This window comes from Kribbella sp. NPDC048837, from assembly GCF_055586945.1.
Genome location: NZ_JBVJHF010000007.1, coordinates 1 through 224,839 on the forward strand (window position 1 = coordinate 1; position 224,839 = coordinate 224,839).

The following is a 224,839-nucleotide window of genomic DNA, read 5'->3' on the forward strand; positions in this document are numbered from 1 at the left end:
CATCACCAACACCACCGAGGAGAACTCCCAAACCGCAGGCGCGATCAGCGCCTAACCCGACAACGACGAAGGACCAAACGTCGTACACCACCTCATGGGACTTGACCGGCGGTAGCCCCGCAGACTGCGGGGGCGATAGCACTCGCACGAGGCGGGCGGCAGCCCGCAAGCCACTCGGCGATAGCCGGCCAACCGCGCGCGACGAAGGAGCCGCGCAGATTGCGGAGCGGTAGCTCCGCAAGGCGCGGCGATGAGCCGCAACCCGCGGGCGGCAGCCCGCAAGGACACCTCGGGTGGGTGGGAGCGCGCGTAGCGGGCGCGACGAAGGAGCGACTGCGTAGCAGGCGTGGGCTAAACAACCTCAGCTAGTAGCCGCACGCTCAGCCGCACTCCGCAGGACGCAGAACTCGTTGCCCTCCGGGTCGTGCATGACGACCCAGCCCGTGCCATCAGCCTCGCGGTGGTCGCGGGCGATGGTGGCGCCGATGGTGAGCAACCACTCGACCTCGGCGTCTCGCGTGCCGTCGGGCTCGAGGTCGAGGTGGACGCGGTTCTTGACCGTCTTCTCGTCGGAGTTGCGTTCGAACAGCAACGTCATCGAATCCGTCACCACGGCCGCGTACGGATCCTCGGGATGGTCGTCGTCGGGTCGCGGGGCTTTGAGCACCTGCAGCCAGAAGCCGGCCAGCTCGTAGGGGTCATGGGCGTCGAAGGTCACCGTCCGCACGCGCGAAGTCATGCGCGAAGACTACTTCCGGAAGACCAAGCGGTCAGGCGGAATTTCGCCGTCCAAGTACGGCGTGAACCCGGCGGCGACCGCGATCTCGGTGAGCCCCTCGGGAAGCCACCGATGAACGTACAGATCCATCGGCAACCCGCCGTACCCAGAGGTCTTGTGCGTGCTCTCGGTCCCGACATGGAAGCCGAGCAAGAGCGCCCCACCGGGAGCGAGCACGCGGTAGAACTCGGCGAAGGCCTGAGGTACGACGTCGCGCGGCAGGTGGATGATCGACCACCAGGACAGCACGCCGCCGAGCTCGCCGTCCGGGAGGTCGAGCCCGGTCATCGACCCGACCCGGAAGTCCAGCTCGGGGTGGTCCCGCCGGGCGACCTCGATCATCCCGGGGGAGAGGTCGATCCCGGTCACCCGCACACCGCGCGCGGCGAGCAGGGCAGTCGTCCGGCCGGGACCGCACCCGACGTCGATGACCGGTCGGCCGTCGGCCAGCATGGCGAGCAGGTCGAAGCCCTCGGGCTCCCAGTCCGCGCCGTCCCGCACGAGCTCGGCGTACGAGCTCGCGACGGTGTCGTACGACGTGCGAATCCCCACCAGCTGATCTGTCACGGCGCGACCCTAACGGGCCGCGCCGACAGAAAATCAGGCCTTGCCGAGGTTCTGCTTCTGCTTGCCCAGGCCCTGGATCTCCAGCTCCATCGTGTCGCCGGGCGCCAGGTACGGGAAGCGGCCGGACAGCGCCACTCCCTCCGGGGTGCCGGTGTTCAGGATGTCGCCGGGGCTCAGGACCATGTACTGCGACAGGTCGCGGATCAATGCCGCCACGGAGAAGACCATGTCGCGGGTGTTCGAGTCCTGCCGCGGTTCGCCGTTCACCCAGGACTTCAGGTCCAGGTTGTCCGGGTCGACCTCGTCGGCCGGAACGAGCGCCGGGCCGAGCGGGTTGAACGTCTCGCAGCACTTGCCCTTGGACCACTGCCCGCCGGACTGCTCGATCTGGAAGGCGCGCTCGGACACGTCGTTCGAGACGGCGTACCCGGCGATGCAGGCGAGCGCCTCCTCGTCGGTCTCGACGTACCGGGCCTGCTTGCCGATGATGACGGCGAGCTCGACCTCCCAGTCGGTCTTGGTCGAGCCGCGCGGGACGAGGACGTCGTCGTCCGGGCCGACGACGGTGTTCGGGTGCTTGAAGAACACGATCGGCTGCTTCGGCGGCTCGGATCCGGACTCGGCCGCGTGGGCGGCGTAGTTCATGCCGATGCAGACCACCGCGCCCGGGCGGGCGATCGGGGCGCCGACGCGCAGGCCGGTCACGTCGGCCGCCGGGAGTTCGCCGGCGTCGAGGGCGGCGCGGGTACGGGCGATGCCGTCGGACGCGAGGAAGTCGCCGTCGATGTCGGCGGTGAGTGGGGTCAGGTCGTGAACGGTGCCGTCGGCGGCGCGCACGTACGGGCGCTCCTCGCCGACCGCGCCGAGGCGCAGCAGTTCCACAGATGTCTCCCTGATGGCGGTGGTGGCGGTTTGGTGCCTCATGAGGCACTAGTCCTGGTCGAAGATGGGCCGCAGCCGGGCCCGGGAGGCCTCGATGTGCGACCGCATCGCCGCGGCCGCGTCCTCCGGATCGCCCTTGCGGACCGCGGTCACGATGGTCTTGTGCTCCCGCAACGCCTTCGTCGCGATGCCGCCACCGTAGTACAGCCGGAACAGGTGCAGGTGGCAGTGTGTCCGCGCAAAGGACAGCCGGGCCGTCTCGTTGCCGGACAGCTCCAGCACCAGGTCGTGGAAGCGCTGGTCGTGCGCCGCCATCGCCCGGTAGCTCTCGTACGCCGGCCGGTCGGGTACGTCGGTGTAGCTCAGCATCTCGGCCTTGAGCCGGGCCAGGTCCTCGGCCCCGGCCCGCTCGGCGGCGCGGCCGGCGCCCCACGGCTCGATGTGCAGCCGGTACTCGAACAGGTCCTCGAACTCGGCCCGGGTCAGCCGGGAGGACACCCGGTACCCGCGCAGGGGCTCCTTGATCACCAGGCCGTCGGACTCCAGCCGGGCCAGCGACTCCCGGATCGGGGTCTGCGAGATGCCCAGCTCACGGGTCAGCGCGTCGATGTTCAGCCTGGTGCCCGGCTCGACCACGCTGTCCATGATCAGGCCCTTGACCGTCTCGTAGACGTCGTCGCTCAGCACCTGCCGCTGGGGCAGACGTGTGAGCTGGCCGGCCAGACCCACGTGCGCATCCGTCACAGTTCCTCCCGAAGCCCTATTCTGCCCGACCCGCATCGTTACCTGGACGAGTCTTGACGGGTCCAGTGTGAGGCGGCAGCATCAGGTTGGCAATATCCTATAGGATCTGGAGCCGCCTCGTGACCGTGACACCCAGTCGGACCCCCGTTCCGGCGAGTACGGCGATCATCCGCGCCGAGGCCTACCTGGTCGACCTGGAGGTCGAGACGGTCCGGACCGACGCGGTCCAGTCGTTCCTCAAGCAGGAGACGATCTTCGTGTCGCTGGAGACCGCGGACGGGCTGACCGGCCTCGGGTACTCCTACACGATCGGCACCGGCGGCACCGCCGTACTGGCGCTGCTGCGGGACCACCTGCTGCCCCGGCTGGTCGGTGCGGACGCCCGGAACGTCGAGGCGCTGTGGTCGGACCTGTTCTGGTCGACGCACGCGACCACGGTCGGTGCGATCACCTCGCTCGCGCTGGCGGCCGTGGACACGGCCTTGTGGGACCTGCGCTGTTTGCGGGCCGGTGAGCCGTTGTGGCGGCTGGCCGGTGGATATCGGCAGCAGGTGCCGCTGTACGACACCGAGGGCGGCTGGTTGCATCTGACAACGGATGAGCTCGTCGCGGGCGCGCTCGCCTCGCAGAAGGTCGGCTGGCCCGGAGTGAAGCTCAAGGTGGGCAAACCACGGGTGCACGAGGATCTCGAGCGACTGCAGGCGGTCCGGGACGCCGTGGGGCCGTCCCTGGACATCATGGTCGACGCGAACCAGTCGATGACGTATCCCGAGGCCCGGCGGCGGGCCGCGGCCTTCGAGGCGGTGGACCTGTCGTGGTTCGAGGAGCCGCTGCCGGCCGACGACGTCACCGGGCACGTGCGGCTCGCGGCGTCCACGTCGATCCCGATCGCCGTCGGCGAGTCGCTGTACTCCGTCTCGCAGTTCCGGGAGTACGTCGCCTCCGGTGGCGCCGGGATCGTCCAGGTCGACGTGGCCCGGGTCGGCGGGATCACGCCGTGGCTGAAGGTCGCGCATCTGGCCGAGACGTTCAACCTCGAGGTGTGTCCGCACTTCCTGATGGAGCTGCATGTCAGCCTGACGGCCGCCGTACCCAATGGGCGGTACGTCGAGCACATCCCGCAACTGCGGGCGATCACGTCGTCGGAGATGGCGATCGTGGACGGGCACGCGGTGGCGCCGGACACGCCCGGGCTCGGCATCGACTGGAATCAGGACGCGATCGATCAACGAAGGGTTGGATGAACGGCATGAACCGAGTCGACGCGCATCACCACGTCTGGGACCTGACCGTCCGCGAGCAGTCCTGGATGGTCGGGCCGGAGCTGGATCCGATCCGGCGCAACTTCTCCATCGACGACCTCGCACCCCAGGCCGCGGCCGCCGGCGTCACGTCCACGGTCCTGGTCCAGACCGTGGGCCTGGTCGAGGAGACCGTCGAGTTTCTCGAGGTCGCCGCGAACCATGATCTGGTGGCCGGTGTGGTCGGCTGGGTCGACCTCACCGCGGACGACGTCGCCGCCACGCTGGACGGGTTGCTCTCACGGCCGGACGGCTCGTACTTGAAGGCCATCCGCCACCAGGTCCACGACGAGCCGGATGTCGACTGGCTCCTCCGCCCCGACGTACAACGCGGTCTGGCGGCCGTCGCCGACGCCGGCCTCGCCTACGACCTCCTCACCAAGACCCCGCACCTCCCCGCCGCGATCCATACCGTCCGCAACCTCCCCCAGCTCACCTTCGTGGTCGACCACATCTCCAAGCCCGTCATCGGCGAGCCCCTGGAGCCTTGGGCCGGCCACATGCGCGAGCTCGCCTCCCTCCCCAACGTCACGTGCAAACTCTCCGGCATGGTCACCGAGGCCCCCTGGTCCACCTGGAAACCCGCCGACCTCCAGCCCTACGCCAACACGGTCCTCGAAGCCTTCGGCCCCGACCGAGTCATGTTCGGCTCCGACTGGCCCGTCTGCGTCCTGGCCGCCACCTACGCCGAGGTCGTCGAAACCGCCGAAACCCTGACAGCCGCCCTGGCCCCCACCGAACGCGACGCCATCTTCACCACCACCGCCACCATCACCTACAACCTTTAGCCGGCCGGCCGGCCGGGCGCCCGCAGTACCCGACCGCCTGAAGCACGCGACGCACCAACCGACCGGCCGCTCGAGTTGTTCAGGGCTGGGCCGGCGGGGCGAATTCGACTCGGACGCCGAGGAGGCGGATCGGGCGGCGGAGTTCGAACTTCTCCAGGAGGGACAGGGCGGTGGTGGCGATGACCTCAGGGTCTTGGGTGATCTCGGGGAGTTTGCGGCTCTTGATCGGGGTGTAGAAGGTGATGAAGCGGACCTTGACCCAGACGCGCTGGATGCTGCGGCCTTCGGCGACCACGTCGCGGGTGACCTCGACGGCGATGCGGCGGAGTTCCTTCTGCACCTCGGCGCCGTCGACGAGGTCTTCGGGGAAGGTCTCCTCGCGGCTGCGGGAGATCGGCTCGCGGGGTACGTCGGTGACCTCGGTGTCGCCGAGACCGCGGCCGAGGGCGGCGTACCAGGCGCCCATCTTCGGGCCGAAGCGTTTGCGGAGGACGTCGAGGTCGGCGGCGGCCAGGTCGGCGACGGTGAAGACGCCGAGTTCGTTGAGGTTTCGTTCCATCCGGCTGCCGATGCCCCAGAGTTCCCGCACCGGCCGGTGGTCCATGACCTCACGCCAGTTCGCGCCGGTCAGTCGATAGACGCCCTCCTGGTCCGCCGTACTCGCGCCCTCGAAGGGCTCCGCGTGCGACCGCGCATGCTTCGCGAAGTTGGTGGCCAGCTTGGCGCGGGTCTTGTTGTCGCCGATGCCGACCGAACACGTCAGCGTCGTGCGGCCCTGGACGGCGGCGCGGAGTTCGGCGGCCAGCTGCTCCGGATCGTCGGTCTCCGCGCCGACGAAGCACTCGTCCCAGCCCCACACCTCGACGACCACCGGGAACGACCGCAGCGTGTCCATCACCTCGGTCGACGCCGCCTCGTACGCCGCGGGATCCGAAGGGAGGAAGACCGCCTGCGGACACTTCTTGTACGCAGCCCGCACTGGCATCCCCGAATGCACGCCGTACTCGCGTGCTTCGTACGACGCGGTGGCGACGACCTGCCGTGGTTGGGTGGGATCGCCCGACCCGCCGACCACCACCGGCAACCCGCGCAACTCAGGCCGCCGCCGGATCTCCACGGCCGCGATGAACTGATCCATGTCCACATGCAGGATCCACCAGCTCATCAACACCCCCTGGGCTCGACGACCCAGCGTAACCACAGCCCGAGCCGGGCCGTGCTTGCCGAGTGTGCGGGGATCAGAGTTCCTTGCGCATCTGCTGGGAGGTGACGGTGTAGCCGAGGGACTCGTAGAGGCTGATGGCGGTGGAGTTGTCGCCGAAGACGTTCAGATCCAGTTGGCGGTAGCCGAGCCGCCGGCACTCCTCCTCGCCGGCCAGCATGATCGCGCGGCCGTAGCCCTTGCCGCGCTGCGAGCTGCCCACCTCGATGCCGAAGATGAACGGCACCCGCGCCTTGGTACTGATCCACAGGCTGCCGACCGGTTCCGTGCCGTCGCAGGCGATCCAGATCAGGTGCTGCTCGGTGCCGGTGCCGTCGGGGAGCAGCCGGGAGGTCTCGTCATGGGCGAGCTTCAGCGCCTCCTCGGGATCCAGCCCGCGAGCCGGCCCGATCCCCGCCGCGAACGACTCGGCGGCGCGGTCCTTCCAGCCGGCGAACTCGGACTCGGTAATCGGGCGCAGGCTCACCGATGGCGTGGTCACCCGATGACGATAGCCCTCCCGCGGCACCCCGGACGGCCACAACCTGCCGGACCGTTTGCCGACGGGTACTGGAGGAATTGGCCGCGGTTGCGCAACCAGCCGCGCCGGAACCGATCGACCCCGAGGTGCCCGACCATGTCAGCCAAACCCAGGAGCCAGTCATGAGGCGGCGGAAACCGCCCGCCGGTGTGGTGAGCAAGGCGCCGGACGGCCTGCCGTCCGCGCTGTTCGAGAACTGGGCCTGGCAGGAACGTGCCGCCTGCGCGGACGTCAACCCCGAGCTGTTCTTCGCCGCCGAGTCCGAGCGCGGCCCGCGCAAGCACGCCCGCGAGGTGATCGCCAAGTCGCTGTGCAAGACCTGCCCGGTACGGCGTGAGTGCCGCGAGCACGCGCTGGTCGTCGGGGAGGCGTACGGCGTCTGGGGCGGCACCACCGAGGAAGAACGCGACCCCGGCCTGCACGCCCGGCGTCACTAGTCTGTCGGCATGGAGCTGACTTTCGACCTGGCGCAGAAGGTCCTCGCGGCGCAACCGTTCAGCGTGCTGCTCGGCGCCCGGCTGACGGCGTTCGGCGCCGGCGGGGCGACGCTCGAACTCGACATCCGCGACGATCTCCGGCAACAGAACGGGTACCTGCACGGCGGCGTTCTCGGTTACGCGGCCGACAACGCGATCACGTTCGCGGGCGGTACGGCGCTCGGCCCGGAGGTGCTGACCGGCGGGTTCACGATCAGCTACCTCCGGCCGGCCCAGGGCACCGTCCTCCGGGCCGAGGCGAAGGTCGCGCACGCGGGCAGCCGGCAGGCGACCTGCACCTGCGAGCTGACGACGATCGACGAGACCGGCGCCGGCACACTCTGCGCGATCGGGCAAGGCACCGTCATCGCCCTGCGCCGGTAAGACCCAGCCGGTAACGCTCAGTCGAAGAGTTCTTCCAGGAAGGACTTCTTCTTCTTGCGCGGGTACTGCTGGTTCCCGTAGCGCGGGTCGTAGCGGCGATCGTCGTCGCGCCGCCGGTCGTCGTCGTACCGGCGGTCGTCGTACCGCTTCTTCTCTTCGTAGCGTGGCTGTTGCGGCTCGTTGTAGCGCAGCTCGGCGTCCACGAGCCGCTCCAGCTCACCCCGGTCGAGGAAGATCCCCCGGCACTCGGCACACTGATCCACCGTCACACCACTGCGTTCGTACGTCCGCATCGCGCCACGGCACTTGGGACACGTCAGGCTCTCCATCCAGCAACCCTAAGTGACGATTTCCCCGTCATACCGGGCTTTCAGCCAACTCTCAGGAACTTCGGCGGCCAACTCTCAGGATCACTTGAAGCGGGTCAGGAAGTTCTTCAGGATCGGCCCGGCGGCGTGCGAGCCGGACTCGCCGCCCTCGACGATGACGGCGAACGCCACGTCGCCGCGGTAGCCGGCCATCCACGCGTTGGTGATGACCTTGCCGCCCGAGACGAGCTCGGCGGTGCCGGTCTTGGCGGCGACCGCGCCGTTACCGGCCAGGACCTTCGCGGTACCACCGGTGACCGTCGTCCGCATGAACGTCCGCAGCGCGGCGACCGTTGCCGCGGGCAACGGAGAGGCGGCCGCCCCGGCGGCGTCCTTGCCGGGCACGAGGACCGGCTTCATCGCGGTGCCGTGGTCGACCGTCGCCGCGACCAGCGAGATCGCCAGCGGGCTCGCGGTGACCGTGCCCTGGCCGATCATCGACGCGGCCTCGGCGACGTCGTCCTTGGGCAGCGGCACCTGACCGCCGTACGCCGAGATCGACAGGTTCAGGTCCCGCCCGATGCCGAACATCGCCGCGGCCTTGGTCATCCCGTCCTTCGGCAGCCGCGCGTGCTGCGAGATGAACGCGGTGTTGCAGGACTCGTTGAACGCCTTCTGCATCGTGCCCGCGCCGTACGCCGCGAGTCCGTCGTAGTTCTTGAACGTCTTGCCGAACACGTTGATCGTGTCCGTGCACGGCAGCGACGTCGTCGTGGACTCACCGCTGCCGAGCAGCGCCGCCGACGTGACGATCTTGAACGTCGACCCCGGTGCGTAGCGGCCCTGGAAGGCACGGTTGTAGCTCGCGACCTGCGGGCCGTTCGCCGCGGCCAGGATCTGCCCGGTCGACGCCTGGACGGCGACCAGTGAGGCGGGCAGCTTGCTCGTCGCCAGCGCGGCCTCGGCGTAGCGCTGCAGGTTCGCGTCGAGAGTGGTCTTGACCGGCGTCCCCGCCGTGCCCTTCTGGCTGAAGACCGTCTTGATCGTCAGCTTGGTCTTGCCGTCCCGCAGGGTGACCGTGCCGCCCGGCGTGCCGGCGAGCTGCTGCTGGAACGCGTACTGCAGGCCGGTCGTCCCGACCTGGTCCTGCGCCGACGCGGTCGGCCCCGCGTTCTTCAGGGTGTCCGCGGTCGCCGTCTTCATCGTGCCGAGGATGGACCGGGCGAACGTCGCGGACTCCGGCAGCGACTGCGTGCCGCCCATCGTCAGGACGCCGGGGAGCTTGCCCATGGTCGGCCGCAGCGCCTCCCACTGCTCGGCCCGGATCGTGATCGCGTCGACGAACTGACCCGCCGGCGCGGCTTTCGCGCGGGCGGCGAGTTTCGCGCCGTCCACCTGGAGGTTCTTGGTGAAGGCGGCGTACGTCGCGGCGGTGGCCACGTTGCCCGACGCGACCCCGACGATGACGACCGGGCGGTTCGCGGTCAGCGCGGCGCCGGTGCGGTCCAGGATCGAGGCGCGCGCGGGCAGTGCGCGGACCCGCTTCAGGTAGTTCGCGTCGCCGAGACCGGGGTAGATGGTGTCGCCGGAGGCCTTGATCTTCCACACGTCGGCGGTCTTCACGGCGGTCGCCGTACTGGTCCACTTCATCGTGCCGATGCCGCGGAGCTGGGCCTCGACGGCGAGGTCCTGCGTGCAGTTGTTGCCATCGCTGCACTTCGGGTCGCCCTGCGGTGTGACCGTCACGGTGGTGGCGACCAGCGCCGTGTCGACGTCGTCGAGGCGCTTGCCGAACACCGTCGGGTTGTCGGTGAGCGCACCCGCCGCGTCCGGCTTGCCGTCCGGTGCCCACGCCTTCACCCACGCGTCGGCGAACTGCTTGATGACGGCGGCGGAGGCCTGCTTCTCGTCGTTCGGGTCCGGTTTCCCGTCGCCGGATTTGCTGTCGGAGCAACCGGCGGTGATCAGCAGGCTACTCAAGCAGACGATGGCAGTGGTTCGCTTCACGTTTCCAACTCTCGCACGACGACGGATGGACACCTGGGACAGTCTTCGGCGTGTGGCGTCCTGACCGGGGCGGTGGGGCGGGGTCGCCTCAGGAACAGCCACGAGGGCGAAAATACTCAACCCACGCAAGTACGACGCCCGATCCGGCGCCTGAGTTGGCAGCGACCTCGCGGATCGCAGCTGCGAATCGGGAGCAAGACGCAGAACGTATCGGGATTCCGGAACCGGGGTCCAGATCCGGCACTCGCGGCGTATTCTGCAGCCTTGTGACCCGCCTTGCTCTGCACAGCCGGCTGATCCCCGGGACCGAAGAGGCCTACGAGCTCGAGCACGCTCGTGTCTGGCCGGAACTGATCGCCGTGATGCGCGCCGCCGGCATCACCGACTGGTCGATCTGGCGCAGCGGCCAAGACCTCTTCCACCTGGTCGTGTCGGACGACTTCGAGGCCGCCGTCGCCCAGCTGAAGACGGACCCGGTCGACCAGCGCTGGCAGGAACACATGAGCCAGTTCGTCGAGGGCTTCGCGCAGAACCCGGAAGGCGTGGCCGGCCAGTCCCTGCGCCACGTCTGGACCATGAGTGAGCAGCAGGACTAGTACATCTCCCACACCAGCAGCTCGGCACCTTCCGGGCCCGCGGTGATGCGCGGGCCTTCGGCGTCGGTCAGCCGTACGGCGTCGCCCGTGGACAGCTCGCCCGCGGACTCGAGCGTCGCGGTGCCCTGAGCGACGAACAGATGCACGTACGGCGCTGCCGGCAGAGCGACCGCGCCGCCGGGAGCCGGCCGGGCCACCGACATGCCCGCGGCCTGCTGGTTGATGTGGATCGCAGTGCTACTCGCGTGTTGCGGCAACCCGGAAGCGATCGGGACGAGTTCGCCGGCGCTCAGGTCGATCTCGGCCTGCTCGTACGACGGTGGCAGGTCGAAGCGGTCCGGGCGCACCCACATCTGCACGTAGTGGACCGGATCGGCGGCGTCGTTCCACTCGGAGTGCCGGATGCCGGAGCCGGCGCTCATCCGCTGGGCCAGGCCCGGGTGGACGACGCCGCTGTTCCCTTCCGAATCGCGATGCGCCAAGGCACCCCGCAGTACCCAGGTGACGATCTCGAGGTCCTGATGCGGATGCGTGCCGAATCCGGTGCCGGGGGCAACGGTCTCGTCGTTGTGCGCGAGCAGGAAGCCGAACCCGACGTTGGCCGGGTCGTAGTGCGGCCCGAACGAGAACGAGTGCCGCGAGTCCAGCCACTCCGACGATGTCACGAACCGATCGCCCGCCCGCCGGATCTCCATGGGTACTAGTAATACCCCCTCTGGCCGTCCAGGAGCTCGCGCATGGTGTCCAGGTGGCCGACGTGCCGGGCGGTCTCCTCGACCATGTGGATCACGATCCACCGCAGCGTCGGGGCGAAATCCGACTGCTTGCCGACGTCGTCCAGCGAGTGAGCGGCGACTATCTCGTTCGCCTGCGCGTACTGCGCTTCGAAGTCGTCCAGCACCCGCGCCAGCGGTACGCCGTCGACCATCCAGTCGGCGTCGTCCGGCAGATCCTTGCGGAACTGCGGGTTCGTGTCGGAGGGCTCACCGAGAAAGATCACGTTGAACCAGCAGTGCTCGGTCCAGCGCATGTGCGACACCAGCCCGGCGGGCGTCATCATCGGCGAGTCCGGCAGCACCGCCCGGTGCTCGTCCTCGGCGCGCAGGCCTTCCAGCTTCCGGCGTACCAGCTTCCGCTGCAGGTCCAGCCACCCGATCAGCTGCGTCCGCTCGTCCGCCACCAGCGGCGGTCGTTCCTCGTAGAGACTCATGCCCGGAAACCTAGCCCGCCCGGAGGGCACAAAAGAAAAGGGACTGCGCCGCTCGGTGGGCGGCGCAGTCCCGGTCGGGGGGCTGGGGTCAGCCGGTGGGGTTGCCGTTGTCGGAGCCGAGGGTGGCCGTGACGGACTGGGCCTTCCCGGCGCGGGTGAAGTCGATCTTGACCTCATCGCCCGGGCGGTGCGAACGGACCGCGGCAACCAACGCGTCCCCTGACGCGATCGCCTTGCCGTCCACAGCGGTCACCACATCACCCGCTTGCAGACCGGCCTTGTCCGCCGCACCGCCGGACGTTACCTCGCCGAGGCGTGCTCCGTTCGTGAGCCCGTCGGAGGACTGCGCGTCGCCGACCTGCACTCCGAGCCGTGCATGCGTGGCCTTGCCCTTGGCCACCAGCTCGTCGATGATCGGCTTGGCCTGGTCGATCGGGATTGCGAAGCCCAGGCCGATGTTGCCGCCTTCGGATTGTCCCGATCCTCCGGCGGTCTTGATCGCGCTGTTGATTCCGACCACCTGGCCGGCGAGGTCGATCAGGGCGCCACCGGAGTTACCCGGGTTGATCGCGGCGTCCGTCTGGATTGCTGGGAAGACTGTCGTACTGTCCTGCTGGTCGTCGCCCGACGTCACCGGCCGGTTCAGCGCCGAGACGATGCCGCTCGTCACGGTCGCCTCCAGGCCGAACGGGGAGCCGATCGCGACCACGCCCTGCCCGACCGCGAGCTTGCCGCTCTGGCCCAGCGTCGCCGGGGTCAGGTCGGTCGCGTCGGCGTGGATCACGGCCAGGTCGGTCAGCGGGTCGGTGCCCTTGATCGTGGCGGGTACCGTCCGGCCGTCGTTCAGCATCACCGTGATGGTCGCGCCCTGCCCGGCGCCGGCCACCACGTGGTTGTTGGTGACGATCAGGCCGTCCTTGCTGATCACGATGCCGGAGCCGGTCGCCGCGCCCTGTGAGGTCGCGACGGCGATCTTCACCACGCTCGGCAGCACCTTCGCGGCGGCGTTCTGCACCGAGCCGTCCGGAGCCGACGCGGGCGCCGCCTGGTTACCGTTCAGCGGAGCCGTGACCGACGGCGAGTTCGCGGTGGAGTCGTTCGTCGCGGAGTACACCGCGGCGCCGCCCACACCGCCGGCGGTGCCGACCAGGAGGGCGGTCAGCGCCACCAGCGCGAGGCCGCGCCGCTTCGGCTTCTCAGCCGTCGCGGCCGGCGCCTGCGGACCGTAAGGCCAGTTCGGGCCGGGAGACGCCCCCTGATGCGCCCCCGGCGCACCGAACTGCGGATAAGCACTCCCACCTGCGGGGTGCTGACCCGGCCGCTGCTGCTGCCCACCGAGCGGTGCGAACTGCTGCTGCTGATGCTGTCCGTACATCGGCATCTGCTGAGTCCGCTCCGGCCCCTGCGGTTGCTGCGGGTTCTGGCCGGGCTGGTTCTGCGGCTGCTGCGGCTGGTTCTCGGTCATAGCCAGTACTTTGGCGGCCGGACCTGAGAGGCCCCTGAAGATCCGCTCGGAGCTGCCGAAGAACTCCATGAAGATCCTCTGAAGGACCTGTCAGGATCTTCTCAGCGAGTCTGCGTCGCGGCGTGCGGGAGCCACAGGGTGAACTGTGCGCCCGCGCCCGGAGCGTTGCGGGCGTAGATCATCCCGCCGTGCTGCTCGGCCGCATGCTTCACGATCGCGAGTCCCAGCCCCGAGCCGGGCCGGCTGCGCGCCTCACTGGACCGGTAGAACCGCTCGAACACGTGCGGCAGGTCCGCATCGGCGATACCAGGCCCCGAGTCGGTCACCGTGAGTACGCCGTCCAGCAGGCGGACTGTGACGCGGCCGACCGGCTGGCCGTCGCTGCGCGGCGTGACGCCCTCCGGAACGCTGTACTTCGCCGCGTTGTCGAGGAGGTTCATCACGGCGCGGCCGAGCAGTCGCTCGTCGCCCCACACCGGGAACGGGGTGAGCTGGACGTCCCACTCCAGCCCCGGCGCGCGCCGGCGTACCTTGATCAGCGCGTCCTCGATCACATTGGACAGCTCGATCAGCTCCGCGTTCCGCACCTGCGGGGTGTCGCGGGCGAGCTCGGTGAGGTCGCCGATCAGCGTGGTCAGCTCGTCCATCTGCGCGCGGACGTCGTCCAGCAGCTGCTGGCGGTCCTCCGGGCGGAGACCACCGCGCTTGTCCGCCTGGGCGAGCAGGTCGAGGTTCGTCCGGATGCTGGTGAGCGGCGTCCGCAACTCGTGCCCCGCGTCACCCACCAGTCGCCGCTGCCGGTCCTGGGATCGCGCCAGCGCTGCGAGCATCGCGTTGAACGCCTGCGCCAACCGCGAGATCTCGTCGGACCCGGTCACCGGGATCGGCTTCAGATCCTCGGTCCGCGCGACATGTTCGGCCGCACTGGTCAGCCGCGCCAGCGGCCGCAGCCCGGACCGCGCGACCGCGTTGCCGACGAGCGCGGCGCCGATGACGCCGATCAGGCCGAAGGCCCACAACACGATGCCGAGGTTGTGCAGCGTCTGGTCGATCGCACCCAGCGACTGCGCGACGACCAGCGCCGACGGCTGGTACAGATCCGGGTCGGCCCGGCAGTTGAAGTCTTCGGGACAGTAGTGAGCCGGTACGGCGACCACACGGAAGTGTGCGCCGTTCCGGACGCCGACGGTCCGCAGACTGGCGTCGGTGCCCTGGGAGCGGGCGATGGCGAGCTCGTCCTCTCCCATCGGTGGGAGCGCGCTGTTCTCGGCGCCGAACTTCTGCCCGTTCGCACCGATCATGCCGACCTGGATGTCGCTCAGGCCGAGCGCGTCGGGCGGGATGCCCTGCAGGACGGTGAGGTTGGTCAGGACGCCCTTCTGCGCGGCCTGGCCGGCCCGGAGGATCAGGCTGTCGTCCAGGTTCTGGTACATCTGCTGGCGCACGGTGACGTACGCCGCCACACTCACGATGGCGACCGCGAGGCCGACCGCGACCGCCGCGAGCATCGTGACCCGGGCATGCAGACTCAGCTGGTGGAGGGTTTCGTTCCACCAGGTCTGGGTGCGGGCGGCCGTCGCGACCACCCGATTCCCGTTGCCATTGGCAACTGGTGGTGGCGCGGGCTGCTCCGGGACGGCCGGCTCCGGCCGGTCGGCGTACGAGGGGAAGTCTTCGGGGTGCTGACGACTCACGGCGGGGTGTCTCTCAGGACGTAGCCGATGCCGCGGACGGTGTGGATCAGGCGGGGGAGATCGTTCACCTCGGTCTTGCGGCGCAGATAGCCGATGTAGACCTCGAGGGAGTTGGCGGTGGTCGGGAAGTCGTAGCCCCAGACCGCGTCCAGGATGACCGCGCGCTCGAGCACCCGGCGCGGGTTGCGGATCAGCAGCTCCAGCAGGGAGAACTCGGTCCGGGTCAGCGGGATCGCGACGTCGCCGCGGTGCACCTCGTGCGCGTCCACGTCGACCACGAGGTCGGCGTACTGCAGCACTTCACCGCGCTGGCCGCCCTCGCCGGGCGTGCTGCTGCGGCGGAGCAGGGCGCGCAGCCGGGCCAGCAGCTCCTCGAGCGCGAACGGCTTGGTCAGGTAGTCGTCACCGCCGGCGTCCAGGCCGTCGACCCGGTCCGCGACCGCGTCCCGCGCGGTCAGCACCAGGATCGGCACATTGTTGCCGGCGGCCCGCAAGGCCTTGGTGGTCTCGAGCCCGTCCAGCCGCGGCATCATCACGTCCATCACCACGACGTCCGGCTCGACGTTGCCGATCACCGCGAGCGCCTCGGCACCGTCGGCCGCGGTCACGACCTCGAAGTCGTTGAACTCCAGCGAACGGCGCAGCGAGTCCCGGACCGCCCGGTCGTCGTCCACCACCAGTACCCGCATCGTCTTCCCCGCTCCGCTCGAAGTTCCGCCTCGACAGTAGGCCGTCAGTTTGAGAATCGCCTGAGAACCCGCTGATCACTACCCCAATACCTCCCGCAGACCTTAAGTTGGCACATCGTGGACATCGTCGAATACACCCCCGAGCCCGAGCAGTTCGCCTGGACCTTCGGCGGGGTGCCGCCGGTACGGCGCGTCACGCCGGGCACCGCACTGAAGTTGTGGACCGAGGACGCCTACTGCGGCACCCTCCGCAGCACGGCGGACCTTGCCAGCGCCTCGCTGACGATGCCGTTCGTGAACCCGCAGACCGGCCCGTTCTATGTCGAGGGCGCCGAGCCCGGAGACACCCTGGTGCTGCACTTCGTGGAGCTCACGCCGGCCCGCAGCTGGGGTGTGTCCACGACCATCCCGTTCTTCGGCGGCCTGACCAGCACCGACCGCACCGCGACGCTGCAGGACCCGCTGCCGGAGCGGACCTGGGTCTACGACGTCGACTCCGACAAGCAGACCGTCGGGTTCCACGCGCAGAGCAGCGGGCTGGAGCTCGCGCTGCCGCTGGAACCGATGCTGGGCACGGTCGGCCTCGCGCCGGCCGCGTTCGAGGCTCGCTCGTCGCTGGTCCCGGACATGTTCGGCGGCAACATGGACACGCCGGAGATGCGGGCCGGTGCGACCTGCTACCTGCGGGTGAACGTCGAGGGTGCCCTGTTCTCCGTCGGTGACGGCCATTACCGCCAGGGCGAGGGCGAGTCCTGCGGGACCGCGGTCGAGGGCGCGATGAACGTCGTACTGATCGTGGACCTGGTGAAGACGCCGGGACCGGTCTGGCCGCGGATCGAGAACGACGAGTACCTGGCGGTGGTCGGGTCGAGCCGGCCGCTCGAGGACGCGTGGCGGGCCGGCCAGGTCGACATGGTCGGCTGGATGAGCGAGCTGTACGGACTGGACAAGCTCGACGCCTACCAGTTGCTCAGCCAGATCAGCGAGGTCCCACTGGCCAACGTGGTCGATGTGAACTACAGCGTGGTCACCAAGATCCCGAAGCGCCTGCTACCGAGCGCGACGGTGTACGACGGCATCCACCAGCACCTGCGCTCCGCGGCCGCGACGCTCAGCTGAACGCCGTACTTCGCGACCAGCCGCAGCGTGACCCGCTCGCCACCCCCGCCGATCCACTTCATCGGATCCTCGCGGTACGGCGGGAGATCGCGACGCCGGCCAGGCACACGGCGCCGCCGACCAGGGCGAGCAGTGCGGGCGTCTCGCCGAGGAAGAGCCAGCCGAGGGCGATGGCGACGACGGGGACGACGTACACCGTGGCGCCCATCTTGCCCGCGCTGGTCCGGCGGAGGGCGAACGCCCAGGTGGTGAAGCCGAGCGCGGTCGGGAAGGCGGCCAGATACACCGCCCACCAGATCGTCCCGCCGCTCGCGGATCCGAGCTCGTCGATCAGCGTGGGGGCCCACGGCAGGCAGACGACTGCTCCGATGGTGCAGGCGAGCCAGGTCACCTCGGCCGCGGGCAGTCGGCTCAGGAGCGGTTTCTGCGTGACCACGCCGACAGCGTACGAGATGGCGGCGGTGATGCAGAGGATGACGCCCCAGGTCTCCGCGCGGCCGGTGGAGGTCGACGTACCGATCAGCACGATGCCGCCGAACGCGACCAGGCTGCCGATGACGACCTGGCGGGGGAAGCCTTCGCCGAGGGTGAGGCCGGCCAGCAGGGCGATCAGCAGTGGGGCGATGTGGACGAGCATGGCCGCGGTCCCGGCGTCCAGGCGGCGTTCGGCCTCGTTGAGCGTGAGGTTGTAGACGCCGAACCAGAGCAGGCCGCAGGCCAGCAACTGCGGCCAGTCCCGCGCGGCCGGCCAGCGGCGGCCGGTCAGCTCGCGCCGCAGGCGGAGGAAGAGGAACGCGCCGAGGAAGATGCTGCCGAGACCCAGGCGGGCCAGGGCCAGGGCGCCGGCCGAGAACTCGGTGCCGGCATGCCGGATGGCGACGAACGACGAAGCCCAGAGCAGCACGGTCACGGCGGCCGCGGCGGTCGCGAGGCCGCTCCGGGGCGGAGCTTCCACGATGGTTGTCACCCTGACTACCCTAGGAACCAGCTCGCAGTTTTCCCATGCCAGATCGGAGCCGAAATGGCAGCCTTGGTTACCGAAACGAAAAGCCAATTGCTGGATGAGCTCAATACCCGGATCCTGGCCGAGCTGACCGCCGACCCCCGGCTGCGGACCACCGAGCTGGCTCGCCGGCTGGGCGTCTCCACGCCGACCGTGCGGGAACGGGTCACCCGGCTGGAGGAGTCCGGGGTGATCCGCGGCTACCGGCTCGAGGTCGACCCGGCGGCCCTCGGGCTGCCGGTCGCGGCCTGGGTGCGGCTCCGGCCGGGTCCGGGCCAGATCCCGAAGATCATCGAGCTGGCCGGTCGTACGCCGGAAGTCGTCGAGTGCCACCGGATCTCCGGCGAGGACTGCTTCCTGATGCGGGTCCAGGTCCCGGCCATCGCCTCGCTCGAGGACGTCCTCGACAAGTTCCTCGTCCACGGCCAGACGACGAGCTCGTTCATCGTCTCCACCCCGGTGCCGCCGCGCTCGGTGCCGTTGGGCTGAACCCCAACCGCCGCTGGTTGAACCCAACCACCGCCGGCCAACCCCAACCGCCGCTGGTTGAACCCCAACCACCGCCGGCCAACCCCAACCGCCGCTGGTTGAACCCAACCACCTCCAGGAGTGGTCTGCATCACTAGTCTGGTGGCGACTTCAGCAACGTCTGGAAGGACCCTGACCCATGGCTGCCGACAAGTCTGTCCGCAGAGTTGCCCTGCTCACCGCCGGCGGGCTCGCGCCCTGCCTGTCGTCCGCCGTCGGCGGGCTGATCGAGCGCTACACCGAGGTGGCGCCCGACGTGGAGATCATCGCCTACCTGAACGGGTACCACGGCCTGCTCAGCGGCCGCTACCTCGAGGTGACGCCCGAGGTCCGGGAGAAGGCCGCGCTGCTGCACAAGTTCGGCGGCAGCCCGATCGGCAACAGCCGGGTGAAGCTGACCAACACCGCGGACCTGGTCAAGCGCGGCCTGATCGCCGACGGCCAGAACGCGCTCCAGGTCGCGGCCGAGCGGCTGGTCGCCGACGGGGTCGACGTCCTGCACACCATCGGCGGCGACGACACGAACACCACCGCTGCCGACCTAGCGGCGTACCTGCACGAGCACGACTACGACCTGACCGTGGTCGGCCTGCCGAAGACCATCGACAACGACGTGATCCCGATCCGGCAGAGCCTGGGGGCGTGGACCGCGGCCGACCAGGGCGCGCTGTTCGCCCGCAACATCATCGCCGAGCACAGCTCGAACCCGCGGATGCTGATCGTCCACGAGGTGATGGGCCGCAACTGCGGATGGCTGACCGCGGCGACGGCCCGGGCGTACCGGGATTGGCTGGCGACGCAGGAGTGGAACCCGGGCATCGGCCTGGACCAGGCCGGCTGGGACGTGCACGCGGTGTACGTGCCGGAGGCAACGATCGACCTGGACGCCGAGGCGGAGCGGCTGCGCAAGGTGATGGACGAGGCCGACTGCGTCAACATCTTCCTGTCCGAGGGCGCCGGCGTCCCGTCGATCGTGGCCGAGATGGAGGCCCGCGGCGAGGAGGTCGGCCGGGACCCGTTCGGCCACGTGAAGCTGGACACGATCAACCCGGGCGCGTGGTTCGCCAAGCAGTTCGCCGAGCGGATCGGCGCGGAGAAGACGATGGTGCAGAAGAGCGGCTACTTCAGCCGCTCGGCCGCGGCCAACGACCGCGACCTGGCCCTGATCAAGGAGTGCACCGACTACGCGGTCGACGCCGCGCTGCGTGGTGAGTCCGGTGTCGTCGGCCACGACGAGGAGCGCGGCGACGAGCTGCGGGCGATCGAGTTCCCGCGGATCGCCGGCGGCAAGGAGTTCGACCCGGGCGTCGACTGGTTCGTGGCCCTGAAGGCCGGCATCGGTCAGGCCTGATCGGGACCACCAGACACGACCTGGAGGCGGCCGACCCACTGGTCGGCCGCCTTCTCGATCCGCGCGAGGACGTCGTCGAAACCGGCGTCGTCGCCGTAGTACGGATCCGGTACGTCGTCGTCGGCGAACAACCGGGCGTCGCCACCGAGCTCGGCCAGGTGACCTGAGTCCATCGCGAGGACGAGATCGCGGTCCGCGAACCACCCGGGCCGGAACTGACGGGCCCGATGCGCGCTGCCGTCGTACCCATGTTTGCGCAGCACGGCCGCGGCGCGTGGGTCCATCCGATCGCCGACGTGCCAGGCGCCCGTCCCCGAGCTGGTCACCTCGACGTCGTCGATCCCCGCCTCGGCGAGCTTCGCGCGCAGCACGACCTCGGCGATCGGCGACCGGCAGATGTTCCCGGTGCAGACGATCTCGACGTGCCTGGGCACTACTTGATCTCGGCCTTGTCCGGAAGAACGACGTTCAGCGCGATGCCGACGACGGTGATGATCACCGAGCCCAGCAGCGCGGACCAGAAGCCGTCGACGTGGAACTGGACGTCCAGCTTGCCGGTGATCCACGACGTGAGCAGCAGCATCGCCGCGTTGATGACGAAGAGGAACAGGCCCAGCGTCAGGGCGATGAACACGCACGACAGCAGCTGCAGGATCGGCTTCACGACCGCGTTCACCACACCGAAGATCGCGGCGACGATGAGCAGCGTGAGGATCCGCCGTCCGGTGGTCGCACCCTCCAGGGTGATCCCGCTGACGACCCAGGTCGCGATCGCCAGCGCGACCGCGTTGGCGAGCAGTCTGATGACCAAGTTCTTCATGCGGTCGATCCTCCCATCCGACCGGTAACACCAACCCCCTTGCCGCGCCCTGATCTGACCCTGACTCTTGACAGGCTAATGACCAAGTGATCAGATCATTTTCGTTCCGAAGGTGAACGAGTGCCGGGAGGCCAAGGGTGCGAGTCAAGAAATCACCACGCCGTTGGGGTGTGGTTGCGGCGCTGGGCGCCGCGGCCGCGCTGATCGCCACAGCGCCGACCGCGTCGGCCGGCTCTGCCGGTAAGCCCGTCGGGCCGGTCGGGTCCGTCGGCCAGGCGGCCGGTCTCACCGCGACCCGGACGCCGTCCGGCTCTCAGCCCGCAACAGCGCCCGCGGGTGCGAACCAGTCCTGCAACACCGTGCGGACCACCTGGTCCGCGACCGCGGCTCCGCACGCCGCTCCGGAGGGGTTGCTGAATGCGTACAGCGACACCGGCACGGGGTGGACCGGCGCCGACAGCACGTACTCCGTGCCGCTGCCGGGTGGGCGGACCGCCTTCATCTTCTCGGACACGTTCCTCGGCCCGGTGAACCCGGACGGCAGCCGGCCGACCACGACTCCGTTCATCAACAACTCGTTCGTCATCAAGCAGGGCGGGAAGCTGACGACCGTCACCGGCGGTACGCCGGCCAACCCGACAGCGCTCGTACCTCCGCCGTCCGACGGCTGGTACTGGTTCGGAGCCGCGCAGACCAGCAACGCCGGCCGGAGCCTCGACGTCGTCGCGCTGCGGTTCGAGAAGACCGGACCGGGTCAGTGGGACTGGCACTGGGCCAGCAACTACCTCGCCCGGTTCGACAGCAAGACGTTCAAGCTGCAGAGCCTCGAGCCGCTCCCGTCGGCCGCCAACGTGCAGTGGTCCGGGTGGCTGCTGCGCGACCACGGCTACACGTATATCTACGGCGTCGAGGACCTGGGCGCCTCGAAGTACCAGCACGTCGCACGGGTGCGCGGTGACGACCTGACCGCGAAGCCGTGGGAGTACTGGACCGGCTCCGGCTGGTCCGCAGACGAGACGGCCTCCGCCCGCGTGCTCGAAGGTGTCGCCAACGAGCACAGTGTGACCCGCTGGGGTGACGGCTACCTGCTGGTCACGCATGACACGACGGAGCTGTTCAGCAGGCGAGTCCTCGGGTACTTCTCCTGCTCGCCGACCGGTCCGTTCGTGAAGCCCGTCGAGCTGTACCAGACCCCGGAGACCGGCGGGAACATCATCACCTACAACTCCCATGAGCATCCGGACCTGCGCCGGGGCAACGAGCTCCTTGTCAGCTACAACGTGAACAGTCTCGTCAGCGACGACTTGTACGCCGACGTGAGCATCTACCGCCCGCGGTTCGTGGCGGTCACCCTGGCGGCAGCCCAGTGAGCACGTCGGGTGGCGTCGTACGCCGCAGCCTGCTCGACGATCTGGCGACGTCGATGCTCTCCCTGATCACGGACCGGAACCTGTCCGTGGGCGACCAGTTCGAGTCCGTGCGTTCGCTGGCCGACCGGTTCAAGGTCGCCGTACCCACGATCCGCGAGGCACTTCGCCGGCTCGAGGCGACCGGCGCGGTGGAGCTCCGGCACGGCTCCGGTGTGTACGTCGGTCCGAACGTCGGTCGCCTCGTCCTGGCCAACCCCCTGGCCCTGGCACCGAGCGCGGAACGGTTGGTGGAACTCCTCCAGGCACGGGCCCTGATCGAGCCACCGGTCGCCGCACTGGCCGCCGAGGTGCGGGCCGGGACCGCACTCGAGCAGATGGGCCGAGATCTCGCCGCGGCGGCCGAGCTGATCGCATCCGGCGACCACGCCCGGCTGGCCGAGGTCAACATGGACTTCCACCGGTCGCTGGCGCAGGCGTCCGGGAACGCGACGCTGGCCGAGGTGGTCGAGTCCGTCACCGTCGTCAACGCCCGTGAGCAGTTGGAGATCCTGCACATCCACGGCGACCGGCAGACCGACCTGGACGAGCACCGCGCCATCTACGACGCGGTCCGCTCCGGAGACACCGAGCTGGCCGAACGCCTGACCCGCGAACACCTCGACGGCGTCCTCGCCGTCATCAACGAACGACTGTCAGCGCCGCGAGGCGAATGAGCCCCACCGCGCGGCGCTCGCACCCCTGAAGCCGAAAGGACGCACTCCCATGCAACGCAAGATCAACCGCACAGCGCTCACCGCCCTCGCAGTGGCCGGAGCGCTCGTGCTGTCCGCCTGCGGGGGCGGCGGTGGCGCCGCCGGCGGTGCCGCCCAGGGCGAGGACAAGCCGGTCGACTCGCTGAAGTTCTACAACGACAAGGGTGGCTGGAAGGACGCCTTCACCCAGGTCGGCGCGGCCAGCAAGAAGGACATCGGCGTCGGCATGGAGCCGGTCGGCTACTCCGACTCCAACACCTACACCGCGTTCATCCGGTCGTCGTTCCGGACCAAGGAGAAGGCGGACCTGTTCACCTGGCACACCGGCAAGGAGCTGGAGGACCTGGTCGACCAGAAGCTGGTCGCCGAGACCACCGACCAGTGGACCAAGGCGGTTGCTGACGGCAACATCCCGGAGCAGCTCAAGCAGTACTTCACCTACGACGACAAGCAGTACTGCATGCCGCTCAACGCCGGCTACTGGGTGATGTACTACAACAAGGCCGTCTTCAAGAAGGCCGGGATCACCCAGACCCCGAAGACCTGGCAGGACCTGCTGGCCGTCGCCGACAAGGTGAAGGCGATCGGCGTGAAGCCGTTCTACCAGACCAACATCCTGTTCTCCTTCGTCTGGTTCGAGACCCTGCTGGCCGGCAAGGACCCCGACCTGTACGACGCTCTCGCTTCGGGCAAGGCGAAGTACACCGACCCGGGCGTGGTCGAGGTGATGAACGAGTGGAAGAAGATGATCGACGCCGGCGACTTCAGCGACCCGGGCTCGAAGACCGAGCCGCAGGCGCAGCTGAAGAACGGCGACGTCGCGATGATCAACTTCGGCACCTGGTTCAGCGGCAACCTGAACACGCTGAAGATGAAGGCCGGCACGGACTACGACTTCTTCGTCATCCCGAACGTGAACCCGGACCTGCCGAAGACCTCGATGATCTTCGAGACCGGCCCGGTCTGCTCCGCCGCCGCGAGCGACCATGCCTCCACGGTGAAGAAGTGGACCGACTGGTGGGTCACGCCGCAGGCGCAGACGGCCTGGGCGAACTCGCGCGGCGACCTGTCGTTCAACCCGAAGGCCGAGGTCAAGGACCCGGGGCTGGCGACGCTGAACAAGGACGTCGGCGGTGACGGCTACCGGCTGATCAACCGCTGGTTCGAGGCGACGCCGGTGCCGGTCGCGAACAAGGCCCTCGAGGTGTTCGGCGCGTTCGTCACCAAGCCGGGAGACCCGATGCCGGGCCTGCAGAAGATCCAGGCGGAGGCGGACGCGTACTGGGCCAAGCAGAAGTGACTTCGACGATCGAACGGCCGCCGGTCAAGCCACGGGTGAGCGTCCAGCGCTCGGCCCGGACCGGCGCCCGGATGGCGCCGCTGTTCGGACTGCCGGCCGTGGCCGTGGTGGCGCTGCTGCTGTACCTGCCGTTCCTGTGGACGACGTACGTCAGCTTCACCGACTACGACGGTCTCGCGTCGCCAGTGTGGTCGGGGCTGACGAACTACAAGGCGATGTTCAGTGACCCGGACCTGGTGGGGGCGCTGACCAATACGCTGCTGTGGGTCGTCGGCATGGTGACTCTGCCCGTGGTGCTCGGGCTGCTGATCGCCGTCATGACATATGGACACAAGTGGGGCACGTGGCTGCGGTTGCCGTTCCTGCTGCCGTACGCGATCTCCGGTGTGGCCGTCGGTGTCATCTGGGGTTTCGTGCTGCAGCCGGACGGTGCGCTGGGGCAGGTGCTCGGGTTCTTCGGCCTGCCCGGTGCGCACACCGGCTGGTTGCAGGCCGGCCCGGGCAACACGCTGATGATGATCGTCGCGGTCACCTGGCAGGCGGCCGGTGTGAACGCGCTGCTGTTCGTGGTCGGGTTGCAGTCCATCCCGGCCGAGCCGCTGGAGGCCGCGCGGCTGGATGGTGCGGAGGGCTTCCGGCTCTTCTGGCACCAGCTGTGGCCGCAGCTCCGGCCGATCACCACCGTGGTCATCGGACTGTCGATCGTGGGAAGCCTCAAGACCTTCGATGTGGTGTGGGTGATGACCCAAGGCGGTCCCGGTACGTCGTCGGAGACGCTGGCGTTGTCGATGTACAAGGAGACGTTCGTGCTGAACGACTACGGACAGGGCGCGGCGATCGCGTTGTTCCTGAGCCTGGTCACCTTCGCTGCGTCGATCCTCTATCTGCGCTACCAACTGGGGGAGTCGCGTGAGCAGGGTTAAGACGGCGATTCTCATCGTCCTGGGACTGATCTGGCTCGCGCCGGTGTACCTGCTGGTCGTGAACGCGTCCAAGTCCGTCGACGGGTACGACGCGAAGACGGTGTGGAAGCCCGCTGGGTTCTCGCTGTTCACGAACTTCGGCGACGCGTGGAGCAAGGCGGCGCTGGGCGACACGCTGGTCGCGACGACGCTGTACAGCGTGATCGCGCCAGTGATCGCGGTGCTGATCGGCGCGGCGGCCGGGTACGCGATCGTCGTACTGCGGTTGCGGCGTGGGTTCCTGTGGTTCGTGTTCATCTTCGGCGGGACGATCTTCCCGCTGCAGATGATCCTGATGCCGTTGTTCTCCGGGTACGCCGACTCCGGGCTCTACGACACCCGGGTCGGGATGATCATCGTGTACACCGCGATCAGCGTGCCGTTCTCGGCGTTCGTGATGCGCAACTTCTTCACCGGGATCGCGCGGAGCGTGTTCGAGGCCGCGATCGTCGACGGGGGTGGGCTGTTCCGGATCTTCCGGAGCATCTACCTGCCGATGGCCGGCGCCGCGCTCGCCGCGATCTTCATCCTGCAGGCGACCTTCGTCTGGAACGACCTGCTCCTGGGTCTCACGCTCAGCCAGTCCGACTCGGTCCGCCCGATCATGCCCGCCCTCACGGGTCTGCAGAGCACGTACGGCGGCGCCGCGCTACCGACCGTGCTGGCGGGCGGCCTGCTGGTCTCGCTGCCCACAGTGATCCTGTTCCTCGCCGCACAACGCTTCTTCTCCCGGGGTCTAGCCCTGGGTCAGTTCTGAGAGGACCTATATGAGTAGCCGCACAGTCGTCGTTACCGGTGGTGCTGCCGGGATCGGGCGCGGTGCTGTCGAACGGTTCGTCCAAGCAGGTGACGACGTGGTCGCCATCGACCGCGATGCAGACGCGCTTGCCGCGCTCGAGAATGATCTCGGGGTCCGTGGGATCGCCGTCGACGTCGGGGATCGCGAGGCTCTCGCGACGGCCGCGCAGCAGGTGGAGCGGGTCGACGCGCTGGTCTGTGCCGCCGGCATTCAGCGGTACGGGACCGTGGTCGATACCTCGTGGTCGGTCTACGACGAGGTGATGGCGGTGAACGTCGGTGGAGTGTTCTTCGCCTGCCAGGCGTTCGTGCCGTTGATCCCGCGGGGTGGGAGCGTCGTGGTGGTGGCGTCCGTACAGGCGTATGCGGCGCAGAAGAGTGTTGCGGCGTACTCGATGGGCAAGGGTGCGTTGCTCTCGCTCGTACGGGCGATGGCGGTGGATCACGCCGAGGACGGGATCCGGGTGAACGCCGTGTGCCCGGGCTCCGTGGACACTCCGATGCTGCGGACCTCGGCGGCCCAGTTCGGCGGCGGCCGGTCGACGGACGAGGTGGTCGCGGAGTGGGGCCGCTCGCATCCGCTCGGGCGGGTGGCGACACCGGGAGAAGTTGCCGAGGTCATCCATTTCCTGGCGTCCCCGGCCGCGGCGTTCGTCACCGGGGCGGACGTGAAGGTCGACGGCGGGCTGACCGCCGGGCTGGCCGTCGTACTGCCGGAGGACGCGAAGTGAAAATTGTTGACATCCGCGCCACGACCGTGACGATGCCGCTCGAGGCGCCGTTGCGGCACAGCAACGGCGCGCATTGGGGGCGGTTCGTCCGGACCGTGGTCGAGGTCGAGGCCGACAACGGACTGATCGGGCTGGGCGAGATGGGTGGCGGCGGTCAGAGCGCGGAGGCCGCGGTCACCGGGCTGAAGCCGTACCTGGTCGGCCACGATCCCGCGCGGACCGAGGCGCTGCGGTGGATGCTCGCCAACCCGACCGCGAGCCTGTACAACAACCGGACCCAGTTGCTGGCCGCGATCGAGTTCGCCTGCCTCGATCTGCAGGGCCGCCACCTCGGCATCCCTGTGCACGAGTTGCTGGGCGGCAAGGTCCGCGACCGGGTCCCGTTCGCGAGCTACCTGTTCTTCCGGCATCCGGCCGACGACGGGACCGGCGAGATCCGGACGGCCGAGCAGTTGGTCAAGCACGCACGGGCGCTCGTCGACGAGCACGGGTTCAGCGTGCACAAGCTCAAGGGCGGCGTTTTCCCGCCCGACTACGAGCGCGAGTGCTTCCGCGCGCTGGCCGAGGCGTTCCCCGGGCACCGGGTCCGGTTCGACCCGAACGGCGCCTTCGGCGTCGAGGAGGCGATCCGGTTCGCGCGCGGGATCGAGGACCTCGACAACGACTACCTCGAGGACCCGACCTGGGGCCTGAACGGGATGCGCCGGGTCCGCGAGAAGACCTCGATCCCGCTGGCCACCAACACCGTGGTGGTGAACTTCGAGCAGCTGGCCGCCAACGTCCGCGACCCCGCCGTCGACGTGATCCTGCTGGACACCACGTTCTGGGGCGGCATCCGGCCGTGTATCAAGGCCGCCGGGGTCTGCGAGACCTTCCAGCTCGGCGTCGCCGTGCACTCGTCCGGCGAGCTCGGCATCCAGCTGGCGACGATGCTGCACCTCGGCGCCGTCGTACCGAACCTCTCGTTCGCGGCCGACGCGCACTACCACCACCTGCGCGACGACATCATTGCCGGCGGCAAACGTCCGTACGTCGACGGCGCGATCGCGGTCCCGGACGGACCCGGGCTCGGCGTCGAGCTGGACCGCGACAAGCTGGCCGAGTATGCCGAACTGTTCCGCGAGCTCGGCCCCTACCCCTACGACCGCGATCCGGCACGCCCGGACTGGTACCCCCTGCTCCCGAACACCGATTGGGCCGACCCCTCATGACGATCCCGCGCAGCGCCGACCTGGCCAGCGACGTCCTCACGCACACGTACGACGACATGTTCAACCCGCCCGGGCTGACGAACTTCCTGGGGACGGCGCAGGTCGACCACGACGTGTTCGCGATCCGCAGTGTGAACTTCCCGCCGTACTCGCACGGCGACTGCCTCACCGGCCAGCTGTACGTCGACGGCCGGCTGGCCCGCTCGTACGGCGGAACCGTCGAGGTGCTGTGGCGCCCGGACCACGTGGTCCGGGCGACCGTTGCCGACGGGCTGACGCTGCGGTCGGTCACCGCGTGCGCGCCCGGCCGGCCGGTTGTCGTCGTACGGCTCGAGCTGGAAGGGACACCGGGGCGCTCCGTGCGGCTCGGGTTCGCACTGGACAGCACCGCGACCCGGTCGGGGAGTGGCTGGCTGAGGCCGGAGCCACCGTCGGAGCCGAACACACTGACCGCGGTCGACGGCCGCGTGGTCGGGACAGGGGAGTCCGGGTCCGCGGTGAGTCTCCAGGGACTCGACATCCCCGGCGTCGTCGACCGTTCGATGCTTGAGGCAACTGTCGCACTCGATGCCTCGGGTCGTGGACGGGTCTCCTATGTTCACGTTCTGGCCGGGTCGTTGCCGGAGGCCACGGAGCATTTCGACGCGTGTGTGGCCGACGTACAGGCGGTGTTCGATGGAGCGGAACGCCTGTGGGACAAGGCGTTGGCGGATGCGTTCGATCCGTCGGGTGACGGCTTCAGCGGGTCGCTGCCGATCCTGGAGACCTCGAACGACGCCTTGCGAAAGCTCTACTGGTGGGGCGTTCTGGGCGTGATCTGGTTCCGGCGGGACAACCCGGCGAGTGTGCTCGGGCGGACCTACGACACGTTGATGCCGCGCTACTGGCAGACCACGACCTTCATCTGGGACTACAGCCTCTCGTCGCTGACCCACGCACTGCTCGACCCGGAGCCGATGCGCAAGCACATCGAGCACTGGATCGACCTCGACATCCACAAGCACTTCGGGACCGAGTGGCTGACGGGCGGGCCGGTGGGTTACTGGTATTCGGTCAACGACTTTGCCATGACCCGGTTGGTGCGCGACTACGTGCGCTTCACCGGGGACTCCGGCTTCCTGGACGCTTCAGTGGGTCCCAAGCCGGTCGCTGAGCACCTGCACGACTGGGCCACCGCCTGGCGCGGACTGCGGGGTGAGCACGCGCTGGCGGACTACGGAGGCATCGACAACCTGCTCGAGTGCGTGAGCAGCTACGTGCACGAGGTGGCGAGCTTCAACGCCGCCAACGTGTGGTGCCTTCGCGTCGCCGCGGAGGTTGCCGATCGCTCTGGCGACGCGGATCGCGCCGAGCTGCTGCGGAAGGAGGCACACGAGCAGGCCGGCCACGTCAACGAGCTGTACATCGAGGGCGCGGGCTTCTGGCACGCCCGCCAGCCGGACGGTGAACTGGTCCCGGTGCGGCACTGCTACGACTTCAACATCATCGGTACGACGATGGCCGGCGACCTCTCGGAGTCCCAGCGGGCCGAGATGGTGTCGTTCTTCCAGCGTGAGCTCCAGACTCCGACGTGGATGCGCGCGCTGTCGCCGTACGACGCCGACGCGGCCTTCAGCGTCCGGCCCGATCACCAGTGGAACGGCGCCTACCCCGCCTGGCCGGCCGACGCGTCCCGCGCCCTGTTCGCCCTGGGGCGTGGGGACGTCGCGCTCGACTGGCTGCCGGGTCTCGCGCGCACCGCGAACCAGGGGCCGTGCGGACAGGCCCACTTCGTCGAGGAAGCCGCACCGCTGATGTCCGGCGGCGCACAGAAGTCCCCGCCGCAGTTCCCGTACCTGATCGACTGGGCGTGCTCCTCGTCTGGCTCCTGGGTCAGTCTCGTCCTGGAAGGCGTCTTCGGCCTCGAGATCGGGCTGGACGGCACAGTCACCGCCAGCCCTCAGGTCGCGGCGCTCGACCCCGACGCCAAGCTCACCGGCCTCCGAGTCGGTTCGACCACCTACGACGTCTCCGCCGAAGGAGTCGTCCGGCACTAGCTGGGTGGCACAGCGATGGCTTCCAGGAGGGATTCCTGGGCGCCTTCCAGGTGGTGACGGAGTTCTTCCACGCACTCGTCCAGCTCGCCGCGCTCGAGCAACCGGACCAGCTTGCGGTGGGACGCGACCTGTTGGCGCGCGTCCTGCCGCAGCGCGTCCACCCGCGCCAGCGCGAGGCGCGCCTCACCGGTGACCGAGTCGGCGGTCGCGATCAGCCGTTCGCTCCCGGTCAGGGCGACCAGGCTGCGGTGGATCGCCAGGTGCGTCTCCGTCATCGCCTCCGGGTCCGCCCCGTCCTTGGCCGTCGCCGCGAACACCCGCATCGCCTCGCGGACCCGCTCCCGAGCCGCCTCGTCCGCGTCGAACCACGCCCGGATCCCGGCCGACTCCAGCACGAACCGCGCCCGGCAGATGTCCGCCACCGCGTCCGGGTGCAGGATCGCCACGCTGACGCCCTTGTTCGGCTCCCGGACCGCGAGCCCCTCGGTGACCAGCATCGTCATCGCCTCGCGGATGGTGCTCCGGGCAACGCCGAGCGCCTCCGCGAGCGGTTGTTCGCGTAACGGCGTACCTGGTTCGAGGTCTCCCGCGAACAGGGCGGCGCGCAGCGCGTCGACCACCCGGTCCACCGTGGTCGAGCGGTCCACCCGCAGCCGTTCGTACATAGGGCGATTCTCGTTCAGTCCAGGCCCGTTGTCGCGCGCGACCCGGCGCGCGGGCCCGACCCGGCCGCTGCCTGTGGATAACTCTCGGCACGATGACCTGGTTTTAGGGCAGCATTTTCCTCTGTGGCCGCCCCTCTCCCGGACCGGCGTGGAGAGCCATCGAGCGATCGAGGAGCACACCGTGGGTGACAGCAAAGCCCTGCCGATCCTCGGCGGCGTCATGCTGGTGCTGTTCCTGCCCCTGCTGATCGTGCTCGCGCTGATCGTCGGCGGCCTGGCCGGCATGGAGGCCAGCGCGACGGACTGCGGCACCTCGGAGACCGAGGGCAAGGCGTTCGCCTGGCCGACCGACAAGCACGACATCGAGCAGGGCTGGCAGGACCCCGACTCCGAGGGCAACAGCCACTCCGGTCTCGACTTCGACGTCGCCAAGGGCAGCAAGGTGTACGCCGCGGAGGCCGGTGAGGTCACCTCGGTCGCGGGCAACGAGGTCCGGATCAAGCACGACAAGGGTGTCGAGACCCGGTACAAGTACTTCCAGGACATCAAGGTCAAGGTCGGCGACAAGGTCACCCGCGGCCAGGAGATCGGCACCTCCGGCTCCGGCGACGAGGCCACCCCCGGCATGACCGGCGACCACCTGCACTTCGAGCTGTGGGTCGACGAGAAGAACGACGGCCACCTCAAGAACACCAAGCCCGAGGACGACTCGTTCGGCGACGACAGCTCCACCGGCGACGAGGGCGGCGCGGGCTGCTGCGCCGGTGACCTGACCGGCAACAACAACGCCCAGAAGGCCTTCAACTACTTCGCCTCCAGTGGGTACTCCAAGGAGCAGGCCGCCGGGATCGTCGGCAACATGATCCACGAGTCCAGCGTCGAGCCGGGCCGGCTGCAGGGCACCCCGTCCGGCAAGGTGACCAACCCGTCCGACGCGGTCGAGAGCCCGATGGGCTGGGGCATCGTGCAGTGGACACCGGCCGGCAAGATGATCAAGCCGTCCCGCCAGGCCGGCATCGACGACGCGACCATCGTCTCCCTGCAGTACCAGCTGGACTTCCTCCGCAAGCAGCTCAACGGTGAGACCGCCATCCCGGAGAAGAACGCCGGTGACCAGCTCAAGGCAGCCAAGACGGTCGAGGACGCCGCGGTCGCCTTCGGCCGGTACTACGAGCGCTTCGCCGGCTCCGAGGACCTGAGCAACTCGCGCTACACCGAGCGCAAGGCAGCCGCCAAGGAGGTCCTGTCGACCTTCGGCGACGGCGCGCCGTCCGGTGGCGGCTGCGGGGCCGGCAGCGGCAACATCGCCGCGGTCGCGAAGACCCTGGCCTGGCCGACCTCGGGCCACGACGGCACGGACAGGTCGCTCGCGACGAAGGCCTACCAGGAGGCCCTGCCGAAGTACAACAGCGAGAACGGCGACCGCGTCTGGACCGACTGCGGCCGGTTCGTCGCCACCGTGATGCGGATGAGCGGCGCCGACCCCGACTACCCGATGGTGTACACCCCCACCCAGGAGAACTACCTTCGGACCTCCGGGAAGTACGACGTGTTCGACAACATCACGATCGGCCAGCTGCAGCCGGGTGACATCCTGATCGGCCCCGGTCACACGTACCTGTTCGTCGGGCCGTGGGGCAACGGCTACAACTCGGCCGCCGGGTCCCTGGGCGACCACGTGCCGGAAGCAGGCAACGCGTACGACGTCGGTGTGCCGGGCGGGTTCGCCGCCGCCCGGCTGAAGAAGAAGTAGGGAGTAGAGCGGATGCTCGAAGAGAACAGGCGGCCCGTCCTGATCGGCGTGACCGCGCTCGTGATCGCTGTCGTGCTGATCGGTGGCTATCTGCTCTTCCGCGGCGCGCCCGAGTCGAAGCTGACCGTGACGTCGATCCCCAACGACCTCACGCTCACCCTCGACGGCAAGCCGATCGCGGCGAACGGCGAGGTCAAGGTGAAGGCCGGCACCCACACGCTGGCGGCGGAGCGGAAGGGTTTCCAGCCGTACAGCCAGAGCGTGACCGCGAGCGACGGCGACCCGCTGAGCGTCAAGATGTACCTGTACGCCAACGGCCCCGAAGGGCGCGAGTGGGCGGAGAAGCATCCCGAGCAGACGCTGGAGGCCGAGGCGGAGGCCGGGCGGCGCTACGACGAGATCAACGAGCGCCTGCGGGAGAAGTACCCGATCATGGCGGCCCTGCCGTACCTCGGCCCCGGCTTCAAGGCCACCTACGAGGCCTCGAAGTCCGACCCGAAGAACCCCGAGGCCATCTCCATCGTCATCGCCACCTACACGGCCGACGGCAGAACCAAAGCCCTCCAATGGATCCAGGGCCAAGGCTGGGACCCCAACACCCTCGACATCATCTACACCACCACCAGCTAGGGCAGGACGAGGTCGCCGCCGGGGGTGGTGATGGAGTCGAGCGGGAAGTCCAGGGGGTTGGTGAGGCAGCGGATCGAGCCGCCGCCCTTGTGGAATTCGGACAGGTCGAGGACGGCGACGCGCAGGCCGAGTGCGGTGAGGATGTCGTGCAGGCGGGGGGAGCAGGACGGCATGATGATCGTCTCGCCGACGACGATCGAGTTGCCGCTGAACGCGAACGCCTCCTCGTCGGTGAGCACGATCGGGTCCGGCACGAGCTCGAACAGCGCCGCCTGGCCGGCCTCGTCGAAGGCCGGCGGGTAGATCATCGCGTGCGTGCTGTCCACCGGGCAGAACGGCAGGTCCAGGTGGTACATGCCCTCGTGCGCGATCCGCAGGCCACGGACGCGGATGTTCCACTCGGTCGCCAGATGCTTGAGCGCCTCGGCCTCGGTGCGCGGCCCGTAGCCGACTACCAGACTGTCCCCGAAGACGAACGCGTCCCCGGACTCGAAGTGCGGCCCGACCCCGTCGCTCCCGGGCCGGCTCAGCGAGAACCCGTGCTCGGTGAACCACTCGGCCGCCGTCAGCGACTCCTTCCGGCGCGGCTCGAAGCGCATGTGCGAGAGCATCGCCCGCCCGTCCGCCGTCGCCAGGCCGAGGTTCATCGCGTACACCATGTCGGGTGAGTCAGCGCGCTGCGCGAGGACCTCGACCTCGCCGCCGGCGTCCACGATCGCCTGCCGCAGCGAGTCCCATTGCTTCAGCGCCAGCGCCGGGTCCGGCTGGTCGTGCGTGGACATGTACGGGTTGATCACGTAGTCGATCCGGAAGTGGTCCGGACGGACCATCAGATACCGGCGACCCCACCCCAGCGGCTGACCCATGAACACCCTCCTGACCCGTTGAGATCTTTTGCCAGATCCCCTGATTGTCCGACAATCAGTCAGTTTGAGGCTCGCCGTACGCCGAGTCAAACGGTGTGCCGGAGGTCGCTCCGGGGAGGGTGGTTCTGGGGTGAGGTAAGGATTAACCTGCGGGCATGACCCCTGACCATGAGGTTCGCTTCCGCGCCTGCCTGGACGATGTGCCGGCTTACAAGCCCGGTCGTCCGCCCGCGCGCACCGACGGCCGGCCGACGTACAAGCTGTCCAGCAACGAGAACCCGTACCCGCCGCTCCCGGCCGTGCTCGCCGCCGCCACGGAGGCCGCCGCGCAGATGAACCGGTACCCGGACATGGGCGCCGTCGACCTGCTCGAGGCGCTGTCGGACCGGTTCGGCGTACCGGTGAGCGACCTCGCCGTCGGGACCGGGTCGGTCGCGCTGCTCTACCACCTGCTGCAGGCGACGGTCGCCGACGGTGACGAGGTGATCTACGCCTGGCGCTCGTTCGAGGCGTACCCGATCGCCGTCCAGCTGACCGGCGCGACCTCGGTGAAGGTCCCGCTGACCGTCGACGCGCGGCACGACTTCAAGGCGATGGAAGCGGCGATCACCGACCGGACCAAGGTCGTCCTCGTCTGTACGCCGAACAACCCGACCGGCCCGGTGGTACGACGCGACGAGCTGCTCGCGTTCCTGGACGCCGTACCGTCCAACGTGCTGGTCGTGCTCGACGAGGCGTACCGCGAGTTCGTCCGCGACCCGGATGTGGTCGACGGCGTGGACGTGTACCGCGACCGGCCGAACGTCGTCGTACTCCGGACCTTCTCCAAGGCGTACGGTCTGGCCGGCTTCCGTGTCGGCTACGCGATCGGCCACCCGCCGGTGGTCGCGGCGATTCGCAAGTGCGCGCTCCCGTTCGGCGTCAGCCACGTCGCCCAGTCCGCCGCGGTCGCGTCGCTCCGGGTCGAGGAGGAGCTGCTCGAGCGGGTCGAGGCGCTGGTGGTCGAGCGGGCGCGGGTGGTCGACGAGCTGCGTGCGGCCGGCTGGGACGTGCCGGAGACGCAGACGAACTTCGTCTGGCTGGAGCTCGGCGACGACACGGTGGCGTTCTCCGAGGCCGTCCAGGCCGAAGGCGTGTCGATCCGGCCGTTCCCGGGTGACGGCGCGCGCGTGACCATCGGCGAGCGCGAGGCGAACGACCTCTTCCTCGCGGTCGCCCGCGCCTGGCGCCAGTGACGGCCAAACCTCCGTCGCTGGTCTGGATCTCGGGCGCGTCCGCCGGGATCGGCGCCGCGCTCGCCGCCGCGGTGCCGTACCGGGACGCCCGGGTGATCGACCTGTCCCGCAGCGGCGGCAGTACGGCGGAACACCTCGAAGTGGACCTGTCCGACCCGGCCGACTGGTCCCGGGTCGAGCGCCACTTCGAGGACGAGCTCGCGGCGTACGAGGGCGACCGCGTCGTGTTCATCCACAACGCGGGCACGATCACGCCGATCGGTCCCGCGGCCATGGTCGACCGCGACGCCTACCGCCGCGCGGTCCTCCTCAACTCGGCCGCACCACAGATCCTCGGCAGCGCGTTCCTCCGCGCGTCGGCACACCTCACCTGCGAACGTCACTTGGTGATGCTCTCCTCGGGCGCTGCGAAGACGCCGTACGCCGGCTGGTCGTCGTACACCGCAGGCAAAGCGGCGATCGAGCAGTGGGTCCGTACGGTTGCACTCGAGCAACCCGACGGGTGCCGAGTGATCGCCGTCGCGCCCGGCGTCGTCGACACCGCTATGCAAACCGAGATCCGCTCCACCGACGAGGCAGCATTCCCCGCCGTCCACCGCTTCCACGACCTCAAACGCACCGGCTCCCTAACCACCCCGGGCACCGCAGCCACCGGCATCTGGTCCCTGCTGTCCCGCCCCCTCCCCAATGGCACCTGCATAGACCTCCGCGACCTCTGACTCAGATGTGGTCGACCCACGCATCCACCACGCGCGCTCCTACGTCGCGTGCTACGCGGACGCTCCCACCCACCCGGCTGCGCGCGCTGCCGCGCTTCATCGACCACCCCGTGCGCCCGCCGACCACATCGCGCATGCGACTGTGGTCTGCCGCTCCACGCGAGAACGCTGACACTGCCGAGCACACCGGGGACGCTCACGCGGTCCGCGCGAGAACAGCCGTCCTACGCAACCACGTCGGCCAGGCGGTCAACCGCGTGCGACGAAGGAGTGCCTGCGTAGGGCGCGTGGGTCAGATGCGCGTGGGCAAAGAAAAGCCCGGCCCCGCTGGGACTGGGGCCGGGTGTGGGGCGGCGCCGGGAGGAGTGAGGCTTGCTCCCGGCGCCGCTGGTGGTGCTACCGAATCAGTCACCCCACCGAGGTGACTCTCTCGGGTCCCGCATCACTGACCAGGGAGGGTCAGTTGTTCTGCTCGGAGTCCTGCTCGCAGGTCTTCAGGGTGTCAACGGAGTTGCCGTTGTTGCCCAGGCCCAGGACGCCCGACAGGTTGGTCAGCGGCACGTTGCCGCCGATGCCGGTCGCGGACAGCTCGTTGTGGCAGGCCTGCCACGGGCCGACGTTGTTGCGGCTGACCGACAGCAGACCGTTGTCGCCCATCTTGTACCACTTGTGGTTGGCCTGCGTGTTGCCCTGCTCGCAGGTCTTGACAGCGGTGACCGAGTTGCCGTTGTTCCAGAAGCCGACGACGCCGACGACATCGCTCGCCGGCACGTTGCCGCCGATGCCGGTGCCGGAACCGAACAGGTGGCAGGCCTGGAACGGGCCGACGTTGTTGTCGTCGATGGCGACGAGGCCGCCATCGTGCTTGACGCCGTACCAGCCCTTGTGGCCGTAGGCCTTGCTGGCCAGCGACGCCGCGTCGGCCAGGCCGGTGTCCTGAGCCTTCTTCTGGGTGTCGTCGAGAACGTTCGCGCTCACAACGGTGGCCAGGCCCAGCGTGGCGACGGTCGCCACAGCCGCGGCGGCGGCGATCTTGCGAGTTACCTGCATTATGCCAGGTTTCCTTTCGGGTTTGACGGATTCGTCTTAGTGGTAACGACACCTGGCGAGGGGCGTTACAAACTTTTTTGTCAGATATTCCGGCCCTCCGGACACCCATAGGCGGCCGGTGATGACTTCCCTGACAGAGCAACGAAATCCGTGCTGACCAGGCAACTTACCGGAAACCAGGCGGTCGCCGGAGTGAGTGGAAGTTGAGATGGAGCGGCCCGTAACCGATGCCCGGCTACCTCGTTGAGTCAGCGCGGGTGACGGATGAACCCGGTGATTCGGAAGATTGTTCTCGGTGGGCTCGGTGGTCGCCGAATAGGCAATACCATGATGAATCGGAATGTCGTTGCAACATTGCCGGAGTTTCGCACCGTGTTTTTTCGGGGCAGGGTGCCGCCCGGCAGACCAAGGCCCGCTGCCGCGCGCATCGGCAGCGGTGGGAGACCCGGGTCCCTTGTGGGCCCGGGTCTTTCCTCTGTCCGCCCGGGTCCGCCGGCCGCCGACTCAGGTCCGCCGGCTCCGGCTCAGGTCCGCCGGCGCTCGGCCGTGACCACGAGCGCGACGCCGACGATGATCACCGCGCCACCGAGCAGGATCTGCCAGGTGATGTGCTCGTCGAGGATCAGCCACCCGAGCAGTACGGCGACCGCCGGGTTCACGTACGCGTAGGTCCCGATCAGCGAGATCGGCGCGTTCGCCAAGAGATACGAGTACGCCGAGTACGCCAGCAGCGACCCGAACACGACCAGGTAAGCCAACGCGACCCATCCGGATCCGTCGATCTGCCCGAGGTGCAGCCGCCCCGGCTCACCCCGCAGTACGCCGACCAGCACCATCGCCGTACCGCCGAAGACCATCTCGTACAGCGCCGTCACCAGCGGGTCCCGCGGCAGCCCGAGCCGTGGGGCGAACCGTGATCCGATCGCCCAGCAGATCGTGCCGACCACCAGGATCGCCACCGACAGCGGCTTCGCGCTCGTGTTGCCACCCGACAACGCGAGCAGTGCCGCACCGCCGAACCCGATCAGTACGCCGACCCACGTCAGCGCGCGTGGTCGCTCGCCACCGCCGACCCGCAGCAGCATCAGCCACAAGGGGATCGCGGCGACCAGCAGCGCGGCCAGGCCGGACGGAACGGTCTGCTCCGCGATCGCGACCGCACCGTTGCCGAAGGCAAGGAGCAGGATGCCGACCGTGGCCGCGCCGAGCGCCTCCTGCCGGGTGATCCGCAGCCGGCGCCATCCCGACTTCAGGCTCAGTGCCGCGGCCAGCAGTACGGCCGCGGTCAGGAACCGGGTCGCCATCCCGAGCATCGGCGGGATGTGTGCATCCACGACCACCCGGATGGCCAGGTAGGTCGAGCCCCAGACGACGTACACGACCACGAGCGCGGTCCAGATCATCGCGCCCGACGCCGGCCGATGGCCGGTCTCGGGCAGTACGGCCGGGGCGGACGCGGCCATCCGGGCCTCCTCAGGAACATCGAGAGTCTGTCAGGGGTGTCATGCAAAGACGATGCTTACGCTAGGCCTGCCCGACCCGCCGCGCAAGCCGGTATCCGGCCAGCAATCCGCTGTTTCCCGCCAGGCCATCCGTGCCGGGCAGGGTGCCCGTACGGCCCTGCCTGTGGGGCCTCGAGGGTGAGGAGAGCTGGGATGCGGATCGCCGGAGTTCTGGTTGCTGCGATGACCGTCACGCTGGGTGCCTGCCCGGCGTACGCGAGCGGGCTGACGGAGGTGACCGCCGCCGCTGAGACCGCGCCCAACTGGGACGACGACGCCGGCGGCAACGCGAACGCCGACGACCCGGCCATCTGGGTCGACACCAAGCACCCCGAGCGCAGCGTCGTCCTCGGCACGCTCAAGAACGGCGGCCTCACGGTCTTCGATCTGACCGGTAAGGAGGTGCAGCGGTTCGCCACGCCGCCCGCGCCGGAGCCGGGTCAGGAGCCGGGCCGGTTCAACAACGTCGACATCGTCGGCGATCTGGCGATCGTCACCGACCGCGGTCGCGACCAGCTCCGGACGTACGCCGTGAAGGCCGGGCGACTCACCGACGTGACCAGTGCCACAGCGCCGCTCGTGTTCAGCAAGAACACCGACGAGGTCCAGGACCAGCACACGGCGTACGGGCTCGCGGCGACGAAGATCAAGGGCCAGACGGTGGTCGCGGTGACACGGCGCAGCGAGACCCGGGTCGGGTTCCTCCAGTTGGTCCCGGACGGCCACGGCAAGATCACCTACCGCTCGATCGGCACGGTCGACCTGCCGAGCAGTTTCAGGCTCTCCGACGGCAGCACCTGGTCCCCGTGCGAGGAGCCGGGCGACCGGCCGCAGCTCGAGGGCATGGTCTTCGACCGGACCACCAACGACCTGTACGCCGCCCAAGAGGACGTCGGCGTCTGGCGGATCCCGCAGCACGGCAAGCCGGAGTTGCTGGAGAAGGTCCGCGAGTTCGGCCAGCGTGCCGTCTACAACGAGGACACCGAGGAGTGCGAGCCGGCCGGACCGGTCAGCCGGGACGCCGGGAAGCACCTCAGCGCCGACGCCGAAGGGCTCACGATCGCCTATCGCCACGGCGTACGGACGCTCTACGCGTCCAGTCAGGGTGACTCGACGTTCGCGATCTACCGGATGGACGGACGCCGACTGGTGTACCGCGCGGGCTTCGAGGTGACCGACGGTCCGGCGGCGGACGGCGTACAGCACAGTGACGGGGCGGCCGTGACGACCGAGCCGCTCGGGCCGCGGTTCCCGCACGGCCTGTTCGCGGTCCATGACGGCGAGAACACGCCTGGTGACGGCGACCGCGAGGGCACGAACTTCAAGCTGGTCCGGCTGGAGAAACTGCCCTGATCGAGACGTATTTGTGACACATCTCGTCAACACTGGCCGATCTCTGTAATATGAGCGCGGAAATCGGACCAGTGGATGGACTGGTGTCTCATCCTGAGACCCGTTTCGGTACCGCCGTACCCGGACGCGTCCAGACAGTTAGCGGATCAGGCACCCGCTCGGTACGGTGTCCGGCAAGATGGTGGTGAGACCAGTGAGGAGGTCCACTGCCAACAGTGCATCAACCCCTGGAATCACGCGGTCCTGCCTGCGAAGCCTCACCCGGCTGAAGGGGCCGGCCCCGTGCAACGTTGCGGTCGCGGCGATCCCGCGCTCGAACCCGAGGAGTGCATGTGAGTGAGTCGGTGCCGGGAATTGCCCCGGAAGTATTCGCGCCCGTCGAGGCGCCGGTCAGTCCGTCCCAGGCCTCCGAAGAGGTCGAGTTCGTCCAGCTGCTGACGCCCGAGGGTGAGCGCGTCGAGCACCCGGACTACGCCTTCGAGCTGGACGACGAGGCGATCAAGGGCTTCTACCGGGACATGACCCTGGTCCGCCGGATCGACACCGAGGCGACCGCCCTGCAGCGTCAGGGTGAGCTCGGTCTGTGGGCGTCGCTGCTCGGTCAGGAGGCCGCGCAGATCGGTTCCGGCCGCGCGCTGAACTCCAAGGACATGGTCTTCCCGACCTACCGCGAGCACGGTGTGGCGTTCTGCCAGGGCGTCGACCCGCTGCGGCTGCTCGGCCTGTTCCGCGGTGTCGACCAGGGCGGCTGGGACCCCAAGGACAACAACTTCCACCTGTACACGATCGTGATCGGCGCCCAGACGCTGCACGCGACCGGGTACGCGATGGGCCAGCAGCGCGACCACTCCATCGGCGACGCCGAGAACGGCGAGGCCACGATCGCGTACTTCGGCGACGGCGCCAGCAGCCAGGGCGACGTGAACGAGGCGTTCATCTGGGCGTCGGTGTTCAACGCCCCGGTCGTGTTCTTCTGCCAGAACAACCAGTGGGCCATCTCCGAGCCGATCGACCGCCAGACCCGCATCCCGCTGTACCAGCGCGCCGCCGGCTTCGGGTTCCCCGGCGTCCGCGTCGACGGCAACGACGTCCTGGCGACGTACGCCGTCACCCAGCAGGCGCTGAAGCGGGCCCGGGAGGGCAGCGGTCCGACCCTGATCGAGGCCTACACCTACCGGATGGGTGCCCACACGACCTCCGACGACCCGACGAAGTACCGGCTCAGCGAGGACCTCGAGCACTGGAAGCTGAAGGACCCGATCGAGCGCGTGCAGGCGTACCTGGTCCGCACGGCCGGCGTCGAGCACGACTTCTTCGACGAGGTCGAGGCCGAGGCGGACAAGGTCGCCGCCGAGCTGCGGGCCGGCTGCCTGACGATGCCGGACCCGGTGATGACCGACTTCTTCGACCACGTGTACGTCGAGCAGACGGCCGAGCTGGTCGAGCAGAAGGCCCAGTACGCCGCGTACGCCGCTTCGTTCGAAGGCGAGGCCCACTGATGACGAAGATCAGCCTCGGCAAGGGCATCAACATGGGCCTGCGGGCGGCGATGGAGGCCGACCCGAAGGTCGTCGTGATGGGCGAGGACATCGGCAAGCTCGGCGGGGTCTTCCGGGTCACCGAGGGTCTGCAGAAGGACTTCGGCGAGGACCGGGTGATCGACACCCCGCTGGCCGAGTCCGGCATCATCGGGACCGCGGTCGGCCTGGCGCTGCGCGGGTACCGGCCGGTCTGTGAGATCCAGTTCGACGGTTTCGTGTTCCCGGCGTACGACCAGATCATCAACCAGGTCGCGAAGATGCACTACCGGTCGATGGGCAAGATCCGGATGCCGGTCGTGATCCGGATCCCGTTCGGCGGTGGCATCGGCGCGGTCGAGCACCACTCGGAGTCGCCGGAGACGCTGTTCGCGCACGTCGCCGGGCTCAAAGTGGTCGCGTGTGGCGACCCGGTCGACGCGTACTGGATGATCCAGCAGGCGATCGCCTCCGACGACCCGGTGATCTTCTTCGAGCCCAAGCGGCGCTACCACGAGAAGGCGGAGCTGGACGAGTCCGTGCCGCCGGCGTTGCCGCTGCACCAGGCGAAGGTGGTCCGCGAGGGCACCGACGCGACGCTGTTCTGCTACGGCCCGATGGTGAAGACCTGCCTGCAGGCGGCCGAGGCCGCGGTCGAGGACGGCCGGCAGCTCGAGGTCGTCGACCTGCGGACGATCTCGCCGCTGGACCTGTCGGCGATCTACGAGTCGGTTCGCAAGACCCGTCGTGCGGTGGTCGTGCACGAGGCGCCGTACTCGCTCGGCCCGGGGTCGGAGATCGCGGCGCGGGTGACCGAGGAGTGCTTCTACCATCTCGAGGCACCGGTGCTGCGGGTCGCCGGGTTCGACACCCCGTATCCGCCGTCGCGGATGGAGGAGGAGTACCTGCCCGACCTGGACCGCGTGCTCGACGGTGTCGACCGGGTGATGGGGTACTGATGGGCATCCAGCAGTTCCGCCTCCCCGACGTGGGAGAGGGTCTGGTCGAGGCCGAGATCGTCAGCTGGAAGGTGAAGCCGGGCGACACGGTCAAGCTCAACGACACCGTCGTCGAGATCGAGACCGCGAAGTCCCTGGTCGAGCTCCCGGTGCCGTTCGCCGGCGTGATCACCGAGCTGTTGGTTCCGGAGGGGGAGACGGTTCCGGTCGGTACGCCGATCATCGCGGTGCAGACCGACGCCGCCGAAGGTTCCCCCGAGGACCTGGTCCCGACCATCCCCGAGGAAGACGCCACCGGCGGCCGTACCGCGGTGCTGGTCGGCTACGGTCCCCGCACCACCGAAGCCAAGCGTCGTCCGCGCAAGGCTCCCGCAGCCTCCGCCAGCTCGGCGCTGGCTCCGGCTGCGGGGGGTGCTTCCTCGGCCGCCACCCCCAGCCTGGCGGCCCCGGCAGGTGCTGCGCTGCCTGCCACCGCCAGCCCGGCAGCTGCGGTCGCCCCAGCGGCCGCGACCCCGGCAGGTGCGGTCGCCCCGGCAGGTGCTGCTCCGGCCGCCACCCCGGCCTCGGCTCCGGCACCGGCCGCCGGTCCGGCGGCAGCTGCCGCCACGCCGGTCGCTGCCGTGGCTGCTCCCGCCGCGTCCCCGCCCGCCGGCTCCTCTTCCACCTCCGTTGCCGGAGGCAACGGAGGTGCTGTGCACGTACTGGCGAAGCCGCCGGTGCGGAAGTTGGCCAAGGATCTGGGGATCGACCTGGGTGCGGTGACGGCTACCGGGCCCGGCGGGATCATCACGCGGGCTGATGTCGAGGCCCATGCGGCTGCTCCGGTTCAGGTTCCGGTGGCACCGGCGTACGAACCTGCTCCGGTCGTGAGCGGGCGCGAGGACACGCGCGTACCGGTCAAGGGTGTGCAGAAGGTGATGGCACAGGCGATGGTGGCCAGTGCGTTCACGGCACCGCATGTGACCGAGTGGATCACCGTGGACGTCAGCGCCACCATGGAGCTGGTCGACCGGCTCAAGGGTGACAAGGCGTTCCGGGAGCTCAAGGTCTCGCCGTTGCTGATCGTCGCGAAGGCGGTCACCCTGGCGGCCCGGCGTACGCCGATCGTCAACGCGGCCTGGGACGAGCAGGCGCAGGAGATCGTCTACAAGGGCGCGGTCAACCTCGGCATCGCCGCGGCTACCCCGCGCGGGCTGATCGTCCCGAACATCAAGAACGCGGACGCCCTCACCCTGCCCGAGCTGTGCGCGGCCCTGAACGACCTGGTCGCCACCGCCCGCGAGGGCAAGACCCAACCGGCCGACCAGGCCGGCGGTTCGTTCACGATCACCAACGTCGGCGTCTTCGGCGTCGACGCCGGCACGCCGATCATCAACCCCGGCGAAGCCGCGATCCTCGCCTTCGGCGCGGTCCGCAAGCAGCCGTGGGTCGTCGACGACGAGATCGTCCCCCGCTGGATCACCACTCTCGCTCTCTCCTTCGACCACCGCCTCATCGACGGCGAGAAGGGCTCCACCTTCCTCGCCGACGTGGCCAGCATCCTCGACGACCCCGCGCGAGCTCTGATGTTCTAGTACGCACGTCACGAAGGCCCAGGTGAACACCACCTGGGCCTTCGTGCTGTCAGGACTTCAGTACGACGTGGCGGGCGTCCGCGGCGATGTTGGTGAGCTTGGTCCGTAGGGTGTCTGGTCCTCCGGTGGAGTGCAGTACTGGCTGCAGGTTGATGAGCCGTGCCGCGGTCGCTGCGGATGCGAACAACGGGAGGTCCGCCAAGTCTTGTTCTGGGAGCGGTCGGCGGTCTCGGTAGCCGGCCAGGAATGCGTCGAAGTGTGCCTGGTAGGTCGGCGTGGGTATGCCCGCGGCTGTCAGGTCTCGGACGGCTAGGGCGATGTCTGCGACGAACCATGACTGGGCGGCGTCGTCGAAGTCGAACGACGTAGGCGCGTCGTCGACCCACGCTAAGTTGTCCAGCTCGAAGTCCCCGTGAATCACTCCGTAGCGCGACGGAGCACGGGGCAGCCCGTTCAATCGATCGATGATGCGTTGAATCGCAGCGACCAGCGGCGGGTCGTCCGCGAACAGCTCGGCGGCGTCTTCCAGCTCCGCGAACGCCACCGGCAAGCCATCGCCGAACTCGGCAGCAGTCTCGTGCAGCCGAGCAAGCTCTGCCCCCCACGCCCGCGCCTGCGGCAGCGTGAGTACGTCGACTTCCAACTGCCGGCCCGGGGCGGTGGCAACGCACATTGCGTGCATCGGGCCGAGGCCCGTGTCAACGGTCTCCACCAGCGTGCCGCCGACCGATGGTCGCGGCCTGACGACCGCGACCCCGCCATCGGCAAGGCTCTGCATCAGCTCGGCCACAACGACCACCTCGTCGTGTGAGCGCCACGTCGCGGGCACGAACCGGAGAAACGCCCGCGAGTCCCCGGGCAGAACGAAGACATGACTGGCACTCGAGCGCCACCAACGAGCAATGCCCGCCGACTGTCCCCAGCGGGCAGCGACCGCATCCGCCACGGCGGAGTGACCTGCCGCGTCGACGGTCCGCTCCAACCCGCTGATCTCTCCGAGCGTCATCATCAGTGCCACCCTGCACGAGCGGGCTGGTGACCCGCATCGTGTTTTCGCCGCCGCACCGCCGCGCAAGGTTGCCTGCGCGTGAAATTGGACTGAACCGCTGCAGCCCTGGGTGAGAAGGTGGGGGACGTGCTCGTACTGGTGGTGGTGCTCGGGGCGGCGGTGCTGCACGCCACGTGGAACGCGATGGCGCACGGTGTGCCGGATCGGCTGGCCGGATTCGCGCTGCTGGGGGTCGCGTCGGGCACCGCGGGGCTGATCGCGGTCCTGTTCACCGGCCCGCCGCCGGCCGGCACTTGGCCGTACATCGTGGCGTCGATCGTGCTGCACTGCGTGTATTACGGCGGTCTGCTGGCGTCGTACCAGCTGGGGCAGTTCAGTCAGATGTATCCGCTGGCCCGCGGTACGTCGCCGTGGGTCGTCGCCGTGGTGTCGATCGTCGTACTGCATCAGATGCTGGCGCCCGTCGAGCTCGCCGGCGTACTGCTCATCTCGGCCGGGCTGATCGGGTTGGTGTTCATCGGGCGGTCGGCCGGACGGGCGCAGACCGCCGCCCTACTCGCAGCAGCCGGGACGGGCCTGGCGATCGCCGCGTACACGGTCGTCGACGGCCTCGCGGTCCACAAGATGCCGGTGGCGACGTACATGGGCTGGGTCTTCATGATCCAGGGCTTCATCGTGCCGGTGGTCGCGTTGTGCTGGCGCGGCCCGGCCGTCTTCCGTCAGCCCCGGTCCGCGGTGCTGACCGGCCTCGGAGGCGGAATCGTCTCGATGGTCGCGTACGGCCTGGTTCTCTGGGCCCAGACCCGAGGCACGCTCGCCGCGATCGCGGCCCTCCGCGAAACCAGCATCATCTTCGGTGCCATCATCGGCGCCCTGTTCTTCGGCGAACGCTTCGGCCCCCGCCGAGCCATCGCCGCTGCAGTCGTCGTCGCCGGCATCGTCCTGATCAGCACCGCCTAGCCGACGGGCTGGCGCTCGCCGCCGCCTGGCTCGTTCTGCTCAGTGGGACTTGGATGCAGCCACGGCGGCTTGCTCGATGTCGGCGCGGCGGTCGGCCCAGTGTGTGGCGTCATGGCCGTGGAGGAGCTTGCTGTCCGGGCCGGTGCCTACCTGGCCGTCGAGGTGTTCGCGGAGGATGTCGGCGTGGCCGGCGTGCCGGCTGGTTTCGGCGAGGACGTGGACCATGACGTTGAAGAGCTTCACGTCGGGGCGCGGCCACCACGGCACGTGGCCCGGCGCGTCGATCGGAAGCGCGTCGATCGTCGCGTCGGTGAAGTCCCCCGCGAGGTTGTAGCGGTCGACGATCTCCGCGCGGGTCTCGTGCTCGGCGGCCCACATGTCGTCGCCGCTCCAGGCGTCGTCGCCGTCCCAGCGGGGGAGCGGCCAGGGTGAGGGACGATCGAAGACCTCGCTGAAGTAGCGCGCCTCCGTCACGGACAGGTGCTTGATCAGGCCGAGGAGGTTGGTCCCGGTCGTCGTGAGCGGCCGGCGTACGTCGTACTCCGACAACCCGTCGAGCTTCGAGAGCATCGCGCCGCGGATCCAGTGCAGATCGTCCTGCAGGTACTGCTTGGCAAAGTCGTCGATCACACGGTGCAGCCTGCCACGAACCGGCCCTGTGCCTGCTGCTGCCCAGCGTGCTTCCCTGGATGTATGCCTTACGAGGATGAGCCGGCGACGGCGTCACCCGATCTGCCAGTCGTACGACAGTGGGTCGAGCGCAATCCGGACGCGCACGCCAGGCTCACGGAGACCGTCGAGCACGGCGGTGATCGGGTGGTGCTGGTCATCAGCGTCCCGGTTCATGAGGACATGCTCCGGGCGCGGGCCGAGATCCCCGCGCTCGGGCGGTTCCCCGAGTTGTTGCGGTTCAGACGCTGGAAGCCGGCCGAGCAGGAGACCGAGTGGACCCTGCAATGGGTGCTCGGCCTCATGCGGCGGCAGGAGGAGCTCCGCCTGCCGACCAGGGTCACCTCGACGGGACCGCACCCGGTGTCCGGGCTCATCATGATCACGCTCGACCGCGTCGATCCGACGTACGCCGCCGAACTCGAAGCCCGCGGCAACGGTCTCACCTTCGTCCTGCCGGACCCGGTGAATCCCGTTCCGCTCTCCGTTGCGGGCACCCCGTCGCCCTATTACCGAGTCCCGGATGCGGCTAGTCCGACCTGGGTCGCGGTGGAGAAAGTACGACTGGCGTAACGAGCGCGACCGTGGCCGGATAGAGAAGGCGTGCGTCTCTCCCCGCAAGATCCGCCCCGGTGGCTGGTGTTCCTCGCGATGGGTGTCCCGTTCGGTGTGTTCATGGGACTGTCGGCAAAGTTCGACGGCGATGGTTGGCTCGGCGCTGGATTCATGGCGACGAGCGGCATCCCGTTCGGGCTGGGCATGGTGTGGGCGGGCGCCAACTGGCGTCGGGAGCAGGAGGCCGGGCTGGCCGACGTACCGGCTGAGCTGGTGCGTGCGGCACGGCGCGCACTCTCGCGCGGTGATTTACCGGACGACGCAGAGCTTCGGTCCGCAGCGATCACAGTCGCCTCGTGGGACCTCGCCGAGACCACACGCCGGCGCAGACACAGGGCCGCCTTCGTCTGCGTGTGGGTGATCGTCGCCGTCCTCGCCGCACTCTCCGGGGAATGGTGGGCAGTGTTGCTGTTCGCCGCCAACGCCGCGATGTCGTTCTATCTGTCCGTGATCGCACCTCGTCGGCTCCGGCGTCGTCTCGAGCAGTTCCGCGCCGCCGGTTAGCGCAGCATGTCGGTGATGGCGATGCGTGCGGCCGACGGGCAGCCCTTGGTGAAGCCGTAGAAGGGGCCGAAGTCGCGGGTTGCCGCGAACCCGGTGACGTAGAGCCCGGGCAGGGACGTCTCGAGGCCCTCGGTCAGGGCGGGGAACCCCTCGGTGATCGAGACCCGATCCACCACGTCGTCCAGGTAAGGCACGTGAGCAAGGTCGGCCCGGTAGCCGGAGGCGAAGACCACATGATCGGCTGTCAGCGCCTCGCCATCGGAGAGAGTCAGCGTCACGTCGTGTTCGCTGACTGCCGTGTCGACCACCGTGCACCCCGGATGGCTGGTCACGAGGGCGTCAGGGATCCGCGGCACGAGCCAGGGTTCGAGGGTGAGACGGCCGACCTGCCAGAACTCGGCAGCGATTGCTCGCTGCCGCTCGTCGGAGAGTCCTCGCCACCATCCCCTGTGTGCCAGCGTCAGGTCCACGTACTGGTCGACGAAACCCCAGCTCACCTTGGCGAACTTCGGCGTGCTGTGGCGGTGCACCACGTCGACGTGCTCGGCGTCGTGGTCGCACAGCAGAGCCGCCCATTCGTAGGCGCTTTGCCGCCCGCCGATGATCACGACCCGGGCACCGGCGAGCGCATCGAAGGAGACGAGTTCACAGGTGTGCGAGCGGCGAGCCGGCGGAATATCGGCGTACCACTGCGGCAGGTTGAGGAAGTAACGGATCCCGGGTGCGGCGAGTACCTTGTCCGCGGTGATCGTCGCGCCGTCGTCCATCGTTGCCACGAAGCCCGCGTTCGGCGTGGTCAGGCTGGTCACGAGGCGCTCGTCGAGGTCGAGCTGCTTGCACTCGCGGAACCACTCCGTGTAGTCGAGGAAGACCGAGATCGGGATCGGGTCGTACTCCTCGGGCCGCAGTCCGCGATCCTCGAAGAATGCCTCGAACGTGAACTCGCCGCTTCCGTCGAGATGCCAGTCGGGGCCTGAACGCAGGAACATGTCGGCCGGCATGTGCTTGCGCCAGAAGTCCATCGGGTGGCCGGCGATCCGGGTCTCGATGCCGTTGTCGCGGGCAAAGGCGGCCGCGGCGTAGGCATAAGGCCCCGCCCCGACGACCAGCAGATCCGTTCGGTCCGTCATCGTCTCCTGATGGTGCGTCAATCGGCCGACTCATGGCAACGGGAACGGCGGCTGCCACCACCACGGCTGCGTATCGACGACCACGCGGTCCAGCCATTTGACCCACCAGAAGCCCCGTCGACCCGGCGCGACGAGGCGTGTCGGCGCACCATGCCCGATCGACAGCGGCCGGTCGGCGACATGCGTTGCGATGAGCAGGGACGGCAGGTCCCGCAACGGCAGCCGCCGCGCGTACCCGGTGCTGGAGACCGCGACGACGCTGCGCGCGTCCGGCGGGAGCAACGCCGGCAGCAGGCGGTCGAGCCGTACCCCGCGCCAGCGCTGAACGGCGTACCAGCCGCCGGTGCAGTCGAGCACCGCCTCCATTTCGTCGGTGGCCATGGCCAGCAACGCATCGCGGTCGAATCCGGTCACCTGCTGACCCGCAACCTCGACACGCAGGCGCCAGGTGGCCACATCGACCCTCGGCACCGCATCGAGTGCCCACTGCGTGACCGGCATCGCCTCCGGACGATCCGAGCCGACCTCGAACGATCCGGTCGCCCGGCGGTCCTGCCCCGGTAACGAGAGCGCACGGGCGACACCTTCCACCGCGAGGTACGCCGCAGCCGCACCCCCGCCGAGCCCGAGGGCGCGGAGCAGGGTCCGCCGGGAGAGGTCAGTACGCCGCGGCCGCTGCGGGTGCCGGAGTACGTGCAGGACGACGAACGGCACCGCAACTAGCGCGGCACCCACGTGTACCTGCATCGCGGTGAAACCTCCGTAGGTCCGGAAGCCGCCGAGGATGTGCACGACGCCCGCGAGCAGCGACATGGTGACGAGAACTCCGAGGACGAGGCCGGCAACCGCACGCCAGGAACGCGACCGGAATGCCCTGCTCCGCTTCACGATCAGCGACTTCCACGGGATGAGCAGCAGCAGCGCCAGACCCGACATCCCGTGTAGCACAGTGACGATCCGCGCGGGCGTCGTAGTACCCGTCCCGAACGCGGCCCAGCCGGTGGCGAACGCGAGTACGAGCAGAACCAGGAGGGCGACGTTGGTACGGCGCCCGGCACGTCGGCGGACCCGGCCTTCCCCGCCCATACGTCAAGTGTGCACCGGGCCGTTCAGACCAGCTCGAGGCTGCCGAAGTACGGGCCGCCGGCGGGACTCTCGAGCCAGATCCAGCCGGCCGCCGCGGTCAGTTTGCCGGGCGCGTCTTGCGTCGAGAATGCGTAGACGTCGGTGTTGTCCGCGGAGGGGTCGAGCATGATCCGTGGCGCTTCCCGGTCAGCCAAGGTGACGACGCCGGTCACAGCCGACGTCGTGGCGGCGAGCGCGACAACCGCCGCCCCCAATGCTGCGTACTTCCTGAGCATGGCGTCCTCCTGAGTGAGATCCGATCGCCCACATGACCGCCCATCGCGAAAGGCCAGGCCCCCGTCGCGCAGCAATTCGGAGCCAACCCGCAACCAGATCGCCCAGCTGTCCGGCATACGCCGAAGCACCACGACCACTCTCACCACCAACCGCACACGCGGCTACCGCGTCTACGTGCCGTCGACGACCTCCGTCTGGTACACCTACAGCCGAGCAGCCACCCTCTGACGATGATGAGTTAGTTTGCGCAGGTGCATGTTCAGATCACGGAAGGCCGTCTCGTAGAAGTCCCCACATCGGATGCGAGCGGGATGGATCGCCGGGCGTTCGGAGAGTTCGTCGGACCGCGAGGCGAACTCGCTTCCTACGCGCTGGGTTGGGCCACCGGACACGATCATCATGTGGGCCGGCTCTCGATCGGCATCGGCGCAGGCAACCCGGGCGGTGCGACCTTTCACGCGGTGGTGTTCGACAACGGCGACGAGTACGCGTTCAGCCTCACCGACGATCCGTTCGAGCAAGGACCTCAGGGAGGGCCGGACCTCACGGCCCAGCAAGCACGCGCCCACGCGGACCTCCCCTTCGTGTGGTGGGTGGCCGATCACGTGTTCGCCCAGGATCGTCGCGCCTGGTGGGTGCTGCACTGGCTGTTGCGTAGCCGGTGTATCCAGACCGTGCAGGTCTTCGAACTGCGTGAGCCCGTTCTGCTGGTCGCCCACGACGCCGATGACGGACTCTGGCAACTCATAGGCACCACGGACGCGGCCAGCGACGGCAAGATCGGACACCTGAGCCACGCGATCGACGAGGATCCAACCCTGCTGGATGTTCTCGACCTGCGCCCTGGCGAGGATGCCTCCCGCCGGTACCCAGGCGGACCGTGGACTCGACACACCGCCTAACCTCCGAGGCATGCCGCAGTCGCCGACGCTAGGCCCCCAACCCGGTCCAACCATCCAGCTCAGGGGGCCGGCTCCAGCTCCACGGTCAGGCCACCGGTCGGTGGGGACGCCCACGCAGCACGGCCCGGCGGCACCACGAGGGGCGAAACAGAGTTTTGAGGAGTGGGGGTCCCGGGCGGGGACCCCCACTCAGCTTCTAGTGGCCGCGGGTGACGGCGTCGAGGGCGTCGGCGATGCCTTCGCCGTAGAAGGCGTTGTTGGCGGTCGTGCCGGTGCAGCGGGGGTCGGGGGTGGCGGGGCAGGCGGTGTCGTCGGCCTGCTTGCGGAGGGCGGACTCCAGGTCGCGGGGGGTCCACCACGGGTGGGTCGACTTCATCAGGGCCGCGATGCCGGTGACGTGCGGCGACGCCATCGACGTACCGCTCATCAGGCCGTAGCGGCCGCCGGGGAGGGTGGACAGGATCGAGCTGCCGGGGGCGGCGACGTCGATCTTGTCCAGGCCGAAGTTGGAGAAGCCGCTGCGGACCCGGGCCTGGGTGGTGCTGGCGACGGTGATGACGCCGGGCAGCTCGGTCGGCATGTCCAGACAGTTGTTGTTGATCGTCCGGGGGGCCGGGGTGGTGTCGTTCGGGCTGCCGTTGTCGGTGGTCTTGTTGGCGAGGTCGTAGTTCGAGTTGCCCGCGGCCGCGACCGAGAGTACGCCGTGACCGGTCGCGTAGGCGTACGCGCGCCGGACGGCTTCCTGCACCGCGCCCTGGTCACCGTTGTCCTTGCACCAGAATTCCCACGGGTCGATGAAGTAGCTGTGGTTGGTGATGTCCATGTGGTGCTCGGCGGCCCAGACGATGCCGCAGATCGAGTACTCCGGGTAGATGAAGCCGTCGTCGTTGACGACCTTCACCGACGCGATCCGGACCCCCGGGGCGACGCCGACGATGCCGATGCCGTTGCGGGCCGCGGCGACCGTGCCGGCGACGTGCGTACCGTGCGAGCTGGTCGTCGGCCGCCACGCGCCGGGCGTCGTGTTGGGTACGCCGTTGTTCACACAGTTGACCGAGTCCTCCGCGTCGAAGTTCGGCGCGAGGTCCGGGTGGGTGTCGTCGACACCGCTGTCGTTGATGCCGACCAGCACCTGGCGGGAGCCGTCGGTCACCGCGTGGGCCTGGTCCGCCTTGATCTGGACCATGTCCCACTGCTCGCCCTCACGCGGGTCCAGCACCGGGGTCGCTTCCGAATCGTCGACCGCGTTCAGTCCACCGGCGGACGCCGAGCCGGCCGGGCCCTCCTTGACGGCGGCCGTCCGGGTGGCGCCGACGGACTGCACCTCACGTCCGTTGTGGCCCGCGCGAACGTCGGTGCGGAAGTCTGGGTTGGTCGACTGCGCGATCACCACGCCAAGCTGCTGGTACGAGATGACGACGGTGCCGCCGGCCGCCTTCACCGCCTGCTCGGCCTTGCGGACGTGCCCGGGCGAGGCTTTGGTGTTGACCACGTAGTTCATCAGCGGCCCAGGCGTGGCGGCGTCGGACTGCGGTACGGCGTGAGCCGTCGCGGCACCGAGTGTGGTGAGCGCCAACGCTGCCGCGGCCAGGCCGGCTGTGAGCCGTCGGGGACGGGAAGTTCGGGACACGCTGCCTCCTCAGGGCGGGGCCCGGGCGGACGGGCCCGGGCTCGGTACCCCGGACTTTAGAGCCGATTCCGGACCGGCGGAGTTCTTCATCCACAACGCAGGGGAAACCCTGCACTTGTCACTACCGAGAGTCCATCCGTTCACGCTCAGTTGCCCACATGCTGTGGATCGGCCTGTGGATAACTCGTGGACAAGCTGGGGAATACCTGGACGCGCCAGTGGATTAACTGTGTGGGTAAGATAGATACAACAGAGATACGAGTCGTATGGGAGATCTGTGACCAGCGGGGTTCCGGAGCACGAGCCGGCGAGTGTGGCGATGGAACTGGGTGACGAGACCGCGGAGATCGCGCGGGTGGTGGTCGAAGCGGCGCCGGGGGTGGAGAAGATCCCCGCGGCGGAGCGCGTCTACGCCTACGTCAAGGCAGCGATCCTGGACCGGACGTACCCGGGCGGCGAGTTGCTGACCGAGGGCGAGCTGGCCACCGCGGTCGGAGTGTCGCGTACGCCGGTGCGCGAGGCGCTGCTCCGGCTCGAGGAATCCGGCCTGGTGAAGCTGTACCCGAAGAAGGGCGCCCTGGTCCGGCCGGTCGTGCCGCAGGAGATCGACGACGTCCTCGAGGCCCGTGAGCTGATCGAGACGCACGCCGCCGCCAAGGTGTGGCCGCGGCGCAAGCAGCTGATCGAGACCCTGACCCAGCGCGTCGACGAGATGCGCGCGCACCGCAGGACCGGTGACGCGAAGAGCTTCCTCGAGGCCGACCGCGCCTTCCACGAGGCGATCGTCGGTGCCGCCGGCAACGAAATCCTGGCCAAGCTCTACAACAGCCTGCGCGACCGCCAGGTCCGGATGGGCGTGCCCGGCATCGAGATGCAGCCGGCCCGGATGGACAAGTCGATCACCGCGCACCAGGAGATGATCGACGCCCTCGGTGGCAACAGCGTCAAGCGGTTCCGCGAGCTCGTCGTCTCCCACATCGACACCGCCGCGGCGGACCTGCGGGGCACTCGGTGACCGAACTCCTCTTCCCCCTGGGCGGACGGCGAGCCTGGGCGGTGTGGGCCACTGCTGTCTTCACCTACCTGGTGACCGTGCTGCACCGCGGTTCCATGAGCGTGGCCGGTCTGCAGGCTGCGGAGCGCTTCCACATCTCCGCGTCCGCGCTGGCCAGCTTCACTGTGGTCCAGCTGACCGTGTACGCCGCCATGCAGGTGCCGGTCGGCGTACTACTCGATCGGTACGGCTCCAAACGGCTGCTCATCGCTGCGTCCGGACTGCTCTTCGTGGCGCAGTCCGCGTTCAGCCTGGTCGACTCGTACCCCGCTGCGCTCGCGGCACGCGCCGTACTGGGTGTCGGCGACGCACTGGTCTTCATCAGCGTGCTGCGCGTCGTCATGTCGTGGTTCCCGGCGCTGCGACAGCCGGTGATGTCGCAGGCGACCGGAATGCTCGGTGGTCTCGGGGCGATCATGTCGACCGTGCCGATGGCCGCGGCCTTCCACGCCTTCGGCTGGACCACGACCTTTGCCACCGCGAGTGTGCTGAGCCTGCTGACCGGTGTGGCCGTGCTGTTCCTGATCAAGGACAGTCCGTACGACGAGCCGCTGCGACGACCCAAGCAGCCGATGAGTGAGGTGCGGGGCAACCTGCGCAGGGCGTGGAAGGAGCCGGGGACCCGGCTGGGGCTGTGGACACACTTCACCACGAGCTTCTCCGGCAGTACGTTCGGTCTGCTCTGGGGCTTCCCGTTCCTCGTCCAGGGTCAGGGCGTCGCTCCGACGACCGCCGCGGCGATGCTGATCCTCCCGGTGCTCGCCGGGCTCTGTTATGGCCCGCTGGTCGGGCGGTACGCCGCTCGTTTCCCGTTCTACCGGTCCTGGATCGTGCTGGCCGTGATCTCGGGCTCGGTGCTGATGTGGACCGTCGTACTGCTCTGGCCGGGGCAGGCCCCGATGCCGGTGCTCTTGCTGCTGATCGTCGTACAGGCCGCCGGTGGGCCGGGGTCGATGCTCGGGCTGGACTACGCGCGGACCTTCAACCCGTCGACCCGGTTCGGTGCGGCCAACGGGATGGTCAACACCGGTGGGTTCATCGCGACGCTGATCTGCATCGGCATGGTCGGCATCCTGCTCGACGCCTCGTCGGGTGGAGCGCCGCAGACCATCACCGACTTCAAGTGGGCGCTGGCGTTCCAGTACGTGCTGTGGGCCATCGGCACCCGCCAGATCCTCAAGTACCGCCGCAAGGCCCGCGGCCACCTGGCCCGCTACAACCCCGAGGCCTACCAAGCCCTCATCGCCAACCAGATCGTGCCAGTGAAAGGTTAGGTCGTGTCCGATGCCAGCGGGCTGGCACGGGCTGTCAGTCGAGTGCCAGGCCGGTGCCAGGGTGGTGCAGCACGGTATTCCCAGCGAAGTGAGTCCACTGGGAGGAACCGATGACCACAACGAACCAGGTCGCCATCGAGGCAACCGGCTTGGTCAAGAAATATGGCAACACCACCGCCCTGGCCGGCGTCGACCTGAGTGTGCCGACCGGCACGGTCCTCGGGGTCCTCGGCCCGAACGGCGCCGGCAAGACCACGGCGGTCCGCATCCTCGGCACCCTGCTGCGTCCCGACGGCGGCCACGCCACGGTCGGCGGGTACGACGTCGTCCGGGAGGCCGGCAAGGTCCGCGAGATCATCGGGCTGACCGGGCAGTATGCCTCGGTCGACGAGGACATGTCCGGCCGCCGGAACCTGATCATGATCGGCCGGCTGCTCGGGGTCTCGCGGGAGCAGTCCCGGGCCCGGGCCGACGAACTGCTGGAGCGGTTCGAGCTGACCGACGCCGGTGACCGGATCGCCAAGACGTACTCCGGCGGCATGCGCCGGCGTCTCGACCTGGCCGCCAGCCTGGTCGGCCACCCGAGCATCCTGTACCTGGACGAGCCCACCACCGGTCTCGACCCGCACGCCCGCAACGGCGTCTGGGAGACGATCCGCAACCTGGTGCTCGACGGGACCACGGTGCTGCTCACCACGCAGTACCTGGAGGAGGCCGACGCACTGGCCGACTCGATCGTGGTGTTCGACAAGGGCACAGTGGTCGCGTCCGGGCGGCCGGCCGCGCTCAAGGCGCAGGCGGGCAAGCAGTCGCTGGACGTCCGTCCGGCCGAGCCCGCGCACATCGAACGCGTCGCCGCGATCGTCGCCGAGTCGGTCGGTGCACGGCCGAACGTCGACGTGGTGAACACCCTGGTCAGCGTGCCGGTCCCGGACGGCAGCTCGATGCCGGTCGTCGTACGGCGCCTGGACGAGGAAGGTATCGCCGTCACCGAACTGTCCCTGCGGCTGCCCAGCCTGGACGAGGTCTTCCTCGCGCTGACCGGTCACACCGCCGAAGAGCGTCCGCAGGACGCCGTCCTGGAAGGAGCGGGCCGATGACCGCTGCAACACTCGAGACCCCGGCCCACGCGGGTCGTCGTACCCGTCCGTTCGCGTGGGTGCAGCAGAGTCTGACGCTGGCCTGGCGGAACATCGTCCGGATCCGGCAGAACCCGGAAGCCCTGGCGGACGTGACGTTCCAGCCGATCATCTTCCTGGTGCTGTTCCTGTTCGTCTTCGGCGGCGCGATCGCCCAGGGCGGGAACTGGCACGACTACCTGCCGTACCTGCTGCCCGGCCTGCTGGTGCAGACCGTGGTGTTCTCCACGATGGGCACCGGGGTGGCACTGAACGACGACTTCGCCAAGGGCGTGTTCGACCGGTTCCGGGCGCTGCCGATCGCCAGAGTGGCACCACTGATCGGTGCCGTGCTCGGGGACGCTGTGCGGTACATGCTGTCGATCGTGATCCTGATGGGAACCGGGTTCGCGCTCGGGTTCCGGTTCGGCAACGGGGTCGGCAACGGCCTGCTGGCGCTGGTGATCGTGCTGCTGTTCGCGCTGTCGATGTGCTGGATCTGGGTCTGGCTCGGCCTGTCCCTGAAGACCGCCCAGGGAGTCCAGGGCGTCGCCTTCCTGGTCATGTTCCCGCTCACCTTCGGCAGCAACGTCTTCGTCCAGACCGACACCCTGCCCGGCTTCCTGCAGGCCTTCGTCAAGGTGAACCCGGTCAAGTATCTGGTCGACACGATGCGCGGCCTGATGCTCGGGGGCCCGGTCCAGAAGCCCCTCCTGATCACCCTGGCCTGGATGGTCGGCCTGATCGCCGTCTTCGCGCCGCTGGCCATCCGCGCCTACCGCCGCCGCACCTGAACCGCGACGAAAGAAGGGGGCCGGGAAACCGGCCCCCTTCTTCTCAGTTCTGGAGTTCGGCGAAGGCCAGGGGGTCCCGGGTGCAGAGGTAGGTTGCCCAGTGCAACTTTTCGGGGGTGCCGTCGGGGGTGCGGGTGATGCGGAGGAGCTCGCCGGTCTCGCGGCCGGAGGTGGTGCGGTAGAGGTCTTCGGAGATGCGGGTGAAGACGGCGGGGGACTGGTGCTCGGCGGCCGCGGGGGACTTGGCCTCGAGGACGCCGTTCCGCACCGAGAACACGAACGGGCTGCCCTCGGTGAACCAGGTGCCGAGGACGCCGGCCAGCTCCGCGGGGACCGCTGAGCCGGGAACCCACGGCTCGGTGGGCAGCGGGTCGTCCTCGAGCACCTTGATGATCAGGTCGGTCGCCAGCGCGCTCGGTGCCAGTGACGACGCGGTGAACAGTGCGATCCCCGCCGTGCCGGACTCGCGGTGGACGAACGTCGACGTGATGTGACCCGGCATCCCGCCGTCGTGCCCGACGAAGACGCGGTCGCCGCGGCGCAGCAGCATGAAGCCGAGGCCGAAGGCGAGCTGCCAGCGGTCCACGTCGGCCATGATCTGCACCTGGCACATCTCCTCGAGGGTGTCCTTCGACAGCACCTCGTCGACCGGGTTCGCGACGAACATGCCCCACTTCGCCAGGTCCTCGGCCGTCGACGCGAGCCCGCCGCAGGCGTCCATCGCGCCGAGGTCGAGCAGCGGCTCCCGCACCGGTACGTCGGAGAACGGCGGCACGTAGTACCCGGTGGCGGCCGGTCCGCCGTCCATCCCGACCGTGGTCCGGCGCATCTCCAGCGGGTCCAGGATCCGCGCCTTGATCGCGTCGTACCAGCTCCGCCCGTCCAGCCGGGCGACGATCTCGCCGAGCAGCGAGAAGACCAGGTTCGAGTAGTGGAAGCGGTGGTGCGGCTTCCCGATCCGCTCGGCCTCGTTCCAGCCCGACACCAGCTCGACGCGGTCCGGGAACTTCATCAGGTCCCACACGTCGCCGACCGGCTCGCGCTGCATGCCGCTGGCGTGGCTGAGCATCTGCCGCACGGTGATGCCCTCGTGCTTGCTCTCCGGGATCAGCTGGTCGACGGTGTCGTCCAGGCTGAGCTTGCCCTCGTCGCGCAGCGCCATGATGGCGACCGCGGTCAGCGTCTTGCTCTGGGACGCGATCAGGAACTGCGAGTCCGCCGTCGGCGGTACGCCGGGACTGTCCAGATCGGCCGATCCGGCCCCGGCCGACCAGGCCAGCGACCCGGCCCGGGCGACGGCGCCCACGACTCCGGGGATCCGGCCCTTGGCCTGCCGTCCGGCAACGATGCGAGTGAGAGCGGTCTGCGTCTGCGCGGCGATATCTGTCACGGACTCCGACCTTAAGGGAAGCAAATGACAAAAGGCAGGGGTTTTGGTCGGGGGGATGTGCGAGGCTGGAGGGGTGCGCATAGCGGTGCTTGGGCCTCTCGCGATGTGGGCGGCTGACGGGACTCCGCTGGACGTCCGCGGAGTCCGGCTGCGCGGCCTGCTCGCACGCCTCGCGCTGAGCGCCGGCCGGCCGGTGAGTGTCGAGACGCTGGTGGACGGCCTGTGGGGCAGCGAGGCCCCCAGTGCGAACGCTCTGCAGTCACTGGTGTCCCGGCTACGCTCGGGCCTCCCCGCGACCGAGTCGAGCATCTCGGTCCAGTCCGGCCCGGCCGGCTACACGCTGACCATCGGCCCGGACTGCGTCGACGCCCTCCAGTTCGAAGACCTGGTACGCCGTGGCCGCGGCCTGCTCGCGTCCGACCCGGAGCAGGCGCACAAGCTGCTCACCCAGGCCGACAAGCTCTGGCGCGGTGAGGCCCTCACCGACCTGCGTGACCTGCCGTTCGCCGCGGTCGAGGCGGACCGCCTGGCCGAGCTCAGGCTCGCCGCCACCGAGGATCTGGCCGAGGCCGCCGTCACCTGCGGCCACGCCCGCGACCTGATCGCCGAGCTCGAACGCCTGGCCGCCGCCCACCCGCTCCGCGAGCGTCTCCACGAGCTCCTGATCAGAGCCCTGTACGCCGATGGCCGCCAAGCGGAGGCACTCGCGGCGTACGAACGTGTCCGGACCACCCTGGCCGACGAGCTCGGCGCCGACCCGGGCACGCGGCTCCGTGACCTGCATGTCTCCGTACTGCGCGGGGACTCGGTCGACCCGGCCGCGAAGGCGACCGCCGTACCCGTCGCACCGCCCGCAGCGCCGCGCAGCAACCTCAGAGCGCCGATGACCAGCTTCGTCGGGCGGCGCGACGACGTGGCCGAGCTGACCCGGCTGCTGAGCAACGGGACCCGACTGGTCACCATGGTCGGCCCAGGCGGTTCCGGGAAGACCAGACTGGCGACGGAGACCGGTCGCACGCTCGTGGACGACAGTGGCGAAGGCATCTGGTTCGTCGAGCTCGCTCCGCTCGGTGACGCCGCCGATGTGGCGCCGGCGGTGCTGTCCACCCTGGGCGCGAGTGAGTACGTCGATCTGCCGCAGACGAAGTTCACCCAGCCGTTCCCGACCAGCCGGGCGGCGACCCAGCGACTGGTCGAGGTGATCGGCGATCGCCGCGTCCTGCTCGTCCTCGACAACTGCGAGCATCTGGTCCAGGAGGTCGCCGACCTGGTCGACTCGCTGCTCGCGGCCTGCCCGCGGCTGCGCGTCCTGACGACCAGCCGGGAGCCGCTGAGCATTCCCGGTGAGCATCTCCATCCGGTCGGCCCGCTGGACATGCCGCCGGAGAACAGTGCCGACGGCGAGTATCCGGCGATGCAGCTGTTCGTCGACCGCGCCCGCGCCGTACGGCCTGACTTCGCGCTGTACGACGGCAACCGCGAGGCCGTCGCCGAGATCTGCCGGCGGCTGGACGGGATGCCGCTGGCGATCGAGCTGGCGGCGGCGCGGTTGCGGGCGCTCAACCCGCCGCAGATCGTCGACCGGCTGGCCGACCGGTTCCGGTTGCTGACGAGTGGCTCACGGACCGCGCTCCCCAGGCATCAGACCCTGCGCGCCGTGGTCGAGTGGAGCTGGGACCTGCTCGATCCGGACGAGCAGGCGGTCGCGCGGCGGCTGTCACTGTTCTCCGGCGGCGCCACGCTGGACGCCGCCGAGCAGGTCTGCAGCGACGACGAGCTCCCGGCCGAGTCCGTGCTCGGTGTCCTCGCATCCCTTGTCGACAAATCGCTCGTCGAGGCCGCGGCCGACGACCGCTCGGTACGCTACCGGATGCTCGAGACAGTGCGCGCGTACGGCGCCGAGCAGCTGAAGGCCTCAGGTGAGTACGAGCGATTCCGCGACGCGCACACGGTGTACTTCAACCGGCTGCTGCAACAGGCGCGACCGAAGCTGCGCACGCGCGAACAGATCCCGTGGATCGCCCGACTGACCGCCGACAACGAGAATCTGCTCGACGCGCTGCGGACCGCGATCGACACCGGCTCGTCGTGGGTCGCGGTCGAGATGGTCGCTGTCCTCGGTGAGGTCTGGAACATGAGCGGCCGGCCGGCCGAGGCGGTCAACTGGATGCGGGCGGCCCTCGCCGTACCGGGCCCGAGCGCACCGATCGACCGCGCGTCCGTGGTGATGCTGCACGCGCTGGGCACCATCGCCAGCGGCGAGGACCCCGAGCAGACCATGCCCCGGGCGATCCGCGGCCTGGCGCAGGTCCGCTGGATGTCGCGGCGGCAGCAGGAGGTGGCCGAGTCGTTCGTCGGCTTCTTCACCAACGCGATCTGGTCGGCGATCCGGCGGGACAAGGCCGGCTGTTTCAACGCCCTCGAGGCCGCCCGCGAGAGTCACGATCCGTGGACCCGTTGCATGGCCATGACGATGACGGCGATGTTCCGCGAGAACGAGGGCGAGGTCGATCAGATGGCGGCCGACCTGGCCGTCGCGATCGACGGTTTCCGCGCGCTGGGCGAACGGTGGGGTACGTCGATGGCCCTGCGCGGACTCGGCAGCTACCAGGCCAACAAAGGCGATCACGAGGATGCGCTGGCCTCGTTCGGTGAGGCGCTCCGGCTGCTCGAGGAACTGGGCACGAGCGAGGGCCTTCCGCAGCTGCTCGGGAGTGTCGCGGTCAGCCGGATCGAGCTGGGCGACATCGCCGATGCCCAGGCCGACCTGGAACACGCGCTGCGCCTGTCGGAGGAGACGGGGTCGCGCGACGGCCAGGGCATGGCCTACATGGGGATGTCGCGGATCGCCTACCGGTCCGGCCGGCTGGACGAGGCCCTGGACCTCGCCGAGCGCGGACGAGAGTTCCTCGACAACAACCCGGAGCGGATCGCGCCGCACGGCCACGCGGTGAGCCTGGCCCAGCTGAGCCGGGTGCACGTCGCCAGGGGCGAGCTCGACGAGGCCCGGCGGCACAACCGGCGGGCGGTGGAGCTCGCGCTCAGCACCGAGGACATGCCGCTGACCGCGATGGTCGTCGAGTCCACGGCCGACGTCGAGCTGCTGGCCGGCGAGACCACACAGGCCGCCCGCACGCTCGGGCTGGCGGCGGCCCTGCGGGGTATGCGCACGCTCGCGGACGCCGACGTACGCAGGACCTTCGACCGGCTGCATGATGCCTTGGGCAACGAAGCCTTCGACGCCGCGTACGAGGACGGCGCGGCGTCGACCCGCGACGACGCGGTCGCCGAGTTCCGCAAGCGCCTCAGCTCGTGATCAGCTGCACCGCCAGCTCCCGCAGCGAATTCTGCACCAGCTGCTCCGGCGGCCGCGGATCGGTCAGCATCCAGTCGTAGACCACGGTGTTGACCGCACCGAAGAACGCCAGCCCGAGGAAGCGGAAGTCCTTGCGCTTGATCTCGCCGCGCTCGACCGCGGTGTCGCCGAGCTCGCGCACGTTGCCGATCAGCAGCTCCCGGAACGCGATCCGCTGCTCCTCGACCGCGGGGCTCGTCCCGACCACCTCGACGAACGAGATCCGGGCCCGGCGCAGGTCCGTCATGATCGTCCGGAGATACCCGTCGACGGCGGCCGTGATCCGCTCCCGGACGGGCCGGTCGGCGGTCTTGCGCAGCGCGTCGCCGGTGCTCCGGACGGCCAGCTCGATCACCTGCGCGTGCACCGCGAGCAGCACGGCCTCTTTGTTCTGGAACTCGTGGTAGAAGTGCCGGGTGGACACTTTCGCCTGTGTGCACAGGCGTTCCACGGAGGTCGCCGGGTAGCCCTCGGTCCCGAACAACTCCAGTGCCGCGGCCAGCAATCGCTCCCGGCGCGCAGCCTTCCACTCCTCGACGGACCGCCCGGAATAACGGCGTACGGAGGGTTCCCTCATCACACCTCTTGTCGCTACCCCGTGCCAGATGCCGGACATCCTATCCACCCTGCGGTGCGGGTGGAACCGGGTCGGTCTCCGCGGAGACCGACCCGGCGAGGGTGTCAGTTCATTTGCTCGTACCCGGTCGCGCCGTCCAGGAGTTCCCGGATGATGTCGAGGTGACCGAGGTGCCGGGCGGTCTCCTCGATCATGTGGCAGAGGATGTACCGGACCGACGCCTGGCCGGAGTCGCGGACCTCGGCGCGTTCCACGTCGCCCAGGTCGAAGCCGGCCACGATCTCGTTGGATCGCGCGCATTCGGCGTCGTACTCGTCGAGCAGTTGGGCGAGCGGTACGTCGTCGACGAACATCTCCGCGTCCGGGTGGCCTTCGTCGGTCCACGGGGTCTGGCCGGTGTCCGGCGTACCCAGGAGGTTCAGGTTGAACCAGGAGTACTCGACCCAGCGCAGGTGGGCCACGAGTCCCGCCACCGTCATCAGTGGCGAGGTCGAGAGCACCTTCCGGTGCGCGTCGGCCTCGCTCAGGCCTTCGCACTTGGTCCGGACGAGTGACCGGAGGTGGTCGAGCCAGCCGGTCAACTGGGTCCGCTCGTCGGCGGTCAGCGGCGGCCTCATGCGTCGCTCATCTTCGTGTAGCCGGTCTTGCCGTCGACGAGCTCTCGGATGATGTCCATGTGTCCCACGTGGCGTGCGGTCTCCTCGATCATGTGGCAGAGAATGTAGCGGAGTGAGGCGGCCTCACCCTTGGCGGCGTACGGGCCTTGTTCGACCGTATCCAGGGACAAGGCGGCGGTAGTCTCGTTGGATCGCGCGCATTCGGCGTCGTACTCGTCGAGCAGTTGGGCGAGCGGTACGTCGTCCACGAACATCTCCGCGTCCGGGTGACCACCCTCGGTCCACGGCGACTGGCCGGTGTCCGGCACACCCATCAGGTTGAGCTGGAACCAGGCCCACTCGTTCCAGCGCAGGTGGGCCGCGAGTCCCGCCATCGTCATCAAGGGTGACGTCTCGAGAACCTTGCGGTGGGCATCTTCTTCGCTGAGTCCTTCGCACTTCATCCGGACGAAGGAACGCTGCAGGTCGAGCCATCCGATCAGCTGGGCGCGCTCGTCGGCGGTCAGCGGCGGACGTTGTACTTCGGTCATTCGAAAGCTCCTGTGGTGATGAGGAGCCACCCGGCCTCAGCCGCGAGTACGGCGGACGGGCAGCACGACTGTCTGACTCGACATCGCGCTCACCTCCTCTCCGCCGCCGGCGGTGTCGATCCCACCGGCACGAGCACCGTACCCGAACGCCGCCCAGCGGGAAACCGGGTTTCTGGCACTCTAGATTTCGTCAGCGCCCGCACCGCGCACCGAGGTGAGACGTGGATCCACGGTTCGACCTTCCGTTGTACACGCGTGCCGAGGTCGCGCTCCACCTCGGACTGCCCGCCACCACGCTCGGCGACTGGCTCCGGTCCGGAGCACTCGAGGCCGGCCGCGGCGGCCGCGGCGAGCCGACGATCACCTTCGCCGGGCTGGTCGAGACCCACATGCTCCGCCACCTGCGGCACGCCGGTCTGTCGCTCCAGGCGATCGGCGAAGCGGCACTCGCTCTGCGCTCCCGGGCCGGACGCCACTATCCACTGGCATGGTCCGGTCTGGCGCACGACGGCCGCGACCTCCTGGTCGAGATCGCCGCCGAGGGCCGCGAGCAAGGCTGGGAACGCATCCGCGACAGCCAAGGCGGCCTCCCCGGCGTCCTCCGCCACGGCTCAGCCGCCATCGGCTGGTCCGACGACGGGTACGCCGCAACCCTCCGCCTCGTCATCTACCACGACATCGACGTCATCGTGGACCCAACCCAGTCCTCCGGCCAGCCCATGATCGAAGGCTCCACCATCCGGGTCGAGGACGTCATGGACCACGTCCGTACCGGCACCCCGTACCGCGAGATCGCCGCCAAGCTGAACCTCGAGGACTCCGAGGTGGAAGCCCTCGTCCGCCCCCACATCCGCCCACCCGCCCACCGCAAACCCCGCCACCCCCAACCCCAACCCGAAGCCCTCCTCTAAGCACGCACAAGCCCACGCGTCCTACAGCGGCGACTGCTGGAGCACGCGTGGGCTGGACGCGGGAGCTCTACTTCTTGCGGTCGTCGCGGATTCGTTTGGCTTTGCCGAGGGAGCGTTCGAGGGCGTGGGGCTCGACGACCTCGACGGTTGCGGTGACGCCTACGCGGTCTTTGATGCGGCGGGAGAGGGTGGTCGCGGCGGTGTGGTAGTCGGTGAGGTCGGGGGCGGCTTCTACCTGGACGGTGAGTTCGTCGAGGCGGCCGGGGCGGGTGAGGATGCAGAGGTAGTGGGGGGTCAGGCCGTCCACCAGGAGGATTTGTTCTTCGATCTGGGTGGGGAAGACGTTGACGCCGCGGACGATCATCATGTCGTCGGTCCGGCCGGTAATCTTCTCCATCCGGCGCATGCCGGGGCGGGCGGTGCCGGGCACCAGCCGGGTGAGGTCCCGGGTGCGGTAGCGGAGGACGGGGAAGGCTTCCTTGGTGAGGGTGGTGAAGACGAGTTCGCCTTCGGAGCCGTCGGGGAGGACCTCGCCGGTGACGGGGTCGATGATCTCGGGGTAGAAGTGGTCTTCCCAGATGTGCAGGCCGTCCTTGGTCTCGACACACTCCTGGGCGACGCCCGGTCCCATCACCTCGGACAGGCCGTAGATGTCGACCGCGTGGATGCCGGTGCGCTGCTCGACCTCGGCGCGCATCTGTTCCGTCCACGGCTCGGCGCCGAAGATCCCGATCCGCAACGACGTGTCTCGTGGATCCAGCCCACGGGCGGCCATCTCGTCCACGATCGCGAGGAAGTACGACGGCGTGACCATGATGATCCGCGCGCCGAAGTCCCGGATCAGGTCGACCTGCCGCTCGGTCATCCCGCCGGACACGGGTACGACGGTGCACCCGAGCCGCTCGGCTCCGTAGTGCGCCCCGAGCCCGCCGGTGAACAGACCGTAGCCGTAGGCAACGTGACACACGTCGCCCGCACGCCCGCCGGCGGCCCGGATCGAGCGCGCCATCAGGTCCGCCCAGTTGTCCAGGTCCTGTCGCGTGTACCCGACGACGGTGGGCCGTCCCGTCGTCCCGGACGAGGCGTGCACCCGCACCACCTCGGACCGCGGTACGGCGAACATCCCGAACGGGTAGTTGTCCCGCAGGTCCTTCTTCGCGGTGAACGGCAATCGGCCGAGGTCGGAGAGCTCCTGCAGATCCCCGGGCTTGAAGCCGACCGTATCCAGCGCGGCGCGATAGTGCGGGACGTTCTCGTACGCCCGCCGTACGGTTGCCTGTAGCAACGACAGTTGGCGCGTCCGGAGCTCGTCGACCGAGAGCCGTTCACCGGGGTCGCGCAGCTCCTCGGGGCAAGCCTCGCCGAGCATCTCAGCACCTCCGGTCACGGACGTGCGAGCAGGGTCGCGATGCCCTGGCCGACGCCGATGCACATGGTGGCCAGCGCGTACCCGGCGTCGCGGTGGCGAAGCTCCAGGGCGGCGGTAAGGGCGAGGCGGGCGCCGGACATCCCGAGCGGGTGGCCGAGGGCGATGGCGCCGCCATTCGGGTTGACGTGCTCGGCGTCGTCGGGCAGCCCGAGCTCACGCAGTACGGCGAGGGACTGCGAGGCGAACGCCTCGTTCAGCTCGATCACGCCGACGTCCGCCAGTGCGACGCCGGTGCGGTCGAGGAGCTTCCGGGTCGCGGGCGCCGGCCCGATCCCCATGATCCGTGGCGGCACCCCCGCGGCCGCCGTACCGACGATCCGGGCCAGCGGGGTGAATCCGTGCCGCTCGACCGCCTCGCCGCTCATCACCAGCAGCGCGGCGGCGCCGTCGTTGACGCCCGAGGCGTTGCCGGCGGTGACCGTCCCCGGTGAGCGGAACGGAGTCTTCAACGCGGACAGGGCTTCGAGCGAGGTCTCCCGCGGGTGCTCGTCGGCGTCCACGACGGCGATCGCTCCGCGCTTGCCCGGGACGTCGACGGCCACGATCTCCTCCGCCAGCCGCCCGTTGGCCTGCGCCTTGGCCGCCCGCTGCTGACTGCGCAGCGCGAACAGGTCCTGATCCTCGCGGGTCACCCCGAACTCCTCGGCGACGTTCTCCGCAGTCTCCGGCATCGAGTCGATCCCGTACTGCTCTTTGAGCGCCGGGTTCACGAAGCGCCAGCCGATCGTGGTGTCGAAGATCTCGGCCTGCCGGGAGAAGGCAGTCGTTGCCTTAGGCATCACAAAGGGTGCCCGGGACATCGACTCGACCCCGCCGGCCACGACGATGTCGTTGTCTCCGGCAATAATCGACCGGGCCGCCGACGCGACCGCGTCCAGACCGGATCCGCACAACCGGTTGATCGTCGTACCGGGCACCGAGACCGGCAGTCCCGACAGCAGCACCGCCATCCGGGCCACGTTCCGGTTGTCCTCCCCGGCCTGGTTGGCGCAGCCGAGAATCACATCGTCGATCAGTGCGGGGTCGACGGCCTGCCGGTTCAGCAGTGATGAGATGGCGTGCGCGGCCAGGTCGTCCGGCCGGACCGCGGAGAGCGCACCGCCGTACCGCCCGATCGGCGTACGGACGCCGTCCACCAGAAAGGCCTCGCGGCTCATGATTCCTCCACCGGAATGATCGTCCCGGACAGTTGACGGCTGCGGCCGCGGAACTCCGCGACCACCTCGTCGTCGCGGCGGACCGTCACGTCGTAGATCCCGTTCCGGCCGAACGCCGTTCGCTCGCGGGCCTCGGCGACGAGCAGGTCCCCGCGCCGGGCCGGGGCGACGAAGACGATGTCGCAGGCCTGCGCCACGGTGACCTGGTTGCGCGCGTTGCAGGCGAAGGCGAACGCGGAGTCGGCGAGGCAGAACACGAATCCACCATGCGCGATCCCGTGCCCGTTCACCATGTCCTCGCGCACCGGCATCTCGATCCGGGCCATACCCTCGGCGACGTCGACCAGCCGCATACCCAGGCCGGCGCTGGCGGTGTCCTCCGCCCACATCGCCGCGGCCACCCGGGCCGCCAAGTCATCCATGAATCTGCCCTATCGAGAAGAAGGCTTGTGACACCCTACCCCCCATCGCGTCAACGACTGTAACATCGCCTCTATGACCGATCTGCTCGCCGCTCATCGTGACCGCCTCGACGCCGCTCTGACCGCGATCCGCGGTCGCGGCTACCACTCCGCGTTCCCCGAGTCGCCGAGCCCCCGGGTGTACGGCGAGACCGCGGCGGCCGACGGCAAGTCCGCGTTCGAGGCCCACCTGGGTACGACGTACCCGCTGGAGACCCCCGGGACCCGCGGCACGGTCGTCACCGAGCAGTCGCCGTACGGGATCGCCCTGGACGTCTCGTACCCGCGGGTGGTGGAGGACGGCCTGGACGAGTTGCTCGCGGCGGCCCAAAGCGGCATCGCGGACTGGCGCCGGGCCGGGATCGACGCCCGTACCGGGGTCACCCTGGAGATCCTCGACCGGCTGCACAAGCGGATCTTCGAGCTGGCCAACGCGGTCCAGCACACGAGTGGTCAAGCGTTTGTGATGGCGTTCCAGGCCGGCGGCGCGCATGCGCTGGACCGGGCGCTGGAGGCGGTCGCGTACGCCTACGAGGAGATGAACCGCTACCCGGCCGAGGCGGTCTGGGAGAAGCCGGCCAAGGGTGACCCGATCCGGATGACGAAGACGTTCACCGTCACGGGTCGCGGTGTCGCGCTGGTGATCGGCTGCAACACGTTCCCGACCTGGAACTCCTGGCCGGGCCTGTTCGCGTCCCTGGTCACCGGCAACGCGGTGGTCGTGAAGCCGCACCCGCTGGCCGTCCTGCCGTTGGCGATCACCGTCGAGGTGTGCCGCGAGGTGCTCGCCGAGGCCGGCTTCGACCCGAACCTGGTCACCCTGGCCGTAGAGCGCGCCGGCGACGGCCTGGCCAAGCCGCTGGCGACCCGGCCCGAGGTGAAGCTGATCGACTTCACCGGCGGCAGCGAGTTCGGCGAGTGGCTGGAGCAGAACGCGACCCAGGCGACCGTCTTCACCGAGAAGGCCGGTGTGAACGCGGTCGTCATCGACTCCACCGATTCCTTCAAAGCGCTGACGGGGAACCTCGCCTTCACGCTCTCGCTGTACTCCGGCCAGATGTGCACCACGACCCAGAACATCTTCGTGCCGGCCGGCGGCATCGAGACCGATGAGGGCCACAAGTCGTTCGAGGAGGTCGGCGCCGGGATCGCGGGCGCGATGAGCAAGCTGCTCGGCGACGACGCCCGCGCGGTCGAGATCCTCGGCGGCATCGTGAACCAGGCCGTGATCAGCCGGCTCGAGCTCGCGCCCGAGTACGGCGAGGTCGTGCTGGAGTCGCGCGCGATCACGCACCCGGCCTTCCCGGACGCCGTGGTCCGCACCCCGCTGCTGGTCGCGATCGAGGCCAAGGACGCCGAGGTGTACGGGCGGGAGTGCTTCGGGCCGGTGTCCTTCCTGGTCAAGACCGCCGACACCGCCGAGTCGATCGAGCTGTTCCGGTCGACGGTCACCGAGAGCGGTGCGATGACGGCCGGGATCTACTCGACCGACGCGAAGGTGCTCGACGAGGCCCGTGAGGCCGCCCTCGACGCCGGCGTCGCCCTGTCGGAGAACCTGACCGGCCAGGTCTTCGTGAACCAGTCGGCCGCGTTCAGCGACTTCCACGGCACCGGCGCCAACCCGGCCGCCAACGCGACCTACACCGACGGCGCCTACGTGGCGAGCCGCTTCCGCGTCATCCAGTCCCGTCGCCACGTTGCGTGACCTCCCGAAGAGTGGCCGGGTCTACGACACCGGCGCTCTCACCGAGGACAACGAGATCACCCTGGCGATCAAGACGCTGGGCTACCGCTGCGTGTCCCCGGCGGACTCGGCATCAACCGGATCACCCTCCCGTACGCGGCACAGCAGGCCGGCATGGGGATCGGCGTCATCGCCATGTGGTCCTTCGTGCTGCTCCGCTCCGCGTGGGACTCGCTCCGGGTTCGCACTTCTGTTCGCGGGACTCGCGGTCCTCAAGTTGCTGCCGAAGCGTCGTTGAGCGGAACCTGAAGCGGAAGGTATGACTGAAGGACCGTCCTGATCTCCCCATCCGCCGACCCGTCCAGGAGAACCGCCGTGACACAAAGCTTGACCGAGGCACTCGCCTACTACGACAGCTGGCTGGCGTTCAACCAGCGGTACCAGCGGGTGCCGGGCGTCCAGGTCGCGGTGTACGCCGGGGACGCGATCGCGTTCTCGGCGGCGTATGGGCTGGCGGACGTGGAGAACGACGTACCGCTGACCGAGCAGCACCTGTTCCGGATCGCCTCGCATTCGAAGACGTTCACCGCGACGGCCGTGTTCCAGCTGGTCGAGCAGGGCCGGCTACGGCTGGACGACAAGGCCGAGCAGCACGTCACCGAGATCCACGGAACGCCGCTGGGCGAGCGGACCATCCGGGAACTGCTGGCGCACGCCGGCGGCATCACCCGGGACAGCCAGGCGGCCGACTGGTGGCAGCTGGCGACGAGCTTCCCCGACCGCGACGAGTTGCTCGCGGTGCTGCGCGAGGAGTCGTCGGCCGTGCTCCCGGAGAACGACCGCTTCAAGTACTCGAACATCGGCTACGGCCTGCTCGGTCTGGTGGTCGAGGCGGCCGCCGGGACGTCGTACAACTCCTATGTCCAGACCGCGATCGTGGACAAGCTCGGGCTGTCCGGGCTCGGGCCGGAGCTGGATCCGGCCCGGCTGAACGAGTACGCCGCCGGCTACAGCGCCCTGGCGTACGCCGACCAGCGGGTGCCGATCGAGCACGTCGACACCCGGGCCCTGGCCGCGGCGACCGGCTTCTTCGGCAACGCGCGCGACCTGGTCACGTACTTCTCCGCGCATCTGCCCGGTGACGACCGGCTGCTCACAGACAAGTCCAAGCGCGAGATGCAGCACCCGCTGTGGAAGACCGGCGACGAGGAGGGACCGCGGTACGGGCTGGGCCTCCAGGTGACGAAGGTCGGCGACCGGGAGGTCTTCGGCCACGGCGGCGGGTACCCGGGGCACATCACCCGGACGCTCGTCGACGCCGAACGCCGGATCGCGGTGTCCGTGCTGACCAATGCGATCGACGGCCCGGCCGCGTCGCTGGCCGAGGCGGCGCACAAGCTGATCACCCTCGCCGAAGCCAAGGAGCGTGGCGACGCGACCGGCCTGGCCCGGTTCACCGGCCGGTTCGCGAACCTCTGGGGTGTCGCCGACATCGTCGTCCTCGGCGGCCGGCTGTACGCGATCGACCCGACCTCCCCGGACCCGGCGGCCGAGCCCACCACGCTCGAGCCCGACGGCGACGACCTCCGCGTCACCGGCGGCTCCGGCTACGGCTCGTACGGCGAGGCGTACCGGTACACCTTCGGGCCGGACGGCACGGTGGAGTCGGTCCGCGGGTCCAGCGGCCTGCTCGCCCACCCGATCGACACGTTCACCCTGCCCACCCGGGTCACCGTGCGGTAAGTACCGTGCGGGGTATGACGATCCACGGTGATCACCCGTTCCTGCCGCCCGAGTCCGAGCGGAGTCCGGTACGGCGGTTGCGCGGGCGGCTGCCGTCACCGGTCGGCCTGTGGACGACGGCGTACGGCGGTAAGCGGGCCGGGCTCACCGTGTCGTCGATGCTCGTCGCCGACGGCGAGCCCGGGGTCGTGATCGGACTGATCGACCCGGACTCGGACCTGTGGGAAACGTTGCGTGAGGCAAGGACCGCGGTGGTGTCGCTGCTGGGTGCGCCGCATCAGCAGCTCGCGGACGCGTTCGGCTTCGTCGCTCCCGCACCAGGCGGTCCGTTCCGGTTGATCGACTGGACCGAGACTGCCTGGGGGCCGGCGCCGGTCGGCGTCAGCACCTGGGCCGGCTGCACACTCGTCTCTCCTGATCCGCCCGAGGCCGGCTGGGCGCTGCAGGTCCAGCTGGAGATCGCCCACGTCGAGCTCAACCCCGACGAGATCCCACCCCTGGTCCACCGCCGCGGCCGCTACGTGACGCTCTAGCCGCGGCTAAGGTGACTCCATGCGTGCCACCACGATTCATGCGCCGTACGACATCCGCCTGGAAGACGTCCCGGATCCGGCGATCGGCGGGCCGACCGACGCGCTGGTGAAAGTCGTTGCCTCATGCATCTGTGGCTCCGACCTGTGGCCGTACCGCGGCGAGAACAAGATCCGGCCGGGCAGCCGGATCGGGCACGAGTTCGTCGGGATCGTCGAGGAGATCGGCAGCGCGGTCCGCACGGTGAAGCCGGGTGACTTCGTGATCGCGCCGTTCGTGATCAGCGACGGCACCTGCCCGCACTGCCTGGCCGGCTACCAGAGCGCCTGCCAGAACCTGGCCGGCTTCGGCAGCGACCAGGCCGACGGCGGCCAGGGCGAGTACGTCAAACTCCCGTACGCCGATGGCACGCTGGTGGCGACGCCCGAGGTGCCGGACGACTCGCTCGTCCCCTCGCTGCTCACGCTCTCCGACGTGATGGGCACCGGGTGGCATGCCGCCCGTGCGGCCCGGGTGAAGGCCGGCGACACGGTCGTCGTGGTCGGCGACGGTGCGGTCGGGCTGTGCGGCGTACTCGCGGCCTCGCGAATGGGGGCCGCGCGGGTGGTGGCGATGTCGCGGCACGAACCACGGCAGAAGCTGGCGGTCGAGTTCGGCGCCACGGACATCATTGCCGAACGCGGTGACGCCGCGCGGGACGCCGTACTGGAGTTGACCGACGGCGTCGGCGCCGACGCCGTCCTCGAGTGTGTCGGCACCGGGCAGGCGATGACGACCGCGTTCGACGTCGCGCGCGCCGGGGCGACGGTCGGGTTCGTCGGAGTGCCGCACGGGGTCGAGGTCCCGATCGGGACGATGTTCCGGCGCAACGTCGGACTGGCCGGCGGGATGGCGCCCGCGCGGGCCTATCTGCCCGACCTGATGGCCGACGTCCTGGCCGGCGAGATCGACCCCGGGAAGGTGTTCGACCTGGAGTTGCCGCTGGAAGAAGTGGCCGAGGGCTACAAAGCCATGCACGAACGCCGGGCGATCAAGGTTCTCCTGCGTCCGTAGGAAAGTTTCGCGCAACCGGACTGCGCACGGTGCCCGATCGGACGGGGAATGTGCGCGCTCTCACACCGATGACGCGTCGGGGATCACGTCTGCGCAACGCGCCTGCGCGGAGCGTTGACACCCGGCGCGCGGCGTGCCCAGAGTTGCACCGTCAAGGGGGCATCGTTGTCACAGGCGGCTCCATCAACTGATCGGAGAGTGAATCATGCGTGGTGGTCTGAGTAAGACCCTGGCGCTGGTGGGTGCGGCAGGTCTTCTCGCTGTCAGCGCCTGCGGGAACAGCGACGACAGCGGCGGCAGCGGGGACTCTTCCGCGAACAAGGACGTCACTGTCTTCACCTGGTGGGCCGACGGTGGCGAGAAGGCCGGTCTGGACGGCTTGGTCTCGGTGTTCAACACCGACTGCAAGGACTTCAAGTTCGTCAACTCCGCGGTCGCCGGTGGCGCCGGGTCGAACGCCAAGCAGGTGCTGGCCAACGACCTGCAGGCGGGCAAGCCGCCGTCGACGTTCCAGGCGCACGCCGGTGCGGAGCTGAAGGACTACATCAACGCCAATCAGGTCGACGACGTCAGTCAGCTGTACAAGGACTACGGGCTGGACAAGGCCTTCCCGCAGAACCTGGTCGACAACCTGACCGTCGACGGCAAGATCTACTCGATCCCGGCGAACATCCACCGGGCGAACGTGGTCTGGGCCAACCCCGCGGTGCTGAAGAAGGCCAACATCGACGGTGCCACCGCACCGGCCAGCGTGGACGCGTGGATCGCGGACCTCGAGAAGCTGAAGGCCGCCGGCGTGAAGGCGCCGCTGGCGATCTCCAAGGGCTTCGCCCAGGAGATGCTGGTCGAGGCCGTGCTGCTGGCCGAGCTCAAGCCGGATGCGTTCAAGGGCCTGTGGGACGGTAAGACCGACTGGTCCGGCGCCGATGTGACCGCCGCGCTGAACAAGTACAAGACGCTGCTGACCTACACCAACGCCGACCGCGAGGCGATCGACTGGCCGGACGCGCTGGGGTACGTGAACAAGGGCCAGGCCGGCTACACGCTGATGGGTGACTGGGTCGCCGCACAGCAGCTGGCCGACAAGGTGCCGGACACGGCGTACACCTACTGGCCGGCGCCGGGTACCGCGGGCACCTTCCAGTTCCTGGCGGACTCGTTCACGCTGCCGACGGGCGGCGCGGATCCCGACGGGGCGAAGTGCTGGCTGAAGACCGTCGGCTCGGCCGAGGGCCAGAAGGCCTTCAACACCAAGAAGGGCTCGATCCCGGCCCGCTCGGACGCCGACCCGGCGGACTACCCGAAGTACCAGCAGACGGCGATGGCGGACTGGAAGAAGGACACGATCGTCCCGTCCTGCGCTCACGGTGCCGCGTGCACGCTGGGCCAGAACAACGACATCCTGTCCGCGATCAGCCAGTTCAGCGGGAGCCCGGACGTCGCGAAGCTGCAGACGGCGCTCGGTAACGCGATGAAGACGAGCTGATGCAAGGCGAGTTGAGGACCGGTGACGTGGTTGCCGTCGTGACGGAGGGCTGAGCATGCACGGAAGAATCCGTACCTGGGGACCCGGTGCCCTGGTGCTGCTGCCGACTGTGCTGCTGCTGGGGTACTTCGTCTACGGGCTGATCGCGTGGACGTTCAACACGTCACTGACCGATCGGCACACCGCCCGCAAGGGCTCGGCGAACTACGTCGGGTTCGAGAACTACACGAACCTGTTCGGTGAGGACCGGTTCCTCAACTCGCTGAAGAACCTCGGCGTGCTCACGGTGCTGTTCATCGTGGGCACGCTGATCTTCGGCCTGATCTGGGCGCTGCTGCTGGAGAAGGGGGTCACCGGCGAGGGTGTGTTCCGGTCGATCTTCCTGTTCCCGATGGCGATCTCGATGATCGCCTCGGGTGTCGTCTGGGGCTGGTTGCTGAACCCGTCCCAGGGTGACGACGCGCGCGGGCTGAACCGGCTGTTCGAGCTTCTCCACCTGCCGTTCCTGGAGAACGCCTGGTGGACCGCCGGCAGCAGATGGACGACGATGGCGGCCATCGCCCTCCCGGCGGTCTGGCAGCTGTCCGGGTACATCATGGCGCTGTTCCTGGCCGGTTTCCGGGGCATCCCGCCGGAGCTGCGCGAGGCGGCGCGGGTCGACGGCGCCTCGGAGTTCAAGCTGTACCGGCACGTGCTGTTCCCGCAGCTGTCGCCGATCGCCCTGTCGGCGCTGATCATCCTCGGCCACATGTCGCTGAAGCTGTTCGACCTGATCTATGCGATCACCGGGCCGAACCAGTTCCGCACCGAGGTGCCCTCGATCCTGCTGTGGAACACCTTGCTGCGCGGCGACCAGGCCAAGGCAGCCGCGATCGCGATCGTGATGCTCGCGGTCGTCGCCGTACTCGTCATCCCGTACGTCGCGTACACCGTCCGGCAGGAGAGCAACGAATGACCGCCGTCGAAGCCGCCACCGGCACCACTGCGGCAGCGATCCGCCGGAAGCCGCGGACCGGTGCCGATGGGACGACCCGGCTGAGCCGGTCCGTCAAGTACCTTCTGCTGCTGCTGTTCCTGCTGTTCGTCCTCATCCCGGTGTACGTCGTGGTGGTCGGCAGCTTCAAGACGTCCAGCGACACCACCGCCGCCGCGCAGTGGAACTTCCCGCAGGTCTGGACCGTGGAGCCGTGGCGCAAGGCCTGGGACGTGCTGGCTCCGTACATGGTCCGGTCGCTGTCGCTGGCGATCCCGGCCGCGATCATCTCGTCGATGATCGGGTCCGTGAACGGGTTCGTGCTGGCCCGCTGGCGGTTCCCGGGCGCGAACCTCGTGTTCGCGTTCATCCTGTTCGGGATGTTCATCCCCTACCAGGCGGTGATGCTGCCGCTGCGGACGACGTTCACCGAGCTGGACATCACCCGGGGAATTCCGACGCTGATCATCGCGCACTGCATCTACGGCATCCCGATCTGCACGCTGATCTTCCGGAACTACTACGCCACGATCGTGCCGAACGAGATCATCGAGTCGGCCCGGGTGGACGGCGCCGGACTGGTCCAGACCTACGCGCGGATCATCCTGCCGATCTCGATCTCCGGGTTCGTGGTGACGCTGATCTGGCAGTTCACCTCGGTCTGGAACGACTTCCTGTTCGCGCTGTTCCTCACCACGCAGCAGAACGGCCCGGTGACGCTGGGCCTGGCGGCGCTGGCCGGCGGTCAGAAGGTCGACTACGCGGCCAGCATGGCGGGCGCGCTGATCACCTCGCTGCCGACCCTGCTGGTCTACATCCTGCTGGGCCGCTGGTTCATCGGCGGCCTGATGGCAGGTGCCCTGAAGGGCTGACGGTTCCCGGCCGCGGCCCGTGCCAGCCGATGCACGGGCCGCAGTCCGTTGGTCACGGCGTGTCGATCGAGTTGTCCACAGGACGCGCGCACTGGCCTGCGGGGGACTGCCGGAGGGCGGTAACCTCACGGAGGTGACCAAGTCTCCACGCGACCGGGACGGACGGCGCGGCCATCTGCGGCTCGTCGGTTCGACCCCCGGCCCGACCCACGGACCCACGGCGGGTGTCGATGTCGACATCACGCCGAGCGTCGCCGTGCTGGAGACCCTGCTCGAGACGCTGGCCCTCGACCTCGCCGCGGCGCCCCGCGCGCTGCACCCGGTGATCGCCGAGGCGTCGGTGGCGCGGTCGGCGGCGATGCTCACCGACCAGCTCTGGCCGGCCGGGCGTCCGGACGAGATCGGCGAGGTGGAGCGGTTCTTCTGGGCCGACGCCGCCCGCGTGCTCGGCGAGCGCCGGGACGTGGATTCCTTTGTGCTGCTGACCAGCCTGGCCCGCACGGTCGGGCCGGCCGGGCGGCTGCCGCTGCAACGAGCCCATCTGTCCCGGTTGCGCACCCAGGTGCAGGTGCCGGAGTGGGTGACCCGGATCGCCGGTTTCCGGCTGACCAGCGCGATCGTGTCGGAGGACATCACCGGTGACGGGCTGAGCGTGGTTCTCGACTACGACGACGAGCAGCATCCGCACACCGTGGTGGTCTTCATCGACAACAACCTCGGCGCGATCGTGAAGGACGTGTTCGTCGGCCCGCCGGTGGACCGGGTCCTGGAGGCGTATCAGCGCGGCGGCCGGGTGACCATCCGGACCGTGCGCGCCGCGACCGCGGCCGGGATCATCCTGCAGGCGCTCGGGGAGACCAACGACTACGACGATCCGCCGGTCAGCGAGGACTTCGAGTTCTTCTCCGGACTGCTGGTGAACCGGTTGACCCAGCTGCCCGAGCGCCCGATCCGGCCGCCGATCCGCCCGTTGCTGTCACCGCGGCAACGCGATCAGCTGGTCGACGAGTTCCTCGAGTCGCGGTATGCGGTGGGATTGCCACCGGATGCCGCGGACATCGTCCGGTTGTGGATCGACCACGCGGTGGACCACACGGTCGGCGGTCCGTTGCGGGTCAGCGCCGTACTGGTCGAGCTGTTCCTGGCGCACTGGCTGCCGCGCAAGGTGCTTGCAGATAGCACCTATTTCGAGGCGGTGCCGGTCGTGGTGAAGGCGTGGCTGGAGTTCGCCGGGGAGCGGACCCAGCTGCCGCTGGACGCCGTCGACGAGGCGGTCGACGCGGTGGACGTGTGGACCCCCGCGCTGGAAGCCGCCGCGATGATCGACCCGATCGGCTCGAAGCCCGGCGAGCGGGTGTTCCTCGACGACACCACCAACGACCTGGAAGACGCCTACCGGGCGCTGTCCGGTCTGGGCTCACCCCCACAGCCGGACCTGCACGGCCTGGACAAGTCCCAGGCCGCCACCCTGTCGGTCCTGGCCCCGCACGCCTGGCTGATGGCCGGCGAGACCCTCGGCAACGCCTACGCGCCCGACGCGTTCGACATCGCCGAACGCCTGGTCCGCGACGCCCCCGACCTGCTGGCCAAGGCCCGCCTCTCCACCTGGCCCCGAGCCATCGTCTGGCTCCTCGCCCACCGCCACCGCCTCGTCGGCCCCGGCGAAGCCCTCACCCCCTACGCCCTGGCCGCCGACCTCTCGTCCTCCCCGGCCACCCTCCGCAAAACCGCCAAACTCCTCACCGACACCCTGATCCTCCCGCGCTAGCCCCGCCGCCGGCGCGGTTGTGCCGCGGCGGACAATGGGGGCATGCATGTGCGTGCGCCGGAGCTCAAGGGTCGTGGGTGGTTGAACACGGGGGGACGGGAGCTGAAGCTCGCGGACTTCCGGGGGCGGTTCCTGTTGCTGGACTTCTGGACGTTCTGCTGCATCAACTGCCTGCACGTGCTGGACGAGTTGCGACCGCTCGAGGAGAAGTACGGCGACGCGCTGGTGATCGTCGGCGTGCACTCGCCGAAGTTCGCGCACGAGGGTGAAGAGGAGGCGGTCCGGTCCGCCGTCGAGCGGTACGAGGTGGCCCACCCGGTGCTGGACGACCCGGAGCTCGTCACCTGGCAGAACTACACGGCCCGTGCGTGGCCGACGCTCGTACTCGTGGATCCGAACGGGTACATCGTCGCGCAGTACTCCGGTGAAGGACACGCGCACGCGCTGGACGCACAGCTGGCGGAGCTGATCGCCGAGCACGAGCAGGCCGGCACGCTGACCCGCGGCAAGTCGCCGTACGTCGCTCCCGCCGCGGAGCCCACCGACCTCCGGTTCCCGGCCAAGGTGGTTGCGCTGGACACCGGCTTCCTGGTCGCGGATGCCGGCAACCACAGCATCGTCGAGCTCGCCGCCGACGCGCAGACCGTCGTACGGCGGATCGGCACCGGGCAGCGTGGATTCGCCGACGGTTCCGCCGGCGAGGCGAGCTTCTCCGAGCCGAACGGGCTCACCCGGCTCCCGGCCGGCGTCGCCGCGAAACTCGGGTACGACGTGGTTGTCGCCGACACCGTCAACCACGCGTTGCGCGGGATCGACCTGGCCAGCGCCGAGGTCACCACATTGGTTGGCACTGGCAAGCAATGGATGGACGGCGACGGCACGGACGTGCTGAGTTCACCGTGGGATGTCGCGTGGTGGCAGGACAAGGTGTGGATCGCGATGGCCGGCGTTCACCAGTTGTGGACCTACGACCCGTTCACCCGGGTCACGGAAGTTGCCGCCGGCACCACCAACGAGGGCCTGAAGGACGGCGTGCTCGCCGAGGCCTGGTTCGCGCAGACGAGCGGTCTCGCGGTCGACGGCGACCGGCTCTGGCTGGCCGACTCGGAGATCTCCGCGCTGCGGTGGATCGACACGGAGGTGCACACCGCGGTCGGCACCGGCCTGTTCGACTTCGGACTCCGCGACGGTAAGGCGAGTGAGGCGCTGCTCCAGCATCCGCTGGGTGTGACCGTGCTGCCGGACGGTTCGATCGCGATCGCCGACACCTACAACGGCGCCGTGCGACGCTACGACCCGCGCACCGAGGTGGTCGAGACGATGGCGACCGGGCTGGCCGAGCCCAGCGGTGCTGTTGTCGTGGGCAACGAACTGCTGGTGGTCGAGTCCGCCGCACACCGGCTGACCCGGATCCCCTTGGGCGCTTCGGCGACGGTGAACGAGTTCAGCACGCGGTCGCAGCGGCCGCCGATGGACATCGCGGCCGGCGAGGTGACGCTGGAGGTCGTGTTCACGCCGCCGCCGGGGCAGAAGCTTGACGATCGGTACGGCCCGTCGACGCGGCTGCTGGTGTCGTCCACCCCGGAGAATCTGCTGCGCGAGGGCGCCGGCGACTCGACCGATCTCGCCCGCCGGCTGGTCATCGACGAGCGCGTCGGCGATGGCGTGCTGCACGTTGCCGTGCAGGCGGCGTCCTGCGACGACTCGGCCGAGGTCGAGTTCCCCGCCTGCCACATGCATCGTCAGGACTGGGGCGTCCCCGTCCGCGTCGCCCCGGACGGCCCCACCCGGCTGGAGCTGGTGCTCTCGGGAGCAACTACTCCTTGATGTCGCGGTGGTGTTCCTCGACGACCCGGTACTCCTCCTCGACCGCGGGGTCGATCGCGTCGGTCTCGACGCGACGGCGCCGGTTGGTGATGTAGAAGGAGAGCGCGATACCGGCCAGACCGGCGAGCATCAGGATGTAGCCGACGACCGTCAGGTTGACGGCGTCCCACGAGTCCTGGACCGCGAACGCCAGGACGGCACCCACGACCATCAGAAAGATCCCCACACCGATGCTCATCGACGTCCTCCTCGTGAAGTCGTCCTACACGGACGACGCTACCGCGCGACGACGGCGTAATCCATGACAACAGGTGTCTTGTGCACCACTGGCACCCAACCGGTACCCGCGCGTCAAACCTTGCCGACGGCGGATCAGTTGGCGCTGAGGTCGATGTCCCCGCTCACGGTCGTGGCCTCGATGGTGTGCGACCCGTTCGTGTCGTTGCCCAGCTCGTTGTCGACGTCACCGCTGCGGGTGTCGGTGCTGACCTTGTAGCCGCCGGACGGCGCGGTCACCTCGATGTCGCCGCTGGTGCCCTTGGCGCGGACGTCGTTCGCCTCGGCCAGCTGGAGCTCGATGTCGCCGGAGCTGGTCTCGACGTGCACCGGGCCGCCCTTGAGACCGGAGGCCTTGATGTCGCCGGAGTTCGCCTTCACGTCCAGCTTGCCGGTCAGGTCGCCGATCTCAACGTCGCCGGAGGTGAGGTCGAGCTTCACGTCGCCGGTGACGTCGTCGAGCTCGATCTTGCCGGACCGCGACTTCGCGTCGATCCCGCTGACGCCGGAGATCGAGAGGTCGCCGCTGCCGTTCTCCCCGGTGACCTTGGTGCCGCGGGGGACCGTCACGACGAAGTCGGCGCTGCACTGCCAGCCGCAGTCGGCGTCGAGCTTGAGTACGCCGTCCTTCACCGAGTACGCGTCGCCGTGCTTCCAGAACCAGTACCGGCGCTTCTCCTGGACCGTCGTGGTGTCGTCGTCGGACACCTGGATGCTGATGTCGGCGCGCTCGGCGGCCAGCTGGACCGTGGTGATCTTCTCGTCGATCCGGTGCGTGTCGTCGGAGTCCTTGTCCCCGAACTGCCAGAACGCCAGCCCGGCCGCGGCCACCAGAAGTATCGCCCCGAGCTGCTTGCTCTCCGCCATCGTCCGCCCTTTTCTCCTGCCCCGCCCACGTTGTCCGCTCGACAGTAGGCCGGGACCCGCGGCCGCCGGATCCGGCAGATCCCCCGAGACGCCCCTGAGCCGGTCCCCGGGGAAGCCCGAGGTCAGCGGTGCAGCTCGCCCCGGGAGACGGAGGCGGCGAGGTCGTCGCCGGTCGTGCCGTAGAACGTTCGGGCCCAGAGGGTGTCGCCGTACCAGTACGGCCCGTCGTCGCCCGGCAACGACGCCGGCGCCTTCCCGCGCTTGAGCGCCTGACGGCACGTGGCACACAACGGCAGCGTCAGCGTCGTCCCGTCGGCCTCGACCTGGGTCGGCTTGCCGGCAGCCCTTCCGTGCAAGGGATTGAAGGCACACAGCTCCGGTACGGCGTTCGCCCTCCGGCCGGCCGCGATCGCCACGGACCGGTCGTACTCGCGGCGTGCCTTGTCCAGCAGCACCATCGCTCCGACCAGGTCGACCAGCGCGGTCGACGAGTCGAGCACCTTGCCCGCGGCGGCGTAGTCGTCCAGCGCGGCCTGCTGGTGACGCAGGCCGGGACCCTCGACGGTGGGCAGCGCCGCCAGCTGTGATCCGAGCCTGGTCAGCTCGTCGGTGTTCTCGCGGACCAGCCGCCGGCGCCGCTCGGCCGCGACGGTCGCCGCGACATGCGGCGGGATCCGGAACGCGTTCTCCCGCGACGCTCCGCCGCCTGACCTCCGGCGCAGCAGACCGATGACCAGCCCGAGGACGACCAGCACCACGATCCCGAGGACGACGAAGAGCGCCACGGCGCCACCGGACGAATCATCCGAGTCCTCGTCCCCGCTCGAACCCGAGCCCGTCGTCGCTTTCGGAGTCGTTTCGGGAAGCGTCGGCGACGCCAGCAGCTCGTACATCCGGGCCAGCACCTCGGTCGGCCCGGCGTCGTACCCGGTGTCGTCGAGCGCGCGGTCCCGGACCGCACTCAGCCGGCTCTCGTCGACCTGCGGCAGATCGTGCGCCTCGTACCAGGGGAAGCGGTCGCCGCCGTCGACCACGACGTACAGACCGGGCTTGCGGAGGGCATCGATCACCAGGGTGAGGACCGTGCTCTCCTCGCCCTGGAACACGTCGCTGGGGGTGAGCGGCAGCACGATCGAGTAGACCGGGTACCCGAGCGCCTTGGCCTTGGCCCGCACGTCGGCGCGCAGCGTCTCCGGCAGGGCCGATTCGTACGCCGGATCGACGTACAACGGGTCCTTGGTCAGCGCGGTCGCGATCTCCCGGGCCCGCTCGGCGGGCGTCTGGGTGGACCCGGCGGTCGCGGGGAGCGCCGGCAGGAGCGCGGCCAGCATGGTCGCAAGCAGGATCAGGCAGTTCCGGGCTCTCATGACCGTCCTCCACGTCGTCCGGCGACGAGTGCCGCCACTCCCAGCACGAGCCCGGCCAGCAAGGCTCCACCGAGGAGTCCCAGCACACCGCCGCCGGCACCGTTGCCGATCGCCTTGCCCACGGTGAACCGTTCCTCCGGGTACGTTGTCGCCGGCTCCGGTGGGAGGGGTTCGGTCCGGGCCGGTTCCGGCGTGTAGCGGTCGCCGAGCCGCAGCTCGGCGAGATAGTCGGACAGTTGGCCGCTCATCGTCTGCTTCGGTTCCGCCCAGGTGCTGCTCGCTGCCCGCGCGGCGATCTCGTGCGAGACGCCGTACGTCGTGTCGCCGTCCATCACGACGTACACCCCGGGTTTCCCGTTGCCCGCCGCGAGCCGGCCGGCCAGCAAGGCGGCGTCACCCTGCTCCGGGAACCATTGGCCGGTCGGCACGACCGCGACGTACACCCGGACCTCGGCGGTCTCGATCGCCTGGAGCAGGGGAGCTTCGTCGACGATGCTCGCGAAGTCGGGATCGACGTACAGCGGGCCGGTGGCCCACGCGGCCACCGCGGCGGCGATCCGGGGGTCGGCCGGCTGCGCGGCCGCGGCGGGCAGCGCCGGGCCGAGCGCGATGATCGTTGCGATGAGCAACAGTACGGCGCGCTTCACCGGGACTCGTCCTGCCGCTCGGCGACCAGGTCGGGCAGGTCGTCGGACAGCGCACCGAAGCCGGTCGCGACCATCGGGCTGTCCGCGGGATCCAGGTTCCAGTAGGAGACGATCTCGCGGTCGCGGCCGAACCGGCCGGCCTTCCGCCAGACCCGTAGCCCGAGCGGCCGGCGGCCCCTGGCCAACGCCTGGGCGCAGCGAGTGCACGCGGGCACCTCCACGTCGTCCTGCCAGGTGACGGTCCTGGTACCGGGCTGATGGGTGGGATCGAAGAAGCACGGCGGCTGGACGGGTGATCCGCCGGCGACCTGCTCCGCCTGCCGGGCCAGGACGAACGCGCCGGCCAAGGCGAGCAGATCGTCCGGCTGGCGCTTGCGCAGAGCACGCGCGGCGTCCAGCCGGCGGGTGGCGTCCTCGCGCTGATCGAGCTGCCGCACGGACAACTTGGTCCGCAGGCCGGGTCGCTCGATCGCCCGGTCGGCGCGGCGGATGTACTGATCCGCCTTGGTCCGCAGCTGCGCCAGGCTGACCGACGGCTTGCCGAACGGTCCGCGGGGGTCCTGCTTGCGTCGCTTGCGGCGCAGGGAGAGCCACAGCGTCAGCGCGAACCCGGCCACCGCGCCGACCCCGACACCGATGTACGCGGATCGGTCCTCTTGGTCCGTGACCGACAGACCGCGGTCCTCGCGCGCCGGCTCCAGGTCCCCGGCCGGGATCGGCGGGAGCGGGCGGCCGTCGTACGCCGTCGCCGCCTCCTGGATCGTGCGGACGATGCCGGGCGCGGGGTGATCGTCGACGATGTCGTAGCGCTGCTTGTCATCGAGTTGAACGCTCACCAGGCTGCGCCCCTTCAGGCCGCCGGCCCGGAACAGCTCCTCCCCGCCCGACCAGTAGTCGTCGGACACCACACGGACGATGTACAACCCGGGTTGCCCGATCCGCGCGTGCAGCAGGGTCGGGAGGTCGACCAGATGCTCGCGCGTGTACGGCGATTGCGGCACGAGGGCGACGTACACCCCGAAGGCAGCGGTGCCGGCCGCGGTGCGGATCCGGGTCAGCTCGGCGGCGGGGAACGCCGGGGCGAGTCGCGGATCCAGGTAGATTCGGTCGGTGCGCCAGCCGGCGGCGATCCGGTCGGGCAGTTGGGGAGTCGCGGCGCGTGCCGGAGTGATCGGGAGGGCCACCAGGAGGGCGAGCAGGACGCTGAGGCGGCGGAGGCGGGAGCACATCGCGGACAGCGTACGACGAGCGGACCGGGACACGATCACACGGACGCGCCAGCTGGACCGGCGGTTCCGTCCCCGGACGTGACACGGCCCTGGCTCGGACAGGGGAAGCCAAGCCAGGGTCGCGGTGTTGCCACGGGCAGAAACGTTGCTACCAACCGCAGTTCCTCACCAGGGCAGATCGTGGGGCAACCCGGGGCAGATCGATCTGCCCCGAGCTCCGGCGCCGTCGGCGCCGGGTTGTTGAGGAGGGGCGCCGTGCTCTCCCCTCCAACCGCCGCCCGCAGGGCGCCGGGGTTTGGAGCCTCCGGCTCGGGCCGCGCAAGGGTCCGAGCCGGAGGTGTCTGGGGGTCAGAAGGCGGTCTCGGGGAGGTCCATGATGTCGAGGTCGGTGAGCTCGGCCTTGATCCGCTCGGCCCGGACCGTCGGCATCGTCGAGCGCACGAACCACTGGGCCGCGGCCACCTTGCCGGTGTAGAAGTCCTGCTCGCTCGGGGACAGCTCGCCGCCGAGCGCGTTCAGCGCGACCTCGGCCTGCCGCAGCATCAGCCAGGAGCAGACCACGTCGCCCAGCACGAACAGCAGCCGTGAGGTGTTCAGGCCGACCTTGTAGATGTTGCGCGGGTCGCCGTTCTCGGCCTGCGGGTTGCTCGCCATCAGCGCCTGGCCCATCACGCCCAGGATCTTCTGGGTGTCCTCCAGGCCCTTCGCCAGCAGCGCGCGCTCCTCCTTCAGCCGGCCGTTGCCCGCCTCGGAGGCGACGAAGCCCTGGATCTGGTCGGCCAGGTGGCCGAGTGCCTTGCCCTGGTCCTTGATGATCTTGCGGAAGAACAGGTCCTCGCCCTGGATCGCGGTTGTGCCCTCGTAGAGTGTGTCGATCTTCGCGTCCCGCACGTACTGCTCGATCGGGTAGTCCTGCAGGAAGCCGGATCCGCCGAACGTCTGCAGCGACTCGGTGCCGAGCAGCGTCCACGACTTCTCCGAGCCGTAGCCCTTGACCAGCGGCAGCAGCAGGTCGTTCACACCCTCGGCGACCGCGTCGTGCTCACCGGCGTACCGGGCCTGCTCCGCACGGTCCTGGTAGGTCGCCGTGAAGAGCACGAGCGCCCGCAGGGCCTCGGCGTACGCCTTCTGCGTGAGCAGCGACCGACGGACGTCGGGGTGGTGCGTGATCGTCACCCGCGGCGCGTCCTTGGCCGGCTGGGTCATGTCCGCGCCCTGCACCCGCTCCTTGGCGTACTCGAGGGCGTTCAGGTAGCCGGTGGACAGCGTGGCGATGGCCTTGGTGCCGACCATCATCCGCGCGTACTCGATCACCTGGAACATCTGCGCGATGCCGTCGTGCACCTCGCCGAGCAGCCAGCCCTTGGCCGGTACGCCGTCGCCGAAGGTGATCTCGCAGGTCGTGGAGACCTTGATGCCCATCTTCTTCTCGACGTTCGTGACGAAGGCGCCGTTGCGCTCCCCGGTCAGCTCGCCGGTCTCCAGATCGAAGTGGTGCTTCGGTACGACGAACAGGCTCAGACCCTTGGTCCCCGGACCACCCACACCCTCGATGCCCTGCGGCCGGGCCAGCACCAGGTGGACGATGTTCTCGGTCAGGTCGTGCTCGCCCGAGGTGATGAACCGCTTGACGCCCTCGAGGTGCCAGCTGCCGTCCTCCTGCAGCGTCGCCTTGGTACGCCCGGCGCCCACGTCGGAACCGGCGTCCGGCTCGGTCAGCACCATGGTGGCGCCCCAGCCGCGCTCGATGATGTGGTGGGCGATCTTCTTGTCCCGCTCGGTGCCGTTGCGCCAGAGGACATGCGCGAAGTTCGGGCCGGCGGCGTACATGTGCACCGGCGGGTTGGCGCCCAGCACCAGCTCGGCGGCGGCCCAGCGCAGCGACGGCGGGGTCGGCTGGCCACCGAGCTCGGCGGGCAGCTCGAGCTTGAACCACTCGGCGTCCATGTAGGCGTGGTAGCTCTTCTTGAACGCCTCGGGCATCCGGACCTCGTGCGCCTCCGGGTCGAAGACCGGCGGGTTGCGGTCGGCCTCGGCGAAGGACTCGGCCAGCTCGTGCTTGGCCAGGCGGTCGATCTCGGCCAGCACCTCGCGCGCGGTGTCGACGTCCATGTCGGCGTACGGGCCCTGCCCGAGCACCCCGTCACGGCCCAGGACCTCGAGCAGGTTGAACTCGATGTCCCGCAGATTCGACTTGTAGTGGCTCACAGGGTTCCCCTAGCGTCGTCGTCTTACTCACGAGTAACTTGAGTATATACCCGTCGGTAATGAAGCAAAAGCGGGTTAGCTGTGACCTGTGACCAGGCTGATATACGAGACGCACTCGATCACCCTCGACAACGAGAACGGCATCGCGACCGGCTGGCTGCCCGGCGAGCTGTCGGAGGAAGGGATCCGGGAGGCGGCGGCGATCGGTCCGCGGCGCCGCGACGTCGACGTGGTCTTCAGCTCCGACCTGCGCCGGGCGGTGCACACGGTCGAGCTGGCCGGCCTCGGGGTCCCGCACTTCCAGGACTGGCGGCTGCGTGAATGCAACTACGGCGAGCTGAACGGCGCACCGGTCGACGCGCTCGATCCGCGCGTCGACCGGGTGCACAAGCCGTTCCCCGGCGGACAGTCCTACTGGGACGTGCTCGAGCTGACGCGGTCGTTCCTCGAGGACATCCGGCGCTGGCACGACGGCCAGGTGGTGCTCGTGGTCGCCCACTCGGCGAACCGGTGGTCCTTCGAGCACCTCCTGGGCAGCCGGGCGCCGCTCGAGGAACTGATCGCCGCGCCGTTCAACTGGCAGCCGGGGTGGGAGTACCGGTTCTAGGGCGTGTAGACGGTCGCGCCGCCGTAGAGCTTCTGGGTGAACGCGGACATGTAGGTGTGGGTGTCCGCCTCGGTCAGGTTGTAGGTGAGGAAGACGCCGTACCCTTCGTCGACCGTGCGCTGGGCCAGACTGGCCGCGGTCGACGAGCTCGTCGCGGTGTACGACACGGCGGCCGGGGACAGCCGCGACTTCGAGCTCGGGCCGCTCGGCACACCCCAGGTGCCGTAGTACGGGTTCCAGGCGTAGTTGAAGGTGTTGGCGATGCTCTCGCCGTTGTAGGTCAGCCGGTCCGCGGCCGGGCCGATGTCGTAGAGCGTGATCAGCTTGTTCGGCAGCTTCTTGCGGAGGGCCTGGACCAGGTAGACGAAGGAGAAGTCGTTCGGCTGGCCGGTGCCGTTGTTGCCGTATTCGGCGTACTCGTCGTCGAAGTCGATGCCGTCCAGTCCGTACTGGTTGACCGTGTCGGCGAGTTCCTGGGCGAACGCATCGGCGGCGGCCCGGGTCGGGAAGTTGGCGAAGCCGGCGCCCTGGTGGTTGCCGAGGATCGACAGCAGGACCTTGATGCCCTTCTGCTGCAGCGGCCGGACCTGGGTGGCGACATTGTCGAGCACGTTCTGGACGTTCTCGTTGCAGGACAGGTAGGCCTTGGTGCCGTCGTAGTTGATGTTCGCCGCGAAGATGACCGCGACGTCGATCACCTGGGCGCCGCCGTTCGCCAGCGTGTACTGGCCGGCGCTCAGCATGCTGTGGTCGTTCACCTCGATGTAGGCGACGGTGACCGGTCCGGTCTTCCGCGCCCGGCAGCGCTTGGCTTGTGCCTCGGCGGGCAACGCGACGCCGGTGGCGGCAGCGGCGGTGCCCGCGGCGAGAGCTGACAACAGGGTCCTTCTCCGCATGAGCTGTGAACTCATTCGATCGACTCCTCGTCAAGGGTGGGCGATGGCTATATCGGTTAAGTTCCTGTCGCCACCCGGCCGGGAGTCCACGTGGCGACAGGAGATAAACCGGTATAGCGACACCGATCATCGATCGGCCGGAAACCGGTGTCAAGGGTTCACCGCAGCGCGACCACCTCGGTCCTGCCGTCGATCTCCACCCGCACCTCGGCGTCGGTGCCGGCCGGCACCAGCAGGGCGCTCGACCGCGCCGCGCTCCACGCGCCACCGTCGTACCGATAGGACAGCCGGGCGTCCCTGCGGGCGACGGCCCAGCCCTGGCCGCCGGGCAGCTCGATCGACACCGGGAGGACGGCGTTCCGGTCCGGGATGCCGCCGGGCACGATCGTGGTCTTGCCGGCCTTCGGCGTGAGTACGGCGTACACCCGGGTCGGGTCGGCGTCGAGCTGCTGCTCGCCGAGGTAGACCGCGGTCCCGTTCGCGGTCACGCCGTACCCGACCCAGATCGAGTGCGCGACCCCGTAGGCGGTCTTGTCGCTCACGGCGGAGATCGCGCTGTCGAACCGGTCGCTCGCCGTACCGCGGAGGCTGTCCGCGCCGGCGGTCATCGGCCAGAACGCGTAGTCCGGGAAGCCGGTCCAGAGTCTGCGGTCGTCGGTCTGTTCCGGCGGCGAGGCGTTCACGTCGCCATTGACGATCGACAGATCGGAGAAGCCCTGCGGCACGGGGAGTCTGCTGATCCGCAGGTTGCTGAGGTTCTGTCCGGCGGGCAGTTTCACGACGCTCACCTGGTCGACGAACTGCAGTGGCGTGAACTCGCGGGTGACCGACCCGTTGGCGGCGTACGTGCGTCCGGCCGACCAGCCGATCTTCTTGCCGCCCAGCTGCACAGTGACCAGTGCCTTCGAGCCGGCCTTGTCGACCACGAAGCCGGCAGCCATCGACGCTCCCGGGACGGGGTAGCCGTCACCGATCACCACGGGTTTGCCGTCCTTGTCCTCACCGACGAAACCGATCAGCGTGGCAACGCCCTCGTGGTCGAGTTGGATGTCGGAGTGCTTGCGGAGATCGGAGTACTCGACGACGATCGCGGCCCGGCCGCCGGGGGTGTTCCCGGCCCACGCGACCTTGGCGTTGCCCTGCATGCGGTCGAAGATCCCGCGGCTGTAGTTGGCCGACTTGCGGTGGCTCGTCCGCCAGGCCGTGAGTACGTCCTGGAGATAGGCCTCGTCGCCGGCCAGGTCTCCGCGGGTCGGGCCGTTCATCAGGAAGGCGTACGGGTCCCCGGGCCGCGGTGTCGACGCGACCGAACTGTCGGTCAGGTGGTCGACGATGGCCGGCGCGGTGACGGCCACGCCACCGGCGACGACCACGGTCACGGCGGCCGCACTCAGCGAGAGGAACCGGCGCCGACGCAGCCGGCGGGCGCCGCCGAGGCGGGCACGGTCGAGCAGGTCGGGTGGTGCGTCGATCCCGTCGACGCCGGCGCTCAGCCGCTCCTTGAGTTCGGTCTCGGTCATCGGAGTCCTTCCAGGATCGCGGGTTCGGTGATCAGGCGGAGCCGGTCGAGGGCCCGGGAGGCTTGGCTCTTGACGGTGCCGAGCGAGCATCCGAGCGCGTCGGCGGTCTGGGCTTCGGTGAGGTCCTCGTAGTACCGGAGCACGATGACCGCGCGCTGCCGCGGCGGCAACTCCTGCAGTGCGGTCAGCAGCTGGTCCCGAACAGCGAGGCCCTCGGCGCCGTCGGGCGTCGCCTGGTCGTGGTCGGCCAGGGCCACCTCCGGCTTGCGGCCCTTGCTGCGCCATCGGTTCGCGGACAGGGTCGCGAGCGTTCTCCGCGCGTACGCCTCGGGCGCCGTGTGGATCCGGCGCCAGCGGACGTACACCCGCTCGTACATCTCCTGGACGAGGTCCTCGGCCGCGGCCCGGTCGCCGGTCAGCAGTACGGCGGTCCGCAGCAGCCGGGTCGAACTGCCCCGGACGAACTCGTCGAAATCGTCACCGCGCGTGACCATGCACCCCTCCTCGGTCATCGGTCTGGTAAGGAGGTAGACACCGGCGCCGTGCGGAAGGTTGCATCCCCGGGTCGCGCTCTCGGTTAGTAATAGACGAAGATGGATCCGGCGGGTGGGGGAAAGTTACGGGAGGGGGACCCGATGTTCCCGACCCGGGCGCGCTACACCGGGCTCGGGCTGGCGTACTCGTTGTCGAACGCGGTGTTCTCGGGATCGGCCGGGCTGATCATCACCGAGTTGATCAAGCGGACCAAGAACATCGACATCCCGGCCTGGTATGTGATGGTGACGTGTGCGGTGAGTGTGGTCGCACTGCTCACGTTGCGCGGAGACGACCACCGACGAGAGTTGCGTGACTGACATGCGAGTCATCGGCCTGATGTCCGGGACGTCGTACGACGCGATCGACGCCGCCGCCGCGGACCTGCGGCTGGAGGGGGACGAGCTGGTGCTGACGCCGCTCGGCCTCCTGAGCCAGCCCTATCCGGATCGGCTGCGGGCGGAGCTGGCCGCTTCGTTGCCGCCGGCAAGTACGACGGTGGAGCAGGTGTGCCGGCTGGACACCGGGATCGGGCAGGCGTTCGCGGAGGTGGCGCGGCAGGCGGTCGAGCAGCTGTGCGGCGGGTCGGCCGATCTGATCGTGTCGCACGGGCAGACGGTGTTCCACTGGGTCGACCAGGGCTCGGTCCTCGGCACGCTGCAGCTGGGACAGCCGGCCTGGATCGCGGAGGCGACCGGGGTTCCGGTGGTGTCGGATCTGCGGGCGCGCGACGTCGCGGCCGGTGGGCAGGGTGCGCCGCTGGTCAGCATCATCGACGTGCTCTGGTTGCGCGGGCTTCCCGGCGTACCGGTTGCGCTCAATCTCGGTGGGATCGCGAACATCACCGTGGTGCACGACGAACCCGTTGCCTTCGACACCGGCCCGGCGAACGCGCTGATCGATGCGGTGGTGTCGGAGCTGACCGGTCGCGCGTTCGACGCGGACGGCGTGATGGCCGCGCGCGGGCGGGTGCACGAGGGGTTGCTGGAGCGGTTGCTGGCGGATCCGTACTACGAACGGCCGGCGCCGAAGTCGACCGGGAAAGAGCTGTTCAACCTCGCGTACCTCGCTCGGGCGCTCGAGGGGCTGCCCGAGATCCCGGCCGACGACATGGTCGCGACGGTGACGACGCTGACCGCCCGGACCGTCGCCGACGCGGTCCGGCGGTACGGCGGGACCGAGGTGATCGCGTCCGGCGGCGGGATCCGCAATCCGGTGCTGATGCATCTGCTCGCCTCGGAGGTCGGCGTACCGGTACGGACCACCGACGAGCTGGGGCTCCCGTCCGCGGCGAAGGAGGCCTACGCGTTCGCCGTGCTGGGGTTCCTGACCGTGCACGGGCTGGGCGGGACGGTGCCGAGCTGCACCGGCGCGCGCCACTCGAGCGTCCTCGGCTCGATCACTCCCGGGGCCGGCGGCCTGCCCGGTGTCCAGTCCGACGCACGACCTCCAGTGCGCCTCCTGGTCCGGTGACCGCACACTATGACTGTGACGAGGTTGTTCGTGGTGACCGGGGCACCCGGTTCAGGGAAGTCGACGGTGGTGCCGGAGCTGGTCCGGCTGAGCCCGGGGAACCTGGCCGTGATGGACATGGACGAGTTGCTGGACGATCACGGCCGGCTGCTCGGGATCGACATCGCGAGTCCGACCGCGGCTCCGATCTGGCCGGCGTACAACGCGCTGTGGCTGCGGATCACGGAGCTGATCCGGCGGTCCGGGATCCCCGTGCTGCTGCTCTCGCCGCTGTTGCCGACGGAGCTCCCGGAGGGGCGATGGTTGCATCTGGACTGCCCGGACGCGGTCCGGCGGAAACGCCTGGCCCTGCGGGGGTGGCCGCCCGCGCAGATCGAGGAGGCAGTGGCGGACGCCGCCGAGCTCCGCAAGCTCGTGCCGCGGTCGGTGCGCGGCGACGTCTCGCCGGAGCGGTCCGCGAGGAGCATCCTCGACTGGATCCGCGGCGAGCGCTTCGGCAAGACGCTGAACCTGTGGGGACGGCTGCGCAGTTGACCTTCAGGCTGCTCGAAGGAGCAAGGTCGCGGCATGTTGACGATCAGTGAATTCGCCCGCTTGGTGGGGCTGGCGCCGAGCGCGCTGCGGTTCTACGACGACTGCGGCCTGCTGCCGCCCGCGTCGGTGGACGGCACGAACGGCTACCGGTACTACAGCCCCGCCCAGCAACCCCGGGCCCGGTTGCTCCGCGACCTGCGCGAGATCGACCTCCCGCTGGCCGAGGTCCGGGTGGCGCTCGACGCCGATCCCGCCGTACTCGCGGATGTCGTGCGAGCTCACCTCCGCACGGTCGAGGCCAAGACCGCCGCGGCCCGGGCGGCCGCCGACCATCTCCTCACCCAGTTGCTGGCCGAGCGGACGTCGGTGGTGCTCGGCGGTGCCGAGTTCGCCAGTGCGGTCCGGCAGGTCGCGCCGGCCGCGTCCGCGTCGGACGAGTTCCCGGCCCTCGACTGCGTGCTGATCGAGCTGGCGCCGGACGAGGTGACGTTCGTCGCGACCGACCGGTATCGGCTGGCGGTGCGGTCGGTGCAGGCGGTGGAGTTCAGCGGCCCGGCCGCGCAGGTCCTGGTCCACGCCGACGAGCTGACCGGGCTGAGCAGGTGGGCAGCCGCCGGCGAGGTCGTACGGCTGGAGGTCGGACACCTCGGGGCCGGGCACCTCGACGCCGACCCTGTGAGTGCCCGGCTCGTGCGGGGCGACGAGGACCGTGAGATCACGGTCGTCGATGCGGACTATCCGGCGTACCAGGCAATCCTGGACGGCCTGGCCCCTGCGGAGTGCCGAGTGGTGGTCGACCGAGCAGCCTTGCTCACCGCCCTGACGGGCCGGGAGGTAGTTGCCTTCGACATCGACGCGACCGGCCTACGGATCGACGACGAGGTCACCCTCGACGTGATCGGCTCCGGCACGTCCCGCATCGGCTTCACCGCCCCCCTCCTCGCCGCCGCCCTCGAAACCAGCGTCGGCCCCGACGTCCTCCTCGAAATCGGCCCCTCCGACCGCCCGGTCATAGTCCGCTCAGCCGACCAAGGCACCTTCACCACCCTCGTCATGCCCGTCCGGCTCGACCCAGCAGGCGCCGCATAGCGCCGTACCAGGACATGACAATCATCCGGCTCAACGTGACACCGGCCGGGCGGCCGCCGGAGCGGCCTGCTCAGGTGGGAACTCGATTTCGGAGGTGGGGGCCGTAGTCCTGTACGACGGCGTATCCGATCAGCCCATCGGCGTCGTACCCGACGGCACTTGAGGAGATCAGAAGCCCGGTTATTGACAACATGTTGTCGTGATGACAGGATGTTGTCTATGAGGACAGCTTATGTGGGCGTGTACGAGACGTTGGCGGACTGGGAGATCGGGCATCTGCTGGTGGAGTTGCGGACCGGGCGGTTCACCGGGGTGCCGTGGCAGGTGGTGACGGTGGGGGAGTCGGCCGAGCCGGTGGTGACGATGGGCGGGATGCGGATCGTGCCGGACATGGTGCTGGCGGATGTGCGGCCGGACGACGGGGATCTGCTGGTACTCGCGGGATCCGCGCTCTGGGATGACGGGCAAGGGGACGCGTTCGCCAAGCTGGCGCAGGAGTTCCTCGACGAGGGGATCCCGGTGGCGGCGATCTGTGGTGCGACGGCCGGGCTGGCGCGGGCCGGTCTGCTCGACGAGCGCAAGCACACCAGTGCGGTGAAGGAGTACCTGCAGGCCACCGGCTACCGGGGCAGCGACAACTACGTGGACGAGCGGGCCGTCGTCGGCGGCGACCTGATCACGGCCGGCCCGGACTCGCCCGTGCAGTTCGCGCGGGCGACGCTGCACCGGCTCGGGCTCGCGGACGAGCGGAAGCTGGACGCGTACGAAGGCGTGTTCCACCGCGCCGACCCGGCCGCCTACCCGATCCTGGTGGGATGACGGTTCCACCTCGCGAGGACTGGCCCGAGCCGGCCGGGCAGACGGAAGGTGGTGCGCTGTTGACCGACGTCATCATCGCCACCTTCCGCCTGAACGCGCGGCTGATGGAGGCCGCCCAGGACCTGGCCGCGCACGGCGGACTGACCGCCGCGTGGTGGCAGGTCCTCGGCGGCGTCCTGGACGAGCCGCGCTCGGTCGCCGACGTCGGCCGGATCATGGGCGTCAGCCGGCAGGCGGTCCAGCGCATCGCCGACCTGCTGGTCGAGCGCGGCCTGGCCGAGTACCGCCCGAACCCGGCCCACCGCCGCGCCAAACTGCTCGCCTGCACCGAGGCGGGCTACTGGGCGATCCGGCAGATCTCCGTCGCCCAGCACCCGTGGTCCGCGGGCCTCAGCAAGTCCGTCGACCTCGACGACCTTCGTACGACGCTCGCCACCATGCAGACCCTGATCACCAAGCTCGAAGAAGCCTGACCGTCAGACTGCGCCCGTACGTGTGTTGCGTGGTGAACGTCAGCCGCGTCCCGGTGATGGTGCGCGTGACCTGAACTCCGGGCACTGGGGACTGCGTCCGCAGGTACTGTCCCCAGAGGTTGATGGTGATGGTGTCGCGCTTGGTGGTCGGATCCGAGACGGCAACGGTGACGGCGTCCGCCGCGCGTTGGAGGAGGACGGACGCGGGGCCCTCGACGGTGAGGCCGGGAAGGTTGTGATGACCCGCGGTGAAGCTGTTGGCGGCGGTGAGGCGGAGTCCGAGATGCTGGATCGCCTGCAATCGTTGGGTGTTCGCGAGCACCGCGATCCGGCCGTGCTGGTACGAGCGCAGTGCGGATTCCGTTGCGTTAGGCACCAATGCGTAGGCGAGTGACCGGGTCGATCCGGCCGGCTGGGTGACGGTGAGACCGAAGACCTGCTTGGTCACCGCGGTGTCCGGATTCGAGGTCCGCACCACTCGCCGGCTCCGCGTCACCTGCTCGAGTCCGACCGACACCGGGGTCGGCTGCAAGAAGTAGTACCCCATCGAGACGGTGCCGTTGGAGTAGCGGAGCCAGCGCGGATCCGTCGTACCGCTCCACGGCCGGCCGTCCCACCGTGCGCCGGTGATCGCGACAGCATCCCCAGCAGCCGCGATGCGGGTGTCGATCGTTGTGGTCACCGCGCGACTCGAGTCGCCGACTCCGGCCGCGAGTACGACGATCTCGTCGTCGAGCAGGAACCACGACTTTGTCGCCGACGCGTTGCGGTAGACCACGAAGTCGTCCGGCAGAATGTCCCGCGACGCGTAGGCGAAGTCGTCCGACTGCACCCACCCGACCGCGCCGAGAGCATTCAGGGTCGCGCCACCGGAGTACACGTTGGTCCCGGTCGGGAAGTATACGTAGGTGTTCTGCGACTCCGACGACGACGTGAAGTTCAACGGGTGCGAGGGATTGTCGTAGTACGCCGTCCCGTACAGCTCCGGGATCGTCTTGCGAGCCTCCACCGGCGCGGTCACCCCAGCGAGCCCGTACGGCGAGACCGTCGTGAAGTAGTCGACGCCGTACGCCTGGGTCTGGTCCTGGCCCGACAGGTAGAGGTAGTGCGCGCCGTCGCCCTGGAACCACGGCATCAGGTTCTCGCCGCTCATGTACTCGTACTTGCTGATGCGCTCTGAGTTCCGCGCCAGCGCGAAGGCGAAACCCGGTCGCCGGTGTACGGTCCGGTCCATCGCGTTGAACGCCGTACTGCTCGCGGCCGGGTTGAGGTCGGCCGGCACGATCGAGGCGTCGGCCTTGATGTCCGCGAACCGCGCCACGCTCACCGGCGACACGAAGGACGTCGGATTGATCGTCGGGCGGGCGGTGAACTTCACGAACGACTTCAGCCGGGCCGCGTCCGCGCCGGTCGCGTAGTCGGCCAGGTCGACGATCGCCTCCACGATCACCGCGACGTCGTCGTACCCGGTCGCCGTCCGGGACACCGCGCGACCCTTGACGATCTCCATCATCCAGCCCTCGAAGATCAGCGGCGCGAACCCGTGCTCGACCCAGCCCTGGACGACGCCGACGAGGTCGTCGCTCTGCGCGTACTCGGTGCCGGCGAGCACCTTGATGGTCTGCACGACCCGGCTGAGCAGGGCCTTTCCGTACGAGCCGGTGTACGCGACCGACGCGTGCTGGAGGAACGAGCCGTCCGCGTAGTACCCGTCGGTGACGCCGTGCTGCAGGTTGTACGGGTCGACGGTCGCGAACACGGTGAACTGGTCCTGCAGCGCCTTCCGGATCCGCGCGTCGTCGCCCATCAGCGCGCCCTGCAGGATCCGGTTGGCGGTGATGTCGACGAGATTCGCGCCGGTGTGGAAGCGCGAGTCGAGGTCGACGTCGCCGTCCTTGCCGTTGCGCAGGTAGGCGTCCATCGAGGGCACGTACTGCGCGATCAGGGCGGCCGGCGCGTCGAGCAGTGCCAGCGTCTTCGACACGTACGTCGAGATGCCGATCTCCCACGTGAACCAGTTGCCGTAGTACCCCTTCGACTGGTCGCCGTAGTAGTTCTCGTGCAACCAGACCAGCTTGTCGGCGACGCGCGTACGGACCTGCTCGTTGCCCTGCAGGCCCGACGCCGGGCCGGGGCGCTTGGTCGCGAGCGCGATCTCGTAGAGGTGCTGGTACGACGCACTCAGATTCGGATCGCTGGTCCCGAGGGGGAGCCCGGCGAAGAGCTCACCGGCGCCGGCCCGGTCCATCGACGCCAGCCAGGTCCGGGCGGTCGCGTCGAGGGCGGCGAGCTTGGCCGCGACCTCCGGGCGGCCATTGGATTCCGCCGTACCGGCGTAGATCGCGATCGCGTTGGCGAGCAACTGGCTCGGATCAGCCATGGCTTCGAGGGTGGCACCTCGGGCGGTCGGCGCGGGGTTGACCGCGGTCAGCAAAGCAGTGGCGGGCACGAACGACAGCAAACGGCGACGGGTGATGTCCACAGAAACTCCCAGGCGGATGGGAAAAACCTCACCCCGAGAGTCAATCAGCCGCCACTATCTTTCAGCAACCGCTTACCGCAGACTTCTCGCCGGTTCTGGGCCGTGACGTTCTCGATCGGCTGGAGCGCAGTTTGTCCGCCAGGTTCCGCCACAGGGAGTCAGAGGTAGACACTCGCTTGCCAGCGTCGGTCGGGACATGCGCAGAGTTGAGCCGCCGGACGGAGAGAGGAAGCACAATGACGGACGCGGACGGCTTCCTGAGCGTCGCCGAGGCGTGCGTGCGCCTTCGAGTGTCCGATCGGACGCTGCAGAGGCTGGTCAGCGATGGAAGGATCGCGAGCTACAAGCGTGGTAAGTATCGTCGCTTCTTGGATGAGGACCTCGACGACTACCTGGGCAGGATCACGAGCTCCATCCCTCCGGCGGCCGACCGGCTCACCACGCGAGCGGTGGCGATGCGGCTCGGCGTCTCGACCCGGACCGTTCAGCGGATGCTGTCCACGGGCCAGCTCAGGGGTTACCGGTCAGCCGATGGGCGGGTGTACTGCTCGGCGACAGAACTGGATTGGCTTTCCGACCACGTGTGGCGGCGGGGGCCGGGCACCGAATCTACGAAATGACCAGTGAACGTCTCGGCGGCCTCGCACTGCCACCGTGGCTTGTGGCGCTCCTGGTTTGCCTTGTAGCCGTGGTATGGGCCGTCGATCGCATCAGCGACGTTGTGCTGAAGGTCAAGGCGACCCATGCCGCACTGAGAGCGAAAACACCAACCGAACGGGAACATGCGAGGCTGGTTCTGAAGGAGTTCACGGCTGCTGACCGGCGGGCTCCGCGGAGCAGTGCGACCTCCGACGACATACCTGACCGTCGGACGGGTGACCTATGACGTGGATTGCGATGGCATCCTTCCCAGGTGACGACGCAGACATCACCCGACAGCCGGCTCGGCTCGGCTCTCCGGTTCACCACCGAGCTGGTCGCCTGGGTCGCGACCCCATGGGCGCTGGCTCCGCACTCGATCCTGCTCGCCGTCGTGGCTGACGTCGTACTGATCGGGTTGCCGACGGTGTTCCAGACTCCGGGCGACAAGCCGCGGGTGGTTGTCGCGGTGCCTGGTGTGATGACGATTCTGCTGGTGTTGCTGCAGTTGGTGGCTGCGGTTGTTGCCGCGTGGGTTGCGTGGCCGATGGTTGTTGCGGTTGGGGTGAGCGTGCTGGCGGTCGCGTGTGTGGTGACCGAGCGAGCGCGGTGGCGGTGGTTGTTACGAGCCGCCGGCGCCGACTAGTTGGCCGTCCATCGAGAGGATGCGGATGGGGCTGCCTGCGGTCTTGGTGGGGATGACCAGGGCTACCTGGTGGAGGTAGTCCTGGTGGAGGGTCTGGGTGTACTTGACCATGCTGCTGAAGGCGGTCGCCTCGCCGCTGGTCCAGTAGGCGTTCGATCCCGGCTCGACGCGCTGCAGGTACTGCTCGGTGAGGGCGAGGAAGACGAGTGCCTCGCCGGTCGAGGTGATGAACGCGACCGGCTCGCCGGACGGCGCGAACGTGTCGTCGACGCTCGCGATGTACGACTCGGCGGCGTCGGTGACCTTGGTCTTGGCCCGCAGTTCGAGCAGCTTCGCCATCCCGGGGGAGGGCGTGAACAGCTTCGCCTGCGGGGCCTTCTGGCCGCCGGTCAGGTACGCCGCGAGGTTCGCGCCGGCCGCGGCCGGCAGGCTGACGAGCTTGTCCAGGTCGGCCTTGGCCGGGGTCCGCAAGCCGTCCAGGGGCGGCAGCTTCATCGCCTTCGACGGGTAGACCGAGTTCGTCAGCAGCCACGGCGCGCCTGCGCTCTGCCGTTGCCAGACACCGAGCTGGCGGGTGTCGGGCGCGCCGGAGACACCGGAGTCGACCACGAACCGCATCGGGTACGCCGCGAACTCGGGCGCACCGATCGTCGGCTCGGTGAACGAGAACGGCTTCTCCTTGTCCTTGCCGGTGGTGTCGAGCTTGCGGCCGATCAGGTACCCGGCGCGGGTCTGGGCCAGGGTCGGGTTGCCCTCGATCGTCTCGGACAGCTTGGCGTCGCGGGTCTGGTTGGCCTGGTTGTTCAGCTCGTTGTAGCGCAGGACGACGGCCTGGGCGTCGGCGAGCGTGACGGCCGGGCGGGTCTCGACCGCGGCCGCGCTGTTCTTGGCCGGCAGCAGCCCACAACTCGTTGTCGTCAGCAACATCGCGCCACTGGCGAGCAGCGCGGCCGTCCGCCGCACCGCCTCATCACTCTTCTGAAACTCCGGCGACTCCACCAACGAAACCGTCCCCGCCCCCTCCACCCCCGAAGCCACGATCTGCTCGCCGCGCGCCTGCTCGTCGTTCGCGCGGTTGTCGTACTCGCGGCTGTCGTATGCGGGGGTGGTCTGCGCGGGGCTCGTCTGCGCGGGCGCGGTCTGTGCGGGCGCGGTGCGGGTGCGGGCGGGGGCGCCCACCGCGGTGAGGAAGACGGGGGCTTTCGCCCGGGCCACGGCGGCCGGCGACATGAACATCGGCGCGGCCGGGACTGCCGCAGGCGCCGGCCGGGCCGGCGCGAACGGGCTGACACGATGCGGCGCGAACGGCGAGACCCGCTCATGCACCGGCGCGACCTGCGCGGCACCCCGGGACAACCCGGCCGACCCAGCCACCCGCGGCGGCTCGACCGATCCAGCAACCGCGCCTGGCCCGACCGGTCCAGCAACAGCGACCGGCTCGACCGGACCGGCAGCGGCGACCGGCTCGACCGATCCGGCAGCGACGGCCGACTCGACGGATGCGGCGACCCGCGTCTGGGAGGACGCGGCGACCAGGCCGGGCTCGGTTGACCCCGCAATCGCGCCGGGGTCGGCTGGTGCGGTGATCAGGCCCGGCTCGGCCGACGCGGCAACCGTGGCTGGCTCGGGTTTGGCGACTGGGGTCGGCTCCAGCGGCGGCGCGGGGCGAGTGGCGACGGGCGACAGGGCGGCGGCTGCGGCGGTGGAGCGGGTGGTGGCGGAGCGGGCGGTTGCGGCCGAGAGGGCGGCCAGCTGGGTGGCGGTGGGCGGGATGATGCGGGTGGAGACCGGGACGGTGAGCGGGGCCGCGGTCGCCGGGTGGCGGCGGAAGGTGAGGGTGAGGCCGAGGGCGAGGAGCAGTACGCCGACGCCCAGGCCGACCAGGGACAGGCCGAACGCGCGGTGGACCTCGACACCGAAGGTGACCTGCGCGCCGACCGCCGGACTGCCGTCCGCGTTCATCACGACGACGTCGTACCGCCCGTCCTGGATCGGCCACGCGACGGACGCCTCCCCGGTGCCGGACTTCGCGACCCACCAGTCGAGCCCGCTGGGCTGCGTCAGTGTCGTGGCCCGGCCGCGCATCTCCTGCGTGCCGAACGTGGCCGGCGGGTCGAAGCGGATCACCCGGGTGTGCGCGGACCCGGCCAGGTAGTCGCGGACGTCGAGATCCTGCCCGACGCCGACGAACAGCGGCTTGTCGCCGGTCGCGGTCACGTGCAGGGTCGGGCCGTGCCGGTCCAGCAGGTCGGGCGCGGTGACGACGGCCAGACCCTGACTGGTCAGCTCCCGGCTCGACGTGGAGATCGTGTTGTCCGGGCCGACCAGCCAGAAGGCCGCCACGGCTCCGGCGACGGTGACCACGAGGCCGGCCAGGGTGAGCACCAGGCCCAGGGCGGTGCGGGCGAAACGCATAAGGAGGCTCCCGTTGTACGACGAACCCGGACCCGCGGCGGGTGGACCGGGCAACGGGCCCTCCCGCCGGGACCCTCAGTGGTCCGACGATCACCCGTTGCCACTGAATAACTGAGCGCACAAGAATCTGTTACGCGACTGCCACGTTCCGTCTCGCCCCGGTGGCCCTCAGTGCAGGTATGAGGCCCCGTTGAAGTCGAGGACGGCGCCGCTCGACCATCCCGCCCGGGGTGACGCGAGCCAGTAGATGGCGTCGGCGACCTCCTCGGACGTCGCGGTGCGATGGAAGGGGCTCTGAGCGCGGATCGCGTCGCCACCGGGGCCGGCCAGGATGGTCTCGGTCATGTCGGTGGAGATGAATCCGGGCGCGATTGACGTCACGGTGATGTCATGTGGCGCCAACGAGACCGCCAGTGACTGTCCCAGCGAGTGCAGTCCGGCCTTGGAGGCGCCGTACGCCGGCACGTCCGGCTCACCGCGGTAGGCGCCGCGCGACCCCACGTTGACGATCGCGCCCCGCCGTACGCCCTCGGCGGGATCCTTGTCGAGCATCTGCCGGGCCACGCACCAGGTCACGTGCGCCGCCCCTTCCAGATTCACCGCCAGCGTACGGCGCCAGGCCGCGACCCACTCCTCGTACGACGTCTCCGCGAGTGGGTGACCGATGCGACGGGACCCGCCGACCGGCTCGTCGACGAACAGGGCCGCGTTGTTCACGAGAACGTCGATCCGGCCGAGCACTGCGGCCGATTCTTCAACCAGGGAAGGGATTGTGGCCGGATCACCGAGGTCCGCGGCCACCACCGCATGACCGTCGCCGGGCAGGCCGGCCCGGACTTCCTCGGCCCGGTCGACCGCGCCCCGGCAGTGCAGCACGACCCGGTCGCCGGCCTCCGCGAACGCTCGCGCGGCGGCCGCGCCGACACCCCTGGACGCGCCTGTGATCAGTACTCCTCTGGACACCGTTCCTCCTGTGGTCGAGTGGCCCACATTCTGCCTGTGCCGCCACCATGACGACGCCATGACATCAGAAGGGGTTGACAGTGACGTCACGGTGACGTCATGCTTGCTGTCATGGAACTTGACCACTATCTCGAGTCGGTACGGCGGAGCGTGGAGAACGCCACCGCCCTGGCCGACGACCAGACTCGCTCCGTGGCGCAGCGCCTCGGGGCCACGCTGGATGACGCGGGCCGCCTGGCCCTCATCTCAGCCCTGTCCGACGCCGCCGGGGAGATCAGCCGCGAGCTGTCCCCCGGTTCGGTCGAGCTCCGGATGGCTGGTGGCCGTCCCGAGTTCGTGGTCACGCCGGCCCCGAGCCAGCTGACCGGTCCGGACGACACCGACGACATCGACGACGAGACCCACACCGAGGCCGCCGAGCAGGTGATCCTGGACGCGGACGAGCCGACCGCGCGGATCACGCTGCGGCTGCCGATGTCGGTGAAGAACAAGGTGGACGAAGCCGCCGCGGCCGAGGGCATCTCCTCGAACGCGTGGCTGATGCGCACCGTGATGACCGAGCTGAGCGGCCGCGGTGGCCCTCGCCCGCCCCGGCCGCCGCGCCCGCCGCGCGGTGGGATGTTCGGCCCGGACGGACCGCTCGGTCCCAACGGCCCGCTCGGACCCGACGGGGTCTTCGGACCGGACGGCGTGTTCGGCCCGGGGGGACCCTTCGGTGAGGAAGGCGTCTTCGGATCGGAGCGCGGGCGGCGTGGCCGTGACCGTGGTGACCGCGACCGCCGTCGCGACGACCGCGATCAGCGCCGCGAGGACAAGGACCGCCGCCGTGAGCAGCACCAGCGCCGTGGTGGCCAGGGCCCGGGACAGCGGATGACGGGGTGGGTCCAGTGAGCGGGTTCAGCAGCCAGATCGTCGAAGAGGCGAGCAAGATCGACCGGGTCCGGATCGACATCGGCTCCGGCAAGGTCGAGATCGTGCCGAACGACGGCACCGAGACCGCGGTCACGCTCGATGTCGACAGCGGCCGCGAGGACGACGTCGTCTTCACCGTCGAGGACGGCGAGCTGATCGTCGAGGGTCCCCGCAACGTCCGGGGTCGTGGCCCGGAGATCCAGGTCCGGATCGCCACCCCGGCCACGCTGGACGCGCGGATCAAGACCGGCTCCGGCGACATCGACGCCCGGATGCCCTTGGGTACGGCGCGGTTGTCGACCGGCTCCGGCGACATCAAGCTCGACCGGGTCGAGAGCGACCTGGGCGTCAGCACCGGCAGCGGTGACGTCAAGGTCGAGCACGCCGCCGGCGTGGTCCGGGCCAGCACCGGTTCCGGGTCGATCGAGATCGGCGAAGCCGCCGACTCGCTGGGCCTGAGCACCGGCTCCGGGGACGTCAAGGTCGGCGACGCCGGCGGTCCCACCACTGTCAAGGTCGGCTCGGGGGACATCACCATCGAGCGGATCCGCGACCACTCGGTCGCCACCTCCGGCTCGGGCGACGTCACGGTCGAGATCGCCGACGGGCCGAGCGTCCAGGCCGAGACGGCCCGCGGTGACGTCGAGATCGGGGTTCCCGACGGCGTCCCGACGTACCTGGACCTGAAGACCGTCACCGGGCGGATCCGGTGCGACCTGGAGCCCGGCGACAAGCCGGCCGAGGGCGACCGCGCGCTGATGCTGCGGGCCCGCACCGTCTCCGGCGACATCACCGTCGTCAAGGTCTGACACCACCATCACCCAGAAGGTTCCGCCGCTTCGGCGGCGGGACCTGGGCGAAGCACTGCCGAAAACAGCCAGGACACACACATCGCACGGGGACAAGTGAGGGGAAGCATCATGATCACCGAACACGAAGAGATCGCACGCTACCGAGTCGCCGAGCAGCTGCGGGCCGCCGAGGCCCGGGCCCAGCGCAACGACCGCAAGCCGGCCGGTACGACGGGTCCGCGGCACGGTCTCGCCACCGCGCTCCGCCGGATCGCCGACCGTCTCGAGCCCGCCTCCCGCCGGCTGGCCGAGCCGCAGCCCCGCCACCGCGGCAACGGCCTGTCCGTCGTCCGATGACCGGCCTCCAGCTGACCGCCCCGCCGCTGACCGGCGCCCAGCTGACCGCACCCCCGCTCACCGTGGGCCCGAGTATGAGCGGACCCAAGGCGAGCGGGGCCAGGACAAGCGGGACGAAGGCGAGCGGAACGAAGGCGAGCGCGACCAGCACGAGCGGGACGAGGACGGGCCGGTCGGCGAGCGGCGTACCGGCGACCGGCGTACCGCTCACAGGTGCGGCTGCCGCGCTGTGTGGTGTGCTGCATCGCCTGGGATTGGTGACGGTGGGCACCCCGAGCCAGCACTGACGCTGCAGCTACCTGCAAACCCCTGTGGATAACTGCGATCGGGACCCGCGAACACTGCTAGCGTTCAGGCGATCATTCTCGGTCGACACCTGGGGAGAGTAACCAACGATGCTGCGTCCGATGGTCGCAACAGCCGCCGTCACCGCCGCCGTCGTCCTGCTGGCCGGCTGCGGCGGCGACGACAAGAAGTCCGATGCGAAGCCCGCGGACGGTGCGCAGTCCACCTCCGCGACGCCATCGGCCCCGCCGGTCGCTTCCTTCGACCCGCCGAAGGCCCTCAGTGCCGTCTCGGCGTTCGGCGTCCCGAAGACCGCGACCGACAACACTTACTCGATCTCGGCCGGCATGGTCGGCCAGACCTCACTGGTCGCCTCCAAGACCGGCCTCGTCGGCCGCAACATCGCCGCCCAGAGCGACCCGTGGACCGTGCCGTCGGCAACCGCCGAGACCACCACGACCACCGCCCACACCACGCCGATGGCGGTCCAGCTGGACGGCAAGGACGTCGTCGCGATCGCCTACGTGCAGACCGACAAGGGCAACGGCACGCAGAAGGCCAAGGGCCAGGTGCTGTTCCAGTGGCTCGACGCCGCCGACGGCAAGAAGGTCGCCGAGGTGACCGCGGACCTGACCCCGGCGGTCGGCGCCGGCGGCAGCGGCGACAACGTGGTGAGCCAGGCGTACGACGCCGCCACCGGTCAGATCGCGGTCGGTGTCTCGGCCGGCTCCGAAGCGGCCGCGACCAAGGCGGGCCAGAGCTTCACCGTGTACGCCGACCCCGCGACGCAGAAGTCCACCGTCGTCCCGTTCGTCGCCCCGGCCGGTGTGCTGAACGGCACGGTCGTCGGCGCGAAGGGAACGAACGCCGAAGGTGCGCACGACGGCACGATCGTGGTCTTCGACGGCGCCACCGGCAAGATCAGCAAGCAGATCCCGACCAAGCAGAACTACCTGAAGCCGGCCGGCAGCGGCACCAAGCGCGCCTACCTGTCCAGCTCGTCCTACGTGCCGAACGACAAGTCCGTGGAGTCCGTCTACAACAACGTCCTCTGGTCCGTGGACATCGCGACCGGCGCCGTCGTCCAGCTGAAGTCGCAGCTCGGCACCGGCGACGACCTCTACTTCACCTGCCTCGGCGACCAGGCCACCGCGGTCGTCTGCACCACCGGGAGCAACGGCCAGGACGACGAGATCCTCGGCATCGACGACAACACCGGCAAGAAGACCTGGGGCTACACGAACGCGTCGGCCAGCCGGGTCGTGCCCTTCGTCACCGCGGCCTTCCACGGCGTCGTCTACGCGAAGACCGACGCCCAGGCGGTCCTGATGGACGCGACGAACGGCCAGGACATCCCGACCGGCGCCGCCACCCCGAGCGGCACCCCGTCGGACGGCACCACTCCGTCGGACGGCACGTCGCCGAGCAGCACCCCGACGCCGGACGACAGCAGCCCGACGCCGGGCAACGGCCTCCAGGAGCCGGGCACCGCGTTCGGCTCGGACCTGTCGCTGTACGACACCAAGCTCGGCGCCCCGTCGCCGACCGCCGTGACGAAGTACGGCGGCGCCTACCTGCAGGAGGCGCTCGGCGACGACCTCGACAACGAGAAGATCCTGGTCGTGCTGAAGCCGACCGCCTGACCCACCGGACGGTACGACGAAGGCCCCCGAGGCGACCTCGGGGGCCTTCGTCGTCCTACACGTCGGTCCGGTGGAAGTTCTGGTACGAGCGCGACGGCGTCGGGCCGCGCTGGCCCTGGTACCGCGAGCCGTACTTCGCCGAGCCGTACGGATGCTCGGCCGGCGACGACAGCCGGAAGAAGCAGAGCTGCCCGATCTTCATCCCCGGCCAGAGCTTGATCGGCAGCGTCGCCACGTTGGACAGCTCCAGCGTGACGTGCCCCGAGAACCCGGGGTCGATGAACCCCGCGGTGGAGTGGGTCAGCAGCCCGAGCCGGCCCAGCGAGGACTTGCCCTCCAGCCGCGCCGCCACGTCGTCGGGCAGCGTCACCAGCTCGTACGTCGACCCCAGCACGAACTCACCGGGGTGCAGGATGAACGGCTCGTCCCCCTCCGGCTCGACCAGCCGGGTCAGGTCCGGTTGTTCCTCGGCCGGGTCGATATGCGGGTACTTGTGGTTCTCGAAGACCCGGAAGAACCGGTCCAGCCGTACGTCGACACTCGACGGCTGCACCATCGCAGCATCGAACGGATCCAGCTGGACCCGCTTCGCGTCGAGCTCGGCCAAGATGTCACGGTCGGAGAGCAGCACGAACGCAACTTACCGCAGCGTGCTGCTCTTCCGCCTCGCCTCAGTTGGTGCGGACGCCCGGCGGCCGATCATCCGGAGCCCTCAGCTCTCCGGCGGGACCACGCCACCAGACCTCCACCGGCCGGTTCGGCACCGTTGCGGCGCGCCGAAACCTGGGCCTGAGGCAACTAACTCAGCCGGCCAGCTTGTTGAACTTCGACACCTGGGTGGCGAAGGTCTTGACCTGCGCCGGCGACCAGTCCTTGAGCAGGTCCTCGATCACCTTGTGCCGCTTCTTCCGGGCCGCCGCCAGCTTGCGCTTGCCGGCCGCCGTCAGCGTCAGCAGGGTCGCGCGCGCGTCCGACTTGTCGGCCGCCCGCTTCAGCAGGCCCTCTTCCTCCAGCCGCGCGCAGGCCCGGCTGACCGGACCCTTGTCCACCTCGAGTGCCGCCACCAGGTCCGCCATCCGCACCGGCGCCAGTTCCTCGACGTGGTTCAGCAACGCGTACTGCGCCGGCTCCAGGTCCGGGTGCGCTTCGTCGGACAGCGTCCGCTGCAGACCGCGCAATCGCCGTGCCATCGTGACGAGCTCCTTCTCCAGGTTCTCCAGCGCGTCACTTGTGTCTGTTGCCACCGTTCACCCCTTCATCCAGTTGCCCCGCAACCATTTTGTCCGGTCCGTGCGAGGACCGCATCCTCACGTTGCGTCGAATGTTGCCCCCGGCAACGCGTTCTAATCTGCCAGAAGATGACCACCCTGCCCAGTCCTGAGCGTGCCCTTTGTGGAAAACTGCCCAAGAACCCCGATCGCAAACCGCCGGAAACCCCTTTTCGATGCGTTCGGCATCATCCGTCGCGGCATTCCGCTGACCTCGCAACAACCAGCCGGCCGCGGCACGCCGGACCCCTCGTGCCCTCGCCCCCACTGATCGGCTATGCTCGTCTGCGCCTGCCGGTTCCGCCGGCTGCGCGGGTGTAGTTCAATGGCAGAACATCAGCTTCCCAAGCTGACAGTGCGGGTTCGATTCCCGTCACCCGCTCCGAATCAAAGCCCCAGGTCGACGGCAAGTTTCTGACCTGGGGTTTCGTCATCCCGGTGACCGGCTACCGCCGCTGTCATCGCCTGCGCGACGCAAGTCGTGGAAGTGGACCCGTCCGGTAAGAGATGGTCCCTCGAGTCCCATGCTCCAGTTCCGCTGGAACGTTGATCGACGCAACTGTGCACCCTTGGCTCCGGTGAAAACGAATGCTTCAGGCGGTCGTTTGACAGCACGCGGACCCGGTTGTTGTCCTCGGCAAGGGCCGGAGAGCCCTCGGGGCCAAAGGCGTGCCGGCCGTACCGCCGTCAGCCACTGTCTGTGCGCGGCCGGTCAGGAGCCGGAGATCCTCCGCACCGGGGGATGTCGCCTCCGCCATGGGCGCCGCAAGATGGAGGCATCAGACGGCACGAGCAGGGACAGCCGCGTCCGGCGGCCGGTTCGGCCGAGCTGCGCATGGGGGGTGGCCCGCGGCCTGAGCCGAGCGCGCGGTGACGCTCAGCGCGGGAGGTGGGACAGATGGCAGTGCAGAAGATCGCGCACCCGAGCGTGGATGATCGCAGGGCCGCGGGCTTGGAGGCCCGGGACCGTGCGGCGCCGGCGAGCCACACGAAGTGGCGGCCGGCCGGGGACCGTCCTGATCCGGTCGGCCTGCTGGAGGAGCAGGACGCCACCCGCGAGCCGGACCTGGTGCCGGTGCGCCATGGCCGGATGATGGTCTCGCCGTTCACCTTCTACCGGGGCGCGGCCAAGATCATGGCCGCGGATCTGAAGGACACGCCGGTGGCCGGTCTCACGACCCAGTTGTGCGGCGATGCCCATCTGTCGAATTTCGGCCTGTTCGCCTCGCCCGAGCGGCGGCTGCTGTTCGACCTGAACGACTTCGACGAGACGCTGCCGGGGCCGTTCGAGTGGGACGTGAAGCGGATGGCGGCGAGCTTCGAGATCGCCGGGCGTAACAACGGGTTCTCCGAGGCGGACACGCACGAGGCCGTACTGGCGTCGGTGACGGCGTACCGGGAGGCGATGGCCGCCTTCGCGCAGATGCGCACGATGGACATCTGGTACGCCCACCTGGACGAGGACGAGCTGATGGGCGCGATCCGCAGCGCGCTGGCCGAGACGAAGAAGGAAGCCAAGGGCGCGAAGAAGAAGGAGAAGAAGAAGGACGAGAAGCAGGAGAAGCTGGTCAGGACGGCGGAGAAGCGGGCGCAGAAGGCCGCCGCGAAGGCGCACACGCGGGACAGCCTGCAGGCGCTGTCCAAGCTCGCCGAGTTGGTCGACGGGCAGTACCGGATCGTCAGCCAGCCGCCGATCGTGGTCCCGGCGCGTGACCTGGCCGCCACCTACGGGCTGTCCCGGGAGCAGGTCGTGCCGGCGATCCAGCAACAGTTCCGCGCCTACCGGGCCACGCTGCAGGACGACCGGCGCCACCTGCTGGAGCGCTTCGAGGTGGTGGACATGGCCCGCAAGGTCGTCGGCGTCGGCAGCGTCGGCACCCGGGCGTTCATCGTCCTGCTCCAGGGACGTGACGCACAGGACCCGCTGTTCCTGCAGATCAAGGAGGCGACCGCCTCGGTGCTGGAGGCCTACCTGCCCAAGAGCCGCTACAAGCAGCACGGCGAGCGCGTTGTGCAGGGGCAGCGGATGATGCAGGCCGCCAGCGACATCTACCTCGGCTGGACCATCGGCCTGGACGTGAAACGCCACTTCTACTGGCGCCAGCTGCGCGACATGAAGGGCTCGGTCGATGCCGAGGCGCTGGCACCGATGGGGCTCACGTTCTACGCGCGCACCTGCGGGTGGACGCTGGCGCGGGCCCACGCCCGGTCCGGCGACGCGATCGCCATCGCCGAGTACCTGGGCGCGAGCGACGCGTTCGACACCTCGATCACCGACTTCTCGGAGCGCTACGCCGACCAGAACGAGCGGGACTATGAAGAGTTCGTCAACGCGGTCAAGTCCGGACGGATCGAAGCGGTCGAGGGCGTCTGACGATCGGTAGCGTGCGGGGCCCGTCCTGGATCAAACGGTTGATCCAGGACGGTTGCCGAGGTCAACTCCCATAGACCTCGAGCTCGACGATGCGGGAGTAGGTATGGCCGTTGCCGTCGAGGCAGAGGATGCGGACGGCGTCGGCCCGGACCGGGTCGAAGGTCGAGGTGACGTGGCCGAGGGTGTTGCCGCGGACCTGGGCGACGGTCTGCCAGTCGGCGGTGCCGGTGCGGACCTGGACATCCCAGTCGCGCAGCCCGTTGGTGGCGGCCGGGTACTTGACCGAGTCGAGGGTGTAGAGCTCGACCCGGTTGACGGTGGCCGGCTGGGACAGGGCGACGTCGTAGTTGTCCGGGAAGACCGCGCGGGTGCCGTCGTTCCAGCCGGTCAGGGTGTCCCAGTGCTCGGAGTCCTTGTCGCCGTCGACCGCGCCGCAGAGCGCGAAGTTGCCGTGCGTCGACGACGCGGCCGCCTGCTCGCCGAGGGCGAGGTTGTCGCCCGGTCCCTTCGGCGGCAGCGGGTTCACCTGGACAGGCACGGTCACACGCGACCGGTCGACCTCGAGGGTGATGTTGTAGTCGCCGGGCTGGGCGTCGCGCGGTACGCGCACCTCGACGGGCGCGCTGACCGGCTGGTCGGGGTCGACCGCCGGCAGCCAGGACGAGAACAGTTCACGGGACAACTGGAGTGGACCGGTCGGGGTCACCGTCAGATCGGCGTACCTGTCCTCGGTGCCGGTGTTGGTCATGGTGAGGTTCAAGGTGCCGGGCAGACAGGGCAGGCCGACGACGCGCAGTTCCTGAGGGTCGGCACCCACCCGGACGTCGGTTGTTGCTTTGGGCACCGAACTCGCCCCGAGCAGGGAGGCGGCCACCACGGCGCCGAGGCCGGCGGCCGATTGCCAGCGGATGTTCATCGGATGCTCCTCACAGAACCTGGATGCCTGGGTGCCCGTCCTCGACGAGGAGCTTGGCGCGGGTGCTGACGGTGCCGTTCGGGACGCTCACCTTGTCGACCACGCGGTAGTCGGAGATCCACCGCTGGGGCGTGATGCTGCAGCTGACGTACCCGCGCTGGAAGTTGCCGAACTTGATGTGCGGGTTCTCCTGCAGCAGGGTCAGGCCGCCGGGATCGAGGTCCATCCCGTCGATCCCGGACGTGATCGACGTACCGACGAACTCGCTGCCGACGGTCGGGGACGACTGGTCGGTGAAGTCGAGTTTGAGGTCCGAGGCGACGCTGCGATGCAGGTCGCCGGCGATCGAGACCAGGTTGCGGACCTTGCGCTGGGCCGCACCGCCGAGGACGCGGCCACGCGAAGCCTCGTAGCCGTCCCAGGTGTCCATCGGGACCAGCACTTCAGGCCCGTCCTTGGTGTCGAGCCGGGCGATCGCGGTCTGGTGGGCCATCACGTTCCAGCGCGACTGCGACGCCGTCCAGCCGTCGAGCAGCCACTTCTCCTGGGCGTCGCCGGTGATCGTGCGTGCCGGGTCCTTCGTCTCCGGGCCGGGCGCCTTGGTGCCGTCGCCGTACGCCTGGTCGGAGCGGTACTGCCGGGTGTCGAGCACGCTGAACTCGGCCAGCCGGCCGAACCGCAGCCGGCGGTAGAGCTGCATGTCCGGACCCTTGGGCAACTGCGCGAGGCGGAGCGGCATGTGTTCCCAGTACGCGCGGAACGCGTTGGCGCGGCGTACCAGGAACTGCGCGGGCGGCGCGCTCGGATGCGCTTCGTCGGCCCAGTTGTCGATCACCTCGTGATCGTCGAGCGTGACGATCCACGGCGCGGCCGCGTGGGCGCGCTGCAGGTCCGGATCCAGCTTGTACGCCGCATAGCGCGTGCGGTACTCGTCGAGCGTCACCGTCTGCTGGGTGATGTACGGCTCGTTCGAGTCCGGCCGGATCCCGCGGTCGATGCCGAACTCGTAGATGTAGTCGCCGAGGAAGAACACGACGTCGTGGTCCCGCTTGGCCATGTCGGCGTACGCCGTGTACCAGCCCTCCCACGACGCCTGGCAGGAGGCGAAGGCCAGTGACAGTTCGGCGAGGTTCGCGTCCGCGGTCGGCGCGGTCCGGGTCCGGCCGACCGGGCTGAGCCGTCCGTTCACGCGGAAGCGGTACCAGTAGTGCCGCCACGGCCGCAGTCCCCGTACGTCGACATGCACCGAGTGACTGGACTCCGGCCGGGCGGTGGCCGTCCCGGAGCGGACGACCCGGTGGAAGCGCTCGTCCTCGGCGACCTGCCACTGGACCTCGACCGGACGCCGCTCCATCCCGCCGAACGGCGTGAGCGGCTCCGGGGCGAGCCGGGTCCAGATCACCACGGCATCGGGCAACGGATCACCCGAGGCGACGCCCAGGGTGAAGGGATCCCGCCGATCGGGCCGGCCGGTGGCGCCGGCCGTCGCACTCCCGATCTCGGGCAGCTTGCCGGTCAGCGCCAGCGCGGCCGCCGTCCCGGACACGGTCAGAAAGGTTCGTCGACTACTGCGCATCGGCACCGGCCCACCCGATCATCCGTAGGTGATCACTTCCGTAACGGGAGATTACGAGAAGTTCTCAGGATCGGGTGGGATCTGTCCGGTTCCGGTCTCAGCGACTGACGATCTTGCTCGCAGGCGGCGCGGTGATGCTGACCGGCTTGTTGTAGTCGGACATCGTCATCACCATCGAGACGCCGCTCAGGTCGAACGACATCCGGCGGATCAGGTGGGCCTGGTCCATCCACATCGAGTAGGTCAGGGTCTTCGGCACGCCCGCCGGGACCTTCTTGCCCTGCGCGGCCAGGGCCTTGGCGGTGTTGACGGTGACGTCGTACCGGTCGAGCTTCTGGCCGCCGATCGTCTCGGTGCGGACGAACTTGACGGTGGCCACGCTCGAGTCGAACGACTTGAAGATCTTGGTCGGGTCGCCGCCGGCGAGGGTCTCGCCGAGCTCACTGGCCTCGTCGGACTTGAACTTCACGTACTTGCCGGCCGGAGTCATCCCCGGGATCGACATGTAGGCAGCCTTCTTGACCACGACGATCTTCGCGGTCTTGCCCTGGAAGGCCGCGCCGGTCATCTCCATCGACATTGCGATCGGATCGGCGGTCTGGACGCCCTTCATGGTCAGCACGGTCTGGCCGTTGGCCGTCATCGTGCCGAGGATGCGCCAAGACTTCTGCTTGGTCAGCGCGGCGTTCATCGCCGGCACGAAGGTGACGCGGTTGAGGTGGGCGACCGGCGCCGGCTTCACGGGCGCGGCGGTGGTGGCCACCGGCGTGCTGGCCGACGTCGACGGCTTGTAGCCGGTGGCCTCGGGCTTGTCGTTGCCGCAGGCGGCCAGGCCGAGGGCGATCGGTACGGCAGCGACGGTGGCCATCGCGGCACGGAACTTCATGATGCGGATTCCTCCCCAGATGAAACAGACGATGGATCTTATGGTCTGGACCACCCGAGGGGAAGTGGTTTTGCAGCTAGTTGCAGCTAACCGCGCTTGACCGAAGCGAGCAGCAGCTGGGCGACGTCCTGGACCTCGACCGACTCGGCCGCGGAACCGTCCGCCTGCTTGGCCGTCAGACCGTCGGACAGCATCACCCGGCAGAACGGGCAGCCGGTGGCGATCTTGTCCGCGCCGGTCTCGACCGCCTCGGTGGTCCGGTTCAGGTTGATCCGGCTGCCGATCTTCTCCTCCATCCACATCCGCGCGCCACCCGCGCCACAGCAGAACGACTTCGTCTTGTTCCGCGGCATCTCGGCGTACTCCGCGCCCGGGATGATGTCGAGCAGCTCGCGCGGGGCGTCGTACACCTGGTTGTGGCGACCCAGGTAGCACGGGTCGTGGTAGGTGATCTTCTGGCCGTTGAGGGTGCTGTCGGCCGGGGCGACCGGGGTCAGCTTGCCCTCGCGGACCAGGCGGTTCAGCAGCTGGGTGTGGTGGATGACGTCGAGCTCGACGCCGAGCTGGGAGTACTCGTTCTTCAGCGTGTTGAAACAGTGCGCGCAGGTGGAGACGACCTTCTTCGCGCCGGTCTCCTTGAAGACCTCCGCGTTCTGCATCGCGAGCTGCTGGAAGACGAACTCGTTGCCGGACCGCCGGGCCGGGTCGCCCGTACAGGTCTCTCCGTCGCCCAGCACGGCGAAGCTCACGCCGGCGATGTCGAGCAGCTCGGCGACCGCCTGCGTGGTCTTCTTCGCCCGGTCCTCGTAGGCGCCGGCGCAGCCGACCCAGAACAGGTACTCGACCTCCGCCAGCGTCTCCACGTCCGTCCCGACCTGCTTGACCTCGAACGGCAGGTCCTTGGCCCAGTCCATCCGGCCGGACGGGTTCATGTTCCACGGGTTGCCCTTGTTCTCCAGGCCCTTGAACAGCCCGTTGAGCTCGGACGGGAACGACGACTCGATCAGCACCTGGTAGCGGCGCATGTCCATGATCGCGTCGACGTGCTCGATGTCGACCGGGCACTGCTGCACGCACGCACCGCAGGACGTGCACGCCCACAGCGCCTCCTCGTCGATCACCGCGACGTCCGCGGGACCGACCAACGGCTTGTCCTGCTCGGCGAGCACCAGCTCGGGCAGCGACTTGCGCTCGTCGTCCGACGACGCCAGCAGGTACGGCGCCTTGGCGTACGCGTGCTCGCGCAGGTTCATCATCACCAGCTTGGGCGACAACGGCTTCTCGGTGTTCCACGCCGGGCACTGCGACTGACACCGGCCGCACTCGGTGCAGGTGGTGAAGTCGAGCAGGCCCTTCCAGGTGAAGTCCTCGATCTTGCCGACGCCGAGGGCTGCGTCCTCGTCCAGCTCCTCGATGTTCTCGAAGTCGATCGGCTCGCCCTTGACCATGATCGGCTGCAGCGCGCCCAATGCCAGACCGCCGCCATTACCAGTAGCAGGCTTGCGCTTGAACCAGATGTTCGGCCAGGCGGTGAAGCGGTGCCAGGCCACACCCATCGTGGCGTTCAGCGAGATCGTGATCATCCAGGCGAACGAGATCAGGATCTTGATCATCGCGACCAGGTAGACGGTGTTCTCCAGCGCACTCTCGGACAGTCCGCCGAACAGCGCGTTCCCGACGAACCAGGTGGTCGGGAAGTGGAACTTGTCGCCGGCGCCCAGCTCGTACTCGAGCCCGCGCAGCAGCAGGATGCAGACCAGGACGCCGAGGATCGTGTACTCGACGTAGTAGGCCTGCCAGGCGGTGGATCCGAAGAACCGGCTGTACCGGCCCTTCTCCCCGCGCGGCAGGTTCCGCAGCCGGATCACGATCAGCCCGATGATCGAGATCAGGCCGGTCCAGGTGAGGAACTCGCTGACCCACTCGAAGACGAACCAGTGGCCGATCACCGGCAGCGCGAAGTGTGCGTCGAACAGCTGGCCGAACGCCGTCACCAGGCTGAGGAACAGCCCGATGAAGCCGAAGGCGACGAACCAGTGCAGGACGCCGATGTGGCTCCACTGCAGCATCCGGGTGTGGCCGAGGGTCTCCTTGGCCAGGGTGGCGGTGCGCTGCCCCGGGTTGTCGGTGCGACCGGCCGGCTGGCCCAGCTTGATGACGGACACCATGTGCCCGATCGTCTTGCCGAACAGCGCGACACCGACGGCGGTGATCGCGAGCGAGACGACGATGGCGAGGATCTGCATACCAGCGATGTTATTGGTCGGTTACCCGTGAGTCATGTCGATGCGGCCCTCGTCACGCCCGAGATGTCGTCGTGAGCAAACCGACACAGAGCGTTACAAGAGATCCATTGCCGCCGCTGGAGGCCTGTCCGTAAGTTTCCTACCACTGCAACCGCAGTCTGAGTCAATCGGTTACGGCGGGAGAGTGGGATGCGGCTTCGTCAGGGAATCGTTGCTGGAGTGGTGCTCGCGACCGGTCTGGTGGTGCCGGCCGCGGCGACCGCGGCGCCGGCGGCGGCCAAGAAGTGCGACACCAAAGCGGTCCACTGGTACACCCGTGGCGGTCACGAGGTGTACGTCGGGACCAATCTGTACAGCGACTGGATGGAAGGCCCGGGCCGGATCACCTACCAGAAGACCGCGACCTCGGAGTCGAACTCGTCCTGGTCCGGCGACCTCGGCGTGAGCATCCCGCTGGTGATCGCGGAGATCCAGAACAAGTACGCCAAGACGGTGGGCAAGTCCCACTCGGTCACCGACAGCTGGTCGTACACGGCCGAGGTCCCGGCCGGCAAGGTCCGGCGGCTGCATCAGCTCAAGCAGTCCTGGCGGGTCCAGGTGGTGCGGTGGAAGTACACGACCAGCGACTGCAAGAAGACCAAGGAGGTCAGCAACCGGACCGCGACCTTCCCGACCAAGAACCGCGACTACATGTGGATCCTCGTCGGCCGCGAGTGAGCACTACTCGGTGAGCCGGTCCAGCCGGGCGGCGACCGCGGGACGTCGCGGATCGTCGGCCGGCAGGCCGGCCGCGAGGGACTCGAAGATCTCCAGATCCTCGGCGCCGGTGGACGTCTGCGCGAACTGCCACAGAACGTCGGGATCGTCGGCATCGAGGGAGGCGCGGCGCAGGGTGGCGTCGAGCTCGTCCCTCTCGGCCCGCAACGCCGGCGCGTCGGAGCGGGCCAGCAACGGGCCGTTGTACAGGTCGACGGCGGCGCGGAGGTCGCCGCTGCGAAGAGCAGCCTGAACGTCGGTGATGTCGCCGGTGACGTCGGCGATGATCCGGTACGGCTTGGTGTCGAGGACGCCGCCGCCGAGCAGGTTCCGCAATCGGTGCATCTCGGCGCGGACCGTGGTCGGGTTGCCCTCGTCGCCGTACAACTGCAGCATCAGCTGCTCGGCGGTGAGGCCGGACGGGTGGAGCAGCAGCAGGGCGAGTACTTCGGCCCGCCGCAACGTCAGCGCGATCTCCCGGCCGGCGACGACCGCGATCGGCTGGCCGGCCCCGAGCAGCTTCAGCCGCAGTGACGGGCGGCTGCGGCGGACCGGAGTACCCGGCATGCGGAGCAGGTAGCCCTCGTCGAGTTGCTCGATCAGGGCCTCGCGGCCGTCGCCGAGGTCGATCCGGTCCGCGCCGTCCGGGACGACGAGGCGATCGGGCAACCATTCGAGCGGTTGGACGGCGAGCACGCGGCCGGTCGGCGTCAGCAACGCACCGGGCGCGTCGCCGAGCGCCATCAGGTGCCGCATGTTGCGGGCGCGCAGCATCTCGTCGGCCGCGGCCATCCGGACCCGCAGCTGTCCTTCGGCGAGCTGGGCCGCGGCGGTCACCAGCGCGACCATGGCGGGATGCACCGTGCGGAGCGGGCCCGAGACGTCGACCGCGCCGAGCAGCTTGCCGGTATCGGGGTCGTGCACAGGCGCGGCGGCACAGGTCCATTCGTGGATGCGCCGGACCAGGTGCTCGGCCGAGTAGATCTGGACCGGCTGCCCGACGGCGAGCGACGTACCCATGCCGTTGGTGCCGATCTGCTCCTCCGACCACACCGCACCCTCGGACAGTGCGATCCGGTCGGCCTGACGCTTGACCTCGGCCGAGCCCTCGCGCCAGAGGATCGTGCCCTGGGCGTCGGTGATGATCATGATGTGCGACGCCTCGTCGGCGATCGTGGTCAGCGTCTGCCGCAGCACCGGGAGGACCGCGCGGAGCGGATGGTTCTCGCGGATCGCCTCGACCATCTCCGGGTCGACGATCACCGGCGGCGCGTCCAGCTCCGGATCGACCGCGGCCGCGAGCGATCGTTGCCAGGACTCAGCAACCAGTGGGCGCGGCGCACCCGGTACCCGGCCGCCGCCGAGCACCTCGTCGTACAACTCGCTCAACCGGCGGGCCTGTTCCGATGCTTCCATGCCGCCTGCTTTACCGCCTCACGTCACGCTGCAACGTCGGTGCAACGTCCATCCTCCTACCTTCGGTCCACCCGTCGGGTTTCCCAAGGAGGACCTATGACGATCTTCGCAGCTCCCGGGCAGGATGGCAGCCCGGTCACCTACAAATCGCGCTACGAGCACTTCATCGGCGGTGAATGGGTTCCGCCGGCCAAGGGCGGGTACTTCGAGAACCCGTCACCCGTCACCGGTGAGAACTTCACCGAGATCGCCCGCGGTACGGCGGACGACGTCGAGCGCGCCCTCGACGCCGCCCACGGTGCCGCGCCGGCCTGGGGACGCACGTCACCGGCCGAGCGGGCCGACATCCTGAACAAGATCGCCGACCGGATCGAGGCGAACCTCGAGCTGCTCGCGGTCGCCGAGACCTGGGACAACGGCAAGGCGGTCCGCGAGACGCTGGCCGCGGACATGCCGCTGGCGATCGACCACTTCCGCTACTTCGCCGGCGCGCTGCGGGCCCAGGAGGGCTCGGTGTCGGTGATCGACGACGACACCATCGCGTACCACTTCCACGAGCCGCTCGGTGTGGTCGCGCAGATCATCCCGTGGAACTTCCCGATCCTGATGGCGACCTGGAAGCTGGCGCCCGCGCTGGCCGCCGGGAACGCCGTCGTGCTCAAGCCGGCCGAGCAGACCCCGGCCTCGATCCACGTGCTGATCGAGCTGATCCAGGACCTGCTGCCGCCGGGGGTGCTGAACGTGGTGAACGGCTTCGGCGTCGAGGCCGGCAAACCGCTTGCCTCAAGCAACAGAATCGCCAAGGTCGCGTTCACTGGTGAGACCACGACCGGCCGGCTGATCATGCAGTACGCCTCGGACAACATCATCCCGGTCACGCTGGAGCTCGGCGGCAAGAGCCCGAATGTGTTCTTCGCCGACGTCGCGGCCGGCCGGGACGACTTCTACGACAAGGCGCTGGAGGGCTTCACGCTGTTCGCGCTGAACCAGGGCGAGGTCTGCACCTGTCCGTCCCGCGCGCTGATCCAGTCCTCGATCTACGACCAGTTCCTCGGCGACGCGACCGCGCGGACGCAGGCGATCAAGCTGGGCAACCCGCTCGACACCGACACGATGATGGGCGCGCAGGCCAGCAACGACCAGTACGAGAAGATCCTGGCCTACATCGAGATCGGCAAGGAGGAGGGCGCTCGCGTCCTCACCGGTGGCGGTCGCGCCGAGCTCGGCGGCGAGCTGGCCGGCGGGTACTACATCCAGCCGACCATCTTCGAGGGCGACAACAAGATGCGGATCTTCCAGGAGGAGATCTTCGGCCCGGTCGTCGCGGTGACCAGGTTCGACGACTACGCCGACGCGATGAAGATCGCCAACGACACGCTCTACGGTCTGGGCGCCGGCGTCTGGTCGCGGGACATCAACACCGCCTACCGGGCCGGGCGGGAGATCCAGGCCGGCCGGGTCTGGACGAACTGCTACCACGCCTACCCGGCGCACGCGGCCTTCGGCGGCTACAAGAACTCCGGCATCGGGCGGGAGAATCACAAGATGATGCTCGACCACTACCAGCAGACGAAGAACCTGCTGGTCAGCTACAGCCCCTCGAAGCTGGGCTTCTTCTGACCATGGTGGTCGAGAAGGTGTTGCTGACGGACGCGGCGGCGGAGCTGCTGCGCCGTCTCACCGACCTGCACGGTCCGCTGATGTTCCACCAGTCCGGTGGCTGCTGCGACGGCAGCTCGCCGATGTGTTACCCGGACGGGGAATTCCGAACGGGGTCGGCGGACGTGCATCTCGGTGATCTGGTCGTCGACGGCGTGGACAAGCCGATCGCCTTCTGGATGGCGGCGAACCAGTACGGATACTGGAAGCACACCCAGCTCACCGTCGACGTGGTGAAGGGCCGCGGCAGCGGCTTCTCGGTGGAGGCCCCCGAGGGTGTCCGCTTCCTGATCCGCTCCCGTCTCTTCACCGACCAGGAGTCCGCGGCGCTGGGACTCCTCTGAGCGAGTGCCGACCGTCCGGTGGCGTTGCCGGACGGCCGACACTCTTCACGAGTACCAGCCCACGCACGCTCCCGCGCTCGCTCCTTCGTCGCGCCCGCTGCGCGCGTAGTACCGGCCCACGCGTGCTTTCGCGGTCGCTCCTCCGTCGCGCCCGCTGCGCGCGCTCCCGCCCGCCCCCGGCTTGGCGCCGTCCTTCCAGCTGCCGGCTGCCGCCGGCGACTTGCGGGCTGCCGCCCGCGGGTGGTGTTTGGGCGGGGCCGTGGTTAGTGAAGGGGATGTGGTGGTGTCCCACGCGTGCTTTCGCGGTCGCTCCTTCGTCGCGCCCGCTACGCGCGCTGCCTCGTCCGCACGTGATTTGGTGAGGTGCAGCGGGTTTGGGGGAGATCGACGTGCGACCACGTGAGCCGCACCATGTCAGACATTCTGCTGGTGCCTAGAGGTGGCAGATCGTCGGACTTGGTCCGTTGGTCGCAGGTTCCGATCCTGCCGGGCTTGCAGTCAAACCCGCAGACGACGGATCAGTTGTCCAGTACGGCGCGGTAGATGTCTGAGCTGCTTGCCTCCGGGCACGCGTCTTTCAAACGGAGGATGAGAAGGCGCTGGTCGTCGGGAGCATCACGCAGACGCAGTGCCAGGGGGAGCTGCGGGCGATCGACGACGTGCAGCCAGAAGGTCAGGTCGATCTTCCAGGTCTCCGTGTGCAGGACGGCGTAGAAGCGCTCGTCGGTGATGGCCGGCGTCGGACGGCGGTCGCCGCGCTCGTCCTGGAAGTCGACGCTGCGCAGGTCGACGCGCCGGGCAAGGACCGCCAGGCCTTCGAGGACGGTGGCCGCGGTGGCGTCCGGGGCGTCGAACATGACGTCGAGGTCGCGCACGACCATCAACCCGGACACCGCGCTGCCGATCACCTGGGGACGCCAGGGGAAGGCGGACTCCAGGTCCAGCCGGCCGAGCAGTTCGGACGACTCGGCCTGCAGGCGGCGGGCTCGTTCGACGAGGGACATGCCTCGACGGTAGGGGTCAGGTCGTGGCGATCACCAAAGGTTTTTCGGGGAGAAGGGGCCTGGGCGCCGAAACGGTGTCAAAGGTCAAGGACAGGAAACTCAGGGGGAAACCTTCAGCGCCGGACGGGTGGCCGGGCACCCCGTCAGCGCGGGGAAAATCCGGCCCGGCCGGTGCGGCTGTCACGGGTTCACCCATGACATTTGTCAGGGCACCGATCGCTGGCTTCCGGCCATGCCCCGGACGGACGATTTCTGGCACCCAACCACGCCGGTCTCCGCCCCCCGACGAACGGTCACGGGGCGGGGACCTGCCCAGCTCGAGGAGTTCTGTTGAGGCAACGGATTCTCGTGTCCGCCCTGGGCGTCGGTGCACTAGCCGTCGCGGGACTGACCGCACAAGGGGCCGTCGCGGCCCCCACCCCCTACACCGCCGGGAAGCATGCCGCCAGGGTCTGCTCGGCCACGACGGCCGCGCACACCGCGGCCTGCAACGCGATCAAACTGGTGAACGACAAGGGCGTCGCACCGGCCTCCACCACGCCGCCGTCGACCGGGCTCACCCCAGCGGGCCTGCGCGACGCGTACAAGCTGAACGGCCTGAGCGCGGGCGGTCGCACGGTCGCGATCGTCGACGCGTACGGCTACCCGAACCTGGAACGCGACCTCGGCGTCTACCGCTCCCAGTTCGGTCTGTCCGCGTGTACGACGGCCAACGGCTGCCTGAAGATCATCAACCAGACCGGCGGGACGTCGCTGCCGAGGTTCAACGCGGGCTGGGCCGGTGAGCAGGCGCTCGACGTCGACGCGGTCTCGGCGGCGGCGCCGGACGCGAAGATCGTCGTCGTGCAGGCCAACTCGGCCAGCTTCGCCGACCTCGGCACCGCCGTGGTGACCGCGTCCAAGCAACCCGGCGTGGTCGCGATCTCGAACAGCTACGGCGGCGGCGACGCGTCCGACGCGACCTACGGCACGTACTACAACCACCCGGGCATCGCTGTCACCGCGTCCACCGGGGACAACGGCTACCAGGGCGGCAGCTACCCGGCGTCCTCGTCGTACACGACGGCCGTCGGCGGTACGTCGCTTGTTGCTGCCAGCAACTCGCGTGGGTGGAGCGAGACCGTGTGGAGCGGTGCCGGCTCGGGTTGCTCGACGTACAACACCGCTTTGAGCGCGGCCTCGTCGTTCAACACCGGCTGCTCGAAGCGCGCGATGGCGGATGTCTCCGCGGCCGCCGACCCGGGCAAGGGCGGGATGGCGATCTACTACCCGACCAGCAAGACGGCGTCGACCTGGGCGCAGTTCGGTGGCACCAGTGAGGCCGCGCCGATCATCGCCGCGGTCTACGCGCTGTCCGGCAACACGAGCGGCTACGCGAACGCGCTGCCGTACGCGCACCCGGGCTCGCTGTTCGACGTGACCAGCGGGAGCAACGGCTCCTGCCCGACCACCCAGTGGTGCAACGCCCGCACCGGCTGGGACGGCCCCACCGGCCTCGGCACCCCGAACGGCGCCGGCGCCTTCTGAGGCCCACGAGCGAACGGGCGGACCTCTACCGCGATTGGGGTCCGCCCGTTCACCCTTGCACTCCTTCGCCGACGCGACACCCGGTGCGATCGATCGGTGGCGGGGTGCAACCATTCCCCGGTTGCTCCTAGTACTCTTCCGGGCACGAAGGACAACCCTCGTCTCCACGTCATTCCGGTGATTTCCCTTCCCAGGAACCGTTGGCACGCCTAAGGTCAGCCCCCGGGACGGGTCGTGGAGGGCGACCCGCGAACACGAACTCCATGGAGATTTGCAGTGACAACATCACGCAGAGGGCGGGGGCTCCTAGCAGTCACCACCGCTGTCTCCGCCGCCACGGTGCTGGCCGTCACGGCCGCCGGTGGCGCCACGGCGGCACAGACCGCCGGCCCAGGTGACGCCAAGGGCAAGCCGGCCCAGTCCGAGAACTTCTCGGGCAAGGAGCGCAAGGGCAACTACGACGCCCGGACGCCGAACGCCAAGACCACCAACGCCCGCGCCGCCAAGGTGGCCGGCAAGGAGACCGCCGCTTCGGAGAAGTTCCGGAACTCGCTGGGCGCCCAGGGTGTCGTGGAGCTCGACCCGAACACCGGCACCCCGGCCCAGGTCACCAAGCTGAACGGCTTCCTGACCGGTAAGAGCGCGAAGAAGGCGCAGGACGTCGCGCTGGGCTACGTGAAGGCGCACCCCGAGGTCTTCAAGCTCTCCGACGCCGACCTGGCCACGCTGAAGCTGCGCAAGGACTACGTCGACGACCTGGGCACCCACCACGTGTTCTGGTCGCAGGTGGTCGACGGTGTCGAGGTGTTCGGCAACGGCCTGAAGGCCAACGTCACCAAGAACGGCCAGCTGATCTCGGTGATGGGTTCGCCGGTGTCCGGCCTGACCTCGCAGGCCCAGGCGAAGTCGGCCGAGGCCGCGCCGAAGGTGACCGCCGCCGCGGCCCGCACCGCCGCCGCCGAGGACATCGGTGGTACGGCGAAGTCCGCGACCGCGAAGTCCGCCGGTGTCAGCACCACCTGGAGCAACGGCGACACCGCGAAGCAGGTGTGGTTCCACACCGCCGACGGGCTGCGCAAGGGCTGGCTGACCTACGTCAACGCCGGCGGCATGAAGATCTACAACCACGTCATCGACGCCCAGACCGGCAGCCTGCTCTACCGCAAGGACCTGGTCAGCGAGGGCAACGGCGACGCGCTGGTGCAGGACAACTACCCGGGTGCGGCCAAGGGCGGCACGCAGCGGGTCGAGAACCTGATCTACAACAAGTGGCTGCCGAAGAACGCCAAGACGCTGCTGGACGGTACGTCGGTGGCCGCCTGGGCGGACGTGAACGACGACAACCAGCCGAACAACGGTGAGACGGTCAGGGTGCCGGGCACCAAGACCGGCGCCGAGTACAAGCTGGTGCCGTTCCAGAACAACTCCTCCGGGCTCTGCTCGGCGACCTTCGTCTGCACCTGGGATCCGGCCAAGCCGGACTCCTGGAAGACGAACATGAACCAGGACGTCACCAACGCGTTCTACCTGGCCAGCAACTTCCACGACTGGCTGGCCAAGCCGCCGATCAGCTTCACCCCGGCGGCCGGTTCGTTCGACGCCGCGGGCGGCGACCCGGTGCACCTGAACGCGCTGGACGGCGCGGCCACCGGTGCCGACGGCGGCCCGGACGCGAACCACATCGACAACGCGAACATGTCCACCCCGCCGGACGGCACCCCGCCGACCATGCAGATGTACCTGTGGCACCTGCCGGGCGCGACCGACGCGCAGGAGCCGTGGGTCCCGTCCAGCGGCGCGAACGACGCCAGCATCCTGTACCACGAGTACACCCACGGTCTGTCCAACCGCCTGGTCGTCGACGCGACCGGCAACTCGACGCTGAACAGCATCCAGGCCGGCTCGATGGGCGAGGCGTGGAGCGACTTCTACGCGATGGACTACCTGGTCTCGCACGGCCTGGAGAAGGACACCACCGCTCCGGGTGAGGTCCTCGAGGGCAAGTACGTCAGCCACGGTGAGCTGTTCCGCACCCAGGCGATCGACTGCCGCGTCAAGGCGGTCAGCCCGAACTGCATCCAGCCCGACGGTTCGAAGGGCGGCTACACCTACGCCGACTTCCCGACCATCGGTGGCACGCCCGAGGTGCACTCCTCCGGCGAGGTCTGGGCGCAGACGCTGTGGGATCTGCGGGAGCGCTTCGGCCGCAGCTACGCGATGAGCATCATCACCCGCGCGATGGAGCTGTCGCCGGCCGACCCGACCATGCTCGACATGCGCAACGCGATCGTGCAGGCCGACCTGGTCGCCAGCGGCGGCAAGAACGCCGACATCATCTGGACCGTCTTCGCCAACCGCGGCATGGGCTGGTACGCCGGCGTCGTCGACGGCGGCGACGCCTTCCCGGCCGAGGACTTCCACAAGCCGCCGACGGGTGCGACCACGACCCTGACCGGCACCGTGAAGGACAAGGACACCGGTGCTCCGATCGCCGGCGCGCTGGTCTACGTCGGCGGACACTCGTCCGGCTACGCGGGCGACTACGCCGCGTCGACGGACGCGAACGGCAACTACTCGATCAGCGGCGTTGCCCCCGGCACCTACCCGAAGGTCGTCATGTCGGCCCCGGGCTACGAGCTGCTGGTCCAGTCGGCCACGGTCAAGGCCGGCGCCAAGTCGAACTTCCTCCCGCGACGCAACTGGGCAGCCAGCTCCGGTGGCGGTTCGGTGGTCGGCTTCAACGGTCCGGACTTCACCCCGCAGTGTGGTCCGGCGTACGCGATCGACAACGCGCAGGGCACCGGCTGGGGCAGCACCACCGGTGACGACAACGGCACGCCGACCAACGTGATGGTCGAGAAGCACATCGACATCAAGCTGCCGGCGAAGGTGAACATCAGCGGCTTCAACGTCGACCCGTCGAACACCTGTGGCGACCCGGGCAGCTCCTCGACCGGCAAGTACCGGATCGAGACCTCGGTGGACGGCACCACCTGGGCGACCGCCCAGACCGGTGAGTTCACCGCCGCCAACCGGGGCAAGTACAACCTGCTCGCCCCGAGCGGCAACGCGACCGGAGTTCAGTACGTGCGGTTCTGGATGCTCAGCCCGCAGGTCCCGGACTTCGCGACCAACTGCCCCGCCGGTGCGTTCGGCGGTTGCCAGTTCACCGACATGACCGAGCTCCAGGTCTTCGGTACCAAGTAACAACCCCTCCAGCGAAGGCCGGTCGAGCATCCGCTCGGCCGGCCTTCCGGCGTTTCAGTGCTCGTTCGAGGGTGCGGCGGGTGGGACGGTCTGGGCCCACTCGGCCCAGTCGGCGAGGGCCGTGTACAGGCGGATGCCGGCTTCGACGGTGACCCGCATGGACTGGGTCTGCGGGCTGAAGCCGTAGTCCCCGCGGTCCTTGGCGACAGCCAGATGCTGGTACTGCTCGGCCAGCGCCCGGTAGTACTGTGCCTCGGCCTCGAGGTGACGTTGCAGGTCGTCCGACTCCATCAGCCAGAAGAACAGTGACCGCAGCAGCGGTTGCAGCCGCATGGTGTGGTCGACGTCGACCTCGGTCAGCCAGCGCTTGACCTCGGCCACGCCGGCGTCGGTGATCCGGTAGGCCTTCCGCCGCCGCGGGCCCTCGCTCTCGACCTCGACCAGGCCCTCGGCCGCGAGCTTGCCGAGCTCGGCGTAGATCTTCGGGTGCTGGGACGGCCAGATCGACCCGAGCACCTCGGTGAACCGGCGGGCCAGGTCGTACCCACTGGCCGGTCCCTCGGCGAGCAGCCCGAGCAGCCCGTGCCGCAACGACATGCCGCCTCCTTCGATCGTGTCCTGCTCCGGCAAGCATCTTGACATGTCCCGGAGGACATGTGCATGCTCGCTTATGTCCCTAGGGACATGTCCTATAGAACATCTCAGCATCAAGGGAGTCGCTATGACAGACAGCCGGGCGGTCCTCATCACCGGTGCGACCGGCGGGATCGGGGCTGCGACGGTCGACCTGCTCCGGCGCCGCGGTTTCACCGTGTACGCCGGGGCGCGCGGGCGGGCCGAGTTCGGAGAAGGTGTGCACGTGGTCCCGCTGGATGTGGCGGATCCGGAGAGCGTCGCCGCGGCGGCCAAGCGGGTCTCGGGGGAGGTCGAAGGGCTGCGGGCGGTGATCAACAACGCGGGCGTGATCGTGCAGGGTCCGCTCGAGCTGGTGCCGGCGGACGAATGGCGGCGGCAGCTCGAGGTGAACACGCTCGGCCCGGCCTCGGTGGTCCGGGAGTTCCTGCCGCTGGTCCGGGCCGGGGCCGGGCGGATCGTCAACGTGAGCGCGCCGACCGGCCGGATCGCGATGCCGCTGCTCGGGGCGCTGTCGGCCAGCAAGGCCGGGCTCGAGGCGTTGTCGAACGCCCTCCGGCTGGAGCTCGCGCCGTGGAAGATCCCGGTGATCGTGGTCGAGCCGGGCTCGACGCAGACCGCGATCTTCGCGAAGGCCGGCTCCGCCGCGGAGGAGTCCCTGCAACGGATCGATCGCGATCGGGTCGCCCTCTACCGCGGTCATCTCGCCGCCTACGAGAAGGCGGCCGCCCGCTTCAAGCCCGGCCCGGTCGACAAGGTCGCCGCGGTTATCGTCCGTGCGGTCGAGGCGCCCCGGCCGAAGCGCCGCTACACCGTCGGCGACGCCCGTACCCTCGGTGCGATCCTCACCAGGTTGCCGGCCGGGCTGCGGGATCGCCTGCTCAGCAGCACGCTCGGACTGAGCGGCCTCAAAGGATGAACGGGTTGTCCACATCGTGAGCAACGGGAAGTAAGTGTAGTGAAATAGTCTAGTTTCGCGGGTGTGGATGCCGTGGCTCGAGTCTCGTCGTCCCGCTCAGTGGGTGGGCGGGGCGGCGACCGAGCCGCGCTCGATCAGGGTCGGCGTGATGGTGGTCCGGCGGACCCGGCGGTTGGTGTCGACGGCGGAGGTGACGCGGGCGACGACGTCGGCGACCAGCTCGTCGAGCGGCCAGTGGAACGTCGACAGCGGCGGCGTGAGCAGCTGGGACATCGGCTGGTCGTCGTAGCCGAGCAGGGAGATGTCGTCCGGGACGGTCAGGCCGAGCTCGCGGCCGGCGGCGTACACCCCGAAGGCCATCGAGTCGGCGAGGGCGAGGATGCCGGTCGGCCGTGGCGTGCTGGTGAGCAGCTTGCGAGCGACGTCGGTCGCGCCGGCCAGGTCGTGCGGGCACTGCAGGATGCGGATCTTCAGCTTGAGGTTCACGCCGATGCGCTGGGCGATCTCCTCGGCCGGCCGCTCGACCTCGAACCGGCGGGTCGGGCTGAGGACGGCGATCTGCCGATGGCCGGCGTCCGCGAGCCGGTGCAGGGCCGTGCTGACGCCGCTCTCGTTGTCGAACACGACCTCGGACTTCGCCTTCGCACCCGGCAGCGCGTCGCCGATCGCGATCACCGGCGCGTGCTTGGCGATCTCGGCCCAGCCCTTCGCGGCCGGGTTGATCGGGATCACCACGATCGCGTCGGCGCGGTGGTCGACCAGGTGCTGGGCGAGCTCGAGCTGCCGATCGGCGTCTCCGGCCGAGTCGATGATCCACGCGTTCCGGTCCGGCGCGAGCAGCTCCCGGCCGAGCGCGGCCGCGAGGCGCTGCTGCCAGAGGTCCTCCAGGGACGCGCAGAGCACGCCGATCGAGCCACTCCGTCCGGACGCGAGCGCCCGGGCGACCGGGTCGGCCTGGTAGCCGAGGCGATCGGCGGCGTCCTGGACGCGCTGCCTGGTCTCCGGCGTCCCGTGCAGACCGCGCAGTGCGTAGGACACGGCGGCCATCGAGAGCCCGGTCTCGGCGGCGATGTCCTTGAGGGTAGGCCTCCGGCTGGTTCCGGACATGTCCACGACCTTAGGCCATGGAGTCCGATCCAGCGCCTACTGCGCGGCACTCGGGGGTGCAGCTCGGTGCACCGGTGCAAAGGCCACGATGCGCCGCATCGAGGCCTTCGCCCCGGCACACCGAGCTACACCCCCGAGCACCTGCTCGCGACGGCGCTGGATCGGACTCCATGGCCTGGGCCACCCCTCGGACAGAAACTTGACAACGGGTGCTTTGAAGCGCTTCACTCTAAGCACCCTGAAGCGCTTCAATCTGATCAAACCGCCGGAAGGGGGAGCCGATGATCGACGTCCACCAGCATCTGTGGCCGGACGGGTTCGTCGACCGGCTCCGGGCGCGCTCCGAGCCGCCGTACCTGGACGGATGGACGCTGCACACCGCGTCCGAGGCGCCGTACGACGTGGATCCCGCGGCGCACGCGATCGACAAGCGGGTCGCCCTCGAGCAGGACTCGGGTACGACGCTCGCCGTGGCGTCGCTGTCGAGTCCGCTCGGCATCGAGCACCTCGGGGATGTCGCGCTGCTCGATGCCTGGCACACCGGGGCCGCGGAGTTCCCGGAGCCGTTCAAGGCCTGGGCCGCCGTCAACCTGCTCGACCCGGATCTCGACGGCCTGGAATCCCTGCTGCGTAACGGTTTTCTGGGCGTGCAGCTGCCCGCTCACGTGCTCGGCACACCCACCGAATGGGCCGAGCAGAGTGAGTTGCTGGCCGTCGCGGAACGGTTGAACAAGCCGATCCTCGTCCACCCGGGCGTGGCCGGGACGGTCGGCGAGGCGCCGGGTTGGTGGGCGCCCGTGGTCGATTACACGACGCAGCTGCAGGCCGCTTGGTGGTCGTGGCATGCGTTCGGTGGGCGACGCTCGTACCCGAACCTGCGGCTGTGCTTCGCGGCCGCGGCCGGCTTGGCGCCGGTGCACCACGAACGGCTGGCCGCGCGCGGCGGCCGGCTCGGCACCATCGACCCCAACCTGTACGTCGACACCTCGAGCTACGGCCCGCAGGGGATCGACGCGGTGGCCCGGGTGCTCGGCATCGACCAGGTCGTGCACGGCACCGACCGGCCGTACGCCGGGATCACCGAGCTCCGCCAAGGCGACGCCGCGACCGCGGTGATTCGCCACGACAACCCGTACCGGCTCCTGTACGGGGCCGGCCAGCCATCTCCTGAGAGGGGAGTGCAGTGACAGCCCAGCCCATCACCGACGTTCCAGTCGTGCCGGCGCGCCAGGCCACCAGGCTCGTGGAGCTCAACGACTGTCTGTCGCTGGACAACCTTCCGGGCCGTGACCTCGATCCCGCCGAGCTGTCCGAGCTGGCCGCGTCGATCGCCGCCCAGCCGCAGCTGTGGGAGGACAAGGTCGCCTACAGCGACGAGGAGCGGGTCTTCGCCTCGCTGCACCGGGACGCGAACGTCGACGTCTGGCTGATCTGCTGGACGCCGGTCAACGACACCGGCTGGCACGACCACGACGTCTCCTCCGGCGCCGTCGCGGTTGCCAAGGGCAAGCTGGTCGAGCACAACCTGGCCATCGGCACCGAGTCCATCGAGACCGAGGTCGAGGCGGGCGACGTCTACGGCTTCGGCCCCGACCATATCCACCGCCTCACCGGCCTCGACAAGGGCAGCATCACCCTCCACGCCTACAGCCCCCCGCTCTGGCGCATGGGCCAGTACTCCGTCAAGGACGGCGTCCTCCGCCGGGTCTCCGTCTCGTACGCCGACGAGCTCCGCCCGATCGACTGAGAAACAGAACCAAGGAGAACTAAGAACCTGCCCGATCTGCCCCGGGTTGCCCTGGGATCTGGCCTGCCCGGGGTGGGGGTTCGTGTCCAGGATCGGGGGTCATGACGACGAATGTGGAGCTCGAGGAGCACTACACCGAGCGGTATGACGAAGCGGCCCGGTTGGGCTCGACGACCAACGGGCGGCTGGAGCTGGCGCGGGTTCAGGATCTGCTCAGCCGGTATCTGCCACCGCCTCCCGCGGCGGTGGCGGATATCGGCGGCGGGCCGGGCGTGCATGCGGGCTGGCTGCGGCAGCGCGGGTACGACGTCCAGCTGATCGACCCGGTCGAACGGCACGTCGTCCAGGCGACCGCGGCCGGGATCAGTGCCGTCCGTGGGGACGCGCGCGAGCTTCCGTGGGACGACGAGGAGTTCGACGCGGCCTTCGTGGCCGGTCCGATGTACCACCTGCCGGAGCCGGCCGACCGGCGACAGGCGCTGCGCGAGGCGATCCGGGTGACCAAGCTCGGCGGCTTCGTCGCGGTGATCGCGATCAACCGGGCGGCCAACCTGATCGGCTCGACCCTGGCCAACACGTTGATCGAGCGGCAGGCCGTGGTCGCCGAGATCCTCCGCGAGGGGTACAGCCCGCGCAACGATCGAATGGCGCAGACGACGTACCACACCGTCGCCCAACTGCGGTCCGAGCTGATGAACGTCGGCCTCCGCGGGGTGACGATCCACGGGCTGACCGGTCCGGGTGGCTGGCTGACCGTCATGATCGACGCGCATTACCAGGGCCGCCCGCTGCCGGACAGCTTGCTGGAGCCGGATCCGTTGCGGACCGCGCTGGAATGTGCGCGGCTCGCGGACAGTCATCCTGAACTCGTGCAGGCCAGTTCGCTGCTGTTCGGTGTCGGTCAGCGGGTCTGACGGATAGGGTCTTGTGTGGATGTCGTATGACCTGAGGAGCAGATCTTATGAGTTCGGGAGCTTCTGGTGGGGGGCGGAGCCGGCGGCGGCTGGTGACCGAGATCAAGGACTCGCTCCGGGAGTTGAGCAATCAGCTCGCGATGCTGAACCGGCAGGTCGGGGCGCACCTCGAGCTCAAGGACGTCGACCTCGACTGTCTCGAGCTGATCGCGCGGTACGGTCCGCTGAGCCCGAGTGCCGTGGCTCGGCGGGCCGGACTGCATCCGGCGACCATGACCGGCGTACTCGATCGGTTGCAGCGCGGCGGCTGGATCGTGCGCGAGCGTGACCCTGAGGGGCCCGACCGCCGCGCGGTGACCGTGCGGGTGCTCCGCGAGCGCAATGCCGAGGTGTTCGAGCTCTACGCGGGGATGAACGGCAGCATGGACGGCCTCCTCGCCGGCTACTCCGTCGCCGAGCTCGAGCTCCTGGTCGATTTCCTCCAGCGCACGACCACCGCCGGCAACGCCGCCACGACAGCCCTCGCCGAGGCCTAGGAGGCCTAGCGCACCACCGACGACATCGACGTTGCTCGGCTTGGTCTCATATCGTATGGTTTTCATATGATACGAGATCAAGCCATGAAGCTCACCATCGTCGCGGCGACCGGCGGGATCGGCCGTCACCTCTTCGAGCAGGCGCTGGCGGCGGGCCACGAGGTCACCGCCGTTGTCCGCACGCCGGCGAATCTGCCTCGCCACGGCGGGACCGTGCACGCCGTCGCGGCCGACCTGGCCGACCCGGACCGCGACGTCCTCGCCGCGGCGGTCGACGGGGCAGATGCGGTCATCTCGGGCCTTGGCCCGCGAAACCCCAAGACCGACGCGGGCGTCACCTCACGCGGTACGCGCGCCATCGTCGAGGCGATGCAGTCCGTCGGGTCCCGGCGCCTCATCGTGGTCAGCGCGGCCCCGATCGGTACGGTGCCTTCGCCGGGCCGGCCGCACCCGCCGAAGCATGACCCGGGCGACGGGTTCTTCATGCGGCACCTCGGCGTACGGTTCGCCCAGGCGATGTTCCGCGCGCACTACGAGGACCTGGCGGTCATGGAGGACGTGGTCCGCGAGAGCGGCCTGGACTGGACGATCTCCCGCCCGCCGAAGCTGACCGACAAACCGCTCACCGGCGTCTACCGCACGGCGTACGGCCAGAACCTCCGCGGCGGCTTCAGCATCTCCCGGGCCGACGTCGCCCATCACCTGCTGGCCATGATCGACCAGCCCGAGACCGTCAAACAGGTCGTCGGTGTGGCCAAGTGAGAGGCGATCGCCTCGGTGCCCCCGTAGTGCGGCTGGAGACCAGCCGCAATCTCACCGAGGCGATCGCCCTGTACGCGGTAGCTCAGAACTTCCGGAGTACGCCGAGCAGCCCGTGGGTCTCGTTGTTCGGTCCGGCCGAGAACCACAGCGCGTCCGTGCCACCGGTGGTCGCCGTACCTTGGAGCAGCGCCCACAGGCCGTCGATCACCAGGGTCTTGCCGTGCGTGTTCCGGACCAGGCCGTCGGACTTGTACCCGCCGTGTGACTTCGGCTCGAAGGTGGTGATCCGGCCGTCGCCGAAGTTGCCGACCAGCAGGGTGCCGGCGGGCTCACCCCACGCGGTCGGAGCCAGGGCGATACCCCACGGCGCGTTCAGCGTGCCGCGGGAGGCGACGCGAGTGACGAACTTGCCGTCCAAGGTGTACTCGTCGACGAACCCGAGCCCGCGCCCGGCGGCGTTCCGGCCGGTCTTCGGGTCGACCTTGGCGTACATCACGAAGACCCGTCCGTTCAGCGTCTGCACGTTGAACGGCGCGTAGCCCTTCGGCAGCGAGAAGTCCCGGAACGCCCACCACGGCAGCTTCACCGGCTGGAACGCGTTGTCGAACACGTCGATCCGGCCCTGCGCGAAGTTGGCTGCGAACAGCCGGTCAGCGGTCGGAGAGATGGTGAGGCCGGTGTAGACGGCGCCCGGCGTGGTGGCCTTGATCTGGGCGGCGCCGATCGCGGGGGTGACCGGCGGACCCCAGGCGGCGATCTGGCCGGTCAGGGTCGCGAAGATGAACCGGGCCGGCGCGCTGACGGTCCCGTCGGTGAGGACGAACCCGGTGCCGGAGTTGTTGACCTGGCCGGTCGGCAACGGCACCGTCACCCGGACGGTGGGCACCTTGGTCGCGGTGGTGGAGCCTGGCGCGGATGAGTACAGCGTGGACGTCGACGTACCGTTGTTGGACGACCACACCGGGGTGGTCGCGCCGAGGGACAGACCCCACGGGTTGACCAGGTCGGGGTCGGTCAGTGCAGCCTTGCCGGGAATATCGGAGACGAGATCGACCTGCTGTACGGCGAGATGCCTCGGCGACCCTCCGTGGTCGGAGTGGGCGCTGGCGGCCGTGGGCGCGACCAGAGCGAGGCCGCTGACGAGTGCGGCAGCGGCAGCGAGTGGACGGCCCTTCGAGCGAAGCGACATGTCACTTTCCTGTCGGTAGGGATGCGGAACACCATCGATACGGACAGGCGGGCTAGGTGGTTCAATCGCGGCAGGGTAGATATGAGCGAGGAACTCGGGGTGGGGAAGCACTGTGGGAGTAGGAGGGGGAATACATGTCAGGACTTGCGATCGAGCAGCTGAACCCGGCGATCCTGCCGGCGGCGACCGGTAACTACACGCACGGCGTGCAGGTCGACGGAGCCCGGCGGATGGTGTTCGTCAGCGGCCAGGTGCCGTGGGGTAACGAGCACGGCCGGGTGCCGGAGACGTTCGAGGCGCAGTGCCGGATGGTCTGGCGGAACGTGCTCTCGGTGCTGTCCGAGGCCGGGATGGGGATCCGGAACCTGGTGAAGGTGACGACGTACCTGTCCGACCGGCAGTACCGCGCGCTCAACTCGAAGATCCGCGAGGAGGTCCTGGGCGCCCACGCGCCGGCTCTGACCGTGATCATCTGCGACATCTACGCCGAGGACTGGCTCCTGGAGATCGACGCCGTGGCCATGGCCTGAGCGGTCCACTCGGTGCCGAGTGGCTATGGAAAGCGTACGTACGCCGCTCTAGCGTCGAGCCCATGAGAATCCGGGTGGTCGACGCCTTCGCTGATCGTCCGTTCGCCGGGAACCCGGCCGGAGTGTGTCTGCTCCCGGCTGGCGCCTGGCCGGACGAGGCCTGGATGCAGGCGGTCGCGGCGGAGATGAAGCACGCCGAGACCGCGTTCGCGCGGCCGTCGGAGCGGGCCGACGCGGACTGGGATCTGCGCTGGTTCACGCCGGTCCATGAGGTCGTCCTCTGCGGGCACGCGACGCTGGCGACCGCGCACGCGCTGGCCGCGGACGGGAAGGTGTCCGGCAAGGTCGGGTTCGCCACCGTGAGCGGCATCCTGATCGCCGAGGTAGCGGGGGACTGGATCACGCTCGACTTCCCGGTGAACCGGCCGATCGAGACGCCGGTCCCGGACGGGCTGGTCGCGGCGCTCGGCGTCGAGCCGGAGGCTGTCTATATCACCGGTGAGTTGCGGGACCTGATGGTCGTGCTGCCGGACGAGCCGACGGTCCTCGCGGTCGCTCCGGACCTGCGGGCGATCGCCGGGATCACCGACCGGGAGAAGATCCGTGGTGTCACGGTGACCGCCGAGAGTGCGCAGTACGACTTCGTCTCGAGGTTCTTCGCGCCCGGGAGCGGGATCCCGGAGGACCCGGTGACCGGGAGCGCGCACACCGCGTTGGCGCCGTACTGGGCGGAGCGCCTCGGGCGGGACGAACTGGTCGGGTACCAGGCGTCCCCCCGAGGCGGTGTCGTCCGCGTGGTGTCAGCCGGCGACCGGGTCTATCTGCGAGGTCAGGCGCTCACCGTGCTCGACGGCGAGCTGCTCGTCTAGGCCCAGGTCTCGGCGTGGGTGGCCACGCCGTTCGGGGCGATCAGCTCGGTGACCACGTCCTCGGCGTCCGCGTCCAGCGGCTCGAACGGGTGCTCCGGTACGACGTACGCGCGGGCGCCGGCCACCATCTCGATCCCGGGGAGCTCGAACCACGCCTCCCCGACCTCGCGGCTGATCTCGTAGATGGCCTGCTCCGCGGAGTCCACCGGTTCCTGCTCGGCGCTCTCGTCGAGCTCGGCCGGGTGCCGTTCCTGCGCGGCCCGGCCGGCCTCGAGCAGCGCGTCCAGGTCGACGACGCGCAGGTCGAACCGCGACACCACGCTGATCACGTGGTCCTGCTCGGCCTCTTGGTCGTCCTCGTCGTCGTCCGCGTCGTCCAGCAGGAGCGGCGACGTACCGGTGTGCTCGAAGACGGCGTCGTTCCAGTCCTCGACGAGCTCCTCGAGGGCGGCGTTCTGCTCGTAGAGCGCGGACTGCTCCTCCTCGCCGGTCATCGCGAGCAGGGCGTCGGTGTGGGCCTGGAGACGCTCGGCGAGCTTGCGGCTCGCCTCGACGAGCGCCTCCCGGGTCTCCGCGGAGAAGAACTGCTCTGCGGGGGCGGTGGTGTCCAGTTCAGTCACGTGCTTGTTCTTCCCTTGTCCGTCGGTGGGAAATGCCAGCCGTAAGTATGTGAGAAGCGTGTGAGAGCTGTGTCAGCGGGTGTGAGAGGGCTGTCAGAACACTCCTGACCGGGCAGCGAGCGGTGTGCAGTGAACTCATGAGCAATGAACGAGCGCAGCGAGCTCATCATCGAGCGTCCGCTGCCGTGAGGTGGAGCCGTCATGGCTGACGTCGTCTATCTCGCCCTCACCGTCGTCGTGTTCGCGGCCATCTGGTACGCGCTGCGTGGAGTGGAGAAGTTGTGAGCGCCGAGAACATCGCCGGCCTGGTGGTCGCCGTGGCCCTGGTCCTCTACCTGGTCGCCGCCCTGATCTTCCCCGAGAGGTTCTGATGTCCGACACTGCGGCCGGCCTGTTACAGGTCGGCTTCCTTCTCCTGTGCCTGGCCGCCGTCTACCGGCCGCTGGGCGGGTACATGGCCCGGGTCTACACCTCTGACAAGGACCTGTGGTTCGAGCGCGGTGCCTACCGCCTGTTCGGGGTGGACGCGAAGGCCGACCAGACCTGGGGCGTCTACGCGCGGTCGCTGATCGCCTTCTCCGCCCTCAGCCTGATTCTTCTTTATCTGTTGCAGCGCCTGCAGCACTGGCTGCCGCTGTCGCTCGGCCTGCCCAACGTCGAGTCGGGCCTGGCGTTCAACACCGCCGCGTCCTTCGTGGCGAACACCAACTGGCAGTCGTACTCGCCCGAGGTGACGATGGGCCACCTGGTCCAGTTCGCCGGCCTCGCGGTGCAGAACTTCCTGTCCGCGGCCGTCGGCATGACGGTGGCGGTCGCGCTGATCCGCGGTTTCGCCCGGGCCAAGACCGACCGGCTCGGCAACTTCTGGGTCGACCTGACCCGGACCACGCTGCGCATCCTGCTGCCGATCGCCGTCCTCGGCACGCTCGTCCTGGTCGCGATGGGTGTCGTGCAGAACTTCTCCGGCGGGCACGAGGTCACCTCGGTGGTCGGCCAGACCCAGACCATCCCCGGCGGCCCGGTGGCCAGCCAGGAGATCATCAAGGAGCTGGGCACCAACGGCGGTGGCTTCTACAACGCCAACTCCGCGCACCCGTTCGAGAACCCGAACGGCCTGTCGAACCTGTTCGAGATCTTCCTCGAACTGGTCATCCCGGTCGCCCTGACCCGGACCTTCGGCCTGATGGTCAAGGACAAGCGGCAGGGTTACGCGATCCTCGGCGTGATGGGCACGCTGTGGGCGGCCTTCACCTTCTCGGCGACCTTCTTCGAGAACCAGGGCGCCGGCACGGCGACCCAGGCCGCGGGGGCCGCGATGGAAGGCAAGGAGACCCGCTTCGGCGAATGGGCTTCGGCACTCTTCGCGACTACCACCACCGGTACGTCGACCGGCGCGGTGAACTCCGCGCACGACTCGTTCACCCCACTCGGCGGCGGTACGACGCTCTTCCACATGATGCTCGGCGAAGTCACACCCGGCGGTGTCGGCACCGGCCTCTACGGCATGCTGATCCTGGCCGTGCTGACGGTGTTCGTCGCGGGCCTGATGGTCGGGCGGACCCCGGAGTACCTGAAGAAGAAGATCACCGCGCGCGAGATGAAGCTCGTCTCCCTGTACATCCTGACGACGCCGACCGTCGTCCTGGTCGGTGCCTCGCTCGCGATGGGGCTGGCCGTGGCGCGGGCGTCGATCTTCAACACCGACAGTCCACACGGGTTCTCCGAAGTGCTGTACGCGTTCACGTCGGCCGGTAACAACAACGGCAGCGCGTTCGGCGGTCTCAGCGCGAACATCCCGTTCTACAACACGGCTCTCGGGCTGGTGATGCTGCTCGGCCGGTTCGTGCCGATCGTCTTCGCACTGGCGCTGGCCGGTTCGCTCGCGCAGCAGCAGCCGGTCCCGGTGACCCAGGGCACGCTGCCCACCCACAAGGCCTTGTTCGTGACGATGCTCGTCGGCGTCGTCCTGATCGTGACCGGCCTGACCTATTTCCCCGCTCTTACTCTCGGACCCCTCGCGGAGGGACTGTGACCACGCTCGTGAAGCCGCCCGCCCTGCAGCCGGCGGCCGCCCCGAAGAGAGCAGCTTCGGGATTGTTCGACCCCAGGATGCTGCTCACCTCCCTCCCGGACGCCCTGCGCAAGCTCGACCCGCGCGTGATGGTGAAGAACCCGGTCATGTTCGTGGTCGAGGTCGGCGCGGTCGCGTCGACGATCTTCGCCTTCACCGATTCCAGTGTGTTCGTCTGGTGGATCGTGGTCTGGCTCTGGCTGACCGTGATCTTCGCGAACCTGGCCGAGGCGGTCGCCGAAGGCCGGGGCAAAGCCCAGGCCGAGACGCTGCGCCGGGCCAAGACCGAGACGACCGCGCGCCGGCTGGTCGGCGACCGCGAGGAGCAGATTCCCGCGACGCAGCTCCAGCTCGGTGACCTGGTGGTCGTCGAGGCCGGGCAGATCATCCCCGGCGACGGTGACGTCGTCGAAGGCGTGGCGAGTGTCGACGAGTCGGCCATCACCGGCGAGTCGGCTCCGGTCATCCGGGAGTCCGGTGGCGACCGCAGCGCGGTCACTGGTGGCACCAAGGTGCTGTCGGACCGGATCGTCGTGAAGATCACCACCAAGCCCGGTGAGAGCTTCATCGACCGGATGATCGCCCTGGTCGAGGGCGCCTCGCGGCAGAAGACGCCGAACGAGATCGCGCTGAACATCCTGCTGGCCAGCCTGACGATCGTCTTCCTGGTCGCCACGATCACGCTGCCGACCTTCGCGGCGTACGCGAAGACGAACCTGAGCATCGTGGTCCTGGTGGCCCTGCTGGTCTGTCTGATCCCGACCACGATCGGCGCCCTGCTGTCCGCGATCGGCATCGCCGGTATGGACCGGCTGGTGCAGCGCAACGTACTGGCGATGTCCGGACGGGCCGTCGAGGCCGCGGGGGACGTGAACACGCTGCTGCTGGACAAGACCGGCACCATCACGCTGGGCAACCGGCAGGCGTCGGAGTTCATCCCGGTGCAGGGTGTCACCGACACCGAGCTGGCCGACGCGGCGCAGCTGTCCAGCCTGGCCGACGAGACGCCGGAGGGCCGGTCGATCGTCGTCCTCGCGAAGACCGGCTACGGGCTGCGGGAGCGGCACACCGGAGAGTTGCCGCACGCAACCTTCGTGGAGTTCACCGCGCAGACCCGGATGAGCGGTGTGGACGTCGACGGCCGGCAGGTCCGCAAGGGCGCGGCCGGTGCGGTGAACGCCTGGATCCACCAGCACGGTGGCGTCGGCGACCCGCAGCTCGGCGAGATCGTCGACGGCATCTCGGCCTCCGGCGGTACGCCGCTGGTCGTCGCCGAGAGCGTGGACGGGAAGGCCCGCCCGCTCGGCGTGATCCACCTGAAGGACGTGGTCAAGGAAGGCATGCGGGAGCGGTTCGACCAGATGCGCGCGATGGGCATCCGGACCGTGATGATCACCGGTGACAACCAGCTGACCGCGAAGGCGATCGCCGAGGAGGCCGGGGTCGACGACTTCCTGGCCGAGGCGACGCCCGAGGACAAGATGGCGCTGATCAAGAAGGAGCAGGAGGGTGGCCGGCTGGTCGCGATGACCGGCGACGGCACCAACGACGCGCCCGCGCTGGCCCAGGCCGATGTCGGCGTGGCGATGAACAGCGGGACGTCGGCCGCCAAGGAGGCCGGCAACATGGTCGACCTCGACTCCAACCCGACCAAGCTGATCGAGATCGTCGAGATCGGCAAGCAGTTGCTGATCACCCGGGGTTCGCTGACCACGTTCTCGATCGCCAACGACGTGGCGAAGTACTTCGCCATCCTGCCGGCGTTGTTCGCGGCGGCGTACCCGGGACTGGACAAGCTGAACATCATGGGGCTGCACTCGCCGGAGTCGGCGATCGTGTCCGCCATCGTGTTCAACGCGCTCGTCATCGTGGCGCTGGTGCCGCTGGCGCTGCGCGGCGTCCGGTACAAGCCGTCGTCGGCGTCGGCAATGCTGCGCCGCAACCTGCTGATCTACGGCGTCGGCGGCCTGATCAGCCCGTTCGTCGGGATCAAGCTCCTGGACCTGGTGATCTCCCTGATCCCCGGGCTTCGTTGAGAGGTAGTTGTTCATGGCAAGCAATCTGCCCGGCTCGGTCCGGCAGTTCGGGGTGGCGCTCAGGGCGCTGCTCGTGTTCACGGCGGTCCTCGGGATCGTCTACCCGCTGGTGATGACCGGGGTCGCGCAGGCGTTGTTCCACAGCAACGCGAACGGCTCGATCGTCCAGGTGCACGGCAAGGACGTGGCCTCCGACCTGATCGGTCAGGCCTACACCAAGGACAGCGGCAAGAAGGACGCCGACGGCAACGCGATCATGGTCGCGGACCCGCGGTGGTTCCAGACCCGGCCGTCCGCGGTCGACTACGACGGGATGGGCAGCGCGGCCTCGCAGTACGGGCCGAACAACCCTGACCTGGTCAAGCTGATCGACGAACGGCGCCAGGCCGTCGCGGAGCTGGAGGGCGTCGACCCGTCCCAGGTCCCGCCGGACGCGGTCACCGCGAGTGGCAGCGGCCTCGACCCCGACATCAGCCCGGCGTACGCCGCTCTGCAGGTCAACCGGGTCGCCCGCGAGCGGGGCCTTCCGGTGGAGAAGGTGCAGCAGCTGGTGAAGGAGAACACGAAGGGCCGCACGCTGGGCTTCCTCGGTGAGCCGACCGTGAATGTCGTGACGCTCAACAACGCCCTCGCCGCCCTCTGAGAGCATGGACGTATGAGCAAGAGCGGCCGCGGGCATCTGCGGATCTACCTCGGTGCCGCGCCCGGTGTGGGGAAGACCTACAAGATGCTGGGCGAGGGTCAGCGCCGGCTGACCCGCGGCACCGACGTGGTGGTCGGGTTCATCGAGACCCACGGCCGCCAGCACACCGCGGAGATGCTCGAAGGGCTGGAGACGATCCCGCGCCGGATCATCGACTACCGTGGCGCGAGCTTCACCGAGATGGACATCGACGCGGTGCTGGCGCGGCGGCCCGAGGTCGCGCTGGTCGACGAACTGGCGCACACCAACGTTCCGGGCAGCCGGAACGAGAAGCGCTGGCAGGACATCGAGGAGCTGCTGGCCGCCGGGATCGACGTGATCTCGGCGGTCAACATCCAGCACCTCGAGTCGATCAACGACGTGGTCGAGAAGATCACCGGCGTACCGCAGCAGGAGACGGTCCCGGACCGGGTGGTCCGGGCCGCCGACCAGATCGAGCTGGTGGACATGACGCCGGAGGCGCTGCGCCGCCGGATGGCCCACGGCAACATCTACACCGCCGACAAGGTGGACGCTGCCCTGGGCAACTATTTCCGGGTCGGCAACCTGTCCGCCCTGCGCGAACTCGCGCTGCTCTGGCTCGCCGACCGGGTCGACGCCGGCCTGCAGCAGTACCGTGCCCAGCATGACATCGACTCCACCTGGGAGGCCCGGGAGCGCGTGGTCGTCGCGCTCACCGGAGGTCCCGAGGGAGAGACGCTGATCCGGCGTGCCGCCCGCATCGCCGCCCGGTCCTCCGGAGGGGATCTCCTCGCCGTCCATGTCGCCCGCTCCGACGGGCTGACCGGCGCCGACCCGAAACGGCTCGCCGAGCAGCGCAATCTGGTCGAGAGCCTCGGCGGGACGTACCACCAGGTGGTCGGTGACGACATCCCGGCCGCGCTGCTGACGTTCGCCCGGGCCGAGAACGCGACCCAGCTGGTCCTCGGCGGATCCCGCCGGTCCCGGCTGTCGTCGCTGCTGACCGGCCCGGGGATCGGTTCCAGTACGATCCGCGGCTCCGGCGACATCGACGTACACATCGTCACCCACTCGCTGATGGGCCGCGGCCGGCTGCCGCGGCTGCGGGGGAGCCTGTCCCGGCGCCGCAAGATCGAGGGCTTCATCCTGTCGGTCACCCTGCCGCCGGTGCTCGCGCTGCTGCTCGGGCTGGGCGGCGACAACCTGAACCTGACCAGCAACGTGCTCGCGTTCCTGCTGGCCGTCGTCGTGGTCGCGCTCGTCGGTGGGCTGTGGCCCGCGCTGGTGACCGCGATCGGCGGCACCGTCGTACTGAACTACTTCTTCACGCCGCCGACCCGGACCTTCACCATCGCCGAGCTGAACAACGCGCTCGCGCTGGCGATCTTCGTGCTGGTCGCGGCGATGGTGAGCTCGGTCGTGGACCGGGCGGCCCGCCGGACCAGACAGGCGGCCCGGGCGGCCGCCGAGTCCGAGACGCTGGCGACCCTGGCCGGCTCCGTGCTGCGGGGTGAGACCGCTCTGCCCGCCCTGCTCGAACGCGTTCGCGAGGCCTTCGGGATGACCGGTGCCTGTCTGATGGAGCGGGTGGACGACGACGAGCTGACCGAGGTCTGGCGGCCGGTCGCCTCGGCCGGGACGATGACCTGCAGCCGGCCGGAGGAAGGCGATGCCGAGATCCCGGCCCGCGACGACCTGGTCCTGGTTCTCCAGGGTCATCAGCTGGCCGCGGACGAGCGCCGGCTGGTCGGGGCGTTCGCCGCGCACGCGGCCGCTCTGGTCGACCGGGCCCGGCTGAGCGAGGCCGCCGCGGAGGCGAAGCCGCTCGCCGAGGCCGACAAGCTGCGTACGGCGTTGCTCCGGGCGGTCGGCCACGACCTCCGGTCGCCGCTCGCCTCGGCCAAGGCGTCCGTGACCAGCCTGCGCAGCGACGACGTGGAGTGGACCGAGTCCGAGCGCGCTGAGCTGCTGGAGACGGCGGACGAGTCGCTCGACCGGTTGTCGCGACTCGTGGACAACCTGCTCGACCTCAGTCGGCTGCAGGCCGGCGTACTGCCTGTCTTCACCCGCCCGATGGCGATGGACGAGGTCATTCCCGGTGTCCTGGCCGAGCTGGGTGACGACGGCGACAAGGTCACGGTGGACATCCCGCACACGCTGCCGCTGGTCGAGGCGGACCCCGCGCTGCTGGAGCGGGTCGTGGCGAACCTCCTGGCCAACGCGGTTCGTTATTCGCCGCCCGGACGGCCGCCGTTGATCACCGGGAGCGCGCTCGGCGACACCGTCGAGATCCGGGTGATCGACCGTGGACCGGGCATCCCGCGCCAGGACCGGGACCGCGTCTTCGCGCCGTTCCAGCGGCTCGGCGACACCGACAACACCGTCGGCGTGGGCCTCGGGCTCGCGCTGGCCCGCGGTCTGGCCGAGGCGATGCACGGCACGCTGCAGCCCGAGGACACCCCGGGCGGCGGGCTGACGATGGTGGTGTCGATCCAGACCGCGACCCTCCGACCGGCCGACGTACCGGTGCCGGGAGCCCGTGAACGATCCGAACCGGAGGTGCACGAATGACCAGGGTTCTGGTGGTCGACGACGAACCACAGATCGTCCGGGCCCTGCAGATCAACCTGAAGGCCCGCGGCTACGAGGTCCATCTGGCCGGCAGCGGTACGGCGGCGCTGAAGGTGGCGGCGCAGCATCCGCCGGAGCTGGTGATCCTCGACCTGGGCCTGCCGGACTTCGACGGGGTCGACGTGATCCGCGGGCTGCGCGGGTGGACCGAGGCGCCGATCCTGGTGCTGTCCGGGCGGACCGACCAGACCGACAAGGTCGAGGCGCTGGACGCCGGCGCGGACGACTACGTGACCAAGCCGTTCGGGATCGACGAGTTGCTGGCCCGGATGCGCGCCGTACTGCGCCGCAGCAGCAGCGCGCAGGACCAGCCGGTGGTGACCGTGGGCAGCGCCACCGTCGACCTGGCCGCGAAGCGGGTCACCCTGGAGGGCGAGGACATCCGCCTCACCCCGACCGAGTGGCACCTGCTCGAGGTCCTGGTCCGGCACCCCGGCAAGCTGATGTCCCAGCGCCAGCTGCTCACCGAGGTCTGGGGCCCCGGCTACGAGACCGCCAGCGGCAACCTCCGCTTCTACATGGGCCAGCTCCGCCGCAAGCTCGAGACCGACCCGGCCCGCCCCAGACACCTCCTCACCGAGCCGGGAATGGGCTACCGCTTCGAGCCATAGGCCCGGCTGATGACGAGTGTCCGATTCGTTCAAGACCGCGGCGCGGATCTGCGCGAAGGTAGAGCCATGGACATCTTCACCGCAGGTCGTGATTTCGTACGCCGGGAGGCCCGGCTGGTCGAGAGCCGGTTGTTCGCCACGGTCTTCGAGGACGCGGACCCGCACGGCGTGGTCGACGCGCTGCGCGGGTACCAGAACGCGGACGGTGGTTTCGGGCACGGTCTGGAGCCGGACAAGCGCTGCCCGGACAGCCTCTCGCTGGACGTGGAGGTCGCGTTCGACACCTTGCTCGCCGCCGGAGCGCGCGACGAGGTGATGATCCGCCGCGCGGTCGACTGGCTGGGCCTGACCGCGAACTCCGACGGCGCGGTGCCGCTGTGCGCACCGGTCGTCGAGGAGTACCCCCGCGCCGAGCACATCAGCGAGTGGACCTATCAGCCCGGCCTGAACCCGACCGCGGGCCTGGTCGGTCGCCTGTACCGGCTCGGCTTCGAACACCCCTGGCGCGACAAGGCCGGTGCTTGGTGCGCGGCCGAGCTGGCCAAGGAGTTCCCGGAGGACGCCCACGGGATGCACGAGGCGATGGAGTTCCTCGAGCACACCGAGGACGTCGACCTCGACCGGGTCCGCGACTGGCTCCCGAAGCTCCAGTGGTTCCGCGCCGACGCGGCAGACCCGACGTACGGCGTGACGCCACTGCACTTCGCACCGGCACCGGACAGCTTCTGGCGCCCGCTCTTCAGCGACGCCCAGATCGAAGCCCACCTGGACCGCCTGGTCGCCGACCAGCAACCCGATGGCGGCTGGGCCATCACCTGGGAACCCCCGGGCCCCGCCTCCACCATGGAGTACCGAGGCATCGTCACCGTTGGTGCCCTGCGGACTCTGAAGGCCTACAACCGCATCTGACGACAGACGAAGGCCCTCCCCGGACTCGGGGAGGGCCTTCGTGGTGCTCTGTGCTTACCGCTCTTCGCGGAAGTCGACGTGCTGCCGGATCGCGGGGTCGTACTTGCGGATCACCAGCCGGTCGGGATTGTTCCGGCGGTTCTTCCGCGTTACATAGGTGAAGCCGGTGCCCGCCGTGCTGCGGAGTTTGACGATCGGGCGGAGGTCGTTGCGCTTGGCCATACTGTCCTTTCCCGGATCACCTGGCGGGTGACCCTCGTGAGGGGGAACGCCGGCGGGGTGGCGGGTATTCCGGGTCGGAGTGTACGTTACTGGTTATCGTTTTCAATAAGACGGGAGTGCGGATGCTGCCGGTGACCCTGCTGACAGGTCTCGACGAGGAGTTCCGTGGTGCGGTCGCGGCCAATCTGCTCGCCGCCGGTCCGGCCGGCGTCCTGGTCGAGTACGACGTCAGCGGCCTGATCGACGGCTCCGTCGTCCGGGTCGCCCGGACCGCCGGCGGCGTGATCGACCGCGAGGAGATCCGGATGAGCCACCCGTGCGTCTCGTGCGCGATGCGGAGCTCGCTGGTGCAGCTGCTGCTCAGCATCGCGGCGGTCGAGCGGTACGACGTCGCGATCGTGAACATGCCGTCCGCCGGGGACACCCAGGCGCTCGCCGAGGAGATCGCCCGGGACGGAGGCGAGGAGCTCCGGGTGGACGCGGTCGTGACGACAGTCGACACGGGCAGCGTGATCGGCGACCTGACCGGCGACGAGCTGATCCACGACCGGGGCATCCCGACCGCGGCCGAGGACGGCCGGGCCATCGCCGAGGTCGTCGCCCGCCAGCTCGAGTCTGCGAACGCGGTGGTCCTGAGCAGCGACGACGAGACCGCCCGGGCGCTGGTGCGAGCGATCAATCCACAGTTGATCACCAGGACCACGCCGGCCGGGCTCCTCGGCGTACGGCTGTACGACGCGGCCGCGGCCTCGGTCGAGCCCGGATCGATCGTCGCTCCGCCGCAGGACGACGGCCCGGTGCGGACGCTCGTCTGGCAGTCGGACCGGCCGTTCCACCCCGAGCGGTTGTACGACGCTTTGGAGGACCTGGTCGCCGGGACGGCCCGTGGCCGGGGGACCGTGTGGATCGCGACCCAGCACCGCAACCGGCTCAGCTGGGACAGCTTCGGGACCAACGTCTCGCTCGGGGTGCTGGGTCCGTGGCTCGCGGACCTGCCAGCCGACCGCTGGCCCTCGGTCGGGCAGCAGCACCAGGCCCGGTCGGCGCTCGAGTGGCACCCCGAGTCCGGCGACCGCGCGTCGTACCTGTCCGTCACCGGGGTCGGTCTGGACGTGCGGGAATTACGCGAGCGCCTGGATGGTTGTGTCCTTCGTGCGGATGAAGCGGTCCACCCCCTGACCGATCCGTTCGCCCCTTACTTGGAAGGAAGTACCGCAGCATGAAGAAGGCCATTCACCCCGACTACCGCCGGGTCGTCTTCCGGGACAAGTCCGGCAACTTCAGCTTCCTCACCGGGTCGACGCGCGAGAGCAACGAGACCATCGAGTGGCACGACGGGAACACCTACCCGGTCGTCGACGTCGAGATCTCGTCCGCCAGCCACCCGTTCTACACGGGCCAGCAGCGCGTGATGGACACCCAGGGCCGCGTGGAGAAGTTCAAGAAGCGCTACGGCCAGAAGTAACGAACGCTTCGAGCCCACCCGAACTCCGTTGCCGGAGCCGGGTGGGCTTTGTACTGTCCTGCGCATGCCGATCACCCAGTACGCCCTTCCCGGTGACGCCGTCTACCCGGAGGGTGTCACCCTCGGCCCGGCCGGCGACTACTTCGTCGGCAGCAGCGCCGACGGCACCCTCTTCCGCGGCCGGCTGACCGAGGAGACCGCGGAGGTCTGGCTTCCGGCCGGCACCGACGACCGCACGGTCGCGCTCGGCCTCACCGTGTACGACGGCTCGCAACTGCTCGTCTGCGGTGGCGGGACCGGCCACTTGCACGCGTACGACCTACACACCCGCGCACTCGTGTCGCGGCGAACGGTCGACGGCTTCCTGAACGACGTGTGGGTGATCGGCGACCATGCCTTCGTCACCGACTCGAGCCGGCCGGTCGTCTGGCGGTTCGATCTGCTCGCCACCGAGGCGCCGCCCGAACCGATCAAGCTCCCGCAGGCCGGCTACCTCAACGGGATCACCGCCCGGGACGGCGTCCTGCTCGTCGCCGACCAGGGCGACGAGGTGCTGTGGCGCGTCGGTCCCGACGGGTCGGCCGAGATCATCGCCACCGACTACGCGGCCGACGGTCTGCTGCTGCTCGACGACCTCCTGATCGGCGTCTGCAACCGCGGCGAGACTTCCCAGACCGCCGAGTTCTTCCTGTCCGCGCTCCGTCTCACACCGGATGGCCGTGCGGTTTCACTCGGCGAGCACACCGACCCTCGCTTCGCCACTCCCACCACTCTGGCTCTCGCCGGCGACCGCCTCCTCGTGGTCAATGCCCAGTTCGCCAGGCGCCCGAATCCCGCTCTTCCCTTCACCGTCGTCACCCTCCCGGTTCCCCGGTTCGACGACCGTCTCGGATCTCAGACGGCAAGGTAGGCGCGGCAGTTACCCGCCGGAGGTGGGCGGTCCCACACTGGGTGGATGGAACCGGTGGAGCTCGTGGGTGCCGGGCTGAGCCCGTTGGAAGCGGTCGCGCTGGGGCAACGGCGGACGGCGGTGCGGCTGAGCGACGACGCCCGCAAGCGGATGCACGAGTCGGCGCTGGCCGTGGCCGAGGTCGCGCGGCACCGGCCGGTATACGGGCGGACCACCGGGGTCGGCGCCAACCGTGACGTGCTCACCTCCGACCCCGAGCACGGCGCCCGGTTGCTCGGATCGCATTCCACCACCGGGACGACGTCGTACCCGAAGGATGTGGTTCGGCTCGGGCTGCTGATCCGGGTCAACCAGCTCGCCTCCGGAGGCTCGGGGCTCGAACCCGAGGTCGCCGACGCGATCGTCGCCCTGCTCAACGATGATGACCTGCCGGACCTGCACCGGGGTGGTGCGATCGGGACCGGTGACTTAGGTCCGCTGGCCGAGCTCGGGCTGGCGCTGGGTGACGTCATCGACGGGACGAGTGCACTCCCACTGCTCTCCAGCAACGCGATCACGCTGGCCGAATGTTGCCTCGCGTTCGTCGAGGCCTCCACGCTCATCAACGTCGTACCGCTCGTCGGTGCGTTGTCGCACGTCGCGCTGCGCGGCAATGCCGAGGTGTACGACGTCCGCGTGCACGAGGCCCGTCCGCAGCCCGGGCAGGTCCGGGTCGCGCGCCGGATGCGCGGGCTCCTCGACGGGCTGCCGATCCCGCCGGCCCGGATCCAGGACCCGTTCGGTCTGCGCGCCTTCGCGCAGGTGCTCGGGCCGGCCGTCGACCATGTCGATGCCCTAGGCAACAGTCTGCGGATCGACATCAACGCCTCCGCGGAGAACCCGCTCGTGGCCGGCGACACCGTACTGCACAACGGCAACTGGCACGCGATGCCGATCGCGCTCGCCCTCGACTCGCTCCGGCTCAGCCTGCACAGCGTCGCGACGCTGTCGACGTCCCGGGTGGCGAACCTGGTCGACCCGGATTTCACCGGACTCAGCCGCTTCCTGGCCAGCGGCGCCGAGGCGAGCTCCGGCGTGATGATGATCGAGTACGTCGCCCACGACGCGCTGGCCTCGGTCCGCTCAGCCGCCCAGCCGGCCACGCTAGGTACGGCGACGCTGTCCCGGGGAGCCGAACACCACGCCAGCTTCGCGCCACAGGCCGCCGTACTGACTGCCCAGCTCCTCGACGCCCTGCGCGAAGTCCTGGCAAGCGAGCTGGTCACCGCCGTCCGAGCGATCCGCCTGGCCGGCCTCACCCCTGACGACCTGGCCCCGGCCGCCGTCGGCCCCTGGCTCGCCGACGCCCTCGCCGCCCTCCCCGGCGACCTCGCCGACCGCTCCCTCCGCGAGGACCTGGAGATCGCCCGAGGCCTCCTAACCCAATGGGGCGACCGCCAGGTCGAACATCCCGCCGAATCCGGCTAGATGTGTTTGAGGGTGGAAGGGATCTGCCCACGCGTGCTACGCAGGCACTCCTTCGTCGCACCTGCTACGCGCGCTCCCTCCCACCCCCGGCTCATCGCCGGTGCATCCCTGCCCGCTGCCGCGGGCGGTGGTCGGCTACCGCCGACGGTAGGCGGGCTATCGCCCGCCGGGTTACGCGAGCCGTGGTGACCAAGACGGACTGCGCTTCGGCGAGGGGGTTGTTCCGCGCTGCCGCGCGCGGTTTCGCTCGGTCACGGTGCACGTTCGGCGTCGTCCCGGAGCGCGCGTCGACCGCCTTGCCGGACGGACCATCGCTACCGGGTGACTCGCGCACACAGCGGGCGGTGGAAAGCGTTTGCGACAAGCGCCGGCCCGGTGTGCTCGATCGCGCGGCAGCGCGCAACCGTCGGCGGTAGCCGACTGCCGCCCGCGGAAGCGGGCAGGGATGCACCGGCGATGAGCCGGGGGGTGGGCGGGAGCACGCGGGGGATTACCCGTGGAGGCGGCGGGTTAGGGCGGTTGCGGCTTGGCGGATTCGGTGGGCCAGGAGGGGGCGTTCGGAGGGGGGTACGGCGTCGGTGCGGAAGGTGACGCTGATGGCGGCGGCGGGGTGGCCGGCGTGGTCGAGGGCGGCGCTGGCGACGGACGCTACGCCGGGGGTGATGAAGGAGTCCTCGACTGCGTAGCCCTGGCGTTTCTCCTCGGCGAGGAGGCGGCGGAGTTGGGTCAGGGTCTGCGGTCCGAGGTCGGTGCGCCGTACGAAGCTCTCCGGAGTGGGGAACAGCGCCCGGACCTGAGCCGGCGGAAGCTCGGCCAGCAGCGCGCGACCGGACGCGGTGAGCGTGGCCGGGAGGCGTACGCCGACGTCGGTGACCAACGTGACCGGCCGAGGCGGCTGTTCTTTCAGCAGATAGACGAGCTCACGACCATGCAGTACGCCGAGATGCGCGGTCTGACCCACCTCCGCAACAAGCTGCACGAGCAGCGGGCGAGCGAGCCGCTCGAGCGGATCGTGCCGCAGGTACGCCGAGCCGATCTCGAACGCCGCCACCCCCAGCCCGTACCGCTTCTCCTCGGGCAGGTGTACGACGAAGCCCTCGTCGATCATTGCCCGCAGCAAGTGGTACGTCGACGAGCGCGGCAGGGCGACCGCGGAGGCGATGCGCTCCATCGGTACCGGTCCGGGCTGCGTGGCCAGGAACGTCAGCACCCGCAGAGTGCGGGTCGAGGCGGGAACGTTGCCGCTCACAACGGCAGAGTAACCGCCCGGGTCTCAGATCCCGGACGATTGCCGCTTCTTGGCGCGGCTCCGCCGCAACCAGAACCGCACCCCTTCAGCGGCCGCGGCCAGCGCGAACAGCCCGCCGGCGACACCCCAGTCGAGGTAGTCCTCGCCGGACACCAGCAGACCCACGACGAAGGACAGCACCCCGAAGAACACCAGGGTCAGCGCGATCCGCATCAGAGGGTCTTCTCCGCCGTCCACGCCGCCGATGACAGGTGGTAGCCGAGCCACTCGTTGACCGCGAGCATCGGCGCGTTCCCCGCGTCGTTCCCGGTGTACGCCGTGACGAACCCGGCGTCCCGGGCCTTCCCGAGCGCCACCGCCTTCACCAGTTTCGCCAGCCCTCGCCCGCGAGCCGAGGGGATCGTCCCGGTCAGGTTCGACCAGAGCACCCGCCGCTCCGGATCCGCGGTCGTGGTCACGAACGACAGCACACTGTCGCCGTCGAGCACCGCCACGCTCAGGTCGCGGCGCAGGTCCGGGTGATTCCAGTCCGTCGCGACCCATTCGTCGTACGCCGGTGCGTGCGACAGGCCGCTCGGATCACCATCGGCGACGGCGGCCGTCGCGAGCCAGACCTGCCGCGGTTCGAGCTGTTCGTAGTCCACGACCTGTAGACCGTCGGGAACGGCCGGCGGTTCCGGCACGGCGCTCAGATCTGCCTGGGAATGGCTCATCAGGCGACCGATGGTGAAGCCACGCCTGGTGGCGAACTCCTTCGAGTCCTCGTCGTCGCGGACCACGACCAGCAGGCTCCCGGCGCCTGCCTGGGCGGCGGCCGCACAGATCGCGTCGGCCACGGCACTGCCGATCCCGCGGCGGCGCAGCTCCGGCGGGACATGCACGGTGATCCGCACCTGCGGTGCCTCGGCTTCCGGGGCGGGCAGATAGACGTTGCCGTACCCGACCACGTCCGGACCGTCGACGGCCACCAGGACGACCTTGGTCGTGCTGTTCCGCAACTCGGCCTCGACACCACGGGGCGTCTTCACCAGTTGCGGCATCGCGGCGGCCCAGACCCGGGCGATCCCGACCGCGTCCTCCGGCCGTGCCGTCCGGATCTCGAACACCATGCCTCGACAATAGTGCGGCCGGGGTCCACAGATGTCTCAGATCCGAGACAGAAAGTGGGCGGCGCTGCTGTCGGCTGCCGGTGCCGCGCGGTGCAATGGTCGGGTGGAACAGACCAATGCAGTGATCGTCGGCGTCGGGCCGCTGACCGCGGCCGACGTGGTCGCGGTGGCGCGGCACGGAGCCCGGGTGCGGATCAGCGACCGGGCACTCGAGGAGATCGCGAAGTCCCGGGCCTCGATCGAGGCCCTGGCCCACGCGGACACTCCGCACTACGGCGTCTCGACCGGCTTCGGCGCGCTCGCGACCCGGCACATCGCGCCCGAGTTGCGCGCCCAGTTGCAGCGCAGCCTGGTCCGGTCGCACGCGGCCGGCTCCGGCCCCGAGGTGGAGACCGAGGTGGTCCGGGCGCTCGCCCTGTTGCGGCTGTCCACCCTCGCGACCGGGCGCACCGGTGTGAAGGTCGAGACCGCCCAGGCGTACGCCGGTCTGCTGAACGCGCACCTGACTCCGGTGGTGCACGAGTACGGCAGCCTCGGCTGTTCCGGTGACCTCGCGCCGCTGTCCCACGTGGCGCTCGCGGTGATGGGTGAAGGCCCGGTCAGAGATGCCGAGGGCAACCTTCTCGACGCCCGCGACGCCTTGCCGGCCCACGGCCTGACTCCGGTCGTGCTGGCCGAGAAGGAAGGTCTCGCGCTGATCAACGGCACCGACGGCATGCTCGGCATGCTGGTGCTCGCGCTGGCCGATCTCGACTGGCTCTTCAAGACCGCCGACATCGCCGCCGCGATGAGCGTCGAGGGGCAGCTCGCCACCGACAGGGTGTTCGCGGCGGATCTGCAGGCCCTGCGCCCGCAGCCCGGTCAGGCGCTCGCGGCCGCCAACCTGCGGGCGATCCTCGCCGACAGCGCGATCGTCGCCAGCCATCGCGGCCCGGACTGCAACCGCGTCCAGGACGCGTACTCCCTCAGGTGCTCCCCGCAGGTGCACGGCGCCGCGCGCGACACCGCCGCTCACGCGGCCACCGTCGCGGGGTACGAGTTGGCCGCCGCGATCGACAACCCGGTCGTCCTCCCCGACGGACGGGTCGAGTCCAACGGCAACTTCCACGGCGCCCCGATCGGCTACGTGCTCGACTTCCTCGCGATCGCGGTCGCGGACCTCGCCAGCATCAGCGAACGCCGTACCGACCGTTTCCTCGACGTCGCGCGCAACCACGGGCTGAACGCCTTCCTGGCCGACGATCCCGGCGTCGACAGCGGTCACATGATCGCGCAGTACACGCAGGCCGCGATCGTGTCCGAGCTGAAGCGGCTCGCCGTACCGGCCAGCGTCGACTCGATCCCGAGCAGTGCGATGCAGGAGGACCACGTCTCGATGGGCTGGTCGGCCGCCCGCAAGCTGCGCAAGGCGATCGACGGGCTCCAGCGGGTGCTCGCGATCGAGATCCTCACGGCCGCGCGGGCGCTCGACCTGCGCGCGCCGCTGACCCCGGCGCCGGCCACCGCCGCCGTCCGGGCCGCCCTCCGGGAGTACGTCGAGGGGCCGGGCACCGACCGGCACCTCGCCCCCGAGCTCGAGCACTCCGTCCGGCTTGTTGCCGACGGCACGTATCTCCAGGCAGCCGAGGCCGTCACCGGCCCGCTCAACTAGAAAGGCTGGATCACCCATGTCCGGACCCCGTCCTGTTCGCGCGCCCCGCGGAACCACCCTGACCGCCCGCGGCTGGCAGCAGGAGGCCGCGTTGCGGATGCTGCAGAACAACCTCGACCCGGAGGTCGCCGAGCACCCCGACGAACTGGTCGTGTACGGCGGTTCCGGCAAGGCCGCCCGGGACTGGAACTCGTTCGACGCGATGGTCCGCACGCTGACCACGCTGAAGGACGACGAGACCATGCTGGTGCAGTCCGGCCGGCCGGTCGGCGTGATGCAGACCCACGAATGGGCGCCGCGCGTACTGATCGCGAACTCGAACCTGGTCGGCGACTGGGCCACCTGGGAGGAGTTCCGCAAGCTCGAGGCGATGGGCCTGACCATGTACGGCCAGATGACGGCCGGGTCGTGGATCTACATCGGCACCCAGGGCATCCTGCAGGGGACGTACGAGACGTTCGCCGCGGTCGCCGCGAAGAAGTTCGGCGGCTCGCTGGCCGGGACGATCACGCTGACCGCCGGGCTCGGCGGCATGGGCGGCGCGCAGCCGCTGGCCGTCACGATGAACGACGGTGTCGCGATCTGCATCGACGTCGACTCCTCCCGGATCGACCGCCGGATCGAGCACCGCTACCTCGACGTCCGTGCCGACTCGTTGACCCACGCCCTGAAGCTCGCCGAGGACGCCAAGAAGGCCCGCCGGCCGCTCTCGATCGGTGTCCTGGGCAACGCCGCGGTGATCGTGCCGGAGCTGCTGGAGCTGGGCGCGCCGATCGACATCGTCACCGACCAGACCTCGGCGCACGACCCGCTGATGTACCTGCCGGTGGGGATCGACTTCGACGACTGGAGCACCGCCCGCGAGAAGGACCCGGCCGGTTTCACCGAGCGCGCGCAGGCCTCGATGGCCCGGCACGTCGCCGCGATGGTCGGCTTCCAGGACGCGGGCGCCGAGGTGTTCGACTACGGCAACTCGATCCGCGACGAGGCCCGCAAGGCCGGCTACTACCGGGCCTTCGAGTTCCCCGGCTTCGTGCCGGCGTACATCCGGCCGTTGTTCTGCGAGGGGAAGGGCCCGTTCCGGTGGGCCGCGCTGTCCGGCAACCCGGCCGACATCGCGAAGACCGACCAGGCGATCCTGGACCTGTTCCCCGGGAACGAGCACCTGACGCGGTGGATCAAGATGGCCGGCGAGCGGGTCGCGTTCCAGGGGCTGCCGGCAAGGATCTGCTGGCTCGGCCAGGGCGAACGGGACAAGGCCGGCGTCCGGTTCAACGACATGGTCGCCTCCGGCGAGCTGGAGGCGCCGATCGTGATCGGCCGGGACCATCTGGACACCGGCAGCGTGGCGTCGCCGTACCGGGAGACCGAAGGCATGCTGGACGGCTCGGACGCGATCGCGGACTGGCCGTTGCTGAACGCGATGGTGAACGTGGCCAGCGGCGCGTCCTGGGTGTCGATCCACCACGGCGGCGGCGTCGGCATCGGCCGGTCCATCCATGCCGGCCAGGTATCGGTTGCCGATGGCACTGACCTGGCCCGGCAGAAGCTGGAGCGGGTGCTCACCAACGACCCGGCGATGGGTGTCATCCGGCACGTCGACGCCGGCTACGACAAGGCAGTAGAGGTCGCCGACGAACAAGGGGTCAGGATCCCGATGCGGGAGTCCTGAACTACGGAGTGTGCCGGTAGCATTCTGTACCGCTATGGTGCACTTTCCCAAGGATCGAGAAACCGTGCGATCACGTGGCATCGGTCTCGCGGTCCGCTAGGGTCGATCGGGCGACCGACGACGAGCGCGAAGGGGCGCCATGATCGAGTTCGAGGACGTCACCAAGCGGTATCCGGACGGCACCGTCGCCGTCGACACCCTGTCCCTGCGGATCCCGAGCAACCAGATCACCGTGTTCGTCGGGCCGTCCGGCTGCGGCAAGACCACGTCGCTGCGGATGATCAATCGCACCATCGAGCGGACCGGCGGGACGATCTCGATCGACGGTGAGGACATCAACGGCAAGGACGCGGTGACCTTGCGCCGCGGGATCGGGTACGTGATCCAGAACGCCGGCCTGTTCCCGCACAAGACGGTCGTCGAGAACGTCGCCACCGTGCCGAAGCTGCTCGGCTGGGACAAGCGCAAGGCGCGCAGTACGGCGATGGACCTGCTCGAGCGCGTCGGCCTGGACCTCAAGCTGGCCGAGCGGTATCCGGCCCAGCTGTCCGGTGGCCAGCAGCAACGAGTCGGCGTCGCCCGCGCGCTCGCGGCCGACCCGGCGATCATGTTGATGGACGAGCCGTTCAGCGCCGTCGACCCGATCGTCCGCCACCAGTTGCAGGAAGAGCTGCTCCGCTTGCAGCGCGACATCGGCAAGACGATCGTGTTCGTGACCCACGACATCGACGAGGCGATCAAGCTCGGCGACAACGTCGCGGTCCTGCAGGTCGGCGGCAAGCTGGCCCAGTTCGCGCCGCCGGCCGAGCTGCTCGCGAACCCGGTCAACGACTTCGTTCGCGGGTTCGTCGGCCAGGATCGCGGTTACCGGGCCCTGACGTTCGTGCACCCCGACGAGATGCCGCTCAAGCCCTTGCCGGAAGCGCTGGCGGTCGAGGACGGCGTACCGATCGGGTGGCGGAACGGGAGCGGTCCTGAACTGCTTCCGATCGGTGCCGTGTTCAAGCGAGGTGACTCGCTCCGCGCCGCCCTGGACGCCGTACTCACGTCACCGACCGGGTGTGGGATCTGCGTCGACGACGACGGGCGCGCGATCGGGGTCGTCGACCAGAACACTGTCGCCGAGGTGTTGCGGTCATGAGCTGGATCGCCGACAACATTGCGCTGATCTGGGAGCAACTGCGCGAGCACCTCTACCTGGCGATCATCCCGGTGATCCTCGGACTGATCATCTCGGTACCCCTCGGGTACGTCGCCACCCGGTACTCCTGGCTGGCGAACCCGCTGGTCGCCTTGGGTGGCGTGCTGTACTCACTGCCGTCGATCGCGTTGTTCATCGTGATCCCGGCGGTCCTCGGTACCAAGGTGCTGTCCACGGTCAACATCATCGTTGCGCTGACCATCTATACCGTCTCCCTGCTGATTCGCAACGTGATCGACGGACTCCGCTCCGTACCGGCCGAAGTGCGTCAGTCCGCGATCGCGGTCGGGTACGGCTCGATGCACCGGCTGGTCGCGGTCGACCTGCCGATCGCCGTACCGGTGATCTTCACCGGGTTGCGTGTGGTCACGGTGGCCAACATCTCGATGGTCAGCGTCGGTGCGGTGATCGGCATCGGCGGTCTGGGCGAGCTGTTCACGCTCGGCTTCCAGAAGGACTTCCTGACCCCGGTCGTGGTCGGCGTGGTGCTGTCGCTGCTGCTGGCGCTGGTCGCCGACGTGATCCTGGTCGCGCTGCAGCGACTCCTGACTCCGTGGGCGCGCGTCGCCGCTCCCGTGGGAGAGGTGGCCTGACATGTGGCAGTACCTCACCGACTCCTACAACTGGTCCGGGAACGAAGGGATCTGGGCGCGGATCGTCGAGCACGTCTGGTACACGTTTGCCGCGCTCGGGCTGGCCGCGGTGGTCGCGCTGCCGATCGGCCTCCGGATCGGCCACACCCGGCGCGGCGCGTTCCTGGCGATCAACCTCGGCAACGCCGCCCGCGCCCTGCCGAGCCTCGGCCTGCTGATGATCGCCGTCCTGCTGACCGACCAGATCGGCTTCCTGCCGGTGCTGATCGCGCTGTTCGCCCTCGGCGTACCACCGATCCTGGCCTCGACGTACGCAGGGGTGTCCGGTGTCGATCCGGCCACGATCGACGCGGCCCGGGGGATGGGGATGACCGGCCGCGAGATCCTGACCAAGGTGGAGATCCCGATCGCGCTGCCGCTGATCATCTCCGGCCTGCGCAGCGCCACCCTGCAGATCGTCTCGACCGCGACGATCGCCGCGCTGGTGTCGCTCGGCGGTCTCGGCCGCTACGTGGTCGACGGGCTGAAGCTCCGCGACTTCCCGCAGATGTTCACCGGCGCCCTGCTGGTGGCCCTGCTCGCGATCCTGCTCGACGTGCTCTTCGCGACGATCGGCCGGATCACGGTCTCGAAGGGGCTCAAGATCGGCTGAACTGTCCGACGTACCTGATGAACTTGGCAACACCCATCGGCACCAGCCGGTGGCTGACGAGACACTGGAGGCTCTCGTGTTGAGATCCACACTCATCCGTACTGCGATCGCCGGGGTGGCGGTGCTCGGCCTGGCTGGTTGTGGGGGTGGGGGCGACCAGCTCGGCAGCGACAACGCGGGGTCCTCGCCCGCGCCCTCCAAGGTGAGCAGCATCACGGTCGGGTCCGCCGACTTCTCCGAGAGCCAGCTGCTCGCGGAGATCTACGGCCAGGCGATCGCCGCCAAGGGCATCGAGGTCAAGAAGAAGCCGAACATCGGCAACCGCGAGACCTACATGGCCGCGATCAAGGACGGGTCCGTCGACCTGGTCCCGGAGTACACCGGCGCCGCGCTGGCGTACTTCGACAAGAACTCCACCGAGACCGACCCCGACAAGGCGTACGAGGCGCTCAAGGGCGCGCTGACGCCGGGCCTCGAGGTGCTGGAGATGTCGCCGGCCACCGACGAGGACACCATCGTGGTGACCAAGGCGACCGCGGACAAGTACAACCTGAAGTCGCTGGCCGACCTGAAGCCGGTCGGCCAGGAGCTGGTCGCCGGCGGTAGCTCGGAGTTCAAGGTCCGGTCGGCGGGCCTGAAGGGCCTGAAGGAGAAGTACGGCGTCGAGTTCAAGGAGTACAAGACGCTGGACGCGGGTGGTCCGCTGAGCATCAAGGCGCTGCTGGACAACCAGATCCAGGTGACGAACCTGTTCACCACCCAGGCAGTGATCAAGGACGAGGGCCTGGTCCAGCTGGACGACCCCGAGCACATCCTGCCGCCGAACAACATCGTTCCGTTGATCCGGACCGACCACAAGTCGGACGACATCGTCGCGACGCTGAACGCGGTCGACGCCAAGCTGACCACCGAGGCCCTGACCGACCTGGTCAAGCGCATCGACGTCGGCAAGGAGAGCGCTGACGCGGTCGCGAAGGACTGGCTGTCGAAGAACCCGCTGTCTTGAGTTTCGAGGACATGTGGACGGCGCTGGCCGCCATCGGACGGGACCCGGACACCGGGGGCTACCACCGAGGCGGCTGGACGCCGGCGGAACGCGAGGCGACGCACTGGTTCACCGACCAGTGCGCCGCCCGCGGGCTGCGGCTCGAGTCGGACGGCATCGGGAACCTCGTCGCGTGGTGGGGTTCGCCTGATCGTGCGGGTGTGGTGACGGGCAGTCACCTGGACTCTGTGATCGATGGAGGGGCCTTCGACGGGCCTCTCGGTGTGGTCTCCGCGCTGGCCGCCGTCGATCAGTTGCGGGCCGAGGGCTTCGAGCCGTCCGTGCCGATCGGAGTGGGGGCGTTCGTGGAGGAGGAAGGGTCGCGGTTCGGGATGCCTTGTCTGGGGTCCCGGGTGGCGGCGGGGGTGTTGCCGGCCGAGAAGGCGCTGGGGTTGCGGGACCGTTCCGGGGTCTCGCTGGCGGCCGCGCTGGAGGCGGCGGGGACGGATCCGGCGGGGCTCGGGCCGTCGCCGTTGCTCGAGCGGATGGAGACGTTCGTCGAGCTGCACGTCGAGCAGGGCCGCGGGCTGACGGCACCGGTGGGTGTCGCGAGCTCGATCTGGCCACACGGCCGGTACCGGTTCACGTTCACCGGCGAGGCCAACCACGCCGGCACGACCCTGATGGAAGACCGGCACGACCCGATGCTCACCTACGCCATGACCGCACTGACCGCCAACAAGCAGGCCCGCCTGGCGGGAGCCCGCGCGACCTTCGGCCGGCTCTCCGTCGAGCCCAACGGCACCAACGCGGTCCCGTCCCAGGTCACCGCCTGGCTCGACGCCCGCGCCGCGGACGACGCGACCCTGCAGTCGTTGCTAGCAGCAATCACCAAGCAGGCGACCGAGCGCGCCGAGCGCGATGGGACGACAGTCGAGGTCACACCAGAGTCGGTGTCGCCGATCGTCGACTTCCCGGCCGGCCTGCGCGACCGGCTGGTCGGCGTACTGAAGGGGGCGCCGATCCTCCCGACCGGCGCGGGCCACGACGCCGGGGTCTTCTCGGCGGCCGGCATCCCGACCGCGATGCTCTTCGTCCGGAACCCGACCGGCGTGTCCCACTCGCCCGAGGAGTACGCCGAGCTGGACGACTGTCTCGCCGGCGTCGACGCGCTCGCCGCCGTACTGAAGGACCTGGCCAAGTGACGTCGTACTGGTGCTCCACCGCACTCCTGCCCACCGGCATCGCGTCGGGCGTCCTGGTCACCGTCGTCGACGGCCGTTTCGCCGAGGTCTCGGTTGATGCGGAGCCGGGTGATGCCGTGCGGCTGAACGGTCTCGTCCTGCCCGGCCTGGCGAACTGTCACAGCCACGCGTTCCATCGGGCGTTGCGCGGCCGGACGCAGACCGAGCGCGGCACCTTCTGGACCTGGCGCGAGCAGATGTACGCCGTCGCCTCGGCGCTGACCCCCGAGACGTACTACAACCTCGCCCGAGCCGTGTACGGCGAGATGCTGCTCGCCGGGATCACCGCGGTCGGCGAGTTCCACTACCTGCATCATGCCCCGGGCGGCCGCGGCTACGACGACCCGAACGCGATGGGTACGGCGTTGATCTCGGCCGCTCGCGATGCCGGCATCCGGATCGCCTTGCTGGACACGTGTTACGTCGCCGGCGGGATCGACCAACCGCTGAACGAGGTCCAGCAACGCTTCAGCGACGGCGACGCCGCGGCCTGGGCGTCGCGGGTCTCGTCGTTGTCCGGCTCCGATGACGTCGTGATCGGCGCGGCGGCGCATTCGGTCCGGGGGGTGCCGCAGGATCAGCTCGGTGCGGTCGCTTCGGCGTTCCCCGACGTACCGCTGCATATCCATCTGTCCGAGCAGGTCGCCGAGAACGCGGCCTGCCTCGAGGCGTACGGCCGGACGCCGGCGCAGGTCCTCGACGAGGCCGGGTTCCTCAGCGGCCGGACGAGTGCGGTCCATGCGACCCACCTGACCGATGTCGACGTCGGGCTGCTCGGGAGCTCGGCGACGTACTCGTGTTTCTGCCCGACCACCGAGCGGGACCTGGCCGACGGGATCGGGCCGTCGCTGGGGCTGCGCAAAGCCGGGTCGCCGTTGACGCTCGGGTCGGACAGTCACGCGGTGGTCGACCTGTTCGAGGAGATGCGCGCGGTGGAGCTGGACGAACGGCTCGCCTCCCAGGAACGCGGTCACTGGTCGGCGCCGGAGTTGTTGCGTGCAGCAACGGTCGACGGGCATCGGTCGATCGGGTTCGGCGACGCCGGCGTGATCGAGGTGGGTGCGCGCGCCGATCTGATCGCGGTCCGGTTGGACAGCGTGCGTACGGCGGGGACCGGCGGGACCGTGGAAACGGCAGTGTTCGCGGCGTCGGCAGCCGATGTCGCCGATGTAGTGGTGTCCGGCCAGCACGTGGTTGCTGATGGCAAGCATGCTGATCTGGACGTGGCGGCGGAGTTGACCTCCTCGATCGCGGCGGTGACTCGATGACTTCGCTGCTGCTGACCGGGATCAGCTCGCTGGTGACCAACGATCCGGCCCGGGGTGACCTGCTCGGCGAGGTGCATGACGCGGCGCTCGTGATCGAGGGCAGCAAGATCGCGTGGGTGGGTTCCCGGCGCGACGCGCCCGCGGCGGACTCGTCGATGGATGTCGGCGGCCGGGCGGTGATCCCGGGGTTCGTGGACTCGCACTCGCATCTGGTGTTCGCCGGTGACCGGGCCGAGGAGTTCGCGGCCCGCATGACGGGGACGCCGTACTCCGCCGGCGGGATCCGGACGACGGTGGCGGCGACCCGGCAGGCCACGGACGAGCAGCTGACCGCGAACGTCGCCCGGCTGGTGACCGAGATGCGGCGGCAGGGGACGACGACGGTCGAGATCAAGTCCGGGTACGGGCTGACGGTCGGCGACGAGGCGCGGGCGCTCGAGATCGCGGGCCACTTCACCGACGAGACGACGTACCTGGGCGCGCATGTCGTCCCGGCCGAGTACGCCGACGACCCGGCCGGCTACGTGTCACTGGTGACCGGGCGGATGCTCGACGCGGCCGCGGAGCACGCCAAGTGGATCGATGTGTTCGTCGAGCGGGGCGCCTTCGACGAGGACCAGGGCCGCGCCATCCTCGAGGCCGGTCTGGCGCGCGGGCTGCAGGCCCGTGTCCACGCCAACCAACTCGGCGAAGGTCCCGGCGTCCAGTTGGCCTGTTCGGTCGGCGCGGCCGCGGCCGACCACTGCACCTATCTCAGCGACGCCGACATCGACGCCCTGGCCTCCACCGGAGTGGTCGCCGGGCTACTCCCCGCGATCGAGTTCTCCACCCGCTCGCCGTACCCCAACGCCAGACGGTTGATCGACGCCGGCGTCACCGTAGCCCTGGCCACCGACTGCAACCCAGGCTCCGGCTACTCCTCCTCGATGCCCTTCTGCATCGCCCTGGCCGTCCGCGAGATGCACATGACCCCCGCCGAGGCCCTCTGGTCCGCCACGGCCGGCGGCGCAGCCTCCCTCCGCCGCACCGACATAGGCCACCTGACCCCGGGCGCCCAGGCCAACCTCACCATCCTGAACGCCCCCACCCACCTGCACCTCTCCTACCGCCCCGCCGTCCCCCTGGTCTCCCAGACCTTCCTGAACGGCCGTCCGGTCTAGCTCAGGTCTTTGGTGAGGAGGCTGTTGGTGGTGCCGTTGGCGTGGCGTTGTTTGGCGACCTCGGTGTAGCCGCGGGAGGTGTGGAAGGTGAGGCCGGCGGGGTCGGGTGGGTCGGTGCGGACGCGGGTGACAGCTCGGTCGAAGGGTTTGGCGGCGCGTTCGATGGCGGCGTACACGGTCGAGGCGAGGCCCTCGCGGCGGTGCTCGGGGGTGATCACGATCCGTTCGATGAAGAGGAAGCGGTCGGCGTAGGTGTGGCTGAACCAGCCGTACTCGAGACCGTCGTACGCCGACCCGGGGGTGAAGGTCAGCACGAAGCCGGCCGGGCGGCCGTCCAGGTCGACCACGGCGGCGTGGGCGGCGATCAGGCGGAGCCAGTCAAGGCGGTCCGGGCCGAGTGGTTCGACCAGACCCTCCGCGGTGGCGTTGAGCGCAAGTACCGCGGCGAGGTCAGCGGCGGTCATAGGGCGGAGTCTCACGGTGACACCCTCCCACGGAAAACCTTTTCTGCGGCAGGGGTCAGTTCGGGTGCTCCCTGGCCCGGCCCTGACCGGGACCCGGAAATCCGGGGGTGGCCTTGGGAATGACCTGACCCGTGTGCCATGTTGAGTCCAGTGAACTCAAGTTTGCCGAGCTCATCGCGGGCCGGGATTTGAAACCGCAGCGGTCGACCGGCAAGATTGAGTCTGCATCACTCAACTTTCGTGGAGGTAAACACATGGCCCGCGCGGTCGGTATCGATCTCGGTACGACGAATTCCGTCATCGCCGTACTGGAAGGTGGCGAGCCCACCGTCATCCCCAACGCCGAGGGAGCGCGCACGACGCCCTCGGTGGTGGCCTTCGCCAAGAACGGCGAGGTCCTGGTCGGCGAGGTGGCGAAGCGCCAGGCCACCACGAACGTCGACCGCACCATCCGCTCGGTCAAGCGCCACATGGGCGAGGCCTGGAGCGTGGACATCGACGGCAAGAAGTTCACCCCGCAGCAGATCAGCGCGTTCGTGCTGCAGAAGCTGAAGCGGGACGCCGAGGCGTACCTCGGGGAGCAGGTCACCGACGCGGTCATCACCGTCCCGGCCTACTTCTCCGACGCGCAGCGCCAGGCGACCAAGGAGGCCGGCGAGATCGCGGGCCTGAAGGTGCACCGGATCGTCAACGAGCCGACCGCGGCCGCGCTCGCCTACGGCCTGGACAAGGGCACCGAGCAGACCATCCTGGTCTTCGACCTCGGTGGCGGCACGTTCGACGTGTCCCTGCTGGAGATCGGCGACGGCGTCTTCGAGGTGAAGGCGACCAGTGGTGACAACCACCTCGGTGGTGACGACTGGGACAACCGGATCGTCCAGTGGCTGGTGACCCAGTTCAAGAACAAGAACGGCACCGACCTGTCCGGCGACAAGATGGCCATGCAGCGCCTCACCGAGGCCGCCGAGAAGGCCAAGATCGAGCTGTCCGCCGCGGCCGAGACCACGATCCACCTGCCGTACCTGAGCCTGACCGAGTCCGGCCCGCTGCACCTGGAGGAGAAGCTCTCCCGGGCCGAGTTCCAGAAGATGACCAACGACCTGCTGGAGCGCGCCCGCGCCCCGTTCAAGGCCGTCATCAAGGACGCCGGCATCGACGTGGCGAAGATCGACCACGTGATCCTGGTCGGCGGCTCCACCCGGATGCCCGCGGTGGCCGAGCTGGTCAAGGAGCTGACCGGTGGCAAGGACCCGAACAAGGGCGTGAACCCGGACGAGGTCGTCGCGGTCGGCGCCTCCCTGCAGGCCGGTGTGCTGAAGGGTGAGGTCAAGGACGTCCTGCTGCTCGACGTGACCCCGCTGAGCCTGGGCATCGAGACCAAGGGCGGCGTGTTCACCAAGATCATCGAGCGCAACACCACGATCCCGACCAAGGGCTCGGAGATCTTCACCACGGCCGAGGACAACCAGCCGTCGGTGATGATCCAGGTCTACCAGGGCGAGCGCGAGATGGCCCGCGACAACAAGTCGCTCGGCAACTTCGAGCTGACCGGCCTGCCGCCGGCGCCGCGGAACGTGCCGCAGATCGAGGTCACCTTCGACATCGACGCGAACGGCATCGTGCACGTGAACGCCAAGGACCTGGCCACCGGCAAGGAGCAGCGGATGACGGTCACGGGTGGCTCCGCGCTGCCGAAGACCGACATCGACCAGATGGTCCGCGACGCCGAGCAGTACGCCGAGGAGGACCGCAAGCGCCGCGAGGCCGTCGAGTCCCGCAACCAGGCGGAGAGCCTGGTCTACCAGACCGAGAAGTTCCTGCAGGAGAACGAGGACAAGATCCCCGACGACGTCAAGACCGAGGTCAAGGACGGCGTCGCCGAGCTGAAGAAGGCGCTCGAGGGTGACGACGCCGACGTGATCAAGACCGCGTCGGAGAAGCTCGCCCAGTCCAGCCAGAAGATGGGTGCCGCGATGTACGCGAACGCCCAGGCCGCCGGCGGGTCCGAGGACAGCAGCGCCTCGTCCGACGAGAGCAGCTCGAGCAACGACGACGACGTCGTCGACGCCGAGATCGTGGACGAGGACCGGCCGCAGGACAAGACGGAGGACAAGTGACGGATCGACCGACTGGCAGCGAGTTCGGCGACGGTGAGCCCGTCGTCCGGGACAAGCGCCGGCTCGACCCGGACACCGGTGCGCTGCGGGAGCCTTCCGAGGCTCCCGCGGCCGGCCCGGGCCCGGGGATGCCGGGTGCCCCGGGCGCACAGCCGCCGCGCGACCCGTCAGATCTGATCGGCCCGTCCGCCCAGGAGGCACTGTTGACCGAGGCGCTCGCCGAGCGTACGGCGGACCTGCAGCGACTGCAGGCCGAGTACGTCAACTACAAGCGCCGGGTGGACCGGGACCGGGAGGCTTCGCGGGAGCTCGTGATCGGCTCGGTGCTGACCGAGCTGCTCGGGATCCTCGACGACGTCGGCCGGGCCCGGGAGGCGGGTGAGCTCGAGGGCGCGTTCAAGGCGGTCGCGGAATCGCTGGAGCGGGTCACCGAGAAGCTCGGCCTGGTGAAGTTCGGCGAGAAGGGCGACTCCTTCGACCCGCGGATCCACGAGGCCCTGCTGCACAACTACTCCGACGAGGTGGACGGCCCGACCGCGACCATGGTCATGCAGCCGGGGTACCGCCTCGGCGAGCGGGTCCTGCGGGCGGCCCGGGTGGCCGTCTCGGAGCCGACCGAGCAACTACCGGCCGAAGTACCGGTGGAGAGCACAGATGACGACAAGGCCGCGGACCAGTCCGCGGAGTAACGGACTCGACGGGAGGGGAGGCGTCGGATGAGCACGAAGGACTGGCTCGAGAAGGACTTCTACAAGGTTCTCGGCGTCTCCAAGACCGCCGAGGCCGACGAGATCAAGAAGTCCTACCGCAAGCTGGCGCGCAAGTACCACCCCGACTCCAACGCCGGTGACGCGTCTGCGGAGGCCAAGTTCAAGGAGGTCTCCGAGGCGTACGACGTCGTCGGCGACCCGAAGAAGCGCAAGGAGTACGACGAGGCGCGCCGGCTGTTCGGCAGCGGCGGATTCCGGATGCCGACCGGTGGTGGACAAGGTGGCTTCGACTTCAATGTCGGCGACCTGTTCAACCGCGGCGGTTCCGGCTCCGGTGCCGGCGGCGGCCTGGGCGACATCCTGGGCGGCATGTTCGGCGGTGGTGGCCGCACCACGACCACCTCGTCGACAGCCCGGCCGCGACGCGGCGCCGACATCGAGACCGAGGCGTCGATCGAGTTCGCCGAGGCCGTGAACGGTGTCACCGTGGCGCTACGGATGACCAGCGACGAGCCGTGCAAGACCTGCCGGGGCACCGGCGCGAAGTACGGCACGGTGCCGAAGGTCTGCCTGAAGTGCGAGGGCACGGGCATGCAAACCTCGGTCCAGGGCGGCGTGTTCGCCATGACCGAGCCGTGCACCGAGTGCAAGGGGCGCGGCCTGGTCGTCGACCAGCCGTGCGAGACCTGCCACGGCTCCGGCCGCGGGCAGTCGAGCAAGACCATGCAGGTCCGCATCCCCGCGGGCGTGCAGGACGGTCAGCGGATCCGGCTGAAGGGCAAGGGTGCGGCCGGCGAGCGAGGTGGCCCCTCGGGCGACCTCTACGTCACCGTGCATGTCCACTCCCACCGGATCTTCGGCCGGCAGGGCGAGCACCTGACGCTGAACGTCCCGGTGAGTTTCACCGAGGCCGCGCTCGGCGCCGAGATCAAGGTGCCGACCCTGGACGGCATGCCCGTCACGGTCCGGATCCCCGCTGGTACGGCGAACGGCAGCAAGCTGCGCGTCCGTGGCAAGGGCTCGGTCCGGCGGGACGGTTCGAAGGGCGACCTGCTGCTCACCATCGAGGTGCAGGTCCCGCACGAGCTGACCGAGGAGCAGCGGGCCAAGCTGCAGGAGTTCAGCACGGCCTCGGACCAGCCTGACCTGCGGGCCGGGTTGTTCGGGAGTTCCTGATGGGCGTCCCGTTCAGCCAGGTGCCGACCTGGGACGACCGCACCCCGATCTACGTGATCTCGGTGGCGGCCCAGCTGGCCGGCATGCACCCGCAGACCCTGCGCCAGTACGACCGGCTCGGCTTGGTGACGCCGAGCCGGGCGTCCGGCCGGGGGCGGCGGTACTCGGCGTACGACGTGGCGAAGCTTCGCTACGTGCAACATTTGTCACAAGAAGAGGGCATCAACCTCGCGGGAATCCGGCACATCCTCGCGCTACAGTCGGAGGTGGAGGACCTGCGCAAGCGGGTCAACCAGCTCCTCGCAGAAGTCCAGCGCGGTGTCGGTGTCTCCCGGCAGAACACCGGGAGCCGGGTCTTCTCGGCCGGTCCGGCCGGCGACGTGATCGCCATGGGCCGGCAGCAGACCACCACCCGCTGGATCCGGACCCAGCCTCTGGAGCTGGGCCCCCGCTGACCGGCACCCGGTCCGGCCGGCCGTTTCGCACGGCCCCCGGACCGGGTACTGAGCACCTGCCCTCCAGCACAGACTGCCGGAGGTTTCCGAACCCCACCCCTCGGAACCTCCGGCCTCGTGGAGGTCGTCGTCCCCCCGACGCCTCCACCGTCGAAGGCGCGCTGTCCCCCCGGCGCCCTTCGGCCCCCGCAGGGTGGTCCTTTCCGGGACCGCCCTGCGGCTCGTCCTGCGAAGCTGTTGTGTCCGGCGCGTGACCGCCTACGCTGGCGAGGTGACCCTCAGTCTGCAGACAGACCGGTTGATCATCCGGGACTGGGAAGAAGACGACGCCGAGGCCGCGCTGGAGATCTACGGCTCGGCCGATGTGGCGCCCTGGCTGTCGCCGGCGGTCGACCAGGTCCCCGACGTGATCAGCATGCGCCTCCTCCTGCAGTCCTGGATCGAGGCCCAGCCGAACTTCGTCGCCCCCGCGGGCCGCTGGGCCGTCACCCGCCGCGACGACGGTGAGCTGGTCGGCGCGCTGACGATCCGCCTGCTCCCGCCGTACGAGGAGGACCTGGAGATCGGCTGGCAGTTGCGGCCGAGCGCCTGGGGCCACGGGTACGCGACCGAGGCCAGCCGGGAGCTGATGCGCTGGGCGTTCAAGGAGGGCACGGTCGACGAGATGTTCGCCGTCGCCCGCCCGAACAACAAGCGCGCGATCGCCACGGCCCGCCGGCTCGGCATGCAGTGGGTCGGCGAGACCGACAAGTACTACGACCTGAACCTGCAGGTCTACCGGATCCGGGCCTCCGAGTTCAGCACCTCGACCGGCTAGGCCTCGGAGGGGCATCCCTCACAACCCGCCGGCGATGAAGGCCAGCGTGAGCTGCTCGAATCGTCGGCGGGTCGCGTCGGGGACATCGCGCAACGGTCCTTGCCCGGCCAGCACGGCGAGCCCATGCACCGTGGACCAGATCGGGTATTCGATGCCGTCTCGGCGACCCGGCTCGAGCACCCCGGCGACGACCAGCTCATCGAGGACGGCGCGCAACTGACCGAGCGGCGACCGGTCCTGCCCGCTCCCGTCGACGGTGGCGGCGTACGCATGCTGCTCCGGTACGGCGAACGCCGTCGCGAACCACCCCGGTTCCTCGCGCGCGAACTCCAGGTACGCCGTGCCGATCGCGCCCAGCCGGCGACCCGCGGCCCCGGCGTCCCCGTGTTTCCCGCGCACCCGATCGACGCCGGCCGCCATCCGGTCCGCCAACTCACGCATCGCGGCCGCACACACGGCGGCGAGCAACTCGTCGCGATCCGCGAAATGCCGGTAGGCGGCATTGGGTACGACGCCCACCAGCCGCGTCGCCTCGCGCAGCAGAACGGCTTCCGGGCCACCGGTCCGCGCCAGCTCCAGTCCCGCGGCGACCAGACCGTCGCGGACCGCACCCCGCGCCCGCCGCCGTGTCGCCTCCGGTGTCATGGGCAGCAGACTAACAAGTGGACACTGTCCACTAAACCGTCCTAATGTGGACAGTGTCCACTAAACGAGGAGGGGCAATGGATGAGACTCATGCCGCGGTGCGGACGCTGGTGACCGCCGACGAGTGGTTCGCCGGCGGCCAACGGATCCCGTACGACCCGGATTCCGCGCAGGTGTCGGCGAACGGTGCGATCCGGGTCTTCGAACGTGTTGCCGCCGTACAGGAAGTCGTCGACGCCACCTGGCTGACGATGCTGCCCGGCTTCCCGGACGGCTCGTACGGATGGGCACAGGTCGACCGGCTGCTCGGCGACGACCTGGGTCCACGGCTGTACGTCGAGCCGCTCGGGCAGGGCGATTCCGACAAGCCGCCGAACTACCGGTACTCCACGATGGAGCGCGCCGACCTGGTCGAGGCGTTGTGGCGGCACCACGAAGTACGCCGTACCGTCGTCGTCACCTTCGACTACACGTCGCTGGTGTTGCTCGAACTCCTCCGCCGCACGGTGGAGCGGGCGGCCGGCCCGGACATCGTCGCTGTGTTCATGATGAACGGCGGCCTGTTCGCCGACGCTCACAGCCACCCGTGGCAGGGCACACCGTTGCTGCGGACACCGATCGGCGCGTTGGCGGCGCGCCAGGCGCAGACCTCGCAGAAGCGGTTCGACGCGGCGATGCTGGGGGCGCGGTTGTACGCCCGGAACTACCGCCCGAGCGCGGAGCAGCTCGTCGAGATGCGGTCGGCGATCATCCGCCGGGACGGGGCGGCGTTCCTCCATGACGGCGCGGGGTTCGTGAAGGAACACCGCCGCAACGCGCAACGCTGGGACCTCGCCGCGGTCGCCCGCGACCTGCCCGGCCTCGCCGTCTATATCGGCGGCAGCGAGGAAGACGCGTACGAGCATCGCCAGCTCGACGCGACCAGGGCCCGCGTGCCCGGAGCCGACGTACTGACCTTTCCCGGCGGCCATCTGACCACGAGCGAGCACCCGGACCTGCTCGCCGCCGCCATCCGCGACATCGCCGCCCGTCATGGCGTCGGACCTTCGAAGGAGCACTGATGACCAAGCTGATCCCCTTGCTCGAACGCAATGCGGAGTTCGCACGGACCTACGAACCGCTGGCGCTCGGGCTGCCCGCCGTACCCGTGCTGGTGGTCACCTGCCTCGACCACCGCGTCGATCCGGCGATCGTCCTCGGCCTCGACCTCGCCGATGCTCCCGTGATCCGCAACACCGGCGGTCGGGTCACGCCGGCCGTCATCGACGACGTCGCGTACCTGTCGTTCCTCGCCGACCAGATGCGCGGCGGTCCCGACACGCTCTTCGAGGTCGCGGTCATCCATCACACGCAGTGCGGGACCGGACTGTTGGCCGACCCGGGGTTCCGCCACCGGGTCGCCGAGGCGACCGGCCTCGCGGACGCGGCGCTGGAGGCCTCCGCCGTCGCCGACCCGCACGTCACCGTCAAGGCCGACGTCGAGCGCCTCCTGACCTCGCCGTTGCTGTCACCCAAAGTGAGCGTCTCTGGACACGTGTACGACGTCGCCACCGGACGCGTCACCACGACGGTCGCTCCCCGCTACCCGCAACCCTGAAATGTCCCCGGGATTCGGCAGAGTTGAGTGGAATGGACTCAAGTTTGGCTAGGTTATACCTGGTGACTGTTGTTACGTGAGCTTGAAAGGCTGGAACTAGATGGACGTTCAGCGGTTGACGACGCTGGCCCGGGAAACCCTGTCGGTCGCGATCCGTCAGACGTCCGCGGCGGGCAACCCGACCGTGGAACCCGTTCACCTGCTGTCCGCGCTGTTCGCGCAGCCCGAGGGGACGACCATCGGTCTCCTCGAGGCCGCCGGCGGCGACGTCGACGCCGTACGCCGCAAGACCGCCGAGCAGCTGAGCCGGCTGCCGAAGGCGAGTGGTGGCAGCGTGCAGGCGCCGAGCCTGTCGCCGAAGACCGGCGACGTGCTGAACCAGGCCGAGCAGCGGGCGTTGGGGCTCGGGGACGAGTACGTCTCCACCGAGCACCTGCTGATCGCGCTCGCCACCGTCGAGGGCGCCGCCAAGACCGCGCTCGGTGTCACGCCGGACGCGCTGCTGAAGGCGTTCGACGAGATGCGTGGCAACCGCCGGATCACCTCCCCGGAGTCCGAGGGCACCACCAAGACGCTGGAGAAGTACGGCGTCGACCTGACCGAGCGGGCCAAGGACGGCAAGCTCGACCCGGTGATCGGCCGTGACTCCGAGATCCGTCGCGTGGTCCAGGTGCTGTCCCGCCGGACCAAGAACAACCCGGTCCTGATCGGTGAGCCCGGCGTCGGCAAGACCGCCGTCGTGGAAGGGCTGGCCCAGCGGATCGTCGCCGGTGACGTGCCCGAGTCGCTGCGTGGCCGCCGGCTGATCAGCCTCGACCTCGGCGCGATGGTCGCGGGGGCGAAGTACCGCGGTGAGTTCGAGGAGCGGCTGAAGGCCGTGCTGACCGAGATCAAGGAGTCCGACGGTCAGATCATCACCTTCATCGACGAGCTGCACACCGTCGTCGGCGCCGGCGCGTCCGGTGAGGGCGCGATGGACGCCGGCAACATGCTGAAGCCGATGCTGGCCCGTGGTGAGCTCCGGATGATCGGCGCCACCACCCTCGACGAGTACCGGACCCGGATCGAGAAGGACCCGGCGCTGGAGCGCCGTTTCCAGCAGGTGTTCGTCGGCGAGCCCTCGGTCGAGGACTCGATCGCGATCCTGCGCGGTCTGAAGGAGCGGTACGAGGCGCACCACAAGGTCGCCATCTCCGACTCGGCCCTGGTCGCCGCGGCCACCCTGTCACACCGGTACATCACCGGCCGGCAGCTGCCCGACAAGGCGATCGACCTGGTCGACGAGGCCGCGTCCCGGCTGCGGATGGAGATCGACTCGTCCCCGGTCGAGATCGACTCGCTGCGCCGTACCGTCGACCGGCTGAAGATGGAGGAGCTCGCGCTCGCCCGTGAGGAGGACGCCTCCAGCCAGGAGCGGCTCGAGCGGCTGCGCGCCGACCTCGCCGACCGCGAGGAGGAGCTGCGCGCGCTGGAGTCGCGGTGGGAGAAGGAGAAGTCCGGCCTGAACCGGGTCGGTGAGATCAAGGAGCGGATCGACGAGCTGCGCGGCCGGGCCGAGCGGGCCCAGCGCGACGGCGACTTCGAGACCGCGTCCCGGATCCTGTACGGCGAGATCCCGCAGCTGACCAAGGAGCTGGAGGAGGCGTCCGCCGAGCCCGAGGTGACCGACGGCCCGGACGCGATGGTCAACGAGGAGGTCGGCCCGACCGAGATCGCCGAGGTGATCGCGATGTGGACCGGCATCCCGACCGGGCGGCTGCTCGAGGGCGAGACCGGCAAGCTGCTCCGGATGGAGGACGAGCTGGGTCGCCGGCTGATCGGCCAGCGCGAGGCGGTCAAGGCCGTGAGCGACGCCGTACGCCGTGCGCGGGCGGGCATCTCCGACCCGGACCGGCCGACCGGTTCGTTCCTGTTCCTCGGTCCGACCGGTGTGGGTAAGACCGAGCTGGCGAAGGCGCTCGCGGACTTCCTGTTCGACGACGAGCGCGCGATGGTCCGCATCGACATGTCGGAGTACGGCGAGAAGCACAGCGTCGCGCGGCTCGTCGGTGCCCCGCCCGGCTACGTCGGCTACGAGGAGGGTGGCCAGCTGACCGAGGCTGTCCGGCGGCGTCCGTACTCGGTGATCCTGCTCGACGAGGTGGAGAAGGCGCACCCCGAGGTCTTCGACATCCTGCTGCAGGTGCTGGACGACGGTCGCCTGACCGACGGCCAGGGCCGTACGGTCGACTTCCGCAACGTCATCCTGATCCTGACCAGCAACCTGGGGTCGGCGTACCTGGCCGACATGGCGCTGGACGACAAGGCCAAGCGCGACCAGGTGATGGCCGTGGTGCGGCAGTCGTTCAAGCCGGAGTTCATCAACCGGCTCGACGAGATCGTGCTGTTCGACGCGCTCGGCAGCGAGGAGCTGACCCAGATCGTCGCCCTCCAGATCCAGGCCCTGCAGCGCCGCCTGACGGACCGCCGGATCACGCTGGACGTCGACGAGGGCGCGATGGAGTGGCTCGCCATGACCGGCTACGACCCGGTCTACGGCGCCCGCCCGCTGCGCCGCCTGGTCCAGTCCGCGATCGGCGACGAGCTGGCCCGAGGCATCCTCGACGGCACCGTCCGCGACGGCGAAACCGTCCAGGTGACCCTCAACGAGGCCAAGGACGCGCTCGAGGTGGCTCCCGCCTAGAACGCCCCGACCAGCCGGGCCCGGTTCTCCCACCGGGGCCGGCTTTCTTTTCCGGCCGTTGCGACCGGTCGGTTTGGTCGATCTGGGAGGATCGGGGGAGGGGGCAGCTGGAAGGAACTCTTCACCACATGACCGAGCAGCACGGCGACGACTCGACCGAGGACAGGCCCGGTCCGTACCGCGGCGTCTTCGGGGCCGCCTCCGGCCCGGCCGCATCCGGCCCACCCTCTGGCCCGCGGTCGCCGGGCCCAGCGCCGTACGGCGATCGTCCGGGTGCGTACGGTGGTCTGTACGGCGCCGATGCCTACCCGGTGAACCCGCCGAAACAGGTCACCATCGCCGCGGTGATCGCGCTCGGCCTCGGTGCGATGTGCGTGCTGCTCGCCGGCCTCGCGCTGACCTCCGCCGGTGACCAGATCTCCGAGGTCCTCACCGGCTCCAAGGACAACCAGAACGTCGCGGTCGCCGCGGCCCTGTTCTGCGCGGTCATCTACACGCTCCCGGCGATCTTCCTCCGCAAGCGCCGGCCGTGGGCCCGCTACCTGCTGATCGGCGTCGCCGCGATGGGCATCGCCGGCGGGGTGGTCGCACTCCCCAGCAGCATCCTCGGCCTGGCGATCCACATCACCCTGCTGGTCCTGATGCTGCAGCAACCCACCAAGCTCTGGTTCCACCACCGCTGACCGAAGGGCCGCCCCGTGGAGATCTGGATCAATCCCGCCTGCTCGAAATGCAGAGCCGCGACGAAGGCCCTCGACGAGGCCGGCGTCGACTACACCGTCCGCCGCTACCTCGACGACCCGCCCACCGCCGAAGAACTCTCCGCCGTCCTCACCCGCCTCAACCTCGACCCCTGGCACCTGGTCCGCCACAACGAACCCGAAGCCAGAGCCCTCCGCGACCTCCCCCGCGACGAGTCCCACCGCGCCGACTGGATCAACGCGATGATCACCCACCCGATCCTCATCCAACGCCCCATCCTCACCGCCGACGACGAAACCACCGCCGTAGCCCGAGACCCGGAGACCCTCGCCCGCTTCCTCTCCTAGAGCTTCTGGAGGCGGGTCAAGGCTTCCTGGAGGATTGTGGGTTGTTTGCAGAAGGCCCAGCGGACCAGGGGGCGGCCGAAGGACTGGTTGTCGTAGAAGACCTGGTGGGGGATGGCGACGACGCCGGTGCGTTCGGGGAGCTGGCGGCAGAAGGTGATGCCGTCGGTGTGGCCGAGGGGGCGGATGTCGGTGGTGACGAAGTAGGTGCCCTGCGGGCGGTGGACCTCGAAGCCGAGATCGGCCAGGCCGTCGCAGAGGAGGTCGCGGCGGGACTGCAGGTCGGCGCGCAGGGCGTCGAAGTAGTCATTGCCTAGGGCAAGCGCCTTGGCGACGGCGGGCTGGAAGGGCGCGCCGGAGGTGAAGGTGAGGAACTGCTTGGCGGTCGTCACCGCTGTCACCACGTCCGGCGATCCGGTGACCCAGCCGATCTTCCAGCCGGTGACCGCGAACGTCTTGCCCGCGCTGCTGATCGACACGGTCCGCTCGGCCATTCCGTCGTACGACGCCAGCGGCCGGTGCTCGAGGCCGTCGTACACGAGGTGCTCGTAGACCTCGTCGGTGATGACGACCAGGTCGTGCTCGACGGCCAGCGAACTGATCCCGCGGAGCTCGTCGTCGGTGAGCACGCTCCCGGTCGGGTTGTGCGGGGAGTTGATCAGCAGGACCTTCGTGCGCGGGGTGGTCGCGGCCCGGAGCTCGTCGAGGTCGAGCCGGTACGACGGTGCGCGCAAGGTGACCGGGACCCGGCGGCCGCCGGCGAAGGCGATGCCGGCTGCGTAGGAGTCGTAGTACGGCTCGAGGGCGATCACCTCGTCGCCGGGCTCGACGAACGCGAGCAGCGCGGCGGCGATCGCCTCGGTGGCGCCGGTGGTGACCAGGACCTGCGTGTCGGGGTCGTACGAGAGGTCGTAGAACCGCTTCTGGTGATCGACGATCGCCTGCCGCAGCGCGGGGACGCCGCGGGCCGGCGGGTACTGGTTCGCGCCGGCGCGGATCGCGGCGATCGCGTCCTCGAGCAGCGAGTCCGGTCCGTCGGTGTCGGGGAACCCCTGGCCGAGGTTGACCGAGCCGGTCGCCACCGCGAGGGCGGACATCTCGGCGAAGATCGTCGTACCGAGGCCGGTCAACCGCTCAGCGTGTGCGCGCATGCCCCCGACCTTAGCCTTCGATCGACGTCACCATGTGGGTCAGCCAGGCTCGTGCGGTGGTGCGGTCGGTGGCGGTGAAGGACGCCTCGAGCTCTTCCTCGACCTTGCGGATCGCGGGGGTCGCCTCGTCCAGCCGCCGCGCGCCGGCGGTGGTCAGGTGGACCTGCTGGGTCCGCCGGTCCTTCGGGTTCGGCCGGCGTTCGACCAGGCCCGCCCGCTCCATCCCGGTGATCAGCTCGTTCGCCGACTGCCGGGTGGTGCCGACCACCCGGCCGACCTCGGCGACGGTCAGGCCCGGATCCTTCCGCACGCAGAGCAGCGTCCCGTACTGCTGCACCGACAGCCCGTGCTCGGCGAGCGCCTCCGCGAGGGCCGAGCGCATGCTCAGCCAGGCGTGCCGGACGAGAAACGTCAGGCAGCCGTCGTCCTGGTAGGAGTCCATGCTCTCCATTCTGCCGGGCCCGTGCGGGCGGGATCGCGACAAGGCGATTGACAGGTTCCTGTCAATCTAGGACGATGTGATGCATCGTCAGGGTCCTGACAATCATAGGAGACTTCGTGTCCACGATCGACCCCTCGCGGCAACGCCGCATCCTCGCGATCCTGGTCGTCTCGGCCGTCCTGATCTGGATCGACTCGACCGTCCTCGGTATTGCCCTCGAACGCCTCGCCGACCCGGTGCACGGGCTCGGCGCCACGCCCGGCCAGTTGCAGTGGGCCGTCGGCATCTATTCGCTGCTGTTCGCTACCGCACTGTTCCTGGCCGGTGCCCTCGGTGACCGCTACGGCCACCGGACCGTCCTCATGCTCGGCCTGCTGATCTTCGGCGGCGCGTCGGCGTGGGCCGCCTGGGCCACCGGACCGGTCGCCCTCATCCTGGCCCGCGCGGCGATGGGCCTCGGCGGCGCGCTGATCATGCCGCCGTCGATGGCGATCATCGGCTGGACCTTCCCACCGGAGCGCCGGGCCGGCGCGATCGCGATCTGGGGCTCGTCGGCCGGCGTCGGTGTTGCCGTCGGTCCGGTGCTCGGCGGCCTGCTGATCGACCACTTCTGGTGGGGCTCGGTGTTCACCATCAACCTGCCGATCGTCGCGTTCGGTCTCATCGGCGCGGCGCTCGTTCTGCCGAACCCCCGGAGCCCGCAGCGTCGCCGGCTCGACCCGCTCGGCCTCGGCCTGTCCACCTTCGGCCTGCTCGGCCTCTCGTACGGATTGATCGAAGGCGGCCATCAGGGCGGCTGGGACCGGTGGCAGGTCTGGGCGAGCATCGTCGGCGGCCTCGTCCTGCTCGCCGGATTCATCTTCTCCGAATGGCGCGAACGGCAGCCGAGTTTCGATCCGCGCCTGTTCCGCAACCGCCGCTTCGCGGCCGGCAACTTCGCCCTTGCGGTCGTCTTCCTCAACCTGACCGGCCAGAGCTTCTACCTCGCCTTCTACCTGCAGGGTGCGCGCGGGATGAGCGCGCTCTCGGCCGGCCTGATGTCGTTGCCGGCAGCAACCGGTGTGATCATCGGCTCGCAGTTGGGCGCCCGGCTGGCGGCCCGCTTCGGGGTAGCCCGGGTCTCCGGTACGGCGGTCTTCACGCTCGCAGTGTGTGCCGCCCTGAACCTGCTGTACGACGTCGACACCCCGCTGGTGTGGATCGGTGTGGTCGGCGCGGTCACCGGTCTGTGCATCGGCATGACCACTGCCCCCACCACGGCGGCCGTGATGGCGACTCTCCCGCTCGATCGGATGGGTGCCGGATCCGCGGTCAACAACGTCCTCCGCCAGGTCGGCAGCGTTCTCGGCGTCGCGATCCTCGGCACGATCGTCTCGTCGACGTACCAGCACCGGATCGCGCCGACCCTGGCCGGTCTGCCGGCCGGTGTCCGGGACGCGGCCGGGTCGTCGGCCGAGGCGACCCGGCACACGGCGGGCACGCTCGGCCGCCCGGAGCTGGTGAAGGCCGCGAACGACGCCTTCATCCACGCCATGCACACCGCGGCGCTGGTGGGCGGGGCCATCGTCCTGGTCGGCGCGATCGTCCTGGTGCTGGCCTTCCGGGACAGCCGCCGGCCCGCGGCGGTTCCGGTCGAGGAGCCCGCCGCGGTCGAGGTCTAGCTCAGTTCCACGGTGACGGCGGCGGCGGAGGTACGACGGCGGGGCGGTCCTCGCACCACGTCGCGCCGGTCCAGCCGCCGTCGTTCCCGGCCAGCAGTCGTACGTCGAACTCCGGCGGCCCGTTGAAGTGGAACGTGCCGCAGTTGTTCACGAACGGAGCGCCGACGTTGCGGGCGTCGACGTTCTCGAAGGTGGCCCAGCCGCCGACCCGGGCGTTGACCACGTTGGTCCCGGTGCCGTCGGCCTTGATGTTGCGTACGGCAACGTTCGTGATCGCGTAGTCGTCCTTGACCGGCCAGTCCACGACGAACATCATCGCGTTGTACGTCGAGTCGAGGAACGAGCTGTCGGTGATCTCGATCGTCCCGGCCATCGTGGACTGCAAGGCGTACAGCCAGATCGCGCCGAGCCCGATGTCCCAGTTGAGATCCCGCGGACCGCCGCGGACCGTGGTGTTGCGGGCGAACGTCAGCGTCCCCTCGAACGGCGTCGCGGTGAACCGCGATCCGGCGTGCAGCGTGCTGCCCTCGCGGATCGGGTCGGCGACCAGGTTGTCGGTGACGGCGTTGTCGCGGCCGCCGTAGATCGCGATGTTGTTCGCGAGGACGGGCGTCTGGACGGTGTTGTGGTCATAGACGTTGTCGTGGTTGACCAGCCCGGAAGGGTTCGACTCCGACCACATCGCGAGCCCGTCGTCGCCGCTGTTGCGGACGAAGTTGTTGGTCGCCCGGACGTTCGAGACACCGAGGTGCAGGTTCATCCCGTCCGCGATCGCGTCGGTGATCACGGTGTCGCGGATCAGCAGGCCGTCCATCGGGCCGTCGAGCCAGATGCCGACCTTGGTGTGGTGCAGGTACAGGTTCTCGATCGTCGAGCCGCCGCCGATCGCGCCGCCGATCCCGTTCACCTGGTCGGTGTCGATGCGTTCGCGGACGTCGCTCTCGATCGCGAAGTCGGCCAGATGGACCCGGGTGCTCCCGCCGTCGGCGGCGTACCTGCCGTAGAAACCGGGGGCGCTGTGGACGGACTTGTCCGGCGCCGGTTCGGGCAGCGGCAGGACCCTGCCCTTGATGATCGTCCACCAGTTGCCGGCGCCGCGGATCGTCACCTTGTCGACCACGATGTGCCGGTTGACCTGGAAGGTGCCGGCCGGGATGTACACCGACCAGCCGAGCTTCTTCGCCGCGGCGATGGTGCGCTCGATCGCGGGCGCCGCGTCGCGCCGGCCGGTCGGGTCGGCGCCGAACAACCGGACGTCGAGCGACCGGGCGGGCTGCCGGATCGGTGCGCCGACGAGCTCGAAGTCGGCGACGTCCAGGACGGTCCAGGCCGCCGGCGAGGTGCGTGGTACGGCGAACCGGACGCGATCGCCGGCCTTGTACAAGCGGTCGAGCAGCACGCGCTGCTCGTCGTAGAAGTGGTTCGGGCGGAACGGCTTGGCGACCGGGTCCGGCTCGGGCTTCCACCAGCCCGGGATCGGGTCGACGTTCGGGTCGTTGGAGAACGGATACATCCCGTAGAGCCAGGCGTACTGCGACGTCAGAGTCATCGTCCGCTTGTGCTTCCCGTTCACCGTCACGTCCAGCGGCGCCGTGATCCCACCACCGCCGGGTGCGTCGGGGATGCTGTAGCGAAGGGTCAGGGCGTTGGTGGGCCGGGTCAGCGTGAATTCGACGTACTGCTTGGACTGCAGACGTACGGCGGTCCGACCGGAAGCCTCGGCGGGGAGCGTGTACGCCTCCCGGCCCGGGCCGATCTTCTCGCCGGTGAAGAAGGCGTTCTCGGCCTCCTGCTCGACGAACGGGACGTCGGCTCCGCGGCCGGCGACGAGCGCGGGATCGAGACCGGCGCGGGTGATCCGCGGGGCCGGGTGGGCTGCGGCGGGACTGGTGAGGAGCGCGCCGAGCAGGGCGGTCGTCAGGGCGACCGCGGTCAGGCGCAGGTGTGATCGGGACATTGGCGGATCCCCTCCGGACGAACGTGTCTGGAGGTTATGCACCTAACCAACTCCCCGCAAGATCTCGACAGGAAGAAGAAAAATTCTGTCAGCGATGGTCACTCGGTGAGTGGCTCGACCTGGGGTTCGGGGCGGAGGGCCCGGAGCCAGAGCTCGGTCTGGGCGATGTGGGCCGAGGCCGCGGTGGCGGCGGCCGCGGGGTCGCGGGTCGCGATGGCGGCGAGGATCGCGCGGTGCCCGCGGTCGCTGGTCCGTTTGATCGCGTCGAAGTCCGCTCCTGGTTCGAAGATGCGGTAGTGACCGCCCCGGCCACGGATCACGCCGGTCAGCGCGGTGACGGTCGGGTTGCCGCCCGCCGTACAGATCGCGCCGTGGAACTCGGCGTCGAGGTGCTGGATCTCGGTCGCGTCGGTGGTCGCCTCGAGGCGGTCGAGGATGTCGCTCAGTCGAACCGCCAGCTCCGGGTCCTGACGGGCCGCGGCCGCGGCGGTGGCGTGCGACTCGAGGACCCGGCGGACCTCGAGCAGCTCGAGAACTCCTTCGAGCGGGATCAGCTCGACCGACAGCGAGAACCGGCTGATGATCTCGGCGGGGTCCAGCGCGGAGACGTACGTACCCGAGCCGTGCCGCGACTCGATCACGCCGAGCGCGGCCAGCGACCGGGCGGCCTCACGCAACGAACTGCGGGACACACCGAGGTGGTCGCACAGCTCGGGCTCCGGCGGGAACTTGGCCCCCGGGCCGAGCTCGCCGGACGCGATCATCTGGCGCAGACCGGCCAGTGCCTTGTCCGTAGCTGCCATTCGCCACCCTCCTCGATATCCCCCGTGCAGGGTAAGTCCTCAGACCATTCGCCGTCACATTCTGAAGGTGCTCGCCTGGTGATGGTCAGCGGGGAGGTGATTCATCAGACGTCAGCTGGTCAGTTCGCGGGCGATGACCAGGCCGAGCTGGAACCGGGTGGTGACCCCGCGGTCCGCCATCACGTGGGCGATCCACCGGCGCGTCGTCCGCAGGCTGATGCCGAGCTGGCGGGCGATCGCCTCGTCCTTCAGTCCCGCCGACAATAGCTGCAGCACCTGCTGCTCGGACCGCGCCGGTGCCCGGCCGTCGTGCAGGTGCTGGTCGAACGGGATGCCGCGCTCCCACACGCTCTCGAAGTACGTGATCATCAGCGAGAGCATCGAGCTCGGGTGCACCAGCACCCCGCTCTCGGCGGGACCGTCGATGCTCAACGGCAGCAGCGCGAGCCGGCGGTCCACGATGGCCAGCTTGGTGGGCACGAGCGGCGACAGCCGGGCTTGCTCACCGGCGTCGCGGAACGCCGTCATCGCGGCCAGCTGTCCCGGCTCGGTCAGCGACTCGGTGGAGTAGATCGCCCGCCACCGCACCCCGCGGGCGAGGGCGTCCATCTCGTCCGGGTTGTCCTGCGTCCCGACGTACGGCGGCTTGTCGAGCATCAGCACCTCCTGCTCGGCGCTGCGCATCAGCTGGACGGCGCGTTGGTTGACGGCGTCGCGGCCGCCGATCAGCTCGACGACCTGCGAGGTGTGCTCGTAGCGGGTCCCGCGGTGGAAGTCGGCGAGCAAGCTCTCGGCCGTCAGCCTGGCCCGCTCGAGCTCGTCATGGTGCTGGGCGATCAGAGCGCCGACTGCGACGTCCGGTGGAGCGGGCAGGTAGCGGGCCGGGCTGCCGGGTCGCCGGCTGATCAGTCCGCAGCGCTCGAGCCGCCGCACGGCGAGCCTGGCCCGGGCCGTCCCGATGTCGGTGCCGGCGGTCAGCTCGGCCAGCGTCGAACCCGGTGCCTTGAGCAACAGCCGGTAGAGCTCCTCGTCGAGGGTGGAGACACCGACGACCGAGAGCTTGCCTTCGTCATCTCTCTCCCGGGCGGACATTTCGCGAGCGTACTGCGCGGAACCGGCTCGGGCGCAGCCGATTTCGGTCAATGGCCGGTGAAGGACATTGACTGTTTCGTGCCTCCCGATTCGCTGGCTGCCGACCGGTCGCCGTGCGCAGACTTTCATCCGCCACTGATCGATTTCGCCCTGCTATCGGGAGTGACCCCATGGTTTCTGCATCGCACCGTGCTGCGCGAGGGGCGGTGGCCTTGGCGATGCCACTCGCCGTCGTCCTCGCCGCAGCGCGTCCAGCCCTCGCCACCCCACCGACCCCGGCGGCACCGGCCACGACCCGGGTGATCGTCCAGCTCGCAGGTGCCCCGACGGCCTCCGCCCAGGTCCGGCCCGCCTACACCACTTTCCGGCAGAACCTCGCCGCGGCGGGAATCCACGCCACCGTCACCCGCGAGTTCGGCCAACTGTTCAACGGCATGGCGGTCACCACCGACGCGGCCGGCGCTGCTCGGCTCCGCAGCCTGCCCGGCGTGATCGGGGTGACCCCGGACCGCCAGTTGCACTCCAGCGGCGACTCCGCCCTGACGCAGATCAACGCACCCGAGGTCTGGCGGACCAAAGACAGCAAGGGTGCGGCGGTCACCGGAGCCGGCGAGACGATCGCGATCCTGGACACCGGGATCGACTACAACCATCCGGATCTCGGCGGCGGGTTCGGGCGCGGCCACAAGGTCGTCGGCGGGTACGACTTCGTCAACGGCGACGACGACCCGATGGACGACAACGGTCACGGCACCCACGTCGCCGGCATCATCGCCGGCAGCAGCACCAGTCCGGACGGCCGGACCGGGGTCGCCCCGGCCGCGCGGCTGACCGCCTACAAGGTGCTGGGTGACGACGGGCAGGGCTCGGAGTCGGCGATCATCGCCGGGCTCGAGGCCGCGGTCGCTCCGGACAACCCGGACCGCGCGGATGTCGTGAACATGAGCCTGGGCGGTGACCCGAGCCAGGACGACCCGCTCGAAGCGGCGGCCGAGGCCGCGGTCCGCGGCGGCGTCGTCGTGGTCGCCGCCGCCGGGAACAACGGCCCGGGGGCGGGCACGGTCGGCTCCCCGGCCGAGGCGCCCGATGTCCTCGCGGTCGGTGCGAGCATCACCGGCGTCGACGTGCCGACGGTGACCGTCACCGCGCCGGTCCGCCGGACGCTGGACGCCCAGCGGGCGTTCCTGTCGGCCAATCCGCCGGCCCACGGCGAGGACCTCGAGGTCGTCGACGCGAAGAACGGTGATCCGGGTGACTACGACCGGATCGACGCGAGCGGCAAGGCCGTCCTGGTCGCGAACAACGACGAGCAGTTCGGCCAGATCATGGCGACGGCCGCCGCGCACGGTGCGAAGGCGTTGCTGTTGCGGACCCCGAACTACTACCAGGGCGGCGGCGGTGGTCACCTGCTGGTGCCCGCCTTCGCCACCGGTACGACGCAGGACCCCGGGAAGAGCCCCATGGTCGCGGTCGTGATCAACGGGACCGAAGGATCGGACCTGCTCCAGTGGATCTCCCAGGGCACGGTGCGGATCCACATCGGCGGTACGGACGCGACCGACCAGCTCGCGTCGTTCAGTGCCCAGGGCCCGGTGCCCGGGACCTTCGCGATCAAGCCGGACCTGGTCGCACCGGGTGTCGAGATCCGTTCCACCTGGCCCGGCGGTCAGTACGCCGACGACAGCGGCACCAGCATGGCCGCACCGCATGTCGCCGGCGCCGCCGCCCTGCTCGAGCAGGCCCACCCGGACTGGAGCGTCGGCCAGATCATGGCGGCGCTGACCGGTGGTGCCCACGTGCTGCCCGGGTACGACGCCGTCGCCCAGGGCTCCGGCCGTCTCGATGTCGCCGCCTCCGACCGGCTGGCGGTGCTGCCGGACCGGCACTCGATGAACCTGGGTGTCGCGGACCTCGGAAGTCACACACTGAACGGGACGACCACCGTCACGTTGACCAACGTCTCGTCGACCACGAGGACCGTTCGCCTCGACGCGACGCCGGCCGCCGGCACCTCCGCCAAGGTCGACGTGTTCCCCCGCAGTGCAAGCCTCGGCGCGGGCAAGAAGGTGACCGTCCGCGTGACGGTGACCGGCCCCCGTCCGGCCGCAAACGCGGACCTGAGCGGTTGGCTGCGGGCCAAGGTCGACGGGTCCTCGGATCTCACCGTCCCGTGGTCGCTCGCCGTCCGGCCGCTCGTCCTGCACGCCAACCCGGATCCGGCCATCGCGGGCTCCACGATCTTCATCCACTCCGAGGCCGGTCTGGCCGCGCCTCCGCAGGTATCGGTGACCCGCCCGGGATCGCACCACCCGGTGACCGGTACGGCGACTGTCGACCACCCGGGCTGGTGGAAGTACACCGTGCCCACCGGACCGGCCGGCGCGTACTCGGTGTCGGCGGTCGCCCGGACGTCTTCGGGTGCCCGGCTCGACGGGCAGGCGACGTACGAGCAGCTCGCGCCGTCGCACGGTTCCGGGGCGGACGGCTGGCAGGCGATCGGTCCGACGAGTGAAGGCGCGACGACGATCACCTACGACTCGAAGCCGGGCCGGATGTACGCGCTGCCGGACCGCTCGCCGCGACCCGGCATCTTCCGGACCGACGACAACGGGGCCACCTGGAAGGAACTGCGGAACCTGCCGGTCGGCGGCGGCACGAACATGGGCCTCGCGGCCGACCCGACCCAGCCGGACACCGTGTACCTCGCGCTCGAGGGGCAGCCGGACCCGACGTACCAGGGCAAGCTCCTGGTCAGCCACGACGCGGGCGAGACCTGGACGACGCTGCCGTTCCCGGACGTCAGCCCGCGGGACCTGTCGATCGATCCGACCGGGCGGGTTCTCGTCGTACCGGGGTTCGACCACGCCATCCACGTGAGCACCGACCGGGGCCAGACGTGGAACAGCTATCCGGTCCCGGGCGACGATCTGCAGCAGGTCCGGCTGATCGGCCACGACCTGTACTTCGGTGACGCGCGCGTCCTCTACGTGATCCGGAACATCGACAGTACGCCGGAGCCGCTGCGGAAGCTGTTCACCTCGGAGATCAGCGACCAGTTCGTGGAGGAGGTCGCCGGCGACGGCAGCCAGTTGGTGCTCAGCACACCGCGCGAGCTGTTCGTCTCTCGTGACCAGGGCGCCAGCTGGCAACCCGCGAAGGAGGCGCCGGTGGGCGAGACCTTCAGGGCGCTGGATCTGGTGAACGGCGACCTGTACGCCTCGACGGAGTCGGAGATCTTCGTCGATCGTGCCGGCGCCGGCGAGTGGTCGACGATCCCGGCGCCGGTGGACGGCGACGTCTTCCGCATCTCGTCGCCAGGGGCCGGCCGGTTGGTGGTCACGGCCGCGAGCAGCGGCGTGTTCGTCACCGGCGACGACGGCGCGACGTACCAGCGCGTTGGTCTCACGGCGGCTGACGTGCACGCGCTCACGGTCGGACGGGACCTGTCGGACCAGGCGACGCTGGTGGCCGGTACGACGTACTCCACCTTCGAGACCGCGTTGCCGGTCCAGCGCACGCCGGGTCCGGCGGATCGCGACTGGGGAGACAACGGCGCCGACGGACTGCTCGGCAACTGGGTCACTGCGGTGACCACCGATCCGGCCGACCCGCATCGGATGTTCCGGGCCGTCGCGAACGCTCAGGGCCGTCCGTCGCTCGACGAGTCGACCGACGGTGGCGTGAGCTGGCAGACCAAGCTGAGCGTGCTGGCCGACGCGTACGTGTACCAGCTCGTCGTCGACCCGGCGAACCGCGACTACGTCTACGCCGCGATCGTCGACGTCCTCGGGCCGGGCGTGGTCGTCAGCCGCGACGGCGGGAAGACCTGGCGGAAGAACAACCTGTCCGTCGACGTCACCACGATCGCCGCGGACCCGCACAACCCCGAGCAGATCCTGCTGGGCGGATCGCAGGGCCTGTACCGATCGGACGACGGCGGCCGGACGGTACGCCGGGTGTCCACCACGCCGGTGTCGGTGATCGCGCGTGACCCGAAGAACCCGGATCACCTGGTCATGGGCGGGAACGGGCTGTTCGACAGCCGCGACGGTGGGCGGACCGTGAAGGCTGCCGCGACCTCAGGGTTCCGGTTGCACATCACCGCGCTGACGTTCGCCTCGGACGGCCGGCTCTACGCCGCGGCGGGCGCCGACAGCGACTCGGCCGGCCTGCCGGTCGGCGGCCGGGGCGTGCTGACCAGCCGGGACGGCGGGCGGAGCTGGCAGAACATCTCCGACGGCCTGCCGAACCTCGACGTCGAGAGTGTCACCACATCTCCCGACGGACGCTGGCTGTACGCCGGAACTGCGGGCGGGGGCGTGTATCGCCTGCCGACCACCTGATTGTCCGGCCGGTCCCGGGAGACTGCCGGGACCGGCCGGGCCGTTATCGCCGGGCGGCCACGAGGTCGAGGAAGGCCGGCAGGTCGCTGACCCGCCACTGTCTGGCCGCAACCTGCTGGTACGGCGTCCCATCCGCGCCCGTCACCAGCACGGTCGTCATCCCGCGCTGCCGCGGGAGCGTGAGGTTGACCTCGAGGTCGTCGAACATCACCGCGCGGGTGGGCTCGACACCGAAGAGGTTCAGGAAGGCGTCCAAGCTCTCCGCGTACGGCTTCGGGATCAGTTCGCCGGCGAGGATGTCGAAGATCCCGTCGAAGCAGGCGCTCAGGCCCAGTTGCCGGAGCGCCTGCTCGGCGTGGTACGCCGACCCGTTCGTGTAGACGTACCGGCGGCCGGGAAGTGCCTCGAGCGCGGTGGCGAGTGCCGGGTCCGGGCCGATCACCGAGTAGTCGATCCGGCGCTCGAAGCTGAGGAAGTCGTGCGGGTCGATCGTGCCGGTGACCATCGCACCCCGCAGCGACGTGCCGTACTCGGCGACCAGTTCGGCCTGGATCCGGCGGGCGCCGACGTCGTCGGTCCCGTAGTACTCGGCGATCGTCGAGAGGATGCCGTGGGTGAGCTGGGCGGCCAGAGCGGAGCCGGCGGGATACAGCGTGTTGTCCAGGTCGAGCACCCACGTTTCGATGTCCCTCAGCACCAGACCAGAGTAGTGACAGACTGGGTGCGGTACCGACGGGAGGACTGACACGTGGCGACTGCGCTCATCACCGGGCCGGCGACCGGGATCGGCCGGGCGTTCGCGAACAAGCTGGCGCTCGAGGGGTACGACCTGGTGCTGGTGTCGCGGGACGAGGCGCGGCTGAAGGAGGTCGCGTCCGACCTGACCCGCCTGCACGGTGTCGCCTGTGAGGTGCTCGCCGCGGACCTGACCGACGCGGACGATCTGGCCCGGGTGGAGGAACGGTTCCGGACCGGTCCGATCGAGGTGCTGGTGAACAACGCCGCCTTCGGGCAGAAGAAGCCGTTCTGGGCCAACTCGATCGAGGCCGAGGAGAAGCAGCTCGACCTGCTGGTCCGCGTCGTCCTGCGGCTCACGCACGCCGCCGTCCTCCCGATGATCGAGCGCGGCTCGGGCGCGGTGATCAACGTGTCGTCGGTCGCCGGGTTCATGCAGCGCAACGTCTACAGCGCGCACAAGGCGTGGGTGACAAACTTCTCCGCCGGGCTGGCGATCGAGCTGCACTCCAAGGGCGTCGCGGTGATGGCGCTGTGCCCGGGCTTCGTGCACACCGAGTTTCACGAGCGGATGGGGATGGACAAGACGATCATCCCGTCGTTCCTGTGGCTGGACGCGACCGACCTGGTCGACGCCGCCTGGAAGGACCTGATGCGCGGCAAGGCGGTCTCGATCCCGACCCGCCGCTACAAACTCATCGTCGCGGCCGCCCGCTACACCCCCCGCGCCCTGATCGCCCGCATCTCCACTGTCGGCCTCGACGGCCGCCGCCGCACCTGACTCCAACCAAATCGTCCCCGGCCGCGTCCAAGCAGGCACACATCGAGGGGGAGAGGTTGGTGCCATGTACGGACGGGGAGTGCGGCGCCTCACCGCGGCGGCGGGGATGGTCGTTCTGGGGTTGAGTTTGGTGGCCTGCGGCAACCAAGCGGACGGTGGGACGCCGTCGGCGGGGTCGAGTACGTCGAGCACGCCGAAGGCCACGCCGACGGTGGAGGCGACGGAGTCGGGGCCGGAGCGGTCGGTTCCGCAGTTGCCGAAGTCGCCGACGCCGGTGCCCGCCGCTGCGCGGCTGAGCACCGCGATGCTGCTGACCGGACCGGATGTCGGGAAGGCGGACCCCCAGCGGGGCTGGATCGTGACGAGCGCCGACAGCCAGCCGATCTGTGGGCCGGCGTCGACCCGGGGGAACGCGGTCAAGGGCAGTCTGACGCGGCACTTCAGCACCGAGCTGGACGCGTCCGGCGGCCAGTTCCTGACCCGGTATGCCAGCCCGGCGGCGGCCAAGGCGGCGTACGAGCGCATCGTGGCGACGATCAAGTCCTGCAAGGCACTCGATCCCGCGCCCACCCACGCCCGCAAGCTCACCGAGAATCGCACGCTCCCACTGGGCGACGCGACCACCATCCTGCGCTGGTACGACTACCCGCTCCCCACCGACCCGGGCAGCGAGCCCGGCGGCTTCCCCTACGCGATCACCCGCGAAGGCAGCGTGATCTCGGTCCTGGCGTTCCGCGAAATGGGCGATGGCGTAGCCCCCGCCAACTTCGAGAAACTGACACGCACCGCAGCCGCTCGCTTGCACTAGCGAGTCGGGCGCTGACAGCGGCCACGAACGGCACCACGACCTTGACCTACCGTGCCACGGCGACCCGGGTGGGACGGCTTCGCGACATCGTCGTGACCATCCCGCCCGGCTCCGCCGGACGGATCACCTCGGTCAACGGCACGGTTCGGACGATCTCGCCGGGAGTACTGCGGTGGCTGCCGAGCACGGCCGTCACAGTTGCCGTGGGCACCCGCTTCTCGGTGCCCTTGTACGGCGTCCAACTGCCCACCGGCGGCCCGTGGGCGCTGAGTTTCAAGGCGACGAGCACGACAGGACAGGTCCTGTCCACCGGCACCGGAACCCTGATCCGCCCGGTGGACGTCCGCATCACCGCGAGCGTGGATACGCCACCTGGAGACCGCGCGCTCCACTCAGCCTGCGTGCCGGAGTGCGACTGTCGATCCCGATCTACGGACTGTTGCTGTCCAGGTACGGCGGCATCCTGAGGCTCACGATGTCGGCCTCGACGTCGACCGGCAGCGTGCTGTTGTCGGGTCGGGGAACCCTGGCGCTGATCGCACCACCCGCGCCGATGCCCGCGCTGGCGGGGACGGGTGCCTGGGTCATCCCGACCACGATGAACGGACCGTTGGCGGCGTACCTCACCAGGGTGTCGGCGGCCTGCGGTGACACGGTCGATCTCAAGGTCACGTCCGGGAGACCGGTCAGCGTCGTCGCGTACCGGATGGGCTACTACCAGGGGCTCGGCGGGCGTGAGGTCTGGCGGCAGAACGGCGTACCGACCGTTGTGCAGCCTGCCCCGACGATCGGTGGTACGGCCAACGGCCACGCTCTCAGGATGGCCTCCGCGGCCGGCTGGTCGAAGACGTTGAGCATCCCGGTGACCAGCGCCTGGGTGCCCGGCACCTATCTGGTCAAGGTCAGCGACGGCCGGTACGCGTCGTACGCGCCACTGACCGTCCGGGACGACACCGGGAAGAAGCACGCTGTGCTCATCCAGCAGGCGACCACGACCTGGCAGGCCTACAACTGGTACGGCGGAAGGAGCTTCTACAGCAGCGCGACGACCGGCTCGGGCCGGCTGACCTTCGACCGCCCGTACGCGGAGGGCCAGGGCTCCGGTCAGTTCCTCCCACTGGAGCAGGGGCTGGTGCTGTGGGCGGAGTCGCTGGGGCTGGACGTCACCTACTGGACCGACAACGACCTGGACTCGCTCGGCGGTCAGTTGCCGGCCCGAGCCGCCACGATGTTCCTGCCCGGGCACGACGAGTACTACTCGTTGCGAATGCGGGCAGCGCTCAGCCAGGCGATCGCGCGGGGCGTCAACGTGGCCAACTTCGGCGCCAACACGGCGTACCGGCGGATCGTCTTCACGGACAGCAGCCGGCGGACCTGGGACATCGACCGGTACACCAATGGCGTGGCCTCCACCCTCTGGCGCTACCTGGGCGACGGGTATGCGTCACAGCCGTTGCTGGGTGCGGAGTATTTCTGCTTCCTCCTGGGCAGCACCCTCAGGACCGGAAGCGGGTGGCTGTTCCGGGGAGTTCCGGCGGGCACCGCCATCCCGGGATTTCTCGCGGGGGAGATCGACTATGTCTGGCCCGGCTTGTACAAGAAGCCGGGGCTGGGCATCGTTGCCAGTGGCACCGGTACGTGCCTCAAGACCGGCCAGCCCTCGCCGATGCACGCCACCGCGTTCATCGCACCGTCAGGTGCCCGGGTGTTCAACGGGTCGACGTTCGCCTACAGCTGCTTCCTGATCCGCCGCTGCCCTTCGAACTGGGCGGTCCCGACACCGTCGGTGGCGTCCCGGCGGACTGTGACGACCATGGTCACCAACATCACCCAGTGGGTCAGCCGTGGTGCGGTTCTGGTCCCGGCGACCACCTCTGTGGCCGCACTGCGCGTGGCAGTCCCCCAGGAGAGGATCGCCATCGACGACGGCCACTGACCGTCGGTCACAGCTTCTCGGCGACCTCGGTGAGGACGGCGAGGGTCGCGGTGACCAGCGGGTGGTTGGCCCGGCTGGCGCGGATCGCGGCGTAGACACGGCGGGTCGGGACCGGGTCGGGGAGTGGGCGGATGACTGCCAGGGTCGGGGTTGGTACGGCGAGGCGAGGGACGAGGGAGACGCCACCGCCGGCTGCGACCAGGGCGGCGACGGCGCGGAAGTCGTCGGACTGGTGGACCACGCGCGGCTGGAAGCCGGCTTGCTCGCAGGCGAGCAGTACGACGTCCCGGATCGGGTTGCCGGGGGCGGTCATGACCCAGTCGTCGCCCGCGAGTTGAGAGAGCTCGATGGTGTCGTCCGCCGCGGCTGGATGCGTTGGTGGGAGGACGGCGACGAAAGGCTCGGCGTACAAGGGGATCCGGATCAGGCGCTGGTCGTCGGCGCGGGGGGATCCGCGGTGCTCGACCGCGATCGCGATGTCGGCGTCGCCGTCGAGCAGCTGGGTGATGCCCTGGTGTCCCTCGGCGTCGCGGACGACGAGGTCGAGGCCGGGGCTGGTTTCGCGGAGGCGGGTCAGCGTGGGGGCGACGAGCAGGCTGATCGCGGTCGCGAAGGCGGTGACGCGGACCTCGCCGGTGGCGCCGTTCGCGTACAGGCGCATCGCCTCTTCGGCGCGCTCGACCTCGGTCAGGATCGTGTCGGTATGGGCGAGGAGCAGGCGGCCGGCCGAGGTGATCGCGACCCGGCGGCCGCGGCGTTCGAGCAACTCCTGGCCGACCTCGGATTCCAGGGCGGCCAGTTGCTGCGAGACCGCCGAGGGCGTCAGATGCAGCACCTCGGCGGCCGCGGTCACAGTCCCGTGGTCAGCAAGCGCGCGCAACACCCGCAGGCGTCGTACCTCGATCACGGACCTCAGCTTCGCACAGCTGGTCGATGGTCAGCTCCGAGGCGACCAGAGTCAGCGCGGGCGGCGCAACCTCGGTGGCCGGGGGCGGGGTCACCTCGGTGACGGTCGCCGGGCGTTGCAGAAGCCGTCGTACGGCGCGGAGCGGGTGGCGGCGCGGACGCCGCGGGGCATAAGGCCGGACCGGTGTGTCCGGCATGGCGGAGTGGGTTTGCTCGTGGATCGACTTGATCACGGTGAACGGGACGTATTGCACGGTGTTTCCTTTCGACCCTTCGACAGTAGGAAGCCGCGGGGTGATACGTCCAATGAAACTTCTTCGCGGAGTTCATGCATCTGATGCATGATGTGGGGATGGAACTGCGGCAGCTCAGGTCGTTCGTGGTGGTCGCCGAGGAGTTGAACGTCGGCCGGGCGGCGGTCCGGCTGCATCTCACGCAGCCGTCGTTGAGCCGGCAGATCGCGGCGCTCGAGCACGATCTCGGGGTGGAGCTGTTCGCCCGGGTCCGCCGCCGGTTCGTGCTGACCGCCGCGGGGGAGACGTTCCTGGCCGAGGCGCAGGACCTGCTCCGGCGTTCCGACGAGGCGGTACGCGCGGCGCAGCGAACGCAGCGCGGTGAGCTCGGGACGCTGCGGCTCCGCTTCGTCCAGTCGGCCACGTTCGAGGTGCTGCCGCGGTTGCTGGGTGCGTTCCGCGACGCCTATCCGGAAGTGGTCCTGGATCTGGCGACGATGACGACTCTCCACCAGACGGAGGCGCTGCGGGACGGCCGCATCGATGTCGGCCTGCTCCGGCCGAACGCCCCGGCGCCGGTCGGCGGAGGAGGAGATGCGAAGCGCGCGGCGGGCGGGGCAGCGGGTGGCGGGACGGTCGTCGTCCAGCTCGCGCCGGGGCTGGCGTCGCGGGCGGTCTCGGCGGATCCGCTGGTGGCCGTGCTGCCGGCGCGGCATCGGCTCGCGCGGCGGAAGCGGATCCGGCTGGCCGAGCTCGCGGACGAGCCGTTCGTGTTCTACTCGCGGCCCAGCGGCCCGGCGGTGCACGACACGATCGTCGGGTTCTGCCGGTCGGCCGGGTTCATGCCGCGGATCGAGCAGGAGGCGGCCGACGTCCAGACGATCGTGTCGCTCGTCGCCGCCGGCCTCGGAGTCTCGCTGCTGATCAGCCCGGCCCCGCTGACGAACCCCGACGTGGTCGTCTACCGCGAGTTGTCCGACGACCTACCACCATGGCAACTCTCCGTAGCCTGGTCGCCGGACAACCGTTCGCCTGTGCTGGCCCGGTTCCTCGAACTGCTCTGACTCAGCCGAAGACGTCGGGGTCGCCGCCGGTCCGGACGCCGGTCTCCAGGTCGGCGATCGCGGCCATGTCGTCGTTGTCGAGCTGGAAGTCGAAGACCGCGAAGTTCTCCTGGATCCGGCTCGGCGTCTTCGACTTCGGGATCACCACGTTGCCGAGCTGCAGGTGCCAGCGGATGACCACCTGCGCCGGCGTCTTGCCGTGCTTCTCGGCCAGCGTCTTCAGGGCCGGCTGCGAGAGCAGCTCGCCCTGCGCCAGCGGGCTCCACGCCTGCGTGACGATGTCGTTCTCGGCGTTGAACGCGCGCAGGTCGTCCTGCGGGAGCGCCGGGTGCAGCTCGATCTGGTTCACCGCCGGGCGGATCGTGGTCTCCTCGAACAGCCGCCGCAGGGCGGGTTCGTGGAAGTTCGAGACGCCGATCGCGCGCACCCGCTTGTCGGCGTACAACTGCTCGAACGCCTTCCAGGTGTCGACGTACTTGTCCCGCTTCAGCGACTGCCAGTGGATCAGGTACAGGTCGACGTACTCCAGGCCGAGCCGCTCGAGGCTGGTGTCGAACGCCGCCAGCGTGCTGTCGTAGCCCTGGTCGTTGTTCCACAGCTTGGTGGTGATGAACAGGTCGTCACGCGGCAGGTCCGACGCGGCGATCGCGCGTCCGACACCGGCCTCGTTGCCGTAGATGGCCGCGGTGTCGATGTGCCGGTACCCGGCCTCGAACGCGGTCGTGACGACGTCGGTGACGATCTCGTCCTCGATCTGCCAGACCCCCAGGCCCAGCTGCGGGATCTCGACGCCGTTGTCCAGAGTGATGGTGGGGACTGTGCTCATTCGTCTATTCCACCGGGCCGGAGGGCTCTGGCCCAGTCATCCGACGTGTGACAACAACCTCATGAACTGACCGTAACCACCTCGTGGGTTTTCGCATCCGGCTCGAGGAACCGCAGCAGCGCGCTCCCTTCACGCTCCAGCTCGGTCAGCGTCCTCTTCAGCGTCCGCCCGAACGGCGTGACGGTGAGAGTCGCCACACCGCGCTTCTTCTCGGCCGTCCACAGCCCGGCGACCACGCCGTCGACGGTGTACGTCGCCTTGACCCGGAGGTTCTTCGTGTACACGGCCGGCTTGTGCTCGTCCGCGATGATCCGCTCCCGTTTCGCGTGCGAGAGCAGGATGTTGTCGAACTCGGGCAGGAACCTCACGGGCGCCGGGGTGTCCGGATCCGGCCGCGGCCCCTCCGGTACGTCGTACAACGTCTTGCCGGCCTCGTCCGTGAAGGTTTCCAGCTCCAGCTCGTCGAACAACGGCTTCGCCTTCTGCAGCCCGGACCAGGTCTGGAAGTCCGCGGGCGTCGCCGGGCCGAACGCCTCGAGGTAGCGCGTCACCAGTTCGTTGGTCTCGGCCCGCTGGTGCAGCTTCTTGCCGATCCAGTCCTCGGCGGGAGTGAAGCGCGCGTTCGCCGACCAGCTCCAGCGGGTGTCCGTCGGGTACATCACCAGCGGGACCAGCATCCGCGTGCAGAAGCCGAGCGCCCGCTCGTTCACCTCCGGGAACTGCTGCTGCAGCGCATCCCGCACCTCGGTGAACGTCAACGGCTCCTTCGCCAGCAGCTTCTCCGCCGCCGCGACCACCTTGTCCGGCTCGAGGCCCGCACCCCGATCGCCGAGCACCTTCAGGCCCGCCTCCAGCACTGGCGACACCGTCGTCCGGAACCGCAGGTAGTCCGCGGCCGTCACCAAGTGCAAGGTCCCGCGAAACATGGTGGCCCGGACGACGTCCCGCTCGACCACCGCCCGATCCAGCTCGGCCTCGTCGAACCCGTCGATCCTGGACCACAACCCGACGTACGGATGCTTGGGCTCCTGGCCCTGCATCCCCACCAGCCGCCCCACCACCTCGACCGCCGGCAAGCTCTCGCGCCCCAGCAACAACTGCCGCGCCAGAGTCGCCCGGTTGACCGCCTTAGGACTCAGAACCGCCATGCAGGCATCCTGCCCGTCACCACCGACAAAGTCAGCTGTAGTCCTTCTCGTCGTACTTCGGGAGTCCGAGGAGCCGGCGGATGTCCGCGGCCGGGGCCTTGCCACTTTCGGCCGAGGCGAGCTTCACGTGGCGGGCCATGTCGCCGAGGTTGCCGGCCGCGGCGACCCGCAGCCAATGCGGCCGGGCCGCTGCGTCGGCGCGAGCCAGCGCCCGGATCTGGGTCGAGACCTTGGCCGGCCATGCGATCGACAAGAGTTGTCGCGACTCTGCCAGGTTCGCCGCGGCGACCGCGCGCGCCCGTGCCTGCAGGGTCTTCACCGAGGCTCCGCTGTTGGCAGCCTTCTCGAAGCGTTCCAAAGCCACGTTGTAGGGCCGTGTCACCGCCAGGTACCGCGTCCCGGCCGCCGCCACGCTCAACGGCGCAGGGGTTGCCCTCACCAGCGGAGCACTGCGTACGGCGCTCGGCGTCGAACTCGGCGAGGTCGCCGGACTCGACGCGGCCGAGACCGGCGTTTCCGCACCTTCACCGCATCCGGCGACACCCAGCAACCCGACGAACCCGGCAACAGCCAGCACCCGGCGCATGACCCTCCCTCACCCAGACCGAACCGGCTCACCCTAGCCCTGGCGTGTTCGCGTGGTCGGCGGCACCCATAGGCCTTTCGTGGATCGGCTGGATATCGCCCTACGCGGATGAGTCGGAGCCGACTCGGAACGTGCGATCTTCTTCCTGAGAGCCGATCGAGAGGCGGGCCGGTGAGACTCCTGAACACCCCGAGCCCGGTGATGATGCGAGCCGTTGGTCTGGCTGTCGCGGCGCTGCTCCTCGTCTCGTGCGGAGATACCGGCGGCGTCGAGCGGCCGACCACATCGTCGACGCGAACGCCGAACGCGCTGCCCTCCCCGACGGCGACGCTCCCGAACCCCACCCGCTCGCCGGAACGCGAGGACACCTCGTCCGCCTCCGAGCCCGAGTCGGAACGAGTCCCCACCCGCTCACCGGAGGCCTCCTCGCCGGCTCGGACGGAGCCGGAGCCCGAGGAGACGTCCGCGCCGACCCAACCGCAGCCGGAGCGAACCGTCACCCGCACCGAGACTTCCACGGCGACCGAGTCAGTGCCTGCGGCCGCCCCGTCACCGACGGCCTCGGCGTCGGTGGCGCCCACCTCGGCCGAGACCGACGGAACGCCTACCTGGTTGTGGTGGCTCCTGGGAGCGCTGGTACTCGCGCTCGCCATCGGTATCCCGCTCCTCGTCAGATCACGCCACCGCCAAGGCTGGCGCGATGACCTGACGGCCGCCGAGGCCGAGGTCGCCTGGTTCGCCCGCGAGCTCATCCCCCAACTCCGCCAGCAGCCCTCGCTCGCGGAAGTAGCCGGCGGCTGGACCGTCGCGGAGCCCCGCGTCGTCGCGGCCGAAGACCGCCTGACCACCCTGGAGCCGACAGCCCCGGACGAACCCGCCGCAACCCGAGTCCGAACCCTCCGAGACGCCACCCGAACTGCCCGAACCGACATCCAGAACCTCCTGGCATCCGGCCAACCGGACGCAAACCCTCAGGCCTTGGACGCTGTAGCCGCTCACCTCGAGGCGGCCCTCGCCCCACCGAGCCCGGCTGACGGCGCCGACCCCCTCAGCTGAGGGCGGCGCGGGCTTCGATGAAGGCGGCGATGGCGGTTTCTACGTCTTGCGTGGAGTGGGCGGCGGAGAGTTGGACCCGGATTCTGGCCTTGCCGTGGGGGACGACGGGGTAGGAGAAGCCGATGACGTAGATCCCGAGGTCGAGGAGTTTGTCGGCGAGGCGGCCGGCCTGGGCGGCGTCGCCGATCATCACGGGGGAGATGGGGTGGTCGCCAGGGAGTACGTCGAAGCCCGCTTCGGTCATCTTGGTGCGGAAGAGTTTCGTATTGGCGGCCAGCTTGTCGCGGAGGTCGCTGGAGCCGCCGATGAGTTCGAGGGCCTTCAGGGAGGCTGCGGTCACGGACGGGGCCAGGGAGTTGGAGAACAGGTACGGACGCGACCGCTGGCGGAGCAGCTCGACGATCTCGCGGCGACCGGAAACGTAGCCGCCGGACGCACCGCCGAGTGCCTTGCCGAGGGTGCCGGTGACGATGTCGACGCGGTCCTTCACCCCGAACAGCGAGGGTGTCCCGGCGCCGTCCGCGCCGACGAAGCCGACCGCGTGGGAGTCGTCGACCATGACGAGCGCGTCGTACCGCTCGGCCAGGTCGCAGATCTCGTCGAGGGGAGCGACGTACCCGTCCATCGAGAAGACGCCGTCGGTGGCGATCAGCCGGTAGCGGGCGTCGGCGGCGTCCTTGAGCTGGGCCTCGAGGTCGGCCATGTCGCGGTTCTTGTAGCGGTACCGGCGGGCCTTGGACAGCCGGACACCGTCGATGATGCTGGCGTGGTTGAGCTCGTCGGAGATGATCGCGTCCTCGGCGCCGAGCAGGGTCTCGAACAGGCCGCCGTTCGCGTCGAAGCAGGAGCTGTAGAGGATCGTGTCCTCGGTGCCGAGGAAGTTGCTCAGGGCACCTTCCAGGTCCTTGTGGATCTGCTGCGTGCCGCAGATGAAGCGTACGGACGCCATCCCGAAGCCCCACCGGTCGAGCGCCTCGCGGGCCGCCGCGATCACCTCGGGGTGGTCGGCCAGGCCGAGGTAGTTGTTCGCGCAGAAGTTCAGCACCTCGTTGCCTGAAGCAACGGAGATGAGTGACTGCTGCGGTGAGGTGATCACCCGCTCGGACTTGTACAGCCCGGCGTCCCGGATCTCGCCGATGGTCGCCGTCAGGTCGTCCCGCATCCGCCCGAACATCAGTGCTTCTCCTCCAGCGTCTCGCTCGTCCAGTCCATGATCACCTTGCCGCACTGCCCCTGCCGGGCCACGTCGAAGGCGCGCTCGAAGTCGCCGTACCCGAACCGGTGGGTGATCACCGGGGTCAGGTCCAGGCCGCGTTCCAGCATCACCGACATCGAGTACCAGGTCTCGAACATCTCCCGGCCGTAGATGCCCTTGATCGTCAGCATGTTGAGCACCACGGTGCTCCAGTCGATCGCGATCTCGTCCGCGGGCAGGCCGAGCATCGCGACCTTCCCGCCGTGGGTCATGTTCGCCAGCATGTCCCGCAGCGCGGCCGGCTGGCCGGACATCTCCATGCCGACGTCGAACCCCTCGCGCATACCGAGGCTCTGCTGCGCCTCCGCGATGCTCTCCGCACCGACGTTCACCGCCCGGGTGACGCCGATCTTGCGGGCCAGGTCCAGCCGGTACTCCGACAGGTCCGTGACCACCACGTTCCGCGCGCCGGCGTGCAGCGCGACCGCCGCGGCCATCACGCCGATCGGGCCGGCGCCGGTGATCAGCACGTCCTCGCCGACCAGCGGGAACGACAGAGCCGTGTGTACGGCGTTGCCGAACGGGTCGAAGATCGCGGCGACGTCCAGGTCGACCGGATCCTTGTGGACCCACGCGTTGCTCGCGGGCAGAGCGACGTACTCCGCGAACGCGCCCGGCACGTGGACACCGAGGCCGCGGGTCTTGATGCACAGGTGCCGGCGGCCGGCGCGGCAGTTGCGGCAGCGGCCGCAGACCAGGTGGCCCTCGCCGCTGACCAGGTCACCCACGGCGACGTCGCGGACACCGACGCCGATCTCGACCACCTCACCGCAGAACTCGTGCCCGGTCACCATCGGCACCGGTACGTTCTTCTGCGCCCAGTGGTCCCAGCTCTGGATGTGCAGATCGGTGCCGCACAATCCCGTCCGGAGCACCTTGATCAGGACCTCGTCGGCCTCGATCTTCGGCTCCGGCACGTCCTGCAACCACAGACCGGGCTTCGCTTCGGCCTTGACCAGCGCCTTCACCACACACCTCCGTCTACGACGATCGTCCACATCGTCGTCCCGGGCAACCACCGGCGTCCATCGACACGTCGTGCACAGCCTTTGCAGTTCCTCTGCATACTGTTCGGCATGCGGGGAGTGGGTCGGCCCCGCGATCTGACCGTCAAGCCGACCGACACCTGGGTCCTCGACCCCGTCCCCGGCAAGCCCCGCGAGACCCCGACCAAGTCGATGATCACTCTCACCACCTGCCAGGACCTGTTCCATTCGCCGGACCGGTCAGTCGCCTTCGGGCAGCTCGTGAAGGTGAGCAAGAAATCGTGAGCTCGGCCTTGTTCTAAGCTCAACGCTCATGAGCTACGACCGGGACGGACTGCTGGAGCAGGTCAAGAGCAAGGCCATCGTGCACGGCCGGGTGACGCTGGCGTCGGGCAAGGAAGCCGACTACTACGTCGATCTGCGCCGGATCACGCTGGACGCGGCCGCGGCGCCGCTGATCGGCCCGGCGATGCTCGAGCTGACCGCGGACCTCGAGTACGACGCCGTCGGCGGCCTCACCCTCGGCGCGGACCCGGTCGCCATGTCGATGCTGCACGCGGCCGCCCGGCAAGACCGCCGGCTCGACGCCTTCGTCGTACGCAAGGCCGAGAAGACGCACGGTCTGCAGCGGCGGATCGAGGGTCCGGACGTGAAGGGCCGCCGGGTGCTCGCGGTGGAGGACACGTCGACCACCGGCGGGTCGGTGCTGACCGCGGTCGAGGCGTTGCGTGAGGCCGGGGCCGAGGTGGTCGCGGTCGCGGTGATCGTGGACCGCGCGACCGGCGCGCGCGAGAAGGTCGAGTCGGAGGGTCTGGAGTACCGGTCGGTGTTCGGGCTCGAGGACCTCGGCCTCGGCTGATGAACATCAGCCCTCTCCTGTTCGTTCTCGTCGCCGTCCTCATTGGCGGCGGCATCTTCTACCTCAGCTACCTACAGGCGAAGAAGCGGCGCGAACTGTTCGCCGCGTTCGCCGCCCAGCAGGGCTGGTCGTACCTCCCGTCGAACAACGCGCTCGCCGGCCAGTGGTCGGGTACGCCGTTCCGGACCGGTGACAACTGGCAGGTCAAGAACGTGCTCTCCGGTGCATTCAACGGTCACCAGATGGTTGCCTTCGACTACAGCTACCAGACGCATTCGACCGACTCGAAGGGCCGTAGTACGACGACCACCCACAAGTTCGGCCTGGTCGTGCTGCAACTGCCGGGCGCGCTGCCGCACCTGGAGATCACCCACGAGGGGATCTTCGGCGGCGCGGTGGCCAACGCCCTCGGCTTCCGGGATCTCCAGTTCGAGAGCGAGCAGTTCAACCGCGCGTTCCGGGTGAAGGCGGACGACGAGCGCTTCGGCCACGCGGTGGTGACACCGCGGATGATGGAGCTCCTGCTGGCCCGTGGCGAGATCGGCTGGCGGGTCGAGGGGAACTCGCTGGTCGGCTGGGACAAGGGCGCCCACCACCCGAACGAGGTGATGAGCCGCCTGGCCCTGCTGCAGCAGGTGGTCGAGCAGGTTCCGCCGTACGTCTGGCGCGACTACGCGGGCGTCGACCCCCGTCTGCAGCAACCGCCGCGCGGACCTGGTTACCCGTAGAGTCGCAGGCAGCATTACCGACACTCGGGAGCACGGAATGACTTTCGTCGTCATCGCGGTCGTGGTGATCGTAGTGATTCTGGCCATCGCGCTGATCACGTCGTACAACCGGTTCGTCAAGCAGCGGAACCTGATCCAGGAGTCCTGGCGGCAGATCGACGTCGAGCTGCACCGCCGGTACGACCTGATCCCGAACCTGGTCGAGACCGTCCGGGCGTACGCCGCGCACGAGCGGCACGTGTTCGAGGAGGTCGCCCGGCTGCGCACCCAGGCCGTCAACGTGCAGGGCTCCACCCCGGAGCAGCGGGCGGCCGCGGAGGGTGAGCTGTCCGGCGCGCTGCGTCAGATGATGATCTCGGTCGAGGCGTACCCGCAGCTCCAGTCGAACCAGAACTTCCTCGGCCTGCAGCGCGAGCTGACCGACACCGAGGACCGGATCGCGGCCGGGCGCCGGTTCTACAACGCCAACGTGGGTGACTACAACACCCGGATCGAGGCGTTCCCGTCCAACGTGATCGCGGGCGCGTTCAAGTTCGAGAAGGCCGGCTACTTCGAGGTGAAGGACGAGCAGGTCCGCTCGGTCCCGCAGGTCTCGTTCGGCACGATCGGCTCGGTCGCGGGCGAGCAGGCACCGCCGCAGATGCAGCCGGGCGTGCCGTCGTCGGGTCAGATCCACCCGCAGATGCCGGGTGACCAGGGCAACTACCAGGGCCAGCCTCAGGTCCCTGGCTACCAGCAGCAGCCGGGCCAGGCGCCGTACCAGCAGCAGCCGGGGCAGTACCCGGCGCAGGCACAGGGCCAGCCACCGGTGGGCGGCCCGCCTGCGGGTTCCCCCGCGCCACAGGACGGACAGCCGCCGTTCACCGGTGGCCAGTAGGCACCGGTTCCCCGTAGCTCAAGACCCCCGACCCAGAGCTCCCACCAGTGCCAGGCCCGGTCGTGACGGCGGTCAAGTCGCCACCACCGGGCCCTGCCTCCCCCCGGTACCTACGTCAACAGTGCCGCAACGAGATACATCCGGCGTACATCGGCCTTCCCGCCGGGTACAGGCGGATGCCACGATAGGTCGGTTCCAGAACGGAGAGGTCAGGACGAGTGGACAGTCTGAGGTACGGGATCCTCGGACCTCTGCGGCTTGTTCACGTCCAGGGCCAGCCGCTGAAGGCCGCGAAACCGCGCCAGCTGCTGGCCACGTTGCTCCTGCACCCCAACCGGTTCGTCTCGACCGATCTGATCGCCGACGCGCTCTGGGAGACCAATCCGCCGCGCTCCGCCACGGCGAACATCCGGACCTATGTCCGGGCGCTCCGCGGCGTCCTGCAGGAAGCCGGGCTGCCCGCGCCGATCGACACATCGGCCGCCGGCTACAGCATCGAGGTCGGTGTGGACGAGCTCGACGCCAGCCTCTTCGAGTCGCTGCTAGCCGAAGGCGGCCACCTCCGAGACGCCGGCGACGGCCGTCAGGCGATGCAAGTGCTGTCCCGGGCCTACTCGCTCTGGCAGGGCCGCCCGCTGGAGGATCTGCCGATCCCCGCCGCCTGGGAGGGCTCGATCGCCCGCCTGGAGGCGCAGCACCGCGGTCTGGTCGACAGTCTGCTCGACCTACGTCTCGAGTACGGCGACGCCAGCGGAGCCGCCGTACTCCTCAGCGCACGACTCACCGACGACCCGTACGACGAGCAGCTCTGGCGCCGGCTCGTCGACGCTCTGCTCGCGGCCGGCCGGGTCGGTGAGGCCCGGGCCGCCTACGCCAAGGCCGTGCAGACCCTCGCCGACGAGCTCGACATCAAGCCGGGCCCCGACCTCGAGGCCGCCGGTGCCCGCGCCGAGAACGGCCGCTCCGCCAACTGGCCGAACCCCGGCATCCCCTCGACCCGTACGACGGAACGGCCGGACGCCGTCGTATCGCCGGGTCCGATGGCGGCACCCGAGCTGACCGATCCGCAGCGGCCACCGAGTCAGTTGCCGCTCGACCTGGCGGACTTCAACGGCCGCCAGGAGCAGCTGGAGCAGCTGCGCGACCTCGTCTGCGGGCGCGACCCGGTGCGGCCACCGATCGCGGTCATCTCCGGCGCACCGGGGACCGGGAAGACGTCGCTCGCCGTACGGCTCGGGCATCTGGTCCGGGAGTCGTTCCCGGACGGGCAGATCTACCTGGACATGCACGGCGCCACGCAGCCGCGCGATCCGGCCGCCGCGCTGACCGATCTGCTGCTCAGCCTCAACCTTCCGGACTTCGCGATCCCCACCGATCCCGAGCGGCGGTCGGCGATGCTGCGGTCCGAGCTGGCCAGCCGCCGGGTGCTGATCATCCTCGACGACGTCGCCACGGCCAGTCAGGTCACGCCGCTGATGCCGGGTACGGGCGCGTCCGCGGTCGTCGTGACGAGCCGCAACCGGCTGATGGATCTGGCCGGCGCGGACAGCATGCCGCTCGACACCTTCGACGACCGCGAGGCAGCGGCGTTGCTCGAGTCGGTGGCCGGCCCCGGCCGCGTGGATCGGAAGTCGCCCGAGGCCGACGAGATCCTGTCCGCCTGCGCGAACCTGCCGCTGGCGATCCGGATCGTCGGCAGCCGGCTGGCCCAGCGTCCCGACCTGAGCCCCCGCGAGCTCGCGCGCCGGTTGCGCGACGAGACGTCCCGGCTCGACGAGCTGAGCATCGGCGAGCTCGCCGTCCGTACGAGCGCCGACCTGAGCTACGACGCGCTCAGCCCGGAGGAGGCCCGGCTCTACCGCCTCATCGGTCACTTCGCCGTGGGCGTGTTCTCGGCGCGGGCCCTGGAAGCGGTCGCGTCACCGGCCTCGGTGCGACGCAGCCTGGACCGGCTGATCGAGGTCAATCTGGTCCGGATCAGCTCGGTCGACCATCGCGGGACGGCGCGCTACCGGGTCCACGACCTGCTGAGGCTGCACGCCCTCGGCGTCGGCGACGAGGAGCAGAGGGCGCAGGCGGTCCGCGACGTCGAGACCGTGCTCGAAGCGCTCCTGAACAAGATCCGCCGCGCCAACAACGCGCTCGCCTTCGAGTACTTCGGCGTCCTCGAGCACACCGGACCGCTGACGGCTCCGGACCCCGCGCCGTTCACCGAGACCGACGCGATCGCCTGGTTCGACAGCGAACGCAGTACGTTCGTGCCCGCGATCCGGGCCGCGGCGCAGAACGGGCTGCACGACCATGCCTGGCGGATCGCCGCCGCCTGGGGGCCGTACCTGGACATGCGGGCCGGCTTCGACGACTGGAACAGCTCGCACCAGCAGGGCCTGCTCAGCGCGATCGCCTGCGGGGACCGGCGCGGCGAGGCGATCATGCATCGCAACCTCGGCCAGCTCGCGCTGTACAAGGACGACTGGGACGACGCCTGGCGGCACTTCGACGCGGCCGCGCCGGTGTTCGCCGAGGTCGGCGACCGGCTCGGCGCGGGTATCACCGCCGTCGGCCTGGGCACCTGGTTGCGCGAACGCGGGCGGCCGGACGAGGGCTTGGCGCAGTACGAGTTCGCGATCGAGGCGTTCGTCGAGGTCGGCGACGCGAACGCGGAGGCGCTGGCCCGGACCGCGGCGGCCAACATCTGGCTGTCCCGGGACGACCCGGCGACGGCCGGCAGTTATCTGGCCCAGGCGTTCCTGCTCGCGGTGCGCCGCGTCGACAGTCACCGCGAGGCCAAGGTCCGGCGGCGGATCGCGGCGCTCCGGGTCCACCAGGGTCGGCCCGACCAGGCGGTCCGGCAGTTGCGCAAGGCACTCACGATCTTCAACGGCATCGGTGACGACCACTGTGCGACGTACGCGCGGACCGATCTCGGCCATGCGCTGATGGCGCGCGGCGAGGTGGCCGCGGCCCGGAAGATGCTGCTGGACGCGATCGACATCGGCCATCGGCTCGGTGACCGCAGCGTCGAGGGCCAGGCGGCGCAGCACCTGGGCCGGCTCTACGTGTCCACGGGCAACCTCGACTCGGCCCGGCGTACCCTCGACCGCGCCGCGCGGGTCTGGCAGCAGGCCGGCAACGACGTCCGCGCCGCCGAGTGCCGCCGCGAGCTGGCCGCCTTCGACACCGGGGCCGCGGCGGGCTGACCACGTTGTGTGGTTGGCGTTTCGAATGTACGGCGGCTGTATCCGCCTGCGACAGGATCTGTCGTACGCCACGCCACGGCACGCAGGCCAGGCGGTTCGGGGAAAACGGGGGACCAGCTATGGCCTGGGGGGAGGTTGTCGTGGAGCGCCGGAACGTCCCGCGGGTCGCGAACCCGCGGGACACCGAGGCGGCGCTGAACTGGCAGCTGGAACGGCTCGGATCGGCGGCCTGGCAGGACTGGCCGCTGAAGTTCCAGCGGATGGCGTTCGGCTATGCCCAGGACAGCGGCTGGCACGACGCGGCGGACGCGGTGCGGTGGCTCGACCACCACGCGCTGCTGCACGAGGGGGAAGCGCCGCGGGGGGCGCTGGTCTGGTACCACGCGGCAGACCGGATCCGGGTGGCCTGTGCACTCGGTTCCGGTCAGGTGGTCGGCCCGTTGCTCAGCGGACCGGTCGAGATCGCGGATCTCGCGGGGCTGAGCACCGACTGCGTCTGGTCAGAGCCACATTTCCCGTTCGGGCACTGAGAGTTCAGTCGTTCGAATGGTTGGTGACCGGGTGCTTCGGGGCAGCGTGCTTCGGCCCGTCCACCGCCGGGGCGGCGGCGTTGCGGTTGCGCCGCCGGGCCAGCAGGTACTCGACGAGCATCGGGATCAGCGAGATCAGCACCAGCAGGACGAGCGCGGCCTCGAGGTTCTTGTGGATGAACTCGATGTTGCCGAGCGCGTGGCCGAGCAGCGTGATGCCGGTCGCCCAGAGCACGGCACCGACGCCGGTCCAGAGGAAGAACTTCTTCGGGTCCATCTTGCCGGCGCCCGCCACGACCGTGATGAACGTCCGCACGATCGGCACGAACCGGGCCAGCACCAGCGCCCGCGGGCCGTACCGCTCGAAGAACTCGTGGGTCTGCTCGATGTACTTCGGTTTCAGGAACCGGGCGTTCGGGTTGCGGAACAGCGTCGTCCCGAGCGCGCGGCCGATGTAGTAGCCGGAGACGTTGCCGAGGAACGCCGCGACGGTCAGGATCACGCACGCCAGCCAGAGCGGGACGTGGATCGTCCCGGCCGCGATGAACAGGCCGACGGCGAACAGCAGTGAGTCACCGGGCAGGATCGGGAACAGCAATCCGCACTCGATGAACACGACCGCGGCCGTTCCCCAGAGGGCCCAGTCACCCAGCCAGTGCAGCAGGTACTCCGGGTCCATCCAGTTCGGCATCAGCATCGCGACAAGAGAGAGCACGCGGACAGGGTAGCGTCCCGACCTGTGCAGGAGCTGAGTGGCGAGGATCCTCGCGGGGCAGACATGGTCGGACCGAACGAGGTCGGAGTCGGCCCGTGGCAGGGTCAGTGGCCTGACGATGCGCGCCTGGATCCGGAACTGCTCGCGTCGGGCGACCGGCGCAACGTGGTGGACAAATACCGCTACTGGAAGCTCGAGGCGATCGTCGCGGACCTCGACCGGCAGCGGAACACGTTCCACGTCGCGATCGAGAACTGGCAGCACGACCTGAACATCGGCTCGGTCGTCCGGACGGCGAACGCTTTCCTGGCGGCCGAGGTGCACATCGTCGGCAACCGGAAGTGGAACCGCCGCGGCGCGATGGTCACCGACCGCTACCAGCATGTGCGGCACCACCCCCAGCTCGCGGACCTGGCGTCGTACGCCGCTGAGCGCGGACTGCCCGTGATCGGCATCGACAACCTGCCCGGCTCGGTCCCGCTGGAGACCTACGAGCTGCCCGAGGAGTGTGTGCTCCTGTTCGGCCAGGAAGGCCCCGGCCTGACCCCGGAGGCACACGCGATCTGCACCGCCGTGCTGTCCATCGCCCAGTTCGGCTCGACCCGCTCGATCAACGCAAGCGCCGCCGCCGCAATCGCCATGCACGCCTGGATCCGCCGCCACACCTTCGACCAAGGGACTTGATGTGTGGGCTGATCACGCGATCTGGTGGCAGGTGTACCCGCTCGGCTTCACCGGCGCCGAGAAGGACGCCCGTACGCCGGTCGTCCATCGGCTGTCCCGCTTGGAGAACTGGCTGGACTACGCCATCGAACTCGGTTGCTCAGGGCTCCTGCTCGGCCCGGTGTTCGCGTCCGAGACCCACGGGTACGACACCGTCGACCACTTCCGGATCGACCCCCGGCTGGGCGACGACGCCGACTTCGACCGGCTCGTCGCGCGCGCTCACGATCGGGGTCTGCGCGTTGCCCTCGACGGCGTCTTCAACCATGTCGCCCGTTCTTTCAACGGACCTGGTGAATGGTTCCGCCGGGGTCCCGACGGGTCGCTCGATACCTTCGAGGGGCATGAGCACCTGATCGCGCTCGATCACAGTCAGCCCGCCGTCGCGCAGTACGTCAGCGAGGTCCTGTCCCACTGGCTCGATCGTGGTGTCGACGCGTGGCGGCTCGATGCGGCGTACGCCGTACCGCCGGAGTTCTGGCGCACTGTGCTGCCGCGCGAGCGGTATCCGGACGCGTGGTTCTTCGGCGAGGTGATCCACGGCGACTACGCCGGGTACATCGCGAAGAGCGGTCTGGACTCGGTCACGCAGTACGAGCTGTGGAAGGCGATCTGGAGTTCGCTCAACGACGGCAACTTCTTCGAGCTCGCGTACGCCCTCGGGCGGCATGACGAGTTGCTCGAACGCTTTGTGCCGCAGACGTTCGTCGGCAACCACGACGTCACCCGGATCGCGACGCGGTTGGAGGACGAACGGCATCTCGGTCACGCGCTCGCGATCCTGTTCGCGGTGGGCGGCGTGCCGAGCGTGTACTACGGCGACGAGCAGGCGTTCCGCGGGCTGAAGGAGGATCGGGCCGGCGGTGATGACGCGATCCGGCCGGTGTTCCCGGAGGGGCCTTCGGAGCTGGCGTCGTCCGGCTGGCCGACGTACCGGCTGCATCAGCGGTTGATCGACGTACGGCGGCGGAACCCGTGGCTGACGCGCGGCCGGACGACGGTCGAGCAGTTGACCAATCAGTCGGTCGCCTTGCGGACCAGCGATGGCGACGCGTCTGTACTGCTCCTGCTCAACATCTCCGACCAGGCTGAGCGGTTCGCGGTCGATGCGACCGGGCTGACGGTCGGTGCGGGCGAGTCCGAGGGCGATCCGCTGGTCGTGCCGGCGCACAGCTGGAGATTGCTGACAGGTCCGTAACCCCGGGCCCGGGTCCCGCGTTGTCCCTCGTAAGACAGAAGTGAGGCTTCTCGACCAAAGTCAGCCCCAACTCGGGGGGCGCGACGTGCATCAAGCACGTCGTACGGGTTTGTGACGGGAACATGGGGGTAGTTGATGAACGCTTTGTGGGACGAACTGATTCATGAGCTAGGGACCGTGCGCGCCTTGAGCGCGGCGGCTCTGGAGGCGCGCACGGAAACGTCGCGGGTCGCCCTGATCACCCTGCTGGACGCCGAGACCGCCGAGATCTCGGCGATCCTCGACCAGATCCTCCGGGAGGCCCAGCAGTCGTCAGCGGCCTAGCAGCGTGGTGACGGCGTGGCGCAGCGCCTCTGTCGGTTCGCCGGGCTGCTCGAACGAGCGGTACGCGATGTGCGCGTCCGGCCGGACCAGCAGGCATCCGTCGTCCGGGATCTCGCGCACCCGCGACCAGTCGCCGTACAGGTCCTCGAGCTCCCGGCCCGGCCCGATCACGAACGGCTCGATCGGTACGCCGAGCTGCTCGGACACCGTCTGCGCCGCCTTCACCCAGGCGTCACCACCGATCCCGGTGAGCAGTGTGAACCGGCCGTTGCCGACCACGTCGAGGGTGCTGACGGTCTCCGGCCCGCGCGTCAGCCAGCAGTGCGGGATCCGCGCACCCGGCCAGGTCGTCGGGTGGTAGTACAGCTCCTCGTCCCGGTCGTACGTCGGCTCCGGCGTACCGTCCGGGATCACGGCGGCCGAGCGGTACCGCTGCCCGAGCTCCACACCGTGCGCGTTGAACTCGTAGTCCTTGAGCTCGATCGCGGTCCGCAGTTCCTCGCGCTGGGCGGCGCCCTCCGGGGTGTCGTCCTTGCGTGACTCGATCGTCCGCCCGGGTGGCGCGTCCGGCGTCATCCCCAGGGCACGGAAGATCTGGCCGAACTGGGTCCGGCTCTTGTTCGCCCGGTCGACGATCTGCCGCGCGATCGGCGTCCGCTCCTCGTCGTACGTCTGGAGCAGCTCGGGCGCGGCCTGGCCTTTCAGCACCAGTGCGAGTTTCCAGGCGAGGTTGTACGCGTCCTGGATCGAGGTGTTGGAGCCGAGGCCGTTGCTCGGCGGGTGCCGGTGGATCGCGTCGCCCATACAGAACACGCGGTTGACGCTAGCCCTTTGGGCGTACATGTGGTTGACGCTCCAGACCGACGTACCCTTGAGCTTCACGTCGATCGTGTCGTCGCCGACCAGGTTGTGCACGATCTCGGTCGCCATCGCCTCGTCGACCACTGGGGCCGGCTGGGTGATGTCGTAGCCCCAGACGATCAGCCACTCGTTCCACGGCCGGACCATCCGGACCAGGCCGGCGCCGATCCCGCCGATCTGCGCACCCGGCTGGAGCACCCAGTACAGGACGCTCGGGCGATGCGCGACGTACCGGCTCAGGTCCGCCTCGAAGACGATGTTCATCGAACCCTCGATGTCCATCGCGCCGGCCATCGGCAGATCGATGTCCTGGGCAACCTTGCTGCGGCCACCGTCCGCGCCGATCAGGTACTTCGCCCGGATCTGGTACGTCGTGTCGCTGAGCCGATCGCGGACGGTCGCCGTGACCCCGTCCTCGTCCTGCTCCAGCGAGAGGTACTCGGTGTTGAACCGGAGCCGCGCCCCGCGGCTGGCCGCCGTACTGACGAGGATCGGCTCGAAGAGTGTCTGCGGCAGGTCGACCGGGAGCGTCGGGCTCGCCTCGGTGTAGTCGGCCAGCCGCCGTGGATGCGTACCCCACGTGCGGATACGGCCGATCTCCTCACCCGCCAGGCTGGTGCAGAACGCGGTCTGGCCCATCAGCTGGTGCTCGGTGCCCTTGTCGATGACCTGGTCCTCGATGCCCATGTCCCGCATCAGCTCGATCGTGCGCTGGTTGGTGATGTGCGCGCGGGGCGTGTTGGCGGTCCAGCCGTAGCGGGACAGTACGACATTGTCGATGCCGTAGGTGGACAGGAAGAGTGAGGCGGCTCCGCCGGCCGGGCCACTGCCCACGATGAGAACGTCTGTCGTGATCACTGCTGCGTCTCCTCGGTGGTGGCGAGCACCAGGTCGTAGCCGACGGAGTAGTAGGGCTGGTCCGGGGTCTTTCCATAGGGCGCCGCAGTGCCGGCCGGGTGTTCGGTGAAGTCGGCGATCAGGGAGTCCTTGACGCCGAAGACCGCGTCGTTGCGGAGGAACTCGTCACCTGCGGCGAAGACGTGCGTGATCAGCCGCGCGTATCCGTCAGCGGTGACCATGAAGTGGATGTGGGCCGGGCGCATCGGGCCGCGGCCGCCGGCGCGCAGGAGCTCGCCGACCGGGCCGTCGTCCGGGATCGGGTAGGCGACCGGCTTCACCGCCCAGAACGCATAGTTGCCCTCGGCATCGGTTGTCTGGTGCGCCCGGTTCTGCGGTCCGTCGAGGTCCTTCTGGACGTCGTAGAAGCCTTCCTCGTCGGCCTGCCAGGTCTCGACGAGGGCTCCGGCGATCGGCTCGCCCTTCGTGTTCAGGACCCGCCCGCTCACCAGGCACGGCTGTCCGGGGGCGCCGTTCGCGATGTCGTCGCCCAGCTGAGCTTCGGGCGAACCCTCGACGAAGAAGGGGCCGAAGACGGTCGACTGAGTGGCCTCCGGCGGCTTGCGGTTGCCGAGACCGACGGTCAGCATCGACAGGCCGAGGACGTCGGCCAGCAGGACGAACTCCTGGCGAGTGCCGGTGGAGATCTGACCGGTGCGGGTGAGGAAGTCGATCGCGGTGAAGTACTCGTCCTCGGTCAGGTCCACCTCCCGCGCGAACGCGTGCAGATGGCGCACGAGGGCGCTCATCAGGGTCCTGGTGCGAGGGTTCGCGCTGCCGTCGAAACTGGCCACCACCGCTGCGGTCAGGTCGTCGCCTTGCAGGTCCATCCGGTTGCTCCTCATACTTCTCGGCTGTCGGGCCTGGTTCCTGCCCAGGCGCGGGTGAGAATCTCTTGCACGAGTTCTTCGGTCACGGGGATCGGGTTGGGCGTCGGCTTGAACGTGTGCGCTGCTTCGTGTGCCTGGTCCTGGCCGAGTCCCAGCTCCCGGAGGCTTGTCGGGACTGCTGCTTTGCGGAACAGGTCGTACAGCCCGGAGGCGAGGTCGTCGGTCTGCAGTGCGTCTTCCAAGCGGGCTTTGGCTCGCGGTACGGCGGGGGCGTTCACGCGGGCCACCTGGGGGAGTACTGCGGCGTGGGTCTCGGCGTGCGGGAGGTTGTAGGTGCCGCCGAGGAGGTGGCACAGCTTGTGGTGCAACCCGGTGCCGGCTGTGGCGAGCGCCGAGCCGGCCAGGCAGGCGCCGTACAGGAGGTTGCCTCGGGCATCTAGATCGGTGGGATCCTCCAGCGTCTTTGTGAGGCCGGTGGTCAGCGCGCGGACGCCTTCGACCGCGGTCGTCTCGGTGATCGGGTCGGCCTTGGGTGTCCATACCGCTTCCACGCAATGCGCGATCGCGTTGGCCACACTGGCCGCGGTCACCTTCATCGGGAGGTGCTGAGTGAGCACCGGGTCGTAGACGACAGTTCTCGGCAACACCTTGAGGTCGGTGCCCGTCGTCTTACTACCGCCGGACGTCTCACCCCACACCGGCGTCATCTCGGACCCGGCGTACGTCGTCGGCACCGCCACGATCTGGAGTCCCTGCGGCAGCTCGCTCGTCAGTGCGACCGCCTTCGCGAGGCCGATCGCCGATCCGCCACCGATCGCGACGATCCCATCCGCGCGGACCTCCCGCGCCTTGTCCCTCGCCGCCTCCGCGACCTCGGTCGGCACGTGCTGCGTGACCCCGTCGATCCGCCCCGCGAACCGATCCTTCAACTCCACCTCGACCACATCAGCCGCATCCCGCGCCGACCTGGTGGCAACCACCAGCACCCGCCGAACCCCGAGCAACTCCACCTCCCCCGCCACCCGATCCAGCACCCCAGCCCCAAACACAACCCGCCCCGGCAGAAACCCATGCACAAACCCCAACTCACCCATCAGAAACCACCTGGCAGCCAACGGTGGTGCTGTCGCGGCGGGCTGTGACGTTCTGCAGGCGGCGCAGGGTGGGCACGCCGGGGGTGTCGGGCAGGTGAACTGGACGTGGCATGAGCTGCTCCGCTAGGATTTCGCTGAGCGAATAGTTCTTCTTTCAACGAAAAGTAGGCTAGCCGATGGCGAGTGAGGCGTCTACAGGCACGTTCCTGCAGGGCCTGGAGCGCGGCCTCGCGGTGATCCGCGCATTCTCGGCCGAGGCGCCGTCGCTGACGCTCAGCGAGGTGGCCCGCGCCGTCGGGATCACCCCGGCGACCGCGCGCCGGATCCTCCTCACGCTGGAGGAGCTCGGCTACGTCCGCAGCGACAGCCGCCGCTTCTCGCTCACCCCGCGCGTACTCGCCCTCGGCTGGGCCTACCTGTCCTCGCTCGACCTCGGCGAACTCGCCGGCCCGTTCATGGAAGAGCTCAGCGCCACAACCCGCGAATCCTGCTCGATTGCGACCCTCGACCTCCCCGACATCGTGTACGTCGCGCGCGTGCCGACCAGCCGCATCATGACGGTCGCCCTCGGCGTCGGCGCCCGCCTCCCGGCGTACCCGACCTCCATGGGCCGGGTCCTCCTGGCCGACCTCGCCGACGACGAGCTCACGGCGTACCTCTCCACCCTGCAAGCCGAGTCCCTCACCGCCCGCACCGTCACGTCCCCCGACAGACTCCGAGCCACCATCGACCGCGCCCGAGCCGACGACTACGCGCTGGTCGATCAAGAACTCGAGCTAGGCCTACGCTCGATCGCCGCCCCCATCCGCAACGCCCGCGGCCGCACGATCGCCGCCCTCAACGTCTCCGCCCACGCCTCCCGCTCCACCCCCACCTCCCTCCGCGCAGACGTCCTCCCCCACCTGCAATCCACCGCAGCCCAAATAACCACAGCCCTAACCCACCGGGGCCCGCTCTAACCCACCCACCATCGCGACGTCAGGCGCGAGGCATCAGGTAGTCGCTGGACAGTGCGATCAGAGCAGTGTTGGCGGCCAGCGGTATCGCGCCGGCCGAGATCGAGCGGCCGGCGCCGGGGTCAGTTCTTCAGGGTGGCGAGGATTTCCAGGTAGTGGGGGTTGTTCATGATGCCGATGAGGTTGCCGAACGGGTCTACTACCGAGGCGGTGCGGAAGCCGGTGTTGTTGCCGCGTTCGGTGATTGCCTCGTTGAGAGTGGCGCCGAGGGACAGAAGGTGGTCGAGTTCGGCCTCGAGGTCGTCGACGTGCCAGTTGATGATTGCGCCGGCGGGGCCGTTGGTCACCTGGTGCGGGGCGTACTTGGCGTCGATGATGCCGAGCTCGCACTGGAAGTCGCCGAAGCGGAACTCGACGTACGCCGGCTCCTCCGCGTTCGGCACGGCGTAGTAGGCCTCGATGCCCAGCAGCTTCGAGTACCAGTCCCGGGCCGCCTTCACGTCGTCGGCGTAGAAGCTGACGGTGGCAAGTCCTCGCAACATCTCGGTGGTCCTTCCGTGGGTGTTTCCCGGTTGATGACCACCACGATTCCAGTCAAAGTGCTCACCGAATGAGCACTTTGACTGAGGATTTCGGGAGCTGCCGGTCAGTCGGTCTGGGTGACCTTGCGGAGGCCCCGGGGAGCGTCGGGGTTCAGGCCGAGCTTGCGGGCCAGCAACTCGATGGCTCGCTGGGCGGGGATGACGAGGGCCAGGGGAGCGAGGGTCTCGGGGAGATCGGGGCCCGGGAGGTTGACGTCGCAGCGGGAGGCGAAGGTGGAGTCGCCGCCGATGCCGAGGATCTTGCTGCCCTTCTCGCGGACGAGGCCGGCCAACTCGGTCATGCCCGGCAGCGCGGGACCTTCGCCGGCCGCGACCAGGATGGTGACCAGGTCGGCGTCGACGACCGCGATCGGACCGTGCTTGAGGTCGGCGTACGACAGGCCGCGGACCGGCTGGAGGCATGTCTCCTCAAGCTTGAGCGCGACCTCGAGGGTCGTCCCGAAGGTGAGCCCGCGTCCGCTCGCGAGGACGTCGTGCGCGCCGGCGAGCAGATCCGCGGCCGCCTCGACCGACCCCGACAGCATCTTCGCCGCCGCGTCCGGAACGCGGGCGATGTCCGCGTCCAGCGTGCCCGGCCGCTGCGCCAGCGCGTCGACGGCGACCGTGATCGCGGCGAGCTGGGTCGTGTAGGTCTTGGTCGCCGGTACGGCGAGCTCCTGCCCGGCCTGCGTGATCAGGGCGACGTCCGCCGTCGACGCCAGCGGGCTGTTGCCGTCGTTCGTGATGCCGACGACCGCGGCGCCGTTGCGCTTGGCCCACTCGGCGGTGTCGACGATCTCCTGGGTCGCGCCCGACTGGCTGACCGCGACGACCAGGGAGTTCGACAGGTCGAGGTTGGCGCCGTACAGCGTCGCCACCGACGGCGCGGCCAGGGACGCCTGCCGGCCGGCGTGGATCTCGGTCAGGTAGCGGCCGTAGACGCCGGCGTTGTCGGACGATCCCCGCGCCACGAAGATCACGTGCCGGCGACCGGCGGCCAGCCGCGTGATGTCGTGCCGCAGCGGCAGAACATGCTCGAACGTCGCCGCCAGAGCAGCCGGCTGCTCGGCGATCTCGCGCGCCATCTGAGTTTCCTGGGCGGGGACAGACACCACTACGATCACTGGTCCTATCTGGTCTTAACAGGTATGCTGCGCACGATAGCAGTGAGCGGCGCCCCGGGGCACCCCCGAGACCCGCCCAGGTCTGGAGGATCGAGATTCGATGGTGGCGACCAAGCGGGCCCAGGTCCGATCGGTACTGGAACGGCTGATCGATGTCGAACTGCATCCAGGGGACCCGATCCCCTCCGAACGTGCCCTGGTGGACAAGCTGAACGTCTCCCGGGTGACCGTGCGACAGGCGATCAGCGACCTGGTCGAGTCCGGTGCGCTGGAACGCGTGCACGGCAAGGGGACGTTCGTCACCGGTCCCCAGGTCGACTCCCAGCTCCACCTGACCTCGTTCTCCCGGGAGATGCGGGCCCGTGGCCTGGAGCCCGGCACGGTGGTGCTGTCGGCCACCGAGATCGAGGCCTCCGACGAGACCGCGAAGGGCCTGCGGGTCGCCAAGGGCACCAAGGTGATCCGGGTCGAGCGGCTCCGCACCGCCGACGCCTCGCCGATGGCGTACGAGGTCGGCTACTACCCGTCCGCGCTCTTCCCCGGCCTGCTCGGCCGTGAGCTCGGCACTTTGTACGACGTCTTCGCCAGCGAGTACGACGTCGTCGTCACCTCCGGTGAGCAGACCGTCCGGGCGGACAACGCCGACGGCCATGTCGCGCGGGTGCTCGGCGTGGCCAGGCGGGCACCCCTGCTGGTCCTCGAGCGCACCACCTTCGCCGGCCGCAAGGTCGTCGAGCTGTCCTGGTCGGCCTACCGGGCGGATCGATACCGCCTGCACATGGCCCTGACCCCCCGCGGCCCGAGGACCGGATCGGCCTAGGCCTGACTCACGGACGTCATCGGACCGCAACCAACTGGATCTGTCCTGTTCATCAACTGGTCTGCAACCCTGCCGATCGCTCCCCGGCCGCCTGGCCGGTTCGGCAGGTGGGCCGCCGGGTACGACGAAGTGCTCGATGGCCATACTGGAGCTCAACCCACATGGACTTTGTTGTGAGGAGTACCGCGAGACATGCCTATTGCCACCCCTGAGGTCTACGCCGAGATGCTGGACAAGGCCAAGCAGAACCGCTTCGCCTACCCGGCCATCAACGTCAGCTCGTCGCAGACGCTGATCGCCGCGATCCGCGGATTCGCCGAGGCGGGCTCGGACGGCATCGTCCAGGTCTCCACCGGCGGTGCGGAGTACCTGTCCGGGTCGACCGTGAAGAACATGGTGTCCGGTTCGGTCGCGCTGGCGGCTTACGCGCACGAGGTCGCCAAGAACTACCCGGTGAACATCGCGCTGCACACCGACCACTGCCCGAAGGACAAGCTGGACGGCTTCGTCCGGCCGCTGCTGGAGATCTCCGCCGAGCGCGTGGCCCGGGGCGAGAACCCGCTGTTCCAGTCGCACATGTGGGACGGCTCCGCGGTGCCGCTGGCGGAGAACCTGGAGATCGCCAAGGAGTTGCTGGCCAAGACGGCCGCGGCGAAGATCGTGCTGGAGATCGAGGTCGGTGTGGTCGGCGGCGAGGAGGACGGTGTCGCCAACGAGATCAACGAGAAGCTCTACACCACCGTCGAGGACGGCCTGGCCACGGTCGAGGCGCTCGGCACCGGTGAGAACGGCCACTACATCACCGCGCTGACCTTCGGTAACGTGCACGGCGTCTACAAGCCGGGCGCGGTCAAGCTGCGGCCGGAGATCCTGAAGGAGATCCAGGACCAGGTCGGCGCCAAGGTCGGCAAGGAGCGCCCGTTCGACCTGGTGTTCCACGGTGGATCCGGCTCCACGCTCGAGGAGATCCGTGCCGCGGTCGACCACGGTGTGATCAAGATGAACGTCGACACCGACACGCAGTACGCGTTCACCCGGCCGGCCGCCGGCCACATGTTCGCCAACTACGACGGCGTGCTGAAGGTCGACGGCGAGGTCGGCAACAAGAAGGCCTACGACCCGCGCGCCTGGGGCAAGGCGGCCGAGGCCGGCATGGCCGAGCGCGTCGCCGAGGCCTGCGAGAGCCTCCGCTCGACGGGTACGTCGCTGAACGCCTGACATCGGATCCTCCTGAGGGTTCGGTTCGAGGGGCTCGCCGCTGCGTGCGGTGGGCCCCTCCGTCACATCCGGGCACGGGCGAGGTCGAAGTGCCGGACGGCGGTACGGCGGGATGCCCGGGTGAAGGCGGCCCGGACTCGGTCGATCACGGCCGGTGGGTCGTTGAGGTCGGCCCAGGAGATCCAGCAGCGCTCGACCGGTTGTGGCGCGGACGGATCGGGCATCGGTGCGGGGACCGGCGGCTCGTCGTCCTCCAGCTCGAAGTCGTCGCACCAGAAGGGGAAACGCGGCTCGAACTCCACGATCGTGCGCTCCTCGGAGAACCACAGCGACGTGGTCTCGGGCTCGGCTGAGTCGGAGGTGTCCGCATCTGGAAGCGGTGCAGGGGCCGGAAAGCCAGCTTCGCCGAGGATGAAGCGAAGGCGTGATTCGGCGACCGACGCAGAACTCGTGCACGCGTGGGAGATCACCTCGAGGGCACGCTCGTTCCCGTGGTCGTGGACCGCGCGTCTCAGCGAGCGCCTGGTGACCAGGCCGGCATACAGAGCGGCTTCGGCCAGGACGACGGCGGGCGTGGTGGGCGCGGTGGCGGCGACCTCGGCGATGGCGCGGGCCGGGGAGACCATCCGCAGCTTGTTCCACAGTTGGAGGCCTGGGCCGACTGGATCGCGGATGTGCCGGTGAACGCCACCGACGCAGCCCGAGCGGCCGGCGGACGCGGTCACGTGCACCCCGGACAGGTCGAGGCCCCAGAGCGGTAGGGCATGGAGGGCTGCGGCGGACTGGTGGCTTGCGTAGGTGTTGGAACCGCCGGAGCGGAGGACGCGATACACCTTCCGCAGGTGGAGGACCTGGTCGGTGACGAGGATGAGCGATCGGCGCTCGGCATACGTCCCCGGCCGGATCCGGCGCCAGCCGCCGGTCTCCAGCAGAGAGTCGATGTCGGGATCCGGGTAGCCGCAGGCCCGCGCGTCGGCCCGGGTGAACACGCCGCCCCTGATCGAGGCCATCACGGAAAGTTGAGGGTTCATGCCCTAGAACTTGCCGCGATCAACCCCCACCGGGACCGCCGACTTCAAATCTGTGGAGAACCCGGGGCCTGGAAGAGGGCATAAAAAAGGCTCGTCATCTGTCTATGACGAGCTCGGCGCGGGTTGGTACCCAGGGTTGCCAGAGGAGGGGCATGTCGGCTTCGGACGGGGTCCTGTTGCCTTTCCGCTCATTGCAGGCGGCATGGGCGGCCACGGCGTTCAGCCACTCGGTGCGGCCGCCCCTGGATCTGGGTTGGACGTGGTCCATGGTGTCGGCGTTGTCCAGGCCGCAGTACGCGCAGCGGAACCTGTCCCGACGAAGCACACCGTGTTTGCTGTACTTCATCCGGCCGGCGGCGTAGCGCCAGTGGGTGACGACGTACCGGACCAGGCGCAGAACGCGTGGAACCGGAAAAGGGCCGATGGTCCGCTCTCCGTGCGCCTCTTCCACCACTGCGACCTGGCGGACCAGCATCCGGATGGCGTGCTGGATCGACACGGTGTGCAGCGGCTCGTATGACGCGTTCAGGACTATGACGCTCATCCGGTGCCTCCTTCCGGCCGTAGCTGGGAACCACGGCGGCTATCACGCAGGGTCTCAAGCATCCGTGGCCGGTCGGTGAACGGTCAACGGATTTCGCCAGACGGTCACGTGCCGGTACGGCTGCGTGATCGGCGAAGATGTGCTTATGGAATTGAACAATCTGCTGTCTGGTCCACCCGAGACACTACTCCCCGTCGACCCGGCCGCGGCAGAACTCGCCGCCGGGGCCGCCGCGACCGACGTCGCCGCCAAGTTTCCGACCTCGTCGCTGGCCTGGGGCGTGCTGGCCGAGGCGGCGCTGGCGGACGGGCGCACGATCGAGGCGTACGCCTATGCCCGCACCGGGTACCACCGCGGCCTGGACCTGCTCCGGCGCAACGGCTGGAAGGGTCACGGGCCCGTTCCGTGGGAGCACGAGCCGAACCGCGGGTTCCTGCGCTGCCTGGCCGCGCTGGGCAAGGCGGCCGCCCTGATCGACGAGAAGGACGAGGCCGAGCGCTGCGCCACCTTCCTGCGCGACTCGTCACCCACCGCAGCCGACGTCCTCAGCTGAAACCTGCTTGTCGGGCTGGTGACTCGGCGGCATGATCCGTCGAGTGACCAGCCCCTACGCGCAGGACGGATTCAGAGCCGGCTTCGACTGGGGACCGGTCGGAGCCGGAGCGGTGGGCGGCGACATCGTGGCTGTGGTCGATGTGCTGTCCTTCACCACCGCGGTGACGGTGGCGGCGGACCTCGGCATTGAGGTCTATCCCTATCGGTGGCGCGACGAGACCGCTGCGGCGTACGCCGACCAGTTCGGCGCGACGCTGGCCGTGGGACGATCCGAGGCAGGCGTGAGTCTGTCGCCCGCGACGATTCGGCGGGCGGTCGGAGTCAGCCGTCTGGTACTGCCGTCCCCGAACGGCTCGACGATCGCGAAGCAGCTCAGTGACAGCGGCGCGACGGTGATCGCGGTGTCGCTGCGCAACCGGCTTGCAGCGGCCGAATGGACGAGGAAGCAGCTGGCGGAGCGCCCCGGCGCGAAAGTCGTGGCGATCGCGGCGGGCGAGCGGTGGAAGGACGGCTCGCTCCGGCCGGCGGTTGAGGACCTCTGGGGTGCGGGCGGCTTCCTCAGCGCGCTGCAGTTCGACGATCTGTCCCCGGAGGCCCGGGCCGCGGTAGCGGTGTACGACGCCGTTGCGGACGAGCTGCCGACGAGACTGCACGAGTGCGCAGGTGGCCGTGAGCTCACGCAGTACGGCTTCCCGGAGGATGTGGCGATCGCGGCCGAGGTGGACGAGAGTCGCAGCGTCCCCGTCCTCCGGGACGGTACGATGTTCGTGTCAACCTGAACCACGAGGTTTCTGCCCGTTGACAGAGCCGGCAGGCGGTGCGCGTCCCCGCTTCCTGCCGAACATGGACGGTTGTAGGCGGAACAGGACAGACCGGTGAAGCTGGACGCCCACGGTCGGGTCCCCGCCCCTTCGGGCAGCGGAAGGTCTCACCGTGCCGGCTCTCACCGGACGGATCAGCACGCCCACCAACACCTACGCAGCGGTACTGCGTACGCCCGGGGCGTGGAAGTTCTACCTGGCGGCGGCACCGGCTCGCATCGGTATCGCCATGACCGGCCTCGGCATCGTCTGGCTGGTCCACGGATCCACCGGCTCGTACGCCGCGGCCGGTAGCGTCACCGGTGGCTTCGCAGTCGCCGAGGCACTGGCAGGTCCACAAGTCGCTCGTCTGATCGACCGTTTCGGTCAGACGCGCATGCTGCCGATCACTCTGATCGCGCATGCGGCGGCAGTAGCCGTCTTGATCGGTCTGACTGTCTCGGGCGCACCACTCTGGTCTCTCATCAGCGCAGGCGTCTTGGCGGGCGGATCGCTGCCGCAGTTGGGTGCGCAGACCGCGGCTCGCTGGTCGCATGCACTACGTGGCACGCCGCTGCTTTCGTCGGCCTTCGCCCTGGAGTCGCTGAGCGTCGGCGTCGCCTTCATGGTCGGCCCGGGTCTCGTCGGCACAGTCAGCGCATTGGCCAGCCCGGTAGCAGGCTCAGTGATCGCAACGAGCCTGCTGGTGGCAGGCGGTCTCGTGCTGGCGGTGCAACGCAGTACGGCGCCTCCGCCGGCCAAGCGTGGTCAGCATGAGAGCGCGAGCCGCCTGCTGCACAAGCGTTTCCTCGGTCTGATCGGCGCGAACGTCGGCATCGGGCTGTTCTTCGGCAGCATGCAGGTCTCGGTCACAGCCTTCGCCGTCGCGCGTGGCACACCGGGTCTGGCCGGACCGCTCTACAGCATCACGAGTCTGGTCGGTCTGTTCGCCGGAATCGCCTATGGCGCAAGGCGTTGGCGGACGGCACCGCAGACGCAGCTCGTCATCGTTCTGGCGGGTCTGACCCTGGCCTGCCTGCCATTGATGGCGGCCCACTCCGCATTCACGGCGGCCTTCGCATTGGCCTTGCCCGGCTTGGCAATAGCGCCGTTCCAGACGCTCTCGGCCGTGCTGGCCGAGTCCTCGGTGGAGTCCGCCGTACTGACGCAGGCCTTCACGTGGCTGAACTCGGGAGGTGCGGCCGGGATCGCTTTGGGTGCAGCGTTTGCGGGCCGGGTGGTGGATACGCACAGCGCGCAGTTCGGCTTCCTGGTCGCACTGGGTGCAACCGTCCTGGCCACGGTCATGGCCGTAACCGTCAAGCTCAGCGATAGGTGATCTGACGTTCGGCCGCGGCTCTGGTCGCGTACTCGGCCGGAGTCAGGCCGATCTGCTGCTTGAACTCCTTCGAGAAGTGGGCCTGGTCGAAGTAGCCGAGTGAGGCGGACAGCTCCGCCAGCTCGGCGACTTCGCCCTGCGCCAGGAGCTCCGCGCCGTCGTGCAGCCGGTAGCGACGGAGCACCCACTTCGGCCCGACGCCGACATAGCGGCGGAACAGCCGTTGCAGCGTGCGGATCGGGATGTCGAACTGCTCGGTGATCTGGTCCACCCGCGCCACCGACCGGTCCGCGGACATCGCCGCGACGATCTCCCGGACCAGCTCGTACGACGGATCCGGTGGCGCCAGGTGGTCCCGCAGGAACGCCTCGAACACCGCACGACGCCGTACGTCGGACTCCGCGGCGAACATCAGGTCCGCCAACCGGTCGCCGTCCGGGAAGACCGCGGTCAGCGGCAGCACCTGGTCACGGAAGGACGCGACGTCCAGCCCGGTCACAGCACCGAACCCGCCGGCCCAGAACTTCACCCCGAACGCCCGGCCCCGACCGACCAGCTCGCGCTCGAACTTGCGCGTGCACACCCCGTTCACGAACGCGCCGCCCGGCTGTTCGAAGGTCACGTTGACACTCGGGAACGGCAGCACCTCGGCGGTATAGGGCTCGTCCAGCTCCCACTCGACGATCCAGTACCACTCCACGAACCTGCCCGCCTCGGGGCCGGCGGCGAGCCGGCTCAGGGACCGGTGGCGGGCCTGCTCCCGCGGGTGCAGGATGCCCTTCTCGCTCTCCGGCGGCTGCGCGCTCACCTTCGCTGTCGCTTTCTTACAAGACCGGCCCGGTGGCCAGAAGATTGACTAAGAGTCATGACGACGAACACGGTAAACCCCATCCCCGACGGTTATCACTCGCTGACGCCGTACCTCGCTGTGCCGGACGGCCCGAAGGCGATCGAGTTCTACCAGTCGGTGTTCGGGGCCGAGGTGATCAGCCGGCAGGACATGCCGGACGGGCGGGTAGGGCAGGCGGAGCTGAAGTTCGGGAACTCGATGCTGCAGCTGAGCGACCAGATGCCGCAGATCGGGCTGCGCGCGCCGAACGGTGAGTGGGTGCACTCCTCGCTGGTGCACTACGTGCCGGACGTGGACGCGACGTACGCGAAGGCGGTCGCGGCCGGGGCGAAGCCGGTGGAGGAGGTCCAGACGTTCATGACCGGGGACCGGTTCGGCACGGTGATCGACCCGTTCGGGCACCGCTGGGCGATTCTCACCAAGGTGGAGGACGTGTCCCGCGAGGAGGCCGACCGGCGGGTGAAGGAGTGGCTGGCCTCGAACCCCGAGGGTCTGGACTAGCCCGGGAACGAGGAAGCGGCCCGCCGGAACCGTCCCCTGCGGCAGTTTCGGCGGGCCACTGACTAAGAGTGTGCACGCGATCACGCTAAATGGCAACCCGTCAGTTGATGAAACAGTGACTTGAAGTGATCGTTTCGGCCTTCTGGACAGGGCCGAAACGGTGCCGCCGCGGTCCGGTAGGCTTTGGTCGCAAGAGCCTGGTTTCGTCGCCGGATGAACGTCTGGTGAACGTCTCCGGGCTTCACCGTTTCCAGCGTCGGCAGCCACGGGGTGTGAGGCCGTAGTCCGGCGCGTGAAGAGGAGGGCTGAGATGCCCGCAATCGTGCTCGTCGGCGCCCAGTGGGGCGATGAGGGCAAAGGCAAGGCGACCGATCTGCTCGGCAACACGGGCGAGGTCATCGACTACGTGGTCAAGTTCAACGGCGGCAACAATGCCGGCCACACGGTCGTGATCGGCACCGAGAAGTACGCGCTGCACCTGCTCCCGAGCGGCATCCTGACCCCGGGGGTCACCCCGGTCATCGGCAACGGGGTCGTGGTCGACCTCAGTGTGCTGTTCGAGGAGCTCGACGCGCTCCAGGCCCGCGGGGTCGACACGTCGCGGCTCGTCGTGAGTGCGAGCGCCCACGTCATCCCGCCGTACAACCGGACCCTCGACAAGGTGACCGAGCGGTTCCTCGGCAGCCGCCGGATCGGGACCACGGGCCGTGGCATCGGCCCGACGTACGCCGACAAGATGAACCGGATCGGCATCCGCGTCCAGGACCTGTACGACGAGAAGATCCTCGAGCAGAAGGTGACCGGCGCGCTGGAGCAGAAGAACCAGCTGCTGGTGAAGGTGTACAACCGGCGCGCGGTGGAGATCCGCGAGGTGCTGGACGAGCTGCTCGGGTACGCCGACCGCCTCCGCCCGATGGTCGCCGACACGAGCCTCCTGCTGAACCAGGCGCTGGACGACGGCAAGACGGTTCTGATGGAGGCAGGCCAGGCCACACTGCTCGACGTCGACCACGGGACGTATCCGTTCGTCACGTCGTCCAACGCGATCTCGGCGGGCGCGTGCACCGGCACCGGCATCCCGCCGACCCGGATCGATCGCGTCATGGCCGTGGTGAAGGCGTACACGACCCGTGTCGGCGAAGGCCCGTTCCCGACCGAGTTGCTGGACGCGGACGGCGAGTGGCTGCGGCAGCAGGGCTTCGAGTTCGGGACGACGACCGGCCGGCCACGCCGGTGTGGTTGGTACGACTCGGTCATCGCCCGGTACGCCGCCCGGGTGAACGGCGTCTCCGACTTCGTCCTCACCAAGCTCGACACCCTGACCGGCCGCGAGAAGATCCCGGTCTGCGTCGCGTACGACGTGAGCGGTGTCCGGCACGACGAGATGCCGATGACCCAGACCGACTTCCACCACGCGGTCCCGGTCTACGAGGAGTTCGACGGCTGGTCCGACGACATCACCGGCTGCCGGACGTTCGACGACCTCCCGAAGGAGGCCCAGTCGTACGTGCGTGCCGTCGAGTCCCTCAGCGGCGCCCGGATCTCCGCCATCGGCGTGGGCCCCGAGCGCAGCCAGATCGTCCAGCTCTGACGTCCGCCGGACTCCCCGTCATCGCCCGATGATGGGGAGGTCCCGGATGAACGGGGCGTCCCGGAGATCGCTGAGCGTCGGACGGTCGATGGCCGGAGCTTCGATCGGGTTGCGCGCCCAGGCGGCACCCTCGCCCTGCGTCGCCTGGTAGAAGGTGAAGCCGCCGACGGCCAGGAGCACGGCGGCCAGGACGGCTGAGACCCACTGCGGCCGGAACGTGTTGCGGGCCGCGATGTGAGCGCCGCGGCGGAGTGAGCTGCCGCCAGGACCCCACCAGGCGGTGAAGAGTGCGACCAGGGCCGCGCTACCGAAGCCAACCGCCGACAGTGGCTGCCATTCGAGGCCATAAGCAGTCGCAGCGACAGCGGTGACGATTCCACCGATCACAACGCCCATGAGCAGCGGCAGGATCAGGCAGGGCAACGTGATCAGTGCCGCGGTGACGAGCTGCAGTGGGCTGGAAGCTGCGACAACCACGCCGTCCGAACGCCCGGAGCGACCACGGATCTGACGGCGACGCATCAGCGCGGTGCTGGTCCGGTCGGCCGTGCGAGCGACCACCAGCAGCACGATGGCGATGGCGGTACCGAAGCCGGGGTTGAGAGCGGTCAGGCCGGTCAGCGCCACCATGAACCCGACAACCAGCAGTGTCCTGCGACCGGTCGGCGGAGCCTTCGGCGGTTTCTCCGGGTGGCCGCCACCGGGCTGCTGCTGCGGCTGGACGGGCTGCTGATACGGCGAGGGACTCTGCTGATATGGCGAAGGACTCGGCTGTTGATAAGGCGCGGGCTGATACGGGTACGGCGCAACCGGCTGCGGACCACTCTGGTACGGCAGGGGCATCGCGGCGGGCGCAGCGGCAACCGGTGCCGGACTGTACGTCGCGGGATGCACCGGCGCAGCAGCGACAGGCTTCTTCGCCGCAGCCTCGCGGAGCTTGTCCCGGAGCGGACTGAACGCCGACAACGGCGGAATGACCGATGGCACCATCTGGGCGACGTCAGTGGGCGAGGGCTCATCCGACGGCAGTTCGCGTGTCATCAGTGCGGTCGGCGGGTGAAGCTGCAGCGTCGCCGGCACGGCGACCACCCTCGGGGTCTCGCGGGGCGGCAGTGCGTCGCGGCCCTCGGCGTACCGGTTGAGGCCGGTCATGATCTCGTCCTGGGTCGGACGGTCGCTCTTGCCGGGTGAGAGGGCCGCTGCGAGGAGCGGCTTCAGTCGCGGGTCCAAGCCCTCTAGGTCGGCCTGCCCGGTGTGCACCCGGTGCAGCACCGCTTCGAACGGACCCTTGCCGAACGGCCGGCGTCCGGTGGCCGCGAACGCCACGGTGGCGGCCCAGCCCCACCAGTCTGCCGACTCCGACACGGTCTCGCCCTCGATGAGTTCAGGCGCCAGATAGCCCGGCGTACCGATCACGAGACCGGTCTGCGTGAGGCGGAGGTCGTCAGCGGCCTGGGCGATGCCGAAGTCGATCATCACCGGTTTGCCGTTCAGCATCATCACGTTGCCCGGCTTGAGGTCGCGGTGGATCACTCCGGCCAGGTGGATCGCCTGCAGCGACTCCGCCAGGCATCCGGCCAGTGGCAGCCACTTGCGCGGGGTCAGTGGCCCGCGTTCGTCCACCTGCTCGTCCAGCGGCCGTCCTGGGACGAATCGAGTCACCAGGTAGGGCTGCTCGCCTTCCAGGTCGTGGTCGAGGATGCCGGCCACACCGGGGTGGCTCACCTTCTGCAGTGTGGTCGCTTCGCGCTGCAACCGGGCGCGTGCGATCGGGTCGTGGGCGACGTGCGGGCGCAGCACCTTGAGCGCGACCTCTTGGCGCTCCGGTCCTTCGGCCAGGTAGACGACACCCATGCCGCCCTGTCCGAGCCGCCGGATCAACCGGTACGGCCCGACCCGCTCCTCCGCCTCCTCGACCGGCGTAGAAGGCGGTCCCCCTGTGACTGACATGCCATCTACGGTACGTCGGCAGCAGACCAAGCTGCCCTGATGACGTCCGAGGTAATCGTCTGAACTCACGCCGTGCCGGAGTCTGGTCGCACGACAACGACAACGGATGGGGAAACTCTCATGAAGCACTACGCGATCGCCTACCTGCGCAACGTCCGGATGGGCGCGGACATCGTCGAGTACCTGGAGCGCATCGACGCGACGCTGGCGCCGTACGACGGCCACTTCATCGTGCACGGGGCACAGCCGGAGCCGATCGAGGGCGAGTGGGAAGGTGCGCCGATCGTGATCGAGTTCCCCGACCGCGATCACCTGTACGGCTGGTACGAGTCGGCGGCGTACCGGGAGATCCTGCCGCTGCGCACGGAGAACTCCGACGGCGTGGTGATCTTCGTCGAGGGCGTCGACCGGACCCACCAGGCCACCGACGTCCTGGTCTGATCGCACTGGCCAGATCTTCGCGAAGGGCGGCGTTGTGGCCACTGGTTCAGACCGCTGCCGGCCGATTGGGTGGAGTCATGCGAATCGAGATGCTGGTGTTCGACGGTGCGGACGAGATGGACGTGATGGGTCCGTTCGAGGTCTGGAGTCACGCGGCGCGACGGCCGGACTTCGAGCTCGCGCTGGTCGGTCTGGACGGCCCGGCCGAGGTGACCGGGTTGCACGGCCTGCAGTTCAAGGCACCTGAAGGACTCGGTACGCCGGACGCCCTCTTCGTCCCGGGTGGCGGCTGGATGAACCGCGCCGAGAAGGGCTCGTGGGCCGAGGCGCGCCGCGGCGTGATGACGGCCCGGATCGCCGAGCTGGCCCCCGGGCTCGCGTGGATCAGCTCGGTCTGCACGGGCGCGATGCTGCTCGCCGAGGCGGGCTTGGTGAAGGGCCGCCCGGCCACCACGAACCGCGGTGCCTGGGCCGAGCTCGAAGCGTTCGGCGCCGACCTGAAGACCAACCGCGTGGTCGACGACGGGACCCTGATCACCGCCGGCGGAGTCACGTCCGGGATCGATCTCGCCCTGCACATCGTCGAGCGGGAGTCTGGAGCCGAGGTCGCCGACGGGATCGCCGGCGCGATGGAATACACCCGTGACCGGGACGTCTATGTAGGCAGCTAGTTCACCCGGCGCAGCAGTACGCCCCGGCTGCCGCGCTTGCGCAGGAACGCGGGTCCGCCGGCCAGCGGTTCGAGCCGGGGCGGGACGAGCTCGACCTCGTCCTCGACCGACCACGCGGACGGCCAGGTCCGCTGGGCGAGCTCACCGGGCTCGAGCGCGACGAACAGCCGGTCGGTGGGGAACCGCTCGAGCAGCATCAGGTCCTGGCCGTAGTACAGCAACTCGATCAGCAGGTACGCCGATCCCGTCAGCCGGGCCGTGGTCGCAAGATCCTCGAAGCTGTGTGGATGGATCCGAACGTCACCGGCGACGTTCGTCCTGAGCCGATCCAATGCCACCGCGTCGGGCTCGGTCGCGTCGACGCCGTACCCGTCGGCCAGCAGGCGCCGCGTCAACGCTCCCTCGTGGGCGCCGATCTCGATCACCCGCCCCGCCGCCGGGTCCAGATGCCGCCGGACCCACGCGACCGTCGCGTCGAGCCGCTCCTGCTCGTACGGCGACGCCGTCGGCGGCACGAGCTCGAGTACGACGTCAGCCGGCGGGTCGGCCGGGTGCCGCACGGGAGCCTGGATCACCGAGATCAGGCCCTGGCCCCAGCGGCCCCGGGCATCGGACGGATGGTGGGTCCACACGGTGAACGGTGTGCTGCCGGTCTCCCGCGTGATCGCGGCGGCCGCGGACTCGGCGGAGAACGGCCGGTCGCCTTCGCCGGTGGTGGCGCGCAACGCGGCGATCGCGGCCAGCCGGCCGGCGAGCGGGACCCCGGCGGGGAGTTTCAGATAGGTCCCACGCTCGGCGGCGACGAGGTGCACCTCGCGGCCGTGCGCCGGGTCGAGGACGGACAGGAAATCGGTGACGGCATCTTCCGGGCGGGTAACGGCAAGGACATCGATCATCCCCGGCCATTTTACGCAAAATCCCTACCGAAAGATGGCGGCCGGGTGTCGGTCAGTTGGCCAGCTCGGGGTAGAGGACGGCGAGGTCCTGCGAGACGGCGGCCTTGGCGCCGCGGGCGGTGTCGTCGGCGAGCACCTCGTGTGCGCCGGCCTCGATGCCGTCGAGAGCCTGCTTGGCGATGTCCTCCGGCCGGGACTTCGGAGCCGTGACCGCCGCAGTCATGTCGGTGTCGACGTACCCCATGTGCAGGCCCGTGACGCCGATGCCGCGGTCCAGCAGCTCGAGCCGGATCGCGTTGGTCTGCAGCCAGAACGCGGCCTTGGTGGCGGAGTACGCGCCGTGCCGTGCGACCCAGGACAGGGCCGAGTGGGCGTTGAGGATGTGGCCGCCGCCGTTGCGCTCGATGATCGGCACGAAGGCCCGGGTCAGCTCGAGCGGGCCGAAGAAGTTGGCGTCGAAGACCGCGCGGATCTCGTCGACCGGTGCGTCCAGGTAGGTGTCCGGGGAGCTGGCGCCGGCGTTGTTGATCAGGACCGTGACGTCGGGCGCGGCCGCGGCCAGCGCGTCGATCGAGGCCTGGTCGGTGATCTCCAGCGGCAGCGGGACCACGCGGGGGTCGGTGCTCGGCTGCGGGGTACGCGCGGTCGCGTAGACCTTGGCGACGCCCCGGTCGAGCAGGTCGTCGACGAGCGCCTTGCCGATCCCGCGCTGTCCGCCGGTGACCAGGACGACGGCGCCGGTGAGTGTGGGCATCTGAAACTCCTTGGTGGGAACCGATCTGTTTCCCCGACTGTAAACCGATCGGTTTCCAAACTCAAATCCAGCCGGTACCCTCGTTCCATGACCACCTCGGCGACACCCCGTGAGCGGCTTCTCGACGCCGCGGGCGAACTCTTCTACCGCGACGGCGTCAACATCGGAGTGGACGCGCTCTGCAAGGCGGCCGGGGTGTCGAAGAAGTCGATGTACCAGCTGTTCCGGTCCAAGGACGAGCTGATCGCGGAGAGCCTGGCCAGCCGCGGACCGGCGTACCAGAGCCTGCTGCAGCCCGGCGCCGAGGACGACCGGCCGCCCCGGGACCGGATCCTCACCGTGTTCGAGCGGCAGGACGGTATGGTTGCTGCGGGCAACTTCCTGGGCTGCCCGTACGTGAGTACGGCGGTGGAGCTGAAGAATCCCGAGCATCCGGGGTCGGTGGTCGCGCGGCACTTCAAGCAGCAGCTGACCGACTTCTTCCACCGCGAGCTGGTGAAGGCGGGTGCCGAGGATCCCGGCACGCTGGCGATCCAGCTGACGATGGTCTTCGACGGCGCGAGCGCGCGGGCGGTCGTCAAGGCGCAACCGCTGGCCGGCATCGGCGTCACCACCGCGGCCGCCCTGCTGGACGC

Annotated in this window: 217 protein-coding genes and 1 tRNA gene (1 of these 218 cut by a window edge); 129 read left to right on the plus strand and 89 right to left on the minus strand. The window is 69.3% G+C overall.

Going from position 1 to position 224,839, the window contains the following annotated elements; genetic code table 11:
* Window positions 1–361: 361 nt before the first annotated feature.
* From ACZ6O0_RS29660 to ACZ6O0_RS29675, 4 genes are read right to left on the minus strand one after another with little or no spacing between them, the layout of a single operon-like run.
* Window positions 362–739, minus strand: a complete 378-nt coding sequence (locus ACZ6O0_RS29660) for a VOC family protein (protein ID WP_465768293.1) — start codon at window positions 737–739, stop codon at window positions 362–364.
* Between the two features lie 9 nt (window positions 740–748).
* Window positions 749–1,345: a class I SAM-dependent methyltransferase gene (locus tag ACZ6O0_RS29665; RefSeq protein WP_465768294.1), complete on the minus strand. Its 597-nt coding sequence runs from the start codon at window positions 1,343–1,345 to the stop codon at window positions 749–751.
* A 33-nt stretch (window positions 1,346–1,378) separates the two neighbouring features.
* Window positions 1,379–2,227, minus strand: a complete 849-nt coding sequence (locus ACZ6O0_RS29670; RefSeq protein ID WP_465768295.1) for a fumarylacetoacetate hydrolase family protein — start codon at window positions 2,225–2,227, stop codon at window positions 1,379–1,381.
* A gap of 48 nt (window positions 2,228–2,275) precedes the next feature.
* Entirely contained in the window at window positions 2,276–2,971 is a 696-nt protein-coding gene (locus tag ACZ6O0_RS29675; RefSeq protein ID WP_465768296.1) for a GntR family transcriptional regulator, read from the minus strand.
* A gap of 119 nt (window positions 2,972–3,090) precedes the next feature.
* Between ACZ6O0_RS29675 and ACZ6O0_RS29680 the strand changes: the two genes are divergently transcribed.
* Both ACZ6O0_RS29680 and ACZ6O0_RS29685 read left to right on the plus strand, forming a co-directional pair.
* On the plus strand, window positions 3,091–4,215 hold the full coding sequence (locus tag ACZ6O0_RS29680; RefSeq protein ID WP_465768297.1) for a mandelate racemase/muconate lactonizing enzyme family protein: 1,125 nt from the start codon (window positions 3,091–3,093) through the stop codon (window positions 4,213–4,215).
* 5 nt (window positions 4,216–4,220) lie between these two features.
* Window positions 4,221–5,060: an amidohydrolase family protein gene (locus ACZ6O0_RS29685; RefSeq protein WP_465768298.1), complete on the plus strand. Its 840-nt coding sequence runs from the start codon at window positions 4,221–4,223 to the stop codon at window positions 5,058–5,060.
* Window positions 5,061–5,139: 79 nt separating this feature from the next.
* Here ACZ6O0_RS29685 and ACZ6O0_RS29690 read toward each other — a convergent pair whose 3' ends face one another.
* Both ACZ6O0_RS29690 and ACZ6O0_RS29695 read right to left on the minus strand, forming a co-directional pair.
* Window positions 5,140–6,225: a DNA polymerase IV gene (locus ACZ6O0_RS29690; protein ID WP_465768299.1), complete on the minus strand. Its 1,086-nt coding sequence runs from the start codon at window positions 6,223–6,225 to the stop codon at window positions 5,140–5,142.
* Between the two features lie 73 nt (window positions 6,226–6,298).
* On the minus strand, window positions 6,299–6,763 hold the full coding sequence (locus ACZ6O0_RS29695; protein WP_465768300.1) for a GNAT family N-acetyltransferase: 465 nt from the start codon (window positions 6,761–6,763) through the stop codon (window positions 6,299–6,301).
* A gap of 161 nt (window positions 6,764–6,924) precedes the next feature.
* Between ACZ6O0_RS29695 and ACZ6O0_RS29700 the strand changes: the two genes are divergently transcribed.
* Window positions 6,925–7,239 carry a WhiB family transcriptional regulator gene (locus ACZ6O0_RS29700; RefSeq protein WP_465768301.1) on the plus strand — a complete coding sequence of 105 codons (315 nt, stop codon included), beginning with the start codon at window positions 6,925–6,927 and terminating at the stop codon, window positions 7,237–7,239.
* Window positions 7,240–7,248: 9 nt separating this feature from the next.
* A complete protein-coding gene (locus tag ACZ6O0_RS29705) occupies window positions 7,249–7,662 on the plus strand; it encodes a PaaI family thioesterase (RefSeq protein WP_465768302.1) in 414 nt (137 codons plus the stop codon).
* A gap of 17 nt (window positions 7,663–7,679) precedes the next feature.
* On the opposite strand, the gene ACZ6O0_RS29710 is transcribed toward ACZ6O0_RS29705, so the two are convergent.
* Both ACZ6O0_RS29710 and ACZ6O0_RS29715 read right to left on the minus strand, forming a co-directional pair.
* Complete coding sequence (locus ACZ6O0_RS29710) at window positions 7,680–7,991, minus strand: TFIIB-type zinc ribbon-containing protein (RefSeq protein WP_465768303.1); 312 nt, start codon at window positions 7,989–7,991, stop codon at window positions 7,680–7,682.
* Window positions 7,992–8,072: 81 nt separating this feature from the next.
* A complete protein-coding gene (locus ACZ6O0_RS29715; RefSeq protein ID WP_465768304.1) occupies window positions 8,073–9,977 on the minus strand; it encodes a penicillin-binding transpeptidase domain-containing protein in 1,905 nt (634 codons plus the stop codon).
* Between the two features lie 266 nt (window positions 9,978–10,243).
* Between ACZ6O0_RS29715 and ACZ6O0_RS29720 the strand changes: the two genes are divergently transcribed.
* Window positions 10,244–10,573, plus strand: a complete 330-nt coding sequence (locus tag ACZ6O0_RS29720; protein WP_465768305.1) for an L-rhamnose mutarotase — start codon at window positions 10,244–10,246, stop codon at window positions 10,571–10,573.
* Here the strand turns inward: ACZ6O0_RS29720 and ACZ6O0_RS29725 are convergent.
* The 5 genes from ACZ6O0_RS29725 to ACZ6O0_RS29745 all read right to left on the minus strand — a co-directional run bounded on the left by ACZ6O0_RS29725 (window position 10,570) and on the right by ACZ6O0_RS29745 (window position 15,631).
* On the minus strand, window positions 10,570–11,268 hold the full coding sequence (locus ACZ6O0_RS29725; RefSeq protein ID WP_465768306.1) for a pirin family protein: 699 nt from the start codon (window positions 11,266–11,268) through the stop codon (window positions 10,570–10,572). The two genes, ACZ6O0_RS29720 and ACZ6O0_RS29725, sit on opposite strands and share 4 nt — an antisense overlap.
* Before the next feature lie 5 nt (window positions 11,269–11,273).
* Complete coding sequence (locus tag ACZ6O0_RS29730) at window positions 11,274–11,783, minus strand: DinB family protein (protein ID WP_465768307.1); 510 nt, start codon at window positions 11,781–11,783, stop codon at window positions 11,274–11,276.
* Window positions 11,784–11,871: 88 nt separating this feature from the next.
* Complete coding sequence (locus tag ACZ6O0_RS29735; protein WP_465768308.1) at window positions 11,872–13,248, minus strand: S1C family serine protease; 1,377 nt, start codon at window positions 13,246–13,248, stop codon at window positions 11,872–11,874.
* 101 nt (window positions 13,249–13,349) lie between these two features.
* Entirely contained in the window at window positions 13,350–14,942 is a 1,593-nt protein-coding gene (locus tag ACZ6O0_RS29740; RefSeq protein WP_465768309.1) for a sensor histidine kinase, read from the minus strand.
* Window positions 14,939–15,631: a response regulator transcription factor gene (locus ACZ6O0_RS29745; RefSeq protein ID WP_465768310.1), complete on the minus strand. Its 693-nt coding sequence runs from the start codon at window positions 15,629–15,631 to the stop codon at window positions 14,939–14,941. Before ACZ6O0_RS29745 ends, ACZ6O0_RS29740 begins: the two co-directional genes overlap by 4 nt.
* Window positions 15,632–15,748: 117 nt before the next feature.
* On the opposite strand from ACZ6O0_RS29745, the gene ACZ6O0_RS29750 reads away from it, so the two are divergent.
* Window positions 15,749–16,750 carry an acetamidase/formamidase family protein gene (locus ACZ6O0_RS29750; protein ID WP_465768311.1) on the plus strand — a complete coding sequence of 334 codons (1,002 nt, stop codon included), beginning with the start codon at window positions 15,749–15,751 and terminating at the stop codon, window positions 16,748–16,750.
* Window positions 16,751–16,808: 58 nt separating this feature from the next.
* Here ACZ6O0_RS29750 and ACZ6O0_RS29755 read toward each other — a convergent pair whose 3' ends face one another.
* Window positions 16,809–17,717, minus strand: a complete 909-nt coding sequence (locus ACZ6O0_RS29755; protein WP_465768312.1) for a DMT family transporter — start codon at window positions 17,715–17,717, stop codon at window positions 16,809–16,811.
* Window positions 17,718–17,771: 54 nt separating this feature from the next.
* Between ACZ6O0_RS29755 and ACZ6O0_RS29760 the strand changes: the two genes are divergently transcribed.
* Window positions 17,772–18,242, plus strand: a complete 471-nt coding sequence (locus ACZ6O0_RS29760; RefSeq protein WP_465768313.1) for an Lrp/AsnC family transcriptional regulator — start codon at window positions 17,772–17,774, stop codon at window positions 18,240–18,242.
* 178 nt (window positions 18,243–18,420) lie between these two features.
* Complete coding sequence (locus tag ACZ6O0_RS29765; protein WP_465768314.1) at window positions 18,421–19,632, plus strand: pyrophosphate--fructose-6-phosphate 1-phosphotransferase; 1,212 nt, start codon at window positions 18,421–18,423, stop codon at window positions 19,630–19,632.
* On the opposite strand, the gene ACZ6O0_RS29770 is transcribed toward ACZ6O0_RS29765, so the two are convergent.
* The gene (locus tag ACZ6O0_RS29770) at window positions 19,623–20,066 is read right to left on the minus strand and encodes a low molecular weight protein-tyrosine-phosphatase (protein WP_465768315.1); all 444 of its coding nucleotides are present in this window, start codon (window positions 20,064–20,066) and stop codon (window positions 19,623–19,625) included. The genes ACZ6O0_RS29765 and ACZ6O0_RS29770 overlap by 10 nt on opposite strands.
* A complete protein-coding gene (locus tag ACZ6O0_RS29775) occupies window positions 20,066–20,452 on the minus strand; it encodes a phage holin family protein (RefSeq protein WP_465768316.1) in 387 nt (128 codons plus the stop codon). Before ACZ6O0_RS29775 ends, ACZ6O0_RS29770 begins: the two co-directional genes overlap by 1 nt.
* Window positions 20,453–20,589: 137 nt before the next feature.
* Between ACZ6O0_RS29775 and ACZ6O0_RS29780 the strand changes: the two genes are divergently transcribed.
* The 8 genes from ACZ6O0_RS29780 to ACZ6O0_RS29815 are packed head-to-tail and all read left to right on the plus strand — an operon-like array spanning window position 20,590 to window position 29,612.
* On the plus strand, window positions 20,590–21,822 hold the full coding sequence (locus ACZ6O0_RS29780) for a DUF4185 domain-containing protein (RefSeq protein WP_465768317.1): 1,233 nt from the start codon (window positions 20,590–20,592) through the stop codon (window positions 21,820–21,822).
* Window positions 21,819–22,535: a FadR/GntR family transcriptional regulator gene (locus tag ACZ6O0_RS29785; protein WP_465768318.1), complete on the plus strand. Its 717-nt coding sequence runs from the start codon at window positions 21,819–21,821 to the stop codon at window positions 22,533–22,535. Before ACZ6O0_RS29780 ends, ACZ6O0_RS29785 begins: the two co-directional genes overlap by 4 nt.
* Window positions 22,536–22,584: 49 nt before the next feature.
* Entirely contained in the window at window positions 22,585–23,874 is a 1,290-nt protein-coding gene (locus ACZ6O0_RS29790; protein WP_465768319.1) for an ABC transporter substrate-binding protein, read from the plus strand.
* Window positions 23,871–24,797: a carbohydrate ABC transporter permease gene (locus ACZ6O0_RS29795; protein WP_465768320.1), complete on the plus strand. Its 927-nt coding sequence runs from the start codon at window positions 23,871–23,873 to the stop codon at window positions 24,795–24,797. The genes ACZ6O0_RS29790 and ACZ6O0_RS29795 overlap by 4 nt, the downstream gene beginning before the upstream one ends.
* Window positions 24,784–25,593, plus strand: coding sequence for a carbohydrate ABC transporter permease (locus ACZ6O0_RS29800; RefSeq protein ID WP_465768321.1), 810 nt, complete (start codon window positions 24,784–24,786; stop codon window positions 25,591–25,593). The genes ACZ6O0_RS29795 and ACZ6O0_RS29800 overlap by 14 nt, the downstream gene beginning before the upstream one ends.
* 10 nt (window positions 25,594–25,603) lie before the next feature.
* On the plus strand, window positions 25,604–26,365 hold the full coding sequence (locus ACZ6O0_RS29805) for an SDR family NAD(P)-dependent oxidoreductase (protein ID WP_465768322.1): 762 nt from the start codon (window positions 25,604–25,606) through the stop codon (window positions 26,363–26,365).
* A complete protein-coding gene (locus ACZ6O0_RS29810) occupies window positions 26,362–27,576 on the plus strand; it encodes an enolase C-terminal domain-like protein (protein ID WP_465768323.1) in 1,215 nt (404 codons plus the stop codon). Before ACZ6O0_RS29805 ends, ACZ6O0_RS29810 begins: the two co-directional genes overlap by 4 nt.
* Entirely contained in the window at window positions 27,573–29,612 is a 2,040-nt protein-coding gene (locus ACZ6O0_RS29815; RefSeq protein WP_465768324.1) for a glucosidase family protein, read from the plus strand. The genes ACZ6O0_RS29810 and ACZ6O0_RS29815 overlap by 4 nt, the downstream gene beginning before the upstream one ends.
* Here the strand turns inward: ACZ6O0_RS29815 and ACZ6O0_RS29820 are convergent.
* A complete protein-coding gene (locus ACZ6O0_RS29820) occupies window positions 29,609–30,277 on the minus strand; it encodes a GntR family transcriptional regulator (RefSeq protein WP_465768325.1) in 669 nt (222 codons plus the stop codon). The genes ACZ6O0_RS29815 and ACZ6O0_RS29820 overlap by 4 nt on opposite strands.
* A gap of 181 nt (window positions 30,278–30,458) precedes the next feature.
* Here ACZ6O0_RS29820 and ACZ6O0_RS29825 point away from each other — a divergent pair, with 181 nt between their 5' ends.
* Together ACZ6O0_RS29825 and ACZ6O0_RS29830 are read left to right on the plus strand one after the other, a co-directional pair.
* Window positions 30,459–32,030, plus strand: a complete 1,572-nt coding sequence (locus ACZ6O0_RS29825) for a phage tail tip lysozyme (RefSeq protein ID WP_465768326.1) — start codon at window positions 30,459–30,461, stop codon at window positions 32,028–32,030.
* A 12-nt stretch (window positions 32,031–32,042) separates the two neighbouring features.
* Entirely contained in the window at window positions 32,043–32,660 is a 618-nt protein-coding gene (locus ACZ6O0_RS29830; RefSeq protein WP_465768327.1) for a PEGA domain-containing protein, read from the plus strand.
* On the opposite strand, the gene ACZ6O0_RS29835 is transcribed toward ACZ6O0_RS29830, so the two are convergent.
* Window positions 32,657–33,526, minus strand: coding sequence for a dimethylarginine dimethylaminohydrolase family protein (locus tag ACZ6O0_RS29835; RefSeq protein WP_465768328.1), 870 nt, complete (start codon window positions 33,524–33,526; stop codon window positions 32,657–32,659). The two genes, ACZ6O0_RS29830 and ACZ6O0_RS29835, sit on opposite strands and share 4 nt — an antisense overlap.
* 155 nt (window positions 33,527–33,681) lie before the next feature.
* On the opposite strand from ACZ6O0_RS29835, the gene hisC reads away from it, so the two are divergent.
* Window positions 33,682–34,761: a histidinol-phosphate transaminase gene (hisC, locus tag ACZ6O0_RS29840; protein ID WP_465768329.1), complete on the plus strand. Its 1,080-nt coding sequence runs from the start codon at window positions 33,682–33,684 to the stop codon at window positions 34,759–34,761.
* Entirely contained in the window at window positions 34,758–35,480 is a 723-nt protein-coding gene (locus ACZ6O0_RS29845; RefSeq protein WP_465768330.1) for an SDR family NAD(P)-dependent oxidoreductase, read from the plus strand. The genes hisC and ACZ6O0_RS29845 overlap by 4 nt, the downstream gene beginning before the upstream one ends.
* Window positions 35,481–35,939: 459 nt before the next feature.
* Here ACZ6O0_RS29845 and ACZ6O0_RS29850 read toward each other — a convergent pair whose 3' ends face one another.
* Together ACZ6O0_RS29850 and ACZ6O0_RS29855 are read right to left on the minus strand one after the other, a co-directional pair.
* Window positions 35,940–36,530 carry a hypothetical protein gene (locus ACZ6O0_RS29850; protein WP_465768331.1) on the minus strand — a complete coding sequence of 197 codons (591 nt, stop codon included), beginning with the start codon at window positions 36,528–36,530 and terminating at the stop codon, window positions 35,940–35,942.
* A 524-nt stretch (window positions 36,531–37,054) separates the two neighbouring features.
* Window positions 37,055–37,993 (minus strand): EamA family transporter, encoded by a 939-nt coding sequence (locus tag ACZ6O0_RS29855; RefSeq protein WP_465768332.1) that lies wholly within the window; start codon window positions 37,991–37,993, stop codon window positions 37,055–37,057.
* A 192-nt stretch (window positions 37,994–38,185) separates the two neighbouring features.
* Here ACZ6O0_RS29855 and ACZ6O0_RS29860 point away from each other — a divergent pair, with 192 nt between their 5' ends.
* The 4 genes from ACZ6O0_RS29860 (at window position 38,186) to ACZ6O0_RS29875 (ending at window position 43,435) form a co-directional block, all read left to right on the plus strand.
* Window positions 38,186–39,385: a phytase gene (locus tag ACZ6O0_RS29860; protein ID WP_465768333.1), complete on the plus strand. Its 1,200-nt coding sequence runs from the start codon at window positions 38,186–38,188 to the stop codon at window positions 39,383–39,385.
* 332 nt (window positions 39,386–39,717) lie between these two features.
* Entirely contained in the window at window positions 39,718–40,884 is a 1,167-nt protein-coding gene (gene pdhA, locus ACZ6O0_RS29865) for a pyruvate dehydrogenase (acetyl-transferring) E1 component subunit alpha (protein ID WP_465768334.1), read from the plus strand.
* Window positions 40,884–41,861 carry an alpha-ketoacid dehydrogenase subunit beta gene (locus ACZ6O0_RS29870; RefSeq protein ID WP_465768335.1) on the plus strand — a complete coding sequence of 326 codons (978 nt, stop codon included), beginning with the start codon at window positions 40,884–40,886 and terminating at the stop codon, window positions 41,859–41,861. Before pdhA ends, ACZ6O0_RS29870 begins: the two co-directional genes overlap by 1 nt.
* Window positions 41,861–43,435, plus strand: a complete 1,575-nt coding sequence (locus tag ACZ6O0_RS29875) for a dihydrolipoamide acetyltransferase family protein (protein ID WP_465768336.1) — start codon at window positions 41,861–41,863, stop codon at window positions 43,433–43,435. The genes ACZ6O0_RS29870 and ACZ6O0_RS29875 overlap by 1 nt, the downstream gene beginning before the upstream one ends.
* A gap of 49 nt (window positions 43,436–43,484) precedes the next feature.
* Here the strand turns inward: ACZ6O0_RS29875 and ACZ6O0_RS29880 are convergent, their stop codons facing one another.
* A complete protein-coding gene (locus tag ACZ6O0_RS29880) occupies window positions 43,485–44,444 on the minus strand; it encodes a phosphotransferase enzyme family protein (protein WP_465768337.1) in 960 nt (319 codons plus the stop codon).
* 126 nt (window positions 44,445–44,570) lie between these two features.
* Between ACZ6O0_RS29880 and ACZ6O0_RS29885 the strand changes: the two genes are divergently transcribed.
* Window positions 44,571–45,404, plus strand: coding sequence for an EamA family transporter (locus tag ACZ6O0_RS29885; protein ID WP_465768338.1), 834 nt, complete (start codon window positions 44,571–44,573; stop codon window positions 45,402–45,404).
* A 39-nt stretch (window positions 45,405–45,443) separates the two neighbouring features.
* On the opposite strand, the gene ACZ6O0_RS29890 is transcribed toward ACZ6O0_RS29885, so the two are convergent.
* Window positions 45,444–46,034 carry a DinB family protein gene (locus ACZ6O0_RS29890; protein ID WP_465768339.1) on the minus strand — a complete coding sequence of 197 codons (591 nt, stop codon included), beginning with the start codon at window positions 46,032–46,034 and terminating at the stop codon, window positions 45,444–45,446.
* Between the two features lie 63 nt (window positions 46,035–46,097).
* Here ACZ6O0_RS29890 and ACZ6O0_RS29895 point away from each other — a divergent pair, with 63 nt between their 5' ends.
* Both ACZ6O0_RS29895 and ACZ6O0_RS29900 read left to right on the plus strand, forming a co-directional pair.
* Entirely contained in the window at window positions 46,098–46,646 is a 549-nt protein-coding gene (locus tag ACZ6O0_RS29895) for a hypothetical protein (RefSeq protein WP_465768340.1), read from the plus strand.
* A gap of 102 nt (window positions 46,647–46,748) precedes the next feature.
* Window positions 46,749–47,192: a hypothetical protein gene (locus ACZ6O0_RS29900; protein ID WP_465768341.1), complete on the plus strand. Its 444-nt coding sequence runs from the start codon at window positions 46,749–46,751 to the stop codon at window positions 47,190–47,192.
* Here the strand turns inward: ACZ6O0_RS29900 and ACZ6O0_RS29905 are convergent.
* The 3 genes from ACZ6O0_RS29905 to ACZ6O0_RS29915 are packed head-to-tail and all read right to left on the minus strand — an operon-like array spanning window position 47,189 to window position 49,683.
* On the minus strand, window positions 47,189–48,322 hold the full coding sequence (locus tag ACZ6O0_RS29905) for an FAD-dependent oxidoreductase (RefSeq protein WP_465768342.1): 1,134 nt from the start codon (window positions 48,320–48,322) through the stop codon (window positions 47,189–47,191). The two genes, ACZ6O0_RS29900 and ACZ6O0_RS29905, sit on opposite strands and share 4 nt — an antisense overlap.
* Before the next feature lie 30 nt (window positions 48,323–48,352).
* Window positions 48,353–49,408, minus strand: coding sequence for a molybdopterin-dependent oxidoreductase (locus tag ACZ6O0_RS29910; protein WP_465768343.1), 1,056 nt, complete (start codon window positions 49,406–49,408; stop codon window positions 48,353–48,355).
* A 23-nt stretch (window positions 49,409–49,431) separates the two neighbouring features.
* A complete protein-coding gene (locus tag ACZ6O0_RS29915) occupies window positions 49,432–49,683 on the minus strand; it encodes a DUF4331 family protein (RefSeq protein ID WP_465768344.1) in 252 nt (83 codons plus the stop codon).
* A gap of 402 nt (window positions 49,684–50,085) precedes the next feature.
* Between ACZ6O0_RS29915 and ACZ6O0_RS29920 the strand changes: the two genes are divergently transcribed.
* Window positions 50,086–50,586 (plus strand): hypothetical protein, encoded by a 501-nt coding sequence (locus tag ACZ6O0_RS29920; RefSeq protein ID WP_465768345.1) that lies wholly within the window; start codon window positions 50,086–50,088, stop codon window positions 50,584–50,586.
* A gap of 196 nt (window positions 50,587–50,782) precedes the next feature.
* On the opposite strand, the gene ACZ6O0_RS29925 is transcribed toward ACZ6O0_RS29920, so the two are convergent.
* On the minus strand, window positions 50,783–52,216 hold the full coding sequence (locus tag ACZ6O0_RS29925) for a S8 family peptidase (RefSeq protein WP_465768346.1): 1,434 nt from the start codon (window positions 52,214–52,216) through the stop codon (window positions 50,783–50,785).
* Between the two features lie 277 nt (window positions 52,217–52,493).
* On the opposite strand from ACZ6O0_RS29925, the gene ACZ6O0_RS29930 reads away from it, so the two are divergent.
* The 4 genes from ACZ6O0_RS29930 to ACZ6O0_RS29945 all read left to right on the plus strand — a co-directional run bounded on the left by ACZ6O0_RS29930 (window position 52,494) and on the right by ACZ6O0_RS29945 (window position 56,456).
* Window positions 52,494–53,231 carry a GntR family transcriptional regulator gene (locus tag ACZ6O0_RS29930; RefSeq protein WP_465768347.1) on the plus strand — a complete coding sequence of 246 codons (738 nt, stop codon included), beginning with the start codon at window positions 52,494–52,496 and terminating at the stop codon, window positions 53,229–53,231.
* The gene (locus ACZ6O0_RS29935) at window positions 53,228–54,544 is read left to right on the plus strand and encodes an MFS transporter (RefSeq protein ID WP_465768348.1); all 1,317 of its coding nucleotides are present in this window, start codon (window positions 53,228–53,230) and stop codon (window positions 54,542–54,544) included. The genes ACZ6O0_RS29930 and ACZ6O0_RS29935 overlap by 4 nt, the downstream gene beginning before the upstream one ends.
* 110 nt (window positions 54,545–54,654) lie before the next feature.
* Window positions 54,655–55,644 (plus strand): ATP-binding cassette domain-containing protein, encoded by a 990-nt coding sequence (locus ACZ6O0_RS29940; protein WP_465768349.1) that lies wholly within the window; start codon window positions 54,655–54,657, stop codon window positions 55,642–55,644.
* Complete coding sequence (locus tag ACZ6O0_RS29945) at window positions 55,641–56,456, plus strand: ABC transporter permease (RefSeq protein ID WP_465768350.1); 816 nt, start codon at window positions 55,641–55,643, stop codon at window positions 56,454–56,456. The genes ACZ6O0_RS29940 and ACZ6O0_RS29945 overlap by 4 nt, the downstream gene beginning before the upstream one ends.
* A gap of 43 nt (window positions 56,457–56,499) precedes the next feature.
* Here ACZ6O0_RS29945 and ACZ6O0_RS29950 read toward each other — a convergent pair whose 3' ends face one another.
* Window positions 56,500–57,846, minus strand: coding sequence for a serine hydrolase domain-containing protein (locus ACZ6O0_RS29950; RefSeq protein WP_465768351.1), 1,347 nt, complete (start codon window positions 57,844–57,846; stop codon window positions 56,500–56,502).
* A gap of 85 nt (window positions 57,847–57,931) precedes the next feature.
* On the opposite strand from ACZ6O0_RS29950, the gene ACZ6O0_RS29955 reads away from it, so the two are divergent.
* Entirely contained in the window at window positions 57,932–61,162 is a 3,231-nt protein-coding gene (locus ACZ6O0_RS29955) for an AfsR/SARP family transcriptional regulator (RefSeq protein ID WP_465768352.1), read from the plus strand.
* On the opposite strand, the gene ACZ6O0_RS29960 is transcribed toward ACZ6O0_RS29955, so the two are convergent.
* The 3 genes from ACZ6O0_RS29960 to ACZ6O0_RS29970 form a co-directional block, all read right to left on the minus strand.
* The gene (locus ACZ6O0_RS29960; protein WP_465768353.1) at window positions 61,152–61,778 is read right to left on the minus strand and encodes a TetR/AcrR family transcriptional regulator; all 627 of its coding nucleotides are present in this window, start codon (window positions 61,776–61,778) and stop codon (window positions 61,152–61,154) included. The genes ACZ6O0_RS29955 and ACZ6O0_RS29960 overlap by 11 nt on opposite strands.
* 104 nt (window positions 61,779–61,882) lie before the next feature.
* Window positions 61,883–62,395, minus strand: a complete 513-nt coding sequence (locus ACZ6O0_RS29965) for a DinB family protein (RefSeq protein WP_465768354.1) — start codon at window positions 62,393–62,395, stop codon at window positions 61,883–61,885.
* Window positions 62,392–62,925, minus strand: coding sequence for a DinB family protein (locus ACZ6O0_RS29970; RefSeq protein WP_465768355.1), 534 nt, complete (start codon window positions 62,923–62,925; stop codon window positions 62,392–62,394). The genes ACZ6O0_RS29965 and ACZ6O0_RS29970 overlap by 4 nt, the downstream gene beginning before the upstream one ends.
* 221 nt (window positions 62,926–63,146) lie before the next feature.
* On the opposite strand from ACZ6O0_RS29970, the gene ACZ6O0_RS29975 reads away from it, so the two are divergent.
* Window positions 63,147–63,836 (plus strand): DUF433 domain-containing protein, encoded by a 690-nt coding sequence (locus ACZ6O0_RS29975; protein ID WP_465768356.1) that lies wholly within the window; start codon window positions 63,147–63,149, stop codon window positions 63,834–63,836.
* A 67-nt stretch (window positions 63,837–63,903) separates the two neighbouring features.
* Here ACZ6O0_RS29975 and paaK read toward each other — a convergent pair whose 3' ends face one another.
* From paaK to paaI, 3 genes are read right to left on the minus strand one after another with little or no spacing between them, the layout of a single operon-like run.
* Window positions 63,904–65,205: a phenylacetate--CoA ligase PaaK gene (gene paaK, locus ACZ6O0_RS29980; protein WP_465768357.1), complete on the minus strand. Its 1,302-nt coding sequence runs from the start codon at window positions 65,203–65,205 to the stop codon at window positions 63,904–63,906.
* A gap of 14 nt (window positions 65,206–65,219) precedes the next feature.
* On the minus strand, window positions 65,220–66,422 hold the full coding sequence (gene pcaF, locus ACZ6O0_RS29985) for a 3-oxoadipyl-CoA thiolase (RefSeq protein WP_465768358.1): 1,203 nt from the start codon (window positions 66,420–66,422) through the stop codon (window positions 65,220–65,222).
* Window positions 66,419–66,844 carry a hydroxyphenylacetyl-CoA thioesterase PaaI gene (paaI, locus tag ACZ6O0_RS29990; protein ID WP_465768359.1) on the minus strand — a complete coding sequence of 142 codons (426 nt, stop codon included), beginning with the start codon at window positions 66,842–66,844 and terminating at the stop codon, window positions 66,419–66,421. The genes pcaF and paaI overlap by 4 nt, the downstream gene beginning before the upstream one ends.
* A 73-nt stretch (window positions 66,845–66,917) precedes the next feature.
* On the opposite strand from paaI, the gene paaN reads away from it, so the two are divergent.
* The 9 genes from paaN to ACZ6O0_RS30035 all read left to right on the plus strand — a co-directional run bounded on the left by paaN (window position 66,918) and on the right by ACZ6O0_RS30035 (window position 78,820).
* Entirely contained in the window at window positions 66,918–68,588 is a 1,671-nt protein-coding gene (paaN, locus tag ACZ6O0_RS29995; RefSeq protein WP_465768360.1) for a phenylacetic acid degradation protein PaaN, read from the plus strand.
* 354 nt (window positions 68,589–68,942) lie between these two features.
* Window positions 68,943–70,310 (plus strand): serine hydrolase domain-containing protein, encoded by a 1,368-nt coding sequence (locus ACZ6O0_RS30000; protein WP_465768361.1) that lies wholly within the window; start codon window positions 68,943–68,945, stop codon window positions 70,308–70,310.
* A 14-nt stretch (window positions 70,311–70,324) separates the two neighbouring features.
* Window positions 70,325–70,843 (plus strand): flavin reductase family protein, encoded by a 519-nt coding sequence (locus ACZ6O0_RS30005; protein WP_465768362.1) that lies wholly within the window; start codon window positions 70,325–70,327, stop codon window positions 70,841–70,843.
* Between the two features lie 19 nt (window positions 70,844–70,862).
* Entirely contained in the window at window positions 70,863–71,894 is a 1,032-nt protein-coding gene (locus tag ACZ6O0_RS30010; protein WP_465768363.1) for a zinc-dependent alcohol dehydrogenase family protein, read from the plus strand.
* Between the two features lie 205 nt (window positions 71,895–72,099).
* Window positions 72,100–73,380, plus strand: coding sequence for an ABC transporter substrate-binding protein (locus tag ACZ6O0_RS30015; protein WP_465768364.1), 1,281 nt, complete (start codon window positions 72,100–72,102; stop codon window positions 73,378–73,380).
* A gap of 55 nt (window positions 73,381–73,435) precedes the next feature.
* Window positions 73,436–74,335 carry a carbohydrate ABC transporter permease gene (locus ACZ6O0_RS30020; RefSeq protein WP_465768365.1) on the plus strand — a complete coding sequence of 300 codons (900 nt, stop codon included), beginning with the start codon at window positions 73,436–73,438 and terminating at the stop codon, window positions 74,333–74,335.
* Window positions 74,332–75,225, plus strand: a complete 894-nt coding sequence (locus ACZ6O0_RS30025; protein ID WP_465768366.1) for a carbohydrate ABC transporter permease — start codon at window positions 74,332–74,334, stop codon at window positions 75,223–75,225. The genes ACZ6O0_RS30020 and ACZ6O0_RS30025 overlap by 4 nt, the downstream gene beginning before the upstream one ends.
* A gap of 133 nt (window positions 75,226–75,358) precedes the next feature.
* Window positions 75,359–76,993 (plus strand): hypothetical protein, encoded by a 1,635-nt coding sequence (locus ACZ6O0_RS30030; protein WP_465768367.1) that lies wholly within the window; start codon window positions 75,359–75,361, stop codon window positions 76,991–76,993.
* Between the two features lie 42 nt (window positions 76,994–77,035).
* On the plus strand, window positions 77,036–78,820 hold the full coding sequence (locus ACZ6O0_RS30035) for an NHL domain-containing thioredoxin family protein (protein ID WP_465768368.1): 1,785 nt from the start codon (window positions 77,036–77,038) through the stop codon (window positions 78,818–78,820).
* On the opposite strand, the gene ACZ6O0_RS30040 is transcribed toward ACZ6O0_RS30035, so the two are convergent.
* From ACZ6O0_RS30040 to ACZ6O0_RS30065, 6 genes are all read right to left on the minus strand, one after another.
* The gene (locus tag ACZ6O0_RS30040; RefSeq protein ID WP_465768369.1) at window positions 78,810–79,058 is read right to left on the minus strand and encodes a DUF6458 family protein; all 249 of its coding nucleotides are present in this window, start codon (window positions 79,056–79,058) and stop codon (window positions 78,810–78,812) included. The genes ACZ6O0_RS30035 and ACZ6O0_RS30040 overlap by 11 nt on opposite strands.
* Before the next feature lie 134 nt (window positions 79,059–79,192).
* Window positions 79,193–79,963, minus strand: a complete 771-nt coding sequence (locus ACZ6O0_RS30045; RefSeq protein WP_465768370.1) for a DUF4097 family beta strand repeat-containing protein — start codon at window positions 79,961–79,963, stop codon at window positions 79,193–79,195.
* A 122-nt stretch (window positions 79,964–80,085) separates the two neighbouring features.
* Window positions 80,086–81,330, minus strand: a complete 1,245-nt coding sequence (locus tag ACZ6O0_RS30050) for a hypothetical protein (protein ID WP_465768371.1) — start codon at window positions 81,328–81,330, stop codon at window positions 80,086–80,088.
* Complete coding sequence (locus tag ACZ6O0_RS30055; RefSeq protein WP_465768372.1) at window positions 81,327–81,977, minus strand: hypothetical protein; 651 nt, start codon at window positions 81,975–81,977, stop codon at window positions 81,327–81,329. The genes ACZ6O0_RS30050 and ACZ6O0_RS30055 overlap by 4 nt, the downstream gene beginning before the upstream one ends.
* Entirely contained in the window at window positions 81,974–83,206 is a 1,233-nt protein-coding gene (locus tag ACZ6O0_RS30060; protein ID WP_465768373.1) for a hypothetical protein, read from the minus strand. The genes ACZ6O0_RS30055 and ACZ6O0_RS30060 overlap by 4 nt, the downstream gene beginning before the upstream one ends.
* Window positions 83,207–83,554: 348 nt before the next feature.
* Window positions 83,555–85,414 (minus strand): acyl-CoA dehydrogenase, encoded by a 1,860-nt coding sequence (locus ACZ6O0_RS30065; RefSeq protein WP_465768374.1) that lies wholly within the window; start codon window positions 85,412–85,414, stop codon window positions 83,555–83,557.
* A gap of 88 nt (window positions 85,415–85,502) precedes the next feature.
* Between ACZ6O0_RS30065 and ACZ6O0_RS30070 the strand changes: the two genes are divergently transcribed.
* Entirely contained in the window at window positions 85,503–86,021 is a 519-nt protein-coding gene (locus ACZ6O0_RS30070) for a histidine phosphatase family protein (protein WP_465768375.1), read from the plus strand.
* Here ACZ6O0_RS30070 and ACZ6O0_RS30075 read toward each other — a convergent pair.
* From ACZ6O0_RS30075 to ACZ6O0_RS30085, 3 genes are all read right to left on the minus strand, one after another.
* The gene (locus tag ACZ6O0_RS30075; RefSeq protein ID WP_465768376.1) at window positions 86,018–86,932 is read right to left on the minus strand and encodes an endo-beta-N-acetylglucosaminidase H; all 915 of its coding nucleotides are present in this window, start codon (window positions 86,930–86,932) and stop codon (window positions 86,018–86,020) included. The genes ACZ6O0_RS30070 and ACZ6O0_RS30075 overlap by 4 nt on opposite strands.
* A gap of 143 nt (window positions 86,933–87,075) precedes the next feature.
* Window positions 87,076–88,437 carry a hypothetical protein gene (locus ACZ6O0_RS30080; protein WP_465768377.1) on the minus strand — a complete coding sequence of 454 codons (1,362 nt, stop codon included), beginning with the start codon at window positions 88,435–88,437 and terminating at the stop codon, window positions 87,076–87,078.
* Window positions 88,434–88,931, minus strand: a complete 498-nt coding sequence (locus ACZ6O0_RS30085) for a SigE family RNA polymerase sigma factor (protein WP_465768378.1) — start codon at window positions 88,929–88,931, stop codon at window positions 88,434–88,436. The genes ACZ6O0_RS30080 and ACZ6O0_RS30085 overlap by 4 nt, the downstream gene beginning before the upstream one ends.
* A gap of 141 nt (window positions 88,932–89,072) precedes the next feature.
* Between ACZ6O0_RS30085 and ACZ6O0_RS30090 the strand changes: the two genes are divergently transcribed.
* From ACZ6O0_RS30090 to ACZ6O0_RS30115, 6 genes are all read left to right on the plus strand, one after another.
* Window positions 89,073–89,291, plus strand: a complete 219-nt coding sequence (locus ACZ6O0_RS30090) for a hypothetical protein (protein ID WP_465768379.1) — start codon at window positions 89,073–89,075, stop codon at window positions 89,289–89,291.
* A 1-nt stretch (window position 89,292) separates the two neighbouring features.
* On the plus strand, window positions 89,293–90,444 hold the full coding sequence (locus ACZ6O0_RS30095) for an anhydro-N-acetylmuramic acid kinase (protein WP_465768807.1): 1,152 nt from the start codon (window positions 89,293–89,295) through the stop codon (window positions 90,442–90,444).
* A 15-nt stretch (window positions 90,445–90,459) separates the two neighbouring features.
* On the plus strand, window positions 90,460–90,978 hold the full coding sequence (locus ACZ6O0_RS30100) for an AAA family ATPase (RefSeq protein ID WP_465768380.1): 519 nt from the start codon (window positions 90,460–90,462) through the stop codon (window positions 90,976–90,978).
* Window positions 90,979–91,011: 33 nt separating this feature from the next.
* A complete protein-coding gene (locus tag ACZ6O0_RS30105; protein ID WP_465768381.1) occupies window positions 91,012–92,067 on the plus strand; it encodes a DNA polymerase III subunit beta family protein in 1,056 nt (351 codons plus the stop codon).
* Between the two features lie 219 nt (window positions 92,068–92,286).
* On the plus strand, window positions 92,287–92,886 hold the full coding sequence (locus ACZ6O0_RS30110; protein ID WP_465768382.1) for a DJ-1/PfpI family protein: 600 nt from the start codon (window positions 92,287–92,289) through the stop codon (window positions 92,884–92,886).
* Entirely contained in the window at window positions 92,883–93,359 is a 477-nt protein-coding gene (locus tag ACZ6O0_RS30115; RefSeq protein ID WP_465768383.1) for a MarR family winged helix-turn-helix transcriptional regulator, read from the plus strand. Before ACZ6O0_RS30110 ends, ACZ6O0_RS30115 begins: the two co-directional genes overlap by 4 nt.
* On the opposite strand, the gene ACZ6O0_RS30120 is transcribed toward ACZ6O0_RS30115, so the two are convergent.
* Window positions 93,337–95,841 (minus strand): polysaccharide lyase family 8 super-sandwich domain-containing protein, encoded by a 2,505-nt coding sequence (locus ACZ6O0_RS30120; protein WP_465768384.1) that lies wholly within the window; start codon window positions 95,839–95,841, stop codon window positions 93,337–93,339. The two genes, ACZ6O0_RS30115 and ACZ6O0_RS30120, sit on opposite strands and share 23 nt — an antisense overlap.
* Before the next feature lie 236 nt (window positions 95,842–96,077).
* Between ACZ6O0_RS30120 and ACZ6O0_RS30125 the strand changes: the two genes are divergently transcribed.
* Together ACZ6O0_RS30125 and ACZ6O0_RS30130 are read left to right on the plus strand one after the other, a co-directional pair.
* Window positions 96,078–96,461 carry an excisionase family DNA-binding protein gene (locus tag ACZ6O0_RS30125; RefSeq protein WP_465768385.1) on the plus strand — a complete coding sequence of 128 codons (384 nt, stop codon included), beginning with the start codon at window positions 96,078–96,080 and terminating at the stop codon, window positions 96,459–96,461.
* A 293-nt stretch (window positions 96,462–96,754) separates the two neighbouring features.
* Entirely contained in the window at window positions 96,755–97,126 is a 372-nt protein-coding gene (locus ACZ6O0_RS30130) for a hypothetical protein (protein ID WP_465768386.1), read from the plus strand.
* Here the strand turns inward: ACZ6O0_RS30130 and ACZ6O0_RS30135 are convergent.
* Window positions 97,103–99,541: a DUF8094 domain-containing protein gene (locus ACZ6O0_RS30135; RefSeq protein WP_465768387.1), complete on the minus strand. Its 2,439-nt coding sequence runs from the start codon at window positions 99,539–99,541 to the stop codon at window positions 97,103–97,105. The genes ACZ6O0_RS30130 and ACZ6O0_RS30135 overlap by 24 nt on opposite strands.
* Before the next feature lie 168 nt (window positions 99,542–99,709).
* Window positions 99,710–100,504 carry an SDR family NAD(P)-dependent oxidoreductase gene (locus ACZ6O0_RS30140; protein WP_465768388.1) on the minus strand — a complete coding sequence of 265 codons (795 nt, stop codon included), beginning with the start codon at window positions 100,502–100,504 and terminating at the stop codon, window positions 99,710–99,712.
* Between the two features lie 111 nt (window positions 100,505–100,615).
* Between ACZ6O0_RS30140 and ACZ6O0_RS30145 the strand changes: the two genes are divergently transcribed.
* From ACZ6O0_RS30145 to ACZ6O0_RS30165, 5 genes are all read left to right on the plus strand, one after another.
* Entirely contained in the window at window positions 100,616–101,395 is a 780-nt protein-coding gene (locus ACZ6O0_RS30145) for a hypothetical protein (RefSeq protein WP_465768389.1), read from the plus strand.
* Window positions 101,392–102,225: a DUF4097 family beta strand repeat-containing protein gene (locus ACZ6O0_RS30150; RefSeq protein WP_465768390.1), complete on the plus strand. Its 834-nt coding sequence runs from the start codon at window positions 101,392–101,394 to the stop codon at window positions 102,223–102,225. Before ACZ6O0_RS30145 ends, ACZ6O0_RS30150 begins: the two co-directional genes overlap by 4 nt.
* Before the next feature lie 111 nt (window positions 102,226–102,336).
* On the plus strand, window positions 102,337–102,564 hold the full coding sequence (locus ACZ6O0_RS30155; RefSeq protein WP_465768391.1) for a hypothetical protein: 228 nt from the start codon (window positions 102,337–102,339) through the stop codon (window positions 102,562–102,564).
* On the plus strand, window positions 102,561–102,851 hold the full coding sequence (locus ACZ6O0_RS30160) for a hypothetical protein (protein ID WP_465768392.1): 291 nt from the start codon (window positions 102,561–102,563) through the stop codon (window positions 102,849–102,851). The genes ACZ6O0_RS30155 and ACZ6O0_RS30160 overlap by 4 nt, the downstream gene beginning before the upstream one ends.
* A 120-nt stretch (window positions 102,852–102,971) precedes the next feature.
* Window positions 102,972–104,492, plus strand: a complete 1,521-nt coding sequence (locus ACZ6O0_RS30165) for a hypothetical protein (protein ID WP_465768393.1) — start codon at window positions 102,972–102,974, stop codon at window positions 104,490–104,492.
* A gap of 55 nt (window positions 104,493–104,547) precedes the next feature.
* Here ACZ6O0_RS30165 and dcd read toward each other — a convergent pair whose 3' ends face one another.
* Together dcd and ACZ6O0_RS30175 are read right to left on the minus strand one after the other, a co-directional pair.
* Complete coding sequence (gene dcd, locus ACZ6O0_RS30170; protein ID WP_465768394.1) at window positions 104,548–105,123, minus strand: dCTP deaminase; 576 nt, start codon at window positions 105,121–105,123, stop codon at window positions 104,548–104,550.
* Between the two features lie 172 nt (window positions 105,124–105,295).
* The gene (locus tag ACZ6O0_RS30175; protein ID WP_465768395.1) at window positions 105,296–105,736 is read right to left on the minus strand and encodes a MarR family winged helix-turn-helix transcriptional regulator; all 441 of its coding nucleotides are present in this window, start codon (window positions 105,734–105,736) and stop codon (window positions 105,296–105,298) included.
* Window positions 105,737–106,071: 335 nt separating this feature from the next.
* Between ACZ6O0_RS30175 and ACZ6O0_RS30180 the strand changes: the two genes are divergently transcribed.
* Both ACZ6O0_RS30180 and ACZ6O0_RS30185 read left to right on the plus strand, forming a co-directional pair.
* Window positions 106,072–106,142: transfer RNA gene (locus ACZ6O0_RS30180), tRNA-Gly, on the plus strand.
* Window positions 106,143–106,658: 516 nt separating this feature from the next.
* Window positions 106,659–108,134 (plus strand): DUF2252 domain-containing protein, encoded by a 1,476-nt coding sequence (locus ACZ6O0_RS30185; RefSeq protein ID WP_465768396.1) that lies wholly within the window; start codon window positions 106,659–106,661, stop codon window positions 108,132–108,134.
* Window positions 108,135–108,195: 61 nt separating this feature from the next.
* Here ACZ6O0_RS30185 and ACZ6O0_RS30190 read toward each other — a convergent pair whose 3' ends face one another.
* From ACZ6O0_RS30190 to ACZ6O0_RS30205, 4 genes are all read right to left on the minus strand, one after another.
* The gene (locus tag ACZ6O0_RS30190; RefSeq protein WP_465768397.1) at window positions 108,196–109,050 is read right to left on the minus strand and encodes a discoidin domain-containing protein; all 855 of its coding nucleotides are present in this window, start codon (window positions 109,048–109,050) and stop codon (window positions 108,196–108,198) included.
* A 10-nt stretch (window positions 109,051–109,060) separates the two neighbouring features.
* Window positions 109,061–110,596 carry an alkaline phosphatase D family protein gene (locus tag ACZ6O0_RS30195; protein ID WP_465768398.1) on the minus strand — a complete coding sequence of 512 codons (1,536 nt, stop codon included), beginning with the start codon at window positions 110,594–110,596 and terminating at the stop codon, window positions 109,061–109,063.
* Between the two features lie 127 nt (window positions 110,597–110,723).
* Window positions 110,724–111,512, minus strand: a complete 789-nt coding sequence (locus ACZ6O0_RS30200) for an SCO4651 family lipoprotein (RefSeq protein ID WP_465768399.1) — start codon at window positions 111,510–111,512, stop codon at window positions 110,724–110,726.
* Between the two features lie 86 nt (window positions 111,513–111,598).
* Window positions 111,599–113,758, minus strand: a complete 2,160-nt coding sequence (locus tag ACZ6O0_RS30205) for a (Fe-S)-binding protein (protein WP_465768400.1) — start codon at window positions 113,756–113,758, stop codon at window positions 111,599–111,601.
* Between the two features lie 189 nt (window positions 113,759–113,947).
* Between ACZ6O0_RS30205 and ACZ6O0_RS30210 the strand changes: the two genes are divergently transcribed.
* Window positions 113,948–114,475, plus strand: a complete 528-nt coding sequence (locus ACZ6O0_RS30210; RefSeq protein WP_465768401.1) for a hypothetical protein — start codon at window positions 113,948–113,950, stop codon at window positions 114,473–114,475.
* A 3-nt stretch (window positions 114,476–114,478) separates the two neighbouring features.
* Here ACZ6O0_RS30210 and ACZ6O0_RS30215 read toward each other — a convergent pair whose 3' ends face one another.
* On the minus strand, window positions 114,479–115,930 hold the full coding sequence (locus ACZ6O0_RS30215; RefSeq protein ID WP_465768402.1) for a GAF domain-containing protein: 1,452 nt from the start codon (window positions 115,928–115,930) through the stop codon (window positions 114,479–114,481).
* A 96-nt stretch (window positions 115,931–116,026) separates the two neighbouring features.
* On the opposite strand from ACZ6O0_RS30215, the gene adh reads away from it, so the two are divergent.
* Window positions 116,027–117,550: an aldehyde dehydrogenase gene (gene adh / locus ACZ6O0_RS30220; RefSeq protein ID WP_465768403.1), complete on the plus strand. Its 1,524-nt coding sequence runs from the start codon at window positions 116,027–116,029 to the stop codon at window positions 117,548–117,550.
* A gap of 2 nt (window positions 117,551–117,552) precedes the next feature.
* On the plus strand, window positions 117,553–117,933 hold the full coding sequence (locus ACZ6O0_RS30225) for a DUF779 domain-containing protein (RefSeq protein ID WP_465768404.1): 381 nt from the start codon (window positions 117,553–117,555) through the stop codon (window positions 117,931–117,933).
* A gap of 518 nt (window positions 117,934–118,451) precedes the next feature.
* On the opposite strand, the gene ACZ6O0_RS30230 is transcribed toward ACZ6O0_RS30225, so the two are convergent.
* On the minus strand, window positions 118,452–118,937 hold the full coding sequence (locus tag ACZ6O0_RS30230) for a hypothetical protein (protein WP_465768405.1): 486 nt from the start codon (window positions 118,935–118,937) through the stop codon (window positions 118,452–118,454).
* Window positions 118,938–119,267: 330 nt separating this feature from the next.
* On the opposite strand from ACZ6O0_RS30230, the gene ACZ6O0_RS30235 reads away from it, so the two are divergent.
* Entirely contained in the window at window positions 119,268–120,464 is a 1,197-nt protein-coding gene (locus tag ACZ6O0_RS30235; RefSeq protein WP_465768406.1) for a S53 family peptidase, read from the plus strand.
* 276 nt (window positions 120,465–120,740) lie between these two features.
* On the plus strand, window positions 120,741–123,671 hold the full coding sequence (locus tag ACZ6O0_RS30240; protein WP_465768407.1) for a M36 family metallopeptidase: 2,931 nt from the start codon (window positions 120,741–120,743) through the stop codon (window positions 123,669–123,671).
* A 54-nt stretch (window positions 123,672–123,725) separates the two neighbouring features.
* On the opposite strand, the gene ACZ6O0_RS30245 is transcribed toward ACZ6O0_RS30240, so the two are convergent.
* Window positions 123,726–124,268, minus strand: coding sequence for a PadR family transcriptional regulator (locus ACZ6O0_RS30245; RefSeq protein WP_465768408.1), 543 nt, complete (start codon window positions 124,266–124,268; stop codon window positions 123,726–123,728).
* Window positions 124,269–124,392: 124 nt separating this feature from the next.
* On the opposite strand from ACZ6O0_RS30245, the gene ACZ6O0_RS30250 reads away from it, so the two are divergent.
* A complete protein-coding gene (locus ACZ6O0_RS30250; protein ID WP_465768409.1) occupies window positions 124,393–125,223 on the plus strand; it encodes an SDR family NAD(P)-dependent oxidoreductase in 831 nt (276 codons plus the stop codon).
* A gap of 96 nt (window positions 125,224–125,319) precedes the next feature.
* On the opposite strand, the gene ACZ6O0_RS30255 is transcribed toward ACZ6O0_RS30250, so the two are convergent.
* Window positions 125,320–126,330 (minus strand): LacI family DNA-binding transcriptional regulator, encoded by a 1,011-nt coding sequence (locus ACZ6O0_RS30255; RefSeq protein WP_465768410.1) that lies wholly within the window; start codon window positions 126,328–126,330, stop codon window positions 125,320–125,322.
* A gap of 281 nt (window positions 126,331–126,611) precedes the next feature.
* Between ACZ6O0_RS30255 and ACZ6O0_RS30260 the strand changes: the two genes are divergently transcribed.
* The 5 genes from ACZ6O0_RS30260 (at window position 126,612) to ACZ6O0_RS30280 (ending at window position 130,289) form a co-directional block, all read left to right on the plus strand.
* Entirely contained in the window at window positions 126,612–127,517 is a 906-nt protein-coding gene (locus ACZ6O0_RS30260; protein WP_465768411.1) for an amidohydrolase family protein, read from the plus strand.
* Window positions 127,514–128,077 (plus strand): cysteine dioxygenase, encoded by a 564-nt coding sequence (locus ACZ6O0_RS30265; RefSeq protein ID WP_465768412.1) that lies wholly within the window; start codon window positions 127,514–127,516, stop codon window positions 128,075–128,077. The genes ACZ6O0_RS30260 and ACZ6O0_RS30265 overlap by 4 nt, the downstream gene beginning before the upstream one ends.
* 101 nt (window positions 128,078–128,178) lie before the next feature.
* Window positions 128,179–128,991, plus strand: a complete 813-nt coding sequence (locus tag ACZ6O0_RS30270; protein ID WP_465768413.1) for a class I SAM-dependent methyltransferase — start codon at window positions 128,179–128,181, stop codon at window positions 128,989–128,991.
* A 47-nt stretch (window positions 128,992–129,038) separates the two neighbouring features.
* Complete coding sequence (locus ACZ6O0_RS30275; RefSeq protein ID WP_465768414.1) at window positions 129,039–129,527, plus strand: MarR family winged helix-turn-helix transcriptional regulator; 489 nt, start codon at window positions 129,039–129,041, stop codon at window positions 129,525–129,527.
* 84 nt (window positions 129,528–129,611) lie between these two features.
* The gene (locus tag ACZ6O0_RS30280; RefSeq protein WP_465768415.1) at window positions 129,612–130,289 is read left to right on the plus strand and encodes an NAD(P)-dependent oxidoreductase; all 678 of its coding nucleotides are present in this window, start codon (window positions 129,612–129,614) and stop codon (window positions 130,287–130,289) included.
* Between the two features lie 82 nt (window positions 130,290–130,371).
* Here ACZ6O0_RS30280 and ACZ6O0_RS30285 read toward each other — a convergent pair whose 3' ends face one another.
* Complete coding sequence (locus ACZ6O0_RS30285; RefSeq protein ID WP_465768416.1) at window positions 130,372–131,478, minus strand: TIGR03118 family protein; 1,107 nt, start codon at window positions 131,476–131,478, stop codon at window positions 130,372–130,374.
* A gap of 134 nt (window positions 131,479–131,612) precedes the next feature.
* On the opposite strand from ACZ6O0_RS30285, the gene ACZ6O0_RS30290 reads away from it, so the two are divergent.
* Together ACZ6O0_RS30290 and ACZ6O0_RS30295 are read left to right on the plus strand one after the other, a co-directional pair.
* Entirely contained in the window at window positions 131,613–132,008 is a 396-nt protein-coding gene (locus ACZ6O0_RS30290; RefSeq protein WP_465768417.1) for a RidA family protein, read from the plus strand.
* Window positions 132,009–132,070: 62 nt separating this feature from the next.
* Window positions 132,071–132,877: a PhzF family phenazine biosynthesis protein gene (locus ACZ6O0_RS30295; RefSeq protein ID WP_465768418.1), complete on the plus strand. Its 807-nt coding sequence runs from the start codon at window positions 132,071–132,073 to the stop codon at window positions 132,875–132,877.
* Here ACZ6O0_RS30295 and ACZ6O0_RS30300 read toward each other — a convergent pair.
* Window positions 132,874–133,497 carry a hypothetical protein gene (locus ACZ6O0_RS30300; RefSeq protein ID WP_465768419.1) on the minus strand — a complete coding sequence of 208 codons (624 nt, stop codon included), beginning with the start codon at window positions 133,495–133,497 and terminating at the stop codon, window positions 132,874–132,876. The genes ACZ6O0_RS30295 and ACZ6O0_RS30300 overlap by 4 nt on opposite strands.
* Before the next feature lie 281 nt (window positions 133,498–133,778).
* Here ACZ6O0_RS30300 and kdpF point away from each other — a divergent pair, with 281 nt between their 5' ends.
* The 7 genes from kdpF to ACZ6O0_RS30335 all read left to right on the plus strand — a co-directional run bounded on the left by kdpF (window position 133,779) and on the right by ACZ6O0_RS30335 (window position 142,419).
* On the plus strand, window positions 133,779–133,868 hold the full coding sequence (kdpF, locus tag ACZ6O0_RS30305) for a K(+)-transporting ATPase subunit F (protein ID WP_131363646.1): 90 nt from the start codon (window positions 133,779–133,781) through the stop codon (window positions 133,866–133,868).
* Window positions 133,868–135,529 carry a potassium-transporting ATPase subunit KdpA gene (gene kdpA / locus ACZ6O0_RS30310; protein WP_465768420.1) on the plus strand — a complete coding sequence of 554 codons (1,662 nt, stop codon included), beginning with the start codon at window positions 133,868–133,870 and terminating at the stop codon, window positions 135,527–135,529. Before kdpF ends, kdpA begins: the two co-directional genes overlap by 1 nt.
* Window positions 135,526–137,604: a potassium-transporting ATPase subunit KdpB gene (gene kdpB, locus ACZ6O0_RS30315; RefSeq protein ID WP_465768421.1), complete on the plus strand. Its 2,079-nt coding sequence runs from the start codon at window positions 135,526–135,528 to the stop codon at window positions 137,602–137,604. Before kdpA ends, kdpB begins: the two co-directional genes overlap by 4 nt.
* 13 nt (window positions 137,605–137,617) lie before the next feature.
* Window positions 137,618–138,247, plus strand: coding sequence for a K(+)-transporting ATPase subunit C (gene kdpC / locus ACZ6O0_RS30320; protein WP_465768422.1), 630 nt, complete (start codon window positions 137,618–137,620; stop codon window positions 138,245–138,247).
* Window positions 138,248–138,259: 12 nt separating this feature from the next.
* Window positions 138,260–140,839 carry a sensor histidine kinase gene (locus tag ACZ6O0_RS30325; RefSeq protein WP_465768423.1) on the plus strand — a complete coding sequence of 860 codons (2,580 nt, stop codon included), beginning with the start codon at window positions 138,260–138,262 and terminating at the stop codon, window positions 140,837–140,839.
* Window positions 140,836–141,510: a response regulator gene (locus ACZ6O0_RS30330; RefSeq protein ID WP_465768424.1), complete on the plus strand. Its 675-nt coding sequence runs from the start codon at window positions 140,836–140,838 to the stop codon at window positions 141,508–141,510. The genes ACZ6O0_RS30325 and ACZ6O0_RS30330 overlap by 4 nt, the downstream gene beginning before the upstream one ends.
* Before the next feature lie 66 nt (window positions 141,511–141,576).
* Complete coding sequence (locus ACZ6O0_RS30335; protein WP_465768425.1) at window positions 141,577–142,419, plus strand: hypothetical protein; 843 nt, start codon at window positions 141,577–141,579, stop codon at window positions 142,417–142,419.
* Window positions 142,420–142,473: 54 nt separating this feature from the next.
* On the opposite strand, the gene rpmG is transcribed toward ACZ6O0_RS30335, so the two are convergent.
* Window positions 142,474–142,641: a 50S ribosomal protein L33 gene (gene rpmG / locus ACZ6O0_RS30340; RefSeq protein ID WP_465768426.1), complete on the minus strand. Its 168-nt coding sequence runs from the start codon at window positions 142,639–142,641 to the stop codon at window positions 142,474–142,476.
* A 122-nt stretch (window positions 142,642–142,763) separates the two neighbouring features.
* Between rpmG and ACZ6O0_RS30345 the strand changes: the two genes are divergently transcribed.
* The 4 genes from ACZ6O0_RS30345 to ACZ6O0_RS30360 all read left to right on the plus strand — a co-directional run bounded on the left by ACZ6O0_RS30345 (window position 142,764) and on the right by ACZ6O0_RS30360 (window position 146,483).
* Entirely contained in the window at window positions 142,764–143,864 is a 1,101-nt protein-coding gene (locus tag ACZ6O0_RS30345; protein ID WP_465768427.1) for a CobW family GTP-binding protein, read from the plus strand.
* Entirely contained in the window at window positions 143,861–144,106 is a 246-nt protein-coding gene (locus ACZ6O0_RS30350) for a type B 50S ribosomal protein L31 (RefSeq protein ID WP_465768428.1), read from the plus strand. Before ACZ6O0_RS30345 ends, ACZ6O0_RS30350 begins: the two co-directional genes overlap by 4 nt.
* Window positions 144,107–144,170: 64 nt before the next feature.
* A complete protein-coding gene (locus ACZ6O0_RS30355; protein ID WP_465768429.1) occupies window positions 144,171–145,016 on the plus strand; it encodes a YncE family protein in 846 nt (281 codons plus the stop codon).
* Between the two features lie 45 nt (window positions 145,017–145,061).
* Window positions 145,062–146,483, plus strand: a complete 1,422-nt coding sequence (locus ACZ6O0_RS30360; protein ID WP_465768430.1) for an aromatic amino acid ammonia-lyase — start codon at window positions 145,062–145,064, stop codon at window positions 146,481–146,483.
* A 490-nt stretch (window positions 146,484–146,973) separates the two neighbouring features.
* Here the strand turns inward: ACZ6O0_RS30360 and ACZ6O0_RS30365 are convergent, their stop codons facing one another.
* Genes ACZ6O0_RS30365 through ACZ6O0_RS30375 form a run of 3 tightly spaced genes read right to left on the minus strand, consistent with a single transcriptional unit; the run spans window position 146,974 to window position 148,841 of the window.
* On the minus strand, window positions 146,974–147,732 hold the full coding sequence (locus tag ACZ6O0_RS30365) for an IclR family transcriptional regulator (RefSeq protein WP_465768431.1): 759 nt from the start codon (window positions 147,730–147,732) through the stop codon (window positions 146,974–146,976).
* A gap of 24 nt (window positions 147,733–147,756) precedes the next feature.
* Window positions 147,757–147,945 carry a hypothetical protein gene (locus ACZ6O0_RS30370; RefSeq protein WP_465768432.1) on the minus strand — a complete coding sequence of 63 codons (189 nt, stop codon included), beginning with the start codon at window positions 147,943–147,945 and terminating at the stop codon, window positions 147,757–147,759.
* A complete protein-coding gene (locus ACZ6O0_RS30375) occupies window positions 147,945–148,841 on the minus strand; it encodes a GNAT family N-acetyltransferase (protein WP_465768433.1) in 897 nt (298 codons plus the stop codon). Before ACZ6O0_RS30375 ends, ACZ6O0_RS30370 begins: the two co-directional genes overlap by 1 nt.
* 103 nt (window positions 148,842–148,944) lie before the next feature.
* On the opposite strand from ACZ6O0_RS30375, the gene hutH reads away from it, so the two are divergent.
* From hutH to hutI, 9 genes are all read left to right on the plus strand, one after another.
* Window positions 148,945–150,492, plus strand: a complete 1,548-nt coding sequence (gene hutH, locus ACZ6O0_RS30380; protein ID WP_465768434.1) for a histidine ammonia-lyase — start codon at window positions 148,945–148,947, stop codon at window positions 150,490–150,492.
* Window positions 150,493–150,508: 16 nt separating this feature from the next.
* Window positions 150,509–152,164, plus strand: coding sequence for a urocanate hydratase (gene hutU, locus ACZ6O0_RS30385; RefSeq protein WP_465768435.1), 1,656 nt, complete (start codon window positions 150,509–150,511; stop codon window positions 152,162–152,164).
* Window positions 152,165–152,303: 139 nt separating this feature from the next.
* Window positions 152,304–153,305, plus strand: a complete 1,002-nt coding sequence (locus tag ACZ6O0_RS30390; protein WP_465768436.1) for an ABC transporter ATP-binding protein — start codon at window positions 152,304–152,306, stop codon at window positions 153,303–153,305.
* The gene (locus ACZ6O0_RS30395; RefSeq protein ID WP_465768437.1) at window positions 153,302–153,958 is read left to right on the plus strand and encodes an ABC transporter permease; all 657 of its coding nucleotides are present in this window, start codon (window positions 153,302–153,304) and stop codon (window positions 153,956–153,958) included. Before ACZ6O0_RS30390 ends, ACZ6O0_RS30395 begins: the two co-directional genes overlap by 4 nt.
* A 1-nt stretch (window position 153,959) precedes the next feature.
* On the plus strand, window positions 153,960–154,610 hold the full coding sequence (locus ACZ6O0_RS30400) for an ABC transporter permease (RefSeq protein WP_465768438.1): 651 nt from the start codon (window positions 153,960–153,962) through the stop codon (window positions 154,608–154,610).
* 76 nt (window positions 154,611–154,686) lie between these two features.
* Window positions 154,687–155,616: an ABC transporter substrate-binding protein gene (locus ACZ6O0_RS30405; protein ID WP_465768439.1), complete on the plus strand. Its 930-nt coding sequence runs from the start codon at window positions 154,687–154,689 to the stop codon at window positions 155,614–155,616.
* An 11-nt stretch (window positions 155,617–155,627) separates the two neighbouring features.
* Window positions 155,628–156,800 carry an allantoate amidohydrolase gene (locus ACZ6O0_RS30410; protein WP_465768808.1) on the plus strand — a complete coding sequence of 391 codons (1,173 nt, stop codon included), beginning with the start codon at window positions 155,628–155,630 and terminating at the stop codon, window positions 156,798–156,800.
* Entirely contained in the window at window positions 156,797–158,107 is a 1,311-nt protein-coding gene (locus ACZ6O0_RS30415; protein ID WP_465768440.1) for a formimidoylglutamate deiminase, read from the plus strand. The genes ACZ6O0_RS30410 and ACZ6O0_RS30415 overlap by 4 nt, the downstream gene beginning before the upstream one ends.
* Entirely contained in the window at window positions 158,104–159,267 is a 1,164-nt protein-coding gene (gene hutI, locus ACZ6O0_RS30420; protein ID WP_465768441.1) for an imidazolonepropionase, read from the plus strand. Before ACZ6O0_RS30415 ends, hutI begins: the two co-directional genes overlap by 4 nt.
* Here the strand turns inward: hutI and ACZ6O0_RS30425 are convergent.
* On the minus strand, window positions 159,264–159,731 hold the full coding sequence (locus tag ACZ6O0_RS30425) for a GNAT family N-acetyltransferase (RefSeq protein WP_465768442.1): 468 nt from the start codon (window positions 159,729–159,731) through the stop codon (window positions 159,264–159,266). The two genes, hutI and ACZ6O0_RS30425, sit on opposite strands and share 4 nt — an antisense overlap.
* A gap of 254 nt (window positions 159,732–159,985) precedes the next feature.
* Between ACZ6O0_RS30425 and dnaK the strand changes: the two genes are divergently transcribed.
* From dnaK to ACZ6O0_RS30450, 5 genes are all read left to right on the plus strand, one after another.
* Window positions 159,986–161,848: a molecular chaperone DnaK gene (gene dnaK / locus ACZ6O0_RS30430; protein ID WP_465768443.1), complete on the plus strand. Its 1,863-nt coding sequence runs from the start codon at window positions 159,986–159,988 to the stop codon at window positions 161,846–161,848.
* Complete coding sequence (gene grpE, locus ACZ6O0_RS30435; protein ID WP_465768444.1) at window positions 161,845–162,537, plus strand: nucleotide exchange factor GrpE; 693 nt, start codon at window positions 161,845–161,847, stop codon at window positions 162,535–162,537. The genes dnaK and grpE overlap by 4 nt, the downstream gene beginning before the upstream one ends.
* Before the next feature lie 27 nt (window positions 162,538–162,564).
* Complete coding sequence (dnaJ, locus tag ACZ6O0_RS30440) at window positions 162,565–163,734, plus strand: molecular chaperone DnaJ (RefSeq protein WP_465768445.1); 1,170 nt, start codon at window positions 162,565–162,567, stop codon at window positions 163,732–163,734.
* Window positions 163,734–164,189, plus strand: coding sequence for a heat shock protein transcriptional repressor HspR (locus ACZ6O0_RS30445; protein ID WP_465768446.1), 456 nt, complete (start codon window positions 163,734–163,736; stop codon window positions 164,187–164,189). The genes dnaJ and ACZ6O0_RS30445 overlap by 1 nt, the downstream gene beginning before the upstream one ends.
* Window positions 164,190–164,460: 271 nt before the next feature.
* Complete coding sequence (locus ACZ6O0_RS30450) at window positions 164,461–165,006, plus strand: GNAT family N-acetyltransferase (RefSeq protein WP_465768447.1); 546 nt, start codon at window positions 164,461–164,463, stop codon at window positions 165,004–165,006.
* Window positions 165,007–165,024: 18 nt separating this feature from the next.
* On the opposite strand, the gene ACZ6O0_RS30455 is transcribed toward ACZ6O0_RS30450, so the two are convergent.
* A complete protein-coding gene (locus ACZ6O0_RS30455; RefSeq protein ID WP_465768448.1) occupies window positions 165,025–165,651 on the minus strand; it encodes a TetR/AcrR family transcriptional regulator in 627 nt (208 codons plus the stop codon).
* A 77-nt stretch (window positions 165,652–165,728) separates the two neighbouring features.
* On the opposite strand from ACZ6O0_RS30455, the gene ACZ6O0_RS30460 reads away from it, so the two are divergent.
* The 5 genes from ACZ6O0_RS30460 to ACZ6O0_RS30480 all read left to right on the plus strand — a co-directional run bounded on the left by ACZ6O0_RS30460 (window position 165,729) and on the right by ACZ6O0_RS30480 (window position 170,980).
* Complete coding sequence (locus tag ACZ6O0_RS30460; RefSeq protein WP_465768449.1) at window positions 165,729–166,712, plus strand: alpha/beta fold hydrolase; 984 nt, start codon at window positions 165,729–165,731, stop codon at window positions 166,710–166,712.
* Window positions 166,712–167,248: a carbonic anhydrase gene (locus ACZ6O0_RS30465; protein ID WP_465768450.1), complete on the plus strand. Its 537-nt coding sequence runs from the start codon at window positions 166,712–166,714 to the stop codon at window positions 167,246–167,248. The genes ACZ6O0_RS30460 and ACZ6O0_RS30465 overlap by 1 nt, the downstream gene beginning before the upstream one ends.
* A gap of 100 nt (window positions 167,249–167,348) precedes the next feature.
* Window positions 167,349–169,931 (plus strand): ATP-dependent chaperone ClpB, encoded by a 2,583-nt coding sequence (gene clpB, locus ACZ6O0_RS30470; protein ID WP_465768451.1) that lies wholly within the window; start codon window positions 167,349–167,351, stop codon window positions 169,929–169,931.
* A gap of 128 nt (window positions 169,932–170,059) precedes the next feature.
* A complete protein-coding gene (locus tag ACZ6O0_RS30475; protein ID WP_465768452.1) occupies window positions 170,060–170,614 on the plus strand; it encodes a hypothetical protein in 555 nt (184 codons plus the stop codon).
* 15 nt (window positions 170,615–170,629) lie between these two features.
* Window positions 170,630–170,980, plus strand: coding sequence for an ArsC/Spx/MgsR family protein (locus ACZ6O0_RS30480; RefSeq protein WP_465768453.1), 351 nt, complete (start codon window positions 170,630–170,632; stop codon window positions 170,978–170,980).
* Here the strand turns inward: ACZ6O0_RS30480 and ACZ6O0_RS30485 are convergent.
* Together ACZ6O0_RS30485 and ACZ6O0_RS30490 are read right to left on the minus strand one after the other, a co-directional pair.
* Window positions 170,977–172,128, minus strand: coding sequence for a pyridoxal phosphate-dependent aminotransferase (locus ACZ6O0_RS30485; protein WP_465768454.1), 1,152 nt, complete (start codon window positions 172,126–172,128; stop codon window positions 170,977–170,979). The two genes, ACZ6O0_RS30480 and ACZ6O0_RS30485, sit on opposite strands and share 4 nt — an antisense overlap.
* Window positions 172,129–172,138: 10 nt before the next feature.
* Window positions 172,139–172,570, minus strand: a complete 432-nt coding sequence (locus ACZ6O0_RS30490) for a MarR family winged helix-turn-helix transcriptional regulator (protein ID WP_465768455.1) — start codon at window positions 172,568–172,570, stop codon at window positions 172,139–172,141.
* A 116-nt stretch (window positions 172,571–172,686) separates the two neighbouring features.
* On the opposite strand from ACZ6O0_RS30490, the gene ACZ6O0_RS30495 reads away from it, so the two are divergent.
* Window positions 172,687–174,231 carry a DHA2 family efflux MFS transporter permease subunit gene (locus tag ACZ6O0_RS30495; protein ID WP_465768456.1) on the plus strand — a complete coding sequence of 515 codons (1,545 nt, stop codon included), beginning with the start codon at window positions 172,687–172,689 and terminating at the stop codon, window positions 174,229–174,231.
* A 1-nt stretch (window position 174,232) separates the two neighbouring features.
* On the opposite strand, the gene ACZ6O0_RS30500 is transcribed toward ACZ6O0_RS30495, so the two are convergent.
* From ACZ6O0_RS30500 to ACZ6O0_RS30510, 3 genes are all read right to left on the minus strand, one after another.
* On the minus strand, window positions 174,233–176,188 hold the full coding sequence (locus tag ACZ6O0_RS30500) for a glycosyl hydrolase family 28-related protein (protein WP_465768457.1): 1,956 nt from the start codon (window positions 176,186–176,188) through the stop codon (window positions 174,233–174,235).
* 98 nt (window positions 176,189–176,286) lie between these two features.
* Complete coding sequence (locus tag ACZ6O0_RS30505; RefSeq protein ID WP_465768458.1) at window positions 176,287–176,991, minus strand: FadR/GntR family transcriptional regulator; 705 nt, start codon at window positions 176,989–176,991, stop codon at window positions 176,287–176,289.
* Window positions 176,992–177,102: 111 nt separating this feature from the next.
* Window positions 177,103–178,083 (minus strand): helix-turn-helix domain-containing protein, encoded by a 981-nt coding sequence (locus tag ACZ6O0_RS30510; protein WP_465768459.1) that lies wholly within the window; start codon window positions 178,081–178,083, stop codon window positions 177,103–177,105.
* Window positions 178,084–178,253: 170 nt separating this feature from the next.
* Here ACZ6O0_RS30510 and ACZ6O0_RS30515 point away from each other — a divergent pair, with 170 nt between their 5' ends.
* Complete coding sequence (locus ACZ6O0_RS30515; protein WP_465768460.1) at window positions 178,254–182,426, plus strand: S8 family serine peptidase; 4,173 nt, start codon at window positions 178,254–178,256, stop codon at window positions 182,424–182,426.
* A 43-nt stretch (window positions 182,427–182,469) separates the two neighbouring features.
* Here the strand turns inward: ACZ6O0_RS30515 and ACZ6O0_RS30520 are convergent, their stop codons facing one another.
* Window positions 182,470–183,123, minus strand: coding sequence for a pyrimidine 5'-nucleotidase (locus tag ACZ6O0_RS30520; RefSeq protein ID WP_465768461.1), 654 nt, complete (start codon window positions 183,121–183,123; stop codon window positions 182,470–182,472).
* 51 nt (window positions 183,124–183,174) lie between these two features.
* Here ACZ6O0_RS30520 and ACZ6O0_RS30525 point away from each other — a divergent pair, with 51 nt between their 5' ends.
* Entirely contained in the window at window positions 183,175–183,942 is a 768-nt protein-coding gene (locus ACZ6O0_RS30525) for an SDR family NAD(P)-dependent oxidoreductase (RefSeq protein ID WP_465768462.1), read from the plus strand.
* Window positions 183,943–184,006: 64 nt separating this feature from the next.
* On the plus strand, window positions 184,007–184,750 hold the full coding sequence (locus tag ACZ6O0_RS30530) for a hypothetical protein (protein ID WP_465768463.1): 744 nt from the start codon (window positions 184,007–184,009) through the stop codon (window positions 184,748–184,750).
* 46 nt (window positions 184,751–184,796) lie between these two features.
* On the opposite strand, the gene ACZ6O0_RS30535 is transcribed toward ACZ6O0_RS30530, so the two are convergent.
* Window positions 184,797–185,099: a hypothetical protein gene (locus tag ACZ6O0_RS30535; protein ID WP_465768464.1), complete on the minus strand. Its 303-nt coding sequence runs from the start codon at window positions 185,097–185,099 to the stop codon at window positions 184,797–184,799.
* Window positions 185,100–185,159: 60 nt separating this feature from the next.
* Here ACZ6O0_RS30535 and ACZ6O0_RS30540 point away from each other — a divergent pair, with 60 nt between their 5' ends.
* Window positions 185,160–186,686 carry a N,N-dimethylformamidase beta subunit family domain-containing protein gene (locus ACZ6O0_RS30540; protein ID WP_465768465.1) on the plus strand — a complete coding sequence of 509 codons (1,527 nt, stop codon included), beginning with the start codon at window positions 185,160–185,162 and terminating at the stop codon, window positions 186,684–186,686.
* A 7-nt stretch (window positions 186,687–186,693) separates the two neighbouring features.
* On the opposite strand, the gene ACZ6O0_RS30545 is transcribed toward ACZ6O0_RS30540, so the two are convergent.
* Both ACZ6O0_RS30545 and ACZ6O0_RS30550 read right to left on the minus strand, forming a co-directional pair.
* On the minus strand, window positions 186,694–187,593 hold the full coding sequence (locus ACZ6O0_RS30545; RefSeq protein ID WP_465768466.1) for a LysR family transcriptional regulator: 900 nt from the start codon (window positions 187,591–187,593) through the stop codon (window positions 186,694–186,696).
* On the minus strand, window positions 187,550–187,846 hold the full coding sequence (locus tag ACZ6O0_RS30550; protein WP_465768467.1) for a hypothetical protein: 297 nt from the start codon (window positions 187,844–187,846) through the stop codon (window positions 187,550–187,552). The genes ACZ6O0_RS30545 and ACZ6O0_RS30550 overlap by 44 nt, the downstream gene beginning before the upstream one ends.
* A 98-nt stretch (window positions 187,847–187,944) precedes the next feature.
* On the opposite strand from ACZ6O0_RS30550, the gene ACZ6O0_RS30555 reads away from it, so the two are divergent.
* Window positions 187,945–188,889 carry a LysR family transcriptional regulator gene (locus tag ACZ6O0_RS30555; protein ID WP_465768468.1) on the plus strand — a complete coding sequence of 315 codons (945 nt, stop codon included), beginning with the start codon at window positions 187,945–187,947 and terminating at the stop codon, window positions 188,887–188,889.
* Window position 188,890: 1 nt separating this feature from the next.
* On the opposite strand, the gene ACZ6O0_RS30560 is transcribed toward ACZ6O0_RS30555, so the two are convergent.
* From ACZ6O0_RS30560 to ACZ6O0_RS30570, 3 genes are read right to left on the minus strand one after another with little or no spacing between them, the layout of a single operon-like run.
* Entirely contained in the window at window positions 188,891–189,715 is an 825-nt protein-coding gene (locus ACZ6O0_RS30560; protein ID WP_465768469.1) for an aldo/keto reductase, read from the minus strand.
* A 59-nt stretch (window positions 189,716–189,774) separates the two neighbouring features.
* Complete coding sequence (locus ACZ6O0_RS30565) at window positions 189,775–190,863, minus strand: winged helix DNA-binding domain-containing protein (RefSeq protein WP_465768470.1); 1,089 nt, start codon at window positions 190,861–190,863, stop codon at window positions 189,775–189,777.
* A 31-nt stretch (window positions 190,864–190,894) separates the two neighbouring features.
* Window positions 190,895–191,449: a hypothetical protein gene (locus ACZ6O0_RS30570; RefSeq protein ID WP_465768471.1), complete on the minus strand. Its 555-nt coding sequence runs from the start codon at window positions 191,447–191,449 to the stop codon at window positions 190,895–190,897.
* Window positions 191,450–191,620: 171 nt separating this feature from the next.
* On the opposite strand from ACZ6O0_RS30570, the gene ACZ6O0_RS30575 reads away from it, so the two are divergent.
* Window positions 191,621–192,505, plus strand: coding sequence for a hypothetical protein (locus ACZ6O0_RS30575; RefSeq protein ID WP_465768472.1), 885 nt, complete (start codon window positions 191,621–191,623; stop codon window positions 192,503–192,505).
* On the opposite strand, the gene ACZ6O0_RS30580 is transcribed toward ACZ6O0_RS30575, so the two are convergent.
* The gene (locus ACZ6O0_RS30580; protein WP_465768473.1) at window positions 192,498–193,679 is read right to left on the minus strand and encodes a glycine C-acetyltransferase; all 1,182 of its coding nucleotides are present in this window, start codon (window positions 193,677–193,679) and stop codon (window positions 192,498–192,500) included. The two genes, ACZ6O0_RS30575 and ACZ6O0_RS30580, sit on opposite strands and share 8 nt — an antisense overlap.
* A complete protein-coding gene (gene tdh, locus ACZ6O0_RS30585) occupies window positions 193,679–194,728 on the minus strand; it encodes an L-threonine 3-dehydrogenase (protein ID WP_465768474.1) in 1,050 nt (349 codons plus the stop codon). The genes ACZ6O0_RS30580 and tdh overlap by 1 nt, the downstream gene beginning before the upstream one ends.
* 108 nt (window positions 194,729–194,836) lie before the next feature.
* Here tdh and ACZ6O0_RS30590 point away from each other — a divergent pair, with 108 nt between their 5' ends.
* From ACZ6O0_RS30590 to ACZ6O0_RS30615, 6 genes are all read left to right on the plus strand, one after another.
* Complete coding sequence (locus ACZ6O0_RS30590) at window positions 194,837–195,031, plus strand: sortase domain-containing protein (RefSeq protein WP_465768475.1); 195 nt, start codon at window positions 194,837–194,839, stop codon at window positions 195,029–195,031.
* A 28-nt stretch (window positions 195,032–195,059) separates the two neighbouring features.
* Complete coding sequence (gene pyrE / locus ACZ6O0_RS30595) at window positions 195,060–195,605, plus strand: orotate phosphoribosyltransferase (RefSeq protein WP_465768476.1); 546 nt, start codon at window positions 195,060–195,062, stop codon at window positions 195,603–195,605.
* Entirely contained in the window at window positions 195,605–196,333 is a 729-nt protein-coding gene (locus ACZ6O0_RS30600; RefSeq protein ID WP_465768477.1) for a hypothetical protein, read from the plus strand. The genes pyrE and ACZ6O0_RS30600 overlap by 1 nt, the downstream gene beginning before the upstream one ends.
* Window positions 196,334–196,370: 37 nt before the next feature.
* Window positions 196,371–197,210: a LemA family protein gene (locus ACZ6O0_RS30605; protein WP_465768478.1), complete on the plus strand. Its 840-nt coding sequence runs from the start codon at window positions 196,371–196,373 to the stop codon at window positions 197,208–197,210.
* 218 nt (window positions 197,211–197,428) lie between these two features.
* The gene (locus tag ACZ6O0_RS30610) at window positions 197,429–200,410 is read left to right on the plus strand and encodes an AfsR/SARP family transcriptional regulator (protein ID WP_465768479.1); all 2,982 of its coding nucleotides are present in this window, start codon (window positions 197,429–197,431) and stop codon (window positions 200,408–200,410) included.
* A 140-nt stretch (window positions 200,411–200,550) separates the two neighbouring features.
* Window positions 200,551–200,940: a hypothetical protein gene (locus ACZ6O0_RS30615; RefSeq protein ID WP_465768480.1), complete on the plus strand. Its 390-nt coding sequence runs from the start codon at window positions 200,551–200,553 to the stop codon at window positions 200,938–200,940.
* Between the two features lie 4 nt (window positions 200,941–200,944).
* Here the strand turns inward: ACZ6O0_RS30615 and ACZ6O0_RS30620 are convergent, their stop codons facing one another.
* On the minus strand, window positions 200,945–201,655 hold the full coding sequence (locus ACZ6O0_RS30620; RefSeq protein ID WP_465768481.1) for a DedA family protein: 711 nt from the start codon (window positions 201,653–201,655) through the stop codon (window positions 200,945–200,947).
* 63 nt (window positions 201,656–201,718) lie between these two features.
* Here ACZ6O0_RS30620 and ACZ6O0_RS30625 point away from each other — a divergent pair, with 63 nt between their 5' ends.
* The 3 genes from ACZ6O0_RS30625 (at window position 201,719) to ACZ6O0_RS30635 (ending at window position 203,900) form a co-directional block, all read left to right on the plus strand.
* Window positions 201,719–202,339: a TrmH family RNA methyltransferase gene (locus ACZ6O0_RS30625; protein ID WP_465768482.1), complete on the plus strand. Its 621-nt coding sequence runs from the start codon at window positions 201,719–201,721 to the stop codon at window positions 202,337–202,339.
* A gap of 1 nt (window position 202,340) precedes the next feature.
* Window positions 202,341–203,576, plus strand: a complete 1,236-nt coding sequence (locus tag ACZ6O0_RS30630) for an alpha-amylase family protein (RefSeq protein WP_465768483.1) — start codon at window positions 202,341–202,343, stop codon at window positions 203,574–203,576.
* Window positions 203,577–203,711: 135 nt separating this feature from the next.
* Complete coding sequence (locus ACZ6O0_RS30635) at window positions 203,712–203,900, plus strand: hypothetical protein (RefSeq protein ID WP_465768484.1); 189 nt, start codon at window positions 203,712–203,714, stop codon at window positions 203,898–203,900.
* Here the strand turns inward: ACZ6O0_RS30635 and ACZ6O0_RS30640 are convergent.
* From ACZ6O0_RS30640 to ACZ6O0_RS30650, 3 genes are read right to left on the minus strand one after another with little or no spacing between them, the layout of a single operon-like run.
* Window positions 203,889–205,619 (minus strand): FAD-dependent oxidoreductase, encoded by a 1,731-nt coding sequence (locus ACZ6O0_RS30640; protein ID WP_465768485.1) that lies wholly within the window; start codon window positions 205,617–205,619, stop codon window positions 203,889–203,891. The two genes, ACZ6O0_RS30635 and ACZ6O0_RS30640, sit on opposite strands and share 12 nt — an antisense overlap.
* Window positions 205,616–206,488 (minus strand): intradiol ring-cleavage dioxygenase, encoded by an 873-nt coding sequence (locus ACZ6O0_RS30645; RefSeq protein WP_465768486.1) that lies wholly within the window; start codon window positions 206,486–206,488, stop codon window positions 205,616–205,618. Before ACZ6O0_RS30645 ends, ACZ6O0_RS30640 begins: the two co-directional genes overlap by 4 nt.
* Window positions 206,489–206,499: 11 nt before the next feature.
* Complete coding sequence (locus tag ACZ6O0_RS30650) at window positions 206,500–207,582, minus strand: maleylacetate reductase (RefSeq protein ID WP_465768487.1); 1,083 nt, start codon at window positions 207,580–207,582, stop codon at window positions 206,500–206,502.
* Window positions 207,583–207,758: 176 nt separating this feature from the next.
* Here ACZ6O0_RS30650 and ACZ6O0_RS30655 point away from each other — a divergent pair, with 176 nt between their 5' ends.
* Window positions 207,759–208,541, plus strand: a complete 783-nt coding sequence (locus ACZ6O0_RS30655) for an IclR family transcriptional regulator domain-containing protein (protein ID WP_465768488.1) — start codon at window positions 207,759–207,761, stop codon at window positions 208,539–208,541.
* 119 nt (window positions 208,542–208,660) lie between these two features.
* On the opposite strand, the gene ACZ6O0_RS30660 is transcribed toward ACZ6O0_RS30655, so the two are convergent.
* Both ACZ6O0_RS30660 and ACZ6O0_RS30665 read right to left on the minus strand, forming a co-directional pair.
* Window positions 208,661–209,080 (minus strand): VOC family protein, encoded by a 420-nt coding sequence (locus ACZ6O0_RS30660; protein ID WP_465768489.1) that lies wholly within the window; start codon window positions 209,078–209,080, stop codon window positions 208,661–208,663.
* A 104-nt stretch (window positions 209,081–209,184) separates the two neighbouring features.
* The gene (locus ACZ6O0_RS30665) at window positions 209,185–210,204 is read right to left on the minus strand and encodes an SIS domain-containing protein (RefSeq protein ID WP_465768490.1); all 1,020 of its coding nucleotides are present in this window, start codon (window positions 210,202–210,204) and stop codon (window positions 209,185–209,187) included.
* A gap of 139 nt (window positions 210,205–210,343) precedes the next feature.
* Between ACZ6O0_RS30665 and ACZ6O0_RS30670 the strand changes: the two genes are divergently transcribed.
* Both ACZ6O0_RS30670 and fbaA read left to right on the plus strand, forming a co-directional pair.
* Entirely contained in the window at window positions 210,344–211,063 is a 720-nt protein-coding gene (locus ACZ6O0_RS30670; RefSeq protein ID WP_131363764.1) for a GntR family transcriptional regulator, read from the plus strand.
* A 192-nt stretch (window positions 211,064–211,255) separates the two neighbouring features.
* Window positions 211,256–212,281: a class II fructose-bisphosphate aldolase gene (gene fbaA / locus ACZ6O0_RS30675; protein WP_465768491.1), complete on the plus strand. Its 1,026-nt coding sequence runs from the start codon at window positions 211,256–211,258 to the stop codon at window positions 212,279–212,281.
* Window positions 212,282–212,343: 62 nt separating this feature from the next.
* Here fbaA and ACZ6O0_RS30680 read toward each other — a convergent pair whose 3' ends face one another.
* On the minus strand, window positions 212,344–213,291 hold the full coding sequence (locus ACZ6O0_RS30680; protein ID WP_465768492.1) for a type IV toxin-antitoxin system AbiEi family antitoxin domain-containing protein: 948 nt from the start codon (window positions 213,289–213,291) through the stop codon (window positions 212,344–212,346).
* Window positions 213,292–213,406: 115 nt separating this feature from the next.
* Window positions 213,407–213,856, minus strand: a complete 450-nt coding sequence (locus ACZ6O0_RS30685) for an HNH endonuclease (protein ID WP_465768493.1) — start codon at window positions 213,854–213,856, stop codon at window positions 213,407–213,409.
* Between the two features lie 145 nt (window positions 213,857–214,001).
* Here ACZ6O0_RS30685 and ACZ6O0_RS30690 point away from each other — a divergent pair, with 145 nt between their 5' ends.
* From ACZ6O0_RS30690 to ACZ6O0_RS30700, 3 genes are all read left to right on the plus strand, one after another.
* A complete protein-coding gene (locus ACZ6O0_RS30690) occupies window positions 214,002–214,409 on the plus strand; it encodes a DUF3151 domain-containing protein (RefSeq protein ID WP_465768494.1) in 408 nt (135 codons plus the stop codon).
* 43 nt (window positions 214,410–214,452) lie between these two features.
* Window positions 214,453–215,190: a 2-phosphosulfolactate phosphatase gene (locus ACZ6O0_RS30695; RefSeq protein ID WP_465768495.1), complete on the plus strand. Its 738-nt coding sequence runs from the start codon at window positions 214,453–214,455 to the stop codon at window positions 215,188–215,190.
* Window positions 215,191–215,344: 154 nt separating this feature from the next.
* Complete coding sequence (locus ACZ6O0_RS30700; protein WP_465768496.1) at window positions 215,345–216,550, plus strand: MFS transporter; 1,206 nt, start codon at window positions 215,345–215,347, stop codon at window positions 216,548–216,550.
* Here ACZ6O0_RS30700 and ACZ6O0_RS30705 read toward each other — a convergent pair.
* Window positions 216,537–217,358, minus strand: coding sequence for a DUF6597 domain-containing transcriptional factor (locus ACZ6O0_RS30705; protein WP_465768497.1), 822 nt, complete (start codon window positions 217,356–217,358; stop codon window positions 216,537–216,539). The genes ACZ6O0_RS30700 and ACZ6O0_RS30705 overlap by 14 nt on opposite strands.
* Window positions 217,359–217,415: 57 nt before the next feature.
* Here ACZ6O0_RS30705 and ACZ6O0_RS30710 point away from each other — a divergent pair, with 57 nt between their 5' ends.
* Both ACZ6O0_RS30710 and ACZ6O0_RS30715 read left to right on the plus strand, forming a co-directional pair.
* On the plus strand, window positions 217,416–217,901 hold the full coding sequence (locus ACZ6O0_RS30710; RefSeq protein WP_465768498.1) for a VOC family protein: 486 nt from the start codon (window positions 217,416–217,418) through the stop codon (window positions 217,899–217,901).
* Window positions 217,902–218,211: 310 nt separating this feature from the next.
* A complete protein-coding gene (locus ACZ6O0_RS30715) occupies window positions 218,212–219,492 on the plus strand; it encodes an adenylosuccinate synthase (RefSeq protein ID WP_465768499.1) in 1,281 nt (426 codons plus the stop codon).
* A gap of 18 nt (window positions 219,493–219,510) precedes the next feature.
* Here the strand turns inward: ACZ6O0_RS30715 and ACZ6O0_RS30720 are convergent, their stop codons facing one another.
* Window positions 219,511–221,442, minus strand: coding sequence for a serine/threonine-protein kinase (locus ACZ6O0_RS30720; protein ID WP_465768500.1), 1,932 nt, complete (start codon window positions 221,440–221,442; stop codon window positions 219,511–219,513).
* Between the two features lie 120 nt (window positions 221,443–221,562).
* On the opposite strand from ACZ6O0_RS30720, the gene ACZ6O0_RS30725 reads away from it, so the two are divergent.
* Window positions 221,563–221,883 (plus strand): DUF1330 domain-containing protein, encoded by a 321-nt coding sequence (locus tag ACZ6O0_RS30725; RefSeq protein WP_465768501.1) that lies wholly within the window; start codon window positions 221,563–221,565, stop codon window positions 221,881–221,883.
* 77 nt (window positions 221,884–221,960) lie between these two features.
* Window positions 221,961–222,554: a DJ-1/PfpI family protein gene (locus ACZ6O0_RS30730; RefSeq protein WP_465768502.1), complete on the plus strand. Its 594-nt coding sequence runs from the start codon at window positions 221,961–221,963 to the stop codon at window positions 222,552–222,554.
* Here the strand turns inward: ACZ6O0_RS30730 and ACZ6O0_RS30735 are convergent.
* Window positions 222,551–223,450, minus strand: a complete 900-nt coding sequence (locus tag ACZ6O0_RS30735; protein WP_465768503.1) for an SAM-dependent methyltransferase — start codon at window positions 223,448–223,450, stop codon at window positions 222,551–222,553. The two genes, ACZ6O0_RS30730 and ACZ6O0_RS30735, sit on opposite strands and share 4 nt — an antisense overlap.
* A 52-nt stretch (window positions 223,451–223,502) precedes the next feature.
* On the minus strand, window positions 223,503–224,204 hold the full coding sequence (locus ACZ6O0_RS30740; protein ID WP_465768504.1) for an SDR family oxidoreductase: 702 nt from the start codon (window positions 224,202–224,204) through the stop codon (window positions 223,503–223,505).
* Window positions 224,205–224,291: 87 nt separating this feature from the next.
* On the opposite strand from ACZ6O0_RS30740, the gene ACZ6O0_RS30745 reads away from it, so the two are divergent.
* Window positions 224,292–224,839, plus strand: the 5' portion of a protein-coding gene (locus ACZ6O0_RS30745; protein WP_465768505.1) for a TetR/AcrR family transcriptional regulator. It continues 43 nt past the right edge of the window; the window shows 548 of its 591 coding nt (coding positions 1–548); it begins with the start codon at window positions 224,292–224,294; its stop codon lies off the right edge, out of view.

Coding starts and splice junctions, on each gene's coding strand:
- ACZ6O0_RS30685 (WP_465768493.1), bottom strand. CDS start 213,856: ATGAGCGTCATAGTCCTGAACGCGTCATACGAGCCGCTGCACACCGTG.
- ACZ6O0_RS30395 (WP_465768437.1), top strand. CDS start 153,302: ATGAGCTGGATCGCCGACAACATTGCGCTGATCTGGGAGCAACTGCGC.
- pyrE (WP_465768476.1), top strand. CDS start 195,060: ATGAGCTACGACCGGGACGGACTGCTGGAGCAGGTCAAGAGCAAGGCC.
- paaI (WP_465768359.1), bottom strand. CDS start 66,844: ATGGATGACTTGGCGGCCCGGGTGGCCGCGGCGATGTGGGCGGAGGAC.
- ACZ6O0_RS30555 (WP_465768468.1), top strand. CDS start 187,945: ATGGAACTGCGGCAGCTCAGGTCGTTCGTGGTGGTCGCCGAGGAGTTG.
- ACZ6O0_RS30465 (WP_465768450.1), top strand. CDS start 166,712: ATGACCAAGCTGATCCCCTTGCTCGAACGCAATGCGGAGTTCGCACGG.
- ACZ6O0_RS29790 (WP_465768319.1), top strand. CDS start 22,585: ATGCAACGCAAGATCAACCGCACAGCGCTCACCGCCCTCGCAGTGGCC.
- clpB (WP_465768451.1), top strand. CDS start 167,349: ATGGACGTTCAGCGGTTGACGACGCTGGCCCGGGAAACCCTGTCGGTC.
- ACZ6O0_RS30095 (WP_465768807.1), top strand. CDS start 89,293: ATGCGAGTCATCGGCCTGATGTCCGGGACGTCGTACGACGCGATCGAC.
- ACZ6O0_RS30400 (WP_465768438.1), top strand. CDS start 153,960: ATGTGGCAGTACCTCACCGACTCCTACAACTGGTCCGGGAACGAAGGG.
- ACZ6O0_RS30560 (WP_465768469.1), bottom strand. CDS start 189,715: ATGAGCACAGTCCCCACCATCACTCTGGACAACGGCGTCGAGATCCCG.
- ACZ6O0_RS30425 (WP_465768442.1), bottom strand. CDS start 159,731: ATGACCGCCGCTGACCTCGCCGCGGTACTTGCGCTCAACGCCACCGCG.
- ACZ6O0_RS30010 (WP_465768363.1), top strand. CDS start 70,863: ATGCGTGCCACCACGATTCATGCGCCGTACGACATCCGCCTGGAAGAC.
- ACZ6O0_RS29960 (WP_465768353.1), bottom strand. CDS start 61,778: ATGAGGGAACCCTCCGTACGCCGTTATTCCGGGCGGTCCGTCGAGGAG.
- ACZ6O0_RS30005 (WP_465768362.1), top strand. CDS start 70,325: ATGACGATCCACGGTGATCACCCGTTCCTGCCGCCCGAGTCCGAGCGG.
- ACZ6O0_RS30485 (WP_465768454.1), bottom strand. CDS start 172,128: ATGCGCGCACACGCTGAGCGGTTGACCGGCCTCGGTACGACGATCTTC.
- ACZ6O0_RS29660 (WP_465768293.1), bottom strand. CDS start 739: ATGACTTCGCGCGTGCGGACGGTGACCTTCGACGCCCATGACCCCTAC.
- ACZ6O0_RS30570 (WP_465768471.1), bottom strand. CDS start 191,449: ATGCGCCGGGTGCTGGCTGTTGCCGGGTTCGTCGGGTTGCTGGGTGTC.
- ACZ6O0_RS30730 (WP_465768502.1), top strand. CDS start 221,961: ATGCGAATCGAGATGCTGGTGTTCGACGGTGCGGACGAGATGGACGTG.
- ACZ6O0_RS30185 (WP_465768396.1), top strand. CDS start 106,659: ATGGCAGTGCAGAAGATCGCGCACCCGAGCGTGGATGATCGCAGGGCC.
- ACZ6O0_RS30460 (WP_465768449.1), top strand. CDS start 165,729: ATGGATGAGACTCATGCCGCGGTGCGGACGCTGGTGACCGCCGACGAG.
- ACZ6O0_RS30510 (WP_465768459.1), bottom strand. CDS start 178,083: ATGTCCGCCCGGGAGAGAGATGACGAAGGCAAGCTCTCGGTCGTCGGT.
- ACZ6O0_RS30020 (WP_465768365.1), top strand. CDS start 73,436: ATGCACGGAAGAATCCGTACCTGGGGACCCGGTGCCCTGGTGCTGCTG.
- ACZ6O0_RS29855 (WP_465768332.1), bottom strand. CDS start 37,993: ATGGCCGCGTCCGCCCCGGCCGTACTGCCCGAGACCGGCCATCGGCCG.
- ACZ6O0_RS30135 (WP_465768387.1), bottom strand. CDS start 99,541: ATGCGTTTCGCCCGCACCGCCCTGGGCCTGGTGCTCACCCTGGCCGGC.
- ACZ6O0_RS30110 (WP_465768382.1), top strand. CDS start 92,287: ATGAGGACAGCTTATGTGGGCGTGTACGAGACGTTGGCGGACTGGGAG.
- ACZ6O0_RS29945 (WP_465768350.1), top strand. CDS start 55,641: ATGACCGCTGCAACACTCGAGACCCCGGCCCACGCGGGTCGTCGTACC.
- ACZ6O0_RS29710 (WP_465768303.1), bottom strand. CDS start 7,991: ATGGAGAGCCTGACGTGTCCCAAGTGCCGTGGCGCGATGCGGACGTAC.
- dnaK (WP_465768443.1), top strand. CDS start 159,986: ATGGCCCGCGCGGTCGGTATCGATCTCGGTACGACGAATTCCGTCATC.
- ACZ6O0_RS30075 (WP_465768376.1), bottom strand. CDS start 86,932: ATGAGTTCACAGCTCATGCGGAGAAGGACCCTGTTGTCAGCTCTCGCC.
- ACZ6O0_RS30660 (WP_465768489.1), bottom strand. CDS start 209,080: ATGTTGCGAGGACTTGCCACCGTCAGCTTCTACGCCGACGACGTGAAG.
- ACZ6O0_RS29805 (WP_465768322.1), top strand. CDS start 25,604: ATGAGTAGCCGCACAGTCGTCGTTACCGGTGGTGCTGCCGGGATCGGG.
- ACZ6O0_RS29685 (WP_465768298.1), top strand. CDS start 4,221: ATGAACCGAGTCGACGCGCATCACCACGTCTGGGACCTGACCGTCCGC.
- pcaF (WP_465768358.1), bottom strand. CDS start 66,422: ATGAGCCGCGAGGCCTTTCTGGTGGACGGCGTCCGTACGCCGATCGGG.
- ACZ6O0_RS29910 (WP_465768343.1), bottom strand. CDS start 49,408: ATGGGCGGGGAAGGCCGGGTCCGCCGACGTGCCGGGCGCCGTACCAAC.
- ACZ6O0_RS30145 (WP_465768389.1), top strand. CDS start 100,616: ATGGAACTTGACCACTATCTCGAGTCGGTACGGCGGAGCGTGGAGAAC.
- ACZ6O0_RS30715 (WP_465768499.1), top strand. CDS start 218,212: ATGCCCGCAATCGTGCTCGTCGGCGCCCAGTGGGGCGATGAGGGCAAA.
- ACZ6O0_RS30285 (WP_465768416.1), bottom strand. CDS start 131,478: ATGTCGCTTCGCTCGAAGGGCCGTCCACTCGCTGCCGCTGCCGCACTC.
- ACZ6O0_RS30090 (WP_465768379.1), top strand. CDS start 89,073: ATGTTCCCGACCCGGGCGCGCTACACCGGGCTCGGGCTGGCGTACTCG.
- ACZ6O0_RS30645 (WP_465768486.1), bottom strand. CDS start 206,488: ATGGACCTGCAAGGCGACGACCTGACCGCAGCGGTGGTGGCCAGTTTC.
- dnaJ (WP_465768445.1), top strand. CDS start 162,565: ATGAGCACGAAGGACTGGCTCGAGAAGGACTTCTACAAGGTTCTCGGC.
- ACZ6O0_RS30255 (WP_465768410.1), bottom strand. CDS start 126,330: ATGTCCGGAACCAGCCGGAGGCCTACCCTCAAGGACATCGCCGCCGAG.
- ACZ6O0_RS30245 (WP_465768408.1), bottom strand. CDS start 124,268: ATGTCGTTGCGGCACGGGCTGCTCGGGCTGCTCGCCGAGGGACCGGCC.
- ACZ6O0_RS29835 (WP_465768328.1), bottom strand. CDS start 33,526: ATGGGTCAGCCGCTGGGGTGGGGTCGCCGGTATCTGATGGTCCGTCCG.
- ACZ6O0_RS30605 (WP_465768478.1), top strand. CDS start 196,371: ATGACTTTCGTCGTCATCGCGGTCGTGGTGATCGTAGTGATTCTGGCC.
- ACZ6O0_RS30710 (WP_465768498.1), top strand. CDS start 217,416: ATGACGACGAACACGGTAAACCCCATCCCCGACGGTTATCACTCGCTG.
- ACZ6O0_RS29900 (WP_465768341.1), top strand. CDS start 46,749: ATGGGACTGTCGGCAAAGTTCGACGGCGATGGTTGGCTCGGCGCTGGA.
- ACZ6O0_RS30165 (WP_465768393.1), top strand. CDS start 102,972: ATGGTCGCAACAGCCGCCGTCACCGCCGCCGTCGTCCTGCTGGCCGGC.
- ACZ6O0_RS29775 (WP_465768316.1), bottom strand. CDS start 20,452: ATGAAGAACTTGGTCATCAGACTGCTCGCCAACGCGGTCGCGCTGGCG.
- ACZ6O0_RS30270 (WP_465768413.1), top strand. CDS start 128,179: ATGACGACGAATGTGGAGCTCGAGGAGCACTACACCGAGCGGTATGAC.
- hisC (WP_465768329.1), top strand. CDS start 33,682: ATGACCCCTGACCATGAGGTTCGCTTCCGCGCCTGCCTGGACGATGTG.
- ACZ6O0_RS30125 (WP_465768385.1), top strand. CDS start 96,078: ATGACGGACGCGGACGGCTTCCTGAGCGTCGCCGAGGCGTGCGTGCGC.
- ACZ6O0_RS30720 (WP_465768500.1), bottom strand. CDS start 221,442: ATGTCAGTCACAGGGGGACCGCCTTCTACGCCGGTCGAGGAGGCGGAG.
- ACZ6O0_RS29815 (WP_465768324.1), top strand. CDS start 27,573: ATGACGATCCCGCGCAGCGCCGACCTGGCCAGCGACGTCCTCACGCAC.
- ACZ6O0_RS29875 (WP_465768336.1), top strand. CDS start 41,861: ATGGGCATCCAGCAGTTCCGCCTCCCCGACGTGGGAGAGGGTCTGGTC.
- ACZ6O0_RS30650 (WP_465768487.1), bottom strand. CDS start 207,582: ATGGGTGAGTTGGGGTTTGTGCATGGGTTTCTGCCGGGGCGGGTTGTG.
- rpmG (WP_465768426.1), bottom strand. CDS start 142,641: ATGGCCAAGCGCAACGACCTCCGCCCGATCGTCAAACTCCGCAGCACG.
- ACZ6O0_RS30105 (WP_465768381.1), top strand. CDS start 91,012: ATGTTGACGATCAGTGAATTCGCCCGCTTGGTGGGGCTGGCGCCGAGC.
- ACZ6O0_RS30290 (WP_465768417.1), top strand. CDS start 131,613: ATGTCAGGACTTGCGATCGAGCAGCTGAACCCGGCGATCCTGCCGGCG.
- ACZ6O0_RS30115 (WP_465768383.1), top strand. CDS start 92,883: ATGACGGTTCCACCTCGCGAGGACTGGCCCGAGCCGGCCGGGCAGACG.
- ACZ6O0_RS30665 (WP_465768490.1), bottom strand. CDS start 210,204: ATGGCGCGCGAGATCGCCGAGCAGCCGGCTGCTCTGGCGGCGACGTTC.
- ACZ6O0_RS30580 (WP_465768473.1), bottom strand. CDS start 193,679: ATGTTCGGGCGGATGCGGGACGACCTGACGGCGACCATCGGCGAGATC.
- ACZ6O0_RS30080 (WP_465768377.1), bottom strand. CDS start 88,437: ATGACCGAGACCGAACTCAAGGAGCGGCTGAGCGCCGGCGTCGACGGG.
- ACZ6O0_RS29915 (WP_465768344.1), bottom strand. CDS start 49,683: ATGCTCAGGAAGTACGCAGCATTGGGGGCGGCGGTTGTCGCGCTCGCC.
- ACZ6O0_RS30215 (WP_465768402.1), bottom strand. CDS start 115,930: ATGGAAGCATCGGAACAGGCCCGCCGGTTGAGCGAGTTGTACGACGAG.
- ACZ6O0_RS30230 (WP_465768405.1), bottom strand. CDS start 118,937: ATGTCCCTCGTCGAACGAGCCCGCCGCCTGCAGGCCGAGTCGTCCGAA.
- ACZ6O0_RS30735 (WP_465768503.1), bottom strand. CDS start 223,450: ATGATCGATGTCCTTGCCGTTACCCGCCCGGAAGATGCCGTCACCGAT.
- paaN (WP_465768360.1), top strand. CDS start 66,918: ATGACCGATCTGCTCGCCGCTCATCGTGACCGCCTCGACGCCGCTCTG.
- ACZ6O0_RS30280 (WP_465768415.1), top strand. CDS start 129,612: ATGAAGCTCACCATCGTCGCGGCGACCGGCGGGATCGGCCGTCACCTC.
- ACZ6O0_RS30035 (WP_465768368.1), top strand. CDS start 77,036: ATGCATGTGCGTGCGCCGGAGCTCAAGGGTCGTGGGTGGTTGAACACG.
- ACZ6O0_RS30025 (WP_465768366.1), top strand. CDS start 74,332: ATGACCGCCGTCGAAGCCGCCACCGGCACCACTGCGGCAGCGATCCGC.
- ACZ6O0_RS30410 (WP_465768808.1), top strand. CDS start 155,628: ATGTGGACGGCGCTGGCCGCCATCGGACGGGACCCGGACACCGGGGGC.
- ACZ6O0_RS30455 (WP_465768448.1), bottom strand. CDS start 165,651: ATGACACCGGAGGCGACACGGCGGCGGGCGCGGGGTGCGGTCCGCGAC.
- adh (WP_465768403.1), top strand. CDS start 116,027: ATGACGATCTTCGCAGCTCCCGGGCAGGATGGCAGCCCGGTCACCTAC.
- ACZ6O0_RS30050 (WP_465768371.1), bottom strand. CDS start 81,330: ATGAGAGCCCGGAACTGCCTGATCCTGCTTGCGACCATGCTGGCCGCG.
- ACZ6O0_RS30515 (WP_465768460.1), top strand. CDS start 178,254: ATGGTTTCTGCATCGCACCGTGCTGCGCGAGGGGCGGTGGCCTTGGCG.
- ACZ6O0_RS30085 (WP_465768378.1), bottom strand. CDS start 88,931: ATGGTCACGCGCGGTGACGATTTCGACGAGTTCGTCCGGGGCAGTTCG.
- ACZ6O0_RS30390 (WP_465768436.1), top strand. CDS start 152,304: ATGATCGAGTTCGAGGACGTCACCAAGCGGTATCCGGACGGCACCGTC.
- ACZ6O0_RS30335 (WP_465768425.1), top strand. CDS start 141,577: ATGGACATCTTCACCGCAGGTCGTGATTTCGTACGCCGGGAGGCCCGG.
- ACZ6O0_RS30375 (WP_465768433.1), bottom strand. CDS start 148,841: ATGGTGTTCGAGATCCGGACGGCACGGCCGGAGGACGCGGTCGGGATC.
- ACZ6O0_RS30490 (WP_465768455.1), bottom strand. CDS start 172,570: ATGGACTCCTACCAGGACGACGGCTGCCTGACGTTTCTCGTCCGGCAC.
- ACZ6O0_RS30625 (WP_465768482.1), top strand. CDS start 201,719: ATGGTCGGACCGAACGAGGTCGGAGTCGGCCCGTGGCAGGGTCAGTGG.
- ACZ6O0_RS30210 (WP_465768401.1), top strand. CDS start 113,948: ATGCGGCTTCGTCAGGGAATCGTTGCTGGAGTGGTGCTCGCGACCGGT.
- ACZ6O0_RS30200 (WP_465768399.1), bottom strand. CDS start 111,512: ATGAAGTTCCGTGCCGCGATGGCCACCGTCGCTGCCGTACCGATCGCC.
- ACZ6O0_RS30740 (WP_465768504.1), bottom strand. CDS start 224,204: ATGCCCACACTCACCGGCGCCGTCGTCCTGGTCACCGGCGGACAGCGC.
- ACZ6O0_RS30160 (WP_465768392.1), top strand. CDS start 102,561: ATGACCGGCCTCCAGCTGACCGCCCCGCCGCTGACCGGCGCCCAGCTG.
- ACZ6O0_RS30250 (WP_465768409.1), top strand. CDS start 124,393: ATGACAGACAGCCGGGCGGTCCTCATCACCGGTGCGACCGGCGGGATC.
- ACZ6O0_RS29700 (WP_465768301.1), top strand. CDS start 6,925: ATGAGGCGGCGGAAACCGCCCGCCGGTGTGGTGAGCAAGGCGCCGGAC.
- ACZ6O0_RS30680 (WP_465768492.1), bottom strand. CDS start 213,291: ATGGCCTCGATCAGGGGCGGCGTGTTCACCCGGGCCGACGCGCGGGCC.
- ACZ6O0_RS30330 (WP_465768424.1), top strand. CDS start 140,836: ATGACCAGGGTTCTGGTGGTCGACGACGAACCACAGATCGTCCGGGCC.
- paaK (WP_465768357.1), bottom strand. CDS start 65,205: ATGCTCGGCGAGGCTTGCCCCGAGGAGCTGCGCGACCCCGGTGAACGG.
- ACZ6O0_RS30325 (WP_465768423.1), top strand. CDS start 138,260: ATGAGCAAGAGCGGCCGCGGGCATCTGCGGATCTACCTCGGTGCCGCG.
- ACZ6O0_RS30355 (WP_465768429.1), top strand. CDS start 144,171: ATGCCGATCACCCAGTACGCCCTTCCCGGTGACGCCGTCTACCCGGAG.
- ACZ6O0_RS30225 (WP_465768404.1), top strand. CDS start 117,553: ATGGTGGTCGAGAAGGTGTTGCTGACGGACGCGGCGGCGGAGCTGCTG.
- ACZ6O0_RS30015 (WP_465768364.1), top strand. CDS start 72,100: ATGCGTGGTGGTCTGAGTAAGACCCTGGCGCTGGTGGGTGCGGCAGGT.
- ACZ6O0_RS29970 (WP_465768355.1), bottom strand. CDS start 62,925: ATGACCGAAGTACAACGTCCGCCGCTGACCGCCGACGAGCGCGCCCAG.
- ACZ6O0_RS30260 (WP_465768411.1), top strand. CDS start 126,612: ATGATCGACGTCCACCAGCATCTGTGGCCGGACGGGTTCGTCGACCGG.
- ACZ6O0_RS30590 (WP_465768475.1), top strand. CDS start 194,837: ATGCGGGGAGTGGGTCGGCCCCGCGATCTGACCGTCAAGCCGACCGAC.
- hutI (WP_465768441.1), top strand. CDS start 158,104: ATGACTTCGCTGCTGCTGACCGGGATCAGCTCGCTGGTGACCAACGAT.
- ACZ6O0_RS30345 (WP_465768427.1), top strand. CDS start 142,764: ATGCTGCCGGTGACCCTGCTGACAGGTCTCGACGAGGAGTTCCGTGGT.
- ACZ6O0_RS29830 (WP_465768327.1), top strand. CDS start 32,043: ATGCTCGAAGAGAACAGGCGGCCCGTCCTGATCGGCGTGACCGCGCTC.
- ACZ6O0_RS29870 (WP_465768335.1), top strand. CDS start 40,884: ATGACGAAGATCAGCCTCGGCAAGGGCATCAACATGGGCCTGCGGGCG.
- ACZ6O0_RS30370 (WP_465768432.1), bottom strand. CDS start 147,945: ATGCGGATCGCGCTGACCCTGGTGTTCTTCGGGGTGCTGTCCTTCGTC.
- ACZ6O0_RS30475 (WP_465768452.1), top strand. CDS start 170,060: ATGACCGAGCAGCACGGCGACGACTCGACCGAGGACAGGCCCGGTCCG.
- ACZ6O0_RS29690 (WP_465768299.1), bottom strand. CDS start 6,225: ATGAGCTGGTGGATCCTGCATGTGGACATGGATCAGTTCATCGCGGCC.
- ACZ6O0_RS29905 (WP_465768342.1), bottom strand. CDS start 48,322: ATGACGGACCGAACGGATCTGCTGGTCGTCGGGGCGGGGCCTTATGCC.
- ACZ6O0_RS29760 (WP_465768313.1), top strand. CDS start 17,772: ATGGCAGCCTTGGTTACCGAAACGAAAAGCCAATTGCTGGATGAGCTC.
- ACZ6O0_RS30535 (WP_465768464.1), bottom strand. CDS start 185,099: ATGCGGACGTCCACCGGGCGGATCAGGGTTCCGGTGCCGGTGGACAGG.
- ACZ6O0_RS30690 (WP_465768494.1), top strand. CDS start 214,002: ATGGAATTGAACAATCTGCTGTCTGGTCCACCCGAGACACTACTCCCC.
- ACZ6O0_RS30155 (WP_465768391.1), top strand. CDS start 102,337: ATGATCACCGAACACGAAGAGATCGCACGCTACCGAGTCGCCGAGCAG.
- ACZ6O0_RS30635 (WP_465768484.1), top strand. CDS start 203,712: ATGAACGCTTTGTGGGACGAACTGATTCATGAGCTAGGGACCGTGCGC.
- ACZ6O0_RS29730 (WP_465768307.1), bottom strand. CDS start 11,783: ATGAGTCTCTACGAGGAACGACCGCCGCTGGTGGCGGACGAGCGGACG.
- ACZ6O0_RS29850 (WP_465768331.1), bottom strand. CDS start 36,530: ATGCAGGTAACTCGCAAGATCGCCGCCGCCGCGGCTGTGGCGACCGTC.
- ACZ6O0_RS30295 (WP_465768418.1), top strand. CDS start 132,071: ATGAGAATCCGGGTGGTCGACGCCTTCGCTGATCGTCCGTTCGCCGGG.
- ACZ6O0_RS29765 (WP_465768314.1), top strand. CDS start 18,421: ATGGCTGCCGACAAGTCTGTCCGCAGAGTTGCCCTGCTCACCGCCGGC.
- ACZ6O0_RS29940 (WP_465768349.1), top strand. CDS start 54,655: ATGACCACAACGAACCAGGTCGCCATCGAGGCAACCGGCTTGGTCAAG.
- ACZ6O0_RS30670 (WP_131363764.1), top strand. CDS start 210,344: ATGGTGGCGACCAAGCGGGCCCAGGTCCGATCGGTACTGGAACGGCTG.
- ACZ6O0_RS30565 (WP_465768470.1), bottom strand. CDS start 190,863: ATGGCGGTTCTGAGTCCTAAGGCGGTCAACCGGGCGACTCTGGCGCGG.
- ACZ6O0_RS30040 (WP_465768369.1), bottom strand. CDS start 79,058: ATGAGCATCGGTGTGGGGATCTTTCTGATGGTCGTGGGTGCCGTCCTG.
- ACZ6O0_RS30725 (WP_465768501.1), top strand. CDS start 221,563: ATGAAGCACTACGCGATCGCCTACCTGCGCAACGTCCGGATGGGCGCG.
- ACZ6O0_RS30275 (WP_465768414.1), top strand. CDS start 129,039: ATGAGTTCGGGAGCTTCTGGTGGGGGGCGGAGCCGGCGGCGGCTGGTG.
- ACZ6O0_RS30445 (WP_465768446.1), top strand. CDS start 163,734: ATGGGCGTCCCGTTCAGCCAGGTGCCGACCTGGGACGACCGCACCCCG.
- ACZ6O0_RS29725 (WP_465768306.1), bottom strand. CDS start 11,268: ATGGAGATCCGGCGGGCGGGCGATCGGTTCGTGACATCGTCGGAGTGG.
- ACZ6O0_RS29735 (WP_465768308.1), bottom strand. CDS start 13,248: ATGACCGAGAACCAGCCGCAGCAGCCGCAGAACCAGCCCGGCCAGAAC.
- ACZ6O0_RS30600 (WP_465768477.1), top strand. CDS start 195,605: ATGAACATCAGCCCTCTCCTGTTCGTTCTCGTCGCCGTCCTCATTGGC.
- ACZ6O0_RS30655 (WP_465768488.1), top strand. CDS start 207,759: ATGGCGAGTGAGGCGTCTACAGGCACGTTCCTGCAGGGCCTGGAGCGC.
- ACZ6O0_RS30505 (WP_465768458.1), bottom strand. CDS start 176,991: ATGGCAGCTACGGACAAGGCACTGGCCGGTCTGCGCCAGATGATCGCG.
- ACZ6O0_RS30530 (WP_465768463.1), top strand. CDS start 184,007: ATGTACGGACGGGGAGTGCGGCGCCTCACCGCGGCGGCGGGGATGGTC.
- ACZ6O0_RS30360 (WP_465768430.1), top strand. CDS start 145,062: ATGGAACCGGTGGAGCTCGTGGGTGCCGGGCTGAGCCCGTTGGAAGCG.
- ACZ6O0_RS30190 (WP_465768397.1), bottom strand. CDS start 109,050: ATGAACATCCGCTGGCAATCGGCCGCCGGCCTCGGCGCCGTGGTGGCC.
- ACZ6O0_RS30350 (WP_465768428.1), top strand. CDS start 143,861: ATGAAGAAGGCCATTCACCCCGACTACCGCCGGGTCGTCTTCCGGGAC.
- ACZ6O0_RS30060 (WP_465768373.1), bottom strand. CDS start 83,206: ATGTGCTCCCGCCTCCGCCGCCTCAGCGTCCTGCTCGCCCTCCTGGTG.
- ACZ6O0_RS30205 (WP_465768400.1), bottom strand. CDS start 113,758: ATGCAGATCCTCGCCATCGTCGTCTCGCTCGCGATCACCGCCGTCGGT.
- ACZ6O0_RS29965 (WP_465768354.1), bottom strand. CDS start 62,395: ATGAGGCCGCCGCTGACCGCCGACGAGCGGACCCAGTTGACCGGCTGG.
- kdpC (WP_465768422.1), top strand. CDS start 137,618: ATGGCAAGCAATCTGCCCGGCTCGGTCCGGCAGTTCGGGGTGGCGCTC.
- fbaA (WP_465768491.1), top strand. CDS start 211,256: ATGCCTATTGCCACCCCTGAGGTCTACGCCGAGATGCTGGACAAGGCC.
- kdpA (WP_465768420.1), top strand. CDS start 133,868: ATGTCCGACACTGCGGCCGGCCTGTTACAGGTCGGCTTCCTTCTCCTG.
- ACZ6O0_RS30500 (WP_465768457.1), bottom strand. CDS start 176,188: ATGTCCCGATCACACCTGCGCCTGACCGCGGTCGCCCTGACGACCGCC.
- ACZ6O0_RS29820 (WP_465768325.1), bottom strand. CDS start 30,277: ATGTACGAACGGCTGCGGGTGGACCGCTCGACCACGGTGGACCGGGTG.
- ACZ6O0_RS30045 (WP_465768370.1), bottom strand. CDS start 79,963: ATGGCGGAGAGCAAGCAGCTCGGGGCGATACTTCTGGTGGCCGCGGCC.
- ACZ6O0_RS29745 (WP_465768310.1), bottom strand. CDS start 15,631: ATGCGGGTACTGGTGGTGGACGACGACCGGGCGGTCCGGGACTCGCTG.
- ACZ6O0_RS29880 (WP_465768337.1), bottom strand. CDS start 44,444: ATGATGACGCTCGGAGAGATCAGCGGGTTGGAGCGGACCGTCGACGCG.
- ACZ6O0_RS29860 (WP_465768333.1), top strand. CDS start 38,186: ATGCGGATCGCCGGAGTTCTGGTTGCTGCGATGACCGTCACGCTGGGT.
- ACZ6O0_RS29895 (WP_465768340.1), top strand. CDS start 46,098: ATGCCTTACGAGGATGAGCCGGCGACGGCGTCACCCGATCTGCCAGTC.
- hutU (WP_465768435.1), top strand. CDS start 150,509: ATGTCCGGACCCCGTCCTGTTCGCGCGCCCCGCGGAACCACCCTGACC.
- ACZ6O0_RS29705 (WP_465768302.1), top strand. CDS start 7,249: ATGGAGCTGACTTTCGACCTGGCGCAGAAGGTCCTCGCGGCGCAACCG.